This is a genomic window from Streptomyces sp. NPDC093089 (assembly GCF_044754405.1).
In the GTDB taxonomy this organism is placed as follows: Bacteria; Actinomycetota; Actinomycetes; order Streptomycetales; family Streptomycetaceae; genus Streptomyces.
Map to the genome: position 1 here is coordinate 1 of NZ_JBIVPA010000009.1, position 227,605 is coordinate 227,605.

186 protein-coding genes and 6 pseudogenes (1 of these 192 cut by a window edge) are annotated in these 227,605 nt (G+C 74.5%); 94 read left to right on the plus strand and 98 right to left on the minus strand.

Going from position 1 to position 227,605, the window contains the following annotated elements; all coding sequences use genetic code 11:
- Window positions 1–319 precede the first annotated feature (319 nt).
- From ACIQFX_RS21510 to ACIQFX_RS21525, 4 genes are all read left to right on the plus strand, one after another.
- Window positions 320–1,105, plus strand: a complete 786-nt coding sequence (locus tag ACIQFX_RS21510) for a DUF817 domain-containing protein (RefSeq protein WP_402465654.1) — start codon at window positions 320–322, stop codon at window positions 1,103–1,105.
- Between the two features lie 226 nt (window positions 1,106–1,331).
- Complete coding sequence (locus ACIQFX_RS21515; RefSeq protein ID WP_057577999.1) at window positions 1,332–1,535, plus strand: cold-shock protein; 204 nt, start codon at window positions 1,332–1,334, stop codon at window positions 1,533–1,535.
- Between the two features lie 215 nt (window positions 1,536–1,750).
- A complete protein-coding gene (locus ACIQFX_RS21520) occupies window positions 1,751–3,190 on the plus strand; it encodes a DEAD/DEAH box helicase (RefSeq protein WP_402465658.1) in 1,440 nt (479 codons plus the stop codon).
- Between the two features lie 192 nt (window positions 3,191–3,382).
- A complete protein-coding gene (locus ACIQFX_RS21525; RefSeq protein ID WP_402465661.1) occupies window positions 3,383–4,957 on the plus strand; it encodes a polysaccharide lyase family 1 protein in 1,575 nt (524 codons plus the stop codon).
- Between the two features lie 74 nt (window positions 4,958–5,031).
- Here the strand turns inward: ACIQFX_RS21525 and ACIQFX_RS21530 are convergent, their stop codons facing one another.
- The 4 genes and pseudogenes from ACIQFX_RS21530 to ACIQFX_RS21545 all read right to left on the minus strand — a co-directional run.
- Window positions 5,032–5,709, minus strand: coding sequence for a hypothetical protein (locus tag ACIQFX_RS21530; protein WP_402465663.1), 678 nt, complete (start codon window positions 5,707–5,709; stop codon window positions 5,032–5,034).
- A 55-nt stretch (window positions 5,710–5,764) separates the two neighbouring features.
- On the minus strand, window positions 5,765–6,472 hold the full coding sequence (locus tag ACIQFX_RS21535) for a TetR/AcrR family transcriptional regulator (protein WP_402465666.1): 708 nt from the start codon (window positions 6,470–6,472) through the stop codon (window positions 5,765–5,767).
- Between the two features lie 33 nt (window positions 6,473–6,505).
- A complete protein-coding gene (locus ACIQFX_RS21540) occupies window positions 6,506–7,840 on the minus strand; it encodes an FAD-dependent monooxygenase (protein ID WP_402465668.1) in 1,335 nt (444 codons plus the stop codon).
- Between the two features lie 70 nt (window positions 7,841–7,910).
- A pseudogene (locus ACIQFX_RS21545) lies at window positions 7,911–8,141 on the minus strand (FAD-dependent oxidoreductase); the annotation flags it as partial.
- Window positions 8,142–8,420: 279 nt separating this feature from the next.
- On the opposite strand from ACIQFX_RS21545, the gene ACIQFX_RS21550 reads away from it, so the two are divergent.
- Window positions 8,421–9,104 (plus strand): beta-glucanase, encoded by a 684-nt coding sequence (locus tag ACIQFX_RS21550; RefSeq protein WP_402466515.1) that lies wholly within the window; start codon window positions 8,421–8,423, stop codon window positions 9,102–9,104.
- Between the two features lie 37 nt (window positions 9,105–9,141).
- Here ACIQFX_RS21550 and ACIQFX_RS21555 read toward each other — a convergent pair.
- Window positions 9,142–10,141: pseudogene (locus ACIQFX_RS21555) on the minus strand (NADP-dependent oxidoreductase).
- Window positions 10,142–10,253: 112 nt separating this feature from the next.
- On the opposite strand from ACIQFX_RS21555, the pseudogene ACIQFX_RS21560 reads away from it, so the two are divergent.
- A pseudogene (locus tag ACIQFX_RS21560) lies at window positions 10,254–10,904 on the plus strand (GlxA family transcriptional regulator); the annotation flags it as partial.
- A 195-nt stretch (window positions 10,905–11,099) separates the two neighbouring features.
- On the plus strand, window positions 11,100–12,026 hold the full coding sequence (locus ACIQFX_RS21565; protein WP_402465670.1) for an adenosine kinase: 927 nt from the start codon (window positions 11,100–11,102) through the stop codon (window positions 12,024–12,026).
- A 93-nt stretch (window positions 12,027–12,119) separates the two neighbouring features.
- Here the strand turns inward: ACIQFX_RS21565 and ACIQFX_RS21570 are convergent, their stop codons facing one another.
- Genes ACIQFX_RS21570 through ACIQFX_RS21585 form a run of 4 tightly spaced genes read right to left on the minus strand, consistent with a single transcriptional unit; the run spans window position 12,120 to window position 16,738 of the window.
- Entirely contained in the window at window positions 12,120–13,697 is a 1,578-nt protein-coding gene (locus tag ACIQFX_RS21570; RefSeq protein WP_402465673.1) for an amidohydrolase, read from the minus strand.
- Between the two features lie 25 nt (window positions 13,698–13,722).
- On the minus strand, window positions 13,723–14,574 hold the full coding sequence (locus tag ACIQFX_RS21575) for an ABC transporter ATP-binding protein (protein WP_402465675.1): 852 nt from the start codon (window positions 14,572–14,574) through the stop codon (window positions 13,723–13,725).
- Window positions 14,571–15,683, minus strand: a complete 1,113-nt coding sequence (locus ACIQFX_RS21580; RefSeq protein ID WP_402465678.1) for a FecCD family ABC transporter permease — start codon at window positions 15,681–15,683, stop codon at window positions 14,571–14,573. The genes ACIQFX_RS21575 and ACIQFX_RS21580 overlap by 4 nt, the downstream gene beginning before the upstream one ends.
- Window positions 15,680–16,738: a FecCD family ABC transporter permease gene (locus ACIQFX_RS21585; protein WP_402465680.1), complete on the minus strand. Its 1,059-nt coding sequence runs from the start codon at window positions 16,736–16,738 to the stop codon at window positions 15,680–15,682. Before ACIQFX_RS21585 ends, ACIQFX_RS21580 begins: the two co-directional genes overlap by 4 nt.
- 262 nt (window positions 16,739–17,000) lie before the next feature.
- Between ACIQFX_RS21585 and ACIQFX_RS21590 the strand changes: the two genes are divergently transcribed.
- Window positions 17,001–18,758 carry an ABC transporter ATP-binding protein gene (locus tag ACIQFX_RS21590; RefSeq protein ID WP_402465683.1) on the plus strand — a complete coding sequence of 586 codons (1,758 nt, stop codon included), beginning with the start codon at window positions 17,001–17,003 and terminating at the stop codon, window positions 18,756–18,758.
- Window positions 18,759–18,904: 146 nt separating this feature from the next.
- Entirely contained in the window at window positions 18,905–20,734 is a 1,830-nt protein-coding gene (locus ACIQFX_RS21595; protein WP_402465686.1) for an ABC transporter ATP-binding protein, read from the plus strand.
- 263 nt (window positions 20,735–20,997) lie between these two features.
- Here ACIQFX_RS21595 and ACIQFX_RS21600 read toward each other — a convergent pair whose 3' ends face one another.
- The 4 genes from ACIQFX_RS21600 to ACIQFX_RS21615 form a co-directional block, all read right to left on the minus strand.
- The gene (locus ACIQFX_RS21600) at window positions 20,998–21,207 is read right to left on the minus strand and encodes an MbtH family protein (RefSeq protein ID WP_402465689.1); all 210 of its coding nucleotides are present in this window, start codon (window positions 21,205–21,207) and stop codon (window positions 20,998–21,000) included.
- On the minus strand, window positions 21,204–36,116 hold the full coding sequence (locus ACIQFX_RS21605) for an amino acid adenylation domain-containing protein (protein ID WP_402465692.1): 14,913 nt from the start codon (window positions 36,114–36,116) through the stop codon (window positions 21,204–21,206). The genes ACIQFX_RS21600 and ACIQFX_RS21605 overlap by 4 nt, the downstream gene beginning before the upstream one ends.
- An 81-nt stretch (window positions 36,117–36,197) precedes the next feature.
- On the minus strand, window positions 36,198–37,259 hold the full coding sequence (locus ACIQFX_RS21610) for an iron-siderophore ABC transporter substrate-binding protein (RefSeq protein ID WP_402465694.1): 1,062 nt from the start codon (window positions 37,257–37,259) through the stop codon (window positions 36,198–36,200).
- Window positions 37,260–37,434: 175 nt separating this feature from the next.
- The gene (locus ACIQFX_RS21615; RefSeq protein ID WP_402465697.1) at window positions 37,435–38,823 is read right to left on the minus strand and encodes a lysine N(6)-hydroxylase/L-ornithine N(5)-oxygenase family protein; all 1,389 of its coding nucleotides are present in this window, start codon (window positions 38,821–38,823) and stop codon (window positions 37,435–37,437) included.
- A 246-nt stretch (window positions 38,824–39,069) separates the two neighbouring features.
- On the opposite strand from ACIQFX_RS21615, the gene ACIQFX_RS21620 reads away from it, so the two are divergent.
- The 4 genes from ACIQFX_RS21620 (at window position 39,070) to ACIQFX_RS21635 (ending at window position 42,228) form a co-directional block, all read left to right on the plus strand.
- The gene (locus ACIQFX_RS21620; protein ID WP_402465701.1) at window positions 39,070–40,017 is read left to right on the plus strand and encodes a methionyl-tRNA formyltransferase; all 948 of its coding nucleotides are present in this window, start codon (window positions 39,070–39,072) and stop codon (window positions 40,015–40,017) included.
- A gap of 17 nt (window positions 40,018–40,034) precedes the next feature.
- Complete coding sequence (gene ddaH, locus ACIQFX_RS21625; RefSeq protein ID WP_402465704.1) at window positions 40,035–40,847, plus strand: dimethylargininase; 813 nt, start codon at window positions 40,035–40,037, stop codon at window positions 40,845–40,847.
- A 79-nt stretch (window positions 40,848–40,926) separates the two neighbouring features.
- Window positions 40,927–41,634 (plus strand): winged helix DNA-binding protein, encoded by a 708-nt coding sequence (locus ACIQFX_RS21630; RefSeq protein WP_402465707.1) that lies wholly within the window; start codon window positions 40,927–40,929, stop codon window positions 41,632–41,634.
- 141 nt (window positions 41,635–41,775) lie between these two features.
- Window positions 41,776–42,228, plus strand: coding sequence for an iron chaperone (locus ACIQFX_RS21635; RefSeq protein ID WP_402465710.1), 453 nt, complete (start codon window positions 41,776–41,778; stop codon window positions 42,226–42,228).
- An 18-nt stretch (window positions 42,229–42,246) separates the two neighbouring features.
- On the opposite strand, the gene ACIQFX_RS21640 is transcribed toward ACIQFX_RS21635, so the two are convergent.
- The 5 genes and pseudogenes from ACIQFX_RS21640 to ACIQFX_RS21660 all read right to left on the minus strand — a co-directional run.
- Window positions 42,247–43,056 (minus strand): metallophosphoesterase, encoded by an 810-nt coding sequence (locus ACIQFX_RS21640; protein ID WP_402465713.1) that lies wholly within the window; start codon window positions 43,054–43,056, stop codon window positions 42,247–42,249.
- The gene (locus ACIQFX_RS21645) at window positions 43,053–43,304 is read right to left on the minus strand and encodes a BON domain-containing protein (RefSeq protein ID WP_402465716.1); all 252 of its coding nucleotides are present in this window, start codon (window positions 43,302–43,304) and stop codon (window positions 43,053–43,055) included. Before ACIQFX_RS21645 ends, ACIQFX_RS21640 begins: the two co-directional genes overlap by 4 nt.
- 255 nt (window positions 43,305–43,559) lie before the next feature.
- Window positions 43,560–44,249 carry an HAD family hydrolase gene (locus ACIQFX_RS21650; protein ID WP_402465718.1) on the minus strand — a complete coding sequence of 230 codons (690 nt, stop codon included), beginning with the start codon at window positions 44,247–44,249 and terminating at the stop codon, window positions 43,560–43,562.
- On the minus strand, window positions 44,246–45,226 hold the full coding sequence (locus tag ACIQFX_RS21655; RefSeq protein ID WP_402466518.1) for a TIGR03557 family F420-dependent LLM class oxidoreductase: 981 nt from the start codon (window positions 45,224–45,226) through the stop codon (window positions 44,246–44,248). Before ACIQFX_RS21655 ends, ACIQFX_RS21650 begins: the two co-directional genes overlap by 4 nt.
- 543 nt (window positions 45,227–45,769) lie before the next feature.
- Window positions 45,770–46,240 (minus strand): annotated as a pseudogene (locus ACIQFX_RS21660) (SRPBCC family protein); the annotation flags it as partial.
- 751 nt (window positions 46,241–46,991) lie between these two features.
- Here ACIQFX_RS21660 and ACIQFX_RS21665 point away from each other — a divergent pair.
- The 5 genes from ACIQFX_RS21665 to ACIQFX_RS21685 all read left to right on the plus strand — a co-directional run bounded on the left by ACIQFX_RS21665 (window position 46,992) and on the right by ACIQFX_RS21685 (window position 51,220).
- Window positions 46,992–48,110 carry a glutamate--cysteine ligase gene (locus ACIQFX_RS21665; protein WP_402465720.1) on the plus strand — a complete coding sequence of 373 codons (1,119 nt, stop codon included), beginning with the start codon at window positions 46,992–46,994 and terminating at the stop codon, window positions 48,108–48,110.
- Window positions 48,111–48,190: 80 nt separating this feature from the next.
- Window positions 48,191–48,835 (plus strand): HemK2/MTQ2 family protein methyltransferase, encoded by a 645-nt coding sequence (locus ACIQFX_RS21670; RefSeq protein WP_402466521.1) that lies wholly within the window; start codon window positions 48,191–48,193, stop codon window positions 48,833–48,835.
- Between the two features lie 66 nt (window positions 48,836–48,901).
- Window positions 48,902–49,300 (plus strand): CDGSH iron-sulfur domain-containing protein, encoded by a 399-nt coding sequence (locus tag ACIQFX_RS21675; RefSeq protein WP_402465723.1) that lies wholly within the window; start codon window positions 48,902–48,904, stop codon window positions 49,298–49,300.
- Window positions 49,297–50,394: an iron-containing redox enzyme family protein gene (locus ACIQFX_RS21680; RefSeq protein WP_402465726.1), complete on the plus strand. Its 1,098-nt coding sequence runs from the start codon at window positions 49,297–49,299 to the stop codon at window positions 50,392–50,394. Before ACIQFX_RS21675 ends, ACIQFX_RS21680 begins: the two co-directional genes overlap by 4 nt.
- Before the next feature lie 55 nt (window positions 50,395–50,449).
- A complete protein-coding gene (locus ACIQFX_RS21685; protein ID WP_402465729.1) occupies window positions 50,450–51,220 on the plus strand; it encodes a nucleotidyltransferase family protein in 771 nt (256 codons plus the stop codon).
- A 64-nt stretch (window positions 51,221–51,284) separates the two neighbouring features.
- Here ACIQFX_RS21685 and ACIQFX_RS21690 read toward each other — a convergent pair whose 3' ends face one another.
- Both ACIQFX_RS21690 and ACIQFX_RS21695 read right to left on the minus strand, forming a co-directional pair.
- A complete protein-coding gene (locus tag ACIQFX_RS21690; RefSeq protein ID WP_402465731.1) occupies window positions 51,285–51,473 on the minus strand; it encodes a CsbD family protein in 189 nt (62 codons plus the stop codon).
- The gene (locus tag ACIQFX_RS21695; protein ID WP_402466524.1) at window positions 51,473–52,102 is read right to left on the minus strand and encodes a type 1 glutamine amidotransferase domain-containing protein; all 630 of its coding nucleotides are present in this window, start codon (window positions 52,100–52,102) and stop codon (window positions 51,473–51,475) included. Before ACIQFX_RS21695 ends, ACIQFX_RS21690 begins: the two co-directional genes overlap by 1 nt.
- Before the next feature lie 295 nt (window positions 52,103–52,397).
- Here ACIQFX_RS21695 and ACIQFX_RS21700 point away from each other — a divergent pair, with 295 nt between their 5' ends.
- Window positions 52,398–52,553, plus strand: a complete 156-nt coding sequence (locus tag ACIQFX_RS21700) for a hydrophobic protein (protein ID WP_402465733.1) — start codon at window positions 52,398–52,400, stop codon at window positions 52,551–52,553.
- A 103-nt stretch (window positions 52,554–52,656) separates the two neighbouring features.
- On the opposite strand, the gene ACIQFX_RS21705 is transcribed toward ACIQFX_RS21700, so the two are convergent.
- Window positions 52,657–52,995, minus strand: a complete 339-nt coding sequence (locus tag ACIQFX_RS21705) for a DUF3040 domain-containing protein (protein ID WP_402465737.1) — start codon at window positions 52,993–52,995, stop codon at window positions 52,657–52,659.
- 212 nt (window positions 52,996–53,207) lie between these two features.
- On the opposite strand from ACIQFX_RS21705, the gene ACIQFX_RS21710 reads away from it, so the two are divergent.
- Window positions 53,208–54,128, plus strand: coding sequence for a SigB/SigF/SigG family RNA polymerase sigma factor (locus ACIQFX_RS21710; RefSeq protein WP_402465740.1), 921 nt, complete (start codon window positions 53,208–53,210; stop codon window positions 54,126–54,128).
- On the opposite strand, the gene ACIQFX_RS21715 is transcribed toward ACIQFX_RS21710, so the two are convergent.
- Together ACIQFX_RS21715 and ACIQFX_RS21720 are read right to left on the minus strand one after the other, a co-directional pair.
- Window positions 54,076–54,516 carry an ATP-binding protein gene (locus ACIQFX_RS21715; protein ID WP_402465742.1) on the minus strand — a complete coding sequence of 147 codons (441 nt, stop codon included), beginning with the start codon at window positions 54,514–54,516 and terminating at the stop codon, window positions 54,076–54,078. The genes ACIQFX_RS21710 and ACIQFX_RS21715 overlap by 53 nt on opposite strands.
- Before the next feature lie 16 nt (window positions 54,517–54,532).
- Entirely contained in the window at window positions 54,533–54,952 is a 420-nt protein-coding gene (locus tag ACIQFX_RS21720) for an STAS domain-containing protein (protein ID WP_402465745.1), read from the minus strand.
- A gap of 281 nt (window positions 54,953–55,233) precedes the next feature.
- Here ACIQFX_RS21720 and ACIQFX_RS21725 point away from each other — a divergent pair, with 281 nt between their 5' ends.
- From ACIQFX_RS21725 to ACIQFX_RS21735, 3 genes are all read left to right on the plus strand, one after another.
- Window positions 55,234–55,572, plus strand: coding sequence for an STAS domain-containing protein (locus ACIQFX_RS21725; protein ID WP_402465748.1), 339 nt, complete (start codon window positions 55,234–55,236; stop codon window positions 55,570–55,572).
- A 29-nt stretch (window positions 55,573–55,601) separates the two neighbouring features.
- Complete coding sequence (locus tag ACIQFX_RS21730) at window positions 55,602–56,309, plus strand: ATP-binding protein (RefSeq protein WP_402465750.1); 708 nt, start codon at window positions 55,602–55,604, stop codon at window positions 56,307–56,309.
- A 63-nt stretch (window positions 56,310–56,372) separates the two neighbouring features.
- Window positions 56,373–59,402: a HAMP domain-containing protein gene (locus ACIQFX_RS21735; RefSeq protein WP_402465753.1), complete on the plus strand. Its 3,030-nt coding sequence runs from the start codon at window positions 56,373–56,375 to the stop codon at window positions 59,400–59,402.
- Between the two features lie 111 nt (window positions 59,403–59,513).
- Here the strand turns inward: ACIQFX_RS21735 and ACIQFX_RS21740 are convergent, their stop codons facing one another.
- Window positions 59,514–61,850, minus strand: coding sequence for a SpoIIE family protein phosphatase (locus ACIQFX_RS21740; protein ID WP_402465755.1), 2,337 nt, complete (start codon window positions 61,848–61,850; stop codon window positions 59,514–59,516).
- 150 nt (window positions 61,851–62,000) lie between these two features.
- On the opposite strand from ACIQFX_RS21740, the gene ACIQFX_RS21745 reads away from it, so the two are divergent.
- The 3 genes from ACIQFX_RS21745 to ACIQFX_RS21755 all read left to right on the plus strand — a co-directional run bounded on the left by ACIQFX_RS21745 (window position 62,001) and on the right by ACIQFX_RS21755 (window position 64,055).
- Entirely contained in the window at window positions 62,001–62,324 is a 324-nt protein-coding gene (locus ACIQFX_RS21745; RefSeq protein ID WP_402465757.1) for a plasmid stabilization protein, read from the plus strand.
- A 120-nt stretch (window positions 62,325–62,444) separates the two neighbouring features.
- Window positions 62,445–63,647, plus strand: coding sequence for an MFS transporter (locus ACIQFX_RS21750; protein WP_402465760.1), 1,203 nt, complete (start codon window positions 62,445–62,447; stop codon window positions 63,645–63,647).
- Window positions 63,648–63,716: 69 nt separating this feature from the next.
- On the plus strand, window positions 63,717–64,055 hold the full coding sequence (locus ACIQFX_RS21755; protein WP_402465763.1) for an NIPSNAP family protein: 339 nt from the start codon (window positions 63,717–63,719) through the stop codon (window positions 64,053–64,055).
- Here ACIQFX_RS21755 and ACIQFX_RS21760 read toward each other — a convergent pair.
- Window positions 63,979–64,857 (minus strand): hypothetical protein, encoded by an 879-nt coding sequence (locus ACIQFX_RS21760; protein WP_402465766.1) that lies wholly within the window; start codon window positions 64,855–64,857, stop codon window positions 63,979–63,981. The genes ACIQFX_RS21755 and ACIQFX_RS21760 overlap by 77 nt on opposite strands.
- A gap of 68 nt (window positions 64,858–64,925) precedes the next feature.
- Between ACIQFX_RS21760 and ACIQFX_RS21765 the strand changes: the two genes are divergently transcribed.
- Window positions 64,926–65,543 carry a CGNR zinc finger domain-containing protein gene (locus ACIQFX_RS21765; protein WP_402465768.1) on the plus strand — a complete coding sequence of 206 codons (618 nt, stop codon included), beginning with the start codon at window positions 64,926–64,928 and terminating at the stop codon, window positions 65,541–65,543.
- 39 nt (window positions 65,544–65,582) lie between these two features.
- Here ACIQFX_RS21765 and ACIQFX_RS21770 read toward each other — a convergent pair whose 3' ends face one another.
- The 6 genes from ACIQFX_RS21770 to ACIQFX_RS21795 all read right to left on the minus strand — a co-directional run bounded on the left by ACIQFX_RS21770 (window position 65,583) and on the right by ACIQFX_RS21795 (window position 80,341).
- On the minus strand, window positions 65,583–67,580 hold the full coding sequence (locus tag ACIQFX_RS21770; protein ID WP_402465771.1) for a hypothetical protein: 1,998 nt from the start codon (window positions 67,578–67,580) through the stop codon (window positions 65,583–65,585).
- On the minus strand, window positions 67,577–71,668 hold the full coding sequence (locus ACIQFX_RS21775) for a DUF5682 family protein (RefSeq protein ID WP_402465773.1): 4,092 nt from the start codon (window positions 71,666–71,668) through the stop codon (window positions 67,577–67,579). Before ACIQFX_RS21775 ends, ACIQFX_RS21770 begins: the two co-directional genes overlap by 4 nt.
- Window positions 71,665–72,819 carry an AAA family ATPase gene (locus tag ACIQFX_RS21780; RefSeq protein WP_402465776.1) on the minus strand — a complete coding sequence of 385 codons (1,155 nt, stop codon included), beginning with the start codon at window positions 72,817–72,819 and terminating at the stop codon, window positions 71,665–71,667. Before ACIQFX_RS21780 ends, ACIQFX_RS21775 begins: the two co-directional genes overlap by 4 nt.
- Before the next feature lie 204 nt (window positions 72,820–73,023).
- Window positions 73,024–77,940: a DNA-binding protein gene (locus tag ACIQFX_RS21785; protein ID WP_402465779.1), complete on the minus strand. Its 4,917-nt coding sequence runs from the start codon at window positions 77,938–77,940 to the stop codon at window positions 73,024–73,026.
- The gene (locus ACIQFX_RS21790; RefSeq protein WP_402465782.1) at window positions 77,937–78,794 is read right to left on the minus strand and encodes a DUF4132 domain-containing protein; all 858 of its coding nucleotides are present in this window, start codon (window positions 78,792–78,794) and stop codon (window positions 77,937–77,939) included. The genes ACIQFX_RS21785 and ACIQFX_RS21790 overlap by 4 nt, the downstream gene beginning before the upstream one ends.
- Before the next feature lie 260 nt (window positions 78,795–79,054).
- On the minus strand, window positions 79,055–80,341 hold the full coding sequence (locus ACIQFX_RS21795; protein ID WP_402465786.1) for a geranylgeranyl reductase family protein: 1,287 nt from the start codon (window positions 80,339–80,341) through the stop codon (window positions 79,055–79,057).
- A gap of 309 nt (window positions 80,342–80,650) precedes the next feature.
- Here ACIQFX_RS21795 and ACIQFX_RS21800 point away from each other — a divergent pair, with 309 nt between their 5' ends.
- Window positions 80,651–81,004: a PRC-barrel domain-containing protein gene (locus tag ACIQFX_RS21800; protein WP_402465789.1), complete on the plus strand. Its 354-nt coding sequence runs from the start codon at window positions 80,651–80,653 to the stop codon at window positions 81,002–81,004.
- A 177-nt stretch (window positions 81,005–81,181) separates the two neighbouring features.
- Here ACIQFX_RS21800 and ACIQFX_RS21805 read toward each other — a convergent pair.
- Window positions 81,182–81,771: pseudogene (locus ACIQFX_RS21805) on the minus strand (helix-turn-helix domain-containing protein).
- A 142-nt stretch (window positions 81,772–81,913) separates the two neighbouring features.
- On the opposite strand from ACIQFX_RS21805, the gene ACIQFX_RS21810 reads away from it, so the two are divergent.
- Entirely contained in the window at window positions 81,914–83,356 is a 1,443-nt protein-coding gene (locus tag ACIQFX_RS21810; RefSeq protein ID WP_402465791.1) for an MFS transporter, read from the plus strand.
- Between the two features lie 121 nt (window positions 83,357–83,477).
- Here ACIQFX_RS21810 and ACIQFX_RS21815 read toward each other — a convergent pair whose 3' ends face one another.
- From ACIQFX_RS21815 to ACIQFX_RS21830, 4 genes are all read right to left on the minus strand, one after another.
- Window positions 83,478–83,948 (minus strand): Rid family hydrolase, encoded by a 471-nt coding sequence (locus ACIQFX_RS21815; protein ID WP_402465793.1) that lies wholly within the window; start codon window positions 83,946–83,948, stop codon window positions 83,478–83,480.
- Window positions 83,927–84,508, minus strand: coding sequence for a DinB family protein (locus ACIQFX_RS21820; protein WP_402465796.1), 582 nt, complete (start codon window positions 84,506–84,508; stop codon window positions 83,927–83,929). The genes ACIQFX_RS21815 and ACIQFX_RS21820 overlap by 22 nt, the downstream gene beginning before the upstream one ends.
- Before the next feature lie 86 nt (window positions 84,509–84,594).
- Window positions 84,595–85,242: a response regulator gene (locus tag ACIQFX_RS21825; RefSeq protein ID WP_402465798.1), complete on the minus strand. Its 648-nt coding sequence runs from the start codon at window positions 85,240–85,242 to the stop codon at window positions 84,595–84,597.
- On the minus strand, window positions 85,239–86,327 hold the full coding sequence (locus ACIQFX_RS21830; RefSeq protein ID WP_402465801.1) for a sensor histidine kinase: 1,089 nt from the start codon (window positions 86,325–86,327) through the stop codon (window positions 85,239–85,241). Before ACIQFX_RS21830 ends, ACIQFX_RS21825 begins: the two co-directional genes overlap by 4 nt.
- Window positions 86,328–86,566: 239 nt before the next feature.
- Here ACIQFX_RS21830 and ACIQFX_RS21835 point away from each other — a divergent pair, with 239 nt between their 5' ends.
- The gene (locus tag ACIQFX_RS21835; protein ID WP_402465803.1) at window positions 86,567–88,024 is read left to right on the plus strand and encodes a tannase/feruloyl esterase family alpha/beta hydrolase; all 1,458 of its coding nucleotides are present in this window, start codon (window positions 86,567–86,569) and stop codon (window positions 88,022–88,024) included.
- Window positions 88,025–88,057: 33 nt separating this feature from the next.
- Here ACIQFX_RS21835 and ACIQFX_RS21840 read toward each other — a convergent pair whose 3' ends face one another.
- Window positions 88,058–88,459: a nuclear transport factor 2 family protein gene (locus ACIQFX_RS21840; protein WP_402465805.1), complete on the minus strand. Its 402-nt coding sequence runs from the start codon at window positions 88,457–88,459 to the stop codon at window positions 88,058–88,060.
- Window positions 88,460–88,609: 150 nt separating this feature from the next.
- On the opposite strand from ACIQFX_RS21840, the gene ACIQFX_RS21845 reads away from it, so the two are divergent.
- Window positions 88,610–89,401, plus strand: coding sequence for an SGNH/GDSL hydrolase family protein (locus ACIQFX_RS21845; protein ID WP_402465808.1), 792 nt, complete (start codon window positions 88,610–88,612; stop codon window positions 89,399–89,401).
- 47 nt (window positions 89,402–89,448) lie between these two features.
- Window positions 89,449–94,545 (plus strand): caspase family protein, encoded by a 5,097-nt coding sequence (locus ACIQFX_RS21850; RefSeq protein ID WP_402465811.1) that lies wholly within the window; start codon window positions 89,449–89,451, stop codon window positions 94,543–94,545.
- 86 nt (window positions 94,546–94,631) lie between these two features.
- On the opposite strand, the gene ACIQFX_RS21855 is transcribed toward ACIQFX_RS21850, so the two are convergent.
- From ACIQFX_RS21855 to ACIQFX_RS21865, 3 genes are read right to left on the minus strand one after another with little or no spacing between them, the layout of a single operon-like run.
- Complete coding sequence (locus ACIQFX_RS21855; protein ID WP_402465814.1) at window positions 94,632–96,083, minus strand: carboxylesterase/lipase family protein; 1,452 nt, start codon at window positions 96,081–96,083, stop codon at window positions 94,632–94,634.
- Entirely contained in the window at window positions 96,080–97,105 is a 1,026-nt protein-coding gene (locus ACIQFX_RS21860) for an alpha/beta fold hydrolase (RefSeq protein WP_402465817.1), read from the minus strand. The genes ACIQFX_RS21855 and ACIQFX_RS21860 overlap by 4 nt, the downstream gene beginning before the upstream one ends.
- Window positions 97,106–97,136: 31 nt before the next feature.
- Entirely contained in the window at window positions 97,137–98,453 is a 1,317-nt protein-coding gene (locus ACIQFX_RS21865) for an esterase/lipase family protein (RefSeq protein ID WP_402465820.1), read from the minus strand.
- 387 nt (window positions 98,454–98,840) lie between these two features.
- Here ACIQFX_RS21865 and ACIQFX_RS21870 point away from each other — a divergent pair, with 387 nt between their 5' ends.
- Window positions 98,841–100,208 (plus strand): MFS transporter, encoded by a 1,368-nt coding sequence (locus ACIQFX_RS21870; RefSeq protein ID WP_402465823.1) that lies wholly within the window; start codon window positions 98,841–98,843, stop codon window positions 100,206–100,208.
- Between the two features lie 113 nt (window positions 100,209–100,321).
- On the opposite strand, the gene ACIQFX_RS21875 is transcribed toward ACIQFX_RS21870, so the two are convergent.
- The 6 genes from ACIQFX_RS21875 to ACIQFX_RS21900 all read right to left on the minus strand — a co-directional run bounded on the left by ACIQFX_RS21875 (window position 100,322) and on the right by ACIQFX_RS21900 (window position 106,852).
- Window positions 100,322–102,214, minus strand: coding sequence for a helix-turn-helix domain-containing protein (locus ACIQFX_RS21875; protein ID WP_402465826.1), 1,893 nt, complete (start codon window positions 102,212–102,214; stop codon window positions 100,322–100,324).
- Between the two features lie 67 nt (window positions 102,215–102,281).
- Window positions 102,282–103,109, minus strand: a complete 828-nt coding sequence (locus tag ACIQFX_RS21880) for a 3-hydroxybutyrate dehydrogenase (protein ID WP_402465828.1) — start codon at window positions 103,107–103,109, stop codon at window positions 102,282–102,284.
- 55 nt (window positions 103,110–103,164) lie between these two features.
- On the minus strand, window positions 103,165–103,647 hold the full coding sequence (locus ACIQFX_RS21885) for an NUDIX domain-containing protein (RefSeq protein ID WP_376489299.1): 483 nt from the start codon (window positions 103,645–103,647) through the stop codon (window positions 103,165–103,167).
- A gap of 56 nt (window positions 103,648–103,703) precedes the next feature.
- Entirely contained in the window at window positions 103,704–105,302 is a 1,599-nt protein-coding gene (lnt, locus tag ACIQFX_RS21890; protein WP_402465833.1) for an apolipoprotein N-acyltransferase, read from the minus strand.
- Between the two features lie 127 nt (window positions 105,303–105,429).
- Window positions 105,430–105,996, minus strand: a complete 567-nt coding sequence (locus ACIQFX_RS21895) for a hypothetical protein (RefSeq protein WP_402465836.1) — start codon at window positions 105,994–105,996, stop codon at window positions 105,430–105,432.
- Window positions 105,997–106,057: 61 nt separating this feature from the next.
- Window positions 106,058–106,852, minus strand: a complete 795-nt coding sequence (locus tag ACIQFX_RS21900) for a glutamate racemase (protein WP_402465839.1) — start codon at window positions 106,850–106,852, stop codon at window positions 106,058–106,060.
- A gap of 58 nt (window positions 106,853–106,910) precedes the next feature.
- Here ACIQFX_RS21900 and ACIQFX_RS21905 point away from each other — a divergent pair, with 58 nt between their 5' ends.
- The 11 genes from ACIQFX_RS21905 (at window position 106,911) to ACIQFX_RS21955 (ending at window position 118,303) form a co-directional block, all read left to right on the plus strand.
- The gene (locus ACIQFX_RS21905; RefSeq protein WP_402465842.1) at window positions 106,911–108,146 is read left to right on the plus strand and encodes a glycosyltransferase; all 1,236 of its coding nucleotides are present in this window, start codon (window positions 106,911–106,913) and stop codon (window positions 108,144–108,146) included.
- Between the two features lie 208 nt (window positions 108,147–108,354).
- Entirely contained in the window at window positions 108,355–108,822 is a 468-nt protein-coding gene (locus tag ACIQFX_RS21910) for a MarR family winged helix-turn-helix transcriptional regulator (protein ID WP_402465845.1), read from the plus strand.
- A 303-nt stretch (window positions 108,823–109,125) separates the two neighbouring features.
- On the plus strand, window positions 109,126–110,328 hold the full coding sequence (locus ACIQFX_RS21915) for an MFS transporter (RefSeq protein WP_402465849.1): 1,203 nt from the start codon (window positions 109,126–109,128) through the stop codon (window positions 110,326–110,328).
- A 58-nt stretch (window positions 110,329–110,386) separates the two neighbouring features.
- Complete coding sequence (locus ACIQFX_RS21920; RefSeq protein WP_402465851.1) at window positions 110,387–110,809, plus strand: heme-binding protein; 423 nt, start codon at window positions 110,387–110,389, stop codon at window positions 110,807–110,809.
- Entirely contained in the window at window positions 110,806–111,153 is a 348-nt protein-coding gene (locus tag ACIQFX_RS21925) for a nuclear transport factor 2 family protein (RefSeq protein ID WP_402465854.1), read from the plus strand. Before ACIQFX_RS21920 ends, ACIQFX_RS21925 begins: the two co-directional genes overlap by 4 nt.
- Before the next feature lie 16 nt (window positions 111,154–111,169).
- On the plus strand, window positions 111,170–112,000 hold the full coding sequence (locus ACIQFX_RS21930) for an aldo/keto reductase (RefSeq protein WP_402465857.1): 831 nt from the start codon (window positions 111,170–111,172) through the stop codon (window positions 111,998–112,000).
- Between the two features lie 83 nt (window positions 112,001–112,083).
- Window positions 112,084–113,124: a TIGR03571 family LLM class oxidoreductase gene (locus tag ACIQFX_RS21935; protein ID WP_402465860.1), complete on the plus strand. Its 1,041-nt coding sequence runs from the start codon at window positions 112,084–112,086 to the stop codon at window positions 113,122–113,124.
- A 413-nt stretch (window positions 113,125–113,537) separates the two neighbouring features.
- On the plus strand, window positions 113,538–114,038 hold the full coding sequence (locus ACIQFX_RS21940) for a DUF6643 family protein (RefSeq protein WP_402465863.1): 501 nt from the start codon (window positions 113,538–113,540) through the stop codon (window positions 114,036–114,038).
- 53 nt (window positions 114,039–114,091) lie between these two features.
- Entirely contained in the window at window positions 114,092–114,916 is an 825-nt protein-coding gene (locus tag ACIQFX_RS21945) for an MOSC domain-containing protein (protein ID WP_402465866.1), read from the plus strand.
- A 163-nt stretch (window positions 114,917–115,079) separates the two neighbouring features.
- Window positions 115,080–115,688 (plus strand): hypothetical protein, encoded by a 609-nt coding sequence (locus ACIQFX_RS21950; protein ID WP_402465869.1) that lies wholly within the window; start codon window positions 115,080–115,082, stop codon window positions 115,686–115,688.
- Window positions 115,689–115,894: 206 nt separating this feature from the next.
- On the plus strand, window positions 115,895–118,303 hold the full coding sequence (locus ACIQFX_RS21955) for a right-handed parallel beta-helix repeat-containing protein (RefSeq protein WP_402465872.1): 2,409 nt from the start codon (window positions 115,895–115,897) through the stop codon (window positions 118,301–118,303).
- Here the strand turns inward: ACIQFX_RS21955 and ACIQFX_RS21960 are convergent.
- Complete coding sequence (locus ACIQFX_RS21960; RefSeq protein ID WP_402465874.1) at window positions 118,273–120,738, minus strand: hypothetical protein; 2,466 nt, start codon at window positions 120,736–120,738, stop codon at window positions 118,273–118,275. The two genes, ACIQFX_RS21955 and ACIQFX_RS21960, sit on opposite strands and share 31 nt — an antisense overlap.
- 134 nt (window positions 120,739–120,872) lie before the next feature.
- Between ACIQFX_RS21960 and ACIQFX_RS21965 the strand changes: the two genes are divergently transcribed.
- The 3 genes from ACIQFX_RS21965 to ACIQFX_RS21975 all read left to right on the plus strand — a co-directional run bounded on the left by ACIQFX_RS21965 (window position 120,873) and on the right by ACIQFX_RS21975 (window position 122,801).
- Window positions 120,873–121,700 carry a DeoR/GlpR family DNA-binding transcription regulator gene (locus ACIQFX_RS21965; protein ID WP_402465876.1) on the plus strand — a complete coding sequence of 276 codons (828 nt, stop codon included), beginning with the start codon at window positions 120,873–120,875 and terminating at the stop codon, window positions 121,698–121,700.
- A gap of 25 nt (window positions 121,701–121,725) precedes the next feature.
- Entirely contained in the window at window positions 121,726–122,166 is a 441-nt protein-coding gene (locus tag ACIQFX_RS21970) for an SRPBCC family protein (RefSeq protein WP_402465879.1), read from the plus strand.
- A 134-nt stretch (window positions 122,167–122,300) separates the two neighbouring features.
- Complete coding sequence (locus tag ACIQFX_RS21975) at window positions 122,301–122,801, plus strand: SRPBCC family protein (RefSeq protein WP_402465882.1); 501 nt, start codon at window positions 122,301–122,303, stop codon at window positions 122,799–122,801.
- Here ACIQFX_RS21975 and ACIQFX_RS21980 read toward each other — a convergent pair.
- On the minus strand, window positions 122,761–123,903 hold the full coding sequence (locus ACIQFX_RS21980; protein WP_402465884.1) for a PLP-dependent cysteine synthase family protein: 1,143 nt from the start codon (window positions 123,901–123,903) through the stop codon (window positions 122,761–122,763). The two genes, ACIQFX_RS21975 and ACIQFX_RS21980, sit on opposite strands and share 41 nt — an antisense overlap.
- 174 nt (window positions 123,904–124,077) lie before the next feature.
- Between ACIQFX_RS21980 and ACIQFX_RS21985 the strand changes: the two genes are divergently transcribed.
- On the plus strand, window positions 124,078–124,398 hold the full coding sequence (locus tag ACIQFX_RS21985) for a hypothetical protein (RefSeq protein ID WP_402465887.1): 321 nt from the start codon (window positions 124,078–124,080) through the stop codon (window positions 124,396–124,398).
- Window positions 124,399–124,671: 273 nt separating this feature from the next.
- Window positions 124,672–125,280 carry an ATP-binding protein gene (locus ACIQFX_RS21990; protein WP_402465890.1) on the plus strand — a complete coding sequence of 203 codons (609 nt, stop codon included), beginning with the start codon at window positions 124,672–124,674 and terminating at the stop codon, window positions 125,278–125,280.
- A 19-nt stretch (window positions 125,281–125,299) separates the two neighbouring features.
- On the opposite strand, the gene ACIQFX_RS21995 is transcribed toward ACIQFX_RS21990, so the two are convergent.
- Together ACIQFX_RS21995 and ACIQFX_RS22000 are read right to left on the minus strand one after the other, a co-directional pair.
- Window positions 125,300–125,854, minus strand: a complete 555-nt coding sequence (locus ACIQFX_RS21995) for a dihydrofolate reductase family protein (RefSeq protein WP_402465893.1) — start codon at window positions 125,852–125,854, stop codon at window positions 125,300–125,302.
- Between the two features lie 95 nt (window positions 125,855–125,949).
- Window positions 125,950–126,237, minus strand: coding sequence for an SHOCT domain-containing protein (locus tag ACIQFX_RS22000; RefSeq protein ID WP_402465896.1), 288 nt, complete (start codon window positions 126,235–126,237; stop codon window positions 125,950–125,952).
- A gap of 219 nt (window positions 126,238–126,456) precedes the next feature.
- Here ACIQFX_RS22000 and ACIQFX_RS22005 point away from each other — a divergent pair, with 219 nt between their 5' ends.
- Both ACIQFX_RS22005 and ACIQFX_RS22010 read left to right on the plus strand, forming a co-directional pair.
- Entirely contained in the window at window positions 126,457–127,047 is a 591-nt protein-coding gene (locus ACIQFX_RS22005; protein ID WP_402465898.1) for a TetR/AcrR family transcriptional regulator, read from the plus strand.
- Window positions 127,048–127,103: 56 nt separating this feature from the next.
- Entirely contained in the window at window positions 127,104–127,688 is a 585-nt protein-coding gene (locus ACIQFX_RS22010; RefSeq protein WP_402465900.1) for a DUF4865 family protein, read from the plus strand.
- Window positions 127,689–127,736: 48 nt separating this feature from the next.
- On the opposite strand, the gene ACIQFX_RS22015 is transcribed toward ACIQFX_RS22010, so the two are convergent.
- A complete protein-coding gene (locus ACIQFX_RS22015) occupies window positions 127,737–128,507 on the minus strand; it encodes an SAM-dependent methyltransferase (protein ID WP_402465902.1) in 771 nt (256 codons plus the stop codon).
- Window positions 128,508–128,815: 308 nt separating this feature from the next.
- Between ACIQFX_RS22015 and ACIQFX_RS22020 the strand changes: the two genes are divergently transcribed.
- The gene (locus ACIQFX_RS22020) at window positions 128,816–129,289 is read left to right on the plus strand and encodes an SRPBCC family protein (RefSeq protein ID WP_402465904.1); all 474 of its coding nucleotides are present in this window, start codon (window positions 128,816–128,818) and stop codon (window positions 129,287–129,289) included.
- Window positions 129,290–129,363: 74 nt separating this feature from the next.
- Here ACIQFX_RS22020 and ACIQFX_RS22025 read toward each other — a convergent pair whose 3' ends face one another.
- The 3 genes from ACIQFX_RS22025 to ACIQFX_RS22035 form a co-directional block, all read right to left on the minus strand.
- Entirely contained in the window at window positions 129,364–129,909 is a 546-nt protein-coding gene (locus ACIQFX_RS22025) for an LLM class flavin-dependent oxidoreductase (RefSeq protein ID WP_402465907.1), read from the minus strand.
- Window positions 129,879–130,349 (minus strand): LLM class flavin-dependent oxidoreductase, encoded by a 471-nt coding sequence (locus ACIQFX_RS22030; protein ID WP_402465910.1) that lies wholly within the window; start codon window positions 130,347–130,349, stop codon window positions 129,879–129,881. Before ACIQFX_RS22030 ends, ACIQFX_RS22025 begins: the two co-directional genes overlap by 31 nt.
- 106 nt (window positions 130,350–130,455) lie before the next feature.
- Complete coding sequence (locus tag ACIQFX_RS22035; RefSeq protein WP_402465912.1) at window positions 130,456–131,682, minus strand: ROK family protein; 1,227 nt, start codon at window positions 131,680–131,682, stop codon at window positions 130,456–130,458.
- Window positions 131,683–131,796: 114 nt separating this feature from the next.
- On the opposite strand from ACIQFX_RS22035, the gene ACIQFX_RS22040 reads away from it, so the two are divergent.
- Window positions 131,797–133,029 carry an MFS transporter gene (locus tag ACIQFX_RS22040; RefSeq protein ID WP_402465915.1) on the plus strand — a complete coding sequence of 411 codons (1,233 nt, stop codon included), beginning with the start codon at window positions 131,797–131,799 and terminating at the stop codon, window positions 133,027–133,029.
- 110 nt (window positions 133,030–133,139) lie between these two features.
- Window positions 133,140–133,886: a maleylpyruvate isomerase family mycothiol-dependent enzyme gene (locus ACIQFX_RS22045; RefSeq protein WP_402466526.1), complete on the plus strand. Its 747-nt coding sequence runs from the start codon at window positions 133,140–133,142 to the stop codon at window positions 133,884–133,886.
- A 109-nt stretch (window positions 133,887–133,995) separates the two neighbouring features.
- On the opposite strand, the gene ACIQFX_RS22050 is transcribed toward ACIQFX_RS22045, so the two are convergent.
- From ACIQFX_RS22050 to ACIQFX_RS22060, 3 genes are all read right to left on the minus strand, one after another.
- A complete protein-coding gene (locus ACIQFX_RS22050; RefSeq protein ID WP_402466529.1) occupies window positions 133,996–134,658 on the minus strand; it encodes a response regulator in 663 nt (220 codons plus the stop codon).
- Between the two features lie 124 nt (window positions 134,659–134,782).
- Window positions 134,783–135,991 (minus strand): sensor histidine kinase, encoded by a 1,209-nt coding sequence (locus ACIQFX_RS22055; RefSeq protein ID WP_402465918.1) that lies wholly within the window; start codon window positions 135,989–135,991, stop codon window positions 134,783–134,785.
- A 110-nt stretch (window positions 135,992–136,101) separates the two neighbouring features.
- Window positions 136,102–136,797: a TetR/AcrR family transcriptional regulator gene (locus tag ACIQFX_RS22060; RefSeq protein ID WP_402465920.1), complete on the minus strand. Its 696-nt coding sequence runs from the start codon at window positions 136,795–136,797 to the stop codon at window positions 136,102–136,104.
- A gap of 129 nt (window positions 136,798–136,926) precedes the next feature.
- Here ACIQFX_RS22060 and ACIQFX_RS22065 point away from each other — a divergent pair, with 129 nt between their 5' ends.
- Complete coding sequence (locus ACIQFX_RS22065; RefSeq protein WP_402465923.1) at window positions 136,927–137,433, plus strand: nitroreductase family deazaflavin-dependent oxidoreductase; 507 nt, start codon at window positions 136,927–136,929, stop codon at window positions 137,431–137,433.
- A 59-nt stretch (window positions 137,434–137,492) separates the two neighbouring features.
- On the opposite strand, the gene ACIQFX_RS22070 is transcribed toward ACIQFX_RS22065, so the two are convergent.
- On the minus strand, window positions 137,493–139,016 hold the full coding sequence (locus tag ACIQFX_RS22070; protein WP_402465925.1) for a geranylgeranyl reductase family protein: 1,524 nt from the start codon (window positions 139,014–139,016) through the stop codon (window positions 137,493–137,495).
- Window positions 139,017–139,181: 165 nt separating this feature from the next.
- Between ACIQFX_RS22070 and ACIQFX_RS22075 the strand changes: the two genes are divergently transcribed.
- The 3 genes and pseudogenes from ACIQFX_RS22075 (at window position 139,182) to ACIQFX_RS22085 (ending at window position 141,894) form a co-directional block, all read left to right on the plus strand.
- A complete protein-coding gene (locus tag ACIQFX_RS22075; protein WP_402465928.1) occupies window positions 139,182–140,546 on the plus strand; it encodes a dipeptidase in 1,365 nt (454 codons plus the stop codon).
- Between the two features lie 85 nt (window positions 140,547–140,631).
- Window positions 140,632–141,315: pseudogene (locus tag ACIQFX_RS22080) on the plus strand (MBL fold metallo-hydrolase); the annotation flags it as partial.
- Window positions 141,316–141,408: 93 nt separating this feature from the next.
- Entirely contained in the window at window positions 141,409–141,894 is a 486-nt protein-coding gene (locus ACIQFX_RS22085; protein ID WP_402466532.1) for a MarR family winged helix-turn-helix transcriptional regulator, read from the plus strand.
- Between the two features lie 64 nt (window positions 141,895–141,958).
- Here ACIQFX_RS22085 and ACIQFX_RS22090 read toward each other — a convergent pair whose 3' ends face one another.
- Complete coding sequence (locus ACIQFX_RS22090; protein ID WP_402465932.1) at window positions 141,959–142,993, minus strand: NUDIX domain-containing protein; 1,035 nt, start codon at window positions 142,991–142,993, stop codon at window positions 141,959–141,961.
- Window positions 142,994–143,132: 139 nt separating this feature from the next.
- On the opposite strand from ACIQFX_RS22090, the gene ACIQFX_RS22095 reads away from it, so the two are divergent.
- The gene (locus ACIQFX_RS22095) at window positions 143,133–143,312 is read left to right on the plus strand and encodes a hypothetical protein (protein WP_402465934.1); all 180 of its coding nucleotides are present in this window, start codon (window positions 143,133–143,135) and stop codon (window positions 143,310–143,312) included.
- Between the two features lie 168 nt (window positions 143,313–143,480).
- On the opposite strand, the gene ACIQFX_RS22100 is transcribed toward ACIQFX_RS22095, so the two are convergent.
- Window positions 143,481–144,467 (minus strand): ROK family protein, encoded by a 987-nt coding sequence (locus ACIQFX_RS22100; protein WP_402465937.1) that lies wholly within the window; start codon window positions 144,465–144,467, stop codon window positions 143,481–143,483.
- A 195-nt stretch (window positions 144,468–144,662) separates the two neighbouring features.
- On the opposite strand from ACIQFX_RS22100, the gene ACIQFX_RS22105 reads away from it, so the two are divergent.
- Window positions 144,663–145,697 carry a LacI family DNA-binding transcriptional regulator gene (locus tag ACIQFX_RS22105; protein ID WP_402465939.1) on the plus strand — a complete coding sequence of 345 codons (1,035 nt, stop codon included), beginning with the start codon at window positions 144,663–144,665 and terminating at the stop codon, window positions 145,695–145,697.
- 59 nt (window positions 145,698–145,756) lie between these two features.
- Here ACIQFX_RS22105 and ACIQFX_RS22110 read toward each other — a convergent pair whose 3' ends face one another.
- The 6 genes from ACIQFX_RS22110 to ACIQFX_RS22135 all read right to left on the minus strand — a co-directional run bounded on the left by ACIQFX_RS22110 (window position 145,757) and on the right by ACIQFX_RS22135 (window position 152,430).
- The gene (locus ACIQFX_RS22110; protein ID WP_402465941.1) at window positions 145,757–147,691 is read right to left on the minus strand and encodes a protein kinase; all 1,935 of its coding nucleotides are present in this window, start codon (window positions 147,689–147,691) and stop codon (window positions 145,757–145,759) included.
- Between the two features lie 101 nt (window positions 147,692–147,792).
- Window positions 147,793–149,082 carry a DUF6986 family protein gene (locus tag ACIQFX_RS22115; protein ID WP_402465943.1) on the minus strand — a complete coding sequence of 430 codons (1,290 nt, stop codon included), beginning with the start codon at window positions 149,080–149,082 and terminating at the stop codon, window positions 147,793–147,795.
- Window positions 149,083–149,235: 153 nt separating this feature from the next.
- On the minus strand, window positions 149,236–150,210 hold the full coding sequence (locus ACIQFX_RS22120; RefSeq protein WP_402465945.1) for an electron transfer flavoprotein subunit alpha/FixB family protein: 975 nt from the start codon (window positions 150,208–150,210) through the stop codon (window positions 149,236–149,238).
- A 54-nt stretch (window positions 150,211–150,264) separates the two neighbouring features.
- Window positions 150,265–151,050 carry an electron transfer flavoprotein subunit beta/FixA family protein gene (locus ACIQFX_RS22125; RefSeq protein WP_402465947.1) on the minus strand — a complete coding sequence of 262 codons (786 nt, stop codon included), beginning with the start codon at window positions 151,048–151,050 and terminating at the stop codon, window positions 150,265–150,267.
- Window positions 151,051–151,249: 199 nt separating this feature from the next.
- Window positions 151,250–151,774, minus strand: a complete 525-nt coding sequence (locus ACIQFX_RS22130) for a flavin reductase family protein (protein ID WP_376488330.1) — start codon at window positions 151,772–151,774, stop codon at window positions 151,250–151,252.
- A gap of 344 nt (window positions 151,775–152,118) precedes the next feature.
- Window positions 152,119–152,430, minus strand: a complete 312-nt coding sequence (locus tag ACIQFX_RS22135) for a TlpA family protein disulfide reductase (RefSeq protein ID WP_402465951.1) — start codon at window positions 152,428–152,430, stop codon at window positions 152,119–152,121.
- 222 nt (window positions 152,431–152,652) lie between these two features.
- Here ACIQFX_RS22135 and ACIQFX_RS22140 point away from each other — a divergent pair, with 222 nt between their 5' ends.
- Window positions 152,653–153,378: a lysophospholipid acyltransferase family protein gene (locus ACIQFX_RS22140; protein ID WP_376488331.1), complete on the plus strand. Its 726-nt coding sequence runs from the start codon at window positions 152,653–152,655 to the stop codon at window positions 153,376–153,378.
- Between the two features lie 42 nt (window positions 153,379–153,420).
- Here ACIQFX_RS22140 and ACIQFX_RS22145 read toward each other — a convergent pair whose 3' ends face one another.
- The 5 genes from ACIQFX_RS22145 to ACIQFX_RS22165 form a co-directional block, all read right to left on the minus strand.
- Complete coding sequence (locus ACIQFX_RS22145; RefSeq protein WP_402465955.1) at window positions 153,421–154,020, minus strand: transglutaminase family protein; 600 nt, start codon at window positions 154,018–154,020, stop codon at window positions 153,421–153,423.
- Window positions 154,021–154,097: 77 nt separating this feature from the next.
- A complete protein-coding gene (locus tag ACIQFX_RS22150; RefSeq protein ID WP_402465957.1) occupies window positions 154,098–155,177 on the minus strand; it encodes a threonine aldolase family protein in 1,080 nt (359 codons plus the stop codon).
- Window positions 155,174–155,935 (minus strand): SDR family NAD(P)-dependent oxidoreductase, encoded by a 762-nt coding sequence (locus tag ACIQFX_RS22155; RefSeq protein WP_376488334.1) that lies wholly within the window; start codon window positions 155,933–155,935, stop codon window positions 155,174–155,176. Before ACIQFX_RS22155 ends, ACIQFX_RS22150 begins: the two co-directional genes overlap by 4 nt.
- Before the next feature lie 35 nt (window positions 155,936–155,970).
- Window positions 155,971–157,377, minus strand: coding sequence for a DUF6421 family protein (locus tag ACIQFX_RS22160; protein WP_402465959.1), 1,407 nt, complete (start codon window positions 157,375–157,377; stop codon window positions 155,971–155,973).
- Window positions 157,378–157,534: 157 nt separating this feature from the next.
- On the minus strand, window positions 157,535–158,086 hold the full coding sequence (locus ACIQFX_RS22165) for a GNAT family N-acetyltransferase (RefSeq protein WP_402465961.1): 552 nt from the start codon (window positions 158,084–158,086) through the stop codon (window positions 157,535–157,537).
- A gap of 230 nt (window positions 158,087–158,316) precedes the next feature.
- Between ACIQFX_RS22165 and ACIQFX_RS22170 the strand changes: the two genes are divergently transcribed.
- The 4 genes from ACIQFX_RS22170 (at window position 158,317) to ACIQFX_RS22185 (ending at window position 161,728) form a co-directional block, all read left to right on the plus strand.
- The gene (locus tag ACIQFX_RS22170; RefSeq protein WP_402465964.1) at window positions 158,317–158,886 is read left to right on the plus strand and encodes a DUF5134 domain-containing protein; all 570 of its coding nucleotides are present in this window, start codon (window positions 158,317–158,319) and stop codon (window positions 158,884–158,886) included.
- Window positions 158,887–158,999: 113 nt separating this feature from the next.
- The gene (locus ACIQFX_RS22175; protein WP_402465967.1) at window positions 159,000–159,935 is read left to right on the plus strand and encodes a M56 family metallopeptidase; all 936 of its coding nucleotides are present in this window, start codon (window positions 159,000–159,002) and stop codon (window positions 159,933–159,935) included.
- 302 nt (window positions 159,936–160,237) lie between these two features.
- Window positions 160,238–160,927, plus strand: coding sequence for a phosphatase PAP2 family protein (locus tag ACIQFX_RS22180; protein ID WP_402465970.1), 690 nt, complete (start codon window positions 160,238–160,240; stop codon window positions 160,925–160,927).
- Between the two features lie 129 nt (window positions 160,928–161,056).
- The gene (locus tag ACIQFX_RS22185; RefSeq protein ID WP_402465972.1) at window positions 161,057–161,728 is read left to right on the plus strand and encodes a TetR/AcrR family transcriptional regulator; all 672 of its coding nucleotides are present in this window, start codon (window positions 161,057–161,059) and stop codon (window positions 161,726–161,728) included.
- On the opposite strand, the gene ACIQFX_RS22190 is transcribed toward ACIQFX_RS22185, so the two are convergent.
- On the minus strand, window positions 161,707–163,185 hold the full coding sequence (locus tag ACIQFX_RS22190) for an LVIVD repeat-containing protein (protein ID WP_402465975.1): 1,479 nt from the start codon (window positions 163,183–163,185) through the stop codon (window positions 161,707–161,709). The two genes, ACIQFX_RS22185 and ACIQFX_RS22190, sit on opposite strands and share 22 nt — an antisense overlap.
- Window positions 163,186–163,421: 236 nt before the next feature.
- Between ACIQFX_RS22190 and ACIQFX_RS22195 the strand changes: the two genes are divergently transcribed.
- Complete coding sequence (locus tag ACIQFX_RS22195) at window positions 163,422–164,066, plus strand: DUF305 domain-containing protein (RefSeq protein ID WP_402465978.1); 645 nt, start codon at window positions 163,422–163,424, stop codon at window positions 164,064–164,066.
- A gap of 99 nt (window positions 164,067–164,165) precedes the next feature.
- On the opposite strand, the gene ACIQFX_RS22200 is transcribed toward ACIQFX_RS22195, so the two are convergent.
- Window positions 164,166–164,543 (minus strand): ArsR/SmtB family transcription factor, encoded by a 378-nt coding sequence (locus ACIQFX_RS22200; protein WP_402465981.1) that lies wholly within the window; start codon window positions 164,541–164,543, stop codon window positions 164,166–164,168.
- Between the two features lie 123 nt (window positions 164,544–164,666).
- Between ACIQFX_RS22200 and ACIQFX_RS22205 the strand changes: the two genes are divergently transcribed.
- Entirely contained in the window at window positions 164,667–165,749 is a 1,083-nt protein-coding gene (locus ACIQFX_RS22205; protein WP_402465985.1) for an NADH:flavin oxidoreductase/NADH oxidase, read from the plus strand.
- A 121-nt stretch (window positions 165,750–165,870) separates the two neighbouring features.
- Window positions 165,871–166,953 carry a WD40/YVTN/BNR-like repeat-containing protein gene (locus ACIQFX_RS22210; protein WP_402465988.1) on the plus strand — a complete coding sequence of 361 codons (1,083 nt, stop codon included), beginning with the start codon at window positions 165,871–165,873 and terminating at the stop codon, window positions 166,951–166,953.
- A gap of 25 nt (window positions 166,954–166,978) precedes the next feature.
- Here ACIQFX_RS22210 and ACIQFX_RS22215 read toward each other — a convergent pair whose 3' ends face one another.
- On the minus strand, window positions 166,979–167,656 hold the full coding sequence (locus ACIQFX_RS22215; RefSeq protein WP_402465991.1) for a uracil-DNA glycosylase: 678 nt from the start codon (window positions 167,654–167,656) through the stop codon (window positions 166,979–166,981).
- Window positions 167,657–167,728: 72 nt separating this feature from the next.
- On the opposite strand from ACIQFX_RS22215, the gene ACIQFX_RS22220 reads away from it, so the two are divergent.
- Window positions 167,729–168,724 carry an N-acetylglucosamine kinase gene (locus ACIQFX_RS22220; RefSeq protein WP_402465993.1) on the plus strand — a complete coding sequence of 332 codons (996 nt, stop codon included), beginning with the start codon at window positions 167,729–167,731 and terminating at the stop codon, window positions 168,722–168,724.
- A gap of 144 nt (window positions 168,725–168,868) precedes the next feature.
- Window positions 168,869–169,792: a sirohydrochlorin chelatase gene (locus tag ACIQFX_RS22225; RefSeq protein ID WP_402465996.1), complete on the plus strand. Its 924-nt coding sequence runs from the start codon at window positions 168,869–168,871 to the stop codon at window positions 169,790–169,792.
- 83 nt (window positions 169,793–169,875) lie between these two features.
- Here ACIQFX_RS22225 and ACIQFX_RS22230 read toward each other — a convergent pair whose 3' ends face one another.
- Together ACIQFX_RS22230 and ACIQFX_RS22235 are read right to left on the minus strand one after the other, a co-directional pair.
- Window positions 169,876–170,925 carry a lactonase family protein gene (locus ACIQFX_RS22230; protein WP_402465999.1) on the minus strand — a complete coding sequence of 350 codons (1,050 nt, stop codon included), beginning with the start codon at window positions 170,923–170,925 and terminating at the stop codon, window positions 169,876–169,878.
- 225 nt (window positions 170,926–171,150) lie between these two features.
- Window positions 171,151–172,653, minus strand: coding sequence for an FUSC family protein (locus tag ACIQFX_RS22235; RefSeq protein WP_402466001.1), 1,503 nt, complete (start codon window positions 172,651–172,653; stop codon window positions 171,151–171,153).
- Between the two features lie 404 nt (window positions 172,654–173,057).
- Between ACIQFX_RS22235 and ACIQFX_RS22240 the strand changes: the two genes are divergently transcribed.
- Both ACIQFX_RS22240 and ACIQFX_RS22245 read left to right on the plus strand, forming a co-directional pair.
- Window positions 173,058–173,543, plus strand: coding sequence for an Lrp/AsnC family transcriptional regulator (locus ACIQFX_RS22240; RefSeq protein ID WP_402466004.1), 486 nt, complete (start codon window positions 173,058–173,060; stop codon window positions 173,541–173,543).
- A gap of 81 nt (window positions 173,544–173,624) precedes the next feature.
- Window positions 173,625–174,251, plus strand: coding sequence for a DinB family protein (locus ACIQFX_RS22245; RefSeq protein ID WP_402466007.1), 627 nt, complete (start codon window positions 173,625–173,627; stop codon window positions 174,249–174,251).
- Between the two features lie 93 nt (window positions 174,252–174,344).
- Here ACIQFX_RS22245 and ACIQFX_RS22250 read toward each other — a convergent pair whose 3' ends face one another.
- A complete protein-coding gene (locus ACIQFX_RS22250) occupies window positions 174,345–176,339 on the minus strand; it encodes a SpoIIE family protein phosphatase (RefSeq protein WP_402466009.1) in 1,995 nt (664 codons plus the stop codon).
- A 422-nt stretch (window positions 176,340–176,761) separates the two neighbouring features.
- Between ACIQFX_RS22250 and ACIQFX_RS22255 the strand changes: the two genes are divergently transcribed.
- Window positions 176,762–178,234, plus strand: coding sequence for a hypothetical protein (locus ACIQFX_RS22255; RefSeq protein ID WP_402466012.1), 1,473 nt, complete (start codon window positions 176,762–176,764; stop codon window positions 178,232–178,234).
- Between the two features lie 53 nt (window positions 178,235–178,287).
- Window positions 178,288–179,946, plus strand: coding sequence for a serine/threonine-protein kinase (locus ACIQFX_RS22260; RefSeq protein WP_402466535.1), 1,659 nt, complete (start codon window positions 178,288–178,290; stop codon window positions 179,944–179,946).
- Here ACIQFX_RS22260 and ACIQFX_RS22265 read toward each other — a convergent pair.
- Both ACIQFX_RS22265 and ACIQFX_RS22270 read right to left on the minus strand, forming a co-directional pair.
- Window positions 179,928–182,921, minus strand: coding sequence for an AAA family ATPase (locus tag ACIQFX_RS22265; protein ID WP_402466015.1), 2,994 nt, complete (start codon window positions 182,919–182,921; stop codon window positions 179,928–179,930). The two genes, ACIQFX_RS22260 and ACIQFX_RS22265, sit on opposite strands and share 19 nt — an antisense overlap.
- Window positions 182,922–183,138: 217 nt before the next feature.
- Window positions 183,139–183,624 carry a DUF2000 family protein gene (locus tag ACIQFX_RS22270; RefSeq protein ID WP_402466019.1) on the minus strand — a complete coding sequence of 162 codons (486 nt, stop codon included), beginning with the start codon at window positions 183,622–183,624 and terminating at the stop codon, window positions 183,139–183,141.
- On the opposite strand from ACIQFX_RS22270, the gene ACIQFX_RS22275 reads away from it, so the two are divergent.
- From ACIQFX_RS22275 to ACIQFX_RS22285, 3 genes are all read left to right on the plus strand, one after another.
- Window positions 183,623–184,573 carry an AraC family transcriptional regulator gene (locus ACIQFX_RS22275; RefSeq protein ID WP_402466022.1) on the plus strand — a complete coding sequence of 317 codons (951 nt, stop codon included), beginning with the start codon at window positions 183,623–183,625 and terminating at the stop codon, window positions 184,571–184,573. The genes ACIQFX_RS22270 and ACIQFX_RS22275 overlap by 2 nt on opposite strands.
- Entirely contained in the window at window positions 184,548–185,309 is a 762-nt protein-coding gene (locus ACIQFX_RS22280) for an NADPH-dependent F420 reductase (RefSeq protein ID WP_402466537.1), read from the plus strand. The genes ACIQFX_RS22275 and ACIQFX_RS22280 overlap by 26 nt, the downstream gene beginning before the upstream one ends.
- Before the next feature lie 84 nt (window positions 185,310–185,393).
- The gene (locus tag ACIQFX_RS22285; protein ID WP_402466025.1) at window positions 185,394–185,996 is read left to right on the plus strand and encodes a TetR/AcrR family transcriptional regulator; all 603 of its coding nucleotides are present in this window, start codon (window positions 185,394–185,396) and stop codon (window positions 185,994–185,996) included.
- Here ACIQFX_RS22285 and ACIQFX_RS22290 read toward each other — a convergent pair.
- Entirely contained in the window at window positions 185,983–186,651 is a 669-nt protein-coding gene (locus tag ACIQFX_RS22290) for an isochorismatase family protein (RefSeq protein ID WP_402466028.1), read from the minus strand. The two genes, ACIQFX_RS22285 and ACIQFX_RS22290, sit on opposite strands and share 14 nt — an antisense overlap.
- A 139-nt stretch (window positions 186,652–186,790) precedes the next feature.
- Here ACIQFX_RS22290 and ACIQFX_RS22295 point away from each other — a divergent pair, with 139 nt between their 5' ends.
- On the plus strand, window positions 186,791–187,339 hold the full coding sequence (locus tag ACIQFX_RS22295; protein WP_402466031.1) for a hypothetical protein: 549 nt from the start codon (window positions 186,791–186,793) through the stop codon (window positions 187,337–187,339).
- A 79-nt stretch (window positions 187,340–187,418) separates the two neighbouring features.
- Here ACIQFX_RS22295 and ACIQFX_RS22300 read toward each other — a convergent pair whose 3' ends face one another.
- The 6 genes from ACIQFX_RS22300 to ACIQFX_RS22325 form a co-directional block, all read right to left on the minus strand.
- Complete coding sequence (locus ACIQFX_RS22300) at window positions 187,419–188,327, minus strand: hypothetical protein (protein WP_402466034.1); 909 nt, start codon at window positions 188,325–188,327, stop codon at window positions 187,419–187,421.
- Window positions 188,324–189,526, minus strand: coding sequence for a DUF2306 domain-containing protein (locus tag ACIQFX_RS22305; RefSeq protein ID WP_402466037.1), 1,203 nt, complete (start codon window positions 189,524–189,526; stop codon window positions 188,324–188,326). The genes ACIQFX_RS22300 and ACIQFX_RS22305 overlap by 4 nt, the downstream gene beginning before the upstream one ends.
- Window positions 189,527–189,620: 94 nt before the next feature.
- The gene (locus ACIQFX_RS22310; protein ID WP_402466040.1) at window positions 189,621–190,136 is read right to left on the minus strand and encodes a PadR family transcriptional regulator; all 516 of its coding nucleotides are present in this window, start codon (window positions 190,134–190,136) and stop codon (window positions 189,621–189,623) included.
- A 138-nt stretch (window positions 190,137–190,274) separates the two neighbouring features.
- Window positions 190,275–190,715: an STAS domain-containing protein gene (locus tag ACIQFX_RS22315; RefSeq protein WP_402466043.1), complete on the minus strand. Its 441-nt coding sequence runs from the start codon at window positions 190,713–190,715 to the stop codon at window positions 190,275–190,277.
- 142 nt (window positions 190,716–190,857) lie between these two features.
- On the minus strand, window positions 190,858–192,105 hold the full coding sequence (locus tag ACIQFX_RS22320) for an exo-alpha-sialidase (protein WP_402466045.1): 1,248 nt from the start codon (window positions 192,103–192,105) through the stop codon (window positions 190,858–190,860).
- Between the two features lie 151 nt (window positions 192,106–192,256).
- Window positions 192,257–193,669 (minus strand): aminopeptidase P family protein, encoded by a 1,413-nt coding sequence (locus tag ACIQFX_RS22325; protein ID WP_402466048.1) that lies wholly within the window; start codon window positions 193,667–193,669, stop codon window positions 192,257–192,259.
- Window positions 193,670–193,817: 148 nt separating this feature from the next.
- Here ACIQFX_RS22325 and ACIQFX_RS22330 point away from each other — a divergent pair, with 148 nt between their 5' ends.
- Window positions 193,818–194,801 (plus strand): LuxR family transcriptional regulator, encoded by a 984-nt coding sequence (locus ACIQFX_RS22330; RefSeq protein WP_402466050.1) that lies wholly within the window; start codon window positions 193,818–193,820, stop codon window positions 194,799–194,801.
- 46 nt (window positions 194,802–194,847) lie between these two features.
- Here the strand turns inward: ACIQFX_RS22330 and ACIQFX_RS22335 are convergent, their stop codons facing one another.
- Together ACIQFX_RS22335 and ACIQFX_RS22340 are read right to left on the minus strand one after the other, a co-directional pair.
- On the minus strand, window positions 194,848–196,866 hold the full coding sequence (locus ACIQFX_RS22335; RefSeq protein WP_402466052.1) for a prolyl oligopeptidase family protein: 2,019 nt from the start codon (window positions 196,864–196,866) through the stop codon (window positions 194,848–194,850).
- Window positions 196,867–196,869: 3 nt separating this feature from the next.
- Window positions 196,870–197,418, minus strand: coding sequence for an FABP family protein (locus ACIQFX_RS22340; protein ID WP_402466055.1), 549 nt, complete (start codon window positions 197,416–197,418; stop codon window positions 196,870–196,872).
- Between the two features lie 142 nt (window positions 197,419–197,560).
- On the opposite strand from ACIQFX_RS22340, the gene ACIQFX_RS22345 reads away from it, so the two are divergent.
- The 3 genes from ACIQFX_RS22345 to ACIQFX_RS22355 all read left to right on the plus strand — a co-directional run bounded on the left by ACIQFX_RS22345 (window position 197,561) and on the right by ACIQFX_RS22355 (window position 200,204).
- Complete coding sequence (locus ACIQFX_RS22345; protein ID WP_402466539.1) at window positions 197,561–197,644, plus strand: putative leader peptide; 84 nt, start codon at window positions 197,561–197,563, stop codon at window positions 197,642–197,644.
- Window positions 197,645–197,788: 144 nt separating this feature from the next.
- Window positions 197,789–198,910 carry an LLM class flavin-dependent oxidoreductase gene (locus tag ACIQFX_RS22350; protein ID WP_402466058.1) on the plus strand — a complete coding sequence of 374 codons (1,122 nt, stop codon included), beginning with the start codon at window positions 197,789–197,791 and terminating at the stop codon, window positions 198,908–198,910.
- Between the two features lie 226 nt (window positions 198,911–199,136).
- Window positions 199,137–200,204, plus strand: a complete 1,068-nt coding sequence (locus tag ACIQFX_RS22355; protein ID WP_402466542.1) for an NAD(P)-binding domain-containing protein — start codon at window positions 199,137–199,139, stop codon at window positions 200,202–200,204.
- Window positions 200,205–200,268: 64 nt separating this feature from the next.
- Here the strand turns inward: ACIQFX_RS22355 and mltG are convergent, their stop codons facing one another.
- Together mltG and ACIQFX_RS22365 are read right to left on the minus strand one after the other, a co-directional pair.
- Complete coding sequence (gene mltG, locus ACIQFX_RS22360; protein WP_402466060.1) at window positions 200,269–201,186, minus strand: endolytic transglycosylase MltG; 918 nt, start codon at window positions 201,184–201,186, stop codon at window positions 200,269–200,271.
- 288 nt (window positions 201,187–201,474) lie between these two features.
- Window positions 201,475–203,319 (minus strand): ABC transporter ATP-binding protein, encoded by a 1,845-nt coding sequence (locus ACIQFX_RS22365; protein ID WP_402466063.1) that lies wholly within the window; start codon window positions 203,317–203,319, stop codon window positions 201,475–201,477.
- A gap of 90 nt (window positions 203,320–203,409) precedes the next feature.
- On the opposite strand from ACIQFX_RS22365, the gene ACIQFX_RS22370 reads away from it, so the two are divergent.
- The 3 genes from ACIQFX_RS22370 (at window position 203,410) to ACIQFX_RS22380 (ending at window position 208,546) form a co-directional block, all read left to right on the plus strand.
- A complete protein-coding gene (locus ACIQFX_RS22370) occupies window positions 203,410–203,913 on the plus strand; it encodes a MarR family winged helix-turn-helix transcriptional regulator (protein WP_402466065.1) in 504 nt (167 codons plus the stop codon).
- Between the two features lie 39 nt (window positions 203,914–203,952).
- Complete coding sequence (locus tag ACIQFX_RS22375; RefSeq protein ID WP_402466069.1) at window positions 203,953–206,877, plus strand: FAD-binding and (Fe-S)-binding domain-containing protein; 2,925 nt, start codon at window positions 203,953–203,955, stop codon at window positions 206,875–206,877.
- Window positions 206,878–207,121: 244 nt separating this feature from the next.
- A complete protein-coding gene (locus ACIQFX_RS22380; RefSeq protein WP_402466072.1) occupies window positions 207,122–208,546 on the plus strand; it encodes a Gfo/Idh/MocA family protein in 1,425 nt (474 codons plus the stop codon).
- A gap of 69 nt (window positions 208,547–208,615) precedes the next feature.
- Here the strand turns inward: ACIQFX_RS22380 and ACIQFX_RS22385 are convergent, their stop codons facing one another.
- Complete coding sequence (locus ACIQFX_RS22385; protein ID WP_402466075.1) at window positions 208,616–210,235, minus strand: peptide-N4-asparagine amidase; 1,620 nt, start codon at window positions 210,233–210,235, stop codon at window positions 208,616–208,618.
- Window positions 210,236–210,435: 200 nt separating this feature from the next.
- Between ACIQFX_RS22385 and ACIQFX_RS22390 the strand changes: the two genes are divergently transcribed.
- Window positions 210,436–212,247 (plus strand): ABC transporter transmembrane domain-containing protein, encoded by a 1,812-nt coding sequence (locus ACIQFX_RS22390; RefSeq protein ID WP_402466078.1) that lies wholly within the window; start codon window positions 210,436–210,438, stop codon window positions 212,245–212,247.
- Complete coding sequence (locus ACIQFX_RS22395; protein ID WP_402466080.1) at window positions 212,244–214,025, plus strand: ABC transporter ATP-binding protein; 1,782 nt, start codon at window positions 212,244–212,246, stop codon at window positions 214,023–214,025. Before ACIQFX_RS22390 ends, ACIQFX_RS22395 begins: the two co-directional genes overlap by 4 nt.
- A 157-nt stretch (window positions 214,026–214,182) precedes the next feature.
- Here the strand turns inward: ACIQFX_RS22395 and ACIQFX_RS22400 are convergent, their stop codons facing one another.
- Both ACIQFX_RS22400 and ACIQFX_RS22405 read right to left on the minus strand, forming a co-directional pair.
- Window positions 214,183–214,962: a DUF429 domain-containing protein gene (locus ACIQFX_RS22400; RefSeq protein ID WP_402466082.1), complete on the minus strand. Its 780-nt coding sequence runs from the start codon at window positions 214,960–214,962 to the stop codon at window positions 214,183–214,185.
- Window positions 214,963–215,044: 82 nt separating this feature from the next.
- Window positions 215,045–215,836 carry a metal-dependent hydrolase gene (locus tag ACIQFX_RS22405; RefSeq protein ID WP_402466084.1) on the minus strand — a complete coding sequence of 264 codons (792 nt, stop codon included), beginning with the start codon at window positions 215,834–215,836 and terminating at the stop codon, window positions 215,045–215,047.
- A gap of 132 nt (window positions 215,837–215,968) precedes the next feature.
- On the opposite strand from ACIQFX_RS22405, the gene ACIQFX_RS22410 reads away from it, so the two are divergent.
- Entirely contained in the window at window positions 215,969–218,482 is a 2,514-nt protein-coding gene (locus ACIQFX_RS22410; RefSeq protein WP_402466086.1) for a DEAD/DEAH box helicase, read from the plus strand.
- A 23-nt stretch (window positions 218,483–218,505) separates the two neighbouring features.
- Window positions 218,506–219,369, plus strand: a complete 864-nt coding sequence (locus ACIQFX_RS22415) for an acyl-CoA thioesterase (protein WP_402466088.1) — start codon at window positions 218,506–218,508, stop codon at window positions 219,367–219,369.
- 10 nt (window positions 219,370–219,379) lie between these two features.
- Here the strand turns inward: ACIQFX_RS22415 and ACIQFX_RS22420 are convergent, their stop codons facing one another.
- Window positions 219,380–220,450 (minus strand): RNA ligase (ATP), encoded by a 1,071-nt coding sequence (locus ACIQFX_RS22420; RefSeq protein ID WP_402466090.1) that lies wholly within the window; start codon window positions 220,448–220,450, stop codon window positions 219,380–219,382.
- A 94-nt stretch (window positions 220,451–220,544) separates the two neighbouring features.
- Entirely contained in the window at window positions 220,545–220,793 is a 249-nt protein-coding gene (locus ACIQFX_RS22425; RefSeq protein WP_402466093.1) for a DUF6011 domain-containing protein, read from the minus strand.
- A 35-nt stretch (window positions 220,794–220,828) separates the two neighbouring features.
- Between ACIQFX_RS22425 and ACIQFX_RS22430 the strand changes: the two genes are divergently transcribed.
- Entirely contained in the window at window positions 220,829–221,311 is a 483-nt protein-coding gene (locus tag ACIQFX_RS22430; protein WP_402466095.1) for a glutathione peroxidase, read from the plus strand.
- 85 nt (window positions 221,312–221,396) lie between these two features.
- Window positions 221,397–222,095 (plus strand): putative protein N(5)-glutamine methyltransferase, encoded by a 699-nt coding sequence (locus tag ACIQFX_RS22435; RefSeq protein WP_402466545.1) that lies wholly within the window; start codon window positions 221,397–221,399, stop codon window positions 222,093–222,095.
- 94 nt (window positions 222,096–222,189) lie between these two features.
- Here the strand turns inward: ACIQFX_RS22435 and ACIQFX_RS22440 are convergent, their stop codons facing one another.
- Entirely contained in the window at window positions 222,190–223,563 is a 1,374-nt protein-coding gene (locus ACIQFX_RS22440) for a cytochrome P450 (protein WP_402466098.1), read from the minus strand.
- 248 nt (window positions 223,564–223,811) lie between these two features.
- On the opposite strand from ACIQFX_RS22440, the gene ACIQFX_RS22445 reads away from it, so the two are divergent.
- Window positions 223,812–224,279, plus strand: coding sequence for a VOC family protein (locus tag ACIQFX_RS22445; protein WP_402466101.1), 468 nt, complete (start codon window positions 223,812–223,814; stop codon window positions 224,277–224,279).
- A 6-nt stretch (window positions 224,280–224,285) separates the two neighbouring features.
- On the opposite strand, the gene ACIQFX_RS22450 is transcribed toward ACIQFX_RS22445, so the two are convergent.
- Window positions 224,286–225,500, minus strand: a complete 1,215-nt coding sequence (locus tag ACIQFX_RS22450) for an acyl-CoA dehydrogenase family protein (RefSeq protein ID WP_402466103.1) — start codon at window positions 225,498–225,500, stop codon at window positions 224,286–224,288.
- Between the two features lie 163 nt (window positions 225,501–225,663).
- Between ACIQFX_RS22450 and ACIQFX_RS22455 the strand changes: the two genes are divergently transcribed.
- On the plus strand, window positions 225,664–226,311 hold the full coding sequence (locus ACIQFX_RS22455; protein ID WP_402466106.1) for a TetR family transcriptional regulator: 648 nt from the start codon (window positions 225,664–225,666) through the stop codon (window positions 226,309–226,311).
- A gap of 173 nt (window positions 226,312–226,484) precedes the next feature.
- Here the strand turns inward: ACIQFX_RS22455 and def are convergent, their stop codons facing one another.
- Complete coding sequence (def, locus tag ACIQFX_RS22460) at window positions 226,485–227,045, minus strand: peptide deformylase (RefSeq protein ID WP_402466108.1); 561 nt, start codon at window positions 227,043–227,045, stop codon at window positions 226,485–226,487.
- Between the two features lie 124 nt (window positions 227,046–227,169).
- On the opposite strand from def, the gene ACIQFX_RS22465 reads away from it, so the two are divergent.
- On the plus strand, window positions 227,170–227,605 hold the start of the coding sequence (locus tag ACIQFX_RS22465) for a MurT ligase domain-containing protein (RefSeq protein WP_402466110.1). Its footprint extends 812 nt past the window's final position; 436 of the gene's 1,248 nt are visible here — the first part of the coding sequence; the start codon lies at window positions 227,170–227,172; the stop codon falls past the right edge of the window.

The window sequence follows — 227,605 nt, forward strand, 5'->3', positions numbered from 1 at the left end:
CCGGACAGCAGGGGACAGCAGCCCGGTCACCCAGAAAGGGCGGTCGGTCCCGGGGACGCCCGGGGCCGGCCGCATCCGGCCGATCTCCCGTTCCTCCCCCGGCCCCCCGGCCCCCCCCCCCCCCCCCCCCCCCCGCGCCGCCCCCCCCCCCCCCCCCCCCCCCCCCCCCCCCGCGGGCCCCGCCCCCCCCCCCCCCCCCCCCCCCCGCCCCCCCGGCCCCCCCCCCCCCGCGGGGCCCCCCCCCCCCCCCCCCGTCTCCGGGGCGGTCCCGGAGACGGCGGCGCGAACCGACCGGGGCCGCTCCGGCGTCCCTCCCGCCATGAAGACGCTCACGCACGGGATGCGGCAGCTCCTGCGCTTCGCGGTCCTCGAAGCGCGCTGCTGCGCCTTCGCCGTCGCGCTCGTCGGCGGCATCGCCGCCTCCACGCTGCTGCCCGACCTGCCCGTCGCCCGCTACGACCTGCTCCTGCTGTACGGGATCGGGCTCACCGTCGTGGCGTGGAAGCTCCGCTGGGACACCGGCCGGGACCTCGTGGTGATCGCCGGCTGCCACGTCGTCGGCCTGCTCTTCGAACTGTTCAAGGTGCGGATGGGCTCGTGGAGCTACCCCGAGGACGCGCTGACCAAGTTCGGCGGCGTCCCCCTCTACGGCGGGTTCCTCTACGCGGCCCTGGGCAGCTACGTCTGCCGGGCCTGGCGCCTGTTCGACCTGCGCCTCACCGGCTACCGGCCGCGGCTGACGGCACTCCTCGCCTGCGCCGTGTACGTGAACTTCCTCAGCCACCACTGGCTGCCCGACGTCCGCTGGATCCTCGCCGCCCTGCTGCTCGCGGTGACCGCGGGCACCTGGGTGCGGTTCCGGGTGGGTCCGCGCGACCACCGGATGCCACTGGCCCTCTCGTTCGTCCTGATCGGCTTCTTCCTGTGGGTCGCCGAGAACGCGGCGACCTATGTCGGCGCGTGGAGCTATCCCGACCAACTGGACGGCTGGCAGCCGGTGTCCCTCGCCAAGTTCGGCGCCTGGGCGCTCCTCGTCACGGTCACCTTCGTCCTGACGGCGCACCGGGCGGGAAATCTCTTCGCGTCGGCCCCGGCGCGCGAATAGCAATTCCGCGCCGCCCGGGTGTTCGTGCACTCGGGCGGACGACGTGCTACAGTCGAGTGCAGTTGCAGTTGTGGTTCCCAAAGAACTTATGAGTGCCTTCGACGATGGAGACATCGTCAGGCACTTTATGTGTTTTCGGTGCAGTTTTCCGACGGGGCAATCATCACGGCGACGCCGGGTTCCGCACGGTGCGGATCCCCGGGTTACGCCCCGAAGGAGATTTGACATGGCCTCTGGCACCGTGAAGTGGTTCAACAGCGAAAAGGGCTTCGGCTTCATCGAGCAGGAGGGTGGCGGCCCGGACGTCTTCGCCCACTACTCCAACATCGCCACCTCCGGCTTCCGTGAGCTCCAGGAAGGCCAGAAGGTGACCTTCGACGTCACGCAGGGCCAGAAGGGCCCGCAGGCGGAGAACATCCTCCCCGCCTGACGTTGACACGTCCGACGCAGCCGGGGCCCTCACCTTCGAGGTGAGGGCCTCGGCTCGTTGTTTTTTCCTGACTCTTTCACGGACCGGACGCCGCTTTCCCTCCCGTCGGCGTGGCCGGATCCGTACGCAATTGGCGTTCGGTACGTTCTGGTAATTCATGGGCCGCGGCCCGTCGCGAATTCCCTCGAAGCGCACCGTTTCGAGGAAGGCCCCCCATGAACACCACCACCCCCCGTACGGACAGGACGCGCCGCGGCTCCACGCCGAAGGACGAATTCGCGTCACCGTCCACCGCCACCCCGGCGCTCCCCGCCGTCGACGCCTTCACCGACCTCGACCTGCCGGCCGCGGTCCTCGACGTGCTGGCCGGCGAGGGCGTCACGACGCCGTTCCCGATCCAGGCCGCGACCCTGCCCGACGCCCTCGCGGGCCGCGACGTCCTCGGCCGCGGCCGGACCGGCTCCGGCAAGACCCTGGCCTTCGGCCTGCCGCTGCTGGCGCGCACCGCGGGGCGCCGGGCCGAGGCCCGCAAGCCGCTCGCCCTGGTCCTGGTGCCCACCCGCGAGCTGGCCCAGCAGGTCACGGACGCCCTCGACCCGTACGCCCGCGCCCTGAAGCTGCGCATGGCCACCGTGGTGGGCGGCATGTCGATCGGCCGGCAGGCCACCGCGCTGCGCGACGGCGCCGAGGTCGTCGTGGCGACGCCCGGCCGGCTGATGGACCTGGTGGAGCGCAAGGACTGCCGTCTGGAGCGGGTGACCGTCACGGTCCTCGACGAGGCCGACCAGATGGCCGACCTGGGGTTCATGCCGCAGGTCACCGAGGTCCTCGACCGGGTGAACGCCGACGGCCAGCGGATGCTGTTCTCGGCCACCCTCGACCGCAACGTCGACCTCGTCGTCGAGCGCTACCTCCGGGACCCGGTCGTCCACTCCGTCGACCCGTCGGCCGCCACCGTCTCCACCATGGAGCACCACGTGCTGCAGGTGCACGGTGCCGACAAGTTCGCCACCGCCACGGAGATCGCGGCCCGCGACGGGCGCGTGATCATGTTCCTGCACACCAAGGCCTCCGTCGACCGCTTCACCCGCCACCTGCTCGGCAGCGGCGTCCGGGCGGCGGCGCTGCACGGCGACAAGTCGCAGCCGCTGCGGACCCGCACGCTGGCGCGCTTCAAGAGCGGCGAGGTCCCGGTCCTGGTCGCCACGAACGTGGCGGCGCGCGGCATCCACGTCGACGAGCTCGACCTGGTCGTCAACGTCGACCCGCCCGCGGACCACAAGGACTACCTCCACCGCGGCGGTCGGACCGCGCGCGCCGGCGAGTCCGGTCTCGTCGTCACCCTGGTCACGCCCGAGCAGCGCAAGGACGTGGCCCGCCTCATGGCGGACGCGGGCATCCGCCCGCAGGTCACCCAGGTCCGCTCGGGCGAGGCCGAGTTGAGCCGGATCACCGGGGCCCGGAAGCCGTCCGGCGTGCCCGTCGACGGCGCCGCGCCGACGCAGGAGGGCGCCAAGCGCGGGGGCTCGGCCTTCCGCGGCATGGGCACCGTCCCGGGCCGGCCCGGCCGCGCCAAGAACGAGTCGCGCCGCGCCGCCGAGGCCCGCAAGACCGCCGAGGCCCGCCAGGCCGCGCGGATCCGCCGCGGCGGCTGACCTACTCCCGGCGGGACGCCGCCGGCCCCGAACACCCTTGCGCGGATGGGTGGTTGCCGGACGCGGCCCGTCGATCTTCGACACGATTCCGCCACAACGCAGAGCCTTGCCAGCCATCGGAGGGCACCTTATCGTCGCGGGCAGAAAGCGCTTTCTCCCCTCAGCTGAACACTGACGAAAAGGAAGGCGAGGATGAGACGACCAGTCGTACCGCGACTCCACGCGGCGCTGGTGGCGATGGCCCTGGCGGCCGTGACCGGGGTGGTGCTGGCGATGCCCGAGGCGTCGGCGGCGACCGGCGGCGTCACCGGGTACGCGACCCAGAACGGCGGCACCACGGGCGGCGCGGGAGGCCAGACCGTGCGGGCCACCACGGGGACCGCGATCCACGCGGCCCTGTGCGCCCGGGCCACCAGCAGCACGCCGATCACCATCGAGGTGGAAGGAACGATCAACCACGCGAACACCGCCAAGGTGTCGGGCGACAGCTGCAACACCGCCGCCGGCGTGATCGAACTCAAGCAGATCAGCAACGTCACCCTCGTCGGGGTCGGCAGCGGCGCCGTCTTCGACCAGCTGGGCATCCACCTGCGCGACGCGAGCAACATCGTCATCCGGAACGTGACCGTGCGGAACGTCAAGAAGTCGGGCTCGCCCGTCTCCAACGGCGGGGACGCCATCGGCATGGAGAGCACCGTCCGCAACGTCTGGGTCGACCACACCACCCTGGAGGCCTCGGGCGGCGAGTCCGAGGGCTTCGACGGCCTCTTCGACATGAAGGACAACACCCAGTACGTGACCCTGTCCTACAGCATTCTGCGTAACTCCGGCCGCGGTGGCCTCGTCGGCTCCAGTGAGACCGACCTGTCGAACAGCTTCATCACCTACCACCACAACCTGTACGAGAACATCGACTCCCGGGCTCCCCTGCTGCGCGGCGGCACGGCCCACATGTACAACAACCACTACCTGCGCCTGAACGAATCCGGCATCAACTCGCGGGCGGGCGCCCGCGCCAGGGTCGACTCCAACTACTTCGAGGACTCCAAGGACGTCCTCGGCACCTTCTACACCGACGCCGCCGGGTACTGGCAGGTCAGCGGCAACATCTACGACAACGTCACCTGGTCCGGCCGCGGCACCGAGAACAACCCGGCCGGCCCCGACCCGCAGTCCAACACCACCGTCTCCCTCCCCTACGCCTTCACCGCGGACCCGGCGAGCTGCGTACCGGACGTCGTCGGCCGGACCGCGGGCGCCGGCAAGGGCCTGCTCGTGTCGGACGGCACCTGTTCGCCGCAGACCCCGACCCCCACCCCCACCCCCACCCCGACCCCGACACCCACGACTCCCACTCCGACGACCCCGACCCCGACCGCTCCGCCCACCACGACGCCGCCCGGCGGGACCAACCTCAGCATCGGCGCCGGGTCCGACGGCTCCGGCAAGGCCGACGGGACGAGTTACGGGAACGTGCGGGACGGCAGCCTGAGCACCTACTGGTCACCGGTCGGCACCACCGGCTCCGTCTCGATCAAGTGGGGCTCCCCCACCTCCGTTTCCACGATCGTCATCAAGGAGACCGCGGGCGCGGCCGGCCGCATCGGTTCCTGGCGCGTCCTCAACGCCGACACGGGCACCGTCCTGACCTCCGGCAGCGGTGCCGGGGTCATCGCCTTCGGCCGTACCGCGCTGAGCAAGATCACCTTCGAGATCACCGGTTCGACCGGCACGCCCCAGGTGGCCGAGTTCGAGACCTACGCCTGACAGTCCCGCGCGCCACGGCCCGCCGGGTCCGGGACTCCCCGGGCCCGGCGGGCCGCCGTGTGCCACCGGACGGATCAGCCGACGAACTCCCGGTCCCCGTAGCGCACTTCGGCCTGATCCCAGTCCGCGCCGAGCTCGTCCGTGAAGGCACGGGCGAGCGGCAGGTCCGCGACCGGGGCGACGAGGATCAGCCGGCCGTCGAGGGTGACCGATCCGCCGCCGAGCCGTTCACGGGCCTCCGGGTCGGCGACGAGCGCCTCGCGCAGGGCGCTCGCGGTGACGCCGGGGACCTCGATCTCCACGGCGTCGGTCTCGGGCGAGGTCCGGGGCAGGCAGCGGAAGGTGAGCACGGCCTCCTGCTCGTAGCGCTTGGCGATGACCCCGGCGATGTGGCGCAGTCCGTCGCGACCCGCCCCGTTCACGTCGAACTCGCGCGAGCGCTCGTACGTGGCCTGCCGCAGCTCGCCGGACCAGAAGACCCCGTCCAGGAGCTCCGAGGAGCCGGGCCGGGCTCCGTGGGCCCGGATGATCGCGCGTACCTCGCGCCCGAAGCGCGTCAGGCGGGTGTCGAGCCGGGGGTCCTCGGGGTCCGTGACGATCGCGGTGTTGTCGGTGGCGAAGATCTCCGCCGCCGGGCAGTCCCGCGCGTCGGCGTGCGCGTACGTGCTCTGCGCGCCCGCGACCGACAGCATCAGGGCGGCCACGGTGGTGCTCAGGAGGCGGAGGCGCCCCCGGGCGGTGACATGGTTCATGGCGTGATCAACGAGGACGGACGGCGACCGTTGCGCCGGCCGTTCCCGTGATCGCTCAGGCGTGGAGGTGGGCGAGTCCGTGGACGAGGAGGCCGAGCCCGAACGCGAACTCCTCCTCCACCGGGACCGAGGTGAGGGTCCGGGCCGCCTGGTGGAGCGCGGGGTACGCGTCCGGGTCGAGCTCGCGGTAGAAGGCGGCGAGCCGGGGGCCGTCGTCGGGGGCGGCGGGGCCGTACTGCTGGGCGGTGAAGCCGATGACGTAGTGCGTGACGGCGGTGAAGGCCCGGGCGGCGAGGTCCGCCGGGAGGCCGTGGGCGAGGAGGGCGGCCAGGACCCGCTCGCGCTGGGCGAGTCCGTGGGGGCCGACGGGTACCTGCGCCATGAGCGGCGGCAGGACGTGGGGGTGGCGGCGCAGGGTGTCGTGGAAGCGCCGGGCGGTGACCGTGAGGGCCTCCCGCCAGTCGGTGCGGTCGGCGAGGTCGTCGAGGACGGTCTCGCCGAGGACGCGGTCGACGACGTACGCGAGGATCTCGTCCTTGCCCTCGAAGTGCCGGTAGAGGGTGGCCGTACCGGAGCCGAGGGCCTCGGCGAGCAGGCGCAGCGAGAACGCCTGGGTGCCGTGCTCGTCGACGAGGCGCAGGGCGACGCCGACGATGTGCGCGGTGTCGAGCGCGGGCCGGCCGCGCCGGCGCTCCGGCGCGGGAGCGGGCGCGGGGCGCGCGGCCCACCACGCGGGGCTGCCGGGCGGCGGGGTGGCGGCCATGGGTGGGGCTCTCTCTCGCGGTGCGGACGCGCCCTAGCGACGGCCCTCGGTGGTGCGCTGGACACCGTACCCGCCGGTGGCGCGCGGCCCGAAGGCGGTGGGGAGCCGCACGTCGCCGGTGCCGTCCACGGGGACGACGGCGCCGAGGTGGCCGTCCGGGCGGACGATGACGACGGTGTCCCCGGTGATGCCGTACGGGGTGAACAGGGCCGCTTCGTCCGGTGTGCGGGCGGTGGTGCGGGCGAGGAGGGCGTGCCTGCGCAGCGGGGCGCCGGCGGTCGGCCACGGGAGGCGGTCCAGGGCGGTGGCGGCGCGGGCGCCGAAGGCGAGGGCGGTGAAGTGCGGGCCGCGGTAGAGGTCGAAGAGGGTGCGCGCGGTGGGCGTGGGGTGGGGCAGGGGGGCGTCGGGGGCGCGGTCGCCGGGGCGGAGGGTCGCGGTGCGAGGTGCGTCGGTGGGGGCGAGCGGGCCGCCGAAGTAGGAGATGCCGAGCTGGTGTTCCTCCTGGCCCCGGGTGAGTCGGCCCGGGCGGGGGCTGCGGAGGCCTTCGTACAGTTCGGTGGAGCGGCCGAGGACCTGGGCGGCGACGGGGCGGCGTTCGCCCTCGTAGCTGTCGAGGAGCGCGTCGGCGGCGCCGGCGAGCACCTGCTGGAGCTTCCACCCGAGGTTGTGGGCGTCCTGGACGCCGGTGTTGAGGCCCTGCGCGCCGGCGGGGGTGTGGACGTGGGCGGCGTCGCCGCACAGCAGGAGGCGGCGCTCGCGGTAGCGCGCGGCGAGGCGGATGTTGGGCCGGAAGACCGAGGACCAGCTGATGTCGCGCAGGGTGAGGGAGCGGCCGACCCGGCGGCGGAAGAGGGCGGCGAGGGAGCCGTCGGTGAGGTCCCGGGCGTCGGCGGCCTCGCCCGGCCGGGTCCTGATCATGATCTGGAAGCGGTCGCCGCCGGGCAGTGGGCAGGCGGCGACGCCGCGTCCCCGGGCGCGGGGCCAGACGTGCCAGTGGTCGCGGCCGAGGCCGTCGACGGCGGCGTCGACGAGGATCATCCGGTCGGCCTCGTCGGTGGTGCCCTCGAACGCGATGCCCGCCGCCTTCCGCACGGCGCTGGCGCCGCCGTCGGCACCGACGACGTACCGGGCGGTGACCGACCGGCCGTCGGCGAGGCGTACCGCGCAGGAGTCGTCGTCCTGGGTGATCCCGACGGCCCGCGCGCCGAACTCGACGTGCACGCCGAGCCGTTCGACGGCCTCGCGGAGCAGGTCGGCGGTGGCGTACTGCGGGAGCAGGAGGACGTCCGGGTACGGGGTGCCCGCGTCTTCCGGGGCGGTGGCGTGCATCTGCCAGGCCTTGGTGAGGGGGCCGACGTGGAGTCCCATCGGGGGGGTACGCGCTCCCCGCCGCGAGGGCGGCGCCGGCCAGGCCGAGGTCGTCGAGGACTTCGAGGGTGCGCGGCTGGAGGCCCTTGGCGCGCGAGCCTTCGAACCGCGCGGCGTCGCGCTCCAGGAGCCGGACCGCGACGCCGCGGCGGGCCAGGTCGAGGGTGAGGGCGAGTCCGACGGGTCCGGCGCCGACGACGATCACGTCGGTGTCCGTGTCGGTGTCGACACCTGTGCTCGTGCCTGTGTCGGCGTCCATGCCTGTGCCCGTGTCGGCGTGCGTGGTGGTCTTCTCGTTCATGCCGCTCCCCTCGTCGGCCCCGGAGCGGGGCCCAGCCCATTAACGGATACAGCGTATCCGTAAAAAAGTCGAGGGCACCCGTGGCGACTTCTCGCCAATCACGGACATCCACCGCACACACGGTGGAAAGTGGGACGGATCGCCCGCGGGCCGGCAGAGCCCGCGTGAAAGGAGCGTGGGCCCGTGCTGACCGACTTCTTCGACCGGATCCTGCGACGCGGCGGCGGCGGTGGTTCCGGGCCCGGCAGGACGGCACCCGCCCCTCCCCCGGGGGAGCTCGTGCTCGACGCGGACTTCTCCTCCACCGACCAGTGGGTCGCCGGCCGTTCGTGGGCCTATCCCGACGGCGGGCCGACCAACCACGGCGACAACAAGCTCGACCACCTGGTGGAGGATCCCGCGTACAGCCGCACGGGCGTCTTCCGGGCGACCCGCCGTCCGGACGGCGACTGGAACGCGGGGCTGCTCACGACGGAGGGCAGTCGGGAGGGCTTCACGGTCCGCGCCGGCGACGTCCTGGAGGCACGGGTGCGGCTGCCGGTGGAGACGGGGGCCTGGCCGGCGATCTGGACCTGGCTCGACGGCGGCCAGGAGATCGACGTCTTCGAGTACCACCCCGACAACCCGGACCTCCTCGAACTCTCGAACCGGGTCAGGGGGCGCTACCACTACTTCCGGGACCCCGCCGTCCGACCGGGGGCGTGGGTCGACTTCAAGGTGGAGCTCGGCGCCCGCTCGGTCGTCTGGTGGATCAACGGCGTGCGGGTCTTCGACGACCGCCGCGGGGTGGGGCGCGCCTGGCGGGCGCACCTGATCGTGAACCTCTCGGTCTGCGCGGGCCGTTACCACCCGGCGCCCGACCCGGAGGTGCGGGAGATGTCGTACGAGGTGACGGAGCTGCGCGTGTACCGACCGCGTTCCCTCCCGGCACGCTCCGGGCGTGCGCTCCGGCGGACGACGTGACGGCCCCGGGGCGGCGGTGCGGTCCCGCCGGCCCGGGTCAGCCGCGGCCCTCACCCGCCGGGCCCGGCAATTCCGTCGGCACGGGCCAGCCGCGGCCCTCTCCCGCCACGACGAGGACGATCTTTCCGGTCGTGCGGTCCGTCTCGCCGAGGGCGTGGGCCTTGGCGGCCTCGGCGAGCGGGAAGGCCGCCTCGACGTGGGCGCGCAGGGCGCCGGACTCCGCGAGGGCGGCGACGGCGTTCATGCCCGCGTGGTCGGCCTCGACGAGGAGGGTCTCGACGCGGACCCCCCGCGCGGCGGCCTTCGCCGGCTCGTCCGGGTCGGTGCCGGGGAGGAGCGAGACGAGGACGCCGCCGGGGCGCAGGACGTCGAGGGAGCGGGCGCGGGTGTCGCCCGACAGGGGGTCGAGGACCATGTCGACGTCCCGGACGACCTCGGCGAAGTCGGTGGTGCGGTAGTCGATGACCTCGTCCGCGCCGAGGGAGCGGACGAAGTCGCGCTTGGCGGCGCTCGCGGTGCCGATGACGTACGCGCCGCGCTCCTTGGCGAGCTGGACGGCGAGGTGGCCGAGCCCGCCGGCGGCGGCGTGGATCAGGACGCGCTGCCCGGGGGCGACCCGGGCGGTGTCGACGACGGCCTGGTAGGCGGTCAGGGCGGCGAGCGGGAGGGCTCCGGCCTGGACGTGGTCGATGCCCGGCCGGCTTGCGGGCGAAGGCGCGGGCGGGGCCGGTCACGCACTCGGCGTGGGAGCCGACGCCGTACGGGTAGGGCAGCATCCCGAAGACCTCGTCGCCGGGCTTGAACACGGTGACGCCGTAGCCGACGGCCTCGACGACGCCGGAGACGTCCCAGCCGAGGACGAGGGGGAGGCGGTCGGCGAGGAAGAGGCCGTCGGAGCGGTGCTTCCAGTCGGTCGGGTTGACGCCGGCCGCGCGGACGGCGACGAGGATCCGGTTCAGGCCCGGCTCGGGCCGCGGCAGCACGGTCTCCTCGAGCACCTCGGGGGCTCCGTGGACGTCCTGGCTGATGGCGCGCATGGTGCGGTGATTCGTCATGGTGACCAGCCTCGCCGCCGGCCCCGCCGCGCACCGTGGCATGAATGCCATCCTCCGAAGGGATTCGGCCATGAGTCGGCGCCATCGTGTCGTCGTCCTCGCCGGCGCGGGCCTGCTCGACGGCCGTCCCGCCACGACGCACTGGGCTCTCGCGGAGGTCTTCCGCTCCTGGTACCCGGAGATCGCCCTCGACCCGGACGTCCTCTTCGTCGACGACGGGCCCGTGCTGACCTCGGCGGGCGCGGCCTCCGGCGTGGACGTGTGCCTCCACCTCGTCCGCAAGGACCACGGCGCCGCCGTCGCCAACCGGGTGGCGCGAATGTGCGTCGTGCCGCCGTGGCGCGACGGCGGACAGGCGCAGTACATCGAACAGCCCGTGCCCGAGGCCACGGCGAACGACACCTCCGGGACCCGGCAGTGGGCCCTGGAGAACCTGCACGGGCCGCTCACCCTCACCGAACTCGCCGCGCACGCGCGGATGAGCCTGCGCACCTTCGCGCGGCGCTTCGACGAGGAGGTCGGCATGAGCCCGGGGCGCCGGCTGATCCAGCAGCGGGTGGCGCGGGCACGGCACCTCCTGGAATCCACCGACCTGCCCGTCGACGACATCGCCGGCCAGGTCGGGTTCGGCACCGGCACGTCGCTGCGCCGGCACCTGCACGCCGCCATCGGCGTCTCCCCGCTCGCCTACCGCCGCACCTTCCGCGGCGGCGTGACGCCGGAACCGGAGGCGTCGGGCGTCTGACCGGGCGACCGGCGGGCCGGAGGCGCGGGCGAACCCCTCGACGACACACCGCAGTTCCTTTCTGAAATATTCAGCAAGATCTTGCCGAAGGGTGTCGGCGGCTGCTTGACTCACCAGCTGTCAGAGGTGGCCGCCGGCGCCGGGGCGCGCTCGCGCGGGGCCGGCCTCCTCCTCCCTCGTACGAGAGGAACAGCCATGAGCAGCGAGTACGACGTCCTCGTCCTCGGAGGATCGGGCGTCGACACGATCGTCCACGTGCCCGAGCTCCCGCTCCCGTACGCCGACAGCTACATGATCCGGCCCGGCATCGAGACGCGCGCCGGGCAGACCGGCGACTTCGTGGCGCTCGGCCTCAGCGCGCTGGGGCTGCGGACGCACCACCTCGACATGATCGGCGACGACCCGCCGGGCGACCTCGTGCGGGCCTTCCACCGCGACCGGGGCATCCCGTTCACCGAGGTGCCGCTGCCCGGCGGCACCAAGCGGGCCGTCAACCTCGTGGGACCCGACGGCCGGCGGCTCTCGCTCTACGACGACAGCCGCTCGCGGGAGTCGGACCGGCTGCCCGAGGAACTCGTCGGATCGCTGGCCGCGACCAGCCGGCACGCGCACGTCTCCATCACCCCTCCGTGCTCCTTCGCCCTGCCGCAGCTGCGCGAGGCGGGACTCACGATCTCCACCGACCTGCACAACTGGGACGGCGAGAACCCCTACCACGAGCCGCTCGCCTACGGCGCCGACATCGTGTTCGTCTCCACCACCGCGCTCGCGGACCGGGAGAAGACCATGCACCGGATCCTGGAGCGGGGCCGGGCCGAGGTCGTCATCGCCACGGCGGGAGCCGAAGGCGCGTACCTGCTCAGCGCGGACGGGCTCGTCCACGTGCCGACCGTGGAGCCCCGCGAGCCGGTCGTCGACTCCAACGGCGCGGGCGACGCCTTCGCCGCCGGATTCCTCTTCGGCCGCCTCACCGGCGAGCCCCTCGCCCGGTGCGCGCTCTACGGCTCCATCGCCGGCGCCTTCGCCTGCACCGTGCCGGCCACCGGCAGCGACGCCATCGACCGCGCCGCACTGCTCCGCGAGGCCGACGCGCTGAACGGCCGCGCGGAAAGCGGGCGTTGACGGCAGAGCCCGCTGCGGCGCGGCGCCGAGCGTACGTACGCCCGGGGCGTACGTACGCCCGGGGCGTACGTACGCTCGGCGCCGCGCCCGCGGTCACCGCTTCCCGGTCTCCGCGCGGCGGCCGTCCACGAAGGTCGCGACCACCTCGATGTCGCCGATGCGGGAGGGGGCGACCCGGTGCGGGTCGTCCCCGAGCACCACGAGGTCGGCGCGCTTGCCGGGGGTGAGGCTGCCCGCGCTGTCGTCCCAGTGGCAGGCGTACGCGCCGGCGACGGTGTAGGCGCGGAGGGCCTCGTCGACGGTGACGGCCTCGTCGGGGCCGATCCGCCGGCCGGAGAGGGAGGTGCGCTCGACCATGAACTGGATCGCCCGCAGCGGCGAACCGTCGGTCACCGGCCGGTCGGAGCTGCCGACGAGGGTGACGCCGTGGTCGAGGAAGCCCCGGCCCCGGTACATCCACGGCGCCCGCGTCCCGCCCATGACGTCCGCGTAGTCGTCACCGAAGGAGCGGAGGAAGTTGGGCTGGACGACGGCGCTGACGCCGAGCCGGGCGAAGCGCGGGAGCTGGTCGGGGCGGATCAGTCCGGCGTGCTCGATGCGGTGCCGGGCGCCGGGGCGGGCCTTCAGCGCCTGGGCGCGTTCCAGGGCGTCGAGGGCGAGGTCGGCGGCGCGGTCGCCGATGGCGTGGACGGCGAGCTGCCAGCCGGCGAGGTGGCCGTCCACGACGAGTCGCGTCAGCACCTCGGGGTCGTCCTGGAGCTGCCCGGTGTGGGTGGTGCCCTCGTACGGGGCGGTGAGCGCGGCGGTGCGGGCCATCATGCCGCCGTCCGTGTAGATCTTGAGGGCGCCCAGGGACAGCCAGTCGTCGCCGAAGCCGGTGCGCAGGCCGAGGTCCAGGGCGCGCGGGATGCCGTCCTCCGCGTGGGCGCCGACGGGCCGCAGGGTGTCGCCGGCGGCCATGAGCTGGACCCGCAGGGGCAACCGGCCCCGGTCCCTGAGGAGTTGGTACGCGCCGGCCTCCACGGGGCTGTGCCCGAGGAGGCCGCCGCCGATGCCCGCCTCGGCGCAGGCGGTGATGCCCTCGGCGAGGCAGACGCGCCCGGCGCGCTCGATCGCGTCGGCCAGTTCCTCCTGGGAGTAGGGCAGGCGGAGACGGCGTACGGCGGTCATCGCGCTCTCGGCCAGGAAGCCGTCCTGGTGCGGGACGCCCGGCGGCAGCAGGTCGAGCACGGCACTGTTGACGACGCAGGCGTGGCCCGAGTCGTGCATGACGAAGACCTTGCGGCCGTGGCTGACCCGGTCCAGCTCGGCGGCGGTGAGGTGGCGCCCGAGGGCCCGCTGGTCGTATCCGGCGATGTCCACCCAGCCGCCGGGCGGGGTGCCGGTCGCGGTGGCTTCACCGACGGCGGCGAGCACGTCCTCGACGCGGGTGCACGGGGCGATGGTGGGGGTGCCGGCCTTGAGTCCGGCCCACGCGAGGTGCACGTGGCCGTCGATGAACCCGGGCAGCACGGTGGCGCCCTGGAGGTCGACGACCTCGCGGGCTGGCAGCGAGGTGACGGCCGCGTCGAGGCCGACGATCCGGCCCCGCCAGATGCCGAGGTCGTGGGCGACGGGGTGGTCGGGGTCCATGGTGAGGATGTGCGCGTTCGTCAGCCGCGTGCAGAGCATGGTCGGTCCGTCCGGTTCGTCGTCGTCAGGTGGTCGGGGCCGTCGCGGGCTCGGCGGGTTCGGGCGCGTACCGCCGGGGCGCCGCCGGCACCATCAGGGGTGTTCCCGTCTCCGGGTCGTCGATGATCCGGCAGGGCAGTCCGAACACGTCCTCGACCAGGTCGGCGGTCAGCACGGCCGACGGGTCGCCCTCGGCGGCGATGACGCCGCCGGGGCGCATCACGATCAGGTGGGTGGCGTAGCGGCAGGCCTGGTTGAGGTCGTGCAGGACCGCGACGACGGTGTGGCCCTCCCGGGCGTGCAGCCGGGCGCACAGGTCGAGGACCTCGACCTGGTGCGCGATGTCGAGGTAGGTGGTCGGTTCGTCGAGGAGCAGGATCGGGGTCTGCTGGGCCAGGACCATCGACAGCCAGACGCGCTGGCGCTGGCCGCCCGACAGGTCGTCGACGGGGCGGTCGGCGAGTTCGAGGACGCCGGTGCGGCGCATCGCCTCGACGACGGCCGTCTCGTCGTCGGCGGACCACTGCCGCAGGAGGCCCTGGTGCGGGTACCGGCCGCGCGCCACGAGGTCGCCGACGGTGATGCCGCCGGGCGCGGTCGAGGACTGCGGGAGCAGGCCGAGCCGGCGGGCGACCTCGCGGGAGCGGTAGGAGGCGATGGCGGCGCCGTCGAGGTAGACCTGTCCGGCGCGGGGCTTGAGCATCCGGGCGAGGGCGGTGAGCAGGGTGGACTTGCCGCAGGCGTTGGGTCCGACGATCACCGTGAACGAGTGGTCGGGGATGTCGACGCCGAGGCCGCTCGCCACCGTCCGCCGGTCGTAGGAGAGGGTCAGGTTCTCGGCGCGCAGGCGGGGCGTCGGGGAGGTGGGTGCGGTCATGCGCGGCTCTTTCGCGACTCGGCGACGAGGAGACAGACGAGGTAGAGCCCGCCGACGCAGCCGGTCGCGGTGCCCACCGGGAGGAGCGCGGGGGCGAACAGGCGCTGTACGGCGAGGTCGCTGACGGCGAGCATGAGCGCGCCCGTCAGCGCGGACGGCAGCAGGGCGGGCCCGGAGGAGCGGGTGAGCCTGCGGGCCACCTGGGGCGCGGCGAGGGCGACGAACCAGATGGGTCCGGTGACGGCGGTGGCGAACGCGGCCAGCGCGACGCTGACGACGAGCAGGACCGTGCGGGTGCGCGGGACGTCGACGCCGAGGGCCGTGGCGGTGGCGTCACCCATCTCGACCATGGCGAGGCGGCGGGAGAGGAGGAGCGCGAGGGGCAGCAGGACGGCGACGGCGAGGCCGATGGCCTGGGCGTGCGTCCACAGGCGGTTGCCGAGGCTGCCGATCAGCCAGGCCTGCGCCTCCAGGGCCTCCTGGAAGGTGGCCCGGGTGATCAGGTACGAGTTGACGGCGAGGAGCAGGGCGCTGACGCCGATGCCGACGACGACCAGGCGGAAGCCCTGGACGCCCCTGCCGAGCATGAGGAGGTGGACGGCGAGGGCGGTGGCGAGGCCGCCGATCAGGGCGCCGACGGCGATCTGGGTCATGCTGCCGTGCAGGACGACGATGACGACGAGCGCGCCGACGGCCGAGCCGTTGGTGAAGCCGATGATGTCGGGACTGCCGAGCGGGTTGCCCGTGACGCTCTGCAGGATGGCGCCGCTCACGGCGAGGGCGGCGCCGACGCACAGCGCGGTCACGAGCCGCGGCATGCGCAGGGTGTTGACGACGAAGTCGGCGATGCCGGTGCCGTCGCCGGTGAGCGCCCGGGCGACCTCGGCCGCGGACAGGTCGAAGTCGCCGGTGGTCAGGGTGACGCCCATGACGGCGACGAGCGCGGCGAGGAGCGCGGCGGTGACGGCGACGGGACGGCCGCGCACGAGGAGGGAGAGGCTTCCCGAGCGGGTGCGGACGGGGCGGCCGGTGACGACGCGGGGCCGGGCGGGGCGGGGTCCGGGCGGCGCTTCGGGCGCGGGGCGCTTCGTCCCCGGTACGGCGGTCACAGCATGACCAGCTTCCGGCGACGGCACAGGGCGATGAACAGGGGGGCTCCGAGGAAGGCGGTGACGATGCCGACCTGCACCTCGCCGGGCGCGCCGAGCACCCGGCCGAGCACGTCGGCGCCGAGGAGGAGGACGGGTGCGAGGAGCATGGAGTAGGCGAACACCCAACGCTGGTCGGGGCCGACGACGAAGCGGGCGACGTGCGGCACGGCGAGGCCGACGAACCCGATGGGTCCGGCGGCCGCGGTGGCGGCGCCGCACAGCAGCATCACGGCCGCGGCGCCCAGGGCGCGGGTCCTGCCGACGTTCACGCCGAGGGCGCGCCCCATCTGGTCGCCCATGGCCAGGGCGTTGAGCGAGGGGGCGAGGGCGAGGGCGAGGATCAGGCCGGTGCCGACGAACGGCAGGGCCATGAGCACGATGTCGTGGGAGCGGCCCGCGAGGGAGCCCACGGTCCAGAAGCGGAACTGGTCGAAGGCCCGCGGATTCAGCAGCAGGACGGCCCAGTTGAAGGCGTAGAGCACCGCCGTGACGGCGGCGCCCGCGACGACGAGCCGCTCGGGAGAGGCGAGCTTCCGGCCGGAGGAGCCGAGCAGGTACACGCCGAGGGAGGCCCCGGCCGCGCCGGCGAGGGCGAACCAGACGTAGCCGAGGGGGGCCGCGATCCCGAAGAAGGCGATGGCCACCACGACTCCGGCCGAGGCGCCCAGGTTGACACCGAGCATGCCGGGGTCGGCGAGCGGATTGCGCGTCAGGGCCTGCATCAGGGCGCCGGAGAGACCGAGCGCGGTGCCGACCAGGGCTCCGAGGACCGTCCGGGGAACGCGGTAGTCGTGGATGATCACCGACGTCTCCGACCCGTCGGGGTTCCACAGGACGTGCCAGGTGGCGGTGAAGGGGATGCCCCTGGTGCCGACCCACACGCTGAGGAGCCCGACGAGGAGCAGCGCCCCGGCGGCCGCGGCGAGACCGAGGCCCCGCAGCGCCGGCCCGGTGCGGCCCCCGCGGGGAGGCACGGGCCGCCCGGGCCGGCCGTCGTCGTGCGGTCCTGACACCACCCGGGGTGCACGGGATTGGACGGACAACGACAGCTCCCCTGAAGGCAGTTGCGGTGCGGAGTGCGATCCGCCCCACACGAGCTGACGGGTCGATACTTAGGTGAGGCTAACCGAACTCGATCGGTCGGTCAACGCACCCACCCGAGTCCCACCGGGGGTGCCCGAAAGCCCCCTCGAACCACTCCCCGACCCCACCTCCAGGCCCCCAAGCGAGAGTAGGCTTACCTAACTTGCCGCTACGTCTCCGTGGAGGATGAAGATGCCAACGGGCGCACCCACAGGAGGAGTTGTCCTCCGACGTGCGATCAGAGGGCAACGCGGCCGCGTCATCGCCGCGTCCCTGCTCGGCATGACCCACCAGGGCTGCGAGGCACTGGTCCCGGTGGTCGTCGGCGTCGTCATCGACTCGGCGGTGGCGACCGGCTCCTCCGCCACGCTGCTGCGCTGGCTGCTCGTCCTCGCGTTCCTCTTCCTGGTCCTCTCCACCTGCTACCGGACGAGCGCCCGGATCACCGAGGGCACCGGCGAACTCGCCGCGCACCGGCTCCGGATGGAACTGGCCGCCCGCGTGCTCGACCCGCGGGGCGGCGCCGACGCGAACCGGCTGCCCGGCGCCCTCACCAGCATCGCCACCGACGACGCCCGGCGGGTGGGCTCGGTCGCGACCGTCCTCTCGTACGGCGTGTCGGCCGTCGCCGCCCTCGTGATCAGCGCCGTCGCGCTGCTGAGGATCTCCGTACCGCTCGGCCTCCTCGTGCTGCTCGGCATCCCGCCGCTGCTCTGGCTCGGCCACCTCATCAGCCGGCCCCTCGAACGGCGCAGCGAGACCGAACAGGAGCGCGCCGCCCAGGCCTCGGGCGTCGCCGCCGACCTCGTCACCGGCCTGCGCGTCCTCAAGGGCATGGGCGCGGAGTCCGCCGCCGTCGCCCGCTACCGCACCACGAGCCGGGACTCGCTGGCGGCCGCCCTGCGCGCGGCCCGCAGCCGGGCCGGCCACGAAGGCGCGGTCCTCGCGCTCACCGGTGTGTTCATCGCCGTGATCGGCCTCGTCGGCGCCTACCTCGCCATGGACGGCCGGATCAGCGTCGGCGACCTGGTGGCGGCCGTGGGCCTGGCCCAGTTCCTCCTCGGCCCCTTCCAGCTCCTCACCTACGTCAACGCCGAACTCGCCCAGGGACGGGCGTCGGCCCGGCGGATCGCCGAGGTCCTCGCCTCACCCGTCGCCGTCGAGGGCGGCCGGGCCGCGCCCGCCGGCCCGGCCGCGGGTCACCTGGCCCTGCGCGGGGTGACGTTCGGCGCGCTGCGGGGCGTGGACCTCGACCTGCCCGCCGGCAGCCTGACCGGGGTCGTCACCGCCGATCCCGCCGTCGCCGCCGACCTGCTGCTCTGCCTGGCCCGGGAACGGGACCCCGCCGCGGGCACCGTCGAACTCGACGGCGTGGCACTGACCGGACTCGACCCCGACGCGCTGCGCCGGGCCGTCCTGGTCGCCCACCACGACGCGGACCTGTTCGAGAGCACGCTCCTGGAGAACGTCCGGGCAGGAACGGACGGCGCCACGACGGGCGTCGACGCGACCGCCGCAGCCACGACCGCCGTCGACACGACCGCCGTGGACACGACCGCCGTGGACCGCGCTCTGACGGCTTCGGCCGCCGACGACGTGGCCCGGCTGCTCCCCGACGGCGCGGCCACCGTCCTCGCCGAACGCGGCCGCTCCCTCTCCGGCGGCCAGCGGCAACGCGTGGCCCTCGCCCGGGCCCTCGCCGCCGACCGGCCCGTCCTCGTCCTGCACGATCCGACCACCGCCGTCGACACCGTCACCGAATCGCGGATCGCGAGCCGGCTGCGCGCGATGCGCCGGAACCGCACCACGGTCCTCGTCACCACCAGCCCCGCCCTCCTGGCCGTGACCGACCGGGTCGTGGTCCTCGACGACGGGGGCGTACGCGCCGACGGCCCCCACAGCGAACTCCTCGCCGCCGACGCGGCCTACCGGGCCACGGTGCTCGCATGACGCCCGCGGACACGGACGAGGGCCGACGGACGACGGACACGGGGACGAACAGGGAGACGGACACGGGGATGGAGAAGGAGACGAGGACGGAGACGAAGACGGACACGGGGACGGCGACAGACACGGGGACGGGGACGGGGAAGACCATGAGCGACAGCCCTCAGGACCGCGCGCTGCTGCCGACCGCCACGGGCGCCGAGTCGCTGGCGGCCCTGCGGACGATGCTGCACGGCCACCGGCTCCTCGCCGCGGCCGCGTTCGCCGTCCTGGTCGCCGGGACGGGCATCGGCCTGCTCACCGCGCCGCTCCTCGGGCACATCGTCGACCTGGTGGTGGAGCGGCGGGGAGCGGCGGCCCTCACGATGCCGCTCGTGCTGCTCATCGCCGTCGCGGTGGTCCGCGGCGCGGCCGCCGCCCTCGGCGGGACGCTCGTCGCACGGCTCGGCGAGACCGTACTCGCCGCCCTGCGCGAGCAGTTCGTGGAGCGGGCGCTGCGGCTCCCGCTGGAGCGCGTCGAGGCGGCCGGCTCGGGCGACCTCGTCTCACGGGTGACGAGCGACGTGACCGTGATCGCGAAGTCGGTGCGCCAGGCACTGCCCGAGTTCAGCCGCTCCGCGCTCACCATCGTGCTCACCTTCGCCGGACTCGCCGTCCTCGACTGGCGGTTCCTCCTCGCGGCGCTGCTCGCGGCGCCGGTCCAGGTGGTCTCCGTCCGCTGGTACCTGCGCCGCTCCGCTCCCGTGTACGGGGCGCACCGCGTCGCCACCGGCGCGTTGCAGCACCAGCTGCTCGACAGCGTCGGCGGGGCGCGGACCGTCCGCGCGTTCCGGCTCGGCACGCCCCACACCGAGCTCCTGGAGCGCCGTTCGGAGGCCGCGCGCGACCTCGGACTGCGGGGCATCCACATCGTCACCGGGTTCTTCTCGCGCCTGAACCTGGCGGAGTTCATCGGTCTCGCCGCGATGCTCGCCACCGGCTTCGTCCTGGTCGACCACGGCTCGGTCAGCATCGGTACGGCCACGGCGGCCGCCCTCTACTTCCACAGCCTCTTCAACCCGGTCAACGCGACGCTGTTCCTCCTCGACGACGCGCAGTCCGCGGGCGCGAGCTTCGCCCGGCTGGTCGGCGTGTCCGCCCTGCCCGCCGAGCGCGCGCCGCACGGGGCCGACGCCCCCGCCGACGGCTCGGTCGGGGTGACCCGGGTCAGCCACGCGTACGGCACCGGGGAGCCGGTCCTGCACGAGGTCGACCTGCTGGTGCGCGCCGGGGAGCGGGTGGCGCTGGTCGGCGCCAGCGGGGCGGGCAAGACCACCCTCGCCAAGGTGATCGCCGGGGTGCACGAGCCGACGGCCGGTTCGATCACGCTCGGCGGCGTCGACGTCGCGAAGCTGGGCCCGGCCGGGGTCCGCCGCGCGGTCGGCCTCATCAGCCAGGAGGTCCACGTGTTCGCCGGCCCCCTCGCCGAGGACCTGCGCCTCGCCAGGCCCGACGCCGACGAGGGGGCGCTGCGCGCGGCCCTCGACCGGGTGGGCGCCCTGGAGTGGGCGGAGGCACTGCCCGAAGGCCTCGCCACCGTCGTCGGCGAGGGCGGTCACCGGCTGACCGTGACGCAGGCGCAGCACCTCGCGCTGGCCCGCCTCGTCCTCGCCGACCCGCCCGTCGCCATCCTCGACGAGGCGACCGCGGACGCGGGCAGCGCCGGCGCCCGGGTCCTGGAGGAGGCGGCCGCGCGCGCCCTGGAGGGCCGTACGGCGCTGGTCGTCGCCCACCGCCTCCCCCAGGCGGCGGGCGCCGACCGCGTCGTCGTCCTGGACCGGGGCCGGGTCGTCGAGACCGGCACCCACGCGGAGTTGGTGGCGGCGGGCGGCCGGTACGCCGGTCTGTGGGCCGCCTGGTCCGACAGCCGCCGGGCACCCGCGGAGAGCGTTCCGCGGCCGGCCGCACAACCGGGCGCGCCGGTCCCACCGGCCCGCTGAACCCCACCCGGAGGGCGGCACCGTCCCCCCGCAGGGCCAGGCGTGACTTCCGAGCAGGACCTCACGGATGTCCCGCCGATCACGCCTCGCCCCGCGAACGGGCCGGGCCTTCCCCCGACAGGACCCAGCGGGTGTCCTGTCCGGAGGACACCCGGCCTGACCGGCCGGACACCCCGTCGGGTCCTTCGCCCGACCCGACACGCACGCGGCCGCCCGCGGGGAGGAACTCCCCCGCGGGCGGCCGTCGGTGTGTCGGAGGCGGGTCAGGCCTGGCGGGCGGCGAGGCTCGCCGGGCGGAGGTCGGTCCAGTGGGACTCGACGTACGCCAGGCAGGCGTCGCGGGTGTCCTCGCCGAAGACGGTCCGCCAGCCGGCGGGGACGGCGGCGAAGGACGGCCACAGCGAGTGCTGGTTCTCGTCGTTGACCAGGACGAGGAAGCGGCCCTGGGGGTCTTCGAAGGGGTTGGTCGTCATGCGTGGTCACTCCTCGTGGATGGGACGGGGAACAGCGCGGAGAGCGGCTGTCCGGGATCGGCCGCCACCGCGCGCAGCAGGGCCTGGAGTTCGTCGGCGAGCCGGCGGGTCTTCGCCGCGCCGAGCCGCCCGGTCGCGTGGATCAGGGCGCAGTGCACGGCGCCTTCGCCGCGCGGCTCGTGGAAGCCCAGGGTGAGCTCGGCCCGTGCAGTGCCGGTCGGGACGACCTGGAGGGTGCCCACACCGCCCTCCAGCGGGCCGAGGTCCGCCTGCTCGTGGTGGATCACCATGACCTGCGGTCCCCCGGGCCGCAATCCGGCCGCCCGGACGACCTCGTCGAAGGCGACGTCCTGCCGGTCGAGGGCGCCGAGCGTGGTCTCCCGTACGCGGCCGAGGAGTTCCGTGAACGTCGGGTCGCCCGCCGTGTCGGTCCGCAGCAGGACGGTGTTGAGGAAGCAGCCGACGAGATCGGCGAGCCGTTCGTCGGTGCGTCCGGCGACCATCGTGCCGACGGGCAGGTCGGTGCCGGCCCCGTGGGCGGTGAGGAGGGCGGCGAGGGCCGCGTGGAGGATCATGAACATGCTGGTGCCGGTTGCTCGGGCCAACCGGTCCACGGCCGCGTGGAGTTCCTCGTCGAGGACGAACCCGACGTGTCCGGCCGCGCGGCGCGCCCCGTCGGCACCGGCCGCCGGGGCCGGTGCGTCGGCGGGCAGCGGGAGTTCGCGCGGCGCGTCCTTCAGTGTCCGCCGCCAGTAGGCGAGTTGGCGCCCGCCGAGGCTTTCCGGGTCGGCGAGGTCGCCGAGGACCTCGTGGGCCCAGCGGGTGTAGTCGGCGTACGTCACCGGGAGCGGCGGCAGGGCGGGGGCCCGGCCGGCGACGCGGGCGGCGTAGGCCGTGGTGAGGTCGCGGAGCAGCGGGACCACCGACCATTCGTCCACGGCCAGGTAGTGGGCGGTCAGCAGCACCGCCTGGGTTCCGTCGGCGCCGGTGAGCAGTCGGACGCGCAGCGGCGCCTCATGCTCCAGGTTCGTTTCCTCCGAGGCGAGTTCGGTGACCCGGGCGTCGAGGTCCGCGCATTCCTCCACGGTGAGGGTCGGGGCGGCGACGGGCCGCCGGACCGCCCTGCCGTCGCGCTCGCCGAAGGCCGTGCGCAGCGGTTCGTGGCGGTCGGTCACGTCGGTGAGCGCCGCCGCGAGGGCCCCGGCGTCGAGCCCGCCGGGCGAGCGGAGGACCAGCGCGTGGTCGAAGCCGGGCGCGCGCCGGTACGCCTGCCACTGCCCCTGCTGTACGGGGGCGGCCGGGCGGACGCCGTCCTCGTCGGCCGCCTCGACCCACTCGGCCGCATCGGTTCCGGGCCGCAGGGCGGGGCGTGCGGCGGCGGCGCCGTCGAGCTTTCCGGCGATGCCGGCGACGGTGAGCGCGTCGAAGACGTCCCGGAGGGTCAGTTCGACGCCGAACTCGGTCCTGATCCGGCCGAGGAGCCGCATCGCGGCCATCGAGTGGCCGCCGAGCGCGAAGAAGCCGTCGTGCACGCCGACGTCGTCGAGGCGGAGGACCTCGCGGAACAGGCCGGCGATCCGGGCCTGCGTCGCCGTCGCCGGTCGCGCGTCGCCGGTCATGCCCGACCAGTCCGGTGCGGGCAGCGCCTTGCGGTCCAGTTTGCCGTTGGGGGTCAGCGGCAGCGGGCCGTCCAGGGGGACGACGAGGGCGGGGACCATGTACTCGGGCAGCCGCCCGGCGACGTGGGCGCGGAGTTCCGCCGGGTCGAGCTCCCGCGGCGCGCCCCGTCCCGTCTCGGGGACGGCGTAGCCGACGAGGCGGACGATGTCGCCGTCGCGGTCGGGCAGGACGGCGGCCTGCGCGACCGACGGATGGGCGGCCAGGGCGGCCTCGATCTCGCCCAGTTCGATGCGGAAGCCGCGGATCTTCACCTGGGTGTCGACGCGGCCGAGGAAGTCGAGGTTCCCGTCGGCGCGCCAGCGGGCCCGGTCGCCGGTGCGGTACATCCGGCCGCCGGGGGTGCCGAACGGGTCGGCGACGAACCGTTCCGCGCTGAGCCCCGGCTGCCCGAGGTAGCCGCGGGCGAGGCCGCGGCCGGCCACGTACAGCTCGCCGACGACGCCGGGCGGCACGGGCCGCAGGTGCTCGTCGAGGACGTAGCAGCGGGTGTTCGGGTCGGGGCGTCCGATCGGGACCCGGCCGGGGGCGCGTCCGCCGTGTTCGCGGGCGGGCCACAGCGTCGAGTTGACGGTCGCCTCGGTGAGCCCGTACGCGCAGATCAGGTGCGCCGTGGCGCCGAACCGTTCGAAGAGGTCCGGCGGCACGGTCTCGGTGCCGACGAGGACGGTCGAGCCGTCGGGGAGCGCGCAGCCCGGGGGCAGGGCCGACACCAGCGACGGCGGCAGGATCATGTGGGTGATCCGCCGGTCGGCGAGGAAGTCGGTGAGCGCCGGTCCCGCGACCCTGGCCTCGTCGGTGATCAGGACGAGCCGGCCGCCGTGGCAGAGGGCCATGGCCAGTTCGAAGACGAACACGTCGAAGCCGACGGAGGCGAACTGGAGGACGTGGCTGTCGTCCCGCAGCCCCATCCGGTCGACGGCCGTGGCGACCAGGCTCGCGATGCCCTCGTGCGGGACGACCACTCCCTTCGGGCGGCCGGTCGATCCCGAGGTGTAGATGACGTACGCGGCCTGGTCGAGGCCGACCGGTCCGGGGGCCGGCGGCCTGTCGTCCCGTGCGTCGCGCGGTGCGTCGAGACCGGCCGCGGTGTCCGGCGCGTCGAGCAGGAGCAGGGGCACGCCGGGCACGTCGGGGATCTTGCCGGCGACCGGTTCCGTGCCGACCACGACGGCCGCGCCCGAGTTCTCGATCATGTAGCCGAGGCGGTCGCCGGGGTGGACGAGGTCGAGCGGCAGGAACGCGGCACCGAGCCTCAACGCGGCGAGCACGGTGGCGACGGTGTCGACCGACCGGGGGACGGCCACGCCGACGACGCTCTCCGCGCCGACGCCGTGGGCGGCGAGCAGGCGGGCGATGCGGTCGGCGCGGGCGTCGAGCGCGGCGTACGTGACCGAGCGGGACCGCTCGACGACGGCGACGGCGTCCGGACGTTCGGCGACCCGGCGGGCGAACAGCGCGGGGAAGGTCTCCTCGTCGACGGCCCGGGGCGGGCCGTTGAAGCCCTCCAGGACGAGGTGGTGCTCGTCGGCGGTGAGGAGGGCCGCCCGGGACAGCGGCCGGTCGGGGGCCTCGGCGAGCGCCGTGACCAGCCTGCGCAGGCGTGCGCCGACGAGTTCCGCGGTCGTCCGGTCGAAGAGTTCCGTGGCGAACTCCAGGCGGCAGCCGAGGGAGCCCGCGCCGCCGTCGGCGTCGACGCGCTCCGTGAAGCTGAACACGAGGTCGAACTTGGCCGAGCCGGTCCGGAAGGGCAGGTACCGGGCCTGGAGTCCCGGCAGCCGCAGTTCGTCGCCGGTGCGGACGTGGTGGCCGACCATCACCTGGAACAGCGGGTTGCGCGCGAGGGAGCGGGGCGGGTTGAGCGCCTCCACGACGGCCTCGAACGGCACGTCGGCGTGCGAGAACGCGGCCAGGTCGGTCTCGCGCACCCGGCCGAGCAACTCGGTGAAGGTGGGGTCGCCGGTGAGGTCGGTGCGCAGCACGAGCGTGTTGACGAAGAAGCCGACGAGCTCGTCGAGGGACTCGTCGCCGCGCCCGGCGATGGGCGCGCCGAGCGGGATGTCCGTGCCCGCGCCGAGCCGGTGGAGCAGTGCGGCCACGGCCGCGTGCACGACCATGAACATGCTGGCGCCGGTCTCGCGGGCGAGCCGCCTGAGGCCCTCGTGGACCGTGCGGTCGAAGGTGATGTCGACGTCGTCCCCGGTGAACGCCGGGCGGGCCGGCCTCGGCCGGTCGGCGGGCAGTTCCAGTTCCTCGGGGGCGCCGGCCAGGACCGTGCGCCAGTGGTCGAGCTGCCGGGCGGCGAGGCTGTCCGCGTCGGCCGGGTCGCCGAGCAGCCGCTGCTGCCACAGGGCGTAGTCGGCGTACTGGACGGGCAGCGGCTCCCAGTCGGGGGCCGCGCCGCCGGTGCGGGCCGTGTAGGCGGTGGCGAGGTCCCGCAGGAACGGCCGGTCGGACCACTCGTCGGTCGTGATGTGGTGGAGCAGCAGCACGACCGCGTGGTCGTCGTCGGCGAGCCGGACGGTCGTGGCGCGGAGCGGCAGTTCACGGGCGAGGTCGAACGGCCGGGTGACGGCCGCGTCGACGATGCCGGGCAGCTCGTCCTCGGCGGCGCTCAGCCGCTCCACCACCGGGCGGGCCGATCCGGCGGGCAGGATCCGCTGGTACGTCCGGCCGTCGCGCTCGGCGACGAGGGTGCGCAGCGCCTCGTGCCGGTCGGTCACGTCGGCAAGGGCGGCGCCCCACGCCTCCCCGTCGAAGGGTCCGCGCAGTCGCAGGACCAGCGGGAAGTTGTACGCGGCCGACGTGCACTCGATCTGCTGGACGACCCACAGCCGCTGCTGGGCGTGGGACAGCGGCAGTTCGTGGGGGCGTTCGGTCGCCGGCAGGGCGGTCACCGCCGGACGCGCGGCGCGCCGCGAGGCCGCCGCGCGCTCCAGCAGCCCGGCGACGGTGGGCGCCTCGAACAGGTCGCGGATCGCCAGTTCGGTGTCGAGCGCGGTCCGGATCCGGCTGACGAGCCGGGTGGCGAGGAGCGAGTGCCCGCCGAGCTCGAAGAAGTCGCTGTCGATGCCGACGCTCCCCTCGGTCAGGCCGAGCACCTCGGCGAACAGCGCGCACAGCGTCTCCTCGCGCGGGGTGCGGGGGGCGCGGCTCGTGCCCGTGCCGGTGAGGTCGGGGGCGGGCAGGGCCTTCGCGTCGAGCTTGCCGTTGACGGTCAGGGGCAGGATGTCCACGGTGACGAGGGCGGCCGGGACCATGTAGTCGGGCAGGCGGGTCCGGAGGTGGTCGCGCAGCCGCCGGAGCGACTCGTCGTCCGGGGCGGCAGAGTCCTGGCGTACGGCGACGTCCTGGCGTACAGCACCGTCCCGGCGTGCGGCGGCGTCCTCCCGCGCCACGGTGTGCTCCCGTACGGCGGCGTCGTCCTCCTTTTCAGCTGTGTACTCCCTTTCGGCCGCGTCCTCCCGTACGACGTACCCGACCAGGCGCTTCGTGCCCGCGCTCTCGTGGACGACGACGGCGGCGTGGGCGACGTCGGGGTGGGCGGACAGGGCCGAGGCGATCTCGCCGAGTTCGACGCGGTAGCCGCGGATCTTGACCTGGTCGTCGGTGCGGCCGAGGAAGTCGAGGAGGCCGTCGGGCCGCTGCCGCACGAGGTCGCCCGTGCGGTACATGCGCTCGCCGGGCTCGCCGAACGGGTCGGCGACGAACCGCTCGGCCGTCAGGCCCGCCCGGTCGTGGTAGCCGCGGGCCAGGCCGGTGCCGGCGATGTACAGCTCGCCGGGGCAGCCGGGCGGGACGGGGCGCAGCATCGCGTCGAGGACGTGGGCGCGGGTGTTGCGGATGGGTCTGCCGACGGTCGGCGTCGCGCTGTCGGCGGTGGAGCCGCCGAGGGTGTTGATCGTGTACTCGGTGGGGCCGTAGAGGTTGTACCCGTACGTGCCGTCGGTGCGGCGCAGGCGCGTCCACACGGTGTCGGAGACGGCTTCGCCGCCGAGCAGGACGAGGGCGGGCCGGTGCGTGCCCGTGGTCCCGTCCCGGTCGAGCAGGCCTTCCTCGATGAGCAGTTGGGCGTAGGTCGGCGTCACGTTGACGACGTCGACGCGGTGCTCGTCGCAGTACGCCACCAGGGCCTCGGCGTCGCGGCGGAGTTCCTCGTCGCAGACGTGGACCTCGTGGCCCTCGACGAGCCAGAGCAGCTCCTCCCACGACATGTCGAAGGCGAAGGAGACGGTGTGCGCGATGCGGAGCCGCCGGCCGCCGGCCGAGGCGATGGCCGGGTCGAAGACCTCCTTCTGGTGGTTGAGCTGCATGTTCGTCAGACCCCGGTAGGGGGTGACGACGCCCTTCGGGCGGCCGGTCGAGCCCGAGGTGTAGATGACGTACGCGGGGTGCTCCAGGCGGTCCGGCACGCCGCGGGCGAAGGCGGGCCGCTCGGCGTCGGTGATCGGGCCGCCGGGCAGGGCGGCCAGTTCGGCGGCCACGGACGGGTCGTCGAGGAGCAGTTCGGGGGCGACCGGCCCTTCGTCGCCGCGCAGGGCGGGGGCGACGGCGGTCGTGGACACCAGGCACAGGGGTCCGGTGTCCTCGGCCATCATCCGCAGCCGGTCGGCCGGGTGGTCGAGGTCGAGCGGCAGGTAGGCGGCGCCCGTCCGCAGCACGGCGAACAGTGCGACGACCGTCTCGACGGACCGGGGCAGCGCGAGCGCCACCACCTTCTCGGGCCCCGCGCCGCGCGAGAGCAGCAGCCGGGCGAGGCGGTCGACGCGTGCGTCGAGCTCGGCGTACGTGAGGGAGCGGTCGCCGCAGACGAGTGCCACCGCGTCGGGGGTACGGGCGGCCTGCGCCGCGAGCATGTCGGCGACGGTCTCGTCCGGGACGGGCTCGCGGCTCGTCTCCCGGGCGGCGAGCAGCGCGGCGCGCTCCGCCGGCAGGAGCAGGTCCACGCCGGCGGTCCGCGCGGCATCCGCGTCGGGGCCGTCGAGGGCCGCGCCGAGGCGGTCGAGGACCGTCGTGAACCGGGCGAGGACGGTGGTGGCCTCCGCCGCGCCGAACAGGTCGGGGCGTGCCGCGAGCGTCACCCGCAGCCGGGTGCCGGGGGTGACGATGAGGGTGAGGGGGAAGTGCGTGCCGTCCACGTTGGACACGCCGGTGATGCCGTGCCGCTCCCGGAGCGCCGCCGCCCGGTCCTCGCCGTCGGCGGAGCGCAGGACGAACAGCGTGTCGAAGAGGCGGCGGTGGCCGGTCTCCTGCTGGAGGGTGCCGAGACCCACGTGCTCGTACGGCATGACGGCCGCGCGCTCGGACTGCATCCGGCGCAGCAGGTCGAGCAGCGGCTCGTCCGGGGCGAGGGCGACACGGGCCGGGATCGTGTTGAGGAACATGCCGATGATGCCGGCCACCCGCGGCACGTCCGCGGGCCGTCCCGCGACGGCCGTGCCGAACGCGACGTCGCCGCGGCCCGTCATCGCCGACAGCACCAGGCCCCAGGCCGCGTTCAGGACGGTGTTCAGGGTCAGCCCGTGCCGCCGGGCCAGGGCGCGCAGCCGGTCGCTGCTCTCCCGGGACAGGTGGGCGTCGAAGTCCACCGGGATGACCGGGCCCGCGTCACGGCCGGACGGCGCCACCAGCGTCGGCTCGTCGAACCCGGAGAGGGCCTCGCGCCACGCCCCCAGGGCGGCCTCGGTGTCCTGGGCGTCGAGCCACGCCAGGTAGTCGCGGTACGAGCCGGGCAGCGGCAGTCCGGTGCCGTCGCCGCCCCGCTCGTACAGCGTGAACAGCTCCTCCAGGAACAGCCACGCGGACCAGCCGTCCCACAGGATCAGGTGATGGGTGAGGACCAGCCGGTCCCTGCCGTCGCCGAGGCGGATCAGGAGCAGCCGGCACAGCGGCGCCGAGGCCAGGTCGAAGCGCTGCCTGCGGTCTGCGGCGAGCAGCTCCTCCGTCCGCGCCCGCCGCACGTCGGCGGGCAGCCCCGACAGGTCCGCCTCCACGAGCGGGATCTCGGCCCCGTCGGCGATGAACTGCACGGGGCGCGGCAGTCCGCCGCTGGTGAAGCCCGCCCGCAGGCCGGCGTTCCGGTCGAGGAGGGTCCGGCAGGCGGCCCGCAGCCGGTCGGCGTCGACCCGCCGGTCGAAGTCCAGCGTCTCCTGCGACTGGTAGACGTCGAGCGCCTCTCCCGCGTCGTAGGTGGCGTGGAAGTACATGCCCTCCTGGAGCGGCGACAGCGGCCACACGTCGACGACCGGCCTGCCGGCGGCGGCCCGCACCCGCTCCGTCTCCTCCGGGGTGAGGACGAGGCCGCCCAGCGGGCCGGGCTCCGCGGCCTCCGGGGGTGCGGCGGCCGTCAACCGGTCGAGGAGCGCCGTCAGGGCGGGGTCGACGGCGGCGCCCGACTCCCGCTGGAGGGCCAGCACGGCCTGGAGCGCGGCCGCGGCCTGCCCGGCCTCGCCGGCGGCGACGGTCACGCCGTCCGGCCGCACCGGTTCCTCGGGGAGCGCGGACGGCGCCTCGTCCGGGGCCGCCTTCCCTTCCGACTTCGCTGCCGCCTCGGCCAGCGCGGCGGGTGTGCGGCGCACGAACACGTCACGCGGGCTGAGCTCCATCCCCCGCTCCCGCGCCCGCGTGGCGACCACGATCGAGCCGAGGCTGTCGCCGCCGAGGACGAAGAAGTCCTCGTCCACGCCGATCCCCGGCGTCCCCAGGACGTCGGCGAAGATCTCGCACAGGGCGCGCTCGCGCTCGTCGCGGGGCGCGCGCCCGCCCGTACGGGGCGCGGGCTCGGGCGCGGGCAGGGCGTTCTGGTCCAGCTTGCCGCTGGGCGTCAGGGGCAGTTCGGCGAGGAGGACGACGGCGCTCGGCACCATCGGGGCGGGCAGCGCGCCCGCGAGCGCCGCGTGCAGCGCCCCGCCGTCGACGTCCGCGCCCGGTGCGGGCACGGCGTACCCCACGAGGGCGCCGTCGCGCACGGTCACGGCCGCGCGGGCGACGCCGGGGAGCGCCGCTAGGGCGCTCTCGATCTCGCCCGGCTCGACGCGGTTGCCCCGGATCTTCACCTGGCGGTCGGTACGGCCTAGGTACTCGACGGCCCCGTCCGCGCGGCGCTTCACCAGGTCCCCGGTGCGGTACAGCCGCTCCCCGGGCGCCCCGAACGGGTCCGCCACGAACCGCTCGGCGGTCAGCGCCGGCCGGTCGTGGTAGCCCCGGGCCAACTGGACGCCCGCGAGGTACAACTCGCCCGGCACGCCGTCCGGCACCGGTCGCAGGAACGGGTCCAGGACGTGCAGCCTGGTGTTCCACACGGGCCGCCCGATCGGCACCGCCGGCTCGTCGCCGCCCTCGTACGGGAAGTACGTCACGTCCACGGCCGCCTCGGTCGGCCCGTACAGGTTGTGCAGCGGTACGGGTGCCCCGCCGGCCCGGGAGGTCAGCTCCCACCAGCGCCGGGCGTCGGCGCCGGTCAGCGCCTCGCCGCTGCAGAACACCCGGCGCAGGCTCGCCGCCCAGTCCGGGGTCCCGTGGTCGGTCTCCATGACACCGACGAACGCGGCCAGCATCGACGGCACGAAGTGGGCCGTCGTGACGCGCCGTTCGCGGATCAGACGGGCCAGATAGGCCGGATCGCGGTGCCCGTCCGGGCGGGCGAGGACCACGGTCGCCCCCTCGGTCAGCGCCCAGAAGAACTCCCACACCGACACGTCGAAACTGGACGGGGTCTTCTGGAGCACCCGGTCGTCCGCGGTCAGCCCGTACGCGCCCTGCATCCAGGCGAGCCGGTTCACCACCGCCCGGTGGGTGACGGCGACGCCCTTGGGGCGGCCGGTGGAGCCGGAGGTGTAGATGAGGTAGGCGGGGTGGTCGGGTCCGGCGGGTACGGCGGGGTGGTCGGGTACGGCCTGGTGGTCGGGTCCGGCGGGGTGGTCGGGTCCGGCGGGGTGGACGGATCCGGCCTGGTGGTCGGGTCCGGCGGGGTGGACGGATCCGGCCTGGCGGTCAAGTACCTTCGTTTCGGCGGAAGTCGGCGCCTCCCGGCCGTTCACGCCGTCTCCCCCGGTGGCTTCCTCCGCACCCACGACGACATGCGCCAGGTCCGGCACGGCGGGCAGGCGTCCGGCCGCCTCCTCCGTCGTCACGACGGTCCGCGCTCCCGAGTCGGCGAGCATGAAGGCCACCCGGTCGGCCGGGTAGTCGAGGTCCACGGGCAGGTAGGCGGCGCCGGACTTCAGGACGCCGAGGAGCGCCACCATCAGTTCGGCCGAGCGCGGTACGGCGACGGCGACGAACGCCTCGGGACCCGCGCCGCGCGCCCGCAGGCGATCGGCCAACTCCTCTGCCCTGCCGTCGAGTTCCGCGTAGGTGAGGTTGGTGTCCTCGAAGACGACGGCGGGGGCGTGCGGGGTCTTCGCCGCCCGGGCGGCGAAGAGCGAGGCGAGCGTCGCGTCCGGCACGGGGCGGGCCGTGGCGTCGAGCCGCGCGAGGTGCTCCCGCTCGCGGTCGGACAGCAGGTCGGTGCGGCCCACGAGGCGGCCCGGCTCGGCGACCACGGTCCGGAGGAGGCTCACGAAGCGGCCGGCGAGGACGGCCACGGCCACGCCGTCGAGGCGGGCCGCGTCGTGCTTGAACCGCAGCAGCAGGCCTTCGGCACCGGGCTCGACGACGAGCGCGAGCGGATAGTGGACGGCGTCGAACACCTCGCCGCCGGTCACGAGCGGCCCTTCGGGCTCCTTCCTTGTGCGCCGGTCACCGATCGTGTGGTTCTCGATCACCACGAGCGTGTCGAAGAGTTCGCCGCCGCCCGCGGTCCGCTGGATCTCGGCGAGCCCGAGGTGCTGGTGGTCGAGGAGGGCGGCGTGCTCCTCCTGGACCCGCCGCAGCAGGTCGGTGAGCGACTCCGCGGCCCGCAGGGTCACCCGGGCCGGGACCGTGTTGACGAACAGGCCCACGGCGGACTCCAGACCCGCCACCTCCGTGGTCCGCCCGGACACCGTGGTGCCGAAGACGACGTCCCCGCTGCCGGTCAGCCCGCCGAGGAGGAGGCCCCACAGGCCGTGGAGGACGGTGCCCAGGGTGAGCCCGTGCGCGCGGGCGTAGCCGGCGAGTCCGTCGGTGAGGTCCCGCGGCAGCCGCGTGTCGACGCGCTCGGGCACGGCGGCGCCCCCGTCCGCCGGGGCCGGTCCGGGAAGCCGGGTCGGTCCGGCGAGTCCGTCGAGCGCAAGGCGCCAGGCTTCCCGTGCGCCGTCCCGGTCGCGGCCCGCGAGCCAGGAGAGGTACGCCTCCGGGGCGACGGGCTCCGGCAGGTCGACGTCCCGGTAGACGTCCGTCAGTTCGCGCAGCAGGACGGCGACGGACCAGCCGTCGGCGACGATGTGGTGCAGGGTGAGCAGCAGCCGCTGCCGCCGCCCGTCCCTGACGAGCGCGGCGCGCAGGAGCGGCGGCCGGTCGAGGGCGAACGACTCGGCGCGGTCGGCGCGCAGGACCTCGTCGAGCCCGGTGACAGCCGTGTCGAACTCGCGCCACGGCAGGGTCGCGCGGTCCGCGATCCGCTGGACGACCTCGCCGCCCGGCAGCTGGCGGAACGAGGCCCGCAGCAACGGGTGCCGGTCGAGCAGCAGTTGGAGGGAACGGCGCAGGCGGTCCGCGTCGACGGGTGCGGCGAGGTCGAGGAGTTCCTGGACGAGGTAGAGGTCCGCCGCCCGGCCGTCGTACCGCGCGTGGAAGAAGAACCCCTCCTGGAGCGGGGAGACCGGGAGGGCGTCGGGGTCGAGGGGCTCCGGGCGGGGCGGGGTGACGGGGGCCGGGGTCCGGCCGAGGGGAGTGTCGGTCGTCGGCTCGGGGGTGCTCGCGGAGGTCGCACTCGCAGAGCTCTCACTCTCGGCGGCGCCACTCACGGAGCTACTGCTCACGGAGGCGCTGCTCACGGCGCACTCGCTCGCGGTGCGGGCGAGCGCCGCCACGGTCCGGTGCCGGAACACCTCGCGCGGGGTGAACGCGAGGCCGGCCTCGCGGGCGCGGTTGACCAGGTGGATGGCGACGATGCTGTCGCCGCCGAGTTCGAAGAAGCTGTCGTGGACGCCGACCGAGGGCAGGCCGAGGAGGTCGGCGAAGAGCGCGGCGAGCACGGCCTCGGCGGGGGTGTCCGGGGTGTCGGCGCCGGTCGCGGCGGTCCACCGGGGCTCGGGCAGGGCCTTGGCGTCGAGCTTGCCGTTGGGGGTCAGCGGGAGCGGACCTTCGAGGACGACCACGGCCGAAGGGACCATGTGGTCGGGCAGCGCCTCGGCGACGCGGGCACGGGCGGCCGCGACGGGCGCGCCGGCGTCCTCGCCCCGCGCCTCGGTGACGAGATAGGCGACGAGGCGCTTGACGCCCCGGTGGTCCTCGCGGGCGAGGACGGCGGCCTGGGCGATGCCGGGGCAGGCCATGAAGGCGCTCTCGATCTCGCCCGGCTCGATCCGGTGGCCGCGGATCTTGATCTGGCCGTCCGCACGGCCGAGGAACTCCAACTGGCCGTCGGCGCCCCAGCGGACCCGGTCGCCGGTGCGGTACATGCGGGCACCCGGCTCGCCGTAAGGATCGGCGACGAACCGCTCGGAGGTCGGCCCCGGGCGTCCTCGATAGCCGCGCGCGAGGCCGCGCCCGGCCACGTACAGCTCGCCCTCGCGTCCGACGGGGACCGGGCGGAGGGCCGTGTCGAGCACGTAGGCACGGGTGTTGGGGTCGGGCCTGCCGATGGGCGCGGGTCCGGGGCGTTCCGGGTCGGCGTGCCAGAGCGTGGAGTTGACGCTCGCCTCGGTGAGCCCGTACGCGACGACGACCCGGACCCGGCCCTCCCACCGGGCGATCAGTTCGGCCGGGACCGCCTCGGTGCCGACCACGAGGACGGCGCCTTCGGGCAGTTCGCACTCCGGCGGCAGCGCCGAGACGAGCGACGGCGGCAGGATCATGTGGGTGGCGCGGTGGCGCGCGATGTAGTCGGTGAGCGCGGGGCCCGCGACACGGCGCTCGGCGGGGACGAGGACGATCCGGCCGCCGACGCAGAGCGCCATGACGAGGTCCCACACCGTCACGTCGAAGCCGACCGAGGCGAACTGCACGACCCTGCTGTCGGCGGTGACGCCGATCCGGTCGGTCGCGGTGGCGATGAGGCTGCCGATGCCGTCGTGCGTCACGACGACGCCCTTGGGCCGGCCGGTGGACCCGGAGGTGTAGATGACGTACGCGGCCCGGTCGAGGGCGATGTCCACCCCGGGGTCGGTGTCCCCGGGATCGGTGTCCCCGGGGTTGACGTTCCCAGGGGCGGTGTCCGCCCGGGCGGTGCGGGCGGTGGTGGTGGCCGGGTCGTCGAGCACCAGGTACGTGACCGCGGCCGACTCCGGTAGTTCCGCGACGAGTTCGCGCACGGTGACGACGGTGCGCGCGCCGGCGTCGGACAGCATGTAGGCGATCCGGTCCCGCGGGTGGTCCGCGTCGAGCGGAAGGTAGGCGGCACCGGCCTTCATCACGGCGAGCAGGGCCACGACGAGCTGCGGCGAGCGCGGCAGCGCCACGCCCACCACGTCCTCGGCGCCGACGCCGCGGTTCGCGAGGAGCCGGGCGAGCCTGTTGGCGGCGCGGTTCAGTTCGGCGTACGTCAGCTCCTCGTCCTCGCAGACGAGCGCGACGGCCTCGGGCGTGCTGCGGACCTGGCGCTCGAAGGCGGCGGGCCAGGAGAGCTCCGCCGTCTCGCGCGGCGCGACCCCGAACTCCTCCAGTACGAGGGCGCGTTCGGCCTCCGTGGTGACCTCGATGTGGCCGACGGGCCGGTCGGGGTCCTCGCCGAAGGCGTCGAGGAGGGTGAGGAAGCGCCGCTCGTGGTCCCCGAGCGCGGTGTCGTCGCAGACGTCCGCGTCCGCGTCGAGGTGGAGGGCGACGCCGCCGCCCCGGGTCTCGGCGAAGCCGAACGCCAGGTCGCTGACCGGGCCCAGCCAGTCGGGGCGCAGTTCGGTCTCGTGGTCCGCGAAGCGCAGGTCGTCGGTGCGCGGCAGGATGTTGACGGTCGGGCCGACGAGCTCCGGTACGCCGTCGACGAGGCCCAGGTCCTTGGCGAGGTCCTCGGCGCGGTAGCGGCCGTGGGCGACGGCGTCGGCGGTCGCGTCCCGCACCTGGGCCACGAGCTCGGCGACGGTGGTGCCGGGCCCGACCGCCAGCCGCAGCGGCACCACGTTCGACACCATGCCGGGGATGCCCGCGGACGCCTCGTCCCGGCGGGCGGTGACCGGCAGCCCGAGGACGAGGTCCTGCTCGCCGCCGACCCGGTGCAGGTACGCGGCGACGGCCGCGACGAGCACGCGGGAGCGCCGGACGCCCGCGGTCCGGGCGGCTGCGTCCAGCCGGTCGACGGTCCCCTGCGTCAGGACGGCGGTGCGCCGCAGCCGGCGCGTCATCGGGACGGCGCCCCGCTCGACGAGGCGTACGGGCTCGGCCCTGTCCGCCATCCGCTCCGCCCACCAGGCCCGGTCCGCCGCGTACTGCCCGGAATCGCGGTACGCGCGGTCGGCCGCCACGAGACGGGCGAGGGACCGGTCGCCGGCCGCGGGCGCCTCCTCCCCCAGGGTGTAGAGCTCGCCGGCCCTTCGGGTGAGGAGGGTGACGCCCATGCCGTCGACGGCGATGTGGTGGTGGCGCTGGGACCAGAGGACCCGGTCGTCGGCGAGCCGCAGCAGCACGTGCGCGGTCAGCGGCCCCCGGGCGAGGTCGACGGGCCGTTCGCGGTCCGCGGCGATCCACGCGGCGGCGGCCTCCTCGGGGTCGGCGGCGTCGCGCAGGTCGACGACGGGGACGTCGACGGGGAGCGCGTGGAGGACCTGGCGCGGTCCGGCGTCGCCACCGCCTCCGCTCCCGCCGCCGACGGCCCCGTCTCCGGGTCCGCGTCCGCCCCGGGCCTCGTCTCCGTCTCCGGCCCCGCGCCCGCCTCCGTCTCCGGCCCCGCGCCCGTCTCCGTCTCCCCCGCCACCGGGAACGACGCGCACCCGCAGGCACTCGGCCTCCTCGACCGCACGGCGGACGGCCGCGGCGAGGCGGTCGACGTCGACGGGGAGTCCGCCACCGCCGCTCGCGCCGCCTCTGAGGTCGAGCGTGAAGACGATGTTGTAGGCGGCGCTGTCCGGCTCCATCTGCTGGGCCAGCCAGATGCCGGATTGCCCGCCGGTGAGGGCGATCCCGGCGGTCGACACCCGGTGCGACTCGACGTCAGACATCGTACGAAGTGGCCTTTCCCTGGTGGTGCGTCGGTGTGGGGGGTCCCGTGGGGCGCGGCTGCCGCCCCACGGGACCGGTCGTCACTTGACGGCCGCGAGCAGCGGCTCGATCTCGTCGATGGCGTACGGGATCGACAGGACGGTGTTGAAGGAGAACGCGGCGCCGATGTCCGGGTCCTGGTAGGGCACGAAGAGGTCGCGCTCGTCCTGGTGGACCTTGAGCTTCTTGTAGAGCGGCTCGGCCTTGATGCGGTCGTTGGCCGCAGTGCTGGAGGTGACCCAGACGAGGCGGTCGACGTCGAGGACGTTCAGCTTCTCCGCGCCGAGTTCGGCGGCGTTCCACCCGGGTTTGGCGAGTGCGTCGATCTCCGGCTTCAGCGTGAAGCCGAGTTCGGTGAAGAAGATGGCCTTGGGGTCGGTGGCGGTGAACGCGGAGTACTTGCCGGCCTCGAAGCTGTCGGCGACGGCCAGGGTCTTCCCGGTGAACTCGGGGTGCTTGTCCCGGACGGCCTTGAAGCGGGCGCCGATGTCCGTGATCAGCTTCTCGGTCTCGGCGTCCTTGCCGAGGGCCTTGCCGATCTGCCGGGTCATGACCTGCCAGGGCGCGCCGTAGTCGGGGTGGTCCTCGGGCTGGGCGACGACCTTGGTGAACCGGGAGAGGGTGTCGTACTGCTCCTTCTTCATCCCCGAGTACTGGGCGATGACGAGGTCCGGCTTCAGCGCCGCGATCTTCTCGATGTTGTACTCGTCGCGCTCGCCGACGATCTCCGGCTTCGTGGCGCCCCACTTGTCCTTCGTCCACGGCCACTTGCCGTACGGCTGCTCCTTGAACCAGTCGACCGCGCCGACCGGCTTGACGCCGAGCGCGAGCACGGCGTCCTGGTCGGAGAGCCCGAGCGTGACGACCGTCCTCGGCTCCTTGTCGATCGTCGTGCTGCCGTACTTGTGCGTGACGGTGACCGGGAACGCGGCGGTCTTGCCCGCCCCGTCGGCCGGTGCGGGCGCGGTGGTCGGTGAGGACGGATCGCTCTTCTCCGTACCGCCACCGCAGGCGGCGAGGGTGAGCGCCGCCACCGCGACGACGGCCAGCCGGGGGGCGGATCTGGCGAACCGCGCCAGTGCGGGACGTGTTCCAGTGGACACGGACGTTCCTTTCACGGGGATTCCCGGTGCGTGCCAGGCCGACCGGGGCACGGCGAAGCCGCCCGGCGGGGGCATGACGGTGTGGCGTGGGGGGTGGTGCTTGAGGGTGGTGCTTGGGGGTGCTTGAGCGGTGGCGCCGGCGGGCGCGCGCGGGCGCGGGGCGCCGGAAGTGCCGCTAGCGGGCGGTGCCGACCTCGTCGGCGACGGGCCGGACCTCGTCGGAGTCGGAAGCGGACGCCTGAGCCGGGACCGGGGCCTGAATCGGGGCCGGGCGGTGGTCGAGGACCGAGTCGAGGATCTCGCCGACCCTGACGGCGGTGTTGGAGAGCAGCGAGGACGTGATGCCGTGGGTGTGCTCGGTGCCGCCCTGGAGGTAGATGCCGCAGCGCAGGCGGGGGTCGGTGGCGAGGCGGTAGTCGCGCTCGACGAGGAGGCGGCCCTGCGCGTCGCGCCGGCAGCGGTCGGCGACGTCGCCGAGGAGGGCAACGGGGTCGGCCGGGCTGTATCCGGTGGCGAGGACGACCACGTCGGCGTCGAGGACGGTCTCCTCGCCGCTGACCAGGGAGGTGACGGTGGCGCGGACGCGGTCGGGGCCGTCCTCGACGCCGGTGAGCCGGGAGATGTTGAGGAAGCGGAGGCGCTCGGTGCCGAGGACCTTCTCCTGGTACGACTGGCGGTAGAGGTCGTCGATGAGGTCGATGTCCACCACGGAGTAGTTGGTGTTCCCGTGGTAGTCCATCAGTTTGCGCTTGATGTCGTCGGGTGCCGTGAAGTACTCGTCGACCGCGTCCGGGTCGAAGATGCGGTTGGCGAAGCTGCTGTCGTCGGCGGGGCTGTAGCCGTAGCGGGAGAAGACGGCGCAGACCTCGGCGCCGGGGAAGCGGCGGTGCAGGTAGGCGACGTTCTCGGCGGCGCTCTGTCCGGCGCCCACGACGACGAACCGCTCGGGGGCGGTGCCCTCCAGGGTGTCGACCTTGGCGAGCAGGTCGGAGTTGTGCCAGACGCGGTCGCTCCGTTCGATGCCTTCGGGCAGGCGGGGGCGCAGTCCGGTGCCGAGGACGAGGTTGCGGGCGCGGTGGACGACGAGTTCGGCGCCGGAGCGGGCGGTGACCTCCAGGTACTCCACCACGTCGTCCTGGACGACGGGGCGGACGGCGATGATCTCGTGGCCGTAGGAGACCATGTCGTCGACCTTCGCGGCGGCCCACTCGAAATAGTCGTGGAACTCCACGCGGAGCGGGAACAGGTTCTTGTGGTTGACGAAGTCGACGAGCCGGCCCTTGCTCTGCAGGTAGCAGAGGAAGCTGTACTCGCTGGCGGGATTCCGCAGCGTCACCAGGTCCTTGAGGAAGGACACCTGCATGGTGGCGTCGTCGATCAGCATGCCGCGGTGCCAGCCGAAGCTGGCCTGCCGCTCGAAGAAGTGGGCGGTGACCGCCTCCTCCCTGCCGACGCGGGCGTTGTGCTCGCTGAGCGCCAACGCCATGGCCACATTGGAGGGCCCGAAGCCGATGCCAATGAGGTCGTGGACCAGAGGTGTGTCACCAGGAGGAACCTGCGACATGTCACTCCCATCGTGCGAGCCGTGTGGAGGGCGTGGGTGGGAACGGGACGTCGGGCGCACCGAGAAGGCACCTCGACCCGAACTTAGGTAAAGCTAACCTCATCTGACGGGAGCTGTCGACCGGGCCACAGAGGCAGAGTTCCGGCCAGGCGGCTTGAACTACCTTAAAAACGAGGCTAGTTGCCATGTTAGGTAAGCCTTGCTTTACTTGGCGCCGTTCCCACCCCCCTTCCGAGGAGGAAGCCCATGCGGGTCGTCATGTTCGGCTATCAGACCTGGGGCCATCGCACCCTCCGAGCGCTCCTGGACTCCGAACACGACGTCGTCATGGTCGTGACGCATCCCAGGAGCGAGCACGCCTACGAGAAGATCTGGAGCGACTCCGTCGCCGACCTGGCCGCGGAGCACGACGTCCCCGTCGTCATCCGCAACCGGCCCGACGACGAGGAGCTGTTCGCCCTCCTCGAGGAGGCCGATCCCGACATCATCGTGGCCAACAACTGGCGTACGTGGATCCCGCCGAGGATCTACACCCTGCCCCGCCACGGCACGCTCAACGTCCACGACTCGCTGCTGCCCAAGTACGCCGGCTTCTCGCCGCTGATCTGGGCCCTGATCAACGGCGAGACCGAAGTGGGCGTGACGGCCCACATGATGGACGAGGTGCTCGACGCCGGCGACATCGTCCAGCAGCGCACGGTCGCCGTCGGACCCACCGACACGGCGACCGACCTCTTCCACAAGACGGTCGACCTCATCGCCCCCGTCACCATCGGCGCCCTCGACCTGATCGCCTCCGGACGGACCGACTTCACCCCGCAGGACCGCTCGCAGGCCAGCTTCTTCCACAAGCGCGCCGAAGAGGACGTCCTCATCGACTGGAACTGGCCGGCAGAAGTCCTGGAACGCCTGGTCCGCGCCCAGTCGGCGCCGTATCCGCCCGCCTTCACCCACCACCGGGGCAAGCGCCTCGAAGTGCTCTCCGCCGTCGTCTCGACGGGCCGCTACGGAGGCACCCCCGGCCGCGTGTTCTACCGCGAGGGGGACGGCGTCGTGATCGTCGCCGGCGCCGACGCCCGCACCGGCCTCAACCACGGCCTGGCCCTCACCCGCGTGCGGACCGAGGACGGGCGCGAACTCCCCGCCACCGAGTACTTCACGTCCATGGGCGGCTACCTCACCGGCCGCCCCTGACCCCGAGGACCCTCACCATGCGTACCGCACGGCCCAGGCACTACCTCATGTGCCGGCCCACCCACTTCGACGTGGTCTACTCCATCAACCCCTGGATGGACCCGGCGAAGCCCGTCGACACCCCGCTGGCCATCGCCCAGTGGGAGAAGTTGCGCGAGGTCTACCTGAGCCTCGGCCACACCGTCGACACGATCGAACCCCTCCCCGGCCTCCCCGACATGGTCTTCGCCGCCAACGGCGCCACGGTCGTCGACGGGCGCGCCCTGGTGGCGCGCTTCCGCGACGCCGAGCGCATCGCCGAAGGCCCCGCCTACCACGACTGGCTGCGCGACCACGGCTTCCCCGACCTGCGGACCGCCGGGGTCGTCAACGAGGGCGAGGGCGACTACCTGCCGGCCGGCGAGTGGCTGCTGGCGGGCACCGGGTTCCGCAGCGACCCTCGTTCGCACGACGAGGCCCAGGAGTTCTTCGGGCGTCCCGTCATCGGCCTGACACTCGTCGACCCGAACTACTACCACCTGGACACCGCGCTCACGGTGCTCGACGAAACGACGATCGCCTACTACCCGGCGGCGTTCTCCCCGGGCAGTCTCGCCGTGCTGCGGCGGCTGTTCCCCGACGCCGTCATCGCCACCGAGCAGGACGCGGCCGTCTTCGGCCTCAACGCCACGTCCGACGGACTGAACGTGGTCCTGCCCCACAACGCCACGGCACTGACCGAGCAGCTGCGCGAGCGGGGTTTCCGCCCCGTCGGAGTGGACCTCTCGGAACTCCTCAAGGCCGGCGGCAGCGTCAAGTGCTGCACCCTGGAGCTGCGGACGGCCGCCTGAACCCGACGTGCCCCGGACAGTCCCGGGGCACGTCGCCGGGGTGTCTCCGACGCACCGGCCGGACCCCAAGGAAGAGTTGATGGAACAGCCGGTGATCACCGGTACGGCGCACGACCCGGCGGGCAACCGCTTCACCGTCGTCGGCATCTCGAACGTACCGACCGACTGGGCCCAGGTCTTCAGATCACTCGCCGCGTCCGACCTCGCGCTCGATGCGTTCCCGCCCCCGGAAGCGGTCGGGGCGCCGGAAGGGCGACGGACCCCGGAGGCGGTACGGCCGCCGGAAGGGGCAGGCGACCCGGAACCGGAAGGGGAACGGAACCCGAAGGAGGTACGGACGCCCGGGGCGGCACGGACGACTCCGCCGAGCGTCCTCGACCTCAACGCCTACCTGATGGCCGCCGTCGGCAAGGCCGCGCGCCGCAGGCTCACCGACACGCTCGCCGCCCACGGGTTACGCCTCTGGCACCTCACCGTCATGGCCCTGCTCGACGACCTCGGCCCGCAGATGAAGACGCTGCTCGCCGCCCGGCTCGACATCAACGCCAGCGACCTCGTGAAGGTCGTCAACGACCTCGTCCGCCTCGGCCACGTCGCCTGCGGCAGCGACCCCTCCGACCGGCGGCGCGTCGTGGTCCACCTCACCCCCGCGGGCCGGGCCTCCCTCGCCGCGCTCGGCGCGGAGATCGCCGCGGCCGACGACGACGTCCTCACGCCCCTCGACGCGGACGAACGCCTCCAACTGGCCGCCCTCCTCCGCCGCGTCCACCACCACCTGGAGGCCTGACGAACCGAACCGGAAGGATTCGGCAGGAGATACGACAACTATGGTGGAACCAGCGCGTTATGACGGTGAAACGGTGATCCTCCGGGCTACAGTCCCGTCTCAAGATCCCGTTCGCCACAACCCTCAAGGGGGCACTCCGCCATGGGCAAGACCGAAAGCGGCACGTACGAGGGATTCTCGGCCGAGGAGCGGGCCGCGATGAAGGACCACGCCAAGGAGCAGAAGACGGCCGCCCGCCGCAGCTCCCGCGCCGACAAGGCCGCCGAGGCCGAGCGGGACGTACTCGCCAAGATCGCCGAGATGCAGGACTCCGACCGCGTCCTCGCCGAGCGCGTCCACGCCGTCGTCACCTCCCACGCCCCCGTCCTCGCACCCAAGCTCTGGTACGGCATGCCCTCCTACGCCCTGGACGGCAAGGTCGTCTGCTTCTTCCAGAGCGCCGAGAAGTTCAAGGCCCGCTACGCCACCCTCGGCTTCAGCGACCAGGCCAAGCTCGACGACGGCACCATGTGGGCCGCCGGCTTCGCCCTCACCGAAGTCACCCCCGACGTCGAGAAGCGCATCGGCGCCCTCGTGAAGCAGGCGGTGGGCTGACCCTCGCCGGCGGACGGCTCAGGCGGGTGCCCGGACCGCGGTCCCCCGCGGCTCACCGCGACGCCCGCCCGGGCGGTCCATCGGCAGGTGGTACAGCGCGAACGCCCTGCCGATGACGGGCTGCGCGACGTTGCGCACGCGCACCCCGCCCGCCGTCATGCCGTGCTCGACGCCCAGGTGGGCGTGGCCGTGCACCGCGAGATCGGCGCCGGCCCCGTCGATCGCCTCCGCAAGGAGATAGCTCCCCAGGAACGGGTAGATCTCCACCGGCTCCCCCGCCAGCGTGTCGGGCACCGGAGCGAAGTGGGTGAGGGCGATCCTCGCCCCGCAGTCACCGGCCGACAGACCGCTCAGGGCCCGGTGCAGACCCTCGGCGCCCCGGCGCGTGGTGCGGACGAACTCCTTCATCTCGCGTTCGCCGAACTCCCCGGCGCTGCGGCCGGCGAACCCGCCGCAGAAACCCTTCACGCCCGCGACACCCACCTTCCCCCCGTCCACCGGCAGGATCACGCTGTCGCCCTCCAGGACGGTGATCCCGGCGTCGACGAGGACCCGCGTGACGTCCGCTTCGCACTCCGCGTGGTAGTCGTGGTTGCCCAGGACGGCGACCACCGGCACTCCGAGGTCGCGGACCTCCCCCGCCACCACCTCGGCCTCGGGCACCGTGCCGTGCCGGGTGAGGTCGCCGGCGAGCAGCAGGACGTCCGCGCAGAGCGGCAGCGTCTCGAACGACGGGCGCAGCAACCCCCGGCAGTCGGCGCCGAGATGGACGTCCCCCACGGCGGCGATCCGCACCGTCGCTCCGCTCCGTTCCCCGTGCGCGGTCACGTCAGCTCCTCGGACCGGTCGGGCGGATCGGCGCAGGCGACCAGCAGGTCGTGCCGGACCGGAATGCCGTCCAGCTCCGCGACCGCGATCCGCACGATCTCGTCACGGTGGCCCGCGGTCGGCACGGTCCCCGTCAGCAGCACGGCCGCGCCCCGCACCTCGACCCGCACCCCGAGCTCGGCCACCTCCCCGCGCGCCAGCCGATCCCTGAACCGGGCGATCCGGTATTCGCTCTCGTGGGCGGTCATCGTGTCCCTCCGTCCGTCCGTACGACCTCCGGAACCCGCGCCCCCTCCGGCGTCCGCCCGGTCGGCGCCGGGTCCGTCCCGTACGAGCTGCCGGACACGCGCATGATCGTTCCTCTCGGCGGTCGTCCCGGCGGGCGTCTACCCTGAACCGCCGCCCGCAGTCCCCCTGCCGGCCTCTGGCACGGGGCCCGGGGAGGCGGCCGGGGCCCGGGGAGGCGGCCGGGGCCCGGGGAGGCACAGCCGGGCCGCCGCCGGTCATCCGACCGGTTCCTCCGGTGCGGCCGGGACTGAGGCGAAGGGGCTGCTGGACAGGTGGGCGAGCAGGTCGGCCGGGTCGTCGTAGACGGCGTCCGCGCCCGCTCCGGTCAGGTCGGCGCGCGGGATGCCGCCGCACAGCACGCCGGCGCGGACCACGCCGGCGCGGCGCGCGGCCTTCATGTCCCAGACGCTGTCCCCGACGAACACGGCCCGGTCGGAGCCGGTGCCGACGAGCGAGAGGGCGTGCTCGATCGGGTCGGGTGCCGGCTTGCCCCGCTCGACGTCGTCGGCGGTCGCGGTGGCCGTGACCGCGTCGTCGGCGTCGATCGCCCGGCGCAGGGCGGCCAGTTCCCGGTCCTTGGCCGAGGTCACCAGAACGATGCGCCAGCCGTCGTTCGCGAGGGCGCGCAGGAGGTCGGCGGCCCGGTCGAAGGGCTGGAGCCGTTCGAAGAAGGTGCCGTAGAGCGTGTCGTGGGCGGCGCCGAGCCGGTCGTCCTGGGCACGGTCGCGGTCGCCGTCGAGCAGGTGGTCGAGGAGCTGTTCCCCCGGCAGCCCGATCGCCCGGTGCACGGCGTGGGTGGGGACGTGGTGGCCGCCTTGCCGGAGGGCCTCCCACCAGGCCACCACGTGCAGGTGGTTGGAGTCGACGAGGGTCCCGTCGATGTCGAAGAGCGCGGCGCGGGTCATGCCGGACCTCCCTGGAGGTCGCGGAGGGCGGGCAGCAGGTCCTTCTCCGCCCAGTGGAGGAAGGGGAGTTGACGGTCGCCGCCGATCTGGAGCAGGGCGACCTCGGTGAACCCGGCCTCGGCGAAGGGCCGGACCGCGTCGACGACCGCGCCGACGTCGTCCCCGCACGGGATGCTCTTCGCCACGTCCTCCGGGCGCGTGTGCTCGGACGCCTGCGCGAAGCCGGCCGGCAGCGGCAGTTCGGCATTGAGCCGCCAGCCGCCGAGCGCCCACCGGAACTGCTCGTGCGCGCGGGCCACGGCGACTTCCCGGTCGGGGTCGTAGCAGACGGGCAGCTGACCGACGCGCGGCTTCCCCGCGCCGCCCTGGGCGTCGAAGGCGTCCACCAGCTCCCGTTTCGGCTCCGTCGCGATCAGCAGGTCGCCGTGACGCCCGGCGAGCGCGCACGAGCGCGGGCCCGACACCGCGATGCCGACGGGCGGCGGGACGCCCGGGACGTCCCACAGACGGGCGTCCGCGACCTGGAAGTACCGGCCGTTCCGGGTCACGTACGCGCCGGTGAAGAGGGCACGGATGATCTCGACGGCCTCGTCCAGCATGGCCAGTCTCACCCGCGCCGAGGGCCAGCCCGCGCCCACGACGTGCTCGTTCAGGTTCTCGCCCGAGCCCAGGCCGAGCCGGAACCGGCCCTCGGACAGCAGTTGGACGGTCGCGGCCTTCTGCGCGACCACCACGGGGTGGTAGCGGAAGGTCGGGCAGGTCACGAAGCTCATCAGCGGAATCCCGGAGGTCGCCTGCGCCGCCGCCCCGAGCACGCTCCAGGCGTACGGGGCGTGCCCCTGCGCTTCCAGCCACGGAAAGGAGTGGTCCGAGACCACGGAGAAGTCGAACCCCACCCGCTCCGCCTCGACCACGTGCTCCACCAGCTCACGCGGGCCTGCCTGCTCGGTCATCATCGTGTACCCGATGCGCATCATGCCCGGCGACTTGCCGCGACACGGGGTCCTGAAACGGGCTCCCTCGCCGCTCGGCTCCTTCGGCCCCGACGCCGTCGGCGAGGAAGGCGTCCCGGCGTACGGGCCGCTTCCCTCGCCGGCCGTAGGGGGTTCGAGTGCCCACGGGTCGGCGATGCGGTCCACGGACGCGGTCACCTCCCGGCCGTAGGCCGCGCGGCGGGTGTGCCCCGGACCGCCGCCCGGGGCGGTGGTCCGCCCGGGGCGGTGGTCAGCGGTCGTACGGACGCCAGGGGGCCTGCGCGGGAAGCGCCGCACACCCGGGTGGCCGGAACCGGAGCCGTGGGAGCACTGCGCCGGTCAGCGCAGGCCCGGGTCGCCGGGGCCGGGCGGGAGCGGCCAGGACTCCGCGCCGGGGGACCTGCGCGTCCGGTCGGGGTCTCCCATCGAGCCGGGGTCCTGCCTCGTCGGGCCGGGTCCCCCGGACATCGGGCCGCCGGGCATCGGGCCGCCGGGCTCGTCCGCCATCGGGCCGGGTTCCCCGCCCATCGGCACCCCACCGGAGGTGGGCACGTCGGCGTCCTCCGGGCGGATGCGTCCGCGCCAGCCGCCGGTGGCGTGCCCGTGTTCCTCGATGAAGCCCTTGAACCGCTTGAGGTCGCCCTTGACGCGCCGGTCCAGCATGCCGAGGGCGTCGGCGGTCTTCTCCGCCATGCCGTCGGGCTCCACGTCCATGGCCAGCCGCACGCGGGTGTGGTCGGCGTCCAGGGACTGGAAGCTGACGACGCCCTTCTGCCGCACTCCGTCGCCCATGCTGCGCCAGGCGATCCGCTCGTCGGGGAGCTGGTCGACGATCTCGGTGTCGAACTCGCGCCGAACGCCGGCGACCTTGGTCTGCCAGTGGCAGTGGCGGTCGTCGAGCTGCCGGACGTCCTCGACGCCCTCCATGAAGCGCGGGAAATCCTCGAACTGCGTCCACTGGTCGTACGCGCTCCGCACCGGGACGTCCACGTCGATCACCTGTTCGACCCTGCTCATGTCCTTACCTCCTCCGTGTCGTCACGCTCTCTGCGGGCTCCTTCCGCGCGTACCCGGCGACACGGGGCTCATTCACGGCCGGAGGCACGGGGGCCGTGTCGCCCGCCCCGCGCGGAGCGAGGCGCCCGGCTGAGGGGCGCCTCGCGATCGGTCCGCCCGCCCCGTCAGTGGGCGGCCGCCCGAATTCGGCGTGCTGCGTCCGCAGCGCGAAGTCCGTTTCCCCCCGCGGGGGTTCGCCGAGGAACCTGCGGCGCGCCTCGGCCCGTGCCTCCCGCATCAGCGTCCGGAACTCCTCGTCGCCGAGTCCGCTCCGGTCGCCTGCCGTCGGCGTTCCCTCGAATCTCCGGGCCTCCTCACGGTCGCGCCCTCCACGGGGCGGCTACCCGCCGCGGCGCCGAACGGGCGGTGATGCGGCGTTGTTTTCCCACCCGTCTCGGAAATCGGCACGCGGAACACCGCCGGGCGGTCAGCCGCGCCTACCGGAGGAATGGTCGAGTCTGCCGGTGACGGAGGGAGTTCGGCCGCCCTGGGGAGCGGGCGAGGATCTCGCGCGGGCGGGGGCGCCGTAGTCGGGCGGCACCGGCCGTCGCCCGGTTCCCGGACGGAGCCGAGGAGCCCCGCCCGGAACCCGGCGCGCGGTCGTGCTCCGAGGCGGGGGCGCCCGACCGCGGGGGCTCGGGGTGGACACGGGGGTGGAACGGCATGAGGGCGCCAGGGGCGGGTAGCCGCGTGCCGAGGCGAGGAGTGCGCGATGAAAATCCTGACGATGGGCGTCGAGGAAGAGTTCGTGCTGGTGGACCGCATGACACGGGCGCCCGTGAACCGGGCGCCGGAGGTGATCCGGCGGGCCTCGCGCGAGCTCGGTGGGCAGGTGCAGGCCGAGCTCTTCACCGCGCAGATCGAGATCTGCACCGAGCCCACCGCCAGCCGGAGCGACCTGCGGGACGAACTCTTCCGGCTGCGCGGAGTGGTGGGGAAGGCGGCGCGGCAGGAGCGTTGCATGCCCGTCGCGTGCGGCACTCCCGTACTGCCTCCGGAGGATCCGCTGACGGTGACCGACACCGACCGGTACCGGCTGATGGCCCGGCGCTTCGCTCCGCTGGTGACCCGGAGGGACGGGACGGCCCGTGACGGCGGGCTGGTGTGCGGATGCCACGTGCACGTGGGGACTCTGGACCGGGAGCGGGCGCTCGCCCTGGCGCAGCACCTGCGGCCGTGGCTGCCGGTCCTGCAGGCCCTGGCCGGGAACTCGCCGTTCGCCGGCCGCCGTGACACGGGGTACCAGAGCTGGCGCTCCGTGGAGCACGCGCGGTGGCCGACCGTCGGTCCGACGCCGGTCCTCGACGAGACGCAGTACCTCGCCCACGTCTCACGGCTCGTCGAGGAGGGCACGCTGCTCGACAACCGCATGGTGTACTGGCACGCCCGGCCTTCGGAGCACGTGCCGACCCTCGAGGTGAGGGTGGCGGACGCCAACGCGGACCTCGACACGGTGGTCCTGCTCGCGATCCTGGTCCGGGGACTCGCCACGACCCTGCTGCCGCGCGTCGACGCCTCGGTCCCGCCACCCCGGATCCCCGGGGCGAGCCTGCTCCGCGCCCACCGGCTCGCCGCCGCCCAGGGGCTCTCCGGGACGGGTCTCGACCCGGTGGACGGCCGGGAGCGGCCCGCCGTGGCCCTCCTGGACGGTCTCATCGACTTCTCCGCGCGGGGGCTCGAAGCCACCGGCGACCTGGCGTGGGTCCGCGACCAGTGGGAACGGATCGGTGCGAACGGCGGCGGTGCGGCACGTCAGCGTGCCGTCTTCCGCCGGCACGGCCGCCTCAGCGCGGTCGTGGACGCGCTCGCCGCGGCGACGGCGGGGCGCTGATCAGTGTGGGTACCGCCCAGGCCGAGCGACCGGCCGTCCGCGGCGGAGCGGCCCTTCCGCCGCACGCGTACGCCCCGCGGGTGTGGCGGTTGCCCGGCGTCTACGCGCCCCAGGGCGACACCGGGCTCCTGATGGGGCAGCTGGGGCGCGAGGAACTGGGCCCGGGAACCCGCTCCCTCGACCTGTGCACGGGCACCGGCGTCCTCGCCGTCATGGCTGCGCTGCGGGGCGCGCGGGCGACCGCCGTGGACGTGTCGCTCGCCGCGGTCGCCAGCGCGCGGCTGAACGCGCTGCTGCACGGCTGCCGGATCCGCGCGCTCCGCGGCGACCTCGACCTTCCGGTGCGCCACGAACGCTTCGACCTGATCACCGTGAACCCGCCGTACGTGCCGAGCGAGCACGCCGAGGCGCCGTCCGGCGGCCCGCGCAGGAGCTGGGACGCGGGGCCGGACGGGCGGCTGCTCCTCGACCGCGTCTGCGCCCGGGCGCCCCGTCTCCTGACGTGCTCCGGGGTCCTGCTCCTCGTCCAGTCGTCGCTCTCCGGCATCGCCGGCACCCTGGACGCGCTCGGGCGCGGCGGGCTGCGGGCGCGTGTCGCCGAGCGCGTCACGCAGCCGTTCGGGCCGGTGATGTCGGCCCGGGCGGACTGGTTCGCGGCCCGGGGACTGGTGGCTCCGGGCACGCGGACCGAGGACCTGGTGGTCATCCGGGCCGTCCGGCCGTGATTGGGGGCCGGAGAGCGGGGCACTCGCGCGATGTGCGCGGCAGTCGGAACCGATCGGTGGTGTGTGATGTCTGCTTCCCCGGGCGGGAACGCCCCTCGGGCCGGGACGCGTGAACCGGCCGGCCCCGAGACACCGCAAGGGCTCCGAGCGGGCGCGGCCGGCCCTCGCTCCTCCGGGCCCCGCGCGACGCCTCCCCGTGTCCAGCCGCTCCTCGAAGGGCCGCTCCTCGTCGAGGGGCCCGCGGAGATCGTCATGCCGGACGGGTCGGTGCTCCGTTGCGAACGGCCCGTGATCGCGCTCTGCACCTGCCGGCGGACCCTGCGGGCGCCGTTCTGCGACACGAGCCACCGCCCGCGCCTGCGGCGGAGCGTCCGCTCCAGGGCCGCCGCCGAGCCCCCGGTGCGGCCGGAGCCGGCCGCACCGGGAGGCGCCGGCGGGCCGGCCGGGGAGGTCGAGCCGTCATGACCCTCGCCCCTCCGCCCGTCACGACGACGCCCGCGACGCCCGCGGTCCCCGAAGCCCGCGGCACCGTGTCCGACGCGGTGCGGAACCGGCTGCTCGGCCTCCCGGGACAGCAGCCCCGGGAGGCGGAGATCGCGCGCTGCTCCCCGTACGGCGAGGATCTGCACCTCGCCCTGCACCTCCTCTACGAGCTGCACTACCAGGGCTTCACCGGCGTCCCCGACACCCTCGAATGGGACCCCGACCTGCTGAGGGCCCGGGCCCTCCTGGAGCACCGCTTCGAGAGCACCCTGCGGCACGACTGCCGGGACGCGCCTCCGGTGGACGAGGCACTGGCCGCACTGCTCATGGAGCCGGTCGACGGGACCGGGGTGTCCCGTTTCCTCCTCTCCGCGGGAGAGGCGTGGCCGCTGCGCGAGTACGCGGCGCTGCGCTCCGTGCACCAGCTCAGGGAGGCCGATCCGCACCTGTGGGTCGTCCCCCGGCTGCGGGGCCGCGCCAAGGCGGCGATGGTCACCGTCGAGTTCGACGAGTACGGCTGCGGCCGGGCCGAGCGGATGCACTCGCGGCTCTACGCGGACCTGATGGCCGACCTGGACCTCGACCCCGCGTACGGACGCTACGTCGACGCGGCCGGCGCCGAGGCGCTGGCGGCCTCGAACCTGATGTCCCTCTTCGGCCTGCACCGCAGGCTGCGCGGGGCCCTCGTCGGGCACTTCGCCGTCCTGGAGACGACCTCGCCGCCCGCCGCCGCCCGCCTCGCCGAGGCGATGCGCCGGACAGGGGCGGGCCCCGCCGCAGCGCGGTACTACGACGAGCACGTGGAGGCCGACGCCGTGCACGAGCAGCTGGTGCGCCGCGAGGTCGTCGGCGGCCTCCTCGACGACGAACCCGGCCTCGCCCCCGACGTCGCCTTCGGCATCGCCGCGACCTGCCTCGTCGAGGACCGGCTCGCCCGCCAGGTGACGGACGCCTGGTCCCGGGGCGAGACCGCGCTGCGGACACCGTCCGACGGCCGCGCTCCCCTGCCGACGCCGGCCGGAGAGGCCCGCCGAGGGTCCGGTCGGACACGGAATGACGAGGGGCGTGCGGGGTAGACGCAGGGCCGCCCCGAAGGGGCGTCGTGACCGGCGACGAGGACAGGAGCAGGCCATGAACCTCATGGAGGGCCCGGCCCCCTACCACGCGACGGACGGAGCGGCACGCTCGCCGCACACGCGTCCGGCCCACGCGTCCGCCGACCGTCCGATGCCGGAGCCGAAGTCGGAGCCGGAGCCGGAGCCGGCGGAGGCTCCCGGAGGCGGGCCAGGGAGTGCGGGGGAACGCGCGGAACGCACCGCGCGGGTCCTGCCACCGGACCACACCCAGGCGATCCTGGAGACGACGAAGGAGGTCGGCGCCGTGCTCAAGGCGTCCGGCTGCCCGTTCGCCCTGGTCGGCAGCGTCGCCGCGTACGCGCACGGCATTCCCGTCCGGCTCCAGCACGACACGGACTTCGCCGTGCGCCGGGAGGACGCCGAGCTCGTCATCCGGTCGCTGCGCGAGCGCGGGATCCGCATCGTCGAACCGCCCGAGGACTGGCTCGTCAAGGCACGTGCGGGCGGCGAGGAGATCGACCTGATCTTCGCGCTCGCCGGCCGGCCCGTGACGACCGAACTCCTCGCCCGTGCCACGACGATGCCGGTCGACTCCGTCCACATGCCGGTGCTCGCCCCGACCGACATCATGGTCTCCCGGCTGCTCGCGCTCTCCGAGCACCACTGCGACTTCGGCGCCCTGCTGCCGGTGGCGCGCGGCCTGCGCGAGCGGGTCGACTGGCCACGGGTCCGCCGCGACACCGCCGACGCGCCGATGGCCGTCGCCTTCCTCTACCTGCTCGAACTGATGGACGTACTGGCCCCGGGCGACGCCTCCGTGCGGTGACCCGGACGACCGCGCGTGGGCGCGGGCCCTCGGCGGTGTCCGCCGAGGGCCCGTACGGCTTCGCTCAGGAGGTACGTCGCCTCAGTTCGTCGGGGGCCTTCGCGGCGTGTTCACGCGCCTTCTCGGCGACCTCGCGGACCTTCCCCTTCATCTGGTCGCCCTTGCCCTCGGCCTCCATCCGCTCGTTGCCCGTGGCCTTGCCCACGGTCTCCTTGACCTTGCCCTTGCCCTTCTCCATGTCGCTCTTGCGCATCAGTGGGTTCCTTTCTCGTCGGCCGGGGTCCGGCCCCGGGCGAGGGTTCGGACGACGGCGGACGCGAAGGCGTCGAGGTCGCCCGGCTTGCGGGAGGTGATCAGGGGGTGGCGGCCGGAGGTGTCGACGACGACTTCGCGGTCCACCCAGGTGCCGCCCGCGTTCTCGAGGTCGGAGCGGAGCGACGGGTACGACGTGAGTTCGCGTCCCCGGGCGAGGCCGGTCTCCACCAGGAGCCAGGGTCCGTGGCAGATCGCGGCGACCGGTTTGCCGGCCTCGGCGAAGGCGGCGAGGAGGCGTCGGGCCTCGTCGTCGGTGCGCAGCCGGTCGGCGTTCACCGTGCCGCCCGGCACGATCGCGGCGTCGAACTCGTCGGCCGACGCCTTCGCCAAGGTGGTGTCCGGCCGGACGACGGCACCGGGCCGGCGGTCCGAGACCACGGTCCGGATCTCCGCGTCCTTCTGTGCCGCGACCGTGACGCGCGCACCGGCCTCGCGCAGGACGGCGACCGGTTTCCGCAGCTCGTCCTGCTCCGTTCCGTAGTTCGTCGTGAGGACGAGGACGGCCTTTCCGCCGAGCGTCGCCTCGGAATGCACTTCGGAGTGCGCTTCGGGCGCTGCGTCAGGCAGCTTTCCTTCGGGTTCTCCGTCCGGCTTTCCGTCCGGCTTTCCGTCGGGCTTTCCTTCGGGCTTTCCGTCGGGCTTTCCGTCGGGCTTTCCGTCGGGCGACACGGTGGATTCCTCTCCGGCGTCAGGCCCCCCGCCACTCTTGCGCCTCACCCCGCAGGCGTCGCTCAAACGTCCCGGGGCGTCTTGCCGGTCGCCGTGCATGTTTCCGGGAAGAGGGGGCAGGCGCGGACGTACCGAGTGCCCTCGTGCCGAGGACGACGACCGGCAGGCCTCGGTGGCATCGGAGGTGCCCGCCATGGTTGCCCTTCTTCTCGTACTCCTTCTGATCCTGGTGCTGTTCGGCGCGGGGTTCGCCCTAGAGGTGCTCTGGTACGTCGCCATCGCCGTACTCGTGCTGTGGCTGCTCGGTTTCCTGATGCGGAGCGGCGACGGACGCTGGTACCGCTGGTGAGTCGGGTTCCCACCCGGACACGACGTGAGCGCCCCGGAGTTGATCCGGGGCGCTCGGTCGTGTGGTGGCGCGGAGATGGGCGGTGGTGCGGACCGGCGACGGGTCACTCCGTCCGCCGGGAGCGCTCGGCCCATCGGCGCGACCAGCGGACGACGCGGGTCAGGAGGACGATCAGGGTCACGACCCAGGTGGCGGCGAACAGCCAGATGAGCAGCGGGGCTTCGGTGGCGACGGCGAGGACGAGCAGGGCGAGGGTCAGCGCTCCGAGGGCGGCGAGCCCGAGGGTGGGGAACCGGTGGCCACCGGAGAGCGGGGGGAGGCGCAGCCGGGGGCCGCGCCGCATCGTGCGCAGGTTGCGGGCGAGCGGCTCGTCGCGGTCGAGCTGCTCCTCGATCTCCGCCAGAGCGCGTTGCTCACGCGCCGAGAGTCGGGCGTCGTCCATCGCGGACACCTCCTCCCGATCCCGGTCTCCTCGGCGAGGGGCCCGGCATCGTCGGCCGACGCGACAAGCGTCGCATCTCTTCGAGTTCCCCGCGAAACCGTGTTGAATCTACTGATAGCGGGCATCATCCCTCCAGACGCTCGACCGACGGACCCCCGCCGCTCCTTCCGAGGCAGCGGCGCAGGCCCACCGCCACCGTCGAAGGAGCCTTCATGTCCACCGCCGGAGCACATACCGTCACCTCCCCCGACCGCTCGCCGGAACCCGTGGGCGGCGCTGGGGCGGCGACGCGCCGAGCGGCACTGGACGGGATCCCCGAACCGGTCCGTCCGAGCACCTTCTCGACGGGCGACGCGCGGACCCTGTCCGTCGCCCTCTTCGTGCGCCTGAGGGCGCTGGAGGAGGGGACGCCGGAGTACGCGTACGTGCGCAACACGCTGGTGGAGCTGAACCTCAGCCTGGTGAAGTTCGCGGCCCGCCGGTTCAGGAACCGCGCCGAGCCGACCGAGGACATCGTCCAGGTGGGCACGATCGGCCTGATCAAGGCGATCGACCGGTTCGACCCCGACCGCGCGGTCGACTTCTCCGCGTTCGCGCTCCCGACGATCGTCGGTGAGCTGAAGCGCTTCTTCCGCGACACCAGCTGGGCCGTCCGGGTGCCGCGCCGACTCCAGGAGATGCGGATCGACCTCGCGAAGGCCGCCGACGCGCTGGAACAGGGGCTGGGCCGCCGCCCCAGCCGGGCGGAACTGGCGGCACGGCTGCACGTGACGGAGGCGGAGGTCGCGGAGGGCCAGCTGGCGGCCCACGGCTACGCCGCCCGCTCCCTGGACACCCCGGCGGGCGACGACGACGCGACGTCCGGGACGAGCGCGCGGCACCTGGCCGGCTCCGAGCCGTCCTACGAGCTGATCGAGTCGCTGACGTCGCTGCGACCGCTGCTCGCCCGGCTCGACGACCGCGACCGGCGCATCCTCGAACTGCGCTTCGGGGAGGAACTCACGCAGGCGGAGATAGGCCGCCGGGTCGGCCTCTCCCAGATGCACGTCTCGCGCCTGCTCACCCGGATCCTCGGCGAGCTCAGGCAGGGCCTGCTCCAGGACGGCGCCACGGAGGCCGGGACGGACGGCTGACCTCCAGCCACACCACCTTGCCGACGCGTCCCGGCCCCTTGTCCTCGGTGCCCCAGTCGCCGGCGAGCCGGTCGAGCACCATGAGACCGTGCCCGCCGGGAAGACCGGGCGATCGGGGGGCCTGGGCGCGCGGATGCTCGGGGCTGGCGTCGGCCACCTCGACCCGGAGCCGCCCGTGCGCGTGGCGCAGCACCAGCTCCTCCGGGCCGCCGGCGTGCAGGCAGGCGTTCGTGACGACCTCCGACACCATGAGCAGGACGTCCTCCACCCGCCGCTCCGCCTCCTCGCCCTCGGGTGGGATCCACCCCCAGTCGGCGAGCGCCTCGGCGGTGAAGTCGCGGCAGCGGGCCACCACGCCCCGGGTCCCGTTCAGTATCAGTCTCCGCACCTGCCCCTGGGGAACCTCAGCCGTCCGTGTCATGACTTCCACCGCTTCCGTGGCCGCCTCCGGACAGCGCCTCGGCCATGCTTCCGTACACGCGGAACACGCCACGGGCGCCGGTGATCTCGAACATCCGGTCGACCGGCGGGCGCAGCCCGGCGAGGTCCACCCTCCCCCCGGCTTCCAGGACCCTGAGCCGAGCCCTGAGCAGCGTGTTCAGCCCGGACGAGTCGCAGAACCGCAGACCGGAGCAGTCGACGAGGATCCTCCCGGTCGGCGGACACTCCTCCACCGCCTCCCACAGCGGCCGGACGGTGTCGCGGTCGAGCTCGCCCACGAGCACCAGCACGACGGTGCCCGCCTCCGGCACGGGCCGGACGGAGACGCCGAAGCGGTCGGGCCCCGGCCCGGTGTCCCGGTCCACCAGCTCTTCGTCCCGCATGACCTCGCCACCCTCCTCACGGTTTTCGCCCTTTTTACACCTTTTCCCGGAGGGGTGGATTCGATGCGTCCCGGCCGCCGGACGGGGCGCCGCGGAGCGTGCTCGGACCGGGAAGGACCGAGTGCGAGGCGGGAGGCGAGGGGGCGGGGGCGGGGCGCATACCCACGCCGGGGGTGGGCAGTGGCCCACCGACAGGCAAGAGCCCCCAGGAACGAGCCATGTGCGCGCGATCTCATCCTTCCGCGTCTTCCGGTCACCCCCCGCCACCGGGGCGGCTGGCCGTGAAGCGCCGTCGCGATGCGGAGCCCGGCACCGTGGTCCTCCTCCTGAGCGGGGAGCTCGACCACGACACCGCCGCGCCGCTGCGCAACGCCCTGGAGGAGAACCCCGGGGGCGGACGCCTCGTCGTCGACTGCGCGGGGCTGCTGTTCTGCGACTCCACCGGACTGAACCTGCTGCTGAGGGCCCGGCTGCGGCACCTGGCCGAGGGCGGGCGCGTGGACCTCGCCGCCCTGCGCCCTCCGGTGGCCCGGATGTTCGAGATCACCGGCGCGCGGCAGGTCTTCCGGGTGTACGAGGACGCCGACGTCGCCCTGCGTGATCGACGGTCGTCCGTGTAGCGGCTCGCGGGCCGAGGAAGGCGCAGCCCATGACCCATCGGCAGGTACGGCCCGCACCCTCCGCGAGCCGCCGCTTCGAGCTGGCGGAAGGCGACGGTACGGTTCGGGCGTGCCGTGAGCACACCCGGCGTGCGCTGAGCGAGTGGTTCGGGCCGGCGGGCGCGACCGGTCGGGTCGCCGTCGACGACGCCCTGCTGCTGGTGTCCGAGGTCGTCACGAACGCGTTCACCCACGGCGGCGTCCCGTACGAACTGTGCCTGGACCGGACCGACGGACGGCTGTGGGTGCAGGTCAGCGACACGAGCCCGGTACGGCCCCGGCCGCACGGCCCGCACCGGGCGGGCCGCTCCTCGGGGCACGGGCTGTACCTCCTGGAGCGGCTCTCGGCCGCGTGGGGCTGGCTCCCCCGCGGCGGGGGCAAGGCGGTCTGGTTCGAGGTGGTGGGGGTGCCCCGGGCCCGGGGGGACCCCCCCCCCACACTGGGGGGGGGGGGCGGGGGCCCCCCGGGGCCCCCCCCGACCGCCCGGACCACGCCGGGCCGGGGGGGGGGGGGGGGGGGGGGGGGGGGGCCCCCCCCCGCCCCGGGGGGGGGGGCCCGGCGGGCGGGGGGGGGGGGGGGGGGGGGGGGGGGGGGGGGGGGGCGCCCCCCGGGGGGGGGGGGGGGGGGGGGGGGGGGGGGGGGGGGCGGGGGGGGGGGGGCCCGCGCCCCCCCCCCCCGACCTACAGTGGAGGGGTGACGCGGGACCCCGCGGTGCACCCGGCATCCGGCGCGTACCGCGTCGCCCGGTGCGAGGTCCTCCATGACACAGCGCAGACGACCCCCCGGCGCGGGGCAGCCGCACGGGGAGCCGGACGAGAACGGCCTGCGCAGGCTGCTCGCCGGGCTCACGGCCGTACGCGACGGGGACCTGTCGGTCCGGCTCCCCGAGGCCGGCGGCGGCATCCACGGCGAGATCGCCGACGTCTACAACGACATGGTCGGGCAGCTCTCCCTGGTCACCTCGGAGGTCACCCGGGTCGCCGGCGAGGTCGGCGGCCAGGGGCTGCTCGGCGGCCGGATCCGCGAGCCCGGGGCGCGGGGGGTGTGGCGGGAGCTGACGTCCGGCGTGAACACGATGGCCGACAACCTCACGTCCCAGGTGCGGTCCATCGCCCAGGTCGCCACGGCGGTCGCCCTCGGGGACCTCACGCGCAAGATCAGGGTGGACGCGCGCGGCGAGATCCTGGAGCTGAAGGAGACCATCAACACCATGGTCGACCGGCTCTCGTCCTTCGCCGAGGAGGTCACCCGGGTGGCCCGGGAGGTGGGCACGGAGGGCAAACTCGGCGGCCAGGCCACCGTCCACGGGGTCTCCGGCACGTGGAAGGACCTCACCGACAAAGTCAACTCGATGGCCGACAACCTCACCAACCAGGTGCGCAACATCGCCCAGGTCACCACCGCCGTCGCCCAGGGCGACCTGACCAGCCGGATCGACGTCTCCGCCCGCGGCGAGATCCTCGAACTCAAGACCACCATCAACACGATGGTCGACCAGCTGTCGTCGTTCGCCGCCGAGGTCACCCGCGTCGCGCGCGAGGTCGGCACCGAGGGCAAACTCGGCGGCCAGGCCGAGGTCGAGGGCGTCTCCGGCACCTGGAAACGGCTCACCGAGAACGTCAACGAACTCGCCGGGAACCTGACCCGCCAGGTCCGCGCCATCGCCGAGGTCACCAGTGCCGTCGCCGAGGGCGACCTGACCCGCTCCATCACGGTCGACGCTCCCGGAGAGGTCAGGGACCTGCGCGACAACATCAACTCGATGGTCGAGTCGCTGCGGGCGACCACCCGGGCCAACGAGGAGCAGGACTGGCTCCAGACCAACCTCGCCCGGATCACCGGTCTCCTGCAGGGCACCCGCGGCCTGCCCGAGATCGCCGAACTGATCATGGCCGAGGTGCCGCCACTGGTCGCCGCCCAGTACGGCGCGTTCTTCCTCGCCGGCGACGGCGAGCGGGGCACCGAGCTCGTCATGACCGCCGCCTACGGGTCCCCCGACGCCCCGGACGCGCCACCGCGCCGCTTCCTCCTCGGCCAGTCCCTGGTCGGGCAGGCCGCCCGCGACCGGCGCGCCCTCATCGTCGAGCAGCTGCCCGCCGGCTACGCCACCATCGCCTCGGGGACGGGTTCCGGCGAGCCGAGCACCCTGCTCGTCCTGCCGATCGTCGTCGAGGAACAGGTCCTCGGAGCCCTGGAGTTCGCCTCGCTCCGCCCCTTCACCGACGTGCGGCGCGAGTTCCTCGACCGGTTCGTGGACAGCACGGGAGCCGTCCTCAGCTCACTCGTCGCCAACCTCCGCACGGACGAACTCCTCGGCCAGTACCGACGGCTCGCCGACGAACTCCGCTCCCGCTCCAAGGAGTTGCAGACCCGACAGCAGGAGCTCCAGCGCTCCAACGCCGAACTGCAGGAGAAGGCGGCCCTCCTCGCCCAGCGCAACAAGGACATCGAGTCCAAGAACCTCGTCATCGAGCAGGCGCGCCAGGAACTGGAGGAGCGGGCCCGGCAGCTGTCCCGCACCTCCCTGTACAAGTCCGAGTTCCTCGCCAACATGAGCCACGAGCTGCGCACCCCGCTCAACAGCCTGCTGATCCTGGCCCGGCTGCTCGCCCAGAACGGCGAGGGGAACCTGACGGAGAAGCAGATCGACTACGCCGAGGTCATCCACTCCGCCGGGTCCGACCTGCTCCAGCTGATCAACGACATCCTCGACCTGTCCAAGGTCGAGGCGGGGAAGATGGACATCAGGCACGAGCCCTTCCCGCTCCGCCAGCTCACGGAGTACCTGGAGGCGACCTTCGGGCCGGTCGCCGACGAGCGGCGGCTCGCGTACACGGTCACCGTCGCCGACGACGTGCCCGCAGAGCTGAACAGCGACGAGTCGCGCATCCGCCAGATCCTGCGCAACCTCCTCTCGAACGCGCTGAAGTTCACCGACGAGGGCCGGGTCGCGCTCACCGTCGAGCACGCGTCCCCCGACGAGACGCCGCCCATGCTCCTCGGCGGTCCGCCCGTCCTCGCCTTCCGCATCACCGACACCGGCATCGGCATCCCCGCCGGACAGCTCCGGCACGTCTTCGAGGCGTTCCAGCAGGGCGACGGCACCGCCGCCCGCCGCTACGGCGGTACGGGGCTGGGGCTCTCCATCAGCCGCGAGGTGGCCGGGCTCCTCGGCGGCACCATCGAGGCGACGAGCAGCCCCGGCCACGGCAGCACCTTCACGTTCTACCTGCCCACGTCCCGCTCCCTGCCCGGGACACGGCCTTCCCCGGGCGGGACGGCCCCCGGTGCGGCGGCGCACCCGGAAGCCGACGCGGACACCGAACCGGCGGCCGACCCGGACGCCGAACGCACAGCTGACTCCGGATCCGAAGCGGGATCAGCGCCCGGCTCCGACGCCGGTACGCCCCGGACCGCCGGGCACACCACCCTGCTCGTCGTCGACGACGACGCCCGCAACGTCTTCGCCCTCACCGAGGTCCTCGAAGGGCACGGACTGCGCGTCCTCACGGCCGACAGCGGCCGCGCGGGCCTGGACGTGCTGGCGGCGCACGAGGAGGTCCGGCTCGTGCTGATGGACGTCATGATGGCGGGGATGGACGGCTACACCACGATCCAGGCCATCCGGAGGATGCCGGGCCGGGCGCGGCTGCCCGTCATCGTGGTGACCGCGAAGGCGATGCCGGGCGACCGCGCCGAGGCCCTGGCGGCGGGCGCCGACGACTACGTCTCCAAGCCCGTCGACGGGGAGGAGCTGACCGACAAGATCAGCGCCTGGCTGACGGGCTGACACGAGCGCGAGGGACACGAGGGCACGCTTCACGGCGGACGTGAGGACACGCTTCACGGCGGGCGGGAAGCACGCGCCCGCAGGAGTGGGGCGCGCGCCACCCCGCGGGCGTCACCCCTCGGGAGGCCCACCCCGCACGTGCACGGCGACGATGCTGGTGTCGTCGTCGGTGTCGCCCGTCGCCGCGCTGAGCAGTTCGTCGACGAGGTCGTCCGGTGCGCGGTCCGCGACGCGCTCCGCGTCGGCGGCGAGCAGGTCGAGGCCCTCGTCGAGACCGGCGTGGCGGCGCTCGACGAGCCCGTCGGTGTACAGGAGCAGCGTGTCGCCCGGGCGCAGCCCGACCCGCTGCTCCCGGTAGGCGTACCCGGGGACCGCACCGAGCAGGACGTCCCCGGGCGGGTCCAGGAACCGTGCGCGGCCCTCGCGGAGCAGCAGCATGGGCAGGTGGCCGGCGCTCGACCAGACGAGGCCGTGGTCCTCGGGGTCGTACAGCGCGCACACCGCCGTCGCCGTGGTGCCGCCGCCGGTGCGCAGGGTGACCTCGTTGAGCCAGCCCATGAGCCGGCGGGCGGAGTGGCCCGTGAAGGCGAGGCCGCGCTGGGCGTTGCGGAGGGCGACCATGCCGGTGACGGAGTCGATGCCGTGTCCCGCGATGTCGCCGACGGCGACGAGGATCCTGCCGGTGGGCAGCGCGAGGACGTCGTACCAGTCGCCGCCGACCCGGTACTCCTCCGCGGCGGGCCGGTACCGGGCGGCCACCACGAGGTCGCCGGGCAGTTCCTGGAGGCCGGGGACCTCGGGCACGATCGCCTGCTGGAGCTGGAGCGCGAGCTGGTGGCGCAGCTCCGCCTGGTCGTGCAGTGCGGTGAGGTGGTCGAAGGTCGCCGTCAGCGCGGCCTCGGTGCGGCGGCTGTCCGAGACGTCCTGGTACACACCGGCGAAGCCGGTGACCGTCCCCGCGTCGATCAGCGGTTCCGCCGCGACGCGCACGTGGCGCACGGTCCCGTCGGGAAGCACGATCCGCAGGACCGCATGGGCGCCGGCCTGCCGCTCGGTCAGTGTGGTCAGCAGCTCCGTGAAGGCGTCGGCGTCGTCCTGGTGGACGCGCTCGCGCAGGTCGGGCAGGGGAACCGGCACCTCGTTCCGGTCCATGCCGAGGATGCCGTACGCCTGCGGTGCCCACACGGTTCCGCCGCCGGTCAGGCTGTCCTGGAAGGGGGCCACGCTCTGCAGCCTGGCGACGGCCCGGGCCGTGGCGGGGCCGGGTGCGCCGACGGTGTGCCACAGCACCACGGCGTGGTCGTCGCCGGCGGGCAGGACGCGCACGTCGAGCAGCGGCGGGGCTTCGCCGGTGCGGGGCGCCGCGGGCAGTCGCGCGGCCCGCTGGACGCGCGTGGTGGCGAGGGCCCGCCGGGTCAGCCGGGCGAGTTCGGCGTGGACCGCGGGGAAGGCGCGGACGAGGGAGGAGCCGTACGCGGGGGCGGCGCCCCCGAGCGCGGTGACCGCGTCGTCGTTGAGGTGCTCCAGGGTTGCCGCCCCGGACGCCCCGCGGGTACGGAGGAGTGCCGCCGGATGCGCCAGGGAGTCGAGCACGTCGACGAGTACGGGCACGGTCGGCGGGCCGGGGTCGTCGCCGTCCAGTACGGTGCCCGCGACCTCCAGGAGTCCGGCGACGGCCCGCCGCGCCGCGCCGTCGAGTGTCGCCGGGCCCGGCCAGCCGACCAGCGCGACCCCGACGGTCCTGTCGCGCCGGGTCAGCGGCAGCAGCGCGCGGGCCGCATCCGGGGCGGGGCCCGGCAGCAGCGCGCGGGCCGCGTCCGGGGCGGGGCCCGGCAGCAGCGCTCCTTCGGCCGGTCCCTCCGCCAGCCAGACGGGCGCGTTGTCGGCGAGGACGGTCCGGAAGGGTTCCGGGGCCGCCGGGGGGATCCACTGCCAGGCGACGGCCTCGGCGGCGCTCACGCCCGCGTGCCCGGCGAGGCGCAGGCAGCCCGGTCCGGTGTGCCGCCACAGCCAGAGGCTGTCCGCGCCGAGCGAGGAGAGCCCGCCGTCCAGCAGGGTCCGCGCCGCCTCGCCCACGGTGTCGGCGGTCTCCGCCGCCGCCGCTGCTCGGCGCACCCACCGCTGCTCGGCGAGGCGCTCCCCGCCGTGGCCGCCGGTCCCGGGGAGGGCGGTGGCGGAGGGCCCGCCGTCCCCGGCCACCGCGTTCACGACGTCCGCCGCGATGTCCTCGACGGACAGGCCTGTCGCCCCGGCCAGCGACTCCAGGTACTCCGCCGCCTCGGCGGGCGGCAGCCGCATCTGGGCCGCGAGCACCCCGGTGGCGAGGTCGAGGAGGTGGCGCCGGGCGTGCCGGGTGCGCAGCCAGCGGTTCTCGGCGGTCAGCCCGGCGAATCCCGGGTCCACCAGGGCGCCGCGCGGCGCCCCCTGGTACCCCGCGGAACCGGTCACGACGGCCTCCGTCCCGCCATCGCGGGCGTTCGGGACGCGCCCGCGCTCCGGATCCCACGCGCGGGAGTCGCCCTCATCCGATTATCCCGGGAGGAAAGGGGCACGCGCCCGGTGCGGGCCGGACGTACCCGGACCGGAGAGGAGAGTGCCATGCCCCGCGGATCGAACGCCAAGCGCGAGCGCCAGTACGAGCACATCAAGGAGAGCGCCCTGGACCGCGGCGAGGGCGAGGAGCGGGCCGAGGAGATCGCGGCACGCACGGTGAACAAGGAACGGGCCCGGGCGGGCGAGTCGAGGACCGCGAGCAAGAGCTCGCTCCAGGACATGTCCTCCTCGCGCCGCGGCGGGAAGCGCTCGCACAGCGGCGCGGAGGGCCCGACGTACGACCAGCTCTACGCCGAGGCCCGGCGCCGCAACCTGCACGGCCGCTCCTCGATGAACAAGGCGGAGCTGAAGCGGTCCCTGGGCCACTGAGCGGGCCCAGGGCTCCGGCCCCGGACCCGGGGCCCCGGACTCCGGCCCCGGGCCCGATGAACCCGATCGCGGGGTCGCGTCACCACGCCGGGAGTCGTCGGCGGGGTTACGGTCGGCGGCATGGTCGGTGATCGTCAAGGATGGCTCCGGTGCCTGCTCGCCGGTGCCGTGTTCGTGGTGGGGATGACCGGCACGACGCTGCCGACGCCGCTGTATCCCCTGTACCAGGAGGAGTTCGGGTTCTCCGAGCTGACCGTGACCGTGGTGTACGCCGTGTACGCCTTCGGGGTCATCGGGGTGCTGCTCCTCGCGGGCAACGCGTCGGACACGATCGGCAGACGGCCGACGCTGCTGTGGGGCCTCGGCTTCGCGGCGGTGAGCGCCGTCTGCTTCCTGTGCGCGCAGGGCCTCGGCTGGCTGTACGCGGGGCGGCTCCTGTCGGGCCTGTCGGCCGGGTTGTTCACCGGCGCCGCCACCGCGTACGTCATGGACCTGGCCCCGCCGGGCGGCGCGTCCCGGGCGACGCTGGTGGCGACGGCCGCCAACATGGGCGGCCTCGGCTGCGGCCCCCTGCTCGCCGGGGTGCTCGCGGAGTACGCCCCCGAGCCCCTGCTGCTGCCGTTCGCGGTCCACCTCGCCCTGGTCGCCGTGTCGGCCGTCGTCCTGCTGTGGCTGCCGGAGACCGTACGGGAGCGCCGGCCCCTGACCGCCGTACGGCCGCAGAAGCCGGCGCTGCCCGCACGGGTCCGGCCCGTGTTCGTGCCGGCGGCCATCGCCGCGTTCGCGGGCTTCGCCCTGTTCGGGGTGTTCACCTCGGTCAGCCCCGCGTTCCTCACCCGCTACCTCCACGTGGACGACCACGCCGTGAGCGGCCTGGTCGTCGCCCTCGCCTTCTTCGCGTCCACCGCGGGACAGATCGCCGTCGGGCGCGTCGGAGTGGCCCGCTCCCTCCCGCTGGGCTGCGCCGTCCTCTTCGCCGGCCTGGCCTTCCTCGCCGGCGCCCTCGCCACCGAGCTCCTCGCGCTCGTGGTCCTGGCCGCCGTCGTCGGCGGCACCGGACAGGGCCTCTCGTTCCGGGCCGCGCTCTCCGCCGTCGCGGGCGCCGCGCCGCCGGACCGCCGCGCGGCGGTGATCTCGACCCTCTTCGTCGTCGCGTACACCGGCATCTCCATCCCGGTGATCGGCGTCGGCCTCCTCTCCGACCCCCTCGGCCTCGAACGGGCGGGCCTGGTCTTCACCGCCTGCATGCTGCTCCTGGTCGCCACCGCCGCCGCCTACCTGCTCCGCAGGCCGGTGCGGACCGAGGCGGCCGACCGCCGGTGAGGGTGACGGCCCCGGCCGCCCCCGGCGGGCCCCGGCGGCCCCCCGGCGCGGGTCGGCGACACTGAGGGCATGATCACCATTCATCTGAAGTACGAGATCGACCCCGACAAGCTGGACGACTTCGAGGAGTACGGCCGCCGCTGGGTCACCCTCGTCAACCGCTTCGGCGGCACCCACCACGGCTACTTCCTGCCGAGCGAGGGCGACAGCGACATCGCCTACGCCCTGTTCTCCTTCCCCGGCCTCGCCGAGTACGAGGTCTACCGGAAGGCCGGCGCCACCGACGCGGAGTGCCAGGCGGCCTTCGAACTGGCCCGCACCACCCGCTGCATCAAGCGCTACGAGCGCCGCTTCCTGCGCCCGCTCGACATCGACCCCGCTCCGTCGCTCGGCGCCGAGGGGCACTGACGAGCGGCCCGACCACGAGCGGTTGCGCCACCGCCAGGGCGAGGCACAGAAACGCGGCGCCGGTCCACAGCGCCCCGACCCCGACGTGCGCGAGCAGCTGGGTGGAGGTGACCGGCGCCGCGACCGTGGCGATGTCCCGGCTGATGCCGTACGCGGCCAGGTAGCCGTCCGTACCGCCGGGCGGCGCGAGGTCCGCCACGACGGTCAGGACCCGCCCGAGGACGAGCACGTCACCGAGGCTCCACAGCACCGTGGCCGCCAGGAACGCGGGCAGGGTCGACGCCACCGCGTACCCCGCCAGGCCGACCGCGAGCAGCACGTGGCCGGTCGCGACGGCCGCCGAGTCGGACAGCTCCGCGAGGCGGCGCAGCCTCAGGACCGGCTGCGCGGCGACCACCGTCACCGCCGACGCGGTGAACAGCAGCCCCGCGTCGACGGGTTCGAGGTCGCGCCGCGCGAGCGTCAGCGGCAGCCCCATCGCGATCGTCGTGGTGACGAGCGCGAACAGGGTCCCCGACAGGAACACGGCCCTCAGCGCCCGGTCCCGCCAGGGCCGTACGGGCTCGGTGCGGCCGGTGAGGCCGAGCACGATCGTGCGGCGTCGCCCGATGCCGCGCGCGAGGCGGCCCCCGGCCAGGCGCGAGGGGATCGTCGCGAGCCCGAAACCCGACGAGAGCAGGCCCGCGGTGGTGACGCCCGCCCCGAACTCGGTGCTGATCAGGACGGTCAGGAAGGGCAGCGAGAAGGCGCCCAGCCGGTTGACCGCGCGTGCCGCCACCAGGAGCCATACGGTCCGCGGCATGCCCCACCACCCCTTCGCGTGACTGTCGAATCGAGTAATGTCAGTCACGAACGCTCATCATCGAGGGAGTGACCGGTCAAGTGATGTTCGACAGTCACGTCGCGGTACTGCTGGAACACGCCGTATCGCTCGTGAACACCCTGACCGACGGAGAGGCACGCGGCCGCCCCTACGCCGTGCCCCGCGGCGCCGACCTCCCCCGGGCCGTCGAGGCCGCCGTGTCGGACACCGCGGGCTCGCTGCCGCGCACGATCGACGTCCCCCAGGCGGAGTACCTGGCCGCCACGGCCCGAGCCATGCGCCGGGTCTTCCAGGCCATGCACGACGGCGACCCGGACACCGCCGCCACCACCGTCAACGGCCTCCTCCACGACAGCGGCGCCCGCCCCCGGCTCGACCGCGCCCCGGACACGGGCCGGGACGGCGGCGGCACCACCTGGCAGCTGCACTTCCACGGCCCCGACGACTCCTTCGCCGCCGGACACAGCGCCAGTTGCGCCACCGCCCTCGCCCTCGCCGTGGGCGGCAGCCTCGCCGGACGGCTCGGCGTCTGCCACGCCGACCGCTGCGACCGCGTCTACGTCGACACCTCCCGCAACGCCGCCCGCCAGTTCTGCTCGACGGCCTGCCAGAACCGCACGAAGACGGCCGCCTTCCGCGCCCGGAAGGGCGGCGGCCCCGGCTGAGGCCCGCCGGGCCGGGCGGCGGGCGCCCCGCCGGTGGCGTCAGGACCAGGACGCCAGCACCAACGCGCGTTCGGCCGCGGCCAGATGGACGGCCGAGGCGAGCCAGGCCCGGGCATAGCCGTCGGGCGAGGCGTCGGTGAGGCGACCGAAGGAGTCGCGGGGGCGGCGGTCCGCCTCCGCGGCGAGCGCCGCCGCCAGGTGCGCGGCCCCGCCGAGACCCGCGCGGCGCAGGGGTACGAGGAGTCCCGCCGCGTCCGCGCCCCGGCCGGCCTCGGCGAGCGCCCGGCGCCCGCCCGCGACTCCGGTCTCCAGGAGGCGGCGCACCCGCCACAGGGGCGCGTCCGCCAGCGGGTCCGGGCCCGCGGTCACCAAACCGGGCGGCGCGGACTCCGGTGCCTCGCGCGGGAAGTGGCTCCCCTGGAGCCGGTCGTACCCCAGGTCGGCCCGGCCCAGCCACTCCTCGGGCAGTCTCAGCGTGTACGGGGATCCCGGCACGGGGCCGACCGCAAGCGCGCGGAGCGTCGCGGCCCGGTCCGGGTCGGGACGGCCCAGGACCCGGAGGGCGAGCCCCGGGTGCCGGGCGATCCTGCGCAGGTTCGCAGCGTGCGGGAGCTCCGGGTGCGGGTGTGCCGCGCGCAGCCGCAGCAAGGGGCCGTCGCCGGCGACACGGGCCACGAGGTACTCCCCCGCCGCGCCGAGCACCTCCACGTCGCAGCCGATGAGCCCGGCCTCACGCTCCCCCTCGTCCTGCGCGAGGCCCTCCAGCGCGGCGGACACCGCCTCGGGGAGCGGACGGGCGAACAGCGCCGCCACGGGCTCCTCCGACCACTCCACCCCCCGCAGCGGCGTCGCACTGACCCCCCGGCCCGCACCGAGCCGCCCGTCCGGGGAGACGGTCGCGCCGACGATCCGCAGACCTCCGCGGGCGAGCCCCGCGTGGTCGAGGACCGCCCCGCCGAGCGCCACGGACGCGGTGCCCGCGCCCCTGGCCCGGGCCAGACCGCCCGGACGCACGTCGGACACCGTGTAGCAGGAGCCGTCCTGCCCCATGACGTGGGTGGCCACGCCTCCGTACCCCGTCGCGGACAGCACGGGCTCGCGGCACAGACCCGACACCCGCAGGCTGCCGCCCCGTTCGTACGTCCGGCGCGTGGTGCCGACCACCCCGGGGCCCGCCGCCCCGGAGGCCGCGAGGGCCGCCCCCGCCAGCAACTCGCGGAACGCGGCGGCGAGATCGCCGAGCCGCTGTCCCTCGCCCCGCTGCCGCGCGGCACGGAGCCCCCGTACGACCCGCAGCGCGGCGGCCTCGCCACGGGGCAGTCCGGCCAGCCGCGCGGTGTGGGCCGCGCGCAGCAGCTCGGCCTGCACCACCGCCCCACCGGCCGTGACCCCGGCGGCCAGCGCCTCGGCCGCCGCCGCCCACAGCCCGGTCGCGGCCCGGACCTGCGCGGCGGTGAGCGGGGGCGGGGTGGGCGGCTCGGCTTCCGCCGCCGAGGCGGGGTGGGTACCGGCCGGCACGGCGGCCCTCCCGTCGGGCTTCGCCGGGTCGCCGCCGGACGGCGCGGCGGGCACGGCGGACGCGGACCCGGAGCGGGTGGTGGGCACGGCGCCGGGCGCCGCGGCGGGGGCGGAGCCGTCCACGGGCTCCGGCGGCAGCCCGTCGGCGTCGGCGGTCGGCTCCGTGTCGGCGGTCGGTTCCGGGCCGTCGTCCGCCGTCGCCTCCGCGGGTGCGGGCGGCTCCGCGTCCGCGATCGGCGCCGCGCCGAGCACAGCCGCCCTGTGGAGGCAGCGGGGGGCCAGCAGGCAGGTGCAGACGGCCTGTTCGGCACGGGTGACGGCACCGGACGGGCCGGGGCGGAGGGTGACGTGCGCGTCCTCGCCGAAGGGGACGGTGACGGTGCCGTCGGCGGCGGGGGTGGCGTGCTCGGCGCAGGAGGCGATGGCGGCGTCGAGCTTCTTGCGCAGCCGGGCGGTGAGTTGCTCCACCGCTTCGGCGAGGACGTCGGGGGCGACGGGCGGCAGGTCTTCGGGGGTCAACGGGGTTCTCCACGGAGGCGGTCGCCCACCCAGCGGGCGAGGGCGAGCGGGCTGAGGGCGGCGACCGGCATGCCGGCGGCGACGAGCCGACGCGCCACGGGCACCGAGTAGCGGGGCGCGCCGGAGTCGTCGAGCGCGGCGCAACCGAGGAGGTGGGCGCCGGAGGAGGCGAGCGCCCGCACCTCCCCGAGGAGTCCGGCGAGCGGTGCGCCCTCCTCGAAGTCGCTGACCACCACGACGAGGGTGCGGCTGGGGACGGTGATCAGCGACCGGGCGTGGGCGAGCCCCGCCGCGATGTGCGTACCGCCGCCGACCCGGACCTCCAGGAGGAGGGAGAGGGGGTCCTCGACCCGGTCGGTGAGGTCCACCACCTGCGTGGAGAACGCCAGGAAGTGCGTGGACAGCGTCGGGACACCGCCCAGCACGGCGGCGGTCAGCGCCGACCAGATCACCGACGCCTCCATCGAGCCGGAGACGTCGACCACCAGGATCAACCGCCAGTCCGCCTCCCTGCTCGCCCGCGTGCTGAACACCGGCCGCTCCGGGACGACCACGACCCGGCCGTCGTCCGCGCGCCGGCTGTGGACCAGGTTGGCGCGCAGCGTACGGGCGAGGTCCAGGCGTCCGCCCGGGCGGCGGGTCGGGCGCGGGGTGGCCAGCCCGGAGAGCGCCGGGCGCAGCCGGGTGGCCAGCTCGCGGGCGAGCTCGTCGACGAGCCTCTTCACCAGCGGCCTCAGCCGGGCCAGTTGTGCCTCGGGCATGCCTCCGGCCAGGGACAGCACCGACCGCAGCAGCTCCACCGACGGACGGACCGCCGCCGGGTCCAGCTGTGTGAGCACGTCGGAACGCCCCGCGTCGGCGGCCTCCGCGAGCACCTCCTCGCGCACCTCCGCCCCGAACAGGGCCTCCAGCTCCTGCGACCACTCGCGTGCCGTGGGGAAGGACGCCTCCTGTCCCCCGGCCTGCCCGGATCCGCCTCCGTCCGCGTCACCGGCACCCTCACCGCGCCCGCTGCCGTACAGCTCGTCCAGGGCCCGGGCGTACCGGCGCGCGTCGGCGCCGAGCCGGTCCTTGTGCCGGCCCAGGAGCAGCCGCCACCGGTCGGCGGGCCCGAGGCGCCGCTCGGGCGCCCCGGCCGGGGCCGCGGGCGCCTGCCCTGGCGTGGGCGGGGCCGTGGTCGTGGCTGTGGCGGTGACCGTGGCTGTGGCGGTGACTGTGGCTGTGGAGGCAGCGGGGCCGGAAGCCGCAGGGGCGGCAGCGCCGGTGGCCGCCGGAGCGGCCGGGCGGGTGGCCGAAGTCGTGGCCGGGCCAGTGGCCGGGGCGACGGCCGGAGCCGAGGCCGTCCGGGCGGCGGGGGCCGCCGCGAAGGGCGCGGCGGCCCCCGTCCCGCCGGCGGTGGACGCGCGGGCGTCGAGCGCGCCGTCCGGAGTGCCGAAGGCGTCCGGGCCGTTCAGGGAGAAGGCCTTCAGGGCGGCGAGACCGGCGGCGTCGGCCGCGGTCCACAGGGCGAGCAGTTCGGGCGGGGCGTCCAGGGAGAGGTCCAGGCGGTCGCCGAGGCGGTCGGTGACCGTGGTGAGGAGGCGGTCGCGGGCCGCGGGTGCGAGGGCGTCGAACCCGCCGCGCAGGGCGGGGAGTCGGTCGAGGAAGTCCTGGTCGGCGAGGTCGTCCACCCGGTCGAGGAGGGGGGTGAGCGCCTCCGGGGAGGCCTGGAGCAGCGGGCCCGCGGCGGTGAGGAGGCCGGCGAGGCGCTTCGTCAGGGCGCGTCGGGTGCCGGGGGTGGTCGCCCCGTCGATCCAGCCCGCCGTGCGCTCGCCGAGCCCGCCGGCCGGGTCGAGGTCGAGCATGACGCGTACGGCGAGGGCGGCGCCCTGCATCAACGGCGATGCGTCGGCGGCGAGTTCGGCGAGGGCCCGGTCGAGCCGGAGGCCCAGGTGCCGGGTGGCCGTCCGGTCCGCGAGGGCGACGAGGGCCCCGGCGTCCGCCGGGGTGTCGCTGCCGGCGAGGCCGGGGAGGGACCGGACGGCGGCCTCCAGGAGCTCGCCGGCGAGCGTGCCGGCGAAGGCTCGGGCGCCGTCCTCGGTGCCGGGGTAGTGGCCGCGGCGGATGCCTTCCAAGAGGTCGAGGGCCGCGAGGAGTTCGGGCAGGTCGGCGGTGTCGGGCAGGACGGCGGACGCCTCGCGCAGCCTCGCGTCGACCAGCTCGGGCAGGTCGCAGCGGGCCGCCGCGGTCAGTCCGGTCAGGATCTGGGCGGGGGTGGGTCCGCCGTCGGCGGCCTCGCGGCGCGCGGTCTCGGCGAGGGTGCCCGCGGCGGCCTGGGCCGCCGTGACCCCGCGTACGCCCGCGAGGTCGAGCCGCGCCGGTACGGACGGCGTCCACGTCAGCCGCCACTTGGTGCCGAGCGCGGTGCCGTCGCCGGTCGTCGCCACCGCGACGGGTTCCCCGTACGAGGCACCGATGACCAGCAGGCGCTGCAGCAGCACCTCGCGTCGGCCGTCCAGCGCGGAGCGGAGCGGGTCGAGGCGCACCTCGCGGGGTTCGGGCTCCTCCGGGCGCGGCAGCCGCAGCGCGGCGAGCTCCTCCTCCACTGAGGGGCCGAGGCCCGAGCGCGGCGCGTGCGGGCTGATCCGTCCGCGCGCGGTGCCGACGAACACGGCCTCCAGGGCGCGGGCCAGCGCCCGTCCCCGACCGAGGGGTTCGCCCTGCCCCATCACGGTGGTCACCGCTTCGAGCAGCTCCCCGCGCCCCGGCGCGGGCAGCCCGCGCAGCGCCGCCAGGTCGCAGGCCAGCCGCAGCGTCTCGGCCGCCTCGCCGGTGCCCGCGGTGTGGCCGGCGCGGCGCAGCTCCCTGCACAGCCCCGTCAGCGCGGCGGCCGCCGCCTCGCGGATCCCGTCCGGGTCCCCGGCCGCCGCCAGCACGGCCTGCTGCCACAGCGGGTCCCGGATCCCGGCGGGATAGCCGGACCGCGAGTCGAGCAGGTCGAAGGAGTACGGGACGAACGAGGTCACCGCCGCCTCCGGTGCTGCCGGGGTCCGGCCGCGGCGCGACGCCCGGGACCCGCCGGTGACGGCGCCGGGCCCGTCGTCGGGCACCCCGGTCGCGCGGGCCGCCCCGGCCCGCGCCCCCGGCTCCGCGTCCGCCCTTGTGTCCGTGCCCCCATCCGTATCCGGGGCCGTGGCCGGGACCGTGTCCGCAGCCGTGCCCGGGGCCGTGGCCGGGACCGTGCCCGGGGCCGTGGCCGCGGCCGTGTCCGGGTCCGCCGCCGCCGCCGCGAGCAGCGCGGGCGCGTGGAAGGCGCCGATCACGGCGGCGACCCGGCGCCCGTCGGCGGCTGCCGCCGCCACGACCTGCCGCATCCGGGCCTCGCGCGCGAGGTCGGTGGCGGGCACGGCGGCATCGGCGCGCAGGGCCCAGCCGACGCCCAGGGCCGCGCGGCGCACGGCCTCCGGCGAGCAGCCGGGCGCCAGCACCTCCACGGCACGGTCCCACATGTCGTCTCCGGCGCGGCCGGTACCGGCGGCGGCGAGCGCGTCGGCGAAGGAACGGCGCCCCGTCCCGACGCGCTCCGCCGCCTCGCCGTCCGCCCGCTCGTCAGGACCCTCGCCCTGGCGCGCCTCCGAGCCCATGGCCGGTCCCGCGTCCGGTCCGGCGTCCCGTCGCGCGGCCGGTCCCTCACCCGGGCTGCCGTCCAGGCCTCCGTCCGGTCCCGTGGCCGGTTCCGTGCCGGGCAGGGACCATCCGGGGTCGGTGAGGGGAAGGTCGCAGCACACGACCTCCGCGCCGTTGGCCCGGGCCCATCGCACGGCGGCGAGCTCCGGGGAGAAGTCGGCGAAGGGGTAGAAGGAGAGGCGTCCGCCGTCGCCGGCGCCGGCCAGGGCGACGGGGGCGACGGTCTCGGGGTCGGCCAGGTGTTCCAGCCAGGGCTGGAAGTCGGCCGGCAGTTCCACGCAGACCACCTGGGCCCGCGCGGCGTCGAGGAGGGCGGGCACCACCGCGGCGAGCGCGGGGCTGTGGTGGCGTACCCCGAGGAGGTAGGGGGCGCGCGACGCGGCGAGCGCGTCGACGGCCGACCGCGGGTCGAGGGTCGTCAACGCAGGCTCCCGCGCAGGTCCCAGAGCCGACGCCACATCGCGGAGCCGCTCTCGGCCCGGCGGCGCACGGGGCCGTCCCAGTAGCCGAGGAGGCGCGCGTGGTCGGCCGGGTCGTCCTTGCGGACGACGCCGAGGAGATGGCCGGGCAGCAGGTCGAGCACGTCCCCGCCGGGCAGGTACGCGGCGGCGACCCCGAGCGACGCGGCCACCTGCACGGCCTCGGCCGTGGACATGACCGTGCCCGGCCGCTCGACGTCCCAGCCCTCGGTGGAACGCCCGGAGCGCAGGTCGCGGAAGACGGTGACGAGGGCGTCGAGGACGGCGTCGTCGACGCCGAAGGCCGCGCCCGCGCGCTGCACCGCCGCGACGGCCTGGCGGCGGATCAGGACGGCCTCGGCGTCGGCATCCGCGATCGGGTCCACCGTCTCGAAGTTGAACCGGCGCTTCAGCGCGGCGGACATCTCGGAGACGCCACGGTCGCGCAGGTTGGCGGTGGCGATGACGGTGAAGCCGGGTGCCGCGCCGACCACCGCGTCCTCGGTGGCCGTCAGTTCCGGCACGGTGATCCGGCGGTCGGAGAGGATGGACACCAGGGCGTCCTGCACCTCGGGCAGGCAGCGGGTGATCTCCTCCACCCTGACCACCCGACCGGTGCGCATGGCGGCGAGCACGGGCGAGTCGACCAGGGCCTGCGGCGTGGGTCCCTGGGCGAGCAGCAGCGCGTAGTTCCAGCCGTAGCGGAAGGCGTCCTCCGTGGTGCCCGCGGTGCCCTGCACGGTCAGTGCGCTGGTCCCGCTCACGGCGGCCGCGAGCAGCTCCGACAGCATCGACTTGGCGGTGCCGGGCTCACCGGTCAGCAGCAGTCCGCGCTCTCCCGCCAGGGTGACCACGCAGCGCTCGACCAGCGCGCGTTCGCCGACGAACTTGGGCGTGATCTCCAGCTTCGACGGCAGGCCCGCCCGGCGTCCGGGCAGTGCCAGTTCCACGCCGTCGCTCCCGCAGACGAAGGTGACCACCGCGCGGGGCGTCAGCGCCCAGCCGGGCGGGCGCGGGCCGGGGTCCTGCGCGGCGAGGAAGGCGAGCTCGGCGGCGTACCGCTCCTCGGCAGGCTGGACCTGCCGGGCGGGGGCGGACTTCTCGGTGACGGTCATGCGGGGATTCCTCCGGTGGAACACGGGTGCGGGGGGGGGATGTCGGGGCGGGCGCGGCCCCACGTGGGGTGCGCGGACAAGGTGCGGCGCCCCCACGTGGGGCGCGCCGGACGGGGCGCGGCGCCCCGGGTGGTGGTGGGGGGCGCCGCACCCTGCGGCGGACTGCGGCGGCGCACAGCGGACTCCGCTGCGCGCCGCCGCCTCTCAGCGGCGGCGCCTGGTGCGCCGCACCTTCAGCTCCTCGAAGCGCGGGACGTCGCCGTCGAGGATGCGCCGCCATGCCCGGGCGAAGAGCTCCGCGACCGGTTCGGTCGGCACCAGGGCGCCGAGGACCGGCCGGGTGCCCGCCACGGGGCCGTACAGGGACAGCTTCCACTGCTCGACCGGCGGTACGGGTGCCGACTGCTCGGCCCAGGCGCCGGGCAGGAAGAGGGAGCGTCCGGCCCGGGCGCGTACGGCGGAGACCACGAGCTCGCCGGCGGCGAGCTCGGCGCGGGCCGCCTTGAGGCGGGCCGGCTTCCAGCCGGTCCAGCGGGCGGTGTTGCGGTCGGTGGGGTCGGGCAGGGCGAGCAGCATCAGGTAGAGCGTCGCCGCGTCGGCCCCCAGGCCGTGGGCCGCGGCGACCTCCTCCACGAGCGCGGGCACGGAGCGCGAGGGGTCCTGCGGCCACCAGGTGCCGTCCGGTTCGGTCCCGCCGGCCGCGGGCGCGCCGGGGTCGGCGAGGAGCCGTGCGAACGCCGGGTCGTGTGCGCGCCGCAGGGCCGACTCGACGGCGCCGGGCACCTGGTCCGGGCCGCGCAGGGCGGCCAGGTAGGGGTCGGAGCCGGTGGAGTCGAGCAGGGCGGTCCGCAGCGCCGGCTGGGGCTGGTCGTCGTGCGTGGCCATGAGCACCGCGCCGTACCGCTCGTGGTCCGGTGCGGTCTCGGTCGGCGTGCCGGCCACCTTGCGGAAGTCCGGGAGGGAGGTGAAGCGGCCGATCGAGAGCAGGAGTCCGGGCGAGGCGAGGCGCTGCCGTACGGCGTCGAGGGCCTGGGGAAGCCGGGCGCGCAGGGGATCGCCGGCGGGCAGCCGGTGGGCGAGCCAGGCCGTCAGGCTCATCGCGCCCGTGAGCACGGACGCCGTGAACGGTTCCTCGGCGGGGGCGACGGTCGCGGGCCGGTCGCGCTCGATGTGCCAGGCCACGTCGGTGCTGAGTTCCGGTGTCGAGGCCGGGTCGAGGAGGGCGGGGAGCGCCTGGTGCACGGGCCAGCCGCTGCGGGCGGCCCGCGCGGCCTCCGCGGCGAGCCAGTCGGGCACCTGCGTGCGCCGTCCCACCCGCGCGTTCCACTCGGCCGCCGCGGCCGCCACGTCGGGTCCTTCGGTCCAGAGGCGGGCCGGGTCGGCCGGCAGGAGCGCGGCCACGACGGACCGCCGCACCTCGATGGGGAGGGCGCGCAGCACGTCGCGGGCCTGCGCCGCCTCGGCCACCTTCAGGCCGAGGGTCTTGCGGAGGTCCGCCGGCAGGAAGTTGTTCTCCCAGCTGTCGATGCCGGGCATGCCGACGAGGACGAGCCGGGCCAGCGCGCCGGAGGCGCCGGTGAGCCGGCCGAACTCCTCGGCCGCCTCCGCGTGGAAGGGCGCCTCCCCGCGGGTGGCGGCCTCGCGCAGGAACGCGGTCAGCCAGTCGGCGCCGCGCGTGCGGTCGCCGACCGGTGCGTCGCCGCGCGGGGTGTACGGGCCGGGCACGTCGAAGCGGCCGCTGGGGTCGTGGAGGAGCGCCCCGAACTCCCGTCCGCCGTCGACGTCCGCGTGGTGCTCGGTGATGCCGAGCGCCGCTCCGCCGCCGAGCGGGAGCACGCAGCGGTGCGAGAAGTTGCGCTGCAGGCCGTCGGGGGTGTGCAGGTGCGCGGTCCCGAGGTGGACCAGGACCCGGCGCCAGTGGCCGGCCGAGCCGGCCGCCGAGGCGAGTCCCAGGGCGTCGACCCGGCCGAGCAGTTCGAGCAGCGCGGCCCGGTGCCGGTCGCCGCCGCCGGGTGCGACGGCCCGGTAGGCGACGGCGGCCGGTTCGTCGAGGAGGGTGGTGAAGGGCAGCGAGGAGTACGGCAGCGACGGCAGGTCGAAGTGCAGCCGGCCCGGCGTGGCCGTGGCGGCGGTGTCGGCGCGTACCGCGGCGAGGTCGGCCAGGAAGCGGTGGGCGACGTCCTCGTCGGTGCCCGACCTGTAGTAGCCGGTGCCGGCGACGCCGTTCAGCGCTTCGCCGAGCAGGCGGTCGGTCGGTCCCTGGACGCGGGCCGGCACGGGCTCGGCACCCGGGTCGAGCCGCGCGGCGACGGCGTCCAGCGCCTTCCGCTGCCGCAGCGCGAAGCGGAGCACCCGCACCACACCGGCGACCAGCTCGGGCGCGGTGACCGCCGGCAGCGCGGCGGTGACCAGCGCCGGAAGGTCCGCGGCGCGTTCCGCGGCGGCGGCCGCCTTCAGGAGGGTGCCCGCGGTCTCCGCGTCGGCGGTGCGGAGCGCCGCCGAGGCTTCCGCGTCCCGGGCGCGGAGCGCGTACAGGTGGGACAGCGGGGGCAGGGTGACGCTCGCGGTGCCGTACAGCTCGTTCCGGTCGCCCTCGGTCGTCGAGGTGACGACGCCGTCCGGGTCGGTGAGGGACAGCTTGCGCCACTGGTGGGTGAGGGCCCTGGGCCGGTCGTCGCCGGGGAACGACACGGCGGCGAGCGGCATGTCGGATCCCTCGGGCAGGGTGACGGCGCGCCCGGCGGTGTCCTCGGCGTGCCAGCCGTTGCCGGGGAGGCGGACGACGCGCCAGCCGAGCAGGCCGTCCGCGGGGGTGCCGAGGGCGGAGCCCGGGACCGCGGGTGCGGGCCGGAGCCACGAGGAACGCTCGCCGAGTTCGGCGCCGGTGGCGTGCGCGCGGAGCGCGTCGGCGAGGAAGCCGGGCCGGGAGCGCCGGCCGAGGGCGCCTTCGGCGGGGTCGTACTCGGCCCAGCCGGCGGCGGCGTCCCCCGCGTGGGCCTCGGCCCACACCCAGTACGAGGTGCCGTCGGAGAGCAGCGGGCGTTCGCGGGGGAGCTTCGTGTCGCCGTGGTGCAGGACTCCGCCGCCGGTGGTGCGGCCACCGCCGGCCAGCGGGAGGCTGAGGTTCTGCGAGCGGAGGCTCCAGTGGTCGGCGTCGCCCTCCAGGGTGAACACCGTGTCGGGGGCGGTGTGCCAGTAGCCCTGGATCTCGCGGTCGCGGCCGTAGGTGCTCCAGAAGACGAGCAGGGCGCCGTCCACGTAGTGGAAGCCGTACCGGTACGAGTGGCCGGTGGGCACGCGCAGGTCGTGGACGAGCACGGTGGAGTCGGCGTCGATGACCCGCACCTGTGCCGTGCTCGCCACGATCAGGTGGGGCCAGGCCTCGACGACGGTGAGGCCGTCGCGCTTGTCCTGGGTCGGCGACAGCTCCGCGAGCGCCTCCTCCCACGCCGGCCAGCGGAGCTCCTCCCAGAGCCCGCCGCGCAGGGTGCGCGCCAGCGTCACGCCGAGGTCGACCCCGGCGGCGGCCGCGACCTCGTCGGGCGCGAGCGCCAGGGCCTCGGCCGGCAGCCACGACAGGCGTGCGATGGCCTGCGGGAGGCCGGGCAGCCCGGCGGCCACCGACTCGCGGGCGACCTCGCGCATCCACTCGGTGAGCATCGGGCGGCCGCCGGTCGATGCGGCGAGCCGGCACATCACGTCCGTGCCGGTCGACGCGCCGTTGTACGCGTACGCGGCGCGCCGGAACGCGGGGCGGAAGCGCGGGTCGGCGGCGAGCGCGGCCAGGTCCCGCGGCTGCTCCCCGCGCGCCCAGTCGGACAGGTTCAGGGCGTCGCCGCGCCGGTTGGGGCCGTCCTCGCGGGGGTCGGCCACCGGGAGGTCCAGGGTGAGCAGCAGGTCGAGGAGGTTCACGTCCTCGACGCCGATCCGCAGGGCCCCCTCGCCGTCGGGACGCCCCGCCAGGTCGGCGCGCAGCCGCTCCGCGGCCCGCTCCACGAGGTCGAGGAGGGCGGGCGGCGTCGGGCGGTTGCCCCAGCCGCGGTGCCGGGCGGCGTGGAAGCGTTCCAGCCAGCCGGCCGCGCCGTCGGCGCAGCGCTCCGACTCCGGCACGTCCGCGTCGGTGAGTCCCGCCTCGGCCCCCGACTCGGCGAGGATCTCCAGCCACAGCTCGCTCAGTTCGGCCTCGCCGCCGGGCGGCGTCATCGACAGCAGCGTGCCCCGCACCTCGGGGACGCGGCGCGCCAGCGCGATCAGCGCGGTGCGGTGGGCCTTCCACCAGCCGCTCGCGGCCCGCAGCGTGGCGGGCAGCGGCAGGAGTTCGGCGAGGTAGTCCTGCTCCGCCTCGCCGGCGGAGAGTCCCGCGGCGCGGGCGAGGCGCCGCAGCTCCGCGGCGGCCTGGGCGGACGGGGCGAGGCCGCCGGCGGTCCGGCGCACGCACAGGCGGCGGAAGCGCTCGTACGCCTCGGCCGGGGCGAGGCGGGCCGCCAGCTCCTTGCCGTAGCCGGCGAGCACCTTCACCGGCAGCGCGCCGGCCAGGGCGAACTCGAGGAAGACGGCGTCGAGCCGGTCCTCGTCGACGGTGAGGCCGTGCTGGGCCTCGCTGGTGCGGGCACGGCCGAAGAGCTGGCCCGCGTACGTCGGGTTCTCGACGCCGAGGAAGACCCGCGCGGACTGCTCGTAGAAGACGGGCAGGAAGTGCGGGACGGCCGAGGCGAGCCGCCCGGCCAGTTCGTGGCAGGCGTCGAGGGCGGCCTTGGGTTTGGTCTTCGCCTGCCGGGCCAGCCGGTCCAGCTCGGGCACGACCGCCAGCGCGTGGTGACCGTCCTCCGGGTGGTGCACGAGCACCCACTCGGGGAAGCCGAGCTCCTTGCGCCGGCCGAGGCCCACCACGGCCGGTTCGCCGTGGGGCGCGAGGCCGAGGAAGCCGGCGGCGAGGTCCTCGGCGGGGCCCAGCTCGGCCGCGGTCAGCCGGACGACGACCCGGTCGTCGCCGAGCACCGGGTGGCGGTAGGCCCGTGCGGTCATGTCGACGGCTGAGGCACCCGCGCCTTCGGCGTCGGCCGGGAGCACCGCTCCGGCCTTGAGCAGCTCCGTGTTGTCGGAAGCGGTCGTGCTGGTCACGCGTCCCCACCCTCTTCGATCCTGCGGCCGGCGTACAGCGCCGCGGCCATGCGCATCCCCTCGGACCAGGCGACCGGTCCGACCTCGTTCAGCCGCACCGCGCGGCCCTCCTCGTCGTGCCAGGTCAGCGAGCCGGTCTCCGACTCCCCGTCCCAGTACGGCTCGCCGATCCACACCGACGCCTCGGTGCCCCGGCCCCCGTCGCGGACCTTGCAGGTGGCGTAGCCGCCGGACACCCGGTAGCCGAGGCCCGTGGCCCGGGCCGCGAGGCCGAAGCGCGAGGCGAACTTGCCGCCCGCGTAGTCCCGTACCTCCGTCGCGGTCTCCGCGTGTCCGGTGTCCGGCCGGGCCCAGGTGGCGCGGTGGATCTGCTCCACCCGCTGGGTGATCCCGAGTTCGGCCGCGAAGTCCCGCACGTCGTCCAGGTCGGGCAGCAGCACGGGGTGCGGGAGGGTCACGGTGCGCGGTGAGAGCCGTACGGTCTCGCCGTCGAGGTCGACCACCTTCAGCTCGCCGTCGGCGGTGACGTCCCGCAGGAAGCCGACCTCGTCCGGGTCGTCGCCGACCACGGCCATGTCGCGCAGCGCGGACTGCCACGCCTCGTCCGGCCACACCCGGGCGATCAGCTCGGTCGGCACCGGGAGCGACGACACCATCCAGGTGTCGACCTGCGCCACGCACGCGGCCGCGTGCCGGTCGAGCCACTCGGCGAGCCGGCGCAGCCGGTCGACCTCGGGCTCGTCGCGCAGCGCCTTCGGCAGCGTCTTCAGCTGCCGTCCCCCGGCGCGCCGTGCCACCACGCGCCCGTCCTCCAGGGTGATCTCGTACCCCTCACCCGCTGTCAGCCACGCCATCAGCCGCGCCCCTCCGCCTGTCCCGATCGGTTTCCGCGCAGCTCGAACGACGGGGTCGAAGCCCCGGAGCTGCGGTATGCGGGGAGACTATCCAGGGTCACTGACAACGCCCGCCCCGGCGTCGCCGGAGCGGCGAACAGCCGGTGGACGGGCGGCGGGAGGGCGGTGGCCGGTCCCCGAAAGGCGGCGGACCGGGCAGGCGGCGGACGAGCAACGGCCGGGCTGCGGAAGAAGGGGCCGGCCGGCCGGCGGACCGGGGGTCAGGCGGCCGGGACCGCCCGCTGGATGGCGGTGAGGACGCGGTCCAGGGCGTCCTTGCTGTGCGGGTCCGTGAGGTTCGCCCAGAGTTTGAACATGAAGCGCTGCATCACGGGCTTCCGGAGGCTCCTGGTGGCGACGAGCTTCATGACCCGGGGCTGGTTGAGCGCCTGGACGACCAGGCGGCCCACGGTGAAGTAGCGGCCGTAGGCGGCGCGGACCTCCTCGGGATAGCGGAGCAGCGCCTCCTCCCGCGATTGCGGGGTGGGCCGCCCGAGCGCGCGGGTGACGGTGCCGGCCGCGAGGCGGCCGGACTCCAGGGCGTAGTCGATGCCCTCACCGCTCAGCGGGTTGATCATTCCCCCGGCGTCTCCGGTCAGCAGCAGGCCCCGGGTGTACTGGGGCCGCCGGTTGAGGCCCGCGGGCAGGGGTGCCCCGCGCAGCGGACCGGTGGCGTGGTCGTCGTCGAACCCCCGCTCCGGGGACAGCCGCGCGGTCCACTCCCGGAACATCTGCCGGTGGTCCACCTCCGGCTTGCGGCCGACGTGGAACGTCCCCAACCCGACGTTGAACGTGCCGTTCCCCACCGGGAAGACCCACCCGTAGCCGAACGGCATGTACGTCCGGCCCCGGTCGTCCCGCGTCTCCAGGTCGAGCCAGGCCTCCAGGTGGTCCTGGTCCCGGTCCCGGTCCCGGTGCGGCACCGTGTAGTACCGGCGCACCGCCACCCCCATCGGCCGGTCCGCCCGCTGGTGCAGCCCCAACGCCACGGCCAGCCGGCTCGACGCCCCGTCCGCCGCCACCACGAGCGGCGCCCGGAAGGTCCGGGGGCCTCCCTCCCCCTGCGTGGTCACCCCGCTGACGTGCCCGGTCCTCGGATCGACGACCGGCCCCGTCACCTTGGTCCCCTCCAGCAGCCGCGCACCGGCCGCCACCGCCTTGCGGGCCAGCAGCTCGTCCAGGTCCATCCGGCTGCGCACCAGCCCGAAGTCCGGGAACGACGCCACGCTGGGCCACGGCATCTCCACCGTCGTCCCCGACCCGTGCGCCCGCAGCCCCCGCGTCCGCACCCACCCGTCCCCGTCGACGTCGACCCCCATGCCGACCAGTTCCTTCACCGCCCTCGGCGTCAGCCCGTCCCCGCAGATCTTGTCCCGCGGAAACGTCGCCTTCTCGATCAGCAGGACATCGCGTCCCGCCTGCGCCAGGTGGTACGCGGCGGCGCAGCCGGCGGGTCCCGCGCCGACGACGATCACGTCCGCCGAGTCACGGTGGGGAGACAGGTCCATGAGAACGTCCTCTGCTGCGATCGGCGGGTTCGACGGGGAACGGCTACCCATCCGTACCCAGGGCCGGCACCTTTGATCACCCGTCACTTGAGGCGACTTCGGCCACAGTGGCGACGCGTCGCCTTCCGGCGGTCCTTACGGCACGAGGGGCGGGCGGACTCCCCGGCCTCCACCCTGCCCTTCCGGGCGGCCGCACCACGGGCCGCGCGGCGGCACGTCCGTGCTCCCCACCCGTTCGGGTCACCGCCGGTGACGACGTGCGGGCGCCGCGAGCCCACGAGACGATGGAGGCAGGGAAGAGGTGTCGTCATGAGCGAGTCCGGCATCTGGAAGCATGATCCGAGGACCGGATACGAGCTGGGGACCGACCTCATCGGCTACAAGGTCGAGGCGACGGACGGCCCGATCGGGAAGGTCGACAGGCACTCCGCGGACGTGGACTCCTCGTACCTGGTCGTGGACACCGGCACCTGGATCTTCGGCCGGCGGGTGCTGCTCCCTGCCGGGACGATCACGCGGATAGACCCGGCCGAGGAGAAGGTGTACGTCGACCGCACCAAGGACCAGATCAAGGACGCCCCCGAGTTCGACGAGGCGAAGTACGCCGACGAGCCCAGCTACCTCGAACAGTTCGCCCGCTACTACGGCCAGCCGCACATGTGAGACCCGGCCGTTCGGCCCGACCGGCCCGGATGCGACACGCCCGGGCCGGGACCGCCGGGTCAAGCCCCGCAGCCGCCCTACCGCTCCAAACGGGAGCCGGCCGGGTCCGGGGCCCTCGGGCCTGCCTGCCGTTCCAGGGGGCGCGGCCGCCCGGGCTGCGCCGGACGACCGACGCGGTCACCCGGCCGAGCGCTCGTCGTCGGGGGCGGTGCGGACGACGGCCTGGTCGCCGTGGGGGCCGAAGAGGTGGAGGATCTCGACGGGTTCGGGGCCGGCGGGGCCGAACCAGTGGGGTTCGGTGGTGTCGAACTCGGCGACTTCGCCGGGGCGGAGGGCGACGTCGCGTTCGCCGAGGACCAGGCGGAGGTCGCCGGCGAGGACGTAGAGCCATTCGTAGCCGGAGTGGGTGACGAGTCGCGGTGCGCGGTGGGCGAGGACCTGTTTGAAGACCTGGACGCGGCCGGGGTACTGGGTGAGGGGGACGAGGACGCTGCCGGGTGCGCGGCTGCGGGGGGGGTGAGGTGGACACGGGGGTCGCCGGTGGCGGGGGCGGCCACGAGCCGGTCGAGGGCGACGCGGTGGGCGCGGGCGAGGGGGATGAGGAGGTCGAGGGTCGGTCGCCGGAGGCCGGATTCGAGGCGGGACATGGTGCTGACGGAGATGCCGGTGTCCGCCGCGAGGGTTTCGAGGGTGAGGCCGCGGTCGCGCCGCAGGGCGCGGAGGCGTGGTCCGATGCTGTCGATGAGTGCGGCGAGTTCGGCGTCCACGGGGGCATTGTGCGGTCGGGGTCCGGGGGCGGCGCGGCCGTTTTGCGGTCTTCGCAAAGTTCCTGGTCGTCGGTGCCTCCCCGGTCCGAACCTGGGCGGCGTCCGGTCCCGTCGTAGGGATCCCGTCGAAGGGGGAGCTCTCGTGCTCACCACGTCCCTGGCCGCTCCACCCGCCCGGCTGAGCGCGCGCAGACGCTGGACGGTGCTGGCGGTCTGCGCGCTCAGCATGTTCCTGGTGGGGGTGGACACCACCATCGTCAACGTGGGGCTGCCCGAGATCGGGCGGGGTCTCGACGTGGGCACCCGGGGTCTCGCATGGGTCGTCGACGCGTACACCGTCGTGATGGCCGGCCTGCTCATCGTGTCGGGGGCCCTCGCGGACCGCTTCGGGCGCCGCCGGGTGTTCCGGTGCGGCCTGCTCGTCTTCGGCCTGGCGTCCCTCGCGTGTGCCGCGGCCCCGTGCCTGGGCGTCCTCGTCGCCGCCCGGGCGGTGCAGGGGGTCGGGGCGTCGATGCTGAGTCCGGTGGCGCTGGCGATCGTGGTGAACGCGATGCCCGATCCGAGGGAGCGGGCCCGGGCGATCGGGGTGTGGGCGTCGGTCTTCGGGCTGAGCATGGCGGCGGGTCCGGTCGCCGGTGGGGCGCTGATCGCCTCGTTCGGCTGGCGCTCGGTGTTCTGGATCAACGCGCCGGTCGTGGTGGCGGCGCTGGTCCTGGTCGCCGTCTTCGTGCCGGAGTCGCGCGGTGAGCGCGCCCGTCGCCTGGATCTTCCCGGCCAGGTGCTTCTGACGGCGTTGCTCTGCCTCACCGTCGGGCTGCTCATCGAAGGCCCCCGGATCGGCTGGACGTCGCCCGTGGCCCTCGGTGGTTACGTGCTGACCGCGGCGGCCGCGGCCGGCTTCGTCCAGGCCGAACTGCGGCACGGCGAACCCCTGATGGACCTGGGTCTGTTCCGGCGGCCGTCGTTCGCCGCGGCGGTGCTCGGCGCGGCGGCGGTGTTCGTCGCGCTGAACGCGACCCTGCTGCTCGACACCCTCTACCTCCAGCACGCGCGGGGCTGGACGCCGCTCGCGACGGGCGCCGCGACGCTGCCCATGGCGCTCGGCGCGACCGTGTGCGCGCCGTGGGCCGGCAGCCTGGTCGGCCGACTCGGGCCCCGGCGTCCACTGGTCCTCGCGGGTGCCTTCGTCACGGCGGTCGGCCTGTGCCTGGTGGGCCTCGACGGGGACACCGCCGTGCCGCTGCTCCTGTGCGCCCTGCTGCTGATCGGCATCGGCTTCGGCTTCGCGAACGCCCCGCTGACCCACACCGCGGTGAGCGGCCTCCCGTCGTCGCGGGCCGGGGTGGCGGGCGCGATCACGTCCACGGCGCGCCAGGTCGGGGCGGCGGTCGGCATCGCCGTGGCCGGCGGTCTCGTCGCGGGCAGCGGGCCCGCCGGCCTGGCCGCCGCGAGCCGTCCGGGCTGGCTGCTCGTGTCGGCCTGCGGCCTGTTCCTGCTCGTCGTGGCGCGCGCCGCGGGGCCCCGGGCCGCGGCGAAGCCGAGGCCGAGTCGAAGCAGGCGCCGCGTCGAAGCGGGCGCCACGTGAAAGTGAGCGCCACGTGAAAGTGAGCGCCACGTGAAAGTGAGCGCCGCATGGAAGCAGGCGGCTCGTGGAAGCCTTGCGGTGACGGCCCTTGCGCCTTGCCCGGGAGTACGGCCGCCTTCCCTCAGGCCGTGGCGGCCCGTCGTGCGTCCACCTCGGTCTCGATCTTCATACGGGGGTCGGCGAGGCCGCACACGAGCATGGTGCCGGCCGGCCTGACCTCGCCGAAGGCGCGGCGGAGGACCGGCCGGCAGGGCTCGAAGTCGGCCCGGTCGGGCAGCAGGTAGCGCACGCGGACGACGTCGGCGAAGGTGCGCCCGGCCTGGGCGAGGGCCGTGTCGATGGTGCGGAGGACCTGCTCGGCCTGGTGGAGACCGGCCTGGGGGTGTCCCTGGCACCGGAGGGCATCCGCCGCGTCCGCCTCAGGGGCGTGGCCTTCCGCCGGATCGGGCCCGGCGCCCCGCGCACGCGTGTCGCCGTCGCCCGGCGCCTCGACGACGGGAACCCGCTCGTCGCCGGCCTCCTGTCGACGCTCGGCGAAGCCCCGCCGCACGCGCGGCCGTAGCCACCCCCTCAGCCGGTCGGCGCCTGCCACGGCTGGAACCACGGGTCCGGCCACCGCTCGGCGGCCGCCAGCAGGGGGAACAGGGTGGCGCCGTCGATGCTCTCGCGGATGATGTCGGCGTGGCCGCCGTGGCGGGCGGTCTCCTCGATGAGGTGGAGCAGCACCCAGCGGACCGACCAGGCGGGCACGTCGGCGGGGAACCAGGGCAGGCCCTGCGGGACGGGGACGGGTCGGCCGAGGTCGGCGATGCCGGCGACGACCTCGTCCGTGTCGCGGACCGCGGCTTCGTACTGGTCGAGCACGTCCGCCAGGGTCTCGTCCGGGGCGAGGCGGAACTCGTCGGCGTCGCTCTCGTCCGCCGCGCGCTGCGGACCCCGCCGGCGCTGGAGGATGAGGTCGGTCCAGCCGGCCTCGCAGCGGGCCGCGTGCTTGATCAGCCCGCCGATGCTGAGTTCGCTCGCGGTGGGCGTCGCCCTGGCCTGATCGTCCGTCAGGCCGTGCGCGGTCGCGCGCAGGGCCTGGCGCTGCTGGGTGAGGTAGGCGAGGAGGCCGTCGCGTTCGTCGGCGACCGGCGGTACGTGTGCGGGCATGGGGCGACCCTCTCGTTCGGGCGAAGCGGCGGTCAACCCTTTTCTGCAATTTCTTTCATCATCTTTCGCAAGGGTGGAGGGGCCGGTCAGATCAGCCCGTTGTCCCGGGCGTAGAGGGCGGCTTGGGTCCGGTCGCGCAGGCCGAGGCGGCTCAGGACGCGGGAGATGTGGTTCTTGACGGTGCCTTCGCTGAGGTAGAGCCGGGCGGCGATCTCCTTGTTCGTCGCGCCGGCGGAGATGAGGCGGAGCACTTCCGTCTCGCGGGGCGTCAGCGGGTCGGGGCCGGGGCCGCCGGCCGCGAGGGCGGCGAGGACCGCCTGGTCGAACTGGGCGACGCCGGCGTGCGCCAGCCGGACGGCCTCGGCGAGCCGGGCCGCGGGCAGGTTCTTCAGGAGGTAGCCGACCGCGCCCGCCTTCAGGGCCCGGCCGACGTACTCGTCGTCGTCGAAGGTCGTCAGCATCACGATCCGGCAGGCCGGGAGTCGGCGGCGGAGCAGGGCCGTGGCGGCCACGCCGTCCGTGCCGGGCATCCGGATGTCCATGAGCACGACGTCGGGGCGGCAGCGCTCGGCCTCCTCCGCGGCCTCGGCGCCGTCCCGCGCGCTCCCCACCACGGCGATGCCGGGCTGGATGCCGAGGAGCGCGGCGATGCCCTCGCGCACGAGGTCCTGGTCGTCGACGACGAGGACCCGCACGTCCGCCGCCTCCGCTCCCCCGGTCCCGGCCCCGGTCACCACGGCACCCCCACCGTGAGGACGGTGCCCCGGTCCGAACTGCGCAGGTCCACCGTCCCGTCGGCGAGCCGGACCCGCTCGCGCAGTCCGGCCAGGCCGAAGCCCTCCTCGGCCCCGCCGAGGCCGCGGCCGTTGTCCGTGACGCACAGACGCGCGCCGTCGTCGTCGTAGCGGACCGTGACGTCGATCGCGCTCGCGCCGGAGTGCCGGCAGGCGTTGGTGAGGCCCTCCTGCGCGGCCCGGTACAGGACGAGGAGCGGCCGCCGCTCGGTGCCCGACACGTCGAGGGAGATGCGGTGGGCGCCGCCGTCGAGGTGGTGGACGAGGTCGGCCAGCGTACGGGAGAGGCCCACCGGTTCCGCTTCGGACTCGGGGCCCAGGGTGCGCACGGAGGCCCGTACCTCGTCCAGGGCCCGGCCCGCGGACCAGCGGGCGTGCGCGACGGCCCGGGCCGAGCCCTCCGGGTCGAGCGAGGCGAACGCCTCGGCCTTCTCCAACTGGATGCCGATCGCGGTGAGATGGTGCCCGAGGCTGTCGTGGATCTCGCGCGCGAGACGGTTGCGCTCCCGGGCCGCCGACAGCTGCGCCACCTGTGCGAGGGTCCCTTCGAGCCGGCCCCGCGCCCGCTGTTCCCGTACGGCCACCGCCGCCGTGGCCAGCGCGAGGACGACCCCGAGGGAGAACATCAGCAGGTCGGCGATGTACTCGGCGCGCACCTCCCAGTCCGGTACCCGTGCGGTGAACGCGCCCGCGAGCAGCGCCACGCAGCCCGCGCCGAGCCACATCCCCACGGCCGGCCCGAACGCGAGGAACCCCAGGAACGGCACCAGGACGAAGAGCACCCGCGAAAGTCCCGAGGTGTCGAGGGCGGCCACCGCGCCGAGCAGGACGACCCTGAGGGCGAACACGGCTCCCGCGGGGATCCGCCACGCCCGCCCGTCCAGCGCGGCCAGGGTGCACAGGAGCGCGGCGAACGCCGCGGTGCGGAGTCCGAAGCCCGGTCCGATCATCAGGGCGTGGTAGACGCCGCCGGCCAGCACGGCCCCGTACAGGACCGCGGGTATCCAGGGCACAGGGCGTGGCATCGGGCCTCCTCCGGGGGCTCCCGCGCGGACGCACGGCTCCCGCAGCGTACGCGGACGGGACGGGGACGTCGGCACGAAGGCGCTTACCCGAAAGGGAAAGTGACCGATGGTCATGTGCCTTTCGGGTACGGTCACCCCTGCCGTTCCGTACTTACCGGCGGTGACCTGCGGTTCCTAGATTCCTCGGGTCGGCATACCGCGAGATTCCTCGGGGTCGGCACACCACGAGACGAGGTCCCATGCGCAGTCGCTCCCCACGCCTTCCCACCCTGACCGTCGCCGCGCTCCTGACGGCCACCGCCCTGGCCGTTCCGGCCGCCGCCGCGCCCCAGCCCGCCGCAGGCCCGTCCGCCCCGGCGGCCGGTCCGACCGGACCCGCCGGGGTACGCGTCCCCGGCGCCGAGCACTCCGTCTCCGCCCGCCTCGCCGACCTGACCACGACGGGCACCCGGCTCACCGGGCACACCGATCCGGCGGACTGGGCGGGCCTGGAGGCCCCCGGCACGACGACCCCGTCCGGGGTGCCGGGCGTGCAGGTCGACGGCTACTTCCCCGACTCGTCCACGACCAACACGAACCACGGCTGGCGGCACGACAGCCAGTTCGTCATCCGGCTGCCCGACCGCTGGAACGGCGGGCTGGTCGTCGCGGGCCCGCCGGGGCTGCGCGAGCAGTACGCCAACGACCGGATCATCAGCGACCAGGTCCTCGCGAGGGGGTACGCGTACGCCGCCACCGACAAGGGGAACACGGGAGCGGAGATCTACGAGGACGGCGAGCGCCCCGGGGACGCGATCCTCGAATGGCACCGCAGGGTCACCCAACTCACCGTCGCCGCCCAGGCGGTGGCCGGTCGGCACTACGGCCGCGCCCCGCGCTCCACCTACGCCGCCGGCCTGTCCGCGGGCGGCTACCTCGTCCGCTGGCAGCTCGAACACCGGCCGGACCTGTACACCGGCGGACTCGACTGGAACGCCCTCACCTTCACGCCCCGGGGCGGGCTGCTCGCCACCCTGCCGCCGGCGCTGCGCGCGTACCCCCGTCACGAGCGGGGCGACCGCACGGCCGAGGCCGAGCTGCACGCCGCCGGCTACCCCGAGGGCTCCGAGCCGCAGTGGGGCTGGCACCACGCCCGCCAGTGGGACCTCCTGCAGCGGGTGGTGCGCGAGGAGCTCGACCCCGACTACGACGGCGCCGGTCGGGCCGGCACCCCGTTCTGCCCCGCGGGCACCGGGGCCGGCTGCGACACGGACTACGACTTCGCGTCCCGCCCGCGGGCGGTGCACGAGGCCGTGGCACGGGTCTCCCTCACCGGGAACATCCGCCGCCCGCTCGTCAGCGTCCAGGGGAGCCTCGACGCCCTCACCCCGCCGGCCGCGTTCGGCGACGCCTACCACCGCACGGTCGCCGACGCGGGCCGCGCCGCGCTGCACCGCTACCGCACGGTGCCGGGCGGCGCCCACACCGACGGTCTCGTCCCGCTCGACGCGGACCACCTGCGGCCGATGCTCGACGACTTCACCGCCGCCCTGAGCGAACTGGAGGACTGGACGCGGCGCCCCGGCTCGCCCGGCCGACCGGACGGCCGCGCCGAAACGCCCGCCGCCGTCCGTCGAGGCGACGCGGCCGCCACCGCCCGTCGAACCGGAGCGGCCGTCACCACCGGCCGGGACGAACGGACCGGCTCCACCCGCTGAGGGGCAGGGCCGCCGCGTCGCGTGGCGCGGCGGTCACGCCCCGGCGGCGTCCGCGGCCTCGCGGGCGATGCGGTCGAACTGGGCCCCCATGGCCTCGGCGAGCGCCTGGGCGGCGGAGAGCGGCCGGACCATGACGGTGAAGTCGTCGATCCTGCCCTCCTCGTCGAAGTGGAGGAAGTCGCAGCCCTGGATGCGCTTGCCGCCGACGGTGGCCGTGAAGACGAGGGCGTGGTCGCGGCCGGCGGGGTCGGCGATCTCGCGTTCGTAGGCGAAGTCCTCGAAGACGCGCATCACACCGCGCAGGATCGCCGCGGTGATGGCCTTGCCCGGGTAGGGCTTGAAGGCGACGGGGCTGGTGAAGACGACGTTCTCGGCGAGGAGCGCCTCGATCGCGGCCTCGTCGCGGTTCTCTACGGCCTCGCGGAAGGGATGCACGGGACGACCACCTCTAGGCAACTTGTTGAATAGGTGCATCGGAGATTACGAGGGTCGCGGCCAGGTGTCTATACTCGCTTTCGCGACTAATCAACGATGCGAAAGCCGGGACGGGCCGGCACGCACCGCCCCCGGAGAGAGGCCCTGCCCATGACCGCCACACCGGTTCGCTTCTCGCGGTTCGTGGCTCTCGGCGACAGCCAGACCGAAGGCGTCGGCGACGGCGACGACACCACGGGGCTGCGCGGCTGGGCCGACCGCCTCGCCGAGCAGCTCGCACGGGACAACCCCGAACTGCGCTACGCCAACCTCGCCGTCCGGGGCCGCGTCGCCGGACAGGTCCACGCCGAGCAGCTCGCACCGGCGCTCGCGATGCGGCCCGACCTGGCGACCGTGGTGGCCGGGGTCAACGACCTTCTGCGGCCCCGCTTCGACGCCGACGAGACCGTCGGCCACCTGGAGGCGATGTTCGCCGCGCTGACCGCCGGGGGAGCGCTCGTCGCCACCCTCACCTTCCCGGACGTCACCCGCGTCATCCCGCTGGCCCGGCCCGTCCGCCACCGCCTCGTCGCCCTCAACGACCGCATCCGCACGGCCGCGCGGCGGCACGGCGTGGTGGTGGCGGAGATCGGCGACCACGAGGCCGCGAGCGACCTCCGCCTGTGGAGCGCGGACCGGCTGCACACCGGCCCCCTCGGGCACGAGCGCATCGCCGCCGCCGTCGCCCAGGCGCTCGCGCTGCCCGGCAGCGACGACGCCTGGACCCGCCCGCTGCCCGCGCCGCCCGGCCACGGCACCAACGGCGTGGCCCGCGAGCTGCGCTGGGCCGCCGAGTTCCTCGGCCCGTGGCTCGGCCGGCGGCTGCGCGGCCGCTCGTCCGGGGACGACCGCACCGCCAAACGCCCCGCACTCGTTCCGCTCGCCCCGGATGCCATCATGTGATCTTCGGAGGGGAACCGAGGGGGTCGGTGGTGGCGGACGCGAGCCGTGTGGCGCTCTTGATCGGTGTCGGCGACAACCCCGGTGTCGCCCGGCACCTCCCGCCCCTCGGGGCCGCCGTCGACGCCGACCTCGCGGCGATGGGAGCCGCCTTGCGGGGAAGCGGCTACGCCGTCGAGACGCTGCGCGACCCGACGCGCAACGAGATCACCGAGCGGATCACCGCGCTGTCCGCCGCCGCACCCGCCGGGAGCACCCTGCTCCTCCACTTCACCGGGCACGGGATACGCGTCGGGGACACCGACTACCTGGTGCCCGCCGACGCGCGGGCCGCCACCGGAACCGGCGCGGCCGGGGGCGGTTGGGACCAGCCGCACGTCCGCGAGTCCCTCCTGGAAGCCGACATCAGCCGGTACCTCGTCGACTGCGCCGCCCACACCGTCCTGTGGCTCGTCGACGCGTGCCGGTCGGCCGAGGACGCGGCGGGCGCCGCGTTCGGAAGCCGCATCCTCACGGGTCCGCCCCGCTCCGGCTTCGCCGTGCTCACCGGCTGCGGGCCCGGCGAGCGGGGCGGCTGCTCGGAGTCGGGCAGCTTCTTCTCGCTCTCCCTCGCACGGGCCTTCGACCCGCTGACCGAGGCGACCACGGTGCAGGAGGTGTACGAGGCGGCCCGGCGGGAGACCTTGGCCCTGGCCCGACGCGCGGGAACGGGGACGCAGCGGGTCCAGGTCCACTACGGCGCCGACCGGGAGGCCGAGACCAGGGCGCGCGAGGTCGCCCGGGGCAGGCGCCTCCTCGAGGAGTGGCAGGAGGCCGTGCGGACGCCGGCGCTCTGGGACCGCGTGGCGACGGGCGACGACGAGGCCGTCGCCGGCTTCCAGGACTGCCTGACCCTCCTCGCGGCCGACGTCGCCCGGCACGTGCACCACGCGCGGCGGCGGCTCGACGACCCGTGGGCCGACGACGAGTTCCCCGTACGGCTGCTGCGCGACGTCCTCCCGATGCTGCTGCCCAAGGACGCCGGTCTTTCCGCCCTCGAGGTCACGGCCCTGGTCGCCGGTGTCCTGCTGCACGAGGCGGCCTGGGCCGACCGGCTGAGCCAGGCCGCCGAGGTCCGTCCGCGGTCGGTGCGGCGCCGCCCGGACGCCGGCGACCTGCGGCGGCACTACGAGCAGATCACCGAGCACCATCCCCAGATCACCGACAAGCTCGTGGACTGGTACTGGTGGGACGCCGACCCGTCGGACGGCCGCCACGCCGTCGCGCTGTGGCTGACCCACCGGTGGATCGCCGAACGCTTCGCCACCGACGAGGAGCCCGTGCCCGAGGTGTGGTGCGCCGACTTCACGGCCCGGCTGCTCGACGGGACGGTCCCCCCGGCGGGTGCCCGGAGCCCGGCGACCACCGGCCGGGCGGCCCAGCTCTCCGCCGCCCTGCGGACCGTCGCCGCGGGACTCGCCCTCGGCGACGCGTCCGACGGCCGGCGGAACACGCTCCCCGAGCGCCACGTCGTACGGAAGACCCCGCAGCGCCTGCGGACCCGCCCGCTCGCGGCGCTGCTCCGGCTGGCGGGACTGCTCTCCTTCGACGCGCGGCGGATGCCGGAGGTCGTCGCCGAGCACCTCGCGGTCTCCGACCCGGTGGTGCCGGACGAGCTGATCACCGTGCTCCGCGACGCCGTGTGGGAACTCGACCGGACCGGCGAGGCACCCGCGTACCTGCACCTGGACGCCGTCTGCCCGCACCCCGCGCTCCACGCGGCGCTCACCTCCGCCGTCGAGGACGCCGACGAACTCGTCCACGCGCTCGCCGAGTCGGCCAAGCGGCTCCCCACCGACGAGGGCGCCCTGCTCGGCGGGCTGCCCGCCCGCCTCACGGTCCACCGCCTGAGGCCCGCCGAGCAGAACGGCCTCGACGCGTACGACGTCCCCCTCACGCGGTTCTCCCTGGCCCAGACGGAGATCCGGCGCCTCCTCATGGGCGAGGAGCTGTACGACGGGAAGCCCGCGCTCGCCCTGCGGGAGCTGTACCAGAACGCCCTGGACGCCTGCCGCTACCGCGACATGCGCGTCCGCTACCTGCGGAGCTGCGGCAAGGCGCCCCGCCCCTGGGCGGGCGGCATCGCCCTCCGCACCGGCCGGGACGAGCACGGCCGCCGCTACGTCGAGTGCCTCGACAACGGCGTCGGCATGACCGAGGGCCAGCTCAGGAGCACCTTCACCCAGGGCGGGCGGCGCTTCGACCAGTCCCAGGCGTTCCGCCGCGAACAGGCGGCCTGGCTGCGCCGGGACAGGACCCTGCGCCTGTACCCCAACAGCCGTTTCGGGATCGGCGTGTTCAGCTACTTCATGCTGGCCGACGAGATGGCGATCGTCACCCGTCCGGTCGGCCCCGACGGCAGGCCCGCCGAGAAGGCGCTGCGCGTCGAGATCCCGGTGAGCGGCAGCCTGTTCCGGGTGCGGGAGGTCGACGAGCGGGGTCCCACGGACCTCCCGGACGGCGGCACCCGCGTCCGCCTCTACCTGCGCAACGACCGCCACCTGACCGGCGACTCCTGCCTGTCCGCCCTGCGTTCGCACGTCCTGGTCAGCGAGTTCACGCTGGACGTGCGGGACGAGGACGGCCGGGGGGCGACCTGGCCGGCTGGCGTCCTGCAGGCGGGCGAGGGGAAGTTCACGATCGCGGCCGACTCCGCCGTCGAGGCGGTGCCCGGGACCCTGTGGTGGGTCGAGGGCAGCGGGGCGGTCGTGTGCGACGGCATCGTCACCGACCAGGGCGCGGTCGGCCACGTCCTCAATCTGTCGGGCGAGCACCGGGGCAGACTCAGCGTCAACCGCAACAAGTTGGAGGACTTCGACATCCGGTGGGCGCACGAGCAGTTCCGTCTGGGTGCGCGCGCGCTGGCCGAGTGGCCCGCGCTGACCCTCGGCTGGCTCTGGTCCATGGAGAGGCGCAACCCCGCCGCCGCCCGGATCCTGTGGCAGGAGTGGCGGGGCAAGGGCGTGCGGGTCGCGTCCGGCCAGGGCCGCACGGTCGACCTCGACGACGTCGGCTGGTTCAGGCTGGACACCCACGTCAACGGACGGTCGAGGGTTTACGGCAAGGAGGGCCGGCTCCACGACGCCGTCCGGCCGTGGCGGACCGCCGCCCTCGGGCATCGGCTCGGCGGGCAGCGAGAAGCGGCTCCCCTGTCCCTCGAAGGCCATCCGGTGCCCCAGCCGGGCTGGTCGCACATCGCCGACGGCGTCGAGGGGGACTGGCGGAACGCCGTCGTCGTCGCCCGCACCCAGGGGGTCGAGGTCTCCGAGGTACTGCGCGCGGCCCGCTCCCTGCGCGTCGCCCATCCGCGGCTGGCCGCCCCACCGGTCTTCGGCGCCGGAGACCTCGACTGGAAGCCCGACTACGAGGACTCGCACGTCGTGGCCGGGCTCCTGGGCCCGGAGAAGAACCGTTACGGACACACCGGCGTCACCTTCGGGGGCGTCACCGCGGGGAAGGACCGCGGGAAGGACGAGATCTCCTACCGGCACCCGCCGCGCGACCTCAGCGGGATCGTCCGCGTGTCCGCCGAACACCACACGTCGCTGGGCGAGTTGGCCGACAGGTGTGCCAAGTACGCTCCGTTCCTGCCCGAGCCCGTCCCCTCCGTGCCCGACCACCACCGCGACCACGTGTGCACCCGGGACGAACTGTCCCTGCTCTACGTCCCGCACGGCGAGCGCAGATGGCGACTCACCACCACCCCCTGGGACCTCCGGGCGGCGGCGCTGCGGGCGGGCCGCACGACGCGCGAGGCCATGCGGACGGTCGCCGGCTTCGGCTGGCTGCGCCCCGTTCCCGATCCGGTGCTCGTGGAGCGCTGGGCCTCGGTTCCGTACGACCTCTTCCTCCTCCTGCGGCGCTACGTCGTGGACGAGGGCGACGGGCGCACGGTGCTGCCGTGGGCCGCCACCCTGGACCTCGCCGCGCAGTGGGAGATACCGCTGCACAAGGCGGAGCGGATCCTCGCCGCCCACGCGCGGGAACTCGGCCTGGTCCACCGCCGTCGGTACGCGAAGGGGTCGGCGGGGCGGACGGTCGTCCCGTCACCCGAGACCGGGACGCTCGTGGGCTGGCTGCACGACGTGGACGTCCGGCTCGAACACGGGGTGTCCCTCCGGGACCTCGCCTACGTCAAGCCGCACACGACCCGCTGGGAGGAGCTCTCCTGGACCCTCGACGAACTGCGCTCCGCCGCCGTGTCGCTTCCGGACGCCGCACGCCTGCTGTGCGCCTGGGACCAACTGCCGACACCCAGCAGGTACGCGTTCTCCGGCGCCGACCCCTCCTGGGAGTCGGCGGACTACCCGGTCCCCGCCACGTCGGCCGTCCTGTTCACCGCGAGCCAGGAGCTCCGCGAGAAGCTGTCGTACCTGTGGAAGACGGCGAGCCGCGAGGCGGACCGCCTGAAGCTGGGGCCGGACCTGGTCGCGGCGGAACTCCCCAGGGAACTCAAGAAGTTCCGCCCTTCCCGCGACGAGACGATCGCCCTGGTCACCTACGGCATCGACGACGACGATGACGACGCCGAGTGGTGCGAGACCCCCCGATGGGACCCGCTCACCCCGAGGAAGCTCGCCGTCTACGCGCGCGAACGCCACCAGGGCGTCCAGGAGGCGTACGCCGCGCTCGAACCGCTGCGCGCCATCGGGGCGCTCGTCCCCGCGCTGGACGCCGAGGCCGTCGCCGCACTCCCCACCGAGGTGCCCGACGCGTACGCCCTCGCGGCCCTCGACCCCGACCACCGCGTCTCCCCCGCCGGATCGCCCCTGGTGCCGCTCGACCTCGTCAGCGTCGCGGGCCGCCTCGGTGAGCCGATCGACCGCACGTGGCGGCGGATCTGGCCCTACCTGGCCCTCGAAGGGGGAGCGCCGCCGCTCACCGGGGTGCCCGACGTCGTACCGCGCTGGCAGGATCTGGCGATCCTCTCCGAACGGCTCGACGGGAGGCTGCCCGCGCTCGGCGGGGCGGTGAGCGGGGAGCAGGTGGCCGCGCGGGCGCGGGCGGTCGGGGAGTCGCCCGCGTGGGTGCGGGAGCGGCTGTGCCTGTACGCGGCGCTGTTCGGGCTGGAACCGGAGCCCGAGGACACGCGCGAGGACCGTGCATGACCGGCACCCCCGGGCCTCCGTGGTGAGCCTGTGCCCGGCCCGCGCCTGCGGTACGGCTCCGTAGGAGGCTGACCGGGCCGGGCCGGTCAGCGGACGCCCTCCCAGAGGAGCCGTTCCCGTGCCCGGGGGTCGGGGACGGTGGTGGGGGTGGCGGTGAAGGTCATCGTCGCGCGGGTCACCGTGTCGTACGCCGGCCAGCCCGGGTCGCCGGTCTCCGCGAAGGAGACCCAGGCGCCGTGGACGGCGTCCGCGAGGGCCTGGGGCGGGTGGTCGCCGAGGAGCGGCGCGTACGAGGGGTCGTCGAGGCGGTCGAAGACGAAGGGCAGTTCCAGGGCGTGGCAGGCGCCGAGCTCGCCGTCGAAGCGGGGGGAGCGCCAGGCGAATTCGTAGAGGTGGGTGCCGGGGACGGCTTCGGCGAGGCGGATGGCGGGGATGCGGTAGAACCAGTCGGTGGCCACCGCGTCGAGGAGTTCGCCCGGGGTGGCGTCCGGGCGGGCGGCCCGGTAGACGGGGAGGGCAGCGTCGGGGTCGAGGCCGTAGGCGGCGGTCATGGCGCGGAGCGAGGATTCGGGGAAGGCGTGGAGCCTCTCCGTCGGGACGAGGAAGAGGCGGTACTCCTCGCGGTTGCTGCCGACGAGGAGGTCGACGCCGCAGTCCGGGCCCGGGAGGGTGAGGCCGGGGTGGAGGGGCTCGAAGGGCATCATGTTGAGGACCGCCTCGCCCCACCGGGCCGGGTCGGGGTCCGCGCCGATCTCCGCGCGCAACTCCGCCTGGGCCGGGAGGAGTTCTGCCACGGGTACGGCCTCGAAGGCGTCCGGGGTCGGCTTGATGCCGAGTTTCTCCGCGAGGCGTTCCGCGATCAGGCGGGCCGACGGCGGGCGCAGGAAGTGGTGGCAGGCTCCGCTCTGCAGGACGGCCCGGTGGAAGAGGCCTCGGGCCGCCTCGGTGGTCAGCAGGGTGCCGATGCTCATCGCGCCCGCCGATTCGCCGAAGACCGTCACGCGGTCCGGGTCGCCGCCGAAGGAGGCGATGTTGTCCCGGACCCAGTGGAGCGCGGCGATCTGGTCGAGCAGGCCCCGGTTGTCGGGGCGGTCGGGGAGGTGCAGGAAACCGTCGGCTCCCAGGCGGTAGTTGAGCGTGACGCAGACGACGCCGTCCCGGGCGAAGGCGCTTCCGTCGTACGCGGACGCCGAGCCGGAGCCGTTGGTGAACGCCCCTCCGTGCAGCCAGACCATCACGGGGAGGCGGGCGCCCGGCCCCGGCGACGGGGTCCGGACGTCGAGGTTCAGGCAGTCCTCTCCCGGGATGTCGTGCTCCGGGATGAGGGCGTCGAAGGGCGGAGCGTAGGGGGCGTGCGGTGCCGTCGGCCCGTGCGCCGTGGCATCGCGTACGCCCGTCCAGGACTCGGGCGGCGCGGGGGCCCTGAACCGCAGGGCGCCGAAGGGCGGGGCGGCGTACGGGATGCCGAGGAAGGAGGTCACCCCGTCGGGGGAGGTCCGGCCGCGGACCTCCCCCTGCCGGGTGCGGCACACGGTCATGCGGACAGGACCTCCAGGAGCGCCTTGCCGAACTCCTCGGGGCGTTCGATGTGGACGGCGTGCCCGGCGCCGGCGACGGCGACCTCCCGCACGGTGCCGCCGGCCGCAGCGTAGCGGGAGAGGACGTGGCGCGTCTGCGCCAGCATCGGCTGCGCGGGGGTGCCGTCCCATCCCGGCACGGCGCCGAGGGCGCCGAGGTGCGCCAGGTCGAACATCGAGGTGTCGGAGACGATGACGTCGTCCTCGCCGCGGATCCACAGGACCGGCGGCTTCGGGTCGATCAGGTGCAGGTCGTCGACGCGGAAGTGGATCGGGGCGAGGCAGTTGAGCACGCCGCGGGTGCCCGGCGCGATCCCCGGCCAGGCGGCGGACTCCGTGCTGTCGCCGGGGTAGTGGTCGTCGCCGAGGCGGGTGGTGAGCATGGCGGCGACGTACGCGTCCTCGTGCTCGGGGCGCAGCGGCGGCTTGACGTAGCAGGCCGCGAGGACGGAGCGCGGGGAGAGCGGGGAGTCCTCGCCGAGGTCGCCCTCGGCGAGCAGCCTGACGAAGTCGGGGTTGGCGGTGCCGCCGCCGGATCCGGCGCCGTCCTCGGAGTTGAGGGTGCCGTCGGCTCCGTGGGTGCCGCCGAAGCCGTACGGGGAGACGGGGTTGACGAGGGTCAGGGAGCGGACGGCGGCGGGGCGGTCGCGCAGGAACTGGGTGACCACCCCGCCGCCCATGGACCAGCCGACCAGGTGGGCCCGGTCGATGTCGAGGGCGGTGAGCAGCTCGGCGAGGTCGTCGGCGTAGTCCCGCAGGCCGCGGGTGGCGTCGACGGGCAGCGGGTCGGTGCCGCCGAAGCCGCGCAGGTCGACGGCGACGCCGCGGTAGGTGTCCGGTAGGGCGGTGAGGGTGGTGTGCCAGAACGCGGAGGAGGAGACGTTGCCGTGGACGAGGACGACGGGTTCGCCGTCGGTCCGGGTCTCGGTGATCTGCTGGGTCAGTCGGCCGGTGGTGACGCGGCGGGTGCGGAGAGCGGTCATGTCCTCGGGTCCTGTGGTCGTGGCGGGTGCGTCAGGAGAGCCAGGTGGCGACCTGGGCGGCGGCCGTGCCGTGCCAGCCCAGTTCGAGGTGGTTGGCGGCTGCGACGGTGGCGGTGCCGCCGACGGTGGGGATGCCGGTGGTGTCGAGCGCGCTGGAGGTGAAGACGACGCCGTCGCTGGGTCCCCGGTTCTCGTTGAAGATGCCGACGATGTCGGCGGATCCGCCGGCGAGGAGGTAGGTGGTGACGGAGGCCGGGACGCCGGCGGCGTGCAGGGGGGCGATCAGCGATCCGGCGTCGATGGCGGCCTGGATGCCGCTGCCCGCGGTGTAGAAGCCCTGGCCGCCGTAGTAGGTCGTGTACCAGTCCTGGGCGGCGCCGTCGACTCCGTACACGCCGTCCCAGCGGGCCAGCATCTGCCGCTGACCGGGGTAGTTGTCCTGGCCGCCGGCCGGGGTCATGGAGTACTCGGGGTGTGGGGTGTAGAGGCCGTAGCAGGTCATGTGGGAGTGCGGGGAGGGCGCGTTGACCTTGCCTCCGCATTCCGGCCAGATGGAGAAGTCGTGGGCCCAGCCGTGGGCGTACGGGTAGTCGTAGCCGCCGTTGGGGCCGCCGAGGGTGATCAGGCGGCGTACGTCGCCGGCGTAGGCCCGGCCCCAGCTCGGCTTCAGGGAGGACACGTAGGCGCGGGTCGACATCTCGCCCTTGCTCCAGCCGACGAGGTCGACCTTGGTGACGCCCAGTTTGGCCTTGACGGCGGCGACGGCGTCGCCGACGATCTGCGCCTGCATCAGGTTGTCGCCCTGCTTGTGGGCGAAGCCGACGGCGAAGACGCGGTGGCCGCGCTGGGAGAGGTACTGCATGAGTCCGGTGGAGGGGCAGGAGGCGGCGCCGCAGCCGTAGCCGCCCGATTCGCCGGGGTTGGCCCAGGCGCGGTCCGCGGTGTCGTTGGCTCCGTGCACGAGGAGGACGGGTGTGGTGCGGCTTCCGGTGTTCCAGCCGGGGGCCGAGTAGAGCAGGAACCGGCCGGAGGAGGGCCGGGCGACACCGCCGAAGTACGTGACGCGCTTGCCGTCCTGGTCGCCGCGGCCGTCCGCCGGGAAGCCCTCGGTGCGGAATCCGGTGGTGCTGTCGGCGTAGCGCTCGACGCGCTCCCAGCCGTTGGTGACGGTCCCCGCCCCGTAGCCCGCTTCGAGCGTGAGGTACGAGGGCAGGGCGGCGGTGGCCGCCGTCGTACCGCTCGCGGCGGCGGGCGCCACCACGACGGCCGCCGCGACGACCCCCAGCACGGCCATCACCCGGGCGGCGCGCCCGCGCCACCGCCGTCCCGCACTCCGTCTGTCGGCCACGTCCCGACCTCCCCCACTCGTGCGCGCTCGGCGCGTCCCGCCCGCTGCCCGTCCCGGCCCCGGGTCCGCCCACGTTAGGCGGGCCGAACAGGCCAGGGCATAGGGGCACAACACATAAAGAGCGCCTCGGGCATGGTCGTCAGAGGCAGGGCGGGGACGAGGGCACCCGGGTACGGGGCACGGAGGAGACGGGGACACGCGGGTGCGGGGCACGGTGGGGACGGGCACCGCGGTACGGGGCGAGGGACGCGACACGAGGCCATGGCGACGGGGCGCACCTCCGCCACTCGAACTATGGTGTCCCACCACATACGCGGCTGACCTGCGACTTCCTACCGTGTGGCGACACCGAATCGTCCCCCGCTCACACGCCTGGAAGTGGTGCACATGGCCGCCGCAACAACCGCTCCGACGCCACCCGGATCCCTCCGGCGCATCGTCGCCGCCAGCCTGATCGGGACCACCATCGAGTGGTACGACTTCTTCCTGTACGGCTCCGCCGCGGCGCTCGTGTTCAACAAGCTGTTCTTCCCGGAGTCGGACCCGCTGGTCGGGACGCTGCTCTCGTTCCTGACGTACGCGGTCGGGTTCGCCGCCCGGCCGCTCGGGGCGCTCGTGTTCGGGCACTACGGAGACCGGCTCGGACGGAAGAAGCTGCTGGTCCTGAGCCTGCTGCTGATGGGCGGGGCGACGTTCGCGATCGGTCTGCTGCCGACGCACGCGACGATCGGGTCGGCGGCGCCGGTGCTGCTGACGGTGCTGCGGCTGGTGCAGGGCTTCGCGCTCGGCGGCGAATGGGGAGGCGCCGTACTGCTCGTGTCCGAGCACGGCGACGCGAAGCGGCGCGGGTTCTGGGCCTCCTGGCCGCAGACCGGCGCGCCGGCCGGTCAGTTGCTCGCGACCGGCGTGCTGTCCGCGCTGACGGCGCTCCTGTCGGACGCCGCGTTCCTCTCGTGGGGCTGGCGCGTTCCCTTCCTCCTGTCCGGCGTCCTGGTGATCGTCGGCCTGTGGATCCGTCTCTCGGTCGACGAGTCGCCCGTGTTCAAGGCGGCCCTCGCCGCCTCCGAGCAGCGCAAGGCGACCGCAGGGCAGGTGGAGAAGATGCCGCTGGTCGCCGTGATGCGGCACCACTGGCGGGACGTGCTGATCGCGATGGGCGCGCGGATGGCGGAGAACATCTCGTACTACGTGATCACCGCGTTCATCCTCGTGTACGCGACCACCCAGGTCGGCCTGACCAAGCAGACCGCCCTGAACGCCGTCCTGATCGCCTCGGCCGTCCACTTCGCCGTGATCCCCGCCTGGGGCGCGCTGTCGGACCGGATCGGCCGCCGGCCGGTGTACCTGATCGGCGCGGTCGGCGTCGGCGCGTGGATGTTCCCGTTCTTCGCGCTGATCGACCGGGGCACCTTCGGCTCGCTGCTCCTCGCCGTCACCGTCGGCCTGGTCCTGCACGGGGCGATGTACGCGCCGCAGGCGGCCTTCTTCTCGGAGATGTTCGCGACCCGGATGCGCTACTCCGGCGCCTCCATCGGCGCCCAGTTCTCCTCCGTGGCCGCCGGCGCACCCGCCCCGCTCATCGCCACCGCGCTCCTCGCCGACCACGGCGGCTCGACCCCGATCGCCCTGTACGTGATCGCCGCCGCCCTGCTCACGGTCATCGCCCTCGCCTGCGCCCGTGAGACCCGTGACCGGGACCTCGCCGAGATCGCCGAGGACGCCCCCGCGAACTCCCGCGTCGGCGCCGACGCCTGACCGCCGGCCCTGCCCCTGTCCCTGTCCCTGTCCCTGTCCCTGTCCCCAGCTTCTGCATCCGGCATCCGGCCCCGTGCCCCGCTCGACCCGAGCGGGGCACGGGGCCGTCCGCGTCACCTCCCGGTGACCGCGGCCGACATCGCGTGCAGGCGCAGCGCCAGCTGGATCTCCAGCGCGCGGGCCGGTGACTGCCAGTCCGGGCCGAGGAGCCGCCCGACCCGCTCCAGGCGCTGGGCGACCGTGTTGACGTGCACGTGGAGTTCGTCCTTGGTGCGGGCCGGGCTCATGCCGCTCGCGAAGTACGCCTCCAGGGTGCGCACCAGGTCGGTGCCCCGGCGCCGGTCGTACCCGACGACCTGGCCCACGGTCCGGTCGACGAAGCCGTCGATGTCGCGGCCGTCGGCGAGGAGGAGGCCCAGGAAGCCGAGGTCCTCCGCCGCCGCGCCCTGGCCGGACCGGTGCAGCAGGACCAGCACGTCCAGGCAGCGGCGGGCCTCTTCGTACGCGACGGCCACCTGGTCCGGTCGGTCGAGGAGCGTGCGGACGGGGGCGGACGCGCCGACGGTGACCGGCTCGCGCAGGGTGCCGCCGAGGTTCCTCGCGGTCTGCCGGGCGAGGTCGGCGGCGCTCTCGCCGGGGCCGAGCGGCAGCAGCAGGACCGTACCGCCGTCGCGGGCCGAGGCGAGTCCGTGCCGGGTGGCGGCCAGGTGCGAGGCGGCGGACCACAGCCGCTGGCGGTCGGCGCTCTCGCGGCGGCCCGCGTCGCCGTCCGGGTCGCCGTCGGCCCGGTCGATGCGCGCGGCGAGCACGACGTGCGGGGCCTCGCTGTCGGTGCGGAGCCGGGCGGCGCGCTCGCGGAGGAGGCGCCGGTCGCGGTCGGGGGCGTCCAGGAGGTCGTCGAGGAGTTCGCCGCGCACCCGCTGCTCGGCCTCGCCCGCCGAACGGCGGGCGAGCAGCAGCAGGGAGGTGACCAGGGCGGCCCGCTCCAGGGTGCGCTGGTCGACCGGGTCGAGCTCGGGCTGCCCGTGGAGGACGAGCGCCCCCAGGGTCTCGCCGCCCGCGGAGACGGCGGCCACCCAGTCGTCGCCGTCGCGGACGGCGTGCCCGTCGGCGCGGCGGGCCGGCCCCGCCTCCGTCTCGGTGAACTCCACGGTGCCGCCGAGGACCTCGGAGACGGCGTCGGCCACGTCGTGGACGCCGCCGCCGCGCAGGACCAGTTCGGAGAGGCGGTCGTGGACCTCCGAGGCCCGTTCGATGACGGCGCTGTGCTCGCGGATGATGCCGTTGGCCCGCTCCAGCTCCGCGAGGGCCGTGCGGGTCTCGGCGAGCAGGTTGGCCGTGTCGATGGCGACGGCGGCGTGCGCGGCGAACGAGCCGAGCAGCGCGACCTGTTCGCGCTCGAAGACCCTGGCCCTGCGGTCGGCGGCGAAGAGGACGCCGATGACCTGGCTGCCGATGCTGAGCGGGACGCCGAGGATGGCGACGAGGCCCTCGTCGCGCACCGCCGCGTCGATGGTGCGCGTGTGCTGGAAGCGCGGGTCCTCGAAGTAGTCCTCGGTGACGTACGGGCGGGCGGTCTGGGCGACGAGGCCGCCGAGTCCCTCGCCCATGCCCAGCCGGACCTGCTGGAACCGCGCGGAGACCGACCCCTCGGTGACCCGCATGTACGTGTCGCCGGCGGCGGGGTCGTTGAGGCTCAGGTAGGCGACCTCGGTGCCGAGGAGCGAGCGGGCGCGCTGCACGATGGCGCGCAGCACCGCGTCGAGGTCGCGGAGTCCCGCGAGGTCGTGGGCGGTGGCGAAGAGCGCGGACAGCTCCGCCTCGCGGCGTCGCCGGCCCTCCAGCTCGGCCCGGACGCGCAGGGCGAGCTGCTTGGCCTCTTCGAGTTCGGCCAGCGCCTCGGGGCCCGCGCCGCTCGCGCGGGCGAGCAGCACCGGCCGGTCGTAGGCCTCCGTCGCGGCTCCTCGGGCGAGGAGTTCCAGGTAGGAGACGTGTTCGTGGGGCATGGACACAGGGATACCTGCCGGACCTGTGATCGCACCACCCCTGTGGACGACCTTCGCGGAGTCGCGGTCAGTGGGCGGTCCAGCCGCCGTCGAGGGTCAGGGAGGTGCCGGTGATGAAGGAGGCCTGCGGGCTGCACAGGTAGAGGACGGCCTCCGCGACCTCGTCCGGTTCGATGAGCCGCTTGACGGCGGTGTCGCCGAGCAGCACCTCGGAGAGGACCCGTTCCGGCGGGATGCCGTGGGCGGCGGCCTGGTCGGCGATCTGGCGTTCGACGAGCGGCGTGCGGACGTAGCCGGGGCTGACGCAGTTGGAGGTGACGCCGTGCGGGGCGCCTTCCAGGGCGGCCGTCTTGGAGAGGCCCTCCAGGCCGTGCTTGGCGGCCACGTAGGCGGACTTGAACGCGGAGGCGCGCAGCCCGTGGACGGAGGAGATGTTGACGACGCGCCCCCAGCCCTGGCCGTACATGTGCGGCAGGGCGCCCCTGATGAGCCGGAACGGCGCTTCGAGCATGACCGTGAGCACCGTGTGGAAGACGTCCGGCGGGAAGTCCTCCAGGGGGCGGACGAGCTGCAGTCCGGCGTTGTTCACGAGGATGTCGGCGCCGACGGCGGACGCCTCCGCGGCGTCCAGGTCGGTGAGGTCGAGCAGCCGGGGTTCCAGGTCGCCCGGGAGCGCGGCGGCCTCGGCGGCCAGGGTCTCCAGGCCGTCGGCGGCCCGGTCGACGGCCCTGACCCGGGCGCCGGCGGCGGCGAGGCGCAGGGCGCAGGCGCGCCCGATGCCGCCGGCCGCGCCGGTGACGAGCGCGGTGCGGCCGGTGAGGTCGAGGGCGAGTCCGGCCGCGCGGGGCAGCGGCTCGGCGGGGTCGGTACCGAGGGCGGTGAGGGGTGCGCTCATGTTCCGCACCCTACGAAGGGCCCTCTCCCCCACCGATGTGCGTCGAGCCCATAGTTCAGCCGGACGCTGTGGTGCGGAACCATGTGGGCTCGTCGGCGAGCGCCTTCTCGATCCGGAGGTAGGAGAAGCGCTTCATCTCCGGCAGGTCGTCCACCTCGAACCAGCCGACCTCGGTCGACTCGTCGTCGTTGACCCGCGCCTCGCCGCCCACGGCCCGGCACCGGAAGGACACGTCCATGAACTGGCACACGTCGCCGTTCGGATAGACGACGGGCTTGCGCAGGGTCTCGACGAGCAGGACCCGCTCGACCTCGCAGCGCACCGCGGTCTCCTCGTACACCTCGCGGACCGCGCAGTCGGCGGGCTGCTCCCCCGGGTCGACGATGCCGCCGATGATCGCCCAGAGGCCGTTGTCGGCCCGCCGGCCGAGCAGCACCCGGCCCCGGTCGTCGAACACGACGGCGCTCACCCCGGGCAGGAAGAGGAGCTGGTGACCGGCGGTCTCGCGCAGGGCACGGATGAAGTCAGGGGTAGCCATGGACCGACCCTAGATCATCTACGGGCGGGGGCCGGTGGACCGGCCCCCGGCCCGGCTCACTCCGCCCGGCCGCGCCGGGCCCGTACCGCGCGGAAGGCCGACCAGCCGAGACCGGCGGCGGCCAGGGCCGCGAGCAGCGCCTCGGGCAGGGTGCCCATCCGGGTCGCCGGGGTGAGCGAGGAGCGCAGCGGCACCTTCTCGACCAGGACGTCCGGGGTGAACATCTTCGTCTCGGCGACGATCTCGCCGTCGGGGCGGATGATCGCGCTGACCCCGCTGGTGACGGGCACGACCACCGACCGGCTGTGCTCGACCGCCCGCACCCGGGACATCGCGAGCTGCTGGTAGGTCATCTCGCTGCGGCCGAAGGTGGCGTTGTTGCTGGGCACGGTGATGAGCTGCGCGCCGTGGGTGACGGTGTCGCGGACCGCCCAGTCGAACGCCGCCTCGTAGCAGGTGGCGAGGCCGACCTTGGTGCCGGCGAGGTCGAAGACGCCGACCTTCGTCCCGGCGCCGAAGTCGCGGCTCACCCGGTCGACGTTGCTGTTGAAGATCCGTACGAACGACCGCATCGGGATGTACTCGCCGAAGGGCTGGACGTGCCGCTTGTCGTACGTGGCGACGGGGCCGCGCCGCGGGTCCCACTCGATGAGCGTGTTGCGGAGCTTCCCGGTCTCGGGTGCGACGACGGCGCCGATCACGGTGGGCACGCCGATCGCCCGGACCGCGCCGTCGATGACGTCGGCCGCGTCGGCGTTCGCGTACGGGTCGATGTCGGAGGAGTTCTCCGGCCACAGGACGAAGTCGGGCTGCGGCTCGCGGCCCGCCTTCACGGCCTCGGCGAGTTCGCGGGTGCGGGCGACGTGGTTGTCGAGGACGGCGCGGCGCTGGGCGTTGAAGTCGAGGCCGAGGCGGGGCACGTTGCCCTGGACCGCGGCGACGGTGGCGGTGCCGTCCTCGGCGGAGTCGTCGACGAGCGGCAGCGCGGCGAGCGCCCCGGTGACCGGCAGGAGCACGGAGAGCGCGGCGGCGGCGAGCGGGCCGCGCGGGACGGTGCCGGTGGCCCGGTAGGCGCGGACCTGCCGGTACGCCTCGTACAGGCCGAAGCCGCAGAGGGCGACGGCGAAGCCGAGCACCGGGGTGCCGCCGACTGCGGCGAGCGGCAGGAAGACGCCGTCCGCCTGCCCGAACGCGATCTTCCCCCAGGGGAAGCCGCCGAACGGCACGCGCGCGCGTGCCCCCTCGGCGAGGATCCACACCCCGGCGGCGAAGAACGGCCACCAGGGCAGCCGGGAGACGGCCGCGATGCCGAGGCCCGCCGCGGCCACGAACAGCGCCTCGACGGCGGCGAGCGCGAGCCACGGTCCGGGGCCCACCTCCTCGCCGGTCCAGATCAGGAGCGGGAGCATGAAGCCGAGGCCCGCCAGGTACCCGAGCCCGAAGCCGGCGCGCAGGCGGCGGCCCCGCAGGGCCCAGCCGAGCAGGGCGAAGGCCGGCGGCGCGAGCCACCAGAGGGGGCGCGGCGGGAAGCTCAGGAAGAGCAGCAGCCCGGACAGCAGGGCCGCCCCGGGCCGCAGGAACCGCCGCAGCCGGAAACCCGGCGTGGGTGCGGAGTCGGCTCCGGACGCGTCGACAGGGGTGATGGTGGTGCTCACCTTGCGGAGTGTACGGGTCGCCCCTGTCCGCCGGACGTCCGGTCGGCGGGTCGTCGCCGCCTCCGGTCGCCCGTTCCGACCTGCGACGGAGCACGGCCCCGCGCCCGCGCGGCGGCCGGCCCGGCGCTCACGCGCCGGTGGGGGTGGGGGGCGTCGGCGGGGTCGGGTGGCGGAGGTGGTCGCGGATGACCCGGACCGCGGATTCGGCGTCGTCGACGGTGACGGTGAAGGTCCGTCCGTCGCCGAGGCGCAGGACCAGGCCCTCGCCGCGCCGGACGATGACGGCCGTGCCCTTCTCGGGGCGCCAGCGGTAGCCCCAGCCGCCCCACTGGCGCGGGGTGACGCTCGGCGCGAAGTCGGCGCCGACGATGTGGGAGAGGAGGATGCGGCGGCGCGGCACGCCGATGTGGCCGCAGCGGACCTCCATGGCGCGGTCGTCGACCTTCACGGCCACGTGGACGAACGCGAGGGTGCCGAAGAGGACGAGCAGTCCGGCCGCCACGCAGCCGATCACCGCCATGAGCAGCGCCGTGACGTCGGAGGTCCAGGGCGATTCGACGGCGAGGGTGATGCCGAGGGCCATGCAGGCGGCGCCGGCCGCGGCCGCGACCCACTGGAGGCGGTTGGTGGCGCGACCGGTCCAGACGACGGACGGCCGCTCGTCGGTCTGCCGGTACCGGTGGTGCTCCCTCATACAGGGAGAGTACCCAGCTTCGCGCCGCGCAGCGCGTCGGAGCGGGGTCGCCCCCTCACCCTCAGTGAGCGGGGGCGGTCGCCGCGAGGAGGCGGCCCTCTGCGTAGGCGAGGGCGGTGCCGGGGAGCTGTCCGGGCCGGCCGCTGAGGAGGACGGCGAGGGTGCCGGTGGGGTCGGCGTCGGGTGCGGGCTCGGCTCCGATGCGGCGCAGCGCCTGTGCGGCGACGGCGTCGGCGGAGCCGTGGAAGACGAGCGGCGGCAGTCCGGCCCGGCCGCGGGCCTCCAGGGCGGCGAGGACGCGCTCCTCGACCAGTTCGTAGTGGGTGCAGCCGAGGACGACGGCGCGGACGTCGGCCGGGGTGAGCGCGGCCGCGGCGGCGACCGCCCGGTCGACGGCGTCCCCGTCGGCGTGCTCCACGGCCTCGGCCAGGCCCGGGCAGGGCACCTCGGTGACGTCGGCACCGTCGGCGAAGTCGCGGATGAGACCGCGCTGGTAGGCACTGCCGGTGGTGGCCGGGGTGGCCCAGATGGCGACCTTGCCGCCGGCGGCGGCCGCGGGCTTGATCGCGGGTACGGTACCGATGACCGGAATGTCCGGTTCGAGGGCGGCGCGCAGGGTGGGCAGGGCGTGCACGGTGGCGGTGTTGCACGCCACGATCAGGGCCTGCGGCCGGTGCTCGGCGGCGGCGAGGGCGACGGCCAGCGCGCGTTCCGTGAGGTCCTCGGGCGTGCGCGGACCCCACGGCATGCCGTCGGGGTCGTTGGAGATGAGCAGATCCGCGTCCGGCCGGAGCCTGCGTACCGCGGCCGCCGCCGGGAGGAGGCCGATTCCGGAGTCCATGAGCGCGATCTTCACCCGGTCACCCTAGCCGATGAACCTCACGGGCCCGCCGATCTGGGGCAGACTGCCGCGAATGACCCCCCTCGCCTGGTTCGCGACCGGCTCGCTCGCCGTCTGGGTCTGGCTGCTCCTCGGCCAGGGCTTCTTCTGGCGCACGGATCAGCGGCTCCCCCCGACGCCTCGGCGGCTCCCCGCCTCCGCCCGACGCGACGGGGACGGCTCCCGGGAGGTCGAGGGGCCGGAGCGGTGGCCCCGGGTGGCCGTCGTGGTCCCCGCGCGGGACGAGGCCGACGTCCTGCCGCTGAGCCTGCCGTCGCTCCTCGGGCAGGACTACCCGGGTCCGGCGGAGGTCGTCCTGGTCGACGACGGGAGCACGGACGGCACGGGGCGCCTCGCAGCCGAGCTGGCGGGCCGCCACGGCGGACTTCCGCTGACGGTCGTGTCGCCGGGCGAGCCGGAACCCGGCTGGACGGGCAAGCTGTGGGCGCTCCGGCACGGCATGGCGCTGGCACGCGCGCGTGAGCCCGCCCCGGAGTTCCTCCTCCTCACGGACGCGGACATCTCCCACGGGCCGGACAGCCTGCGCCTCCTCGTGTCCGCCGCGGTGGCCCACGAGCTGGACCTGGTGTCCCAGATGGCCCGCCTCCGGGTCGTCAGCACCTGGGAGCGCCTCGTCGTGCCGGCCTTCGTCTACTTCTTCGCCCAGCTCTACCCGTTCCGCTGGATCAACCGCGCCCGCCCCCTGGCGACCGCGGCCGCGGGCGGCTGCGTGCTCCTCCGGACCGGGACGGCGGTCGCGGCGGCCGTCCCCGACTCGATCCGCCGAGCGGTGATCGACGACGTGTCCCTGGCCCGCGCGGTGCGCCGCTCGGGCGGCCGGATCTGGCTCGGCCTCGCCGATCACGTCGACAGCGTCCGCCCCTATCCCGGACTCGGCGAGCTGTGGCGCATGGTCTCGCGCAGCGCCTACGCCCAGCTGCGGAACAACCCCCTGCTCCTCGCGGGCACGGTCGCCGGACTCGTCGTGGTCTACCTGGTGCCGCCGGTGGCCCTCCTGGCGGGAGCGACCTCCGGCGATCCCGCGGCCGCCTGGGCCGGCGGCGCGGCCTGGGCCGTGATGACGGGGACGTACGTCCCGATGCTCCGCTACTACCGCCAGCCCCTCCTGCTCGCCCCGCTCCTCCCCTTCACCGCCTTCCTCTACCTCCTGATGACGGTGGACTCCGCGGTGCAGCACTACCGGGGCCGGGGCGCGGCGTGGAAGGGCCGTACCTACACCGCGAACCACGTGTCCCCAAGCGGGGAGTGACACCTCACTCCGGTCACTCCGGTCACCCCGGTCACGCCGGTCACTGCGGTCACTGCGGTCACTGCGGTCACCCCGGTCACCCCGGTCACCCCGGTCACCCCGGTCACCCCAGGGAAGATAGTTGCAGGAGCCCAATATCAGCTCAAGCCGATATTCGGCTCGATGTCGTATCCTGGATCCAGTCGCACCCGGAAGGAGACACGGACCCATGACCGCCACCGACCCCGCACTCACCGCCCTCGCGAGCGGATGGGGAGCCCTGTCCCTCCTGCACGGCAGGATCGAGACGCACATCGAGCGCGCCCTGCAGTCCGGACACGACCTGAGCGTCCGGGAGTACTCCCTGCTCGACGTGCTCAGCCGCCAGCACGACGGGGTGGGCGGGCACCTGCAGATGAAGCAGGTCGCCGACGCGGTGGTGCTCAGCCAGAGCGCGACGACCCGCCTGGTCAGCCGGCTCGAGGACCGCGGACTGCTGTCCCGGTACCTGTGCCCGACCGACCGGCGCGGCATCTACACGGACGTCACCCCCACCGGTCTGGCGCTGCTCGAAGAGGCCCGGCCGACCAACGACACCGCCCTGCGCGAGGCGCTCGACGAGGCCGCCGCCCACCCCGAGCTGGCCTTCCTGGTCTCGGCGGTGAAGTCCGGCGACGCACCGTCGGACCGCGTCTGACACCAGCGCGGCACACCCGCCCCCACCGCACACCCCAGAGCACCGTCACGCCCTCCGTGACGGTGCTCTGTCGTGCGCGGCGCCCTCGCGCCGCGTAACACCCGCGCACCGCCGCCCTGGACGGGCCAACCCGCCACCCACGGACGAGCCCGCCCGACATGACCCCGCACGCCATCCAGGCAACCACCTTCCGCCCATATCCCGACCCCACGGATTATCCGCGCTTGCATTTATCTCGCGCATGCAACTATTGTTAGAGCCCGCTAGGAGCTCACTCAAGCAAACCAAGGAAGGGTCGGGCTCATGCCTCTCGCACTTCTCGCCCTGGCCGTCGGCGCCTTCGGCATCGGCACCACGGAATTCGTGATCATGGGCCTGCTGCCCGAGATCGCCGCCGACTACGGGGTCACCATCCCGACGGCGGGCCTGCTGGTCACCGGCTACGCGCTCGGCGTGGTCATCGGTGCCCCGGTGCTGACGGTGCTCGGCAACAAGGTCAGCCGGAAGCGGATGCTCATGGTGCTGATGGGCCTGTTCGTGCTGGGCAACGTGGTCTCGGCGCTCGCCCCGTCCTTCGGGATGATGCTGGCCGGCCGGGTGGTCGCGTCGCTCGCGCACGGCTCGTTCTTCGGCATCGGCTCCGTCGTGGCCGCCGGGCTCGTCGCGCCGGACAAGAAGGCCGGCGCCATCGCCACGATGTTCACCGGACTGACGGTCGCCAACATCGTGGGCGTGCCGCTGGGCACCTTCATCGGACAGGCGGTCGGCTGGCGCACGACCTTCGCCATCGTCGCCGCGCTCGGCGTGGTCGGCCTCTTCGGCATCGCCCGGCTCGTGCCGGCCATGCCGCGCCCCGAGGGCGCCCGGCTGCGCGGGGAGCTGACCGCGTTCCGCAACCCGCAGGTGCTGCTGGCGATGGCGATGACCGTGCTCGGCTTCGGCGGCGTCTTCGCCGCGATCACCTACATCGCGCCGATGATGACCGAGGTGACCGGATACTCCGACGGCGCCGTCACCTGGCTCCTCGTCCTGTTCGGCGTCGGCATGTTCCTCGGGAACCTGCTGGGCGGCCGGTACGCCGACCGCGCGCTGATGCCCATGCTGTACGGCACGCTCGGCGGGCTGGCGGTCGTGCTGGCGCTGTTCCCGGTGTTCGCGCACAGCAAGGTCCTCGCCGCGCTCGCCATCCTGCTGGTCGGGGCGCTCGGCTTCGCCACCGTGCCGCCGCTGCAGAAGCGCGTGCTCGACCAGGCGCACGGCGCCCCGACGCTGGCCTCCGCCGTCAACATCGGCGCCTTCAACCTGGGCAACGCGCTGGCCGCCTGGCTGGGCGGGCTCGTCATCGCCGCCGGCTTCGGCCTCACGTCCCCGAACTGGGTCGGCGCGGTCCTCGCCGCCGCCGCTCTGGGCCTCGCGTTCCTGTCCGCGGCCCTGGAGCGCCGTACGCCCGCGGTCGACGCAGCCACCGCCGCCGACGCCGCCGTCCGGACCCCCGTACTCCACTGACCTCGCCTCCCCCTCCCCTCCCCCACGCGACCCGCACACCACTCCCAGGAGAAGCGCCATGAGCACGACCACCCTGACCCCGCTGACCACCGCCGACGCCGAGACGCTGATCTCCGCCGCGCAGCGCGCCGCCGAGGCGGCCGGAGTGACGGTGAGCGTCACCGTCCTCGACGCCGGCGGGCACCTGCTGGCCTTCCGCCGTGACGACCGGGCGGTCCTGGTCTCGGGCGAGACCAGCACCCGCAAGGCGTACACCGCGCTCCAGCTGAACGCCCCGACGGCCGACCTGGTCGACCTGGTCAAGCCGGAGGGCCCGTTCCACACGCTGTCCACCGCGCTCGACCGGCCGCTGCTGTTCATCGCCGGCGGCGTCCCCGTCCACCGCGACGGCCGCCTCGTCGGCGCCGTCGGTGTCGGCGGCGGCGCCCCCGAGCAGGACGACGCCTTCGCCCGTACCGCGGTCGAGGAGCTGTCCCGATGACCCGCACCCCGCAGCAGGTGTTCGCCGACCACGGCGACCGCCTCGGCACCGGCGACCTCGACCTGATCAGCCGGAACTACACGGAGGACGCGGTCTTCGTCACTCCCGAGGGCGTCCTGACCGGCCGCGCGGGCGTACGGGAGGGCATCGGCCGACTCCTCGCCGACCTGCCCGACGCCGAGTGGCGGCTCGCCCCGCAGTTCGCCGGGGACGTCCTGTTCCTGCAGTGGACCGCGACCGGAGACGCCCACGAGGTCCTCGACGGCGTCGACACCTTCGTCTTCCGCGACGGGCTCATCAGCGCCCAGACCGTCCGCTGCACCCTCACCCCCCGCACCGCGTAAGGAAGCACCGCTCACCATGGCACCCTCCGCCGTTCCCACCGTCACGCTGAACAACGGCGTCGAGATCCCCCAGCTCGGCTTCGGCGTCTTCCAGGTCCCCGACGACGAGACCGCCGCCGCCGTGACCGCCGCGCTGGAGACCGGCTACCGCAGCATCGACACCGCCGCCATCTACGGCAACGAGGCCGGCGTCGGCCGGGCGCTGGCCGCGTCCGGGCTGCCCCGCGACGAGCTGTTCGTCACCACCAAGCTGTGGAACGCCGACCAGGGCTACGACGCCACGCTGCGCGCCTTCGACGCCTCGCTCGACAAGCTCGGCCTCGACCACGTCGACCTGTACCTGATCCACTGGCCGACGCCCGCCCGCGACCTGTACCTCGACTCCTGGCGCGCCATCGAGCGCCTGGCCGCCGAGGGCCGCGTCCGTGCCGCCGGCGTCTCCAACTTCCAGCCCGACCACCTGCGGCGGCTGATGGAGGACGCGACGCCGACCCCCGCCGTCAACCAGGTCGAGCTGCACCCCGGCCTCCAGCAGGCGGAGCTGCGCGCGTTCCACGCCGGGCACGGGATCGTCACCGAGGCGTGGAGCCCGCTCGCCCAGGGCGCGGTCCTCGGCGAGCGCGTCCTCACCGACCTGGCCGCCCGGTACGGCAAGTCGCCCGCCCAGGTCGTGCTCCGCTGGCACCTCCAGCTCGGCAACGTCGTCATCCCCAAGTCGGTCACCCCGGCCCGCATCCGGGAGAACTTCGACGTCTTCGACTTCTCCCTGACCGACGAGGAGATGCGGTCCGTGTCCGCGCTCGACCGCGGCATGCGCACCGGCCCGCACCCCGACGAGCTCAACTGAGCCCGCACCCCCACCCCCGCGGGGCCCCGCCCCGGGCAGACCGCCCGGCGCGGGGCCCCGCGCCCGTCCGGAAAGGACCCGCCGTGACTTCCCCCCATCCCGGGCTCGCGCGCCTGGCCCCCGCCCCCTCGTCCGGGCGCCTCACCCTCGGACTCGAACTCCCGCTCGACAACGACTGGGGTCGCGCCGGTGCGGGCGCCGACGGTACGGCCGACCGGCCCTTCGGCGTGCCCGACCTGACCGGGCACACCGAGCGCGCCCGGCTCGCCGACCGGCTCGGGTTCGCCGCCCTGTGGCTGCGCGACGTGCCGCTGTACGACCCGGTGGCGTTCGGCGACGCGGGCTCGCTCTTCGAGACCTTCACCCACCTCGGCCACCTGGCCGCCGTCACCGAGCGGATCGTCCTCGGTACGGGTGCCGTCGTGCTGCCCCTGCGCGAGCCCCTGCTCGTCGCCAAGGCGGCGGCCACCGTCGACGTCCTGTCGGGCGGCCGCATGCTGCTCGGCCTGGCCAGCGGGGACCGCCCGGTGGAGTACCCGCTGTTCGAGCGCGACTTCCACGCCCGGGGAGCCGCCTTCCGCGAAGGGGTCGAGACCCTGCGCGCGGCCTGGCGCGGCGGCCCGCTGGTACTCGGCCGGGCCGACCTCGAAGCGGACCGGCGGCTGGAGGTCCTGCCCAAGCCCCTCGCGCCCACGGGCATCCCGATCGCCGTCGCGGGCGGTGCGCAGCAGACCCCGGAGTGGATCGCCGAGCACGCCGACGCCGCCCTCCGGTACCCCCGCGACCTGGGCGCGCTGCGGCTGAAGGCACGCGAGTGGCGGGAGCTCACGGGAGGCGGTGGCAAGCCGTACCTGACGCCCATGGTGCTGCACCTGTGCGAGGACCCGGCCGCCCCGCCCCGCCCGATCCGGCTGGGCCTCAGCACCGGGAGCCGCGCCCTCACCGATCACCTGGGGCGGATGGCCGAGCCAGGCGTCGCCCACGTCTCGTTCAACCTCCGGCCGAACGAGCGGCCCGTGGACGAGGTGCTGCACGAGCTCGCCGAGGACGTCCTGCCCCACTTCCCGACGCCGTCGGGACAACAGGCTCCCCGAGGGCGAGTTCGGGCAGACCCGAAGGAGTGATCGGGCACTCAGGAATGGGAGTTGGGGCAGAAGGCGGGGGCGGACGGCACACGGTGGCACAGTGGATCGAGCCTTTTCCGCGCGGGCATTCGGCCGGATCAAACTCGGTTTTCCGTTACTCCCGGAAGAAGGCTCCGTGAAGCATGTCGTGTGCAGCTTGTGGATGACATCCCGAGAACCGGTGAACGCCGGAACGACGGGCCCGTACCGCCGGTACCCCGAATGCCCGGCAGGTGTCGCCCTTTGTAGCTCGTCCGTCACTTCTTGTTGACCGGGGGACCCTCGGGAATCCCCGATGTTAACGGGTTCTTTAACGAGGTTTTGGCAGGTCAGGCGGACAAAACCAGCGTAAATCGGATGAGCGCAAGAAGGGGGCTCCCCAACCGGCACATCGTGGGCTTAACTTATGTGCCATGACCTCCCCCCGCTCCACCTATGGAGGCGGTTACTACACCGCGCCGTCCTTCCCGGACACCCCCATCTACGACTCCCTGGTCGCGGAGCGGGGCACTCCTCAGATCGCCCCGATCCGAGTGCCCGCCGCCTACGACACCGGCAGCAGCTTCTCCGGAAGCGGCTCGTACCTGCCGGCGCTCCCCTCGGCGCTGCCCGCCCTCCCGGCGGCACCCAGCCCGCAGCCCTCGCCCTCGTACGGCGGCGGCGGCGGTTACGGCTACCCCCAGCCCTCGCCGCAGATGGCCCCCGTGCCCCTGCAGCACGCGCCGGCCCCGTACATCCCGCAGCAGCCGGTGGCCCCGCGCGGCTACCAGCCCGGCTCGTACCCGCAGCCGGCCCGCCCGGCGCCCGCGGGATACGAGGCGATGCGTCCGGCGGCCCCCCGGCCCGCGCCGGTCCCCTCGCCCGCACCCTACGACGACCCGTACAACCGTCCTTACCAGGGCGGGGGTTACTGAGGGCTCCCGCCACCGGCCGACGTCGGGGCCGGAGCGGCTGGCAGGATGACGGCATGCCGACTCCTGTTCTCCGCTCCGTCCACGTCCACCCGGTGAAGGCCATGCGCGCGCTCGCGCCCACGGAGGCCGAGGTGCAGCCCTGGGGGCTGGCCGGGGACCGCCGCTGGGCCGTCGTCGACGGCACGGGCAAGGTCGTGACCCAGCGCCGTCACCCCCGGATGGCGCTGGCCACCGCCGAGCTGCTGCCGGACGGCGCGGTCGTCCTGTCCGCGCCCGGCCACCCTCCGCTGACGGTCGGGGTACCGCACCCCTCGGCCACGGTCACGGTGGAGATCTTCGACAAGTACGTGGAGGCGGTTCCGGCCGGCGCCGAGGCCGCCGCGTGGCTGTCGGCGTACCTGGAGTGCGAGGCCGCGCTCGTGCACATGGACGCGCCCGAGCACCGGCGCCCGGTCGACCCGGCCTACGCGCTGCCCGGCGAGACGGTGAGCTTCGCGGACGGGTACCCCCTGCTCGTCGCCGCCACGTCCTCGCTCGACGCGCTGAACTCCCTGATCGCGCAGGGGGACCACGCCCACGAGGGCCCGCTGCCGATGAACCGGTTCCGGCCGAACCTGGTGATCGAGGGGACCGCGCCCTGGGCGGAGGACGGTTGGACGCGGCTCGCCGTCGGAGAGGTCACCTTCCGGGTCGCCAGGCCGTGCGGCCGCTGCGTCGTCACCACGACGAACCAGCTCACCGCCGAGCGCGGCAAAGAACCGCTGCGGACCCTCGCCCGGCACCGCAAGAACGACGGCCGGGTGATCTTCGGCCAGAACCTCGTCCCCGAGCACACCGGCACGGTCCGGGTCGGCGACGCCGTGAAGATCATCGACTGACTCTCGGCTCGCGCCCCTCCGCTCGCGCCCTCCCCTCTCGGCTCTCCCGCCCGCACCTCTCGGCTCGCGCCCCTCCGCCGCCACTTCTCCGCTCCGACAGGCGGGGAACCGGGCCCCGGGGCACACTCGTCGGAGTAGCGCCGAACAACGAGGGGGTCTCGACGTGCGCGCAGCCACCGGAGTCTGGCGCTGGCGGCACAATCCCCTGCGCCGCACCACGGACCTCGTCGAGGCATGGCTGGCCTTCACGGCCGCTGCGCTGCTCTGTGTCGTGGTGCCGCTGGCCGGCTGGGCCGCGGGCTCCTCGGCGAACGGTTCGCTCCAGCGCGCGGTCCGCACGCAGCAGGAGCAGCGCGTGGTGACGACGGCGCGGGTGGTGCGGGCTGCCGACGGGCCCGCCGCGGGACAGCGGACGGCCGACGCCGCCGGCGAGGACCGGCTGCGCCGCTCGGTGGTGGCCCGCTGGACGGCTCCGGACGGCTCGGCCCGCACCGGCACGGTGACGACCGCCCGGCGGCACTCCGCGCCCGGCGACGCCTTCCCGCTCTGGACGGACCGCGACGGGCGCCAGGTCTCGCCGCCGCTGCAGGCGGGCTCCGCCAGGGCGCACGCGGTGACCGCCGGGGTGGCGGCCGCGCTCCTCGCCGGCTTCCTGGTGGAGGCCGTCCGGCGCCTCGCGGTGCGCCGCCTGGTGCTCGCCCGGTACGCCCGCCTCGACCGCGCGTGGGCGGCGGCCGGTCCCGACTGGGGGCGCACGGGCACCGGAAGCTGAACGTCCGCCACGCGGCGGGCGCGCGGTTTCCCGGGATCCCGAACGGATTCCGAACGGGCCGACCGAGCCCGACCGTCCCGGACCGCTGCCGACCGTGCCCGACCACCTCGGACCGGCCCCACGACCCGTCGGCCCCGCGCCGCCGCGCGCGCTACGGTGGGGCATCGGATCAGCGGCGAGGCATGAGGCGGGGGCAGGACACACCCATGGCACAGGGCACGGTCCAGGTGACGCACACCGGCACATCGCGGTGGCGGCGCCGCACGGGTGAGTACCCCTCCCTCGCCGCCGCCCTGGAGGCCGCGGGCGACGGGGACGTCCTCACGGTCGCGCCCGGCACATATCGGGAGAACCTCGTGGTGCGACGGGCCGTCACCCTGCGCGGCCCCGAGGGCGGGGTCGGTTCGGTGCGCATCGCGCCGCCGGACGGGGTGGCGCTGACGCTGCGGGCCTCCGTCACGGTGCAGGACCTGCACATCGAGGGGCAGGACGTGGCGGCGCCCGCGCTGCTCATCGAGGACGGCACGCCCGAACTCGTCGACCTGCGGATCATGACCCGCTCGGCCGCCGGGATCGAGGTGCGGGGCGCCGCCCGGCCGACGGCCCGCCGCTGCACGATCGACAACCCGGCCGGCGTCGGCATCGCCGTGCTCGACGGCGCGGGCGGGGTGTTCGAGGAGTGCGAGGTGGTCTCCGCCGGGCAGGCCGGCGTCTCGGTGCGGGGCGGGGCCCATCCGCGCCTGGAGCGCTGCCGGATCCATCACGCCTCGGGCGCCGGGATCGCCGTCACCGGCGAGGGCAGCGCCCTGGAGGGCGTCGGCTGCGAGGTGTACGAGATCAAGGGCGCCGGTCTCCAGATCGCGTCCCGCGCCGCGGCCCACCTCACCGACTCCTCGGTGCACCGCACGTCGGGGGACGGCATCACGCTCGACACGGACGCGGTGCTCACGCTCTCGGACTGCGACATCCACGACGTGCCGGAGAACGCGGTGGACCTGCGCTCGCGCTCGGTGCTGACGCTGACCCGGTCGACCGTCCGCCGCTTCGGCCGCAACGGCCTGTCGGTGTGGGATCCGGGCACGCGGGTGGACGCCAACCAGTGCGAGATCCACGACAGTACGGGCGACTACCCGGCGGTGTGGGTGAGCGACGGGGCGACCGCGGTCCTCGACTCCTGCCGGGTGCACGACGTGCCGGACGCGCTGTTCGTCCTCGACCGGGGCTCGCGGGTGGACGTCGTCGACAGCGACCTGTCGCAGGTGCGGAACACGGCGGTGTCGGTGAGCGACGGGGCGACGGCGCAGCTCGACGACTGCCGGATCCGGGAGGCGTCCACGGGTGCCTGGTTCCGGGACCACGGCAGCGGCGGGACCCTCGGGGGCTGCACGATCGACTCCGTGCAGACCGGGGTCATCGTCACCAAGGGCGCCGACCCGACGATCGACCGGTGCACGGTCACCTCGCCCGCCGAGGCCGGCTTCTACGTGTCGGCCGAGGGGCGCGGCTCCTTCCACGGCTGCCGGGTGACGGGCAGCGGCGGGTACGGCTTCCACGTCACGGACGGCTGCCGGACCGTCCTGCGCAAGTGCCGCACGGAGCGGTGCGCGCGCGGCGGTTACGAGTTCCCCGAGGAGGGGGCGAGCGCCGAGGACTGCACCAGCGACGAGAGCGCGGTCCGGTCCTCCGTACCGGACGGCGGGACGGTCCTGACGGCCACGCAGTCGCCGGGGCTGCTCGGGACCGTGCCCGTGCCGCGCGAGCGGCCGGCCGCCCCGGTTCCGGCTCCGGAGCCCGCGCCGGAGTCCCGCTCGTCGCAGGACGTGCTCGGGGAGCTGGACGCCCTGGTCGGTCTGGAGAGCGTCAAGCTGGAGGTGCGGACCCTCACGAACATGATCGAGGTGGGGCGCAGGCGCCAGGAGGCGGGGCTCAAGGCGGCCTCGGTCCGCCGCCACCTGGTCTTCACCGGCAACCCGGGCACGGGCAAGACGACGGTGGCCCGGTTGTACGGCGAGATCCTCGCCTCGCTCGGCGTCCTGGAGCGCGGGCACCTGGTGGAGGTCTCCCGGGTGGACCTGGTCGGCGAGCACATCGGCTCGACGGCGATCCGCACGCAGGAGGCCTTCGACCGGGCGCGCGGCGGCGTGCTGTTCGTCGACGAGGCGTACGCGCTGTCGCCGGAGGACTCGGGGCGGGACTTCGGCCGCGAGGCGATCGACACCCTGGTGAAGCTGATGGAGGACCACCGGGACGCGGTGGTGGTCATCGTCGCCGGGTACACGGCGGAGATGGAGCGCTTCCTGACCGTCAACCCCGGTGTGGCGTCGCGTTTCTCCCGGACCATCACCTTCGGCGACTACGACCCGGACGAGCTCCTGCGGATCGTGGGGCAGCAGGCGGACGAGCACGAGTACCGGCTCGCCGAGGGCACGGACGAGGCGCTGGTCGCGTACTTCGCGAAGCTGCCCAAGGGGCCGGCGTTCGGCAACGGCCGCACGGCGCGGCAGACGTTCGAGTCGATGGTGGAGCGGCACGCGGGCCGGGTCGCCGCGCTGGTCGACGCCAGCACGGACGACCTGACGCTGCTCTATCCGGACGACCTGCCCGAACTCCCCTGACCCGTTGGCCCGTTCGGCTCGGCGGGCCGGTCCGGCGCGATCGGCTCGATCGACCCGATCGGCTCGTTCGCCGCGCGCTGGTGGGGCAGGGCGGGCGGCAGCCGGTCGAGGAGGGCCGCGCGGCGTTCGGCGAACGCCGGGTCGGCCCGGTAGTCGGAGTGCCCCAGGATCGGCTCGGGCAGGGGGTGCCTGCGGGTGCGGCCGTAGGCGACCGGGTCGAGCAGGACCGGTGCGTCGACGGCGGGGCGGCCGTCCTCCGCGGGCACCCGGACGGGTCCGCCGATGGGGTCGGTGGCGCGGTGGAGGTTGCTCCAGCAGTGGACCGTGCGGTGCAGCGCGCGCAGCGCCTCGGGGCCGAAGTAGGCGGGGAACCAGCGTCCGTAGAGCCGCTCCAGGGGTGACCCGTACGTGAGCAGCGCGACCCGGCCGCGGGTGGCGGGCGGCAGTTGCCAGACGGCGGCCGCGGCGAGGACGCTGCCCTGCGAGTGGCCGGAGATCACCAGGCGGCCTCCGGTGGCCCGGGTCCAGGAGCTCATCCGCCAGGTGAGGTCGGGGACGGCCCGTTCCGCGTAGCAGGGCGGCGCGAAGGGGTGGGCCGCGCGGGGCCAGAAGGTGCCGACGTCCCAGAGGATGCCGATCGTGCGCCGGGCGGAGGCGTCCCGGTAGGCGCGCCGGCCCCAGGTGACGAAGAGCAGGAAACCGAAGCCGACCATCCAGGAGCCGAGCGCCTGGGTCGCCGAGGCGAGGGAGGCGACGGCGGGGTGGGCGCCGTCGAAGGCCCGGCCGGGGACGTTGCCGCTGGCCCAGGCGCCGGCCACGGAGGCGGCCCCGAGGAGCAGGGCGGCCCCCGACACGACGCCGACGAGGACCGGCGCGGAGTCGGTGAGCCCCGCGCGGGCCCGGCCGGAGGCGATCTGGCCGGTGCGGACCGGGTCGCGCTCCGCGGCGGCGTCGTAGTCGTCCTCGACCGCCTGCCGGAGCCGCCGCGCGGTGAGCACGGTCCGTACGGCGAGGAGCGCGGCGGGCACCACCAGCAGGAGGAGGAGCAGGGGGATGACGGACGCCTGCCAGCTGAGGAGCACGGGCGGCCCGATCAGGGGCCCTTGGCCCATGCCGGGCGTGGCCGGGCCGTCGAGCCAGTCGGCGACGCGCTGGGCCACTCCGCCGGACATGACGCCGGCGAGGGCGCAGGCGAGCATGGCGACGGCGGGGCCGCCGAGGCCGCGCAGGGCGGTCCGCGGGTCCCGGCGGGGCCGCTGGAGGAGCACGGCGACGACGCCGAGGGCGACGACCAGGCCGCCCTGGACGAGGGTGAGGCCGCCGAAGACGGCGTCGCCGGGGAGGGTTCCGGAGGAGGTCCAGCCGGGGCGGGACCAGCCGGTGTGCAGGGCGGTGAGCGCGAGCAGGGCGAGGGAGACGCCGGGCAGCCAGGACACGAGGGCGTGCTCGACGCGCAGGTCGAGCCGGCTCTCGCTGCGGCCGCGGCGGCAGACGACCCAGGCGACGAGGACGGACAGCACGGCGACGGCCGCCCGGAGGGCCCAGCCGACGGCCGCCCGCGCCCCCGGCTCCCCCGCGTCGTGGCGGGCGGTGGCGGTGGCGAGGGCGGCGGCGACGGTGAGGAAGCCCGCGGCGGTGTGGGCGGCCCTGAGGCGGGCGACGAGCCGGCGGCCGTACCAGAAGCCGGGGCGGCCGAGGGCGGGCCTGGGTTCGACGGGCACCGGATCGTCGCCGGCGCCGCCTCCCTCGCCGCTGTCGGCGGTCTCGGTGTCGGCCCGCGGCTCGGGCACGGGGGCGTCGTAGCCGGTGGGCGGGCGCTGGGCCTCGTAGGCGCTCCAGGTCCGGTTGGACAGGTACCAGAGGAGGCCGACGACGGCGACCGGCACGAGGGCCGCGAGGACGAGGCGGCGGCCCGGCACGGACCACCAGCCGCCGCGCCCGGCGGAGAGGAAGCCCAGCCAGGAGTGCGTGTCGGCGCAGCCGGCGGTTCCCGCGCACTGCCACGCCGTCAGGTCGAGCGCGACCTCGCAGGCCGCCGCGGTGAGGAGCACGGTGAGGGTGAGGGCGACGAGCCGGACGAGGACGCCGTAGAGCCGGACGAGTCCGGGGCGGTTCCGGGCGGGCGGGCGCATCCAGTGCGCCAGGTTGGCGACCATGAAGGGCAGGAGCAGCAGCCACAGGGCGCGGGCGCCGTCGCCGGAGGTGAGGTTGGACCAGACGTACGCCTCCGGGACCGGGCGGGCCGCGTACCGCTCGGGGTGGTCCTCGGCGTCGAGGTCGTCGCCGCGCCGGTACATGGCGGCGGTCCCGTCCCCGGTGATCCGGACGGTCCTGGGGTCGTCGAGCATGTCCTGGGGGGTGGTTCCGCCGACTCCGTGGACGAGGAGTTCGAGCGCCGCGCCCCCGCTCTCCGGGGCGGGTGTGGCAGGGGACACTGAGGCGACTTCCTCTCGGAGTGGGAAGATGCGACGTCGGCAACAGGATCGCGGACGGTCGTGCCCCTGCGCACCGTTCCTCACCGAATCCGACATCCATCCTCTTGTCTTCTGCGGAAGGACCGGCCCCGGCGGTGACTGACAACCAGAACCTCCTCGCGGAGCAGCGGCGCGCCCTGATCCTCGACGAGGTCCGGCGGCGCGGCGGCGTCCGGGTCAACGAGCTGACCCGAAGGCTGAACGTCTCGGACATGACGATCCGTCGCGACCTGGACGCGCTGGCGCGGCAGGGCATGGTGGCGAAGGTGCACGGCGGGGCCGTTCCGGTGGTGGAGGCGAGCACCCACGAACCGGGGTTCGCGGCCAAGTCGGTGCTCGAACCGAGCGCCAAGGACGAGATCGCGCGGACGGCGGCGGCGCTGGTCGCCCCGGGCACGGCCATCGCGCTGTCCGGGGGCACGACCACCTTCGCCCTGGCCCGGCACCTGCTCGACGTGCCCGACCTGACGGTGGTGACCAACTCGGTGCGGGTCGCGGACGTGTTCCACGAGGCGCAGTCGGCGGGCGCGGGGGGCGAGTCGCGGCGCGGGGCCGCGACGGTGGTCCTGACGGGCGGGGTGCGGACGCCGTCCGACGCGCTGGTGGGTCCGGTGGCGGACCGGGCGATCCGGTCGCTCCACTTCGACCTGCTCTTCCTGGGGGTGCACGGCGTGTCGGTGGAGGCCGGCCTGTCGACGCCGAACCTCGCGGAGGCGGAGACGAACCGCTGCCTGATGCGTTCGGCGCGCCGGGTGGTGCTCGTCGCCGACCACACCAAGTGGGGGACGGTCGGCCTGAGTTCGTTCGGCGATCTCGGCGAGGTGGACACCTGGGTGACGGACCGCGGGCTTCCCGACGGCGTTCGGGCCGAGGTGGCGGAGCACGTGCCCGGCGTCCTGGTGGCGGACGAGGAGCAGGCGTGAGGCCCGCCCGTCGCGAGGTGCCGGCGTGACGCCGTTCCGGATCGAGCGGTCGGTGCCGCTCGATCCGGCGGAGGTGTGGCGACGGCTGACGGACTGGCCCGCGCACGGACGTCAGGTGCCGCTGACCCGGACGCGGGTGCTGACGCCGGGGCCGAACGGGCCGGGGACGCGGTTCACCGCCCGGACGGGCGTCGGCCGGCTCTCCTTCGACGACCCGATGGAGGTCGTGCGCTGGGAGCCGCCGGCGGCGGGCCGTCCCGGCGCGTGCCGTCTGGCGAAGTCCGGTCGGGTGGTGCTGGGTTGGGCGCTCGTCGAGGTGGCGGAAGCGCCGGGCGGCGGCTGCCGGGTGGTGTGGACGGAGGAGTTGGCGGTGCGGGGCGTGCCGCGGGTCTTCGATCCGGTGCTGCGGTCGGCGGGCCGGTTCCTGTTCGGCCGCGCGTTGGACGGGCTGCTGCGGCAGGGGTGACGCACGCGGGTGCCCCGCCGTTCCGGCGGCGGGGCACCTCCGGCGAGTGAGGCGTGGAGCACAGCGGCGACCCCTGTGCCGTTGACGGCGCGTCAGCTAGGGTGCTTGTCCCGCTCCCGTCCCCCGGAGGGTCCATGGCACGCCGACTGAGGCCGGTGGAGCTCGACTTCACCGCGTCCGCACCCGTCCGCCTGGTGTTCACGGCGACGCTCGCCGCACCGCCGCCGGCCGTCTACCGGTCGGTGGCCGTGGAGGTGGGGAGCCTGCCGTCCTGGTTCACCGCGGTGACGTCCGCCGTGCCGACGGGCGACGGCGGGGGCCGGACGGTCAGGCTCCGGGGCGGCATAGCGTTCGAGGAGACGATCCTGGCCTCCGAGCCCGACGTCCGCTACGCGTACCGGGTGGACGAGACGAACGCCCCCGGCGTGACGGCCATGGCGGAGGAGTGGTCCCTCTCCCCCGCCGGGAAGGGCACCCGGCTGCGCTGGACCATGGCCGCCGACGGCCCGTCCCCGCTGCGTCTCGCGCTGCGGGTCGCCGCGCCCGGCGTGGGGCTCTCCTTCCGGGACGCGGCGCGCCGGCTCGACCGGCGGCTCACTCCGGCCAGGCTCCCGTCGCCAGGAAGCGCTCGATAGCGGCGGTGTAAGGGGTGATGTCGAGGCCCTGGGCGGCCAGCCAGTCGTCGGAGTAGTACTTGTCGAGGTAGCGCTCGCCGCCGTCGCAGATCAGGGTGACGACGCTGCCGGTGCGCTCCTGCTCGACCATCTCGGCCACTATCTTGAGGGCGCTCCACAGGCCGGTGCCGGTGGAGCCGCCCGCCTTGCGGCCGATCGCGGCCTCCAGGGCGCGGACGGTGGCGACGGTCGCCGCGTCGGGCACCTTCATCATGCGGTCGACGGCGCCGGGCACGAAGCTGGGCTCCATGCGGGGGCGGCCGATGCCCTCGATGCGGGAGCCGCAGTCGGCGGTGGCGTCCGGGTCGTTGTGCGTCCAGCCGTCGAAGAAGCAGGAGTTCTCGGGGTCGGCGACGCAGATCCGGGTGTCGTGCTGCGTGTAGTGGACGTAGCGGGCGATGGTCGCCGAGGTGCCGCCGGTGCCGGCGGTGGCCACGATCCAGGCGGGTTCCGGGTAGCGCTCCAACCGCAGCTGCTGGTAGATCGACTCGGCGATGTTGTTGTTGCCGCGCCAGTCGGTGGCCCGCTCCGCGTAGGTGAACTGGTCCATGTAGTGGCCGCCGGTGCGCTCGGCGAGGGCCGCGGCCTCCTCGTACATCGTGCGCGAGTCGTCGACGAAGTGGCACCGGCCGCCGTGGAACTCGATGAGCCGACACTTCTCGGGGCTGGTCGTACGGGGCATGACGGCGATGAAGGGGACGCCGATGAGCTTCGCGAAGTACGCCTCGGAGACGGCGGTCGAGCCGCTGGACGCCTCGATCACGGGCTTGCCGGGCCGGACCCAGCCGTTGCAGAGGCCGTACAGGAAGAGCGAGCGGGCCAGCCGGTGCTTGAGGCTGCCGGTGGGGTGGGTGGACTCGTCCTTGAGGTAGAGGTCGATGCCCCACTTCTCGGGGAGCGGGAAGCGCAGCAGGTGGGTGTCGGCGGAGCGGTTGGCGTCGGCCTGGACCTTGCGGACGGCCTCCTTGAGCCAGGCCCGGTACGCCGGGTCGCTGCGGTCGACGTCGACGGTCGCCACCGCGCCGGTGACGCCGCTGCCGGCGCTGTTCTCCGTGGTGCTCATCCGTGTCTCTCCTCGGTCGCGTCCAGGGGTGCCCCACAGCCGACGATACCGCTCCCACCTGGGCAAACGTTCCCTTTGGGGATCCATAGGGATGCCTTGCGGACGGGCTACTGGTGCGGTCGCCGACGGCCCGGCACACTGGTAGCGACAACCGGGTGAAAGGGGCGGATCGTCATGGCGGAACCCGAGTTCACGGCGCGGGGCGTACGGATCGCACGCTGGCCCCGCTCGCTGACCCGAGCGGGCGAGGTACGGATCGAGGACGGGCGGCTCGCCCTGCTCACGAGCTACGGCAGCGAGATCGACAGCGCCCCGGTGGGGGCCGTCCGGGCGGGGCGGCCGTGGTTCGCGAAGTCCGACGAGGCGGTCGCGACCGTGAACGGCACCCGGTACCGGCTGACGCTGCACGAGGACGGCGGCGTCGACGACACCGGGGAATCGGCCGGTTCGGGGCGCTTCCTGGCAGCGCTCGAACGGGCCGCCGGGCGACGCTGAGCCGTCGCGCGCAGGCCGACGGTCCTGAGCCGTCGCGCGTGGTCCGACGACGCCGGGCCGTCGCGCGCGGGAGGACGGCGCCGGGCCGTCGCGCGCAGGCCCTGACCAGGCACGGATCGCCGCGAGTTGCGGGGCGCTCACCGCTGGTTCACGCTGGAACCATCTCACCATGAGTCATCAGCGGTGACGTTGTGTTCCGGTCGCCGCTCTGCTGTACCGCATGAGGAATCGGGTTCTTCGTCTTCTTCCGGACTACTTCGGGGAGTCGCAGCCGTGATCAGCGAGCCGAGCAGGTATTACGCGGTGGAGCTTCAGGCCCTGCCGTCGCGGATCGGTCAGGTCCGCAGGATCGTCTCCGCCCATCTGCGCCACTGGCAACTCGACGCCTTGGTCGACCATGCCGTGCTCGGGGTCACCGAGCTTCTGAGCAACGTCCACCGGCACGCGCAGCCGGACAAGCGGTGCCTCGTCGAGGTCGAGCTGCTGCTCGACCGGCTGACGGTCTCCGTCCGGGACCACGACCCCCGCATACCGGAGGCCGCCGACCCGGAACCACTCGACGGGTTCGACGGGTTCGACCCCCTCGCCGCCTACGAGCGGCTCGCCACCTCCGGTCGCGGCCTCGCCATCGTCGGCGCCGTGAGCGACAGTTGGGGCGTCCGCCCGTGCGGGGCCGACGGGAAGGTCGTGTGGTTCACCCTCACGGCGCCGCCGTCCGCCGTCCCGGTCGAGGAGTGCGCGCACGCCGGCCACGGTGCCGCGACCGACGGCTCCCTCACGGGCTACGGCCGCTTCCCGGTCGGGGTGCCGCTGAGCACGCCGATCGACCCGGTCCTGGCACCGCTCGGGGCCCGCTCGGTCCTGGCGGGCCGGGCGGGCTGAGCGTGCGGACTCCGACGGGTCAGCGCACGGGGCGGTAGGTCGCGATGATCACGCCGCTGCTGGTCGGCCGGGCGCTCACCAGCTCCAGCTTCTTGAGCGCGGCGTCGTCGGCGAACAGCTTCGCGCGGCCCTCGCCCGCCACCACCGGGTGGATCAGCAGCACCAGTTCGTCCAGCAGGTCCCGCTCCAGGAGCGAGCGCACCAGGGTCGGGCTGCCCGCCACGGTGATGTTCTTGCCCTCGCCCGCCTTGAGCTTCTCGATCGCGGCCGCGGCGTCGCCGTCGACGAGCGTGCTGTTCGCCCACTCGTCGACGCTCTCCAGCGTGGAGGAGAAGACGTGCTTCGGCGACTCGTTGATCCACCGGGCGAAGCCGGCGTCCTCTCCCTCGGTCACCGTCGGCCAGTAGCCGGCCCACTCCGTGAAGGTCACCCGGCCGAGCAGGATCGTGTCCGCAGTCTCCAGCGTCTCCCCCAGTGCGGCGCCCATCTCCTCGTCGAAGGCGAACTGCCATTCGTTCGGCGACTGGGCGACACCGTCGAGCGAGACGAACAGACCGGAAACGACCTTGCGCATGATTCCTCCGTGCCGAGTGCGGGGTTGCCGATACGCCGAACACTATGCGGGCGACGGGGAGTTCCGCGGCCGACGCGGGCGAACGGGCCCGCCGGTCACGTCCGGCGCCCCTTCGTCGTCACGGCGCGGCCGAACTGCTCCTCCAAAACCGTCAGCCGGCGCCAGTACTCGTCCTCGTCGATCTCGCCCGCGGCGAACCGGTGGCCGAGCAGCGCGATCGGCGAACGCTCGTCGGGCCCCCCGTCGCGCCGGCCCCCGAAGCCCCCGCCCCTGCGCAGGCCCGCACGGCGCGCGAGCGTGACGACGCCGATGACGACGGCGGCCCACACGAGCGGGACGAAGAGGATCCACGGGCCGGGCCCCGCGTGGGCAAGTGTGTTCATGACCGTTCAGCTCCTCGGTGCGCCGGGGTGATGTTCCTGCTCCGAGCATCACTCCACGAGGGGCCCCGGGTCGTCGTACGGACAGCGGCTTCGCGCGTACGACGAGGGGAGTACGGCGGGCGGGGAACGAGGGGAGGGCGGGGAGCGCCAGGAGCGCGGCAGACGGAGAGCGAGGGGCGGCGGGGCGGGGACCATGCCTTCCGAACTGTACCTACTGGTATGTACAGTGTGCTCATGAGCATGAGCACCCCCGAGCGACTGATCGAGGCGACCCGCGAGCTGCTCTGGGACCGCGGCTACGTGGGAACCAGCCCCAAGGCCGTCCAGCAGGCGGCGGGCGCGGGCCAGGGCAGCATGTACCACCACTTCGCCGGCAAGCCCGACCTGGCGCTGGCGGCCATCCGCCGTACCGCCGAGGAGCTGGGCGCGGAGGCCGAGGCGGTGCTCGGCGCCGAGGGGCCGGCGTACGCCCGGATCGAGGCCTATCTGCTGCGCGAGCGCGAGGTCCTGCGCGGCTGCCCCGTGGGCCGGCTGACGATGGACCCCGAGGTGCTCGCCCACCCGGAACTGCGGGCCCCGGTCGAGGAGGTGCTCGGCCGGCTGCGCGACCGGCTCGCCGAAGTGGTGCGGGAGGGGTTGGACCGCGGCGAGTTGAGCGGATCCCTCGACCCGGCCGAGACCGCGGCGACCGTCGTGGCCACCGTCCAGGGCGGCTACGTCCTGGCCCGGGCGGCGGGTTCCCGGGCGCCCTTCGACAGCGCGGTGCGCGGTCTCCTCGCCCTCCTCGCCCCGCGCGCCGCCTCGTCCTGACCCCCGTCCCGCGGCGGGCCCGACCACCGCACCTCCCGAGATCCGGAGTCCGTCCCGTGCACGCGATGCAGTACGAGATCACCCTGCCCGCCGACTACGACATGGGGATCATCCGCGAGCGGGTGGCCACCAGGGGCCACCTCCTCGACGACTTCCCGGGGCTCGGCCTGAAGGCGTACCTGGTCAGGGAGCGGGAGGCCGGGTCACCGGTGAACCAGTACGCGCCCTTCTACCTGTGGGCGGGCCACGAGGGCATGAACGCCTTCCTCTGGGGCCCGGGCTTCCAGGGCATCGTGCGGGACTTCGGCCGGCCCGTCGTCCAGCACTGGACGGGCCTGGCGTACGAGGAGGGGCCGGCGTCCGAGGCGGTGCCGGGTGCCGCGACGCGCCGCCGGATCCCGCTCGGGGAGGAGGCCCAGCCGGGCGAGGCGGTGGCGGAGGCGCTGGACCGGCACGCGCGGGAGGCCGGGCGGGACGGGGTGGTGGCCTCCGCCCTCGCGATCGATCCGCGCCACTGGGAGCTGCTCTCCTTCACCCTGTGGGCGGACGCGGAAGCGCCCGCCGGCGAGGGCGAGCGCTTCCGGGTGCTGCACCTCTCGGCGCCCGGCCGCAAGGGGCTGGGAACGGGCCGGCGGTGGTGACGCCGGCGGGCCCGGGTGCCCCCGGCGCCGGGTCCCGCCGGCCGGGGGTCAGGCGACGGCGACGAGCGTGAGGTAGGCGATGCCGAGGACGCCCCGGTAGCCGTTCAACCAGGTGGAGCGCTGGCGGTCCACGCGGTCGCGGGTCTCCGCGGCGAGCGGGTGGTCGGGGTGGGCGGCGAGCCAGACCTCGGTGTCGTAGCGGTAGCCGGACTCGAACTCCTCCCACTCGTCGGCGCTCGCCGTCTCGATCCAGGCGGGCCGGAAGCCCGCCTCGATCGCGAGGTCGACGAGCGCGCCGAGGGTGAAGTGGTCGTCCGCGCTCGCGCCGGGCCACATCCGGGCCAGCTCCGCCTCGGTGGGGGTGCGCTCCCAGAAGCCCTCGCCGAGCACGACCCGCCCGCCGGGGCGCACGAGGCGGCGCAGTTCGCGCAGGACGGCGGCGGGGTCGTACGGCAGCTCGGGGTCGCAGAGCGCCTGGCTCGACCCGAGGCACAGGACGGCGTCGACCGGGCCCCGCTCGGTGCCGAGCGCCGACTCCTCGACGAAGGCCACGCGGTCGGCGAGCCCGCGCTCCTCGGCCAGGGCCCGCCCGCGGGCCAGGTCCTCGGCGTTGATGTCGAGACCGGCCCCCTCGGCCCCGGGCACCGCCTCGACGACGCGCAGCAGCAACTCGCCCCAGCCGCAGCCGATGTCCAGCACGTCGGCGGGGCCGGAGGCGGCCAGCCGTTCGATCATGCGGGTGGCACGCTCCTCGGAGAGCGGCCCGTGGAAGGTGAGACTGCCGAGGCGCGGAGGGAGGTCGGATTCCTTGGTGATCATGAGGCGGAACAGTACGTCGTCCCTCCCGCGCCGCCCAACCCCTTTGCCGCGGGGAACGGCCGACCGGCCCTGCGAGCCCTGCCCGATCGGCGGGACGCGCCTAGTGCTGTGGCCGGAAAGGTCTGCCGGTTCGCGGCGTCCGGTGCACGGGGCCTCCCCAGGCCCGCCAGGGCCGAGGGGACGCGTCGCAAGGCGGAGGGCCGCGGCTCGTACTGTGGACTACTTGCGCGGTCCGACAACGCGGCGAGGTGCCGCGCCGGGCGTCGTGAGGCGGTGAACCCTTCCGGCCACAGCACTAGCCTGGAGGGGTGTACACCTCACGCGCGTCCCGCCACGTCGACGCCCCGCCCTCGGCGGTCTACCGTTCGCTGCTCGACCCTGACGCGGTCGCGCGGTGGCGGGTGCCGTACGGCATGACCTGCGAGGTCCACTCCTTCGACGTGCGCGAGGGAGGCGAGTTCCGGGTCTCGCTGCACTACGACACGATCGACGGCACCGGGAAGTCGGGGGCGGGCACGGACACGTACCACGGCCGCTTCGTGGAGCTCGTGCCGGACGAGCGGGTCGTCGAGATCATCGAGTTCGAGTCCGAGGACCCCCGGCTGCACGGCGCGATGACCCTGACGACGACGCTGATCCCCGTCGGGGGCGGCACCGAGGTCAGGCTCGTGCACGAGGGGATCCCCGACGCCGTGCCCGCCGACCAGAACGAGACCGGCACCCGCACGGCCCTGGACCGGCTCGCCGAGCTCGCCGAGGGGCGGGACGACCCGGGGAGGTGACCCCCCGGCCGGGGCCCCGGGGAGACGGCCCTCCGGCCGACGGCACGCCGCGGCCGCCGCGCCCCGTCGCTCGCTCAGCCGTTCTCCTCGGCGACGGCCTCGCGCACCGCGGGGACGATCTCGCGGCCCCAGCGGGCGAGGGCGTCGATGTGCTGCGCGCCGCCGCCCTCGGAGAAGAGGACGAAGCCGGAGGCGTCGTGTTCGAGGACGGCCCCGGTCAGCTCCTCGACCCACTGGTCCACGGAGCCGCCGATCCAGCGCCCGTCGGCATCGCGCGTGGCGGCCAGGGGCTGTTCGGTGATCCGGCCGGGGAGGTTGCAGACCGTACGGATCTCCCGGGGGTCGCGGCCGACGGCGGCGGCCACCTCGTCGACGACCGGGCGCGAGGCCCGGTACCGCTCGCTGAGCCAGTCCGCCGCGTGGCCGGGGAGCCAGCCGTCGGCGACCCGGCCGGTGGCGGCCAGGGACTCGCGGCCGTTGGAGCCGGTCCAGACGGGTGGCGCGGCCACGGGCGAGGGCTCGACCCGGTTCACCCGGTAGTGGCGTCCCTGGTGGGTGACCGGCGCGCCGCCGCCGGACAGCTTCTTGATCAGGACGATCGCCTCCTCGAAGGCCTCCACGGCCTCCCCGGGGACGACTTCGGCACGCCCATGTCGGCGATCCGGTCCCACAGCCCGCCGGCTCCCGTGCCGAGCACGACGCGGCCGCCGGTGAGCGCCGAGAGCGTGGTCACCGTGCGGGCCAGCGTCGGGGCGGGCCGGGTGGGCAGGTTGGTGACGTTGGCGAAGCCCGAGATCCGTCGCGTACCGCCGAGCAGGAATCCGAGGGCGGCGTACGCGTCGAGGCGCCCGCCGAGGTAGGGGTGGTCCGACAGCGAGAAGAGGTCGAGCCCGTCGTCGTCCCCCTGCTGGACCCTGCGCACCAGGTCGGGGCCGTCGTCGATCCCGCTGTGCGCACCGAAGCCGAAGAGCGCCTGTCGTCCGGTCGTCGTCTCGCCCTTCCCCGTGAAACCGCCGAAACCGCTGAAAGCGCCGAGGTCGCCGAACTCGCACAACCGCATGCGAAGTTCGCATCACGAACGTTATTAGTTCGTGGTGCGAACCACGAGCGGGATCGAGGCGGCAGCGGCGGCACGGGGGCCATCGGAGCCGTACGCCCGGGGCCTCTCAGACCGCCGCGCGCCCCAGGGCGGTCAGCGGGTCGTCGAGCACCGGCTGCCAGGCCAGCTCGGCGGCTCCGACGAGGCTGTTGTGGTCGAGCGTGCAGGGCAGGATCGGCACACCGCCGCTGCGGCCCCAGAGGCTGCGGTCGGCGACGACCGCGCGCAGCCGTTCGGGGTCGGCGTCGAGGAGCTCGCGGTGCAGGCCGCCGAGGATGATCCGGTCCGGGTTGAGGATGTTCACCAGTCCGGCGAGGCCGAGGCCGAGCCGGTCGATCAGCTCCCCGACGGCGACCCGGACGCCCGCGTCGTCGCGGCTCGTCCGCAGCAGGTCGCGGGCCTGCTGGAGCAGGGAGACCTCGGGGCCCGGAGCCCGCCCGGCGACCGTGAGGAAGGCGAGCGGGTCGGTCTCGACGTCCAGGCAGCCCCGGCTGCCGCAGTGGCAGGGCCGCCCCTCCGGGTTGACGGTCAGATGGCCGACCTCCAGGGCGAGTCCCGAGCTGCCCGTGTGGAGGCGGCCGTCGAGGACGAGGGCGCCGCCCACGCCCCGGTGGCCGGTGGCCACGCAGAGCAGGTCGCGGGCGCCGCGCCCGGCGCCGTGGCGGTGCTCGGCGAGGGCGGCGAGGTTGACGTCGTTCCCGGTGAAGGCAGGGCCTTCGATGCCGGCGGCGCGCACCCGTTCGGCGAAGATCTCCCGGACGGGCGCCCCGGCGGGCCAGGCGAGGTGGAGCGGATTGAGGGCGGTGCCCTCGGGTTCGGCCACGGCCGACGGGGCGGCGAGCCCGGCGCCTACGCAGCGGCGGCCGCTCTCCTCGAGCAGGGCGGCGCCGGCGTCGACGACGGCGCCGAGCACCTGGGCGGGGTCGGCGGACACCGTGACGCAGCCGGGGGCGGTGGCGACGATCGTGCCGCCGAGGCCGACGAGGGCGGCGCGGAAGCCGTCCGCGTGGACCTGGGCGGCGAGGGCGACGGGCCCGTTCTCGTCGACGGAGAGCCGGTGCGAGGGGCGGCCCTGGGAACCGGCGGCGGCCCCCGGGTTGGAGTCGACCCGGATGAGGCCGAGGGCCTCCAGCTCGGCGGCGACGGCGCCCGCCGTGGCCCGGGTGACGCCGAGCTCCGCGGTGAGAACGGCCCGTGTCGGCGCCCTGCCGGTGTGCACCAGCTCCAGCGCGGGGCCGAGCGCGTTGCGCCCCCTGTCCAGCCGTGTCCGGATCGTCGTCGCCTTGCCGTTCATGGGGGCGAGTCTCCCATGATCGGACCGCCGCGGGGCCCCGCACCCCACCACACCCCGACCGGGACGCGGTCTGCGCAGTTGATTCCACGGGCCGCCGCCCCCTATCCTGAATTTGTGCCGCTACTAAACAAAGTACGGACGGCCGTATCGGGGGGCCCCGGCGGAGACACCGCCACCGACTCCCTGTCCCGCCTCCGCTCCGCCCTGACCCTCTTCTTCGCCCTCGACGGCTTCCTGTTCGCCGGCTGGGTCGTCCGCATCCCCGCCGTCAAGCAGCAGACGGGCGCCTCGGCCGGCGACCTCGGCCTCGCCCTGCTCGGCGTGTCAGCGGGCGCAGTGATCACCATGACGCTGACGGGCCGGCTCTGCCGCCGCTACGGCCCCCACCCCGTCACCGTCGCCACCGCCGCACTCCTCTCCCTCTCGGTGGCCCTCCCGGCGCTCACCCGGTCGCCGCTCGCGCTCGGCCTCGTCCTGCTGGTCTTCGGCGCCGCGTACGGCGGGATCAACGTCGCCATGAACAGCGCGGCCGTGGACCTGGTGACCGCGCTGCGCCGCCCCGTGATGCCGAGCTTCCACGCCGCCTTCAGCCTCGGCGGCATGCTCGGCGCCGGCATCGGCGGCCTCCTCGCCGGCAGCCTCTCCCCCACCACCCACCTCCTCGGCCTCACCGTCGTCGGCCTGGCCCTCACCGCCGCCGCCGGGCCCGTGCTCCTGCGCCACCCCTCACCGACGCTCCCCGAGACCCTCGCGGCGCCCACCGGCCCCGCCGCGGCCGGCACACGCGCACGCGCCTCCCGCCGCACGGTCGTCGTCTTCGGCGTGATCGCGCTCTGCACGGCGTACGGAGAAGGGGCGCTCGCCGACTGGGGCGCCCTCCACCTCGAACAGGACCTCCACGCGCACCCGGGCGTGGCGGCCGCCGGCTACTCCGTCTTCGCGCTGACCATGACCGCAGGACGGCTCTCCGGCACCGTGCTGCTCGAACGCCTCGGCCAGACCCGCACCCTCGTGGCCGGCGGGGCGACGGCAGCCGCCGGAATGCTCCTCGGCGCGCTCGCACCGACCGTCTGGGCGACGCTCCTCGGCTTCGCGATCACCGGTCTCGGCCTCGCCAACATCTTCCCCGTCGCCGTGGCCCGCGCGGGCGCCCTCGCCGGCCCCGGCGGCGTCGCGACGGCCTCCACCCTCGGCTACGGCGGCATGCTGCTCGGCCCGCCCTCCATCGGCTTCCTCGCCGACTGGTTCTCCCTGCCGATGGCGCTCACCACGGTCGCGGCACTCGCCGCCGGCGCCGCGGCGATGGGCTACTGGGCCCGCAACGCGGGAGCGGAACGGGCGAGTTGAACCGGGCGGGCCGAACCGGAGCGGTGGCGTCGGCCTCCTCCGCGCCACCGCCCGCCCGGGCTCTCGGAGCTGCCAGAATCCACCCCATGGACGCGATCACCGCACACACGATGAAGCCCACGGAACACATCGACGCACTGGAGACCGCGGGCCTGGCCCTCGCGGACGCGGCGGCCGAGGCCGGACCCGACGCCGCCGTACCCACCTGTCCGGAGTGGCGGATCCGGGACCTCCTCCGGCACACCACCACGGTGCACCGCTGGGCCACCGCCTTCGTCGCCGAGGGGCACACCGCGTACCACCCGGACGGCGGCGAACCGGCCCTCGACGGCGACGAGTTGCTCGCCCACTACCGCGAGGGCCACGCGCTGCTCGTCGCCGCCCTCCGCGCGGCACCGGAGACGCTGGTGTGCTGGACCTTCCTGCCGGCCCCCTCGCCGCTCGCCTTCTGGGCCCGACGGCAGGCCCACGAGACGACCGTCCACCGCGCCGACGCCGAATCCGCGCTCGCGACCGGCCCCGGTCCGGTGGACGCGACCCTCGCCGCCGACGGCATCGACGAGCTCCTCCGCGGCTTCCACGCCCGCGACCGCAGCCGGGTGCACACGCCCGAGCCCCGCACCCTGCGCGTCCGCGCCACGGACACCGGCGACGTGTGGACCGTACGGCTGTCCGCGACGGAACCGCCCCGGACGGAGCGGGGCACCACGACCGCGACCCCCGCCGACACGGAACTGAGCGGCCCCGCCCACCGGCTGTACCTGGCCCTCTGGAACCGTCTGCCCACCGACGCCGTGACCCTGACCGGGGACGACGCCCTCGCCCGGCTGTGGCGGGAGAACTCGGCGATCATCTGAACGGGCCGAACCCCGCGCCGGGTCCGTCCGTACGCATGGGCGGGCGGCTCCGGCCCCAGACCCGGACCCGGACTCGGGGCCGGGGCCGAAACCGGGGCCGGTACGCGGCTCAGCCGAGCCAGCCGGGCCGTACCAGACCGGACTCGTAGGCCAGGACGACGAGTTGGGCGCGGTCCCTCGCACCGAGCTTCACCATCGCGCGACTCACGTGGGTCTTGGCGGTGAGAGGGCTGACGACGAGCCTGCGGGCGATCTCCTCGTTCGAGAGGCCGATCCCCACCAGGGCCATCACCTCCCGCTCGCGGTCGGTCAGCGCGCCGAGCGCGCTCGTGGCGGCCGGGGCCTTGGAACGGGCGGCGAACTCCTCGATCAGACGGCGCGTCACACCCGGGGAGAGCAGCGCGTCCCCGTGGACGACCGCGCGCACGGCCCGCAGCAGTTCCTCCGGCTCGGTGTCCTTGACGAGGAAGCCGGAGGCGCCGGCGCGGATCGCCTCGAAGACGTACTCGTCGAGCTCGAACGTGGTCAGCATGACGACCCTGACCCCGTCGAGCCCGGGATCGCCCGTGATGCGCCGGGTGGCCTCCAGGCCGTCGAGCCGCGGCATCCGGATGTCCATGAGCACGACGTCCGGCCGCAGCGCGCGCACCCCCTCCACCGCCTCCTCGCCGTCCGCCGCCTCCCCCGCCACCACGATGTCCGGCTGGGCGTCGAGGAGCGCGCGGAACCCCGCCCTGACCAGCGACTGGTCGTCGGCGAGCAGCACGCGGATCGCGGGATCTCCACCGGTCACGGGGTCTCCTCCGGTCACGGGGTCTCCTCCGGTCAGACTGTCTCCGCCGGTCACCGGGTCCCGTCCCGTCACGGCGCCTCCTCCGGTCACCCGGTCCCTCCCGTCACGGCGCCTCCTCCGGAGGCAGCGGGAGTACGGCGTGGACGCGGTAGCCGCCGTCGGGCCTGGCGCCCGCCTCGATGGTGCCACCGAGGGCGGCGGCCCGCTCGCGCATGCCGGCGAGGCCGTTGCCGCTGCCGCCCGCCTCGGTGCCGGTGGCGGGGCCGTCGTCGTCGACGCGCAGGTCCAGGCGCCGCGGGCCGCGGGCGATCTCGACCCGGGCGGTACGGGAGCCGGAGTGGCGCACCACGTTCGTGAGCGCCTCCTGCACGATCCGGAAGGCGGCGAGGTCGGCACCGGGCGGCAGGTCCGTCCCCGTGCCGCTCGTCGTCACGGAGACGGCCAGGCCCGCGGCGGCGGCCTGCTCGACGATCTCGGGGAGCCGGCCGAGACCGGGGGCGGGGGCACGGGGCGCGTCGCCGGGGGTACGGAGGGTGTCGAGGACCTGCCGCACCTCGCCGAGGGCCTCCTTGCTGGCCGCCTTGATGGTGGTGAGGGCCGTGCGGGCCTGCTCGGGGTCGGAGTCGAGGAGGGCGAGGCCGACCCCCGCCTGCACGTTGATCACGGAGATCGAGTGGGCGAGCACGTCGTGGAGCTCCCGGGCGATCCGGAGCCGTTCCTCGCCGGCGCGCCGGCGTTCGGCCGCGGCCCGTTCGGCCCGGTGCTGCTCCCACTGCTCGCGCCGGACCCGTACCAGCTCGGACGCGGCGAGCACCGCGACGGCGAAGGCGGCCGCGGACAGCTCCTGCCCCCAGGGCCCGGGCCCGTCGCCGGCCGGGGGAAGCCATCGGTAGAGCCAGTGCGCGAGCAGCAGATGACCGGCCCACAGCAGGCCGAGGGCCCACCGGGCGGCGGTCCGGTGCCCGTGGACCACGGCGGCGAAGCAGGCGACGGCCACCATGAGGAAGACCGGGCCGTACGGGTACCCCGCCGCGAGGTACCCGAGGGTGACGGCCGCGACGCCGAACACCACCGGCACCGGCCTGCGGTGACGGAACAGCAGCGGCACCGCGCCGAGCAGCAGCAGAACCCGCCCGAACGCGTCGAGCGCCTCCCGGTCCGGCTGGTTCCGCGCCGCGAGCCCGGTCCCCACCACGGCCAGTACGGCGACCAGCAGCGTCGACCTCCACGGCAGACCCCGGCGGCCGCCCGTCCGGCCCCACCGCCCGAAGGGCCCCCCACCACCGCTCCCGCCCGACCACGCCTCGTCCATACCGGCCACGCTAACCGCGCGCCGCACGCGAGGACGTCAGCCCGGCGGGGTGGTCACGCGTACTCCCGCCGGAGTAGACGGGGCCCGTCACCGCCGGCCCCTCCCGGGGTTCAGCCGCGCGGCAGCAGGCCCACGTCCTGGCCAAGGCGGCGGGCGGCCGTGGTGAAGAACGTGCCGCGGTCCTCGACGACCCGGTTGAACTGGCCGAAGACCTCGAAGGAGACGAGGCCGAAGAGCTGCGCCCAGGCGGCGACGAGGGCGGCGGCCAGGGCAGGAGGGAGGTCGGGGGCGATGTCCGCGGCGATGCGCTCGGCCTCGGGCCGCAGGTCGTCGGGAAGCGGGGGGAGGGCGATGCCCTCGCCTTCGTGGGCGCGGCGGGTGATCTCGATGAGGACGAGGCCGACGCGGGCGGCGGGGGCGACGGTGTCCTGGGGGGCGGTGTAGCCGGGGACCGGGGAGCCGTAGATCAGGGCGTACTCGTGCGGGTGGGCGACGGCCCAGGCGCGGACGGCGCGGCAGACGGCGGTCCAGCGGTCGAGGGGGCGCAGCCCCGCGCTGTCGGCGTCGGCCCGCTCGGCGGCGGTGCCGACGGCGTCGTAGGCGTCGACGATCAGGGCGGTGAGCAGGTCGTCGCGGCTGGGGAAGTAGCGGTACAGCGCGGACGACACCATGCCGAGCTCGCGGGCGACGGCGCGCAGGGACAGCTTGACTGCGCCTTCGGCGGCGAGCTGGGCGCGGGCCTCGTCCTTGATGGCGGCGGTGATCTCGATGCGGGCGCGGGCGCGGGCTCCTCGAACGGTGGTCATGGAGAGCAGTGTGCCACTTTCAGAGCAGTGCAATGAAATGAGAGCACCGCTCTTGCTTATGAGCGCCGATCCGTGCACACTGATCTCAAGCGAGAGCAGTGCTCACACTTCAAACCTCAGGGGGACCGCATGTCCGCTCAGCCGACCAACCACAGCAACCCCAGCAACCCCGCCGCGCACGTCATGAAGCCCGGCTGGTTCACGGTGAACGTCCTCAACCGCTCGGTCGCCTGGATGACCCGCCGCGGCATCAGCGTCTGGGGCTCCCGCGTGCTCGCCGTCCGTGGCCGCAAGAGCGGCGAATGGCGCCGCACCCCCGTCAACCTCCTGACGGTGGACGGCGAGCGGTACCTCGTGGCCCCCCGCGGCCACGTCCAGTGGACCCACAACATGCGGGCCGCCGGCGGCGGGCAGCTGCACCTCGGCAAGCACGTGCAGGAGTTCACCGCCGTCGAGGTGGCCGACGACGACAAGCCCGTGCTGCTCCGCGCCTACCTCAAGCGCTGGAAGGCCGAGGTCGGCGTCTTCTTCGGCGGTGTCGGCCCCGACTCCTCCACCGAGGAGCTGCGCGCCGCCGCGCCCAAGCACCCCGTCTTCCGCATCACGACGACGGGCCCCGTCACCCCGGCCGCGTGAACGGCCGGGACGACGGAGCCCGTCCCCTTCCACCTTGCACAGCCCTCAGGCCCCGGAGCTCACAGCCCCTCAGGAGCCCCCGTGTCCTCCGGCTCGGAGGCCGTGCGCTCCCGCGGCGTGACGCCGCGGCCCGCCGGGCCGACACCGGACGACGTGTCCATCCGCCGGTCGAGGACTTCGAGGGCGCGCCGGGCCAGGCCGTTCGAGCGGACCATGCCACCGAGCGTGGCCGAGCCGCGGGTGATGTCGGCGAAGGCGTTCCAGGCCGGGCGCAGGCCGGTGAGGGTCGCGTGCAGCAGCCCCGGGCGCCGCTCGAAGACTGCGAGCATCCGGCGTCCGACCGCCATCTCGACCCCGAGGCCGGCCTTGATGGCGAAGGCGTAGTTGAGGGCCTGACGGCGGGCGTCGACCGCGTCGTTCGCCTCGGCGACCCGTACCGCCCACTCGCCCGCGAGACGTCCCGAGCGGAGCGCGTACGAGATGCCCTCACGGGTCCACGGCTCCAGCAGGCCGGCCGCGTCGCCGCAGACGAGGACCCGGCCGCGGGAGAGCGGCGAGTCGTCGGTGCGGCAGCGGGTCAGGTGGCCCGAGGAGATCGTGGGCTCGAAGCCGGCGAGGCCGAGCCGGGCGACGAAGTCCTCCATGTACCGCTTGGTGGCTGCGCCCTCGCCGCGCGCCGAGATGACGCCGACGGTCAGTGTGTCGCCCTTGGGGAAGACCCAGCCGTAACTGCCCGGCATCGGGCCCCAGTCGATGAGGACGCGGCCCTTCCAGTCCTCGGCGACGGACGGCGGCACGGGGATCTCCGCCTCCAGGCCCAGGTCGACCTGGCCGAGCTTCACCCCGACGTGCGCCCCTATCCGGCTGGCGCTGCCGTCGGCGCCGACGACCGCGCGCGCGAGAACGGTCTCGCCGCCGGCGAGGACGACGGCGGCGGTCCGCCGGTCGGGCACGGACGGGCCGTGCTGCTCCACCCGGAGCACCGTGGCGCCGGTGCGCAGCTCGGCGCCGGCCTTCTGCGCGTGCTCGACGAGCTGCGCGTCGAACTCGGGACGGTTGATGAGCCCGAAGAGCATCCGGCGCGAGCGGCGGGTGCGGGCGAAGCGTCCGTCCAGGGAGAAGGTGACGGCGTGCACCCGGTCCTGGAGGGGCAGTTCGAAGCCCGGCGGGAGGGAGTCGCGGGAGGGGCCGATGATGCCGCCGCCGCAGGTCTTGTAGCGGGGCAGCTCGGACTTCTCCAGGAGCAGCACCCGGCGCCCGGCCACCGCCGCCGCGTACGCGGCGGACGCACCGGCCGGTCCGGCGCCGACGACGACCACGTCCCAGACGTCCGCCGTCTCGTCGTCCGTGTCGCCGGTGTTGCCCGTGTCGCCGGTGTCGTCCGACGGCCCGTCATCCGTGACGCGCGCCGTGACCGGTGACGTGGCCACGTCCTCGTCCGGCACGGCGTCCGCGGCGGTGCCGCCGTCCGCGACCGCGTCGCCGAGCGTGCCCTCGTCGGCCTCCGCACCGGTGCCGTCGGGAGCCGCGCCCACGGGCTCGGTGTGCTCCGGACCGGCGTTGTCTCCGTGCTCGCTGCTCACGATGTGTTTCTGCTCCTGATCCGACCGGTGGTCTGCTCCTGACGCATCCTACGGCGCGGTAGCCAGGCCACAGAGCCGTAGGATCGACGGTGCGTTCGCCGTACCACGACCTACGTCGAACGCCGTCCCCTACCTCGTAACGTCGCACCCACCAGGAGCGTGCCCATGTCCACGAATCCGATCGCCGAGACCGTCCGGTCCCTGATGCCCACGGCCAAGGCCGAGCTGGCCGCTCTGGTGGCCTTCGAGTCGGTGGCGGACGAGGCCGTGGCGCCGCGCAGCGAGTGCGAGGCCGCGGCGAACTGGGTCGCGGACGCCCTGCGCGCCGAGGACTTCCAGGACGTGGCGCTGCTCGACACCCCCGACGGCTCGCAGTCCGTGTACGGCGTCCTGCCCGGCCCGGTCGGCGCGCCGACCGTCCTGCTCTACGCGCACTACGACGTGCAGCCGAAGCTGGACGAGTCCGTCTGGCTCACCCCGCCGTTCGAGCTGACCGAGCGCGACGGGCGCTGGTACGGCCGCGGCGCCGCCGACTGCAAGGGCGGCTTCATCATGCACCTGCTCGCGCTGCGCGCCCTGAAGGCCAACGGCGGCGTCCCGGTGACGGTCAAGGTGATCGTGGAGGGTTCGGAGGAGCAGGGCACCGGGGGCCTGGAGCGGTACGCCGAGCAGCACCCGGAGCTGCTCGCGGCCGACGCGATCGTGATCGGCGACGCCGGCAACTTCCGCGTGGGCCTGCCGACGGTGACGGCGACGCTGCGCGGCATGACGATGATCCGGGTGCAGGTCGACACCCTGGAGGGCAACCTGCACTCCGGTCAGTTCGGTGGCGCCGCGCCGGACGCGCTGGCCGCGCTGATCCGCGTACTGGACTCGCTGCGGGCCGAGGACGGCTCGACCGTCGTCGACGGTCTGCCGGGCGACCAGGTGTGGGAGGGGCTGCAGTACCCGGAGGAGGACTTCCGCCAGGACGCCAAGGTCCTGTCGGGCGTGGACCTGCCGGGCGCCGGTACGATCGCCGACCGCATCTGGGCCCGTCCCGCGGTCACCGTGGTCGGCATCGACTGCCACCCGGTGGCGGGTGCGACCCCGTCGATCCCGAAGTCGGCCCGCGCCCAGCTGAGCCTGCGGGTGCCGCCGGGCCAGGACGCGGCCGAGGCGACGAAGCTGCTCTACGCCCACATCGAGAAGCACACGCCGTGGAACGCGCGGGTGACCCTGGAGCAGGTCGGTCAGGGCCAGGCGTTCCAGGCGGACACGTCGAGCCCGGCGTACGCGTCGATGGCGGACGCGATGCGGATCGCGTACCCCGGTGAGGAGATGCAGACGGCGGGCATGGGCGGCTCGATCCCGCTGTGCAACACGCTGGCGTCGCTGTACCCGGAGTCGGAGATCCTGCTGATCGGCCTGAGCGAGCCGGAGGCGCAGATCCACGCGCCGAACGAGTCCGTGTCGCCGGAGGAGCTGGAGCGCCTCTCGGTGGCCGAGGCGCACTTCCTGGTGAACTACGCCCGCTCGAAGCAGGGCTGACGCCCTTTCGGGTTCAGCGCTCGGCGAAGCTCGCCGAGAGCGTAGAAGCGTACGGCGGACCTGCGGCTTTCCGTAGGTTCGCCGTATGGCACCCATCGAGCTCATCCCGATCGCCCCGCGTCTGCACCTGCTGGACTTCTCCATCGGCCAGGCCTATCTGTGGCAGGACGACGGGGAGCTGACCCTGATCGACGCCGGCTGGACCGGTACGGCGCCCGCCGTCGCGGAGGCGATACGGTCGGCCGGCCTGGATCCGGCTCGGTTGCGCCGGATCGTGCTGACGCACTGCCACCGCGACCACGTCGGCGCGGCGGGCGAGCTGGCGGACGCGTACGGCGCCGAGATCGTCGCGCACCGCCTCGACGCGCCGGTCGTCCGGGGCGAGGCCCCGGTGCCCGAGCCCGACCTCCTGGAGTGGGAGGTCCCGCTGTTCGCGCACGGCCTGACGGTGCCGGAGGCGCCGCCGACCCGGGTGGACCGGGAGGTGGAGGACGGCGAGGAGCTCGGCTTCGGGGACGGCGCCGTGGTCGTCCACACGCCGGGGCACACCCCCGGCTCGATGGCCGTCCATCTGCCGCGCCACGGCGTGCTGTTCGCCGGGGACACGGTGGCCTCGGTACAGGGGGTGGCCTTCGGCGTCTTCCACGTCGACCGCGCCCTCGCGAGGAAGTCCCTGCGTGCGCTGGCCGAGCTGGCTCCGTCGGTGCTGTGCTGCGGTCACGGCGCGCCGGTGACCACGGACACGGCGGCGCGGCTGGCCGGGGCGGTGGTGTCGGCGGGGACCGGTGACGAGGAGCGGTCGACCCCCGGTGCGCCGGCCGATCCGGCGCCGCCGACCGGTCGGACACCGGCCGGTGGGCCGCTGACCGATCAGGCGCCGGCCGATCCGGCCGCCACCGACGAGGAGTTGCTGCACCAGCCCGTCGGGTACTGGACCGGCCTCGCGCACCGGGCCGTCACCCGGCATCTGCGGGACGCCATGGCCCGGTTCGACGTCGCGCAGCCGCAGTACTGGGTGCTCAACGGCGTCGGCGGCGGGGCCGGGGCCCCGACCCGCGAGGAGGTCGTCGGCGGGCTGACCCCGCTCGCGGACGGACCGCACGAGATCGGCCGGGTCGTCGACCAGCTGCTCCACCGGGGGTGGCTGCAGGTCGACGCGGAGGGCCGCCTGCACCTCACCGAGGCCGGCGAGTCGGCCCGGGTGCACGTCCGCCGGCTGGTGACCGAGGTGCGGGCTGAGGTCCACGAGGGCATCGGGGACGACGAGTACATCGCCGCGCTCAAGGTGCTCCGCAGGATGATCGCCAACGTGGAGGGCGCCGCGCCCGAGGCCGCGGGGAGGCCGTGAGGAGGGCGGCCGGCCGCCGACCGTGAGGAGGCGGCCGGACCGCGCCGGGCCGTGGGACCGGCGGTCACCCCACCGGGACGCCCGCCTCCAGGTTGAGGACGGTGCCGCGTTCGCGGGCGCGGAGGGCCCAGCGGAGGCGGCGGTAGCGGACGGGTGGCAGGAGGTCGGCGGCCTCCTCCTCGGTGACGAAGCGCCAGTCGCGGAGTTCGGCGCCGGGGAGGCGGAGGCGCGCGGTGTCGTCGCCGCGGAGGGTGCCGCCGTCGAAGAGGAGGCGCAGGCCGCCGTAGCCGGGGGGCTCGGGGCGTTCCCAGTCGACGAGCAGCAGCCTGGGAACGGCGTCGAGTTCGAGACCGATCTCCTCGGCGACCTCGCGCATCCCGGCGCGGGCGGGCGGTTCGCCGGGTTCGACGACGCCGCCGGGGAACTCCCAGCCGGGCTTGTAGGTGGGGTCGACGAGCAGGAAGCGGTCCTGTTCGTCGAAGAGCAGGACTCCGGCCGCGAGGGTCTCGCCGGTCGGCTCCGGGGTCTGGACGATGCCGCAGGGGGCCGCACGGCCGGCCAGGACCGCGTCGGCGACGGTCCGGGCGGTCTCCGCCAGGGTGAGCTCCGAGGTGTCGACGGTGTACGCGTCGTCCGTGAGCCAGTCGAGGGCGGCCCGGTACGGCGGGAGGTGGGCGTGGCACCAGACGCGGACGCGGGCGTCGGCCTCGGGGTCCTCGTACTCGGTGCGGCCGTCGATCCGCTGCCGCAGGATCGTTTCCTCCGGGGCGAGCAGCACGTGCCGCACCTCGATGCGGCGGGCCGCCAGCCCGCCGAAGATCTCGTCGCGGTACTCCTGCCGGAGCAGGGTCATGGGGACGACCAGGACACCGCCGACCTCGGCGAGCAGCGCCGCCGCGGTGTCGACCACCAGGCGCCGCCAGATCGGCAGGTCCTGGAAGTCCTCGACCTCGGCGAGGCGCTTGGCCGGCAGCAGCCGGCTCATCGCCCCGCCGACGAGCTCGGGGTCGTACACATGGCTGTTCGGGATCAGATCGACCAGCTCACGCGCGGTGCTGGACTTCCCCGCGCCGAACGCACCGTTGATCCAGACGATCACGATTCCCCCTCATCGTCGGTAGCCCCCTGTGGCTTGCCCTCAACACCCTGCCACGGAAACCACGAACACACGTCCGAGCCCGGGCGTGACCCATCCGGGCAACCGTCGTTGACACCGTCGAGCACGAGGGGGTGCGGAGATGAGTCGTACGGTTCTCGAACGTTTCCCGGCCGGCGGTCCGCGGGGCAGCTGGCCGGCGGAGGAGTTCGCCGGCGCGCGGCGGGACGAGGGGGTGCCGGCCCGGGTCGTGATGGACCTGGAGTCCGACGCGTTCCTGGTGATCGTGGAGCAGCGCGCGCCGGAACGCGTACGGGAGTGACGGCGAGCCGGTACGGGAACGGGCGACGGCGAGCCGGTACGGGAACGGGCGACGGCCCGCGCGACGGCCGTGTCCCGTCGGCCGGCGGGCTCGGGAACCGCCGTCGGCGGCGGGCCTCGGAATCCGCTGTCGGCGGGAGGTCTCGGGATAGGCCGTCGACGACGGGCCTCAGGAACCGCCGCCGGCCCCCGGTGTCGTCACCCGGGCTTCCCCGCCACGTGCGCGCGTGGCGGCCGCCGCGGCGCCGAGGAGGCCCGCGTCGGTGCCGGTGAGGGCGGGGACGACGGTGAGGTCGCGGACGAAGGAGAGCGTGGCGTAGTCGCCGAGGCTGCGGCGGAGCGGGGCGAAGAGGACCTCGCCGGCGCCGGCGACCCCGCCGCCGACGACCGCGATGTCGATCTCGACGAGGGCCGCGGTGGCCGCGATGCCGGCGGCGAGCGCCTGGGCCGCGCGGGCGAAGGAGGCGACGGCGATCGGGTCCCCTGCGTGGGCGGCGGCGGCCACCGCGGCGGCGGAGACGTCGCCGTCGGGGCCGGGGAGCCAGCCGTTCTCCAGGGCTCGGCGGGCGAGGTGGGGGCCGCTGGCGATGCGTTCGACGCAGCCCCGCGCGCCGCAGGCGCAGGGGTCGCCGTCCAGGTCCACCGCGATGTGGCCGATGTGGCCGGCGTTTCCGGTGGGGCCCGGATGGACCCGGCCGCCCAGGACGAGGCCGCCGCCGACGCCCGTGGAGACCACGAGGCAGAGCGCGTTGTCGTGGCCCCGGGCCGCCCCCACCCAGTGCTCGGCCGCCGTCATGGCGACGCCGTCGCCGACGAGGGTGACGGGCCGTCCGCCGGTGATGCCGCGGACCCGCTCGACCAGCGGGAAGTCGCGCCAGCCGGGCACGTTCACCGGGCTGACGGTCCCCCGTGCGGCGTCGACCGGGCCCGCGCTCCCGATGCCGACGGCCCCGGCGGACTCCCACAGCGGCGAGGCGGCGAGGCCGGCGAGCACCTCCGCGACCGCGCGCATCACCGTCTCGCCGTCCTCACGCGCGGGCGTGGGCCGCTGGGACCGGAGCACGATCCGACCGGCGCCGTCGACCAGGGCCCCGGCGATCTTGGTGCCGCCGATGTCGAGCGCGACGACGAGGCCCTCGGCGAGGTCGGTGTGCATGAAGGCGGATTCTCCAGTCGGCGGCCGGGAACGGGAAGTGGTTCCGCCCAGTCTCCCTTGGCGTGACAACGTTGTCCAGGGCCTATGCTCGACCCGGGGACCGCGCGCCGGGACCCGCCCCGCCAGGAGCCGACGCGACCCGCCCCGCCCCGCCCCGCCAGGAACCGACCCGACACGACGGAGGAACCGCACACCGTGGCCGACATCGCCCGCCGCCCCGAGCCCCGCTACGGCAATCGGCCCACGATGAAGGACGTCGCCGCCCGCGCGGGGGTCGGTCTCAAGACGGTGTCCCGGGTGGTCAACGGCGAACCGGGGGTCACCCCCGACACCGAGCGCCGGGTGCGGGAGGCGATCGAGATACTCGGCTTCCGCCGCAACGACAGCGCGCGGGTGCTGCGCAAGGGCCGGACCGCGACCGTCGGGCTGGTCCTGGAAGACCTCGCCGACCCGTTCTACGGACCGCTCAGCCGGGCGGTCGAGGAGGTCGCGCGGGCGCACGGGGCCCTCCTCATCAACGGTTCGAGCGCCGAGGACCCTGAGCGCGAACAGGAGTTGGCGCTCGCGTTGTGCGCGCGCCGGGTCGACGGGCTCATCGTCATCCCCGCCGGCGACGACCACCGGTACCTGGAGCCGGAGATCAGGGCGGGCGTGGCCACGGTCTTCGTCGACCGGCCGGCCGGTCTCATCGACGCCGACGCCGTCCTCTCCGACAGTTTCGGCGGCGCGCGCGACGGCGTGGCCCACCTCATCGCCCACGGCCACCGGCGGATCGGCTTCATCGGCGACCGGCCCCGCATCCACACCTCGGCCGAACGACTGCGCGGCTACCGCGCGGCGATGGACGACGCGGGCCTGCCGGTCCGGGAGGAGTGGGTCTCGCTCGGCTCCACCGACCCCGTGCGGGTGAGCGCGGCGGTGCGGGAGCTGCTGGCCGCGCCGGAGCCGGTGACGGCGCTGTTCGCGGGCAACAACCGGGTCACCGTCACGGTGGTCCGCGCCCTCGCGGGACACCCGCGCCCGGTCGCCCTCGTCGGCTTCGACGACATCGAACTGGCCGACCTGCTCGGCGTGACGGTGGTCGCCCAGGACGCCGCCGCGCTGGGCCGCACGGCGGCGGAGCGGCTCTTCCGCCGCCTCGACGGCGCCGACGAGGCACCGGAACGCGTCGTCCTCGGCACCACCCTCCTCGCCCGCGGCTCGGGCGAGACCCCGCCGCCGACCGCCTGAGGCACCGGCGTCCCGGGCGGCGGCCGGTCCGCCGCCGCCCTCACCGGAGCACCCCGCCCTCAGCAGACGCGCAGGCCCACCACGGCGCCGCCGCCCGATCCCCCCGAGAGGTGGAGGACGCTGAGGTAGACGTTGGTGTTGCCGCTGTCGTCGTCGGTGCGGGCGAACCAGCGGCTGGTGCGGCCGCCGTACGACTCGGTGCGGTCGAGGTCGACCTGGCAGAAGAAGGTGTGCGGGCCAGCGCCGACGGTCCCCATCTCGCCGCCGTCGTAGCGGGTGGTCGTGGCGCTCCGGACGACCTGGCAGGTGGCGGAGGAGCCTGAGGCGACGCAGCCCGTGGCGGCGGGCGGCGGGGCCTCGGTGGTGGGCGCGGCCGTGACTCCGCCACCGGGGCCGCCGGCCGCGTCCGTGTCGCCCGTGGGCGCGGGGCCGCCGCCGGCCTTGCCCAGGGCCGTCGTACCCCCGGACGGGGGCCGCGTCCCCCCGCCGCCGGCCGCCGCGTCGCCGGAGGCCGTACCCGGGTCGGAGCCGCCGGCGGCCGCGTCCGTGCCGGGCTTCGCGCCCGGGGCGGACGGTCCCCCGGGGCTCGTCCCCGCGGACGGCGTCGCGGTGCCGCTCGACCGCCCGGGAGACGGTGTGCCGCTGGTACCGGGGGCGAGCACGCGCCCGGGGTCCCCGCCGGCGGCCGCGCCCTGCCCGCCGTCCCCCGAGGTGTCACCGGTCGCCCGGTTCCCGGTCCCGTGGTCCATGAGGGCGTACGTGACCCCGCCGCCGGCCAGCAGGACGGCGGCCACGGAGGCGGCCACCAGCACCGTCCCCCGGCGCGACCCCTCCCCCGCGCGCCGCGCGCCCCGCCGTCCCGCTCCGGGACCGCCGGAGGGCACGGTGGCGGGACCCGGCACCGGCTCGGATACGGGCACGGCCGGACCGAACGCCCCGCCGAGCGCGCCCGCACCCGCCGGCGGGGTGGGTGCGGGGGCCGGGTACGGGGTCTGCGCGGCGGCACCCGGATACGGCTCCACCGGGCTCGCACCGGGGTACGGCTGCGCGGGGCCCGGGTACGGATCGCCGAAGCCGGCGACCGGCGCGGCGGCCGCGGCCGCCTCCGTCCGCGGCTCCGGCTCCGGCTCCGGCCGTACGGGCTCCGCCTGCTCGGGCGCCGCGCCGGCCACCGCGTTCAGGAGCCGGGCGGCCTCGCGGGCCGTCGGGCGGGCGGCCGGGTCCTTGTCGAGGAGGCGGACGAGGACCGGGGCGAGGGGGCCCGCACGGTGGGGTTCCGGGAGGGGTTCGGTGACGATGGCCGCGAGCGTGGACCAGGTCGAGGCGCGGCGGAAGGCCGAGGTGCCCTCGACCGCCGCGTACAGGGTGGCGCCGAGGGCCCAGACGTCCGAGGCGGGGCCGGGGTCCTGCCCGCGGGCCCGCTCGGGGGCGAGGAAGTCGAGGGATCCGACGATCTCGCCGCTGCGGGTGAGGTGCGTCGCGGAGCCGTCGCCGGGGTCCTCCATGGTCGCGATACCGAAGTCGGTGAGGACGGTCCGCCCCGACCGGTCGAGGAGGATGTTGCCCGGCTTCACGTCCCGGTGCAGCACGCCGACGTCGTGCGCGGCGGCCAGCGCCTCCAGGACGCCGGCGCCGATCCGGGCGGCCTCGGCGGCGTCGACGGTGCCGCGCTCGCCGAGGACGTCGTCGAGGGAGGGCCCGTCGACGAGTTCCATGACGATGACGGGCCGGCCCTCGTGTTCGGTGACGTCGTGGACGGCGACCACTCCGGGGTGGCGGACCCGGGCGGCCGCGCGGGCCTCGCGGGTCATCCGCAGTTTCAGGTCGGCCAGTTCGGGCGCCGCCGCGTCCGTGTACGTGCGGAGTTCCTTGACGGCCACCTCGCGGCCGAGGACCTCGTCGACGGCCCTCCAGACGACTCCCATGCCCCCGCGCCCGAGTTGGCGCACGATTCTGTAGCGGCCGGCGAGCCGCTCGTTCTCCCCCGATGACACCGCTGCCCCGTCCCCCTGTCGAGCATGTGCGCGTGTGCGCGTGAACTCGTCAAGGGTACGGGGCAGTTGGCCGGATCGTGCCCCTTGCCTGATCTTCGTCCCTACTCGGCGGAGGCGGTGAGGTCGCCGCGGCGGGGTGCGGCGAAGCGGTCGAGGGCGGCGCGGGTCATACCGGTGAGGGCGTCGACCTCGGCGGTGTCGAGGGCGCCGCAGTCGATGCCGCGCAGCAGGTAGGAGCTGAGGGCCTTGGCGGTGGCCGGCTCGTCCATGACGTCGCCGCCGGCGTGGTTGGCGTACGCGGAGAGGCGCTTGGCGGCGGCCTCGAAGCCCTCGCGGTAGAAGGCGAAGACGGCGGCGTAGCGGGTGGGGATGTGGCCGGGGTGCATGTCCCAGCCCTGGTAGTAGGCGCGGGAGAGGGCGCGGCGGGTGAGGCCGTAGTGCAGGCGCCAGGCCTCGTGGACGTGCTCGGTGGAGCCGACCGGGAGGACGTTGGTGGAGCCGTCGGAGACGCGGACGCCGGTGCCGGCGGCGGCGACCTGCATGATCGCCTTGGCGTGGTCGGCGGCCGGGTGGTCGCTGGCCTGGTAGGCGGCGGAGACGCCGAGGCAGGCGCTGTAGTCGAAGGTGCCGTAGTGCAGGCCGGTGGCGCGGCCCTCGGCGGCGCCGATCATGCGGGCGACGGCGGCGGTGCCGTCGGTGGCCAGGATGGACTGGCTGGTCTCGATCTGGATCTCGAAGCCGAGGCGGCCGGCGTCGAGGCCGTGGGCCTTCTCGAAGGCCTCCAGGAGGCGGACGAAGGCGGAGACCTGCTCGGGGTAGGTCACCTTGGGGAGGGTGAGGACGAGGCCGTCGGGGAGGCCGCCGTTCTCCAGGATCCCGGTGAGGAAGACGTCGGTGGTGCGGATGCCCCGGTCACGCACGGCGGACTCCATGCACTTCATCCGGATGCCCATGTACGGGGCGGCCGTGCCGTTCGCGTACGCCTCGGAGATCAGGCGGGCGGCGCGGGCGGCGTCCTGGTCCTCGTCCTGGCCGGCGTACCCGTCCTCGAAGTCGACCCGGAGGTCCTCGATCGGTTCGCGCTCCAGCTTGGCCCGTACGCGGCCGTAGACGTCCTCGGCGAGGTCGTCGGCGAGGCCTAGGACGGCGGCGAAGGAGGCGGCGTCGGGGGCGTGCTCGTCGAGGGCGGCGAGGGCCTGGTCACCCCAGGAGCGGATGGTTCCGGCGTCGAAGACGTTGCCGGGGACGTAGACGGTGTGGACGGGCTGGCGGGTGCCGGGGTCGCCCGGGTAGCGGCGGTCCAGCTCGGCGTCCACCGCGGCGAGGGAGGCGCTGATGCCCTCGCTGACCGCGCCCGCGAGACTCGTCGACACCTTCTCCTGCTGACCCATCCTGCATCCTCCTGTTTTCCGCTTCACGGAATCAACAATCCGTATAGCGAAGTTAGTAGGCCGTCGGGACCTGCGTCAATGGTTGTCCGAAACGACCGGGGGCCGCACGGCGACAGATCGCCGTGCGGCCCCCGGGCCGAACAGAACCGCAGGTCAGCCCTTGCGGGTCTTGACCTCTTCGGTGAGCTGCGGGACGACGTCGAAGAGGTCGCCCACCACGCCGTAGTCGACGAGGTCGAAGATCGGCGCCTCGGCGTCCTTGTTGATCGCGATGATCGTCTTCGAGGTCTGCATGCCCGCGCGGTGCTGGATCGCGCCGGAGATGCCGGAGGCGATGTACAGCTGCGGCGAGACCGACTTGCCGGTCTGGCCGACCTGGTTGGAGTGCGGGTACCAGCCGGCGTCGACCGCGGCGCGCGAGGCGCCCACGGCGGCACCGAGCGAGTCGGCGAGCGCCTCGATGATCGCGAAGTTCTCGGCGCCGTTGACGCCGCGGCCGCCGGAGACCACGATCGCGGCCTCGGTCAGCTCCGGGCGGCCGGTCGACTCGCGCGGGGTGCGCGAGGTGACCTTGGTGCCGGTGGCCAGGGCGCCGAAGGAGACCGCGAGGGCCTCCACCGCGCCGGCGGCCGGGGCTGCCTCGACGGGGGCCGAGTTCGGCTTGACCGTGATGACCGGGGTGCCCTGGGAGACACGGGACTTGGTGGTGAAGGAGGCGGCGAACGCGGACTGCGTCGCGACCGGGCCCTCGTCACCGGCCTCCAGGTCCACGGCGTCGGTGATGATGCCGGAGCCGATGCGGACCGCGAGGCGGGCCGCGATCTCCTTGTTCTCGGCGGAGGACGGCACCAGCACGGCGGCGAGGGAGCCGCCGGCGGACACAGTCTCGTAGGCGGCCTGAAGGGCGTCGACCTTCGGGACGACGAGGTAGTCGGCGAACTCGGGGGCGTCGGCCGTGAGGACCTTCACCGCGCCGTGCTCGGCGAGCACGGCGGCGGTGTCGGCGGCGCCGTTGCCCAGCGCGACGGCGACCGGCTCGCCGAGGCGGCGGGCGAGGGTGAGCAGCTCCAGGGTGGGCTTGCGGACGGCTCCGTCGACGTGGTCGACGTAGACGAGAATCTCAGCCATGGGACTTCAATCTCCTGCGAACGAAAGGGGCGGTCTGAGGGGCTCGCGCGAGCCTTAGATGAACTTCTGGCCCGCGAGGAACTCGGCCAGCTGCTTGCCGCCCTCGCCCTCGTCCTTGACGATCGTGCCCGCGGTGCGCGCCGGACGCTCGGCGGCGGAGTCGACGGCGGTCCACGCGCCGGCCAGGCCGACCTCGTCCGCGTCGATGTCCAGGTCGTCCAGCTCCAGGGACTGAACCGGCTTCTTCTTGGCGGCCATGATGCCCTTGAAGGACGGGTAGCGCGCCTCGCCCGACTGGTCGGTCACCGACACGACGGCCGGCAGGGAGGCCTCCAGCTGCTCGGAGGCGGAGTCGCCGTCACGGCGGCCGGTGACCTTGCCGTCCTCGATCTTGACCTCGGACAGCAGCGTGACCTGCGGGACGCCCAGGCGCTCGGCGAGGATGGCCGGCAGGACGCCCATGGTGCCGTCGGTGGACGCCATGCCGGCGATGACCACGTCGTAGCCGGTCTTCTCGATCGCCTTGGCCAGCACGAGCGAGGTGCCCATCACGTCGGTGCCGTGCAGGTCGTCGTCCTCGACGTGGACGGCCTTGTCCGCGCCCATGGAGAGCGCCTTGCGCAGCGCGTCCTTGGCGTCCTCGGGGCCGACCGTGAGCACGGTGACCTCGGCGTCGTCCGCCTCCTCGGCGATCTGCAGCGCCTGCTCCACCGCGTACTCGTCGAGCTCCGACAGCAGGCCGTCGACGTCGTCGCGGTCGACCGTCAGGTCATCGGCGAACTTCCGGTCCCCGGTCGCGTCGGGCACGTACTTCACACAGACAACGATCCTCAAGCTCACGCCGGCTCTCCTACTGCATCGTGATAACTGGGCTGCCTTGTTGCTCGCAGCATAGGCGCCTGAAGGGCGGGTTTCCGGTCGGGGCGCCGCACGCCTCGACCGGAATATTACTCGTCAGTACACCCAGTTCGTGACCATTGAGCAAGCGCTCAGGCGTGTGATCTGCCCAACGCGCGGGGAGCAGCCCGTACGGGAACCCTCAGTCGCGCAGCGCGTTGAAGCGGCCGTGGTGGTACAGCAGCGGACGGCCCGCCCCGTCGGGGTCGCCGGCGACCGCCTGCGCGATCACGATCCGGTGGTCACCGGCCGGCACCCGGGCCACGACACGGCACACCAGCCAGGCGAGGACACCGTCGAGCACCGGCACGCCCTCCGGGCCCAGGCTCCAGCGGGTGTCCCCGCCGAACCGGTCGGCACCGCTGCGGGCGAAGGTGGAGGCGAGCTCCTGCTGGTGCTCGCCGAGTATGTGCACGCCGATGAACTCGGCCTCGGAGACCACGGGCCAGCTGGAGGAGGAGGTGCCCACGCCGAAGGAGACCAGCGGCGGGTCGGCGGCGACCGAGTTGAGCGAGGTCGCGGTGAAGCCGACGGGGCGCTCGCCGTGCGCGGTGATCACCGCCACACCGGCGGCGTGCCTGCGGAAGACGGAGCGGAGCAGATCGGAAGAGGCCTGCCGGGGTGCGCCGATCGTGGGAACGGCACGGAGCTCGGGCGAAACCGTCATGGAATTGTCCTTCTGCGAGGGCGGCATGAGAGGAGTCCCGGGGTGGTCAGACACCCGGACAGCGCGCACTCGCGGTGCGGGCCAGGTCTACATGGACGCGGCCGTAGAGAAGGAGTTCTATGGGCACCCCGCCAGGGTGACGATCGTTGCCGGGTGCAGTCAAGTGCGTACCGCAATATGGGAGAAGCATCACCGCGCCGGATGAGGCAGGGTTTCGCGCCACGCGGCGCGCCACGCGCCACGCGCCGAAACGTCCCGTGTCGGCGTGTCGGCGCACCCCGCCTCGGCGTGCCAGTGGATCCCGTGTCGGCGTGTCGGCGTGTCCCGCCCGGTGTGGCGCGGCGTCAGACCGCTTGACCCAGCGCGGCGATGACGTCCACTCGGCGGGGTTGGCCGGAGGCACGCCGAACGACGCGGCCGGTCGCGTCGAGGACCAGCACGGTGGGGGTCCGGGCGATGTCCAGGGCGCGGACGAGGTCGAGCCGCTCCTCCGCGTCGATCTCCACGTGCCCCACGCCGGGCACCATCGCGGCGACCTCGGCGAGGGTGCGGCGGGTGGCCCGGCAGGGCTGGCAGAAGGCGGTGGAGAACTGGACGAGCGTGGCCCGCTCCCCCAGTTCGGCACCGAGCACGTCCGGCCCCAGGATCTCGCCCATCGCTCTTCCCTTCCGTCCCTGTCTCCCGGTGCAGCGTCGCACGAGGGGTGTTCGATTCCCGCCACGGCCACCGCGAGTGACGAGAATCTCCCTGTACGAAGCCGCCTGGACTGGTCACGGGGCCTCACATGCGGCACGATCTGCCCAAAGCCGAAAACCTACGGCCGCGTAACTTCGCCGGGAGAACCCGCTCCGGGCACACGAAGAAGAGGTTCCTCTCCGATGGCAGAACTCGTCTATCGACCGGTCGTCGGCGCCGCACTCACCCTGTTCAAGGCGCTCGACCTGAAGATCGACACCCAGGGTTCGGAGCACATCCCCCGGACGGGAGGTGCCGTGCTCGTGAGCAACCACATCAGCTACCTGGACTTCATCTTCACCGGCCTCGCGGCCCTGCCGCAGAAGCGTCTGGTCCGCTTCATGGCGAAGGACTCGGTCTTCCGGCACAAGGTCTCGGGCCCGCTCATGCGCGGCATGAAGCACATCCCCGTCGACCGCTCGCAGGGCGAGCACGCCTACCAGCACGCCCTGGAGTCCCTGCGGGCCGGAGAGATCGTCGGCGTCTTCCCCGAGGCGACCATCTCCCAGTCGTTCACGCTCAAGGGCTTCAAGACGGGCGCGGCGCGCCTCGCGCAGGAGGCGGGCGTGCCGCTGATCCCGATGGCGCTGTGGGGCACCCAGCGGCTCTGGACGAAGGGCCAGCCGCGGAACTTCAAGCGCAGCCACATCCCGGTCACGATCCGCGTCGGCGAGCCCGTGGAGGCCCCCGCCGACCAGTACGCCGGCGCCATCACCCGGCGGCTGCGCGAGCGCGTCCAGGAGCTCCTGGAAGCCGCCCAGCGGGCCTACCCCGTGCGCTCCAAGGACGCGAGCGACACCTGGTGGATCCCCGCCCACCTCGGCGGTACGGCTCCGACGCCGGAGCAGGTCAAGGCCGCCGAGAAGTAGCACCCCCAGGACCACGGGGTCCGGCCTCCGTCGGGCCCGGGGTCAGAGTTCCGTCGGGAGCGTCCGCCAGAGGTGCGGGCGGTCCTCGGCGGCCTTCAGCACGTCCAGGACGGCCGGATGCGGCTCGGGGTGGAGTTCCGGGTAGTCCACCTCGCCGAACTCCGGCCGCACGGTCCAGGCGAGCCGCTCCTCCCCCAGCGAGAACCGGGCGTCGACGCCCGGCTTGTTGCCGCGCGCGTCCTGGCGGGCCCAGACCTCCTCGCCCGGCAGCAGGACGGCGACGAGGCCGTGGACGACCGGCGCGGAGCCGTCGTCGTCGGCGAGCCGCTGGTAGCAGAGGGCGGCCGGGATGCCCCGGGCGCGCAGCAGCGCGGCGTACGCGATCGACTTGGCGTAGCAGATCCCGGTGCGCCGCTCCAGGACGTCGGAGGCGCGCCAGGTGACGCGGAGGTCCCCGGAGTCGGCGGAGTGCGGGATGGTGTCCCGTACGAAGACGAAGGCGGCTTCGGCGTATGAGTATGCGTCGGGGTGGTCGACGGAGATCCGGTCGACCGCACTCCGGACCAGCGGGTGGTCATGGTCGACGGCCTCGCTCGCCGCGAGGTACGCCTGGATGTCGGGGTCCAGCTGGATGAGTTCCATGCGGGGCGACCTTATGAAAACGGCCGGACGGAGTCAATGACTTTCCGTCCGGCCGTATATTCATACATTGACTCGGGTTACCGGGCCAGTTCTTCCTTCAGGGCCTGGAGGAAGGCGTCGACGTCGTCCTCCGTGGTGTCGAAGGCGCACATCCAGCGGACGTCGCCGGCCTTCTCGTCCCAGAAGTAGAAGCGGAAGCGTTCCTGCAACCGCCTGGTCACCTCGTGCGGGAGGCGGGCGAAGACCGCGTTGGCCTGCACCGGGTAGAGGATCTCCACGCCGTCGACCTCGCGCACCCCGGCCGCGAGGCGCTGGGCCATCGCGTTGGCGTGGCGGGCGTTGCGCAGCCAGAGGTCCTTCGCCAGGAGCGCCTCCAGCTGCACCGACACGAAGCGCATCTTCGACGCCAGCTGCATGGACAGCTTGCGCAGGTGCTTCATGTGGCTGACCGCGTCGGGGTTGAGGACGACGACGGCCTCGCCGAAGAGCATGCCGTTCTTCGTGCCGCCGTACGAGATCACGTCCACGCCCACGGCGTTGGTGAACGCGCGCATCGGCACGTCGAGCGACGCGGCCGCGTTGGCTATCCGGGCGCCGTCGAGGTGCACCTTCATGCCCATGGAGTGGGCGTGCTCGACGATCGCGCGGATCTCCTCGACCGTGTACACGGTGCCCAGCTCGGTGTTCTGGGTGATCGAGACGACCTGCGGCATCGCGCGGTGCTCGTCCTCCCAGCCCCAGGCCTGCCGGTCGATCAGCTCGGGGGTGAGCTTGCCGTCCGGCGTGGGCACGGTGAGCAGCTTGAGGCCGCCCATGCGCTCGGGCGCGCCGCCCTCGTCCACGTTGATGTGCGCGGACTCGGCGCAGATCACGGCGCCCCAGCGGTCGGTGAGCGCCTGGAGGGCGGTCACGTTGGCCCCGGTGCCGTTGAAGACCGGGAAGGCCTCGGCGGTGGGTCCGAAGTGACTGTGCATGATCCGCTGGAGGTGCTCGGTGTACTGGTCCTCGCCGTAGGCGACCTGGTGGCCGTCGTTGGCGAGGGCGAGGGCGGCGAGCACCTCCGGGTGGGCGCCGGCGTAGTTGTCGCTGGCGAAGCCCCGGACCGACGGGTCGTGGTGCCGACGTGCGTCGGTCCTGGGGCCGAGTGCCGCTGTCACGGCTTGGGGGTCAGCCACAGACGCTGTCCATTCACTTCCTGGGCGGGCCTGTCCCACAGGCCGGCGATCTCGTCGGCCAGGTCCTTGACGTCGGTGAAGCCCGCGAACTTCGCGTTGGGGCGTTCGGCGCGCATGGCGTCGTGCACCAATGCCTTGATCACCAGGATCGCAGCAGCCGCCTGCGGGCCGTCGTCGCCCCCCAGCTTGCGGAACGAGTCCGCCATCGCGAGGGTCCAGGCCTCGGCGGCCGCCTTGCCGGCGTTGTACGCGGCGTTGTTGGCGAGCGGCTTGTGCGCACCGACCTGGCTGATCAGCGCGTAGCGGCCGCGGCCGCCGGCGCGCAGCAGGCCGTCGTGGAAGGCCAGCGAGGTGTGCTGGACGGTGCGGATCAGGAGCTTCTCCAGGAAGTCCCAGTCCCCGAGGTCCGTCTCGGTGAAGGAGGCGCTGCCGCGCCAGCCGCCGACGAGGTGGACCAGGCCGTCGATCCGGCCGAACTCCTTCTCGGTCTTCGCCGCCCAGTCGCGGGTGGCGTCGAGGTCGAGGAGGTCGACGGTGTCGCCGATGACCTTGGCTCCGCCGTGCGCGTAGCGGGCGGCGTCGACGGCCTCGGCGAGGCGGGCCGGGTCGGCGTCCGACCCGACGACGGTCGCGCCCGCCTCGGCGAGGCGGATCAGCGTCGCGCGGCCCGCGGGGCCGGCCGCGCCGGCGACCGCGATGACGGCGCCGTCGAGCGGCCCGCCGTTTCCGTTGGCGTTCATGGGCGACGTGTCCTCCGTGTGCTCGGTGAGGTCGCTCACGCGGCGGCCCGCTCGGTGCTCGGGACGTCGGCGGCGGTGATCCCCTTGGTGTCGGCGATCACGCCCTTCAGCTTCTTGGAGAGGGCCTCAAAGAACATGCTGAGCGGAAACTCGTCCGGAAGCACGTCGTCGACCAGCTTGCGCGGCGGGAGGGAGAGGTCCAGGGCGTCGGGGCCCTTGGCCCACTTGGATCCCGGGTGCGGGGCCAGGTAGGCGGAGACGAACTCGTACGCCTTGAACCAGTGGACCAGCTTCGGGCGGTCGATGCCCTCGCGGTACAGGGTCTCGATCTCGGAGCAGAGGCGGTTGGTGACCTCGGGCGCCCGCTCCCAGTCGATGGTGAGGATGTTGTCCGTCCAGCGCACCACGTCGTTCTTGTGGAGGTACGCGAAGAGGAGCTGGCCGCCGAGACCGTCGTAGTTGCGGTTGCGGTCGCCGGTGAGCGGGAAGCGGAACATGCGGTCGAAGAGGACCGCGTACTGCACGTCGCGGCCGTGCGCGTTGCCCTCGGCCTCCAGCTTCACGGCCTCCTTGAAGGCGGTGAGGTCGCAGCGGAGCTCCTCGAGGCCGTACATCCAGAACGGCTGGCGCTGCTTGATCATGAAGGGGTCGAACGGCAGGTCGCCGCGGCTGTGGGCGCGGTCGTGGACCAGGTCCCAGAGCGCGAAGGCCTGCTGGCAGCGCTGCTGGTCGCCGAGCATGACGGCGATGTCCTCGGGCAGCTTGATGCCGAGGGTGTCGACGGCGGCCTCGGTGACCTTGCGGAAGCGCGCGGCCTCGCGGTCGCAGAAGATGCCGCCCCAGGTGAAGCGCTCGGGGACCTCGCGGACGGCGACGGTCTCCGGGAAGAGGACGGCCGAGTTGGTGTCGTACCCGGCGGTGAAGTCCTCGAAGGTGATGCCGCAGAAGCCGGGGTTGTCGTAGCGGGTGCGCTCCAGCTCGGAGAGCCACTCCGGCCAGACCATGCGCAGCACGACGGCCTCGAAGTTGCGGTCCGGGTTGCCGTTCTGCGTGTACATCGGGAAGAGCACGAGGTGCTGGAGCCCGTCGGCGCGACCGGCGGCCGGGTGGAACTCCATGAGGGAGTCCAGGAAGTCCGGCACGGTGAAGCCGCTCTCGACCCACTTGCGCAGGTCGGAGACGAGCGCGCGGTGGTAGGCCGCGTCGTGCGGGACCAGCGGGGAGAGCTGCTCGACCGCGGCGACGAGGCGGTCGACGGTCAGCTCGACGAGGGAGCGGGCGGGCGCGCCCTCGGCTCCGAAGTCGACGGAACCGTCCGCGCTCTGCCAGCCGCGGAACTCCTCGACCGCATTCTTGAGCTCGACCCAGGCCGGGTGGTCGATCACCCGGGCGTCGGTGGCTATGCCCCCACCGGTCACGTCCTGCACAAGAATTTCCGTCATGCCTCTTCCTCCACAGGAGAACCTCGCGTTAAGACACCGTAACCGTCGATGGTTCTTCACCACAAGAGGAGCCAAGAGAAATTATCCTGTGCGACCCCCCTGGCGACAGAAGTTTTTCCTGTCGACAGGGGAGGAATCGAAGCTTCCGCCGGACGGATCAGTTCAGCGGCTTCACCAGCAGCTCGAACTCCAGGTCGTCGCGCTGGGGCACGCCGAAGCGCTCGTCGCCGTACGGGAACGGGGTCGTCCGCCCCGTCCGCCGGTAGCCGCGCCGCTCGTACCAGGCGATGAGCTCCTCGCGCACGGAGATCACCGTCATCTGCATCTCGCGCACGTCCCACAGCTCGCGCGCCCGGCGCTCGGCCTCCGCGATGATCTGCTTGCCGAGGCCGCCGCCCTGGAGCTCCGGGCGGACCGCGAACATGCCGAAGTAGGCGACCTCGCCGCGGTGCTCCAGCTGGCAGCAGGCGATGACCTCGCCGTCGCGCTCCACGACCACGAGCCGGCTGCCGGGGGTCGTGATGACGGCGGCGACGCCCTCGGGGTCGGTGCGCTGCCCCTGGAGGATGTCCGCCTCCGTGGTCCACCCGCCGCGGCTCGAGTCGCCCCGGTAGGCCGACTCGACGAGCGGCACCAGCACGGGGACGTCGTCGAGCACCGCCTCCCGGTAGCTGATCCGGCCGGTCTCCTGGGACGTGACGGTGTCCATACGGGCGGGGTTCCCTTCGGGCGCGCTGACGATGGCGGACGCCGACGATCGGCGTGCGCGTCGGGCGTCGTGCGTCGGGCGCGCGCGATCGAAGAGCGATCGCCCCGAGCCTAACGCGCGCTCCTCCCACTCCCCCCTCGTACATCCGTGCGCGCCCGTGCGCCCGCGTGTGGGGCGCGGGAGGCGGGCATGCCTTCTCGGACGGGACGGCGTCGAGGGGGAGGTGTGCCGTGCACGGACCGGCTCTGTCCGGGTGGCTGCTGGTCGTGCTCTGCGCGGCGACGGGCCTGTCCTGCCTGCTGCGGATGCGCGCGTCCGGCGGGGACGAGCGGCGGACCGCCGGCGGCGAGGCGGTCATGGGCTTCGGGATGGCGGTGATGGCCCTGCCCGCCGCCGTCCTCACCCCGCCCGGCTGGAGCTGGACGGTGTACGCGGCGGTGTTCGGCGCCGCGACGCTGCACGCGCTCACGGCGATCCGGCGCGGCGGCCACCACCTGCACCATCTGATCGGCTCGCTCGCGATGCTCTACATGGCGGTGGCGATGGCGGCCCCGGGCTCCCCGGGGGCGCACGCGGGGCACTCGGCGGCCGTGACGGGCCCGGTCGGCGGCATACCCGCCCTCACGGGCGCCCTGCTCCTCTACTACGTCGGCTACGTGCTGCGCGCGGGGACGCGACTCGTCCCGGTGGCGGCGGTCGCCCGAGGCCCCGGTCCGGCCTGGGCGGCCCGACCGGAGCTGGCGCTCGCGTGCCGGCTGGCGATGGCCCTCGGCATGCTGGCCATGCTCGTGACGCTGTGAGGCCCGGGGAGCGGCCCGCGCGACCGTCCGCCGCACGCAACGAAACCGTGGCGTACGTCACTTGGCCTCCGAGCCCATACCCCCGACCCGTACCGCGCTCATAGGCTGACTCCATGTGGGTCTCCCTCGCGCTGCTCCTGCTCGGCCTCCTGACCGCCCTCGCCGCCCCGCGGCTGCTGTCCCGGGCCGACTGGGTGGAGCGAGAACCCGTGGTGGCCCTGTGGGTGTGGCAGTGCGTGGTCGCCGGGGTGCTCCTCAGCTTCGCGCTCTCCATGACGCTCAGCGCCTCGACCGCCTGGCAGGCCGTCCGGGGACAGCTCTTCGCGCCCGCGCCCCGCGCGGTGGTCGACGCGTACGAACTCGGCACGAGCGGGCCCTGGTCCGCCGTGCTCGCGGTCGTCCTGGCGGCGGGCGGGCTGTGGTCCGGGGCCATGCTGGGGCGCGAGATCGGCGCCGCCCGCGCCCGGCGCAGGCAGCACCGCCGCGACCTCCTCGTCCGCTCGCCCCTGTTGCCCGGGGAGCGGCCGGGCAGCGAGCGGCTCGTCGTCCTGGAGGGCGAGCGGGCGGACGCCTGGTGGATGGCGGGCCCCACGCCCCGGCTCGTCATCACCACCGCGGCGCTGCGGCGGTTGAAGGGCCGGCAGCTGGACGCGGTCCTCGCCCACGAGCAGGGGCACGCCCGGGCCCGGCACGACTGGCTGCTGAACTGCTCGGCGGCGCTGGCCGGCGGGTTCCCCGGGGTCCCGGTCTTCACCGCGTTCCGCGAGGAGATGCACCGCCTGGTGGAACTGGCCGCCGACGACGTCGCCTCGCGCCGGTTCGGCCGCCTGACGATCGCCCTCGCCCTCGTCGAACTCAACGAGGACCGCGGGGTGTTCGGCCCCGGTTCCGCCCCGGAGGCGGATCTCCCGCAGCGGGTGAACCGGCTCCTGACCGCGGCGCCCCGGCTCACGGCCGGCCGCCGGCTGCGACTGACGGCCGCCGCCTCGCTCGTGCCCGTCGTCCCGGTGCTCGTCGCCTTTGTCCCGGCACTCAGCGCGCTCGGCTAGTGCTGTGGCCGGAAAGGTCTGCCGGTTCGCGGCGTCCGGTGCACGGGGCCTCCCCAGGCCCGCCAGGGCCGAGGGGACGCGTCGCAAGGCGGAGGGCCGCGGCTCGTACTGTGGACTACTTGCGCGGTCCGACAGCGCGGCGAGGTGCCGCGCCGGGCGTCGTGAGGCGGTGAACCCTTCCGGCCACAGCACCAGGCGCCGGGCGGCACGACGACCGGCCGCGGCCGGCACCTCGACGGACGGCGGCGCGCGGGAAGCGCACGGACGGTCACGCAGGAGGGTTCGTCGGGCAGGATCGGCGCATGCGCACCTCCGCCGCGGTCTCCGGGGTCCTGGCCGCCCTCCTCCTCGTGCTCGTCGCCGTCGACTGGCCGCCGCTGACGGCCTTCGACCGCTCGATCGCCGAGGCGCTCCACCGCAGCGCCCTGGCCCACCCCGGGTTCACCCGGCTCAACCGGGTGCTCAGCGACTGGCCGTGGGACCCGTGGACGATGCGCGCCCTGGCCGCCGCCACCGCGGCGCTGCTCTGGTGGCGGCGGGAGCGGCGGGCGGCGCTGTGGGTGGCCGGGACGACGCTGCTGGCCGCCGGTCTCCAGCAGATGCTGAAGTCGCTGGTGGGGAGGGAGCGTCCGCAGTGGCCCGACCCGGTCGACTCGGCCCGGTACGCGGCCTTCCCGTCCGGCCACGCGATGACGGCGACGGTGGCCTGCGGGCTGATGCTCTGGGTGCTCGCGGTGCGCTGGCCGGAGGGCCGGCGCGGCTGGGGCACGCTCGCGGGCGCGGCGGTGCTCTCGGTGCTCGGGGCGGGGTGGACGCGGGTCTACCTGGGCGTGCACTGGCCCACGGACGTCCTCGGGGGGTGGCTCATCGGCTGGTGCTGCGTGTGCGTGGCCGTGCTGACGTACCGGTGGAGCGAGCGGCGGCCGCGGCGGCCCTCACCCGGGGCGGCCGGCGGGGACGTGCCGGGGAGCAGAAGGGGAGGAAAGCGATGAAGCCGTCTGTTCTGGACGATCCCCCGTGTCGCCCAGAACAGACGGCAGCCCGGACGGCCCGCCACGCGGGCATGCCGACCGGATGCGCCGAGTATATTGGCTGGCAGCCAGTCAACGCAGGAGCCCAGCATGTCCCCGCGTAGCCCATCGGTCAATGAAGAGCTCCGACGCAGGTCGCGGGAGCGCATTCTGCAGGCCACCGTGGACCTGGTCGACACGAACGGCTACGAGGCGACCACGCTCGGCGACATAGCGGAGCGGGCCGGCACGGCACGCGGGTTGATCTCGTACTACTTCCCCGGCAAGCGCGAGCTTCTCCAGTCGGCGGTGCACCGACTGATGCACCGCACCCTGGAGGCGGGCCTGGAGCGCGAGCCGCGCACGGAGGACGGGCGGGAGCGGCTGGCCCGCGCGATCGACGCGATCCTGGGGCTCACGACGTCGCACCCGACGCTCATGCGCACGCACATGGCGGGCATCCTCCAGGCCGAGGGCTTCGTGCAGTGCCAGGAGCAGCAGCGCCTCGCGTTCCTGCTGCGGGACACGGTCACGCGGTACGGCTCGCCGGACGTGGACACCGACTACCCGCTGCTGCGCGCCCTGTTGATGGGCACGGTCGTGGCGGTGCTGCTCCCGGGCGCTCCGATGCCCCTCGCGCGGCTGCGCGCGGAGCTGTTCCACCGCTACGGCCTCGACTGGGACATGGGGGTGCCGCCGGACGGGGGTCCGCCCGGCGGCACGCAGACGCCCGGCTCCTCAGCCGGCCGTCACGATCCGCTTCAGTCGTCGAAGTCGAAGTAGTCCGGCTGCGTCTGGACGTTGAGTTCGTCCATCCGGATCCGCCGGGCGGGGTCGGTACGGGGGTCGGAGAGCTTCAGGACGTCGAAGCCCTTGGCCATGTCGTTCGAGTAGATGTACCCGTTGTAGTAGTACGCGGACCACGAGCCGCCCGAGGCGATCGTGGTCGCGGAGATCGGACCGCGCTCGAAGTAGGCGATCTCCTTCGGCTTGGCCGAGTCGGTGAAGTCCCAGACGGAGATGCCGCCCTGGTACCAGGCCTGGACCATGATGTCCTTGCCCTTGACCGGGATCAGCGAGCCGTTGTGGGCGACGCAGTTCTCGGTGTCGGCCTGGTGGCGCGGGATCTTGAAGTAGCTGCGGAAGACGAGCTTGCGGTTCTTGCCCTTGCCGGTGATGTCGTAGATGCCGTCGGCACCGCGGTTCGGGCCGACCACGGCGTTGCAGGTGGCCGCGCCGCCGCCGCCGAGCTCGTCGGTGAAGACGACCTTGTTCGCCTTCTGGTTGAAGGTCGCCGAGTGCCAGAACGCGAAGTTCACGTTGTCCTGGACCCGGTCGATCACGCGCGGGTGCTCGGGGTCCTCGATGTCGAAGAGGATGCCGTCGCCCATGCACGCGCCGGCCGCGAGGTCCTTCTCGGGGAGCACGGTGATGTCGTGGCAGCCGGTGGTCTTGGAGACGCCCGGGTTGGTGGGGCCGCCCGGGTTGCCGCCGCCGTCCGGTCCCTCGCCCGGGAAGAGGACGGGGAAGTTGACGACGGCCGCCTGCTCGGGCGCCTTGCGGGGCACCTTGATGACCGAGATGCCGTCGTGCGGGGGCTGGCAGTCCGGGAAGGCGGCGTTGGGCGAGTACGAGGAGACGTAGACGTAGACGTCCTTGCGCTTCGGCACCAGCGTGTGGGTGTGCGAGCCGCAGCTGGTCTCGACGGCGGCGACGTACTTCGGGTCGGCGATGTCGCTGATGTCGAAGATCTTCATGCCCTCCCAGGATTCCTTGACCGAGGCGGGCTGCGTGGTGCTGGCGCAGGAGTTGTCGCTGCGGGAGGAGTCCGTGGACAGGAAGAGGAGGTTCCCGGAGACCGAGATGTCGTTCTGGGAGCCCGGGCACAGGACCTGGGCGACGGTCTTCGGTTCCTTGGGGTTGCTGATGTCGAAGATCCGGAAGCCGTCGTAGTTGCCGGCGAACGCGTACTTGCCCTGGAAGGCGAGGTCCGAGTTGGTGCCCTTGAGGGCGTCCTTGGGGATGTTGGCGAGGTGCTCGATGTTCTGGCTGTGGACGATCTCGTCCACGCCGGGTATCTCTCCGCTCTGGATGGCGGCGCGCGCGTCGGCCGCCTGCTCCGAGGAGACCGTGCCCTGGACCGGCGCGTCCCCGGGGTCGGGTGTGGCGGCCGCGGGGCCGACCGCCAGCAGTGCGGCCAGGAGTCCGGCCGCGGCGGATGCCACGCCCAGGCGTCTCATCCGTGCACGAGGGTTTCGCGTGTCCGGCGCGGTACGCGGCGTACGCAACGAAGTCACTCTGTCCTCCCTTGTAGCCGTTCGGCATTGAACAGGTACTGGACCCCGGCAGTATCCGCCTTGCCGTGCACATATCAACAGATGGCAACGCAGACGTAATGAAGGTTTCTGATCGGCCCTCCCGAGAAAAGTGCTAGGAACGGTCCAACTGCCCGTAAGAACAGCTGGAGGTCGTGTTGTTGATCCGCCGTCAGCGTGTCGTCGCCGCCGTGGCCCTGGCCGCCGCCGTACTCGCCCTGGCCGCCTGCGAGTCGGGGTCCGACTCGGCCGCGCCACAGGCCAAGGGCTCCTCGGGCACCTCGGTGGTGGCGCCGGGCAAGCCCGGCGAACCGGCCCGGCGGATCTCCCCCGAGGAGGCCGCCCGACTGCTGCCCGACGACAGCCCCAACAGCGCGGACTTCCGCTATGCGCAGATGATGATCGCCCACCACCGGCAGGCACTGACGATGACGGCCCTCGTCCCGCAGCGGGCGGGTTCCCCCCGGGTCAAGAAGGTGGCCGAGCGGATCGCGGCGGCCCAGCAGCCGGAGATCGGCGCGATGGAGGGTTGGCTGAAAAACAACGGTGGCCCGCGCCCGCAGGGCGGTCACGACCATCACTCGATGCCGGGCATGGCGACCGAGGCCCAACTGGCGGAGCTGCGCAGCGCGAAGGGCAAGGTCTTCGACGACCTGTTCCTGAAGCTCATGATCACGCACCACGAGGGCGCCGTGACGATGGCGGCCGAGGTCCTGACCGACGGCAACAACGTCCTCGTGGAGGAGATGGCCAACGACGTGATCGCCCAGCAGACCTCGGAGATCAACCGGATGCGATCCCTGTAGGGACGGCCCGGACCAGCTGCGGATCCGGCGGGAAGGCCGCCGGGGCGGGCCGCGGCGCGACCACCGACGGGACCGCCGGGCAAGGGTGCGGCACGGGCGTCAGGCCGCCCCGCCCCCACCCCCGTGCCCGTCCTCGTCGTCGCGCCCGGCCTGGGCGCCGGCCGCCGCCAGGACGGCGTCGAGGAGGCCGGGGAAGAGGGCGTCCAGGTCGTCCGCGCGCAGGGCGTTGAGCTTGGCCGTGCCGCGGTACACCTGCCGGATCACGCCACTCTCGCGCAGTACCCGGAAGTGGTGCGTGGTCGTCGACTTGGTCACCGGGAGGTCGAAGTACGAGCAGCTCAGCTCCGCGCCCTCGCGCGCCATGTCCCGCACGATCCGCAGGCGCACCGGGTCCGCGAGCGCGTGCAGCACCACTTCGAGGCGGATCTGCTGGCGCTCGGGGTGTTCGAGGGCGCGGGGGCTGGTCGTGGTCGTCACGGCGGCGGCTCCACTTCATCCGGGATGACGCCCATTGTACGAGACCTCTCGTAGTTTGACAGGTGCCGTACTACGATGCGTATCGTACGAGCGTCTTCGAGGCACCCAGAAACGGAGTCCGTCATGAGCGTCGCCCTGTTCCGGCCCTACACCCTGCGTTCGCTGACCGTGCCCAACCGCGCCTGGATGGCGCCGATGTGCCAGTACTCCGCGGAGATGACCGGGCCGAACACGGGCGTCGCCGGCGACTGGCACTTCGCCCACTACGCCGCCCGCGCCACCGGCGGCGCGGGACTGATCCTCGTCGAGGCGACCGCCGTCGCCCCCGAGGGCCGGATCAGCCCCGCGGACCTCGGCCTCTGGAACGACGCCCAGACCGAGGGCCTCCGGCGGATCGCCGGGTTCCTCAAGGAGCACGGCACCGTGCCCGGCATCCAGATCGGGCACGCCGGGCGCAAGGCCTCGACCAACCGCCCCTGGGAGGGCCGCGGCCCCGTGGCGCCGGACGGACCCGGCTGGCAGCCCGTCGCCCCCAGCCCGGTCGAGTTCGCCGAGGGCTACCCGGTGCCGACCGAGCTCACCGTCGAGCGGATCAGGGAGATCACCGGCCAGTTCGCGGACGCGGCCCGCCGGGCCCTGGACGCGGGCTTCGAGGTCGTCGAGGTGCACGGCGCCCACGGCTACCTCATCGGCGAGTTCCTCTCCCCGCACAGCAACCACCGCACGGACGCCTACGGCGGCTCCTTCGAGAACCGCACCCGGCTCGCCCTGGAGGTCGTCGACGCCGTGCGGGCCGTGTGGCCCGAGGAACTGCCCGTCTTCTTCCGCATCTCCGCCACCGACTGGCTGGAGGAGCAGGGCTGGACGATCGACGAGACCGTGCGCTTCGCCGCACTCCTGCGCGAGCACGGCGTCGACCTCCTCGACGTGTCCAGCGGCGGCAACGGCGGACCGGCCGACATCCCGGTCGGCCCCGGCTACCAGGTGCCCTTCGCCGCCCGCGTCAAGGCGGAGACCGGGCTTCCGGTGGCCGCCGTCGGCCTGATCACCGAGAGCGGGCAGGCGGAGAAGATCCTCGCCAACGGCGAGGCCGACGCGGTCCTCCTCGGCCGCGAACTGCTGCGCGACGCCTCCTGGCCCCGCCGCGCCGCCCGCGAGCTCGGCGCCGAGACGCACGCCCCGGCCCCGTACGCCTGGGCGATCTGACCGCCCGGGCACCGCGCCCCGCCCCGGGCACCCCGGCGCCGGGTGTGTCCGGAGGGCGTTGTCAGTGGGCGGGTGCAGACTGGCCACTGTCCGAGACAACGGCGTCCTGGAGGTGGCAGCCATGCCCGACGTACTCCTCACCGTAGGCACCCGCAAGGGCCTCTTCATCGGCCGCAGGCACGACGGCCGATGGGAGTTCGACGATCCCGAGTTCCCCGCCCAGGCCGTCTACTCGGTCGCCATCGACACCCGGCGGCCGACCCCGCGCCTGCTCGTGGGCGGGGACAGCGCCCACTGGGGACCCTCCGTCTTCCACTCCGACGACCTCGGCAGGAGCTGGACCGAACCGGCCCGGCCCGCCGTGAAGTTCCCCGAAAACACCGGCGCCTCACTGGAGCGGGTCTGGCAGCTGCACCCGGCACCGGAGCACTCCCCCGGCGTCGTGTACGCGGGGACGGAGCCGGCCGCGCTCTTCCGGTCTGGCGACGGCGGGGAGTCGTTCGAGCTCGTCCGCCCCCTCTGGGAGCACCCCACCCGCTCGAAGTGGGTGCCCGGCGGTGGCGGCGAGGCCGTCCACACCGTCGTCACCGACCCGCGCGACCCGGACGCGCTGACCGTCGCCGTGTCCACCGCGGGCGTCTTCCGCTCCCGCGACGGCGGCGCCGCCTGGGCGCCCTCCAACCAGGGGGTGTCCGCCGTCTTCCTCCCCGACCCCGACCCGGAGTTCGGCCAGTGCGTCCACAAGATCGCCCAGGACGCGGGCGACAAGGACCGGCTCTACCTCCAGAACCACTGGGGCGTCTTCCGCAGCGACGACGCGGGCGCCCACTGGACCGACATCGGCTCGGGCCTGCCCTCCGACTTCGGCTTCGCGGTAGCCGCCCACCCCCACCGCCCCGACACGGCCTACGTCTTCCCCATCACGGCCGACTCCGACCGCGTCCCCGCCGGCCGACGCTGCCGCGTCTACCGCACCACCGACGCCGGATCCACCTGGGAACCGCTGACCCGGGGCCTGCCCGAGGGCGACCACTACGGCACGGTCCTGCGCGACGCCCTCTGCACGGACGACGCGGACCCCGCGGGCGTCTACTTCGGCAACCGGAACGGCGAGGTCTACGCCAGCGCCGACGACGGGGACACCTGGCAGCTCCTCGCCGAGCACCTCCCCGACGTCCTCTGCGTACGGGCGGCGGTCGTCTGAGACACCCCGCCGCCCCCGTTCGGAATCAGGGCAGGCGCCAGTCCACGGGCTCCGCGCCCTGCTTGAGGAGCAGGTCGTTCGCGCGGCTGAACGGCCGCGAGCCGAAGAAACCGCGGTCCGCCGACATCGGCGACGGGTGCACCGACTCGACGGCCGGCAGGTCGCCGAGCAGCGGGCGGGCCCGCCGGGCGTCGCTGCCCCAGAGGATGGACACCAGCGGCTTCCCGCGGGCGGCGAGGGCGCGGATGGCCTGCTCGGTGACCTCCTCCCAGCCCTTGCCCCGGTGCGCGCCGGGCTTGCGCGGTGCCGTGGTCAGCGCCCTGTTGAGGAGCAGCACGCCCTGGCGCGCCCACGGCGTCAGGTCACCGTTCGACGGCCGGGGCAGGCCCAGGTCCCCGTGCAGCTCCCGGAAGATGTTCTCCAGGCTCCCGGGCAGCGACCGCACCTCGGGCGCGACCGAGAAGCTCAGCCCCATCGCCATCCCCGGCGTCGGATAGGGGTCCTGACCCACGATCAGCACCCGCACCTCGTCGAAGGGCTGCTGGAACGCCCGCAGCACGTTCGCCCCGGACGGCAGGTACGTACGTCCCGCGGCGATCTCCGCCCGCAGGAAGTCGCCCATCTCCGCCACTCGCCCCGCGACGGGGCGCAGGGCCTCCGCCCAACCGGGCTCCACCAGTTCGTTCAACGGTCGCGCTGTCACGGTCCGTCACTCTACCGGCCTACAGTGACAACGCAGCTTCTCCTTCTCCACCCGCAGCGAGGACGGTGCACCGTGGATTCCGCAATCGAGCGCCCCGAGGGCCTGGTCGTCGGCGTCGACTCCGGGGGGTCGGGACTCCGGATCGCCCTGGCCGAGGCGGCGGGCGGGGTGGTGCTCGACACGGTGGCCTCGCGGGTGCCGGTGCGGACCGGCCCCGGTGGGATCTCCGCCGGGCATTTCCTGGAGCAGGTGCTGCCGGCCGTCGGCGCGCTCCTGGAGCCGCACGGGCCGCGGCCGGTGCTCGCGGTCGCCGTGGGGGCCGCGGGAATGGCCACACTCGGAGAGGAGCTGCGGGCGGAACTGCCGGGGGCGTTCGCCGGGGCGTGGGGAGTGCGGCGGGTGGCGTTGGCGGCGGACGCGGTCACGGCGTACGCCGGGGCGCTCGGGCAGCGGCCGGGGGCGGTCGTCGCGGGCGGGACGGGGATGATCGCGCTCGGTACGGACCTGGCGTCGTGGCGTCGGGCCGACGGTTGGGGACACCTGCTCGGCGACTGCGGCGGCGGGGCGTGGATCGGCCGGGCCGGGCTGGAGGCGGCGATGCGCGCGTACGACGGGCGGCGGGGCGGTTCGGCGCCGCTCCTGGTCCGGGCCGAGAAGCTGTTCGGACCGGCCGCGGGGCTGCCGGGTGCCCTCTACCCCCGTACGGACCGACCCGCGGTGCTCGCCTCGTTCGCCCCCGAGGTGGGGCGCTGCGCCGCGGAGGATCCGGTGGCGGCGGGCATCCTGGCGCGGGCGGCCGTCCACATCGCCGAGGCGGCGGAGGCCGCCTGCCCCGGCGGGCCCGGGGCGGTGGTGGCGCTGACCGGGGGCCTGTTCAAGATGGGCGAGCCGCTGCTCGCCCCACTGCGCGCGGCGCTCCGGGAGCTGGTCCCGCACGCCCGCACGGTCGCTCCCGCCGGGGATCCGCTCGACGGGGCGGTCGCGCTCGCCGCCGCGCTCGCCGGCGGCACACTGCGGTTTCCGGAGGACCCCGCGCTGCTGCGCCTGTTCGGGGGCGGAGCGGCGTAAGGCCCGGGTATCCGCCCAGGTGGGGGCCGGTGTGCGGGGTGGAGGGCGCGGTGGCGGCATCGGGACCGGACATACGGGGGCAGAAGGCGCGCGACAGCACCTCAGCCGACGGCGCCGTGGACGAAACCAGTAGCATGCGGCGCCATGAGCTCCCCCACTGGGCCTGCTTCCGGCCTGCCTGTACGAATGCCTCGACCCCGCCAGTCCGGGCGGCACCGTCGCCCCGAACCCGCGGCGGCGCCCGAGGGCGCTCCCGCGCTGGTTCTCGCAGTTCCCGGCGTGCCTTCCGCCGCCATACGCTCGCTGGCCGAAGAGGTCGTGAGCATCGCCCGCTCCGAGCTGCCCGGCCTGGAGGCCGCGATCGGCTTCCTGGAGGGCGACGACACCGAGTACCCCTCGCTCGCGACCGTCCTGACGTCGGTCTCCGCGCTGCGCGCCGAGCGCTACGAGCTGGCCGTGGCCGCCGGCCGCGAGGTCAGCGCGCCGACGGGTCCGTCCGCCGTCGTGGTCCCGCTGCTCGCGGGCCCGGACAGCGCCCAGATGCGCCTGGTCCGCCAGGCCGTCATGGACGCCGGCAACACGGCCGAGCTGACCGACGTCCTCGGTCCGCACCCGCTGCTCGCCGAGGCGCTCCACGTGCGCCTGTCCGAGGCGGGTCTGGCGCGGGCCGACCGCGCCCGCCTGTTCACGGTCGCCACGGCCGCCGACGGCATCATCCTGGCCACCGTCGGTGGCGAGGAGGCCGTGCAGGCCGCCGGCATCACCGGCATGCTGCTCGCCGCGCGCCTCGCCGTGCCGGTCATGGCCGCCGCGCTCGACCAGGAGGGCTCGATCACCTCCATCGCCGACCAGCTGCGCGCCGCCGGCTCGGAGCAGCTGGCACTCGCCCCGTACCTGATCGGCCCGGAGCTGGCCGACGGTCTCCTGGACGTGGCGTCGAAGGAGGCCGGGTGCGCCGCCGCCGAACCGCTGGGCGCCTACCCGGCCATCGGCAAGCTGGTCCTCACCCAGTACACGGCCGCCCTCGGCATCCCGCCGCAGCAGCCGCAGGACGCCCCCTCGCTCTGAGGCCCGCGCCCTCGCGTCGCACGGAAGGGCCCGCTCCGGAATCGTCCGGCGCGGGCCCTTCGTCGTACCCCGGGGAGCGACCGTCAGCCGAAGACGACGCAGGAGGCCGCCGGAGCCTCGACGGCGCCCGCGCGGGACGGGACGCCCGTGTCCGGGTCGAGGGTGAACCAGGTGACGTCGCCGGAACGCTCGTTCGCCGCGTACAGGCGCCGGCCGGACGGGTCGAGGGCCAGGTCGCGCGGCCAGTGGCCGCCGCAGGGGACGGTGGCGACGAGTTCGGCCCGGCTCCCGTCCGGGGTGAGGGCGAGCACCGCGAGGGTGTCTTCGCCGCGCACGGCGGCCCACAGGAAGCGGCCGTCGGGGGCGACGACGACCTCGGAGGGGTAGCTGGGGCCGGGGGTGCCCTCGGGGACGACGGCGGTCTCGCCGAGGGGTTCGAGCACACCCTCCGCGGCGTCCCAGCGGCAGACCGTGAGCGTGGGCTCCAGCTCGTTCAGGACGTACGCGTGCGTGCCGGCCGGGTGGAAGGCGAGGTGGCGCGGGCCGGTACCCGGGCGCAGCGCCGTCTCGCCGTGGAGGGTCAGCGCCCCGGTGCCGGGGTCGAGGGCGCAGATCCGCACGGAGTCGGTGCCGAGGTCCACGCTGACCACCCAGCGGCCGCTGGGGTCGGGCAGCACCTGGTGGGCGTGCGGGCCGCGCTGGCGGTCGGCGACGGGGCCGCGGCCCTCGTGCTCCAGGACGGCCGCGGCGGGTCGCGCGGTGCCGTCCTCGGCCAGCGGCAGGGCGGTGACGCTGCCGGAGGTGTAGTTCGCGGTGAGGAGGTGGCCGGCCGCGAGCGCGAGGTGGGTGGGGGCCGCCCCGCCGACGGGGACGGGCTCGCCGAGCGGCCGGGGCGCGGCCCCGCTGACGTCGAAGGCCGCCACGGCGCCCGCCTCCGTCTCGGACACGGCGTGCAGCACGGTTCCCGCGAGCGCGAGGAACGACGGATCGGCGACCGCGTCGCTCGCTCCGGTCACGGTCAGCGTGCCCGTCTCCTCGTCCACGTCCGCGGCCAGCACCCCGCGCCCGCCCGCCGACGTGAACGATCCGATGTACGCGCGCGTCCCGCCCCGTACCGCCCCTGTGCCACCCATGGCGCCTCCCCTGTCCCGGCCCCTGCCCCGGTTCCGGTCGCGGTCGACCGGCCCTCGTGGTCCGTCGGGCCGACGGTAGCAGGCGGTCTAGACCAAAGTGGGCGGGGTGAGGACTGTCTTGCGGGGGCCGGGCGGGGTCCTGCTTTACAGGAGCCGGGCGGCCCCGGCCCGAGGGAGCAGGGCGCGGGGCCGAGAGCACGGGGAGGTGCGAGCGCCCAGCCCTCCTCAGGCCGCCGGAACCAGCGGGGCCCGGGGCGAGGTCCTGAGCGGAGCCGCGAGGTCGACCAGCGCCTGCTCGAGCCCGTGCAGGTGCCCCAGGGCCGTCTCGGCGCCCGGGTGGTGCCGCGGAACCCCGTCGGCCTCCTCGACCTCCGCCTCGGCCCGTACGGCACGGTCCGAGGGCACGAGTGCGTGCACGGCGGCCTCCACCCGCCAGGCCGCCGCCACCAGCCGGGCGTCGTGCGAGGCGTCCGGATCGGCCGCGACCGCCGCGAGTCCCCTGATCTCCCGCGCGCAGTCGTCCAGCAGCGCGAGCACGTGCCGCGCCCGCGCCTTCCTGGCCCGCAGCGGGCTCAGCGGGTGCACCAGCGGCGCGAGCGACAGCCGCGCCCTGCCGAGCAGCACCTCCAGCTCTCCGGCGTGCGGCGCCGGATCGGCGTCGGGATCCCCGGCGAGGCGGCGCGCGGCCGCGGTCGTGCAGGTGTGCACGCAGGTCACCGCCCGCTCGATCCACGCGTTCGTGGCCGCATGCGTGGTCACGGGCAGCAGGGCCACGCCGAGGGCCGCACCGATCGCCCCGACGGCCGTCTCCTGGAACCGCAGGAGCAGCAGCCCGGGGTGCAGGACGCCGAGCAGCCCGTAGAGGAGGCCGGCCATGACCGTCACGAAGAACATCATCCAGCTGTACGAGAGCGGGGCGGTGTAGAAGATCCCGAACACGCACACGGCGACGAGGAGGGCGGTCGGGCCCGTCGCGCCGCCGAGGGGGACGGCGATCAGGAGGCCGGCGGCGATGCCCGCGACCGTGCCGAGGACCCGGCGGAAGCCCCGCACGAGCGTCTCGCCGCGCGAGGCGGTGTTGACGAAGATCCACCAGGCGGTGCCGACGGCCCAGTACCAGCGGTCGGGCGAGATCAGCTGTCCGGCGGCGAGGGCGATGGCGCAGGCCACCGTGGCCTGGACGGCCTGGCGGGTGGTCGCCCTGGCCAGCCCCGACCCCGGCAGCGGGGCGGGCGCGGCCGGCGGTGGCACACGGCGCTCGATGCACCAGAACCCGAACCGGACGGCCCCGGCGGCGGCGAGCGCGAGCGCCACCGCCGCGTACAGCTCGGGGAGCTGCGCGGGAAGGGCGTGCAGGAACTGCGTGACGAAGAACTGCATGAAGGCGAAGATGCCGAGGGCGTGGCCGCGCGGCCCCCACCGGCGCGCGTACACCCCCGCGAAGACCACGAGCAGCCACACCGCGTCGCGCGCGAGCGGCATGTCGTGCAGGAAGGTCGCGAGGGCGAGCACCGGGAAGCCGACCGTCGGCAGCAGCGCCGTCGTCACCGCCTGCCGGCGCACGGTCGGGTCACCCACGGTGAACAGGGCCAGCAGCGCGGCCAGACCGGCCGTGATCGACGCGACGAGGGACAGTCCGAGGACCTCGGCCAGCGCGACCGCGAGCGCGATGCCGACCACGGCCCGCAGCGACACCCTCAGCCTGACCCGCCCCGGATCCGGAGCCATGAAGTACTTCCGCACGGCGGCCAATCCCGCCCCCCTTGCTCTGTTCCCTCACCGCGCACGGGGCTCCCCAGGGGTGGCGGGGGCCCGGACACGACGAAAGCACCGCGGGCCGGTCCGGCCTCGTCGCCGGACGGCGCTGCGCGGCGCCGAAAATATGTGATGGCTACAAGGATAAACCGAAAGGGGTGCATCGGCTCAAACGCCGGACGAAGGGGTGGGCCATTGGCCCAGTCCCCCGCTCGGGTGACTGACCGGACGGGGCCATTGGCCGTCGGCACACGGGTACAGTCGGGGATCAGCGCGGTTCGGAGGCGTTCGGACGCCTTCGGGCGGTGTTCGGAGGATTGGGACCGTTCGGAGGCGGTTCGGTCGAGGCGTGCGGGGACAGAGGAGGCAGTCGGACGATGGCGGTGGACGAGCTCGACACCAGGATCCTGCGGTTGCTCATCGAGCAGCCGAGGACGAGCGTGCGCGAGTACGCGCGGATCCTGGGGGTGGCGCGGGGCACCGTGCAGGCCAGGATCGACCGTCTGGAGCGGGACGGGGTGATCACGGCGACGGGGCCGGTCCTGTCGCCGGCCGCGCTCGGGCACCCGGTGCTGGCGTTCGTGCACGTCGAGGTGACGCAGGGGCACCTGGACGAGGTCGGCGACGCGCTCGCCGGCGTGCCGGAGATCGTCGAGGCCTTCTCCATCACCGGCGGCGGCGATCTGCTGACCCGGGTGGTGGCGCGGGACGCGGGGCACCTGGAGGACGTCATCCAGCGGCTCATCCAACTGCCGGGGGTGGTCAGGACCCGCACCGAGATCGCCCTGCGCGAGCGGGTGGCGCACCGGCTGCTGCCGCTGGTCGAGGCGGTCGGACGGAGGGCGGGGACCGCCCGCCCGTGAACTCCGGTTTATTCGGGGGCGGTCGGGCGTGGTGTGTGGCAGGGTACGAGCGCCCTGTCCCCGTTCGATCCGGAGCCCCTGATGTCCGTACCCGCCCGGCTCGCTCCCCTGCTGGCCCAGTTCGACTTCGCGCGGCAGCGGCTGACCGACCGGATGGCGGGCCCGCTGATGGACAGCGGGAACGGCACGGACGTGCGGGTCGGTCCGATGACCGACGAGGAGTACCTGTGGGAGCCGGGGCCGGGTTGCTGGTCGGTACGCCGGCACTCCGACGGTCCGGGGCCGGGAACGACCCTCCTCGTGGGCGCGGGTGAGTTCGGCCGGGACACGACGCCGCCGCCGCACCCCGAGCCGGCGCCGTTCACGACGATCGCCTGGCGGCTCAGCCACCTCGCCGAAATGCTCGCGCTGCGTGCCGACCACACGAACGGCAGCCACCGCCTGACCCGCGACGACTACGAGGTCAGCGGGGACGTCGCCACCGCCCTCAAGGCCTTCGGCACCGCCGCCGACGCCTGGCGCGGCGCCCTGCTGTCCGCCGACGACACCGCCCTCGACACCGTGGGGCACTGCACCTACCCGCACGGCAGCGACCCGGAGGAGCTCTTCCTCGACGTCGTCTGGTGGGTGAACCAGGAGCTCCTGCACCACGGCGCGGAGATCGCCCTGCTCAGGGACCTGCACCGGCTCGGACGAGCGGGAGCCTGATCCACCGCCCCTGGCCCGTGGGACAGCCGGGCCGGCGTACGCGTGGCTGACCCACCGCCCTTGCCCGCGGGGCAGCCGTACGCGTGCGCGTGGTCAGCGGGTCGTGCGGGCGATCAGCATCGCCACGTCGTCCTGGGCGGGTCCCGCGAGGAGCCGCCCGAGGACCTCGTCGCACAGCGTGTCCAGGGGGCGGGTCACGGGCCGCAGCGCCCGGGCCAGTTGGCTCATGCCCTGGTCGAGGTCGCGGTCGCGGGCCTCGATCAGGCCGTCCGTGTAGAGGACGAGCAGCCCGCCCTCGGGCAGGGTGACCTCCTCCGTGCCGAAGTCGTGGGCACCGGTGCCGAGCGGGGTCCCGGGCGGGCCGTCGAGGAAGGCGACGGTGCCGTCGGGGGTGGCCACGGCGGGCGGCGGGTGGCCCGCGCGGGCGATGGTCCAGCCGCCGTCGGCCGGGTCGTGGACCGCGTAGACGCAGGTCGCCATCTCGTCCTCGCCGAGGTCGGCCACGACGGCGTCGAGCGAGCTGAGCATCCGGGCCGGCGGGATGTCGTGGCGGGCCAGGGTCCGCACCGCGGTGCGGAGTTGGCCCATGACGGCCGCCGCGTGGATGCCGTGGCCCATGACGTCGCCGATGACCAGGCCGGTCCGGCCGCCGGGCAGGGCGATGACGTCGAACCAGTCGCCGCCGACGTCGTGGGCGCTGGCGGGCAGGTAGCGGCCGGTGAGTTCGAGCCCGGTGACGTCCGGGAGGTCGTTGTTGGTGAGGCTGCGCTGGAGGGTGATCGCCGCCTCGCGCTGGGTGGTGTAGAGGCGGGCGTTGTCGATGTTGAGGGCGGCGCGGGCGACGACCTCGTCGATGAGGACGCAGTCCTGCGCGTCGAACGGCTCACGGGTCCGCAGCCGGGTCACGGTCACCGCGCCGAGCACCTGCCCGCGGGCCACCAGGGGCACCAGGCGCGCGGAGCCGATGCGGGTGGCCAGGTAGGTGCGGAGCGCCTCGGTGCGGGGGTCCGTGAAGAGCTCCGGGATGTCGGACGAGTAGAGGTTCGTCGGCCGTCCCCGGAGGACGACCTGCTCGTACACCGAGTCGAGCGGGATCTGGAAGGTCTGCCCCGCGGCGAGGAGGGACGTCGGCGCGGTCGGGTCGGGGAAGCGGGCCGCGAGCCGCCGGAGGACCCCCCGGGTGGAGGCGGCCGGATCGTCCGGTTCGAGGACCGCCTCCAGCATCTGCACGTCGGCGGAGTCGGCGAGCTGGGGCACGAGGAAGCGGACCGCCTCCTCGGCCGTCTGCTTCAGGTCGAGCGTCGTGCCGATGCGGGCGCCGGCCTCGGCGAGGAGGGCGAAGCGGTGCCGGGCCCGCTCGACCTCGATGTGCGCCTCCTGGCTCTCGGTGATGTCGACGAGGGAGGCGATGAGTCCCAGGGACCGGCTGTCGGTCCGGTCGAGGAGCGGCGCGTACGAGCAGGACCAGATGTGGTCCCGGCCGGGGTCCGCGGGGGTACGGCCGACCCGGCGGGCGTCGACGACGGCGGTCCCGCTGTCGAGGACCTGGCGCATCAGCGACTCGAGCGAGACGGCGTTGACGCCCGGCACGACCTCGGTGAGGCGGCGGCCCACGTGCTCCGCCGCCGGCATCCCGTTCATCCGGGCGAGGGCGTCGTTCACCCGGAGGAAGCGCAGGTCGGGGCCGAGGAGCGCGAGCCCGATCGGCGACTGGGTGAAGAGGCTCTCCATCGCCGCCAGGTTCTCCCGCATCCGCAGGACCTCGGAGGTCTCCACCGCGATCAGCATCGCTCCGGGCCGCCCCTCCGGGTCGGCGGCGGGCACGATCCACATCTCCATGGCGATCGTGTGGCCGTCGCGGTGGCGCACCGGCAGCGTGCCGACCATGGTCTCGCCCGCCTGGACGCGGTCCGTGAGGCGTTCGGCCAGCTCACGGTTGGCGTCGGGGACGAGGAGCGGGGTGGCCAGCCGTCCGAGCACGTGCTCGGGGCGGTGTCCGAGGAGGTCCTGGGCGGCGAGCGACCACTCGACGATCCGGCCCTCGGCGTCCTCCCGCCACAGGGCGATCGGCAGCAGCTCGCGGAGCACGCCCGCGTCCCCGACAGCCGCCCGGGGCGGCTGCGGAACCCTGCTCGACGACTGGTGAGTCTCCAACGCATCGACCTACGCATCGGCCTGGCCCCAGGGGGCGCAATCCCTGTCGATTCACCCTAGCCGAGTCCCCGACGGCGGGCCCTGCGCAGTGCGCCCGATCGATGGACCGCGCGGTTGCGTAGTTCTACGGATGCGCGGGGCGGAGTCGGCCTGGGAGAGTCGGTCCGACCTCTGCGTATGCCCCGTTCCGGGTGGTGTACGCGGGACCGCGCACACCACCCGTGCCCGGGACCCGTCGCCGTACCGCTCCTTCCCCCGGCCTTCACTCCGGCGCCCCCACCCCAGCCCCCTGCACCCCTTCTCCCCTCCCCCTTTCTGCCCGTCTCTCCCTCTCCTTTCTCCCCGGAGCGCCCCGCATGACCAGCCGCTCGCCCGACGAGGTCCGTCTCGGTGTGCCGCCGTACGCGCGGGGGTCCGGCGGGGGCGGGCCGGAGGACCCCCGCGGCCTGCTGCACCGGGCCCGGCGGCTGACCGCCGAAGGGCACCCCGCGGCGGGCGGCGCGTGGGAGCGGGCGGCGGCGGCCTTGCGGCGCGCGGGCGGGACGATCACGCCGGGGGACCACGCGGACGCCCTGGACTCGACGGCGCTCGACTGCCGGGGCAGGGCGCGGCCCGCGGCGGGGCCGCTGTTCTCCTGGGCGGCCGAGCTGCACGAGCGGGCCGGGCGGCCCGGCAAGGCGCTGGTCTCCCGGGCGCGGTCGGTGCTGGCGGGCGAGGCCGCGGGGGACGCGGCCCGCGCCGAGCTCACGGGGCTGTGCGAGCGGGCCGCCGGCCTGTGCCGGAGCGGGCGGGTCACCGTGGCCCAGGCGACGACCGTGTTCCTGCTGCGGGCCCGGGCGCGCGCGGATCTCCTCGGCGCGGCGCCCGACCCGGCGGCCGGGGCGGCGGGTTTGCGCGAGGAGCTCGGGCGGCTGATCGCCTTCGCCGCACCGCACCGGGCGGACCCCGCCGTGCCGGGCCCGCTCTCCGACGTCCGGGGGCTGCTGGGCCGGATCACCGCGCCCGACGACCCGGCGGCCGCGATCGTCCACCTGCGGGCCTCCGTGGCGGGCCACCGCGCCGGGGGACTGCCGTGGGGAGCCGTGGAGTCCGAGTTGCTCCTGGCCGGGGTGCTGCGCTCCACGGGCGCCCGCGAGGAGGCGGCCGCGCTGCTCCGGTCCGCCCTTCCGACCGACGGCTCCGGCACCTCGCTCCGCCGCGGCGACCGGGCCCGGCTGTGCCTCGCGCTCGCCCGGACGGCCGAGGACCCGCGCGGGGCGGGGGGCGCCCCGGGCGGACTGCCCGCGGAGGTGCCGCTCCTCACGGAGGCGGTCCGGCTGACCGGCGGTGCGGCGGTGGATCCCTGCCTTGGCGCGCTCGCCCGGTTGCGGCTCGGCTGCGTGTACGCCGGGGCCGGCCGCTTCCGTGAGGCGGCGGCCCTGCTCGAAGAGGCCCTGTCGGGGTTCGCGGAGGACGGCGACGAGGCGGCGCTCGTACGGGCGGGGGCGTGGCTGGCCCACTGCGCGCTGGGTCTGGGCGAAGCCGGGCGGGCCGCGCGGGGGTACGCGGTCGCGGCGGCGCGGGCCGGGCGGTGGGAGGATCCTCGGCACGCCGAGGCGCTGGGCCGTCGGGCGGCGCACGCGCGCGCCGTCGCCGGGACGGCCGGCCGGGCCGCCCCCGCCGGGGACGCGGACGGCTCCGGTGGGTACGGTCCGTGGTCGGAACTGTGCGGGCTACCGGAGCCGTACGGGCCGCCGGGGAGCTATCAGGTGAACGTGTACGGCGACGTGGGCGGGTCCGGGCCGGACACCGGAGTCGCCGCGAGGAACCGAGTACAGAGGTGCGTGTGAACAGAGTGATCGACGGCCGCTTCGAGCTGGTGGAGCGGCTCGGCGGCGGCGGCATGGGAACGGTCTGGCGCGCCCGCGACCTGGCCCTCCACCGTGACGTGGCGGTGAAGGAGGTCCGTCCCCCCGACCCCGCGCTGGCTGAACACGACACCGAGGGCGCCCGGACGCTGCGGGCCCGGGTGCTGCGCGAGGCGCGCGCCCTGGCCCGGATCGACCACCCCAACGTGGTGACGATCCACCACATCGTGGACGCGGGCGAGGGAACGTACCCGTGGATCGTGATGGAGCTCGTCACCGGCGGTTCGCTCCAGGACCGGCTGGACCGGGGCCCGATGACCCCCGCCGAGGCCGCCGGGCTGGGCCGCGAGCTGCTGTCGGCCCTGCGCGCCGCCCACGAGCGGGACATCGAGCACCGTGACGTGAAGCCCGCCAACGTCCTGCTGCGGCCGGACGGCCGGCCGGTGCTCACCGACTTCGGCATCGCGGCGATCCGCGAGTCCACCGTCCTGACCGCGTCGGGCTCGATCATCGGATCGCCGGACTACATGGCGCCCGAGCGGATCCGGGGCGGCACGAGCGGGCCGGCGGCCGACCTGTGGTCCCTGGCCATGCTCCTGTACGTCGCTGTCGAGGGCCGCCACCCGCTGCGCCGCGAGAACACCCTCGCGACGCTCGCGGCCGTCCTCTCCGACGACGTGCCCCCTCCGCTGCGGGCCGGCGCGCTGACCGGTCTGCTCGATCGTGTGCTGGTGCGCGACCCTTCGGCCCGCCCCGGCGCGGAGGAGTTCGACCGCGCCCTGGCCGCCGTCGTGTCGGGGGACCCGGCGGCGCGTCAGGAGGCGTCCGGGGTACGGGACGCGCGGCCGCCCGCGGAGGCGGCGCAGTACCCGGGACCGGCGGCGCCGTACCCGGGACCGGCGGCGCCGGGCCTGGCGGGCGGCGGGGCGGGGTCGGCGGACGCGACCTCGTTCCACCTGGCGCCCCCGTCGCAGTCGGCGCAGTCGGCGCAGTCGGCGCCCGCCACGGTCCCCGCATCCGCGCGTACCGGCGGCGGGCGGCGCGGCGGGCGGCGGTTCCTGGGTGTCGCGGCCGTGGTGATCCTCGCGGTCGGCATCCCCGTCGGCGCGACGGCCTGGGACTGGCGGGCGGACGAGAAGGCCGACGGGCACACCGCGGCACCTCCCGCGCAGCAGGGCCCGTCGGGCCGGCGGACGACGGCTCCCGCCACCCCGGGCAGGACGGCGACGCCCCAGGCGCCCCGCGATCTGCTGACCCCCGACGGGGTGAGGGCGGCCGTCGCCGCGGTGCAGGCGGCCTCGGGCGGCGCCAAGGTGACCGGCTTCGTCGTGTACCCGGAGTACGCGGTGGCCGAGGCGGTCGTCAAGGGCAGCACGAAGCGCTACGACCGGTACGTCTACCGGGGCGAGGACGTGGCCGTCCGGGAGGGGGCCGGTGGCACCGCGTTCCCCGGCACCGTGCCGACCGACCTGGACGCCTTCGACTGGGACGCCCTGCCGGCGCTCCTGAAGCGCGCCGAGAAGGACCTGGGGGTCGCCGAGCCGACGAGCCGCTATCTCGTCGTGAATCCGGCCTCGACGCTCCTCGGCAGCGGTCCCGGACTGAGCGTCTACCTGTCCGACACGTACGGCTCCGCCTATCTCAAGGCCGACGCGAAGGGCCGGGTGATCACCACCTACCCGCGCGAGAACTGACCGCCGCCCGTCCCGGCCCGCACCACCAGCGAGGCGAGTCCGGCCCTGGTCTCCACCCCCGTCTTGCGGTAGACCCGGGCGACGTGGCTCTCGACCGTGCGCGGGCTGAGGCAGAGCCGGTCGGCGACGGCCTGGTTGGTGAGCCCCTCGGCGACGAGGGCCGAGATCTCGCGCTCGCGCGGGGTGAGGACGGCGAGCCGTCCCCCGGCCGCGCCCACCGGGCCGGCCGGCCGGGTGCGGTCGGCCAGGTCCACCAGCATCCGGGCCCCGCCCTCGGCGGCGAGTCTGCGGCCTCTTCGCCACACCGCGGCCGCCCGCGGTCCGTCGCCCGCGGCGTGCAGCTCGGGGGCCGCGAGCAGCAGGCTGTGGGCCTCGCGCACGGCGGCGCCCGAGCGGGCGCTCTCCCGGGCCGCGTCGATGAACGCCCTGGCCGCCGCGGCCGGTTCGCCCCGCCGGGCGAGGACCCGGCCCAGGGCTCGCTGGGCCGCACCCCGCTGGACGGGCAGGCCGAGCCGGTCCGCCTCGGTCAGGGCGAGCCGCGCCCCGCGCTCGGCCTCCGCGGGGTCGCCGGCGGCGAGGGCCGCGCCGGCGAGGAGTTCGAGGTAGCCGGGGCGCAGCGAGGGCTGGAGCCGGGAGAGGTCCCGGTCGCCGCCCGCCCGTACCAGCACCTCCCGCACCCGGTGCGGGTCCTGGGCGAGCGGGATGCTGTAGCCGAGCAGGCAGCGGGTCTGGGTGGCCCACCATCCGTCCGCCGTCCCCACGGTGGCGGCGGCCTCCTCCGCGGCGGCCAGCGCCTCGGGGTCGCCGAGGGGGCGGGCGTGGAGGAGGACGGTGGCTCTGATCGCCCGGCTGAATCCGAGGAGTTCGGCGCCGCCGAGGGCGCGGGCCACCGCGACGGACTCGTCGGCCAGGTCGAGCGCGGCGCCGACGCGGCCGGTGAGGAAGTGGACGTACGCCGAGCAGAGGAGGAGCTGGGAGAGCGCGAAGGGGCGGCCGGCGCGGCGGGCCATGTCGACGCCCCGGGTGGCGTGGCGCTCGGCCGCCCCGTACTGCTCCAGGAAGACCTCCGCCCAGCAGAGGCGCACGAGCGACTCGGCGTGGCCGGCCAGGGCCCCGTCGGTGAAGGCGTCGGTGAGCGCGGCGGCCTGCGCGGCGTGGACGCGGGCGGCGGCGGTCTCCCCCTCGTACACCTCGCCGAGTGCGGCCAGGGTGAGGACCTCGGCCGTGCCGGGCTCGTCGCCGCGCGCCCCGGCCTCGTCGAGGGTGCCCGCGACGAGGGGGCGGACCTCCGGGTAGCGGGCGGCGAAGAGGGCGCGGCAGCCCCATTCGACGACGAGCCAGGTCCGCAGGTCGGACCGGGGTCCGGGGGTGCGTTCCAGTTCGCGGCGGAGGAGGGCGTCGGCCTCGGGGTAGCGGCCGAGGTGCCGTTCCATGAAGGCGCAGAGGAGTACGGCCGAGGTCCGCAGTTCCGCCGTGGCGGCGGGGTCGTCGTCCTCGCCGTGGCGCGCGTCGGCGCGTCCGCCGCCGTGGCCCGGGGCGGCCGGCCCGTCGGGGCGGCAGGCGTCGATGAGCCGGTGGAGGAGGTCCCGGCTCTCGGCGACGCGTCCGGCCGACCCCAGGGCGCGGGCCCGTCGGAGCATCAGGTCCCTTCGGGAGGAACGGTGTTCGGGGGCGTCGGGGAGCAGGTCGAGGAGGGCGGCGAGCCAGTCGGCGGCGCGCGCGGGGTCGGCGGCGCCGATCAGGTCGGCGGCCTGGACGAGTTCGGCTGCGGTGGCCGGGTCCCACGCCGTCGTGGCCCGCACCAGGTGCGGGGCGCGCTCGGTCAGGGGTGCTCCGGCTTCGGCGAGGGCGGTCGCGGCCCGTCGGTGCAGTGCGCGGCGCCGCCACGGGTCGAGCGCGCCGCGCACGAGTTCGGGCAGGGCGGGGTGGCGCAGCGCGAGGCGGTGTCCGTGTTCGTCGGGCCGGACGAGGTCGCGGCGGGCGAGTGCCCTCAAGGCCCCGTCGACGTCCTCCCGTTCCATGCGCTGGGGGGCGGGCGGGGCGACGGCCGCGACCAGTTCGGCCGTCGCGCGGTCCCCGAGTACGGCGACGGCCTCGACGACGGCCCGTTCCGCCGTGCCGAGCGGGGTCAGTTCGTCGAGGAGCACCGCCACCGGTCCGGTCCTGGCCGCCTCGCCCCGGCCGGTGCGCGCGGCCGCGAGCGCCCGGTAGTAGAGCGGGACGCCGAGGCTGGCGCGGTGGACCTCCCGTGCTGCTTCGGGCGGCAGTCCGGGGGCGAGTCCTTCGGCGCACTCCTGCGGCCCCAGCGGCCCGAGGGCCAGCGGGGAGACGGTCCCCGCGTCGACGGCGCGGGCCAGGACGGACGCGAGCTCGGGCGGCGTCTGGCGCTCCCTGCGGGCCAGTACGAGGAGGACGGGTGCCCGGCCCGGATGCCGCAGGAGGTGGTCGACGAGCTCCACGGACGCCGGATCCGCGCCGTGCAGGTCGTCGAGGACGACCACGAGCCCGGGGTCCGCGACCCGCCCGAGGGCGGCGGCGATCCGGCGCACGCGGCGCGCCCGGCCGGCCGTGGAGCCGTCGGTCGCCGCCGCTCCGTCCCGGGCCGGGACGAGCGGCGGCTCCACGCGGTCCGCGAGGTCCACGAGGTCCGCGAGCGCGGCGAGGTCCGGTGCCGTGGCGCGGTCCCGGTGATCGAGGTCGGCGAAGGCGTCCGCGAAGACGTGGAAGGGCGTGCCGGGTTCCGTTCCCGGCCCGGAACGGCCGTGCAGGACGATCGTGCCGCGGCGGCGGGCGCGCAGTGCGAACTCGGCGAGCAGGCGGGTCTTGCCGATGCCCGGGTCGCCGGTGACGTCGACGGCCACCGGCCCCTCTCCCCCGGCCCGTCGGCGCAGCAGCGCGTCGAGCCGGTCGAGCTCCCGGGCCCGCCCGACGAGGGGTGCGCGACCCTCGCACCCCCGGTCCCCGAATGTCTCCACGTACCAGTCCCCCCGTACGGTCGTACGTCCTGCGGTGTACCGTCCCGATTTTCCCCGGTTCCCAGTTGTACGGCACGCCACCGACAACGAGTCCGTCAGCACCTGCCGAGGGGGCCTGGCGGAGGGGTCCGCGCCGGGGCCGGGCGGAAGCGGGGCGGGTGGAACGGGCTCGAAGTCGCCGGGGAGGGGCGGTGGTTCCGGCGGTACGGAACGGCCGTCAGGGGTGCATGCGGGCGCCCTTGAGGACCTTGTCGACGGCGTTGCGCGGCCCGTGGACGGCGATCCCGGCGAGGTCGAGGTGGTGGGTGCCCACGGCGCGTACGGCGGCCCGGTTGTCGCGGTCGTTGCCGGTGGTGAAGAGGTCGGTCGTGAAGACCGCCCGGGGCAGCGCTCGGGAGAGGGCGCGGGCGTGGGCGGCGGTCAGCGTCTCCTTCGTCCCCTCGAAGACCAGGACGGGCTGGCGGAACATGGGCAGGTAGGGGACGTCGTCGGCGTCGGCGTACGGTTCGCCGACCAGCTCGGGGAGCTGCGTGCCGAGGCCGCTGACCAGGAACGCGGTGACGTTGAGCCGCTGCCAGGTCTCCAGGTCCTCGCGGAGCAGCACGGCGATCTTGGTGTCGAATCGGACGGGCGCGGTGTCGGTGGTCGTCATGCCCCGAGAGTGCCGACCGGGCCCCCGCGCCGTCTTGTACATTCTTTGCATGCCCGCCAGGCAGGAGATCTCGGCGTGGCGGCCGCACGTGCCGGGGGTCGTGGAGGTCTTCCACGCGCACTTCACCGAGCACGCCTACCCCATGCACGTCCACGACGTGTGGACGCTGCTGATCGTCGACGACGGCGCCGTGCGCTACGACCTGAACCGGCGGGAGCGCGGCACCCCGGACGACACCGTGTCGCTGCTGCCGCCGCAGATCCCGCACAACGGCTCACCCGCCACCTCGCGCGGCTTCCGCAAGCGGGTCCTCTACCTGGACCTGAGCCAGCTGGACGAGAGCTTCATCGGGCCGGCGGTGGACGGGCCCGACCTGATCGACCCGCTGCTGCGCCGGCGCGTCGGGCAGCTGCACACGGCGCTCGCGGACCCCGGCGGCGCTCTGGAGGCACAGAGCAGGCTCGCCCTGATCGGCGAACGGCTGCGCGAGCACCTGCGGCCCCGGCTCGTGGCCCGCGCCCGGCCCGCCGATCCCGGTGTGGCCCACGACCTGCGGGACCTGCTCGACGAACGGCTGCCCCAGGGGCTGTCCCTGGACGAGGCGGCGGGGCTGCTGCACGCCCATCCCGCCCACCTGGTACGGGCGTTCAGCGGCGCCTTCGGCATCGCGCCCCACCAGTACCTGACGGCCCGCCGGCTCGACCGCGCCCGCCGGCTGCTGCTCGACGGGCAGGCCCCGGGCGAGGTCGCCGCCGCGACCGGCTTCTACGACCAGTCGCATCTGACACGCGCGTTCAAGCGGCTGGTGGGCACCACCCCCGGGCGCTTCGCCCGGGAGAACGAGGCCGGGGTACGCGTACCGACACCATCGGCGCAGACGACGCCGGAGCGGGGCGCGACGCCGGAGTCGGAGCCGGGCCCGACCCCGGACCGTACTGATCCGGCCGATTCGGGATCCGCGCGCCGATCGGGGAATCGCGGGAGCCCCGCGGCGGGTTGACCGGACGTACCCCGAGGAAGCCGGCCCGGGACGAGGTCCGTCGGAGCGGTCGGCCGGAGCAGAAGGAAGCAGCATGAAGATCGGCATCATCGGCGCCGGCAACATCGGCGGCAACCTGACCCGTCGCCTCACCGCCCTGGGGCACGAGGTCTCCGTGGCCAACTCCCGCGGCCCCGAGACCCTCGGCGCGCTCGCCGCGGAGACGGGGGCCACGCCGGTCGCCGCCTCCGAGGCCGCGCGGGGCGCCGAGGTCGTCGTCGTGACCGTCCCGCTGAAGAACGTTCCCGACCTGCCGTCCGGGCTGTTCGACGGTGCCGCCGACGGGTTCGCCGTCATCGACACGGGCAACTACTACCCCCGGGAGCGCGACGGCCGCATCGCCGCCATCGAGGACGAGGGCCTGACGGAGAGCCGCTGGACCGAGCGCCAGATCGGCCACCCGGTGGTCAAGGCGTTCAACGGCACCTACGCGGAGGACATCCTGGAGCGACCGCGCCCGGCCGGCGACCCGGAGCGGCTGGCCCTGCCGGTGGCCGGCGACGACGCGGCGGCGAAGGAGCGGGTGCGGCGCCTCATCGACGAGCTCGGCTTCGACACCGTGGACGCGGGCGGCATCGACGACTCCTGGCGCCAGCAGCCGGACACCCCGGTGTACGGGCTCCGCGAGGGCGTGGACGCGGTGACGAAGGCCCTCGCCGAGGCTTCGCCCGAGCGCCCCGAGGGCTTCCGCGGCTGACCTCCCGCCCCAGGGCGGCTCCCGCCCCGTTACTGGAATCCGCGTCCAATTACGGGGAGTCACCGCTGCATTAGGGTGTCCGGCATGTCCCCCAAGCAGCAGCGTGGCGAGGCCACGGTCGAGCGCCTGCTGACGACCGCCCTGCGGGTGTACGCGGAGTCCGGCCGGCAGGGCTTCACGGTGAACGCGGTCTCGGCGGCCAGCGGCGTCAGCCTCGGCAGCCTGTACCACCACTTCGGCAGCTTCGACGGCCTCGCCGCCGCCCTGTACGTCCGGTGCACGGAGCAGTTGTGCGGCCAGGTCGTCGCCGCCCTGACCCGCGCGAGGACCGCCCGCACCGGGGTGCGCGCGGTGATCACGGCGTACCTCCGCTTCACCGAGGAGCACCCCGACGCGGCGCTGTTCCTGCACGCCTCGGCGTACTCGGGCTGCCCGACCGCCCGTGCCGACCGCGTCCGCGAGGCCGGGGAGCCGCTGCTCGCCGCGGTCGGGGCGTGGATGCGGCCGCGCGTCGAGGCGGGCGAGATCGCGCCGCTCCCCGGGCCGGTGGTCGAGGCCCTGATCATCGGCCCGGCGGCGGAGACCGCCCGCCGCTGGCTCGCCCGCACGCACGACGACGACCTCGACCTCGCCGAAGCCGCGCGCGTCCTGCCGGACCGCGTCTGGCGCTCGCTCAGCGCGGAGTGACCGCCGGGGGCGCGGTGAACGCGACGGCGGCGGCGGGCACGGTGACCTCGGCGTCGCTGCCGAGGGCGTAGGCGGCGACACGGGAGACCGTGGCCGCCGGGACGATCTCGCTGACCCCCGGCACGGCGGGGCAGTCCTGGGTGGCGTGCGCGTCGTGCGGCACGACGACCCGGTAGCCGCGCTCCAGGGCCGTACGGGCCGTCGCCTGGACGCACATCTCCGACATGACGCCGCACACGGCGACCGCCGTGACCCCCGCGTCGCCGAGCACACCGCCGAGCGGGGTCCCGTGGAAGCCGTCGTCGCGCGGCTTGCGGATCACCGTCTCCCGCGGGCCCGTCTCGACGGGGTGGTGCAGCTCCCAGCCCGGCGTGTGGGGTTCGTCCTCCGAGCCGGGCGGACCGTCGTTCTGGAGGTGGACGACGAGCGCGCCCGCCCCGCGGGCCCGGGCGATCAGGTCGGCCGTACGGTCGACGAGCCGGGCGGCGGCCGGCACGGCCCCGTCCCCGGTGACGAACGCCGACTGCACGTCCACGACGATCAGGGCGTCCACGGGTTCCACCGTCTCGACGGGCTGCGCTGTCTCCACGGGCTGCGCTGTTTCCACGGACTCCACGGGCTCCACGGGCTCCTCGGTCTCCACGGGCTGGGTCATCCCGCCATCATCACTCCCGCGGTGCCTCCGCCGCCACGGAGTTCCGGCACCGCGACCGGCCGAAATGCCCGGGCGCGCGCTCCGCGCCGCGGGTTAGCCTGGCGTCGGTCAGGAGCGACGGCGGGTGGGGATGGCAGGCATGGGAACGACGGACGCGTCCGAGTGGTGGGAACTGCTGCCGGCCGGGATACGCGCGCAGGTCGACGGTTACGTCCTCCAGGACGCCCGCATGCCGGCGGTCCGTGCCGTCCTGGAGGTCTGCCGCGCCCGTGGTCTGGGGCTCCACAACGCCGAACTCCTCGTCCACCACCGCTATCTGCACCACGGCGACCGGGTCGCCCGCACCCCCGACAGCCCGCTCGACCAGGAGTCCCTGGCGGCCCGCGCCGCGGGCTGCCCCGGGCGGGTCGTCGCGATCGAGGCGGTGTGGGACGGCGACACCGTGCGCGACTGGTTCGTGGACCTCCTCGCGATCACCGACGAGCCCGCCGGCGAGCGCACCCTGGCCACCGTCCACCACGGAACCGCCGTCCGGCACCTCGGCGACGACCGCGCGCGGCTGCCGCGCCACCCGTCGGCGGTCGTCGCGGAGCAGGTGGGCCGGGCCCTCGCCGCCGACCTGGCCGTGCCCTTCCACTTCGCGAGCCCGGACACACCGGACGACGAGGCTCCGCGCTGGCGCCCCTGAGTTGCGCCCGGTCGCCGGCGCCCAGCGGGTGCCGGCGACGCGCCGACGGCCCTCGGGTGTCCGTGACACGCGGCCCCCGTCAGGTGTCCGCGGCGCTCCGGCGGTCGGCCCGGGACAGGAGCCACTGGCCCGAAAGGCCGGTGGCGAACAGGCCGGTGACCAGGGCCGCCAGGGCGATCCCGGGGCCCGACGCCCAGTCGACGGAGCCGGCGTGCACGGCGAGGAGGACGGCCGTGGCGAGGGCGACGGCGGGGACGGCGCGGAGGGCGGGGCGGGTGCGGGCGAGGTCGTCCTCGGCGAGGGAGGCGAGGACGCCGACGCCGAGGGACAGCGCCCACACTCCGAGGCCCTGGGCGTCGGCGCGGTTCACCGTCCAGGGGAGCAGCGGGCCCCAGAAGCCGGGGAAGGCGAGGAGGCCCGCCCCGATGCCGAGCCAGCCGGAACCGAGGACCGCGAGCGGGGGCTTGGACCAGCCGGGCAGCGGCGCGGACGGCCGCCGCGGTGCGTCGTCCGCGCCGTGTCCCGCGTCCGCTTCCCCGACCGGGCGCGCGGTCCTGACCGGCTTGCGGTACTGCGCGGCGAGGCAGCCCACGGCGGCGAGGGCGAGCACGCCGAGGGTGGCGACCCAGCCGAGGCTGAACAGGGCGAGGAAGATCGGACCGCCGTGGAAGGCCTGGAGGCTGCCGGCGTTCAGGAGGCTCACGGCGAAGAGCCCGACGAGGACGGTCGCGAGCGGCAGCGCGAGGCTCCGCACCTCCTCCCAGACGCGGGCCCGGCCGATGGTGAACAGCGCGGGTGCCACGCCCAGCATGGCCGCGCCGACGAGCCCGGGGCTCAAGGCTTCCGGCGACACCCAGGCCCCGGCGCGGTAGCCGAGGAGGCTGGTCGCGGCGAGCAGTCCGCCGACGGCGAGGCTGATGCCGCCGACGACGCCGCTCAGGAGCACGACGGCGGGCGAGAGTTCCCGGCCTTGCACCGTGTCGCTCATGCCTGCCGTCCTTCCGTGGCGGTGGCGGGGGTCGCCGTGACGCCCTCGGCGGGGGCGGTCGGCAGGTCGGCGAACGCCTGGCGGCGCCTGAGGAGTTCACGGGCGTGGAGGACGCGCAGGCTGACCACCGTGACGGCGGCGTAGGCGAGCATGCCGCCGCCGATGCCGACGCCCGCGATCATGGCCGTGGGCCGGTCGAGGCCCATGGAGCGTTCCAGTACGGGCACGGTCACCGCGGAGAAGGCGGGGGCAAGGCAGAGGGCGGCAAGGTGGAGCCTCCATTCCTCGCGCGCCCAGTGCCCGCCGGCCCGGACCGCCCGTGCGGCGACGACGGCGTACGTCACGGCGTACGGGACGAGGTAGGCGACGAGCAGGCGCCGGCCGGCGGTCCCGCCGTCGAGGAAGGCGGCCGTGATCCAGACGAGGCCGGCGGCGCCCGCGAGGTGGGCGGCCGTCTGGACGGGCGCGGGGCACCAGGTGCCGGTGAGGCAGGGGACGGTGTCGCGGCGGTCGAGGGCGCGGGAGGCGAGGAGCGCGCCGAAGGCCACGAGCGAGCCGAGGTGCATGATCGCGACGCGGTTGATGTCGAGGATGCCGAGGCCGGGGTAGAGGGACGGGAGGAAGCCCCATTCGAGCCGCAGCAGCGGGGCGGTCATGAGGAAGCCGTAGCAGAGCAGCAGCCAGCGCTGGTGCAGGTCGGGGAAGCCGCGGACGGCGGCGAGGACGCCGAAGGTCACGCTGCCGACGGTGCCCACGAGGATCGTGGCGAGGACGATCCAGAACGCGGCCCCGCTGAAGGCCTGTTCCGGCGGGGTGCGGACGAGGTAGAGCGCGGCGCCGGCCATCGACGCGTACACGGTGACCGCGAACACGGTGCCGGTGATCCGGTGCAGCCGGATGCGGCGGCGCACGGCCGACAGCAGCTGCACCGGGCCGAGCAGCATCAGGAGGCCGCCCAGGACGGAGTGCACGATCAGCGGGAGCAGGCTGCGCCCGTACGGTCCCATGCGGTCGCGCACGGCCTCGGCGACGAACTCCGGGGAGACGGACCGGCCGAGGATCCACTCGCCGGGGGCCGGGGCCCCGGGGCTCGCGTAGGGCCAGAGTTCGGTCATGGCGATCGGCGCGTACGCCAGGCAGACCACCGTCACCGCGACGACGGCGGCCCGGCCCCGTCTCGTGCTCGTCGGACGCCCCACGGCGGTCCCCCTCCTCCGCACCCGCATAGTCCTGTCTGGACTATGGAGGAAGGTAGGGCGGGGCCGGGCCCAGGTCAACCGGTCGGTAACGAACTCAGGGTTCGCGGCGCTCGACCCACTGCCAGAAATCGACCATCATCCGCTCATACCGGATGCCGAACTCCAGCGCCTCGCGCTGCCCGCGGGTCAGCAACTCACCCACGTCCACGGCCAGTTCCTCGTACCCGTCGAGGGTCTTGCGGTGCTCCTCCAGCTGGACCGGGGCGTGGACGCGCGGGCTCGCGCCGAACCACAGCTTGAGAATGCCCCGTTCGCGGGCCTCGACCGGGACGAAGGAGGGGTCGGCGAGCCAGCCGCGCAGGGCCTCCGCGCCCTCCTCGGTGAGCCGCATCAGGCGCCGGTTCCGGCCGCCCGACTGCCGGACCTCGGACAGGAGCCCCGCCTCCACGAGCCGGTCGCACTGGGCGTAGACCTGCGCGTGCGGCATCGACCAGAACGGCGCCACGGTCCGCGCCGCCTCGACCTTCACGTCGTACGGACTGGCCTCGCCCAGCTTGTCGATGATGCCGAGGACGAGGAAGGAGGGCGTGGTCAACCGGACTTCAGACATGCCGCCGACCGTACCGCGCTCCGCGCCCGAAGTCCCTGGTGAGGCGGCCATCCGCCACCCCCGCCGGTCGGGAAGCCGCCACGCGCGCGCCCCGGACCCGACCGTCCGGGAGCCCCTCGCCGGGCCCTTCCGCCACTCCTACGGGAAGCGTCCGGCGAGGCCCGGCCCCGACCACCCGGGCTCGGCGGAGGGCACGGGGAACACGGGGAGCGGCGGGAACGCGGTGTCCGGCTGGACCGCCGGCCCGTCCGGCGCGGCCTCCGGGCGGAGCAGGTCGACGAGCCCGCTGAGGCGGATGAGCCGGAGGATCCAGGGCTGGTCGCAGAGGAGTCGCCAACGGGTGCCGCGCCGGTGCGCGCGCCCGGCGCAGTGGGCGAGGAGGCCGAGCCCGGTGGCGTCGCAGAAGGTGAGGCGCCGGATGTCGACGGTCAGGGCGTCGGACTCCCGCACGAGGGCGTCGAGCTCGGGCCGCAGGTGCCGGACCAGGACGAGGTCGAGCTCACCGCGGAGCGCGGCGACGGTGGCACCGCCGGTCGATCGGACGACGAGGTAAGGGTCGTGACGGGGGATCAGCTGCATCGGGTGCTCCACAGGGTGGCTCCGCGTGTCACGTCGAGGGTGGCCGCGCCCTGGAATGAAGGGACGTTTCACCTTGACCGCTATCACCTGAATCGGTGAACTCTCCACCCCTTCGGCCCCGCCCGCGCGCCCGAACACCGAACTAGCGCTCGACCTCCGGCACTCCGCCCGCGCCGATCGGGATCCGCCGGAACTCGACGGTCTCGTAGGGGCTCGCGGTCCCCGTCTCGTGGAGGAGCCCGACCGTGCCCGCGTCCAGGCGCACCAGGTCCGAGTAGGCGGCCTTCCGCCGGGAGACGAGGAGCGGCGCGCGGAACGTCCGGCCGCCGTCCGTACTGCTCCACAGCGCGGGGTCCTCGCGGGCGGTCGGTACCGAGGGGGCCGAGAGGAGCAGGGCGCCGCCCGGCCCGCCGACGTACAGGACGCCGCCCTGCACCACGGGGACGCCGTCCAGGGTGCGCTGGGGGGTGAAGGGGCGCGCGAGGGTGGCGCCGCCGTCGGCCGACACGGCGTCCGCCCGGTTGCCCGGACTGGTGCCGAGCTGGTCGCGGGAGCTGAAGTAGAGTCTCCCGTCGGGGAGTTCGGCGACCGCGGACTCGTTCGTGTTGACGAGGCCGTCGTAGGTGTCGTCGACGAAGCCGAGGCGCCAGGTCCGTCCGCCGTCGTCGCTGAGGAGGGCGTGCGCCCCGTAGTGGCGGGGCTCGCGGCCGGTGTCCCCGGAGCCCGGGGCCGGCGGCGCGGAGTGGTTGGCGGGGACGACGAGGCGGCCGGCGTGCGGGCCCCGGGTCAGGGCGAGGGCGTGGCCGGGGCCGGTGGCGTACCAGCGCCACTCGGGTCGCTTCACGGACGCGGTGATCTCGCGCGGCGCGGAGAAGGTCCGGCCGTCGTCGGAGCTGCGCTGTACGAAGACCCGGCGGCCTCGCGCGGCGGGGACCTCTCCGCCCAGGATCCGCCCTTCCGTCGCCTCGCCGCCGTTGAACGAGCTGACGAGGACCACGTCGCCGGAGCGCGGGTCGACGACCGGCGCGGGGTTGCCGCGGGTGTCGCCGGCGCCGTCCGCGGCGACCGACTGCGGTCCCCAGGTGCACCCGCCGTCCTCCGAGCGCCGCACCACGATGTCGATGGCGCCGCTGTCCCCGGCGCCGCCGGACCGGCCCTCCGCGAAGGCGAGCACGGTGCCGGCCCGGGTCCGGACGACGGCCGGGATGCGGTAGCCCGCGTAGCCGCCCGCGCCGGAGGCGTACGGGACGGACGACGTACAGCCGGCGCCGGGCCCCGCACGGCCCGGCGCCGGTTCCCCCCGTCCCGATGGTCCGGTGCGGGCCGCGGCGAGCAGCCCCGCGGTGGTCACGGCGAGCACCGCGACCACGCCCACCGCCGCACGCCTCACGGGTCCTCCTGCCGCTCCGCCGCTGTTCCGCGGCTGTTCCACCGCGTCGCGGCTCACCGGCCGAAGGTCGCCGCCGGAGGAGGCGGCGACCTGAACGCGGGGACAACGCCGGGTTCCGCGCGGGCGAAACCCGTGGACGTCCTCCGGGGCGTCAGCCGGCGAACCGGGCCATCCACGCCTCGACGTCGGCCGAGGAGCGCGGCAGGCCCGCCGACAGGTTCTCGTGGCCGTCTTCGGTGACCAGGAGGTCGTCCTCGATCCGGACGCCGATGCCGCGCCACTCCTCGGGGACGGTCAGGTCGTCCGGCTGGAAGTACAGGCCGGGCTCGACGGTGAGGACCATGCCCGCTTCGAGGACGCCGCCGACGTACTCCTCGGTGCGGGCCTGCGCGCAGTCGTGGACGTCGAGACCGAGCATGTGGCCGGTGCCCGCCATGGTGAAGCGGCGCTGGAGGCCGAGCTCGTAGGCGCGGTCGACGGGGCCCTCGATGAAGCCCCACTCGACCAGCCGGGCTGCCAGGTGGCGCTGGGAGGCCTCGTGGAAGGCGCGGTACGGGGCGCCGGGCTTCACCGCGGCCATGCCGGCCTCCTGGGCCTCGTACACCGCGTCGTACACCTGGCGCTGCACGGGGCTGAAGGTGCCGCTGATGGGGAGGGTGCGGGTGACGTCGGCGGTGTAGAGGGAGTGGGTCTCCACGCCGGCGTCGAGCAGGAGGAGCTCGCCGGGCCGCACCGGGCCGTCGTTGTCGGTCCAGTGCATGATCGTGGCGTGCTCGCCGGCGGCGCAGATCGAGCCGTACCCGACGTGGTTGCCCTCCAGGCGGGCCCGGCGAAAGAAGGTGCCCTCGATCCACCGCTCGGACGAGGCGACCGCGCGGGACAGCTCGCCGACGCAGTCGGTGAAGCCGCGGACGGTGGAGTCGACGGCCTTGCGCATCTCGCCGATCTCCCACGCGTCCTTGACGAGCCGGAGTTCGCTGAGCGTGCCGTCCAGTTCGGTGTCGCGGTCCTCGTCGGTGGTGACGGCCGCTTCGAGGGCGGCGTCGACGCCGCGGACGATCCGGGTGGGCACGCCCGCGCCGGCGGCCAGGTCGTCGGCGAGGGAGCGGACGTCGCGGCAGGCGAGGCCGAGGACGACCTCGGACTCGGCGAGGGTGCGGCGGCGGCCCATCCACAGCTCCGCCGTGTAGCCCATCCAGAACTCGTCGCTGTCCCGGCTGTCGCGGGGCAGCTGGTAGCAGTAGGCGTCGTGGCCGCCGTCCGCGCGGGGTTCGAGGACGAGCGCGCAGTCGCGGGCCTGGTCGCCGGTCATGTGCACGTAGCCGGAGTACGCGCGGAAGGGGTACGTGTCGTCGTTGGAGCGGGTCTTGAGGTTGCCCGACGGGATCACCAGGCGCTCGCCGGGGAAGCGGGCGGAGAGCGCGGCGCGGCGGCGGGCCGCGTGCGGGGCCTGCTCGTCGGGTTCGAGATCGTGCCGCTCGGTGTCCGCCCAGCCGGTCCTCATGAGGGCGGAAAGCTCCTCGGAGACGCCGTTGTAGAGGCCGTTCTTGCGACCCTTCGCCACGTCCTGCACCTTCTTCCGGGTGAGTTGCCAGGCCACCGGTGGTCGGTGGCATCCGGACGGTACTGCGCCGCGCGGCCGCCGGGTGCCCAGGACCGCCAGTGGCACTGATCGGCCACCGCGGGGGTGACGGGGGACGATAATGCGGTCCATGGCGAACGCGAAGCTCAGTGAGGCGCTCCGGCTTCTGGGGATCGGCGACGAGGCCGGCCGGGTCTATCTGAAGCTCCTCGAACTCGGCCCCGCACCGCTCGGCGCCATCGGGTCCGCGGCCGGTCTGACGGGCGCCGGGCTGGCGGCGGCGTACGGGGAGCTGGTCGACGCCGGTCTGGCGAGCGCCGCCGAGGAGGGGCCCGAGGTGGTGGCGCCGGTGCCGCCGGCCGCCGGTCTCGAGATCCTCGGCCGGCACCGGGCGGCAGAGCTCGACGAGTCCCGGATCACCGTCGGCGGCGCGTTCGAGACCTTCCGGCGGCAGCGGCTCGCCTCGCACGGCGACCACCTCGTGGAGATCGTCACCGGGGACGCCGTGGGGCTCCGGATGCGCCAGGCGTGGACGAGCGCGCGCGAGCAGATCCGACAGCTCGACTCACCGCCGTACTTCCCCCTGCCGGGAGCCACCGAGGACGCGCTGGCGACGCTCGCCCGCGGGGTGACGCAGCGGGTCGTGTACTCGCGGGAGTCCCTGGAGCACCCGGGGAACCTGGAGTCGGCCATCGAGCCGTGCATCGAGGCCGGGGAGCAGGCCAGGGTCCTGCCGTCGGTGCCGGTGAAACTCGTGATCATCGACGAGGCGTACGCGATGGTGTCCCTGTCGATCAAGGAGTCGGACGTCCACAACACCATGCTGGTGGTGCAGCCGTGCGGGCTGCTCTCCGCGCTCGTGGCCCTGTTCGAGCAGGCCTGGCAGAGCGCGCTGCCCTTCCACGGCCGCGCCACCCGGCCCGCCGGCCTCCTGCCCGCGGACCGGCGTCTGCTGCGTCTCCTCGCGGGCGGCGCGGCCGACGAGGTCATCGCCCGCGAGCTCGGCGTCAGCCGCCGCACGCTCTTCCGCCGCATCCAGGTCCTGATGGCCCGGCTCGGCGCGACGAACCGGTTCCAGCTGGCGCTCCAGGCCCAGCGCTCGGGCTGGCTGTGACCCGGGGCCCCGGTCGCGGCCGGGGCACCGGGTCACCGCCGCCGCGTCAGGTGAGGTGCCGACGCAGGAAGGTGTACATCAGGGCGCTGTTGTGCGCGGCCTGCTCGTTGTCGCCCGCGCCCGCGTGGCCGCCGCCGGTGTTCTCGTGGAAGAGCACCGGATGGCCGAGCTCCCGCAGCCGGGCCGCCGTCTTCCGGGCGTGCCCGGGGTGGACGCGGTCGTCGCGGGTCGAGGTCATGAGGAGGACCGGCGGGTACGGCCGGTCCGCCGCGAGCCCGTGGTACGGCGAGAGGTCCAGCAGGTGCGGCAGGTCGGCCTCGTCGTCCGGATCGCCGTACTCGGCGATCCAGGACGCGCCCGCGAGGAGCTTGTGGAAGCGGGCCATGTCGAGGAGCGGCACCTGGGCGACGATCGCGCCGAACAGCTCCGGATGGCGGGTGAGCATCGCGCCCATCAGCAGCCCGCCGTTGCTGCCGCCCGCCGCCCCGAGCGCGCCCGGTGTGGTGATGCCCCGGGCGACGAGGTCCTCGGCGACGGCCGCGAAGTCCTCGAAGGCCCGCGGCCGCTCGGCGCGGAGCGCGGCCTGGTGCCAGTCCGGCCCGTACTCGCCGCCGCCGCGGATGTTCGCGATGACGTAGGTGCCGCCCTGTTCCAGCCACGCCCGGCCGGTCACCCCGCCGTAGTACGGGGTGAGGGAGACCTCGAAGCCGCCGTAGCCGTAGAGCAGCGTGGGGCCGGGGCCGGTGGCGGCGTGGTCGGGACCGATGACGAAGTAGGGCACGCGGGTGCCGTCCCGGGAGGTCGCGAAGTGCTGCGCCACGGAGAGGCCGGCGGTGTCGAAGCGTTCCGGGGCCTGCTTGAGCGTCTCGGAGTCGCCGCCGATCCGCCCGCGGTACAGGGAGGACGACTGGAGGAAGCCGGAGACGTCCAGGAAGTACTCGTCGGAGACGTCCGGGTCGGTGTCGACCACGCTGACGGCGGACAGCTCGGGGACCCCGACGAGCGGTTCGCGGGTCCATCCGCCGCCGGGGGCGGGGGTGAGGACCTCGATGCGGGTGCTGACGTCCCGCAGCGTCTCCAGGATCAGATGGCCGCGGGTCCAGGCGTGCCCGGCCAGGGCCGTGCGGCCGTCGGGGGTGAACAGCACCTCGGGGGTGCGGTCGCCGGCCAGGAAGGCGTCGAAGTCGAAGGCGAGCAGGGAGCCGGTGGGCTGCCCCAGCCAGTCGGACTTCAGGGTGACGATCAGGTGCTTGCGGTGCGCGTAGGCGAGGGCGTCGTCCGGTACGTCGATCCGGACCAGGGTGCCGTCCGGCCGGAGCAGGTGGGTCTCGCTGCGGAAGAAGTCCAGCGAGCGGCCGACGAAGTCCCGTTCGAAGCCCGGCGTGCTGTCGTGCTGCCCCCAGGCCGACACGTCGTCCTGCCCGGCCTCGAAGACGAGTTCGGCCTCGGCGACCGGGGTGCCGCGCCGCCATCTGCGGACCTGGCGCGGGTAGCCGGAGTCGGTGAGCGCGCCGGCACCGGTGTCCGTGCCGACGAAGACGGTGTCGGCGTCGATCCACCCGATCCGCGTCTTCGCCTCCGGCAGCCGGAACCCGTCCGCGACGAACTCCCTTTTCTCCAGGTCGAATTCGCGGACCACGACGGCGTCCCCGCCGTCCCGCGACAGCCGGATCAGCGCCAGGTCGTGGTCCGGGCGGCGCACCCGCGCCCCGTCCCACACCCACTTCTCGCCCTCGGCGTCGGCGAGGGCGTCGAGGTCGAGGAGGACGTCCCACTCGGGGGCGTCCTTGCGGTACTGCTCCAGTGTCGTGCGCCGCCACAGGCCCCGCACGTGCTCGGCGTCCCGCCAGAAGTTGTAGAGGTGCGGGCCGCGGCGGACGGTGTACGGGATGCGGTCCGAGGCGTCGAGCACCTCCCGCAGCCGCTTCTTCAGCGGGTCGAAGCCGGGGTCGGCGGCGAGCGCCTCGGCGGTCTCGGCGTTCCGCTCGGCCACCCAGGCGAGCGCGGCCTCGCCCGACACGTCCTCCAACCAGAGGTACGGGTCGACGTCGGTCTCTTCTCCCATGTGCTACTTCCCGTCCTCACGTCGCAGCTGTGCCGAAAGGTGGTGGCGCAACGGCTGCCCGACCGCCGCGAGGTCGTGGAGGAAGTCGAGCGTGCCGTCGTCCGCGAGCGTATAGCGGCGGCGGGTCGCCTCGACGTGCTTCGCCGTGGGAGCGAGGGCGACCGTGTGCGTGGCGAGGTCGACCGCGCCGTCCCCCGCCCGGCCGACCATGATCTCCGCGATGCCGGTCGGCTGGGTGATCAGCGCCTCCACGCCGCCGTCCGGCTTCATCCGCCACCAGCCGCTCTCTCGCGCCGCCGGGCGCAGCGGGGTCCCGTCCGCGTCGACGATCCAGGCGCGCGCCTCGTAGTGGAGGAAGGGCCGCCCGTCGTGGCTGAAGGTGACCTCCTGCTCGTACGCGAACTCCTCGGCGAGCGTCGGGTACTCGCCCCTGCCGCGGCCGACCCACGTCCCGAGCAGGCCGGCCACGGGTGCGAGCAGCTCGTGCGGGGCGGGCGGCTCCTCCGGCGCCAGGGCGTCGGGGTAGGGGTACTGCCGCTCGCGGTCGATCATGTGGTGCGCTCCGGGGTCGGGTTCGGTACCGGATCGCAGCTTAGGGGGCGTCCTGCCGATCAGGCCGGATCGGGGAGCGGGGTCCGGTCCGGGCTCCGAGACGGCCGTTGACCCGGCGGGGGGCGGCGGCTACGTTCGCGCCATGTCGCGTACAGCCCCGCTCACCTCGCGTGGTCACATCGACCTGCTCCGGGTGGCCTCCGCCGCGTGTCGCCGCGGCCGCTGACGCCCTCTCGCCCCACCACCTTCCCCTCTCCGTCCCGGGGTCCCCCGTGCGCGCGTGTCCGCTCCGCGCCCGCGGGCGCCGGGGCGCACCCTCACGTGGCCCTCGGCCCAGGCGGCCGCGGCACGTCCGCGGAAAGACCTCCTGATGACCGTTCACCTGCACTGGTTCCTGCCGACCGGCGGCGACGGCCGGACCCTCGTCGACCGGCACGCCTACGCGGACGGGGGGATCACCCGGAACGGGAGGGTGTCCGGTGTGCGCGCCCCCGACGTCGACTACCTGGTCCAGATCGCGAAGGCCGCCGAGCGGCTGGGGTTCGAGGCGGTGCTGACCCCGACCGGGACGTGGTGCGAGGACGCGTGGCTGACCACCATGGCCCTGGCCCAGCACACGGAGCGGCTCAGGTTCCTGGTGGCGTTCCGGCCGGGTGCGGTCTCCCCGGTCCTGGCGGCGCAGATGGCGGCCACGTACCAGCGGATCACCCGTGGCCGGCTGCTGCTCAACGTGGTCACCGGCGGGGACGCGGCCGAGCAGCGGCGGTTCGGCGACCACCTCGACCACGACCGGCGGTACGCGCGCACGGCCGAGTTCCTTTCGGTGGTGCGGGGCGTCTGGGGCGGCCGGCCGTTCGACTTCGAGGGCGAGCACTTCCGGATCCACGGCGGGCTGACGGCGCTGCCGCCGGACCCGCTGCCCGAGGTCTTCTTCGGCGGCTCGTCCGAGGCGGCCGGACCGGTGGCCGCGGAGCACGCGGACGTCTACCTCACCTGGGGTGAGCCGCCGTGGCAGGTGAAGGAGAAGATCGACTGGATCCGGGGGCTCGCGGAGGAGCGCGGCCGGACGGTCCGGTTCGGGATCCGGATCCACACGATCGCGCGCGACTCGGCGCGCGAGGCCTGGGCGACGGCCGACCGGCTGCTCTCCGACGTCGGCCCCGGGACGGTCGCCGCCGCGCAGGAGGCCCTCGGGCGCACCGAGTCCGTCGGCCAGCGGCGGATGCCGGCCCTGCACCGCGGGGGCTCGCTCGACCGGAACGAGCTGGAGATCGCGCCGAACCTGTGGGCGGGCGTCGGCCTGGTGCGGGGCGGGGCGGGGACGGCGCTCGTCGGCAGCCACGCCGACGTCGCGGACCGGATCGAGGAGTACCACGACCTGGGCGTCGAGCACTTCGTGCTCTCCGGCTACCCGCACCTGGAGGAGGCGTACCGGTTCGGCGAGGGCGTGCGCCCCGAGCTCGCCGCGCGCGGACTGCTGCCCGCGGGGTAGCGGGAGCGGGGTGCGGAGGGGTGGCGGGGTGTCGGGGCGGTGGGTTCCGGGTGCCGGCGTTCCCGGCACCGAGGTCCGGCGTGCCGGGGCCCGGCGTTCCGGGGTGCAGAAGTACGGGTGGCCCGGGTCCAGGAAGATCCGCGCCCCGGCGCCGGTTGGTAGAAGTGTGAACGATTTCGAGGTCGAAGAGGCCGCAGCCGGGGAACGGGGCGCGGAGGCCCGCACGGTGGACGTCGTCGTCATCGGCGCCGGACAGGCGGGCCTCTCGGCCGCCTTCCACCTGCGGCGCGCCGGCGTGGAGCCGGACCGGGACTTCGTCGTCCTCGACCACGCCCCGCGCGCCGGCGGCGCCTGGCAGTTCCGGTGGCCCTCCCTCACGTACGGCAAGGTCCACGGCATGCACGCGCTGCCCGGCATGGAGCTGACCGGCGCCGATCCGGCCCGGCCGTCCTCGGAGGTGATCGGCGCGTACTTCGACACCTACGAGCGCACCTTCGACCTGCGGGTCCACCGGCCCGTCGACGTCACCGCCGTCCGGGAGGGCGAGGACGGGCGGCTGCGGGTGGAGACCTCGGAGGGGGTGTACGCGACCCGCGCCCTGATCAACGCCACCGGCACCTGGGACCGGCCGTTCTGGCCGCGCTATCCGGGCCAGGAGACGTTCCGCGGGCGCCAGCTGCACACCGCCGGCTACCCGGGCCCCGAGGCCTTCGCGGGGAAGCGGGTGCTCGTCGTCGGCGGCGGCGCCTCCGGAACGCAGCACCTGATGGAGATCGCCGACGTCGCCGCCGAGACGTTCTGGGTCACCCGGCGCGAGCCCGTCTACCGCGAGGGGCCGTTCGGGGAAGCCGAGGGGCGGGCCGCCGTCGCGCTCGTCGAGGAACGCGTCCGGCGCGGGCTTCCCCCACGGAGCGTCGTCTCGGTCACCGGGCTGCCCCTGAACGACGCGATCCGCGCGGCGCGCGAGCGCGGGATCCTCGACCGCCTGCCGATGTTCGACCGCGTCACCCCGACCGGGGTGGCCTGGGACGACGGCCGGACCGCCGACGTGGACGTGATCCTCTGGGCCACCGGGTTCCGGGCGGCGATCGACCACCTGACCCCCCTGCGGCTGCGGGAACCCGGCGGCGGCATCCGGGTCGAGGGGACGCGCGCGGTGCGGGACGAGCGCGTCCACCTCGTCGGCTACGGCCCGTCGGCCTCGACGATCGGCGCCAACCGGGCCGGCCGCGCCGCCGTCTCCGACATCCGCCGCCTCCTCGCCCGCGAGCGGACCGGCGTCACGACCGGCTGAGACCAGGTTGTGGGCCCGGTCGCGGGCCCGGCCGCGACGGAGGCGAGGCGCAGGACCGGCCGCCTCACTGCGCGGCCGCGCTCCGGTTGGCGTTGAACTCGGCCACGTTCGCCCGGTGGGCCTCGTAGTCGGCGGTGAAACGGGTGTCGCCGGGGGCGACCGTGACGAAGTAGAGCCAGTCGCCGTCCGCGGGGCGGAGCACCGCGTCCAGCGCCTGGTCCCCCGGATTGCCGATGGGGGTCGGCGGGAGGCCCTTGCGCTCGTAGGTGTTGTACGGGCTGGTGCTCCGGGTGTCCTCGTACGTCGTGTCCACGGTGCTGCGGCCCAGCGCGTAGTTGAGGGTGGAGTCCATCTGGAGGGCCATGTCCCGGGCGAGGCGGTTGTGCACGACCCGGGCGACCTTGGCCATGTCCTCCGGGTTGTCGGCCTCGGCCTGGACGATGCTGGCCGCGATCACCGCCTGGTGGACGCTCAGTCCGTGCGCCCGCGCCCCCTCGGCGACCCGCGGGGCCCCGAAGCGCTTGCCGGCGGTGTCCACCATGAAGCGCAGCAGCCCTTCGGGGGAGGTGGCGGCGAGCACCGGGTAGGTCGCGGGGAAGAGGTAGCCCTCGGGGTTGCCGCCGGCCTCGGCGGGCAGCGGGAGGGCGGTGCCGCGCGCGGTCGCCTTCTTCCTCGCCGTTCCCGCGGGCAGGCCGAGGGCCCGGTCGACGGCGGTGTACACCTGGCCGGTCCGCCAGCCCTCGGGAACGAGCAGGTTGCGGGGCTGTTCGACGGCCGGTTCGTCGGGGGTGAGCAGCAGCGGGACGGAGATCGCGGCGGCCACGGTGAGCAGGGCTCCGAGCAGCAGCACGAGGCGGCCGCGCCGGGTGAGCCGCGGGCCGCGGGTGCGGCGGGGAGGCCGGGGCAGCGCGGGACGGCGGGGCCTCCGCGCGCGGCGGGGACGGCCCGCGGGGACGTACGGGGACGGCGACCGGTAGGTCATGGCCGCACGCTAACCCGGCCCGTACGGGAATCCGGGGAACCCGCGCACGCGGCGGCGCCGCCGGTTCCCTGGGACGGGGAACCGGCGGCGCCGGGCACTGCGATCGTCAGACGAGCCAGCCCAGGAAGTGGAGGACGCCGGCGAGCAGGTTGGTGATGACGTTCATGGTGGTGCTTCTCCTCGTACAGGTTCATCAGTGGGACGGTGCGGTCGCGGTCTGCAGCCCTTCGCTCGCACTCCGTAATCATCCGACGCCGTACGGGAGCGGGGCAACGATTCCCGGGACGATCACACGTTCTGGGGAACAACCGCTCCCACGTTCGCCTGTTCGGTACGGGCGTCCCTGCGGACCAGGGCCGCGTACCTCCCGTCCAGGGCGAGCAGCTCCTCGTGCGTGCCGCGCTCGGCGATCCGGCCGTCCTCCAGGACGACGATCTGGTCGGCGTCGCGGACGGTGGAGAGCCGGTGCGCGATGGTGATGGTGGTGCGGCCCTCGGACAGGGAGTCGATGGCCCGCTGCACCGCATGCTCCGTCCGGGTGTCGAGGGCGCTGGTCGCCTCGTCGAGGATGAGCACGGGCGGGTCGCGCAGGATGGTGCGGGCGATGGCCAGGCGCTGCTTCTCGCCGCCGGAGAAGCGGTAGCCGCGCTCGCCGACGAGGGTGTCGTACCCGTCGGGGAGCGAGGCGATGTGGTCGTGGATCTGGGCGGCGCGCGCGGCGGCCTCTATCTCCTCGACGGTGGCGTCCGGCTTGGCGAAGCGCAGGTTGTCGGCGACGGAGGCGTGGAAGAGGTACGTCTCCTGGGAGACCACGCCGACCGCGCGGGCGAGCGTGTCGAAGTCGAGGTCGCGCACGTCGACGCCGTCGAGGGTGACCCGGCCGCCGGTCACGTCGTACAGCCGGGGCACCAGGTAGCTGAGGGTGGACTTGCCGGAGCCGGTGGGGCCCACGACGGCCAGGCTGCCCCCGGCGGGGACGGCCAGGTCGATGGCGTCGAGGGTCGGGCGGCCCGTCGCCTCGGGGTCGTAGCGGAACTCGACCTTCTCGAAGGAGACCTCGCCGCGGACCTTCGGCAGCCGGACCGGCTCGGCGGGCTCGTCGATGTCGACGGGCAGGTCGAGGTACTCGAAGATGCGCTGGAAGAGCGCGAGGGAGGTCTGCATCTGGACGCCGGTCGACAGCAGGCTCACGGCGGGCCGGAAGAGGCCCTGCTGGAGCGTGACGAAGGCGACGAGCGTGCCGAGCGAGATCGTGGCGCCGCCCGGGCCGAGCGCGATGCCGGCGGCCCAGTAGACCAGGGCGGGCATGGCGGCCATGACGATGCTGATGGTGGACATCCGCCAGCGTCCGGCCATGGAGGAGCGCACTTCGAGGTCGACGAGGCGCTCGGACTCCGCGGCGAAGGACCGCGTGAGGGAGTCGGCGCGGCCCATGGTGCGGCCGAGCAGGATGCCGCTGACCGAGAGGGACTCGGTGACGGTGGCGGCCATGGCGGCCATCTGCTTCTGGCGCTGGGTGGTGATCCGCTTGCGCTCGCGGCCGACCCGCCGGCTGATCCAGACGAAGACGGGCAGCAGGAGCAGCGAGACGAGGGTGAGGCGCCAGTCGAGGGCGAGCATGGCGACCACGGTCGCGACGACGGCGGTGAGGTTGGAGACGAGCGAGGTGGCAGTCGAGGTGACGGTCGCCTGCATGCCGCCGATGTCGTTGGCGATGCGGGACTGGACCTCGCCCGTGCGGGTGCGGGTGAAGAAGGCGAGCGGCATCCGCTGGAGCTGCTCGTACACCCCGGTGCGCAGGTCGTGCATGACGCGCTGGCCGACGGTGGTGGAGATGAGGGTCTGGAGCACGCCGAACACGCCGTTCAGCACGGCGGTGGCGATCATGCCGAGGGCGAGCAGGCTGAGCAGCCCGGTGCGGCCCTGCGGGATCGCGGTGTCCAGGACCTCCTTGAGCAGGAACGGCGAGGCGACCGAGACGAGCGAGGCGGCGCCGACCAGGAGGCCGACGAGCGCGAGGCGCGCGCGGTAGGGACGGAACAGCCGCAGGATGCGCCGCAGCTGGGCGGGCTCCTTCGGCCGGGTGGAGTCACGGGGTGGTGGCGTCCAGTCGGACTGGTCGTGGGGGCGCATGGGCTCCTTCGGAGGATCGACAGTTTCCAGCAGAGCATAGCTCATTGTTACCTATGCTCACAATGAACGTGGTCCTGATATTGTTCCCGCATGACCTCCTCCGACCGCACGGACGCGTCCGACCGCACGGGCGACGGGCCGGCCGGCGGGCCGGGCACGCCCGACGCCGACGGGCTCCTCGCCGAGCAGCTGCTGCGGCTCACCCGCCGTCTGCACCGCATCCAGAAGCACCACCTGGAACCGGTCGGCATCACTCCCGCCCAGTCCAGGCTCCTGCGCACGGTCGCGCACTTCGGCGAGCCGCCCCGGATGGCCGATCTCGCCGCCCGCCTCGAAGTCGTCCCCAGGGCCGTGACCAGTCTCGTCGACGGTCTGGAGGCGGGCGACCGGGTGCGCCGGGTGCCCGATCCGCACAACCGCCGGGTGATACGGATCGAGCTCACCGACGCGGGACGCGCCACGCTGCGGGAGCTGCGCAGCGCGCGCCGGGCGGCGGCAGAGGACATCCTTGCTCCATTGACCGTCGAACAGCGCGAGGTGCTCGGAGGTCTGCTGTCCGCCCTGGTCGACCGCGGCCCGGAGAGCGGCTGCTGATCCGCCCGGCACGGGGACGCGCCGAAGGGGAGCCGTGCCATGCCACTCCTTGAGCCGCGTCCGCAGGCCCTTCGTCCCGGGACGAAGCGGACTCCGGCGCCGGACCGGGTGCCGGAACTCCAGGCGCGGGGCACACCCCGCGCCCTGCGCGAGGAGCTGGTCGAGCTCCTCGGCCCGGACAAGGTCCTGTCGAGCATCTCCGACCTGGTGCGGTACGCCTCGGACGCGAGCCCGTACCGCTTCGTGCCGCAGGTCGTCGTCGTCGCCGAGGACATCGACGACATCTCCACGATCCTGTCGTACGCGCACGGCAAGGGCCGCGAGGTCGTCTTCCGGGCCGCCGGGACCAGCCTCAACGGCCAGGCGCAGGGCGAGGACATCCTCGTCGACGTCCGCCGCCACTGGGTGGGCGTCGAGGTCCTGGACGACGGCGCCCGCGCCCGCGTCCGTCCCGGCACCACGGTCGTCCGGGCCAACGCGGCGCTCGCGCCGTACGGGCGGGTGCTCGGTCCCGACCCGGCCAGCGCGGTCGCGTGCACGATCGGCGGGGTCGTCGCCAACAACGCGTCGGGCATGACGGCCGGGACGACCCGGAACTCGTACCGGACCGTCTCCTCCCTCACCTTCGTGCTGCCGAGCGGCACCGTCGTGGACACCGGCGACCCGGCCGCCGACGAGGAGCTCGCGCGCGCCGAGCCGAGGCTGTGCGCGGAGCTGCTCGCGCTGAAGGCCGAGATCGAGGCCGACGCCGAGCTCACCGCCCGGATCCGGGCCAAGTACGCGATCAAGAACACCAACGGCTACCGGCTCGACGCCTTCCTCGACGGCGCCACTCCCGCGGAGATCCTGCGGGGTCTCATGGTCGGGTCCGAGGGCACCTTCGGCTTCATCTCCGAAGTCGTCTTCGACACCCTGCCGCTGGACCGGGAGGTCTCCACCGGGCTCCTCTTCTTCCCCTCGCTGCCGGCCGCCGCCGCGGCCGTGCCGCTGTTCAACGAGGCGGGGGCGCTCGCCGTCGAGCTGATGGACGGCAACACCCTGCGGGCCTCGGTGCGCGTCGCGGGCGTGCCCTCCGACTGGGCGGACCTGCCCAAGGAGACGGCGGCGCTCCTCGTCGAGTTCCGGGCCCCGGACGCGGCGGCCCTCGACGCGTACGAGCGGGCGGCCGAGGCCGTCCTCGCCGGGCTCGACCCGGTCGCCCCGGTGCCGTCCGCGGAGAACGCGTTCACCAGGGACACGAAGCGGATCTCCGGGTACTGGAAGGCCCGCAAGGCGTTCGTGACGGCGGTCGGCGGCTCGCGCCCCTCCGGCACGACGCTGATCACCGAGGACTTCGCGGTGCCGCCGGACCGCCTCGCGGAGGCCTGCGCCGCGCTGCTCGACCTCCAGGCCCGGCACGGCTTCGACGCGGCCGTCGCCGGTCACGCCGCCCACGGCAACCTCCACTTCCTGCTCGCCTTCGACGCCGCCGACCCCTCCGACGTCGAGCGGTACGCGGCCTTCATGGACGAGTTCTGCAAGCTGACCGTGGAGCGCTTCGACGGCTCGCTGAAGGCCGAGCACGCCACCGGCCGCAACCTCGCGCCCTTCCTGGAGCTGGAGTGGGGCACGCGCGCGACCGATCTGATGTGGCGGGTCAAGGAGGCCGTCGACCCCGACGGGGTGCTCGCCCCGCGGATCGTCCTCGACCGGGACCCGCAGGCCCATCTGCGCGGCCTGAAGTCGATCCCGTCCGTGGAGCGGATCGCCGACCCCTGCATCGAGTGCGGCTTCTGCGAACCGACGTGCCCCAGCCACGACCTGACGACCACTCCGCGCCAGCGGATCGTGCTGCGCCGCGAGATGATGCGGCAGGCCGACGGCTCCCCCGTCGAGGCGCGCCTCCTGGAGTCCTACGGCTACGACGCGGTCGACACCTGCGCCGGCGACTCCACGTGCAAGCTGGCCTGTCCGGTCGGGATCGACACCGGTGCGCTGATGAAGGAGTTCCGGCACGAGCGGCACTCGCCGCGCGAGGAGCGGGCGGCCGCCCTGGCCGCCAGGAACTTCCGCGCGGTGGAGGCCTCCGCCCGGCTCGCGGTCGCCGCGGCGGACCGGATCGGCGACCGGGTCCTGGAGTCGGCGACGGGCCTGGCGCGGCGGGTGGTGCGCCCCGACCTCGTACCGGAGTGGCTGCCGGAGATCCCCGGCGCGGCGGCCCGGCGGCTGCCCCGCACCCACCGCCCGGCGGCCGTCGCCGTCTACTACCCGGCCTGTGTGAACCGCATCTTCGCCGGCCCCGACGGGCACTCCGGCCCGTCGCTGCCGGAGGCCGTCGTCGCGGTGTCGGCGCGGGCCGGGAAGCCGGTGTGGATCCCGGACGACGTGGCCGGTACGTGCTGCGCCACGATCTGGCACTCCAAGGGGTACGAGCAGGGCAACGAGGTGATGGCGAACCGGATCGTCGAGGCGGCCTGGGGGTGGACGGCCGGCGGGAAGCTGCCGCTCGTGGTGGACGCCTCCTCGTGCACGCTCGGCATCGCTCACGAGGTGGTGCCGTACCTGACGGACGACAACCGGGAGCTGCACGCCGAGCTGACGGTGGTGGACTCGCTGGTGTGGGCGGCGGACGAGCTGCTCCCCCGGCTCGACGTGCGCCGCCGGGTCGCCTCCGCCGTGGTCCATCCGACGTGCTCGATGCGGCACCTGGGCGACGAGGACCGGCTGACGGCGCTCGCCGGGGCCTGCGCGGAGGAGGTCGTGGTCCCCGTCGACGCGGGCTGCTGCGCCTTCGCGGGCGACCGCGGCATGCTGCATCCGGAGTTGACGGCGTCGGCGACGGCCCGCGAGGCGGCCGAGGTCACGGCCCGCCCGTTCGACGCGCACCTCTCGGCCAACCGCATGTGCGAGATCGGGATGGACCGGGCGACGGGCCGGAGCTACCAGTCCGTCCTGCTGGCGCTCGAACACGCGACGCGCCCCTGACGAGCCGTCACGTCACCGGCCGTCACGACCGGTCGAAGGACCCCTCACCCCCGGCGGTGAGGGGTCCTTCGTATGTTCGGGTGATGATCGCCGGTCGCTCCCGCCCGGTGCGATATCCGGAACAGTAAAGTCCAACCACCCGTCGCAAGAGTCCTATCGGCGCCCTTGCGCACCATCGGCCACCGGGGCCAGGGTCCTGTGCGGGATTCATGAAACAGCCGTGCACACAGCTCCGGGAGGTTCCATGAACGAGCAGACACCGCCCACCCCGAGCCGCCGCAAGGTGCTCAGGACCACCGCGGCGGCCGGCGCGGGCCTCGGCATCACCGCCACCGGCGCCCCGGGTGCCGCCGCGTCCACCGTCTCCGCCCCGTCCGCCACCACCGTGTCCCCCGCCGCCGCGGCCGAACCGCGCCGTCGCGCCGCCGCCACCATGGCGGGAGTGCCCTTCGAGCGCCGCTCCACGGTCCGCGTCGGGCTCGTCGGCCTCGGCAACCGGGGCAGCGCGATGATCGGCCTCTACCTCGCCCTCCCCTGGGTGCGGGTGGTCGCCGTCTGCGACCCGGTGCGCGAGAAGGCCGAGCGGGCCGGCGCGAAGGTCGTCGCCGCGGGCCGGCCCGCCCCGGCCGTCTACACCAACGGCGAGGAGGACTACGAGAACCTCTGCGCCCGCACCGACCTCGACTTCGTCCACGTGGCCACCCCCTGGGACAGCCACTACGCCATCGCCCGGGCGGCGATGCTGAACGGCAAGCACGTCGGCGTGGAGTGCCCGGTCGCGATGCGGCTCGACGAGCTGTGGTCGCTCGTCGACCTGTCGGAGCAGACCCGCCGGCACTGCATGCAGCTGGAGAACTGCTGCTACGGGCGGAACGAGATGCGGGTCCTGCGGATGGCGCACGCCGGCAGGTTCGGCGACCTGCTGCACGGCGCCGGCGCCTACAACCACGACCTGCGCGCCCTGATGTTCTCCCCGACGTACTACGAGGGGCCCTGGCGCCGGCGGTGGCACACGCAGCTGCGCGGCGACCTCTACCCCAACCACGGCTTCGGGCCCGTCGCCAACTACATGGACGTCAACCGGGGCGACCGGGCGGTGAGCATCAGCAGCTTCGGGACCCCGGCGCTCGGCCTCGCCGAGTACCGCGCGGAACACCTGCCGCCCGGCGACCCGAGCTGGAAGGAGACGTACATCGGGAGCGACCGGACGGTCAGTCTGGTCCAGACGGCCAAGGGCCGGGTGATCCGGCTGGAGCACGACGTCTCCACCCCGCACCCGTACAGCAGGATCAACAGCCTGGGCGGCACGCGGGGCGTCTTCGAGGACTATCCGGCCCGGATCTACCTGGAGCCGGACCACACGGACGACCAGTGGGGCGACTTCTCGGCCTACGCGGCCGAGTTCGACCACTGGCTCTGGAAGGACCACGCCAACCCGCCCGGCGGCCACGGCGGCATGGACTACATCATGGTCTACCGGCTGATGCAGTGCCTGCAGCTGGGACTCGTCCCGGACTTCGACGTGTACGACGCCGCCACCTGGACCGCTCCGGTGCCGCTGAGCCACGCCTCGATCAAGGCCAAGGGCGCGCCGCAGGAGATCCCGGACTTCACCCGCGGCGAGTGGACCAAGGCCCGTTCGGGCGTGGACTCGGTCAAGCCGGTCTGAGCCCCGGGCGGCCGTGCCTCGCGGACGGTGCCCGGCCCCCACCCGCGGGGGCCGGGCGCCGTCGCCGGTTCAGCAGCGGTTCAGGTCCTCCGTGAGCGTGCCCTGAACGGTCGTCAGGGTCCGGTCGTGGCAGCCGTCGGAGCCGTACAGCCGGTAGCGCTCGGTCGTGGTGCCGACCGCGTGCCGCTGGTCGCGCGGGACGCCGGAGGTGTACGTGGCGTCCCCGGTGTACGTGTCGTCGAGGCGCGACCAGGACAGGCGCCGCCCGTCGCGCACGACGAGGGTGTCGGCGCGGTCCCCGAGCGTGAGGACCGTCCGGAGCCGGTCGCCCGCGCCGACCGTCGTCTCGCCGTCCATGGTGTAGGCGCGCCGCACGCCGGTGACGGTCCGGCCGGAGGTCACGGTCTCGTCGTCGGTCCAGCGGGCGGTGTAGGCGTCCGGGTTCTCGCCGTCGCCCCACCGGTGGACGGAGGCGTGGGCGACGGAGCGGACGACGGTGGTGTCGACGCGGCCGTGCGAGGTGTTCAGGTGGCCGGCGACGGTCAGCCGGTGTGCGGCGTCCGTGTCGAGCCGGTGCGGGGTCGCGCCCCCGGAACCCGCCGTGTACACGGACGTGTTGCGCGGGCCCCCCTCCTCGTGGCGGTCGAGGCCGCCGGTGACGACCCGGCTGCCCTCGTCCTGCCAGAGCAGCACGTTGGTGGGGGTGGACCAGCCCGCCAGGCCGGCCGGGACCCCGGCGACCGTGACCTCCACGCGGTGGGCGCGGCCGTCGTTGAGCCGGGCGGCGAAGGGGGTCAGGTCGTAGACGATCGGCTGGACGTCGAAGGCGCGGGGTGCGGGGGTGACGTACCAGAGGAACGGGTTGGACCAGCCGCCGGTCCAGACCGTGGGGAAGGGGGCGGCGATGCCGGCGAGCGTGCCGTCCACGGTGACGCGGACCTCGCGATGCGGGCCCTCGCTCGCGCGGCAGGAGTACGGGGCGGCGTCGGGGGCGGAGAGGTACCAGTACTCCTCGCAGCCGCCGCCCGAGCCGGTGGCGTACACCTCGGCGAGGAGGCGTTCGGTGTTGCGCGGGGTGGTGAGGGTGGCGCCGGTGAGCGGGATCACCCGGTCGGGCGTACCGGCGGCGGGTTTCACGCGGCCCTCGGCGGTGTGGAAGGTGAGGGTGACGCGGACGTCGAGCACGCCGGTGTACGTCTCGTTCACGACATTGCCGATGAGCATCTCGACCGGCTGCGGGCGGGCGAGGGTGTCGCGGTAGCGGGTGACGTCCTTCTCGACGGACCAGGCGATGCCGTCGGGCGAGGGCTGGGGGGTGGAGGTGCGGAGGATCTCCACGCCGCCGACCGCGAGGTGGCCGAGCCGGTCGTACTGGCGGCCCTTCACGCGTCCTTCGAGGCGCAGGACGATCTTGTTCCAGCGGGTGCCGCACTCCTTCGGCGGGGCGTAACTCCCCTGGTACGGGGTGAAGTCGCGGAACTGCGCGGCGGCGAGGAGGACCTCGCAGCTGCGGGTGCCGGGGGTCTCGACGGGCGGGGCGGCGGTGACCGGGTCGTGCCAGTCGGTGGTGAACTCGGCCGGGGGCGTCGGGCCGTTCGGGCCGTCGGCGGCGGCCGGCTGGGCGGCGAGCAGGGCTCCGGCGGCCAGGATCAGACCGCTGATCATGCTCATGATCTTGAGTGATCTCATGGGGCAGGAGTGAAGCGCGGCCACCGCGGCACGGTCCAGAGGACGATGAGCGGACATGGCGCGATCTGTTCCCTCATGGGGAAAATCGATTGCCGCGCTCCGGCGAAGAAGCGAACCTTGCACGGTTTCCCCCGCCCGCGCCGCCGCCACCCACCCCTGGCGCGCGGTCCCCCAGACACACCCGGAGACCCTGGGACGCCATGCAGATTCGAGATCTTCCCTACGCCGACCCAGGGGTCCCCGACATCCGCTCGGGCGCCCGGTTCCTCGTCTGGCTCGGCCGTCAGCAACTCGGCGGGCAGGTGAAGTCCCTGCTCTGGGGACTGCTGCACCACCTGGGCATCGCCGGCCTCCCCCTCGGCACCGGCATCGCCGTACAGGCGGTCGTCGACCGCGACGGCGGGCGGCTCGCGCTCGCCGGCGGACTGCTCGCCGTCCTCGGTGCCGCCATCGCCATCGGCGACGTCATGCTCCACCGCACCGCCGTCACCAACTGGATCACGGCGGCCGCCCGGGTCCAGCAGCTGCTCTCCCGCAAGACCGCCGAACTCGGCTCCGTGCTGACCCGCCGGGTCGCCGCGGGCGAGGTCGTCGCGGTCTCCACCGGCGACGTCGAGAAGATCGGCTGGTTCGTGGAGGCGCTCTCCCGGTTCGCCGCCGGAGCCGTCGCCCTGGTGGTCATCTGCGTGGGCCTCACCGTCTACCAGCCCGCCCTGGGCGTCGTGGTGGCCGTCGGCGTCCCCGTCCTGGCCCTCGCGGTGCTGCCGCTCCTCCCCCGCGCGACCCGCCGGGCCGACGTCCAGCGCGAGAAGGCGGGCAAGGCCACCGAGCTCGCCTCCGACACCGTCGCCGGCCTGCGCGTGCTGCGCGGCATCGGCGGCGAGGACCTGTTCCTCGGCCGCTACCGCGCCGCCTCCCAGGAGGTCCGCAAGGCCGCCGTGCACAGCGCGCGGATGTGGGCGCTGATCGCCGCCATCCAGGTCGTGCTGCCCGGCGTGCTCCTCATCGTCGTGGTGGCGTACGGGACCCGGCTCGCGCTCGACGGCCGGATCACGGTCGGCGAACTGGTCACGGTGTACAGCGCCGTGGCCCTCACCCACCACCCGCTGCGCAACTTCGAGGAGATCGCCATGGCGTACTCCTTCTCCCGCCCGTCCGCGAAACGGGCGGCCCGGGTCCTCGCCCTGTCCCGCACCACGACGACCGCGGCCGGCGACGGGAACGGGGAACGTCGCGCGACCGGCGACCTCTACGACCCGCTGACCGGGCTGCTCGCCCCGGCCGGCCGGTTCACCGCCGTCGTCTGCGGCGACCCGGACGTGGCCGGACGGCTCGCGGACCGGCTCGGCGGCCACCCGGCCGAACCGGACGCCGACCACACCTCGGTGCTCCTCGGCGGCGTCCCGCTCGACGAGCTGACCCTGGACTCGGCCCGCACGGCCGTCCTCGTGCAGGACAAGGACCCGGTGCTGCTCTCGGGCACCCTGAGCGAGCTGCTCGACGTGCCCGCCTCCGGCGCGGTCGCGGCGGCGGACGCACTGGCCGCCGCGCAGTGCGACGACGTCCTCGACGCGCTGGCGCAGGCCTCCGTGGACACCGGCGGCGACCCGATGCGCACCCGCATCACCGAGCGGGGCAGGTCGCTCTCCGGCGGCCAGCGCCAGCGGCTCGCCCTCGCCCGGTCCCTGGTGGCCGACCCCGAGGTGCTCGTCCTCGACGAGCCCACCTCGGCGGTCGACGCGCACACCGAGTCGCGGGTCGCCGAGGGCGTCAAGGAGCTGAGGAAGGCCAGGACCACCGTGGTCCTCGCCTCCTCGCCGCTGCTCCTGGACCGCGCCGACCGGGTCGTCCTGGTCCACGAGGGCCAGGCCGTCGCGGTCGGCACCCACCGCGAGCTGCTCGCCGGCGAGCCCCGCTACCGCGCGGTGGTCACCCGCGAGACCGACGAGGAACTCGCGGCGGCCGTCGGCCGCGTCGGCGAACTCGAAGCACTGGAAGGGGAATCGGCATGATCGGCCTGGCGCCGCCGGAGTACGACCCGGCGGCCCCGACGACGGCGACGACGCTGCCCGTCGCCGCCCCCGCGACCGTCCGCGGCTACGTCCGCGAGCTGCTGAAGCGGCACCGCCGCGCGTTCGCGCTGCTCATCGGGGTGAACGCGGTCGCCGTGATCGCGTCGATGGCGGGCCCGTACCTGCTCGGCTCGGTGGTGGACGCGCTCGCGGACGGGGCGCGGGAGCTGCACCTGGAGCGCACGGTCGCGCTGTTCGCGGTCGCGCTGCTCGTCCAGACCGTCTTCGTGCGGCTCGTCCGGCTGCGCGGGGCGATGCTCGGCGAGGAGATGCTCGCCGACCTGCGCGAGGACTTCCTCGTCCGCGCGGTCGGGCTGCCGCCCGGCGTGCTGGAGCGGGCCGGGACCGGCGACCTGCTCTCCCGGATCACCACGGACGTCGACCGGCTCTCCAACGCGATGCGGGAGGCCGTGCCCCAGCTGGCGATCGGCGTCGTGTGGGCGGGGCTGCTGCTCGGCGGCCTCGCGGTCACGTCGCCGCCGCTGGCGCTCGCCGCGCTGCTCGCCGCGCCGCTGCTGATCGTCGGCAGCCGCTGGTACTTCAAGCGGGCGCCCGCCGCGTACCGCTCGGAGTCCGCGGGGTACGCGGCGGTCGCCGGCGCGCTGGCCGAGACGGTCGACGCCGGACGCACGGTCGAGGCGCACCGCCTGGGCGCGCGCCGGATCGCCCTGTCGGACCGGCGCATCTCCGAGTGGGTGGCCTGGGAGCGGTACACCCTCTTCCTGCGCTCGGTGCTGTTCCCCGTCGTCAACCTCACCCACATGACGGTGCTGTGCGCGGTGCTCCTGCTCGGCGGGGTGTTCGTGCTCCAGGGCTGGATCGACGTGGGCCAGCTGACGACGGGCGCGCTCCTCTCGCAGATGCTGGTGGACCCGATCGGCATCGTGCTGCGCTGGTACGACGAGCTCCAGGTCGCGCAGGTGTCGCTGGCGCGGCTCGTCGGCGTCCGGGACATCGAGCCGGCCGCGGGCGACCGGGACGTGCGGCCCGAGGGCCGGGCGGTCCGGGCCGACGAGGTCCGCTTCGGCTACCGGGAGGGCGTCGACGTCCTGCACGAGGTGTCGCTGAAGGTGGCGCCCGGCACCCGGCTCGCCCTGGTCGGCCCGTCCGGCGCGGGGAAGTCCACGCTCGGCCGGCTGCTCGCCGGCATCTACGCCCCGCGCACCGGTTCCGTGACCCTCGGCGCCGCCGAGCTGGCGCGGATGCCCGCCGAGCGGGTCCGCGAGCACGTGGCCCTGGTCAACCAGGAGCACCACGTGTTCGTCGGCTCGCTCCGGGACAACCTGCTGCTGGCCAGGTCGGGGGCCGGCGACACCGAGCTGTGGGCCGCCCTGGCGGCGGTCGACGCGGACGGCTGGGCGCGCGGGCTCGGCAAGGGCCTGGACACCGAGGTCGGCTCGGGCGGCCACGCGCTGACCCCGGCGCAGGCCCAGCAGATCGCCCTGGCCCGGCTCGTCCTCGCGGATCCGCACACCCTGGTCCTGGACGAGGCGACCTCGCTCCTCGACCCCCGCGCGGCCCGGCACCTGGAGCGGTCCCTCGGCCGCGTCCTCGACGGGCGCACGGTCGTGGCCATCGCCCACCGGCTCCACACCGCCCACGACGCCGACCTGATCGCGGTCGTCGAGGCGGGCCGCATCAGCGAGCTCGGCAGCCACGACGAACTGGTCGCGGCGGACGGCGCGTACGCGGCCCTGTGGAGGTCGTGGCACGGCTGACCGGCGACCGAGGGCCCTCACCGGCCACGGCGAAGGGGGCCCGCACCGGAACTCCGGTGCGGGCCCCCTTCGCGTCCTCCGCGCGATCGGACGAGCCGCTGGGAGGTGTCGCGCTCGATCACGCCGGGCTTGATCGAGCGAGGCACCCCCTAGTCCCCTAGCCGCGAAGGCCGGCGAGGGGCGCGCCGCGGCGTGGGAGGTGCATCCAGCCCTCGATCGCGGCGGCGGCCCGCTCCTCCTCGGTCTCGGGCAGATCCGTGAGGCCCAGGGCGGCGGCGCGGGCGACGAGGGCGGAGACGAGGGCGTCGAGGTCGTGGTCGCTGTGGGCACAGCGCTCGCGCACGGGCGCGGGCAGCGTCAGGCCGAGGCCGTGTTCGAGTGCCTCGACGATCGCCACTCGGGCGGGGCCGCCGTCCTTCCCCTTGTACGTCCCCGCCGGCGCGAGCCCCCACTGGAGCAGCGCGTAGGCGGGGTAGACCTCGAGGACCGGGCCGGAGCCGTCGCGGGGCAGGGCGGGGCCGCCGTCCGCGAGCCGTTCCATCAGCTCGGCGGCGCGCATCGCGACGACGCCCAGCTTGTCCGCCGAGACGGACAGCGGCCGCTGCTTGCCCGCCCCGGTCCGCTTCCAGGCCACGTCGTCGGTGAGGCGGTGGGTGAACCTGTTGCCCAGGCCGGGCCTGCCGTCCTCGCGCGGCCCGTAGCCGCCCCTCACGGGCAGTGCGGCGCCCGCCCGGTGCGCGCCGAGGAGGGCGGCGAAGGCGACGGGCCAGCCCAGCGGCGAGTCGAGCCCGGTGCGGTCCGCGGAGCGCACCGCGGCCAGCAGGTCCTCGTCGCTCCTGCCGGGGAGGAGTTCGACCGCGGGCTCGTCGGACCAGGTCACCCGGCACACGCCGGTCGTGCCGGTGCGGCCGGCGAGATCGATTCCCGCCGTGACCATGACACCGTCGCCCCGGACCGTAGCCCCGCTCCGCGCTCCGTCCACCGCCGTCGCTCCCTTCCCTGGATGACGTGCTCGGGTCCTAGAAGAACCCGAGCGCCGAGGCGCCGCCGACCCCGCCGAGGAGCATGAAGGCGGGCATGAGGACCTTCAGCTCGACCCAGCTGCCGGCGCGGAAGCGCATGGCCTTCGGCGGGCCGATCGGGTACCAGCGCTTGCGGCCGACCGGGATGGGCCACAGGATCGGGCAGCCGGAGACGGTGAGGGCGTCGCCGATGTCGTGGACGAGGGCGCCGAGGACGATCGGCAGGCCGAGCCACAGGTACTCCTGGCCGGGGCCGGTGAAGAACCAGTCCGCGCCGTTGCCGGGCTTGTCGAGGACGCCCGCGAGGATCCAGGCGCTGGTCGCGCCGAGCAGCCAGACGAGGACGTCGCTGGACATCCGGGCGGCCCGCCACAGCAGGCCTTCCACAGCCAGGACCAGGTGGACGAAGAGGATGGCGAGGACCGCCCACCGGCCGCCGGTGACCGCGGCGACGGAGGCTCCGGCGCCGATGAGGACGGCCCAGAGCCAGGTGTGGGTGAGGGTCCGGTGGCCGCCCGACCTGCGCGGGTCGGCGCTGGAGCGGGTGGCCTTGTAGACGGCGTACGACAGCTTGTCGACGACCTCGCAGAGGCCCCGGGAGACGGGGCCGAAGGCGCGCGAGATGGTGGCGGACTTGTGGTCGAGGTCGGGGGCGAGGGCCGCGCCCGCGCAGATGAGCGCGCCGACGACGAGCACCGGCCAGGGCATCGGCCGGTCGAAGGCGGCCGCGGCCGCTCCCACGCCGAGCCAGGCCGCCGCTCCGGACAGTGAGTGTGCCGGTCCCATCATGGTCGCTGCCGCCCCGTTCCTCGTGCGCCGGCGCTCAGTTGACGACCGGTCGACGGACGAGCCTATCGCCCGTGATCACGACGGCGGGCGGCCGGTTCCCTCATCGGAGCGGAATGCGGGCAAGATGGGGTCGTGACCCTTATCGATCAGCTGCCGCCGACCGCCGACCCCGACGCCCTCTTCGAGGCCTTCTCCTCCTGGGCCGAGGATCGGGGCATCACGCTCTACCCGGCCCAGGAAGAGGCGCTGATCGAGGTCGTCTCCGGGGCCAACGTGATCCTGTCCACGCCCACCGGTTCCGGGAAGTCGCTGGTCGCGGCGGGAGCGCACTTCACGGCGCTCGCGAACGACCAGGTGACCTTCTACACCGCGCCGATCAAGGCGCTGGTCTCGGAGAAGTTCTTCGACCTGTGCAAGCTCTTCGGCACCGAGAACGTCGGCATGCTGACCGGCGACGCCTCCGTGAACGCGGACGCCCCGGTGATCTGCTGCACGGCGGAGGTGCTGGCCTCCATCGCACTGCGGGACGGCAAGTACGCCGACATCGGCCAGGTCGTGATGGACGAGTTCCACTTCTACGCGGAGCAGGACCGCGGCTGGGCCTGGCAGATCCCGCTCCTGGAACTGCCGCAGGCGCAGTTCGTGCTCATGTCGGCGACGCTCGGCGACGTGTCCATGTTCGAGAAGGACCTGACCCGGCGCACGGGCCGGCCGACCTCGGTGGTCCGCTCGGCGACCCGGCCGGTGCCGCTGTCGTACGAGTACCGGCTGACGCCGATCACGGACACGCTGACCGAGCTCCTGGAGACCAAGCAGGCGCCGGTCTACATCGTGCACTTCACGCAGGCGCAGGCCGTCGAGCGCGCGCAGTCGCTGATGAGCATCAACATGTGCACGCGCGAGGAGAAGGACAAGATCGCCGAGCTGATCGGCAACTTCCGTTTCACCACCAAGTTCGGCCAGAACCTCTCGCGTTACGTCCGCCACGGCATCGGCGTGCACCACGCGGGCATGCTGCCGAAGTACCGCCGGCTCGTGGAGAAGCTGGCCCAGGCGGGCCTCCTGAAGGTGATCTGCGGGACGGACACCCTGGGCGTGGGCGTGAACGTGCCGATCCGCACGGTGCTCTTCACGGCGCTCACCAAGTACGACGGCAACCGCGTGCGCACCCTGCGCGCCCGTGAGTTCCACCAGATCGCGGGCCGGGCGGGCCGCGCCGGCTTCGACACCGCCGGCCTGGTCGTGGCGCAGGCCCCCGAGCACGTCATCGAGAACGAGAAGGCGCTCGCGAAGGCCGGCGACGACCCGAAGAAGCGCCGCAAGGTCGTCCGCAAGAAGGCCCCCGAGGGCTTCGTGGCCTGGAGCGACACCACCTTCGAGCGGCTGATCGAAGCCGAGCCCGAGCCGCTGACCTCCCGCTTCAAGGTCACCAACATCATGCTGCTCTCGGTGATCGCCCGGCCGGGCAACGCCTTCGAGGCGATGCGCAAGCTCCTGGAGGACAACCACGAGCCGCGCAAGGCGCAGCTGCGGCACATCCGCCGGGCCATCGCGATCTACCGCTCGCTGCTCGACGGCGGCGTGGTCGAGCAGCTCGCCGAGCCGGACGCCGAGGGCCGCACGATCCGTCTGACGGTCGACCTCCAGCAGGACTTCGCGCTCAACCAGCCGCTGTCGACGTTCGCGCTGGCGGCCTTCGACCTCCTCGACCCGGAGTCCCCCTCGTACGCCCTGGACATGGTGTCCGTCGTCGAGTCGACGCTCGACGACCCGCGCCAGATCCTCGCCGCCATGCAGAACAAGGCGCGCGGCGAGGCCGTCGGGCGGATGAAGGCGGACGGCGTCGAGTACGAGGAGCGGATGGAGCGGCTCCAGGAGATCTCGTACCCGAAGCCGCTGGAGGAGCTGCTCTGGCACGCGTACAACGTCTACCGGAAGTCCCACCCGTGGGTCGGCGACCACCCGGTGTCGCCGAAGTCGGTCATCCGCGACATGTACGAACGCGCCCTGACCTTCACGGAGTTCACCTCCTGGTACGAGCTGGCGCGGACCGAGGGCATCGTCCTGCGGTACCTGGCGAGCGCCTACAAGGCGCTCGACCACACCATCCCCGACGACCTGAAGACCGAGGACCTGGAGGACCTGATCGCCTGGCTGGGCGAGATGGTGCGCCAGGTCGACTCCTCGCTCCTGGACGAGTGGGAGCAGCTCGCCAACCCGGAGGTCCAGACGGCCGAGGAGGCCCAGGAGAAGGCCGACCAGGTCAAGCCGGTCACGGCCAACGCCCGCGCCTTCCGGGTCCTGGTGCGCAACGCCATGTTCCGCCGGGTGGAGCTGGCCGCACTCGACAACGTCGACGCGCTCGGCGAGCTGGACGCCGAGTCCGGCTGGGACGCGGACGCGTGGGGCGAGGCGATGGACGCGTACTGGGACGAGTACGACGACCTCGGTACGGGTCCCGACGCGCGCGGCCCGAAGCTGCTCGCCATCGAGGAGGACGCGGCGCACGGCCTGTGGCGCGTCCGGCAGACCTTCGCCGACCCGAACGGCGACCATGACTGGGGCATCAGCGCGGAGGTGGATCTCGCGGCCTCCGACGAGGAGGGCCGCGCGGTGGTCCGCGTGACGTCCGTCGGACAGCTGTAGCCACCGCCGAAGGAGACTCTTCCGTGACCAACCCCGCCGAGAGGCTCGTGGACCTGCTCGACCTGGAGCAGATCGAGGTCAACATCTTCCGCGGGCGCAGCCCGCAGGAGTCGCTGCAACGGGTCTTCGGCGGGCAGGTCGCCGGGCAGGCCCTGGTGGCGGCCGGCCGCACCACCGAGGGCGACCGGCCGGTGCACTCCCTGCACGCCTACTTCCTGCGGCCCGGCAGGCCCGGCGTGCCGATCGTCTACCAGGTGGAGCGGGTGCGCGACGGCCGGTCGTTCACGACCCGCCGGGTGACGGCGATCCAGGAGGGGCGGACGATCTTCAATCTGACGGCCTCCTTCCACAAGCCGGAGGAGGCGGGTTTCGAGCACCAGCTGCCGCCGCGCCACCTGACCGACCCGGACAGCCTGCCGAACCTCGCGGACGAGATCCGCGAGCACCTCGGCGCCCTCCCGGAGGCCCTGGAGCGCATGGCGCGCCGCCAGCCCTTCGACATCCGCTACGTCGACCGCCTGCGCTGGACCCAGGAGGAGGCCAAGGGCTCGGACCCGCGGTCCGCCGTGTGGATGCGGGCCGTGGGCCCGCTCGGCGACGACCCGCTCGTCCACACCTGCGCCCTGACCTACGCCTCGGACATGACGCTCCTGGACGCGGTGCGCATCCCGGTCGAGCCCCTGTGGGGTCCGCGCGGCTTCGACATGGCCTCGCTCGACCACGCGATGTGGTTCCACCGTCCCTTCCGCGCGGACGAGTGGTTCCTCTACGACCAGGAGTCCCCGATCGCGACCGGCGGCCGCGGGCTCGCCCGCGGCCGCATCTACGACCGGGAGGGCCGCCTCCTGGTGTCGGTGGTCCAGGAGGGCCTGTTCCGGAAGCTGTAGCCCCGCCGCGTCACTCGTACTCGGTGGCGCCCTTACGGGTCAGATAGGCCGGGCTGACCGCCTTGGCGATGGCGCGGCCGCCGGTGACCGGGCTGTACCTCTCGGTCGCCGGCCGGATGACCACGCCCTCCCGCAGGTGCGTCTCCCGGCCGGAGACGGTCTCGCGTCCGCTCGCGTGCGCCAGGACCGTGTCCAGGTCGTACGGGCCCGCGTACAGCCGCGGCACGAGCGGCACCTCGCCGGGCTCCAGGACCTCGGCCGGGTCGAGCCAGCGGACCCGGCCGTCGATCTCGGCGGACACGTCGAAGAGCGCGTACCCGACGGTCTCGGAGCGGGCGTCGGCGCCGTAGGCGAGGTCCTGCACGCCGGAGCCGTACACCTCGCCGAAGAGCCCGACCCGGCGGGCGCCGAGGCGCTTCGCCAGCCGCTCCGCGACGGCCGCCAGGCCGTGGCCGTGGACGGCGCGCCAGTACAGGTTGCGCGGGTCCTCCTGGAGGGCGAGGCCCTTGGACCCGAATCCCTTGGAGGACACCTGCACGCGTCCGTCCTCGGCGCCGTAGGTCAGCAGGCAGGCGGTGCCGTGCAGCTTCTCGGTGAGGACGACGGGCTCGCCGGGCTCGAAGACGTCCGGGTAGCGCTGGAGGTTCTGGATGTCGACCCAGGGCAGCAGGTCGGGCGCGGCCTCCACCTCGCCGCTCATGGTCGGCGGTATCGGCGGCACCCACTTCACGATCCCGAGCCGCTCCGCGAAGTCGGTCCCCTCGGCCGCCGCCCGCTCCAGGTCGACTCCCGCGAGCCCTCCCGGCCTGCAGACGATCCCCTGCGACAGCTCCCCGCGCAGGCGCACCGCCTTGACCCGGTCCGCGTTCCCTCCGGCGAGCCGCCCGGTCAGCCCCAGTTCGTCGATCAGCGCAGCGGGCAGCACGGCCTGCTCGGGGATGTAGACGGCGGCGTCGCCCGTCGTGAACGCCCCCTTGGCGACGACCGCCCGGTAGAGGCCCACCTGGGCCAGTTCCAGGGCGTCGGCGTTGGGGTGCGGATGGACGGTCAGGACTTCGGCGGTCACGCGCAGGGTGGACATGTTCGGCTCTCCGGTCGCTCGGGTCTCGGTCTCATCGCCGCCCACTGTGCCGACCCGTATTTCCCCTGGGCGATCCATTTCCCGCCTGGTAGCGTCACCCGGCTCCGGTCCCCCGCGCCCACGGCTCCTGGTCGATCCCCGGGAGCGTGTCCTGCGCCACCTCGTGGCGGCGGGTGCGGATGTCGGGGGCCGGCGGATGGAGTTTGGCGTCGCAGGTGGGGCCGAGGCCGGTGCGCCGGGAGCCGGCTCCGGTGAGGGGGCGGCCGCAGAGGCGGCAGTGCACGCGGCGCGGCCGCTCGTCCGGTGCGGAATCGATCGCGATTGCCAGTGGTTCGTCTCCCATGCTGAGATCAAACCCCATTCCGACGAGGAGCAGCCATGAGCCTGTACGACATCCCGCTGAAGAACCTGGCCGGCGAGCCGGTCTCCCTTGCCGACTACAAGGACCGCGCGGTCCTGGTGGTGAACGTCGCCTCCAAGTGCGGCCTCACCCCGCAGTACGCCGGTCTGGAGCGGCTGCAGAAGGAGTACGGCGAGCGCGGCTTCACCGTGCTCGGTGTGCCCTGCAACCAGTTCGCGGGCCAGGAGCCCGGCAGCGCCGACGAGATCGCCACCTTCTGCTCGGCGACGTACGGCGTCTCCTTCCCGCTCCTGGAGAAGACGGACGTCAACGGCGACGGCCGCCACCCGCTCTACTCGGAGCTGGTGAAGGTCGCCGACGCCGAGGGCGAGGCCGGCGACGTGCAGTGGAACTTCGAGAAGTTCCTCATCGGCCGCGACGGCGAGGTGACCCGCTTCCGCCCGCGCACCGAGCCGGAGGCCCCGGAGGTCGTCGCGGCGATCGAGGCCCAGCTTGTCTGACCCGGGGATCGGCACGGGGGCCGGCACGGGCGTGGTCGAGCGGCTGCGGGCCGCCGGCTGCGTCTTCGCCGAGGAGGAGGCGGAGATGCTCCTCGCGGCTGCGGCAGACCCCGCCGAGCTCGACGCGATGGTCCGGCGGCGGGCCGAGGGCCTGCCGCTGGAACACGTCGTCGGCTGGGCCGAGTTCGCCGGGCTGCGGATCGCGGTCGACGGCGGCGTCTTCGTGCCCCGGCGCCGTACGGAGTTCCTCGTCGGGCTCGCGGTGGAGCGGGCCCGGCCGGGGGCCGTCTGCGTCGACCTGTGCTGCGGCTCGGGCGCGGCGGGCGCGGTGCTCCTCGACCGGGTCTCGGGTGCGGAGGTGCACGCCTCGGACATCGAGCCGGCGGCGGTGCGCTGCGCCCGCCGGAACGTCGAGCCGCGCGGCGGCCGGGTGTACGACGGCGACCTGTTCGCGCCGCTGCCGGCGGAGCTGAGGGGCCGCGTCGAGATCCTGGTCGCCAACGTGCCGTACGTACCGACGGAGGAGATCGGGTTGCTGCCGCCCGAGGCCCGCGACCACGAGCCGCACGTCACGCTCGACGGCGGGTCGGACGGTCTCGACGTGCTGCGGCGGGTCGCCGCGGGCGCGCCGGAGTGGCTCGCGCCGGGCGGGCACCTGTTCGTGGAGACCAGCGAGCGGCAGGCCGAGTCGGCCGCCGCGGTGATGTCCGCGTCCGGCCTGGTGCCGGAGGTCCTCACCTCCGACGAGTGGTGGGCGACGGCGGTCGTCGCGACCCGGCCGTAGCGGGCGGTCACCCGACGCCGTGGCGGACGGTCACCCGACGGAAGCGGCCCGGTCCCCCCCTGACGGGGGCCGGGCCGCTTCCGTATCGGGCCGTCTACGCCGTCCTGGGCACCAGGCGGCAGCGGACCGGGCCCTTCGCGAAGAGCGTGATCGCGGAGCCGACGGGCACCTCGGTGTCGACGGCCTCGAAGTCGTACTTCTGGAGCAGCATCGACAGGGCGATCACCGACTCCAGCATCGAGAAGTGCTGTCCGATGCAGGCGCGCGGGCCGCCGCCGAAGGGGTACCAGGCGTACCGGGGACGCGCCGCCTCCGCCTCGGGCGTGAAGCGGTCCGGGTCGAAGCGCTCCGCGTCCTCCCAGTAGGCGGGGTGCCGGTGGGTGACGTACGAGGCGACGATGACGTCCGCGCCGGCCGGGATGGCGACGCCGTCGACCACGGTGGCGGCGACGGCGCGGCGCCCGATGGCCGGGGCGGCGGGGAAGAGACGCATGGTCTCCTTGAGGACCCGGGTGACGTAGGGCAGTGCGTCGAGGTCGGCGGCGCCGGGGGTGCGGCCGGCGAGGACCCGGTCGACCTCCTCGTGGGCCCGCTTGAGCGCCTCCGGGTGCTTCCCGAGCAGGTGCAGCGCGAAGCCGAGGGAGGTGGCGGTGGTCTCGTGCCCGGCGAGCAGGAAGACGAGGACCTGCTCGCGGAGCTCGGTGGCGTCGAAACTGCCGTCCTCGGCGCTCTCCGCCTCGACGAGGAGCGTGAGCAGGTCGTCGCCGTCACCGGGGGCGCGGTCCGCGGCGCGGCGCTCGGCGATGATCCGGTCGCAGACCTGGTAGAGCGCCTCGTGGACGGCGGCGGCCTTGCGGTTGGCGGGGGTGGGCCAGTCGCGGGGGAACTTGAGCGGCGCGTAGCCGCGGCTGAGCACGTAGGCGGCGAGTTCCGGGAAGCTGCGCTCGACGATCTCGACGGCCGCGTCGACGTCCGTGCCGAAGAGGATGCGCGCGACCGCGCGGAGCGCGAGGCGGGTCATCTCGTGGAGCACGTCGACGGTCTCGGCGCCGCCGTCCCGCCATTCGCCGGTGAGGGTGGCGACCTCGGCGGCGACGGCCGCGGCGTAGCCGTCGACGCGGCGCTTGGTGAAGAGGGGCTGGACGAGCCGGCGCTGGCGCAGGTAGTCCTCGTCCTGGCTGGTGAGCAGGCCGTTGCCGAAGGACTCGCGGATCTCCTGGTAGAAGGCGTTGTCCTTGCGGAAGTTGGCCGACTCCCCGGCGAGGACCTGCTGCGCCCCCTCGGCGGAGAAGACGCCGTAGACGGTGGCGCGGACGCCGGGCGGGCCCGCGTTGATCCGTACGACGTCGCCGTGTTCGCGCCGGGCGCGCAGGAAGGTGCCCAGCGCGTCGTTCTTGAGGTCGAACATGGAGCCGAGCAGCGGGAGTCCCGCGAGTTCGGGTGCTTCGGTCCCTGTGGTGATGGCCATGAACGGTTCCCCCTCGATCGTCGCCTGCGCAGCGATTCTCCCCGACGGAGTGACGCACGGATAGGGATGATCGAACAGCGGACCGCATTCGGCCCGTCGGCTCGATCCGGCCCGCCGTCGGCGACGTCGGGCCCGCACGATCCGGTCGGTTGCCTGCGCCGTCCGGCCGACTCGACCCGGCCCGCCGTCGGCGGCGTCCGGCCAACTCGATCCGGTCGGTTGTCGGCGCCGTCTGGCACGCTCGCCCCATGGAACGCCCCGAGCTGACCCTGCAGCTGACCATCGACTGCGCGGACCCCCGGCGCCTGGTGCCCTTCTGGCTGGACGCCCTGCGCTACGTACCCGAACCGCCGCCCGCCGGGCACGCCACCTGGCGGGCGTACTGGCGGGCCGTGGGCGTCCCCGAGGAGGAGCTGGGCGACGGCGCCGGGGAGCTCCCGGAGTCCATCGTCGACCCGAAGGGCCTAGGCCCCCGGGTCTGGTTCCAGCGCGTCCCGGAGCCCAAGACCGTCAAGAACCGCCTCCACCTCGACCTGAAGGTCGGCGGCGGCCGCGAGGTCCCCCTCGCCCTCCGCCGCGCACGCGTGGACGGCGAGGTGGCCCGGCTGACGGCCCTGGGCGCCACCGTCCTGTACGCGATGGACGAGCCGGACGGCATGGACTACTACGCGGTGGTGCTCCAGGACCCGGAGGGCAACGAGTTCTGCCTCGTGTGAGGGCGGCTACTTCGCCAGCGCGCGGCTGATCACCATGCGCTGGATCTCGCTGGTGCCCTCGAAGATCGTGTAGATGGCGGCGTCGCGGTGCATGCGCTCGACCGGGTACTCGCGGGTGTAGCCGTTGCCGCCGAGGATCTGGATGGCCTGGCCGGTGACCTGCTTGGCGACCTCGCTGGCGTAGAGCTTGGACATGGAGCCCTCGGCGGCCGTGAAGGGCTTGCCGGCGGTCGCCATCCACGAGGCGCGCCAGACCAGGAGGCGGGCGGCGTCGATCTGGGTGGCCATGTCGGCGAGCTGGAAGGCGACGCCCTGGTTCTCGATGATCGGGCGGCCGAACTGGACGCGGGTCTTCGCGTAGTCGAGGGCGACCTCGTACGCGGCGCGGGCGGTGCCGACGGCCATCGCGCCGACCGCGGGGCGGGAGGCCTCGAAGGTGGCCATGGCGGCGTTCTTCACGCGCTCGCCGCCCGCCTTGGCCTTCTCGCGGGCGCGGGCGAGGCGGTCGTCCAGCTTCTCCTTGCCGCCGAGGAGGCAGTGGCCGGGGACGCGGACGTCCTCCAGGACGACCTCGGCGGTGTGGGAGGCGCGGATGCCGTGCTTCTGGAACTTCTGGCCCTGGGACAGGCCGGGGGTGTTCGGCGGGACGATGAAGGAGGCGTGCCCCTTGGAGCCGAGCTCCGGGTCGACGACGGCGACGACGACGTGGACGTTGGCGATGCCGCCGTTGGTCGCCCAGGTCTTGGTGCCGTTGAGGACCCACTCGTCCTTGGCCCCGTCGTACACGGCCCGGGTGCGCATCGAGGCGACGTCGGAGCCGGCGTCGGGCTCGGAGGAGCAGAAGGCGGCGACCTTGACGTCGTTCGCGTCGCCGTACATCTGCGGGACCCAGGTGCCGATCTGCTCCTCGGTGCCGTTGGCGAGGACGCCGACGGCGGCGAGGCCGGTGCCGACGATGGAGAGGGCGATGCCGGCGTCGCCCCAGAAGAGCTCCTCCATCGCCATCGGGATGCCGAGGCCGGTCGGGTCGAAGAACTGCTGGGCGTAGAAGTCGAGGGAGTAGATGCCGAGCTTGGCGGCTTCCTGGATGATCGGCCAGGGAGTCTCCTCACGCTCGTCCCACTCGGCGGCCGCGGGGCGCATCACGTCGGCGGCGAAGCCGTGCAGCCAGTCGCGGACCTGCTTCTGGTCCTCGTTGAGTTCGAGCGTGAACTCGCCCATGTGCCCTCCCAGCGGTACGTTACTTGCGGTAACAGCAGTATGTTACCGGCGGGTAGAGGCTGTCAACCAGCAGCGGAGCACTTCGGCCCGACCGACACCGGATCCCGGCCGGGTGTTACGTTGCGACAGCCTCACGGAATCGCACGGGCGGGGAGACACGCTTATGGACATCACACACCGGACCACCGACCGGCAGACGCCCGCCGAACAGCGACGCCGCGAGCTGCTGGAGGCGGCGGACCGGGTGGTGCTCCGCGACGGCCCCAAGGCGTCCATGAACGCGATCGCGGCGGAGGCCGGCATCACCAAGCCGATCCTCTACCGCCACTTCGGCGACAAGGGCGGCCTCTACCGCGCCCTCGCGACCCGGCACACGGACGCGCTCCTCGCCGCCCTGCGGGCCGCGCTCGACGCCCCCGCCGACCGGCGCCGCCGCGTCGAGGCCACCCTCGACACCTACCTCGCCTCGATCGAGGCGATGCCCCAGGTCTACCGCTTCCTCATGCACCCCGCGGAGGAGTCGCACCAGGCCGAGCAGGGCTTCGACGTCGGCCGCCACTCGGCCCCGCTGCTGCGCCGCATGGGCGAGGAGCTCGGCCAGGTCATCGCCGAGCGCGTCGACCTCGGCCCCGCCGCCGAGGCCCAGGCCCGCATCTGGGGCCACGGCATCGTCGGCATGATGCACGCCGCCGGCGACTGGTGGCTCGGCGAGCGCCCCTGCTCCCGCGCCGACCTGGTCAAGAGCCTGGCCGACCTCCTGTGGGGCCGTCTGGCCGAGGCCGACGACCTCGCGGGCGGGCCCGGGTTCTGACCGCGGCGGGCCGGACCGGGCCTCCCGGCCCGGCCGACCGGCCGGCCCTCCAGGACGGACGCCCTGGAGCCCACTCAGGCCTCCAGGACAGACGTCCGGGAGCCGGCTCAGGCCTCCAGGACCGACACCCGGCAGCCCGCCCAGCACTCCGGCACGGGCGCCCGGCAGCCCGTTCAGCCCTCCAGGACCGACGCCCGGCCGCCCCACGACTGCTTGCGGATGGTGCGCAGGAGACGTGACTTGCGCCACCCCGTGACGTGGTCCGCGTAGACCCCGCCGTCGAGGTGGTCGACCTCGTGCTGGAGGCAGCGGGCGAAGAATCCCGTGCCGTCGATCCGTATCGGGGCACCGTCCAGGCGTACGCCCTCGACGACCGCGCGGTCGTGGCGGGGCGTCGGCGCCTCCAGGCCCGGCAGCGAGAGGCAGCCCTCGGGACCCCGGATCACGTCGCCGTCCGCCTCGACCAGCCGCGGGTTCACCACGTGGCCGAGGTGACGGACCTCGTCGTCGTCGGGGCAGTCGTACACGAAGACCCGCAGGCCCACGCCGACCTGGTTCGCCGCCAGGCCCACGCCGTTCGCCGCGTACATCGTGGCGAACATGTCCTCGACGAGCCGGGCCAGTTCGGGTCCGAAGTCGGTGACGGGCGCGCAGGGGGTGTGCAGCACGGGGTCGCCGAGCAGGGTCATCGCTCGGACGAGGCCGGAACTGCCGGGGATGGGCCGGTTTCGCATGGCCGTAAGGGTACGGTCCCTGTGACCTCCCGGTTTCGGGCGGGCGCTCGACGGTGCCGTGTTCGGGCTGCTGGCCGGATCTCGATAGGCTGAGCCCGGACCGACGCAAGGAGGAACAAGAACGATGTCAGGACACCCCGGGAATCCAGAGCCGCTGTCGCCGCGCGCCAAGCTGGCCGTGACGGCGGGCAAGGCCGCGGCCGCGGTGTCGCGTGCGGCGGGACGCGGCAGCGGGTCGGTGATCGGCGGCCGGGTGGCGCTGAAGCTCGACCCGGACCTGCTCGGCCGGCTCGCACAGCATCTGGACGTCGTCCTGGTGTCGGCGACGAACGGCAAGACGACCACGACCCGGCTGATCGCGGAGGCCCTGCGGGCCGCCGGACCCGTGGTCTCCAACGCACTCGGCGCCAACATGCCCGCGGGCATCACCTCGGCGCTCGCGGGCGGCTCGGAGTCCAAGTACGGCGTCATCGAGGTCGACGAGAAGTACCTCGCCGGCGTCGCCAGGGACACCACGCCCAAGGTGATCGCGCTGCTCAACCTCTCGCGCGACCAGCTCG

Excerpts from the sequence above, each read along its gene's own strand:
- ACIQFX_RS21510 (WP_402465654.1), top strand. The coding sequence starts at position 320 with ATGAAGACGCTCACGCACGGGATGCGGCAGCTCCTGCGCTTCGCGGTC.
- ACIQFX_RS21515 (WP_057577999.1), top strand. The coding sequence starts at position 1,332 with ATGGCCTCTGGCACCGTGAAGTGGTTCAACAGCGAAAAGGGCTTCGGC.
- ACIQFX_RS21520 (WP_402465658.1), top strand. The coding sequence starts at position 1,751 with ATGAACACCACCACCCCCCGTACGGACAGGACGCGCCGCGGCTCCACG.
- ACIQFX_RS21525 (WP_402465661.1), top strand. The coding sequence starts at position 3,383 with ATGAGACGACCAGTCGTACCGCGACTCCACGCGGCGCTGGTGGCGATG.
- ACIQFX_RS21530 (WP_402465663.1), bottom strand. The coding sequence starts at position 5,709 with ATGAACCATGTCACCGCCCGGGGGCGCCTCCGCCTCCTGAGCACCACC.
- ACIQFX_RS21535 (WP_402465666.1), bottom strand. The coding sequence starts at position 6,472 with ATGGCCGCCACCCCGCCGCCCGGCAGCCCCGCGTGGTGGGCCGCGCGC.
- ACIQFX_RS21540 (WP_402465668.1), bottom strand. The coding sequence starts at position 7,840 with ATGGGACTCCACGTCGGCCCCCTCACCAAGGCCTGGCAGATGCACGCC.
- ACIQFX_RS21565 (WP_402465670.1), top strand. The coding sequence starts at position 11,100 with ATGAGCAGCGAGTACGACGTCCTCGTCCTCGGAGGATCGGGCGTCGAC.
- ACIQFX_RS21570 (WP_402465673.1), bottom strand. The coding sequence starts at position 13,697 with ATGCTCTGCACGCGGCTGACGAACGCGCACATCCTCACCATGGACCCC.
- ACIQFX_RS21575 (WP_402465675.1), bottom strand. The coding sequence starts at position 14,574 with ATGACCGCACCCACCTCCCCGACGCCCCGCCTGCGCGCCGAGAACCTG.
- ACIQFX_RS21590 (WP_402465683.1), top strand. The coding sequence starts at position 17,001 with ATGCCAACGGGCGCACCCACAGGAGGAGTTGTCCTCCGACGTGCGATC.
- ACIQFX_RS21595 (WP_402465686.1), top strand. The coding sequence starts at position 18,905 with ATGAGCGACAGCCCTCAGGACCGCGCGCTGCTGCCGACCGCCACGGGC.
- ACIQFX_RS21600 (WP_402465689.1), bottom strand. The coding sequence starts at position 21,207 with ATGACGACCAACCCCTTCGAAGACCCCCAGGGCCGCTTCCTCGTCCTG.
- ACIQFX_RS21605 (WP_402465692.1), bottom strand. The coding sequence starts at position 36,116 with ATGTCTGACGTCGAGTCGCACCGGGTGTCGACCGCCGGGATCGCCCTC.
- ACIQFX_RS21615 (WP_402465697.1), bottom strand. The coding sequence starts at position 38,823 with ATGTCGCAGGTTCCTCCTGGTGACACACCTCTGGTCCACGACCTCATT.
- ACIQFX_RS21620 (WP_402465701.1), top strand. The coding sequence starts at position 39,070 with ATGCGGGTCGTCATGTTCGGCTATCAGACCTGGGGCCATCGCACCCTC.
- ddaH (WP_402465704.1), top strand. The coding sequence starts at position 40,035 with ATGCGTACCGCACGGCCCAGGCACTACCTCATGTGCCGGCCCACCCAC.
- ACIQFX_RS21630 (WP_402465707.1), top strand. The coding sequence starts at position 40,927 with ATGGAACAGCCGGTGATCACCGGTACGGCGCACGACCCGGCGGGCAAC.
- ACIQFX_RS21635 (WP_402465710.1), top strand. The coding sequence starts at position 41,776 with ATGGGCAAGACCGAAAGCGGCACGTACGAGGGATTCTCGGCCGAGGAG.
- ACIQFX_RS21645 (WP_402465716.1), bottom strand. The coding sequence starts at position 43,304 with ATGACCGCCCACGAGAGCGAATACCGGATCGCCCGGTTCAGGGATCGG.
- ACIQFX_RS21650 (WP_402465718.1), bottom strand. The coding sequence starts at position 44,249 with ATGACCCGCGCCGCGCTCTTCGACATCGACGGGACCCTCGTCGACTCC.
- ACIQFX_RS21655 (WP_402466518.1), bottom strand. The coding sequence starts at position 45,226 with ATGATGCGCATCGGGTACACGATGATGACCGAGCAGGCAGGCCCGCGT.
- ACIQFX_RS21665 (WP_402465720.1), top strand. The coding sequence starts at position 46,992 with ATGAAAATCCTGACGATGGGCGTCGAGGAAGAGTTCGTGCTGGTGGAC.
- ACIQFX_RS21675 (WP_402465723.1), top strand. The coding sequence starts at position 48,902 with ATGTCTGCTTCCCCGGGCGGGAACGCCCCTCGGGCCGGGACGCGTGAA.
- ACIQFX_RS21680 (WP_402465726.1), top strand. The coding sequence starts at position 49,297 with ATGACCCTCGCCCCTCCGCCCGTCACGACGACGCCCGCGACGCCCGCG.
- ACIQFX_RS21685 (WP_402465729.1), top strand. The coding sequence starts at position 50,450 with ATGAACCTCATGGAGGGCCCGGCCCCCTACCACGCGACGGACGGAGCG.
- ACIQFX_RS21690 (WP_402465731.1), bottom strand. The coding sequence starts at position 51,473 with ATGCGCAAGAGCGACATGGAGAAGGGCAAGGGCAAGGTCAAGGAGACC.
- ACIQFX_RS21700 (WP_402465733.1), top strand. The coding sequence starts at position 52,398 with ATGGTTGCCCTTCTTCTCGTACTCCTTCTGATCCTGGTGCTGTTCGGC.
- ACIQFX_RS21705 (WP_402465737.1), bottom strand. The coding sequence starts at position 52,995 with ATGGACGACGCCCGACTCTCGGCGCGTGAGCAACGCGCTCTGGCGGAG.
- ACIQFX_RS21710 (WP_402465740.1), top strand. The coding sequence starts at position 53,208 with ATGTCCACCGCCGGAGCACATACCGTCACCTCCCCCGACCGCTCGCCG.
- ACIQFX_RS21720 (WP_402465745.1), bottom strand. The coding sequence starts at position 54,952 with ATGCGGGACGAAGAGCTGGTGGACCGGGACACCGGGCCGGGGCCCGAC.
- ACIQFX_RS21730 (WP_402465750.1), top strand. The coding sequence starts at position 55,602 with ATGACCCATCGGCAGGTACGGCCCGCACCCTCCGCGAGCCGCCGCTTC.
- ACIQFX_RS21735 (WP_402465753.1), top strand. The coding sequence starts at position 56,373 with ATGACACAGCGCAGACGACCCCCCGGCGCGGGGCAGCCGCACGGGGAG.
- ACIQFX_RS21745 (WP_402465757.1), top strand. The coding sequence starts at position 62,001 with ATGCCCCGCGGATCGAACGCCAAGCGCGAGCGCCAGTACGAGCACATC.
- ACIQFX_RS21750 (WP_402465760.1), top strand. The coding sequence starts at position 62,445 with ATGGTCGGTGATCGTCAAGGATGGCTCCGGTGCCTGCTCGCCGGTGCC.
- ACIQFX_RS21755 (WP_402465763.1), top strand. The coding sequence starts at position 63,717 with ATGATCACCATTCATCTGAAGTACGAGATCGACCCCGACAAGCTGGAC.
- ACIQFX_RS21760 (WP_402465766.1), bottom strand. The coding sequence starts at position 64,857 with ATGCCGCGGACCGTATGGCTCCTGGTGGCGGCACGCGCGGTCAACCGG.
- ACIQFX_RS21780 (WP_402465776.1), bottom strand. The coding sequence starts at position 72,819 with ATGACCGTCACCGAGAAGTCCGCCCCCGCCCGGCAGGTCCAGCCTGCC.
- ACIQFX_RS21790 (WP_402465782.1), bottom strand. The coding sequence starts at position 78,794 with ATGGCGTGGCTGACAGCGGGTGAGGGGTACGAGATCACCCTGGAGGAC.
- ACIQFX_RS21795 (WP_402465786.1), bottom strand. The coding sequence starts at position 80,341 with ATGGACCTGTCTCCCCACCGTGACTCGGCGGACGTGATCGTCGTCGGC.
- ACIQFX_RS21800 (WP_402465789.1), top strand. The coding sequence starts at position 80,651 with ATGAGCGAGTCCGGCATCTGGAAGCATGATCCGAGGACCGGATACGAG.
- ACIQFX_RS21820 (WP_402465796.1), bottom strand. The coding sequence starts at position 84,508 with ATGCCCGCACACGTACCGCCGGTCGCCGACGAACGCGACGGCCTCCTC.
- ACIQFX_RS21830 (WP_402465801.1), bottom strand. The coding sequence starts at position 86,327 with ATGCCACGCCCTGTGCCCTGGATACCCGCGGTCCTGTACGGGGCCGTG.
- ACIQFX_RS21835 (WP_402465803.1), top strand. The coding sequence starts at position 86,567 with ATGCGCAGTCGCTCCCCACGCCTTCCCACCCTGACCGTCGCCGCGCTC.
- ACIQFX_RS21845 (WP_402465808.1), top strand. The coding sequence starts at position 88,610 with ATGACCGCCACACCGGTTCGCTTCTCGCGGTTCGTGGCTCTCGGCGAC.
- ACIQFX_RS21855 (WP_402465814.1), bottom strand. The coding sequence starts at position 96,083 with ATGACCGTGTGCCGCACCCGGCAGGGGGAGGTCCGCGGCCGGACCTCC.
- ACIQFX_RS21860 (WP_402465817.1), bottom strand. The coding sequence starts at position 97,105 with ATGACCGCTCTCCGCACCCGCCGCGTCACCACCGGCCGACTGACCCAG.
- ACIQFX_RS21870 (WP_402465823.1), top strand. The coding sequence starts at position 98,841 with ATGGCCGCCGCAACAACCGCTCCGACGCCACCCGGATCCCTCCGGCGC.
- ACIQFX_RS21875 (WP_402465826.1), bottom strand. The coding sequence starts at position 102,214 with ATGCCCCACGAACACGTCTCCTACCTGGAACTCCTCGCCCGAGGAGCC.
- ACIQFX_RS21880 (WP_402465828.1), bottom strand. The coding sequence starts at position 103,109 with ATGAGCGCACCCCTCACCGCCCTCGGTACCGACCCCGCCGAGCCGCTG.
- ACIQFX_RS21885 (WP_376489299.1), bottom strand. The coding sequence starts at position 103,647 with ATGGCTACCCCTGACTTCATCCGTGCCCTGCGCGAGACCGCCGGTCAC.
- ACIQFX_RS21895 (WP_402465836.1), bottom strand. The coding sequence starts at position 105,996 with ATGAGGGAGCACCACCGGTACCGGCAGACCGACGAGCGGCCGTCCGTC.
- ACIQFX_RS21905 (WP_402465842.1), top strand. The coding sequence starts at position 106,911 with ATGACCCCCCTCGCCTGGTTCGCGACCGGCTCGCTCGCCGTCTGGGTC.
- ACIQFX_RS21910 (WP_402465845.1), top strand. The coding sequence starts at position 108,355 with ATGACCGCCACCGACCCCGCACTCACCGCCCTCGCGAGCGGATGGGGA.
- ACIQFX_RS21915 (WP_402465849.1), top strand. The coding sequence starts at position 109,126 with ATGCCTCTCGCACTTCTCGCCCTGGCCGTCGGCGCCTTCGGCATCGGC.
- ACIQFX_RS21920 (WP_402465851.1), top strand. The coding sequence starts at position 110,387 with ATGAGCACGACCACCCTGACCCCGCTGACCACCGCCGACGCCGAGACG.
- ACIQFX_RS21925 (WP_402465854.1), top strand. The coding sequence starts at position 110,806 with ATGACCCGCACCCCGCAGCAGGTGTTCGCCGACCACGGCGACCGCCTC.
- ACIQFX_RS21930 (WP_402465857.1), top strand. The coding sequence starts at position 111,170 with ATGGCACCCTCCGCCGTTCCCACCGTCACGCTGAACAACGGCGTCGAG.
- ACIQFX_RS21940 (WP_402465863.1), top strand. The coding sequence starts at position 113,538 with ATGACCTCCCCCCGCTCCACCTATGGAGGCGGTTACTACACCGCGCCG.
- ACIQFX_RS21945 (WP_402465866.1), top strand. The coding sequence starts at position 114,092 with ATGCCGACTCCTGTTCTCCGCTCCGTCCACGTCCACCCGGTGAAGGCC.
- ACIQFX_RS21955 (WP_402465872.1), top strand. The coding sequence starts at position 115,895 with ATGGCACAGGGCACGGTCCAGGTGACGCACACCGGCACATCGCGGTGG.
- ACIQFX_RS21975 (WP_402465882.1), top strand. The coding sequence starts at position 122,301 with ATGGCACGCCGACTGAGGCCGGTGGAGCTCGACTTCACCGCGTCCGCA.
- ACIQFX_RS21980 (WP_402465884.1), bottom strand. The coding sequence starts at position 123,903 with ATGAGCACCACGGAGAACAGCGCCGGCAGCGGCGTCACCGGCGCGGTG.
- ACIQFX_RS21985 (WP_402465887.1), top strand. The coding sequence starts at position 124,078 with ATGGCGGAACCCGAGTTCACGGCGCGGGGCGTACGGATCGCACGCTGG.
- ACIQFX_RS21995 (WP_402465893.1), bottom strand. The coding sequence starts at position 125,854 with ATGCGCAAGGTCGTTTCCGGTCTGTTCGTCTCGCTCGACGGTGTCGCC.
- ACIQFX_RS22000 (WP_402465896.1), bottom strand. The coding sequence starts at position 126,237 with ATGAACACACTTGCCCACGCGGGGCCCGGCCCGTGGATCCTCTTCGTC.
- ACIQFX_RS22005 (WP_402465898.1), top strand. The coding sequence starts at position 126,457 with ATGTACAGTGTGCTCATGAGCATGAGCACCCCCGAGCGACTGATCGAG.
- ACIQFX_RS22015 (WP_402465902.1), bottom strand. The coding sequence starts at position 128,507 with ATGATCACCAAGGAATCCGACCTCCCTCCGCGCCTCGGCAGTCTCACC.
- ACIQFX_RS22030 (WP_402465910.1), bottom strand. The coding sequence starts at position 130,349 with ATGCGGTTGTGCGAGTTCGGCGACCTCGGCGCTTTCAGCGGTTTCGGC.
- ACIQFX_RS22035 (WP_402465912.1), bottom strand. The coding sequence starts at position 131,682 with ATGAACGGCAAGGCGACGACGATCCGGACACGGCTGGACAGGGGGCGC.
- ACIQFX_RS22045 (WP_402466526.1), top strand. The coding sequence starts at position 133,140 with ATGAAGCCCACGGAACACATCGACGCACTGGAGACCGCGGGCCTGGCC.
- ACIQFX_RS22055 (WP_402465918.1), bottom strand. The coding sequence starts at position 135,991 with ATGGACGAGGCGTGGTCGGGCGGGAGCGGTGGTGGGGGGCCCTTCGGG.
- ACIQFX_RS22060 (WP_402465920.1), bottom strand. The coding sequence starts at position 136,797 with ATGACCACCGTTCGAGGAGCCCGCGCCCGCGCCCGCATCGAGATCACC.
- ACIQFX_RS22065 (WP_402465923.1), top strand. The coding sequence starts at position 136,927 with ATGTCCGCTCAGCCGACCAACCACAGCAACCCCAGCAACCCCGCCGCG.
- ACIQFX_RS22075 (WP_402465928.1), top strand. The coding sequence starts at position 139,182 with ATGTCCACGAATCCGATCGCCGAGACCGTCCGGTCCCTGATGCCCACG.
- ACIQFX_RS22095 (WP_402465934.1), top strand. The coding sequence starts at position 143,133 with ATGAGTCGTACGGTTCTCGAACGTTTCCCGGCCGGCGGTCCGCGGGGC.
- ACIQFX_RS22100 (WP_402465937.1), bottom strand. The coding sequence starts at position 144,467 with ATGCACACCGACCTCGCCGAGGGCCTCGTCGTCGCGCTCGACATCGGC.
- ACIQFX_RS22115 (WP_402465943.1), bottom strand. The coding sequence starts at position 149,082 with ATGGGTCAGCAGGAGAAGGTGTCGACGAGTCTCGCGGGCGCGGTCAGC.
- ACIQFX_RS22120 (WP_402465945.1), bottom strand. The coding sequence starts at position 150,210 with ATGGCTGAGATTCTCGTCTACGTCGACCACGTCGACGGAGCCGTCCGC.
- ACIQFX_RS22130 (WP_376488330.1), bottom strand. The coding sequence starts at position 151,774 with ATGACGGTTTCGCCCGAGCTCCGTGCCGTTCCCACGATCGGCGCACCC.
- ACIQFX_RS22135 (WP_402465951.1), bottom strand. The coding sequence starts at position 152,430 with ATGGGCGAGATCCTGGGGCCGGACGTGCTCGGTGCCGAACTGGGGGAG.
- ACIQFX_RS22140 (WP_376488331.1), top strand. The coding sequence starts at position 152,653 with ATGGCAGAACTCGTCTATCGACCGGTCGTCGGCGCCGCACTCACCCTG.
- ACIQFX_RS22145 (WP_402465955.1), bottom strand. The coding sequence starts at position 154,020 with ATGGAACTCATCCAGCTGGACCCCGACATCCAGGCGTACCTCGCGGCG.
- ACIQFX_RS22155 (WP_376488334.1), bottom strand. The coding sequence starts at position 155,935 with ATGAACGCCAACGGAAACGGCGGGCCGCTCGACGGCGCCGTCATCGCG.
- ACIQFX_RS22160 (WP_402465959.1), bottom strand. The coding sequence starts at position 157,377 with ATGACGGAAATTCTTGTGCAGGACGTGACCGGTGGGGGCATAGCCACC.
- ACIQFX_RS22165 (WP_402465961.1), bottom strand. The coding sequence starts at position 158,086 with ATGGACACCGTCACGTCCCAGGAGACCGGCCGGATCAGCTACCGGGAG.
- ACIQFX_RS22175 (WP_402465967.1), top strand. The coding sequence starts at position 159,000 with ATGTGGGTCTCCCTCGCGCTGCTCCTGCTCGGCCTCCTGACCGCCCTC.
- ACIQFX_RS22180 (WP_402465970.1), top strand. The coding sequence starts at position 160,238 with ATGCGCACCTCCGCCGCGGTCTCCGGGGTCCTGGCCGCCCTCCTCCTC.
- ACIQFX_RS22185 (WP_402465972.1), top strand. The coding sequence starts at position 161,057 with ATGTCCCCGCGTAGCCCATCGGTCAATGAAGAGCTCCGACGCAGGTCG.
- ACIQFX_RS22190 (WP_402465975.1), bottom strand. The coding sequence starts at position 163,185 with ATGAGACGCCTGGGCGTGGCATCCGCCGCGGCCGGACTCCTGGCCGCA.
- ACIQFX_RS22205 (WP_402465985.1), top strand. The coding sequence starts at position 164,667 with ATGAGCGTCGCCCTGTTCCGGCCCTACACCCTGCGTTCGCTGACCGTG.
- ACIQFX_RS22210 (WP_402465988.1), top strand. The coding sequence starts at position 165,871 with ATGCCCGACGTACTCCTCACCGTAGGCACCCGCAAGGGCCTCTTCATC.
- ACIQFX_RS22225 (WP_402465996.1), top strand. The coding sequence starts at position 168,869 with ATGAGCTCCCCCACTGGGCCTGCTTCCGGCCTGCCTGTACGAATGCCT.
- ACIQFX_RS22230 (WP_402465999.1), bottom strand. The coding sequence starts at position 170,925 with ATGGGTGGCACAGGGGCGGTACGGGGCGGGACGCGCGCGTACATCGGA.
- ACIQFX_RS22235 (WP_402466001.1), bottom strand. The coding sequence starts at position 172,653 with ATGGCTCCGGATCCGGGGCGGGTCAGGCTGAGGGTGTCGCTGCGGGCC.
- ACIQFX_RS22240 (WP_402466004.1), top strand. The coding sequence starts at position 173,058 with ATGGCGGTGGACGAGCTCGACACCAGGATCCTGCGGTTGCTCATCGAG.
- ACIQFX_RS22245 (WP_402466007.1), top strand. The coding sequence starts at position 173,625 with ATGTCCGTACCCGCCCGGCTCGCTCCCCTGCTGGCCCAGTTCGACTTC.
- ACIQFX_RS22255 (WP_402466012.1), top strand. The coding sequence starts at position 176,762 with ATGACCAGCCGCTCGCCCGACGAGGTCCGTCTCGGTGTGCCGCCGTAC.
- ACIQFX_RS22260 (WP_402466535.1), top strand. The coding sequence starts at position 178,288 with ATGGGAACGGTCTGGCGCGCCCGCGACCTGGCCCTCCACCGTGACGTG.
- ACIQFX_RS22275 (WP_402466022.1), top strand. The coding sequence starts at position 183,623 with ATGCCCGCCAGGCAGGAGATCTCGGCGTGGCGGCCGCACGTGCCGGGG.
- ACIQFX_RS22270 (WP_402466019.1), bottom strand. The coding sequence starts at position 183,624 with ATGCAAAGAATGTACAAGACGGCGCGGGGGCCCGGTCGGCACTCTCGG.
- ACIQFX_RS22285 (WP_402466025.1), top strand. The coding sequence starts at position 185,394 with ATGTCCCCCAAGCAGCAGCGTGGCGAGGCCACGGTCGAGCGCCTGCTG.
- ACIQFX_RS22290 (WP_402466028.1), bottom strand. The coding sequence starts at position 186,651 with ATGACCCAGCCCGTGGAGACCGAGGAGCCCGTGGAGCCCGTGGAGTCC.
- ACIQFX_RS22295 (WP_402466031.1), top strand. The coding sequence starts at position 186,791 with ATGGGAACGACGGACGCGTCCGAGTGGTGGGAACTGCTGCCGGCCGGG.
- ACIQFX_RS22300 (WP_402466034.1), bottom strand. The coding sequence starts at position 188,327 with ATGAGCGACACGGTGCAAGGCCGGGAACTCTCGCCCGCCGTCGTGCTC.
- ACIQFX_RS22310 (WP_402466040.1), bottom strand. The coding sequence starts at position 190,136 with ATGTCTGAAGTCCGGTTGACCACGCCCTCCTTCCTCGTCCTCGGCATC.
- ACIQFX_RS22315 (WP_402466043.1), bottom strand. The coding sequence starts at position 190,715 with ATGCAGCTGATCCCCCGTCACGACCCTTACCTCGTCGTCCGATCGACC.
- ACIQFX_RS22330 (WP_402466050.1), top strand. The coding sequence starts at position 193,818 with ATGGCGAACGCGAAGCTCAGTGAGGCGCTCCGGCTTCTGGGGATCGGC.
- ACIQFX_RS22335 (WP_402466052.1), bottom strand. The coding sequence starts at position 196,866 with ATGGGAGAAGAGACCGACGTCGACCCGTACCTCTGGTTGGAGGACGTG.
- ACIQFX_RS22340 (WP_402466055.1), bottom strand. The coding sequence starts at position 197,418 with ATGATCGACCGCGAGCGGCAGTACCCCTACCCCGACGCCCTGGCGCCG.
- ACIQFX_RS22345 (WP_402466539.1), top strand. The coding sequence starts at position 197,561 with ATGTCGCGTACAGCCCCGCTCACCTCGCGTGGTCACATCGACCTGCTC.
- ACIQFX_RS22350 (WP_402466058.1), top strand. The coding sequence starts at position 197,789 with ATGACCGTTCACCTGCACTGGTTCCTGCCGACCGGCGGCGACGGCCGG.
- mltG (WP_402466060.1), bottom strand. The coding sequence starts at position 201,186 with ATGACCTACCGGTCGCCGTCCCCGTACGTCCCCGCGGGCCGTCCCCGC.
- ACIQFX_RS22365 (WP_402466063.1), bottom strand. The coding sequence starts at position 203,319 with ATGCGCCCCCACGACCAGTCCGACTGGACGCCACCACCCCGTGACTCC.
- ACIQFX_RS22370 (WP_402466065.1), top strand. The coding sequence starts at position 203,410 with ATGACCTCCTCCGACCGCACGGACGCGTCCGACCGCACGGGCGACGGG.
- ACIQFX_RS22375 (WP_402466069.1), top strand. The coding sequence starts at position 203,953 with ATGCCACTCCTTGAGCCGCGTCCGCAGGCCCTTCGTCCCGGGACGAAG.
- ACIQFX_RS22380 (WP_402466072.1), top strand. The coding sequence starts at position 207,122 with ATGAACGAGCAGACACCGCCCACCCCGAGCCGCCGCAAGGTGCTCAGG.
- ACIQFX_RS22385 (WP_402466075.1), bottom strand. The coding sequence starts at position 210,235 with ATGAGATCACTCAAGATCATGAGCATGATCAGCGGTCTGATCCTGGCC.
- ACIQFX_RS22390 (WP_402466078.1), top strand. The coding sequence starts at position 210,436 with ATGCAGATTCGAGATCTTCCCTACGCCGACCCAGGGGTCCCCGACATC.
- ACIQFX_RS22395 (WP_402466080.1), top strand. The coding sequence starts at position 212,244 with ATGATCGGCCTGGCGCCGCCGGAGTACGACCCGGCGGCCCCGACGACG.
- ACIQFX_RS22400 (WP_402466082.1), bottom strand. The coding sequence starts at position 214,962 with ATGGTCACGGCGGGAATCGATCTCGCCGGCCGCACCGGCACGACCGGC.
- ACIQFX_RS22405 (WP_402466084.1), bottom strand. The coding sequence starts at position 215,836 with ATGATGGGACCGGCACACTCACTGTCCGGAGCGGCGGCCTGGCTCGGC.
- ACIQFX_RS22420 (WP_402466090.1), bottom strand. The coding sequence starts at position 220,450 with ATGTCCACCCTGCGCGTGACCGCCGAAGTCCTGACCGTCCATCCGCAC.
- ACIQFX_RS22425 (WP_402466093.1), bottom strand. The coding sequence starts at position 220,793 with ATGGGAGACGAACCACTGGCAATCGCGATCGATTCCGCACCGGACGAG.
- ACIQFX_RS22430 (WP_402466095.1), top strand. The coding sequence starts at position 220,829 with ATGAGCCTGTACGACATCCCGCTGAAGAACCTGGCCGGCGAGCCGGTC.
- ACIQFX_RS22435 (WP_402466545.1), top strand. The coding sequence starts at position 221,397 with ATGCTCCTCGCGGCTGCGGCAGACCCCGCCGAGCTCGACGCGATGGTC.
- ACIQFX_RS22440 (WP_402466098.1), bottom strand. The coding sequence starts at position 223,563 with ATGGCCATCACCACAGGGACCGAAGCACCCGAACTCGCGGGACTCCCG.
- ACIQFX_RS22445 (WP_402466101.1), top strand. The coding sequence starts at position 223,812 with ATGGAACGCCCCGAGCTGACCCTGCAGCTGACCATCGACTGCGCGGAC.
- ACIQFX_RS22450 (WP_402466103.1), bottom strand. The coding sequence starts at position 225,500 with ATGGGCGAGTTCACGCTCGAACTCAACGAGGACCAGAAGCAGGTCCGC.
- ACIQFX_RS22455 (WP_402466106.1), top strand. The coding sequence starts at position 225,664 with ATGGACATCACACACCGGACCACCGACCGGCAGACGCCCGCCGAACAG.
- def (WP_402466108.1), bottom strand. The coding sequence starts at position 227,045 with ATGCGAAACCGGCCCATCCCCGGCAGTTCCGGCCTCGTCCGAGCGATG.